The sequence below is a fragment of the Paenibacillus sp. cl141a genome, from assembly GCF_900109305.1.
GTDB lineage: Bacteria > Bacillota > Bacilli > Paenibacillales > Paenibacillaceae > Paenibacillus_AQ > Paenibacillus_AQ lautus_A.
Genome location: NZ_FNZO01000005.1, coordinates 288,358 through 481,380, shown reverse-complemented (window position 1 = coordinate 481,380; position 193,023 = coordinate 288,358). Strand labels below are relative to the sequence as shown.

The following is a 193,023-nucleotide window of genomic DNA, read 5'->3' as shown; positions in this document are numbered from 1 at the left end:
CTCAATGTCTACAGCTTTTCCATAGGGCTCGTTTCGTTTCCGGAATGCCTGTACCACACTTGAACCTTTAGCGACATCCACGCCAATAACAGGTTCCATTTCCTCACTCCTTCTCCTTGATTTCACCGGCCTTTTCACGATGGTTCCAAATCCATAGCTTCGCTTGTGATGCGGGGTCTACCGCCCCTACCAGCTCAAACATGGTCTTTTGGAGGTCGTGAGAGAACAGTTTTTATTACGGGTTCATTGCCCCTAAAGCCGCCACGTTCTCCCGGCTCCCCCCATCGTAAAACGACCACAAAAAAAGGCCAACCAGAAGATTCTGGCTAACCTGATAATACGAAAAGCCGGCTTTCCCGCATAACGCGAAAACGAAGCCGGCTGTATGTTTGTATATGCTAGACCGTTGCCAGTTCAGGGGCGGGCGCCGGAGTAGTTGTTGGCTGATTCGGTTCTGCCGTATTCGGTTGGACAGCCGAAGGTCGGTGTTTGCCCTTCCCGCGCGGAACGCACATCGGAGTCCCGTACAGGGGGTCCGGAATAATTTCGCATGGGAGCTGGAACACGGTCTGCATCAAGTCGGAATTGATGATATCTCCCGGTTTGCCTTCAGCCTTGATACTCCCGTCGCGGATGGCCACGATATGGTCGGCATAACGGCAGGCCAGATTGATATCATGCAGCACCATGACGATGGTCCGCTGTTCTTTGGCGTTTAAGTCGTACAGCAGATCCAGCACTTCGATCTGGTGCGTTAAATCCAGATAGGTGGTCGGTTCGTCCAGCAGAATGAGCGGCGTTTCCTGCGCCAGCGTCATCGCAATCCAGGCCCGCTGCCGCTGGCCGCCTGACAGCGAGTCAACTGTACGATCAGCCAGCTCGGTCAGTCCCGTGGATTCAAGAGCAGCTGTGACCGCTTCTTCATCTTCCCGCGACCATTGGCGCAGCCAGCTCTGGTAAGGATAGCGCCCTTGCTTCACCAGTTGCATGACCGTCAGTCCTTCCGGAGCCGTTGGCCCTTGAGGCAAAATGGCCAGCTTCCGCGCAACGTCTTTGGTGGACAAGCTTGCGATGTCGGCCCCGTTTAGTACGACCGAGCCGCGCTGCGGCTTCAGCAGCCTGGCCATGGAGCGCAGCAAAGTGGATTTGCCGCAGCCGTTGCTGCCGATAAACACGGTGATTTTACCTATAGGCACGGTTAAATTCAGATTTTCGAATATAAAGTCTCCCCCGTAGGACAGACCCAATCCCTTTGCTTCCAGCGTATTCATGACGCTTTAACTCCTTTCGGTTCTAGAATCGATTGCGATTACGATACAGCAGGTAGAGGAAGAACGGCGCGCCGATCGCGGCGGTGAATACGCCTGCCGGCACGTCGCGCGGCAGAAAGGCCGTCCGTGCCACCAGGTCCGCGACAAGCAGCAGAATCGCACCGATCAGCGCGCTGACCGGAAGCACGCTTCCGAAGTTGGGCCCCACGAGCCTGCGGGCCATATGCGGTGCCATTAATCCGATAAAAGCAATGGCGCCGCCGATCGAGATAGCCGCTCCGGCCAGAGCAACGCTGAGTCCGATCAGAATCAGCCGCTGCTTTTGAACCTGCGCGCCCGTGCTGCTGGCCACGTCGTCTCCCAGGGCCTGGATATTCACATTTCTGGCTTGCAGCCAGGTTAGCGGAAGAAGAACGGCAACCCAAGGAAGCAAGGTCATTACGTCCTTATCCCAGGACATGCCGTAAATGCTGCCCGCCATGAAGGTAAGCGAACGGTCCGCCAGCTGCAGCGGTCCGGAGATGATCAGCATATAGGAGATTGATTTGATCGCGGCCGATACCCCGATTCCGATCAAGACGAGTCGCAACGGCGATACGCCATTTTTCCAGGCAAGCACATACAGCAGTCCGGTAATGAAAAAAGCGCCGAGAATGGCGAAGAGCGGCATCCAATGGATGGATACGGCGCCCGTAAATATGAAAATGAAGAGAACCGCCCCCAGCGATGCTCCCTCCGTAATGCCGATGACATCCGGAGAAGCAAGCGGGTTGCGGATGACGCCTTGCAGAATCGCCCCCGCCACCGCGAGAGCCGCGCCGATCAGCACGGCAATGATAATACGGGGCAGCCTTAGCTGCATGACGATGACCTGCTCCATCGGGGGAGCGTCGCCGAATAACGCTTTGACGACATGCAGCGGCGAAACAAACTGGCTGCCGGTTCCCGTGCTGATAATCATGGTTGCAATGCAAAGCGCGAATAGGATCAGGCACATCCATAGGGTTCTTCGCTCCAGCATAAACGAGACTTTGGCGTTCCGGGAACGGAATATGCGGTGTTTACTCATTGTGCTCGCCTTCCTTTCCTGGCTATGTACACGAAGAACGGCACTCCGATGATTGCGGTCATCACGCCGACAGGGACTTCCTTCGGCATGGCAATGTATCTGGAGCCGAGATCGGCCGTCACCAGCAGGAGTGCGCCAAACACCGCACTGTAAGGTAGTATCCACCGATAATCATTTCCTATTAAATACCGAACGATATGAGGGATGATGATCCCTACGAATGCGATGGGTCCCGCCGCCGCTACGGAGCCGCCGGCCAGCAGGATGACGGCTGCAGCAGCTAACAGCTTGATGAGTGCGGTTTTTTGCCCGAGGCTCTGGGCGATGTCGTCTCCCATGGAGAGGGCGTTCAGATGCCGTCCCAGCAGCAGCGCAGCCAGCATGCCAACGGCCATGTACGGCCATACGGCGGTTAGCTGGTTCAAATCACGTCCGGCTACCGAACCGACCAGCCAGACCAGCACCTGATCGAACATTTTGCCGTCGGAGAGCATTAATCCTTGGGTCAGGGAGTGGAAGAAAGCGGCCATGGAAGCCCCCGCCAAGGTGATTTTGACCGGCGTCATGCCGTCCCTGCCGATGCTGCCGAGGAAGAATACGATACCGCCGCTGACGGCGGCTCCGATCAACGCGACCCAGGTAAGGGACTGGAGTCCGCCAATGCCGAGCCAGCCCGATGCCAGAATAATGAAGAAAGCCGCGCCGGAATTCACGCCCAGCGTACTCGGCGATGCAATCGGATTGCGCGTGATGACCTGCATGAGCGCACCCGCAACCGCAAGGCATGCCCCCACGGCGACGGCAATGAGTGCTCGAGGAAGCCTTGCCGTGAGAATAATCAGATGTTCGTTGCTTCCGTTAAAGTGAGTGAATGATTCCCAAGCCTGATGAAGAGGGATGTTCGTTACTCCGAATGCGATGCTGCCCATGACGGCAGCGGCCAGCGCCAATAGCGATATCAATAGTCCGAATACGCGCATATATACTCACTTTCTTAAGTCCATGAATAATTAAGTTCATATGAATTTTAGGTGAAGGGACGTTATCTGTCAATGAGCTTGATAATCATTCTCACAAATATATTGATATTTTTCACGAAACCCTTTATAGTTTTGAATCAGTGATTGATAATGATTTTCAAATAGAGGGATATGACACAAGGGGGATTAAGATAGGAATGGGAACAGGAATGGCAAAGAAACGGGCACGAGGCCTCAAGTTTAGCTTGCTGGCTCTGATCATGATCGCAATTCTTGCGGGGTGCGGAGCAAGCCCGGCGCAAGAAGGGACAAGCAACGCGGGCGGCGACACGACGAATACCGCAGAGGGCAACAGCGGCGCTGCTGCCGGCGGCGAATCGTATGAAGTTACGCATGCCATGGGGACGGAAACGATCAAAGGAACGCCTCAAAAGGTCGTTGTCCTCACGAACGAAGGAACCGAGGCGCTTCTGGCCTTGGGCGTGAAGCCGGTAGGTGCCGTCAGATCCTGGACGGGCGATCCATGGTATCCGCATATTAAAGACCAGATGGAAGGCGTTACCGTTGTCGGGGAAGAGAGCCAGCCGAACATCGAACTGATCGCTGGTCTGCAGCCTGACCTGATCATCGGCAACAAGATGCGTCAGGAGAAAGTATACGAGCAACTGAAGGCAATCGCGCCGACCGTTTTTGCCGAGGATCTTCGCGGCGAGTGGCAGAACAATTTTGAATTGTATGCCAAGGCGCTGAACAAAGTGTCGGAAGGCGAAGAACTTTTGGCTGCCTACGACAAGCGGATCCAGGAGTTTAAAGAGAAGGCTGGCAGCAAGCTTGACGAAACCGTCTCCGTTGTTCGTTTCATGGCAGGCAAGACCCGGGTGTACCACACCAATACGTTCTCGGGCGTTATTTTCGATAAAATCGGCATCGCCCGCAACGACATGACCAAGAACGCCAAGGACGATTTCGTGGACGAGATTACGAAGGAACGTCTGCCTGAGGTGGAAGCCGACAGACTGTTCTACTTCACTTATGAGACAGGGGATGGCGGCGCCAACCAAACCGAGCAGGAATGGATCAACGATCCGCTGTGGAAGAACCTGAACGTCGTGAAGAACGGTCAAGCCCACAAAGTGGATGACGCGATCTGGAATACGGCGGGCGGCATCCTGGCGGCCAACCTGATGATCGACCAGCTCCAGGAGTTTTACGGCATTCAGTAAAGAATGAAGATGGATGCGGGAACGCTAGTATTATCGTATAGCGGATAATGTTAGGAATAAGCGGATAAAGGAGGCATCCCTCAAGATCTGAGATCTTAAGGGGGTCTCCTTTTTTTGTGCAATGATACTCGGGTGGCTGGCTGTTGCTCGCTTTGTTGGTTCCATATTCTGTGGAAGCTTATGTCCATGAAGGTCCTAGAGCAACAAGGCGACCGACACTCTCACGTCTAGATTGCAGCGCCAGCATCGCTGGCCGGTTCTGCAGCTCTGCGTACCAGCAGCATCGCCACACAGGCAGCCTAATCGCTCGACTAGTTCTGCGGCAATATTCCCGTTGTCCCCAACATGTTAGCGGACACCAGTTCCCTTATTTCCTGATTAACCCTCGATTCTTAGAGCTATCGGACACAGGATCCTTTATTACCGCAATAATCGGCCTATTTGCCGTCATATTCAATGAATAACGTCTCTGGTGTCCGTTAAATATCGATAATGGCCCCCATTCGGCTAAATAACGTATCCTCTGTCCGTTAGTCCTGGAGCAGTAGCACCAAGACCAGAAGTAGCACCAAGACCAGTAGTAGCATCAAGATCAGTAGTAGCATCAAGATCAGTAGTAGCATTTTAATACCAGCAGTCACCAAGATACTCGTTAACGGACACCAGTTCCCTTATTATCCTGATTAACCCCCGATTCTCAGATCTAACGGACACAGGATCCCCTATTACCTCAAAAAGGTGCCTATTTGCGATCAGATTCTATGAATAACGTATCTAGTGTCCGTTAGCTCTCAAAAATTACGCCTATTCAGCTAAATAACGTATCCTCAGTCCGCTTGTCCTCGATCTGTAGCACCAAGACCAGTAGTAGCACAGATCAGTAGTAACAAGATAAAGCAGTAGTACCAAGACGAGCGGTCCCACCAAACCAGGAGTAGCACCAAGACCACCAGTACTCTCAGCTATCTACTCTAAGTTATGCGGTTTTACATTCGTTTTGGTCGGCAGCCATCCATGCATCCCCTTGGGACACCGAATCCACCCATGTCCTCCCTGTAATAACGCTCGCTTCACGGCAACTTTTTACGGCATCTTCACCACGATCTCCGCCCCTGCAACATAGGTCATCGCTTTGATGTATTCCGGGTGTTGGGCACGCTGTTCCATTTCGACCGGAGTGAGGTCCTCCATTCGTGTCTGTACCCACCATAAGTTGCCGAACGGGTCCCGTACCCGTCCCACCCGATCGCCGAAGAACAAGCTCGTTGGCTCCGTCACGGAGACCGCTCCTGCAGCCAGCGCTTGCCGATACACATCATCGCAATCCTCAACATACAAACGGAGGTATGCCGGGCTATCCGGCCATTCCGGCTTCGCGTCAAACATCATGACGACGGCATCTCCGATTCGCACCTCGGCATGGCCGATGACACCATCGCCAACATAGACGCGGGCTATCTCTTCGGCCCGAAAAGCCTTTTTGAGGAATTCGATCAGCGCTGCGGAGTTTCTTGAGATGATCCACGGCGTCACGGAGGTGTAGCCATCCGGAATGGGTTTAACCGCTTTCGGTTGGTTTGTCATAAATACGCTCGCTCCTTTAAATTTCATTTATTTGAATTGTGTTTATGCACTCATTATGCGGGGGCATATATGACAGCCGAGCGTCAGTGTTTCCGGAATGAGTTTGGGTAGCCTGCGTTTTTATCTTGCGAAAAGACAGCCGCCACCGTACATCGTCACAATCACGCGGTCGGAGGAAGGTTTCGAGCTTGAGGTTCCGTCCACAAACTGTTAACGTTTGACACCACCCGCAATCCTATGTACAGTATTAAACAAAAGAATAGGAAGTCCACTAGGGGAGCCGTTGGCGGCTGAGACAAGAGCGTATCTTGGACCCTTTGAACCTGATCTAGTTCGTACTAGCGTAGGAAAGTGGAGCCTTCGAACATGAGGTCTCGGTGCGCTTTTTGGCGTACCCGGGCTTGTTGACGAAGCCGCTCCAGTTTTCGGGGCGGCTTTTTAGCGTTGTCTGAAAAGTCGTGTCTTACGGACTTCCTGCTCTTCAATATGTTGGAGGTGGGGACAAACATGAGTTTCACGCAAACGCTCCGTCAGCAGGCGGGAGGCATTTTTCAAGCAATCTTCGATCATCCCTTCGTAAAAGGCATTGCCGAGGGGAATCTGGAGCGGGAACAGCTGATTCACTATGTGAAGCAGGATTTTGAGTATTTGAATGCCTACATGCGGATTTACGGAATAGCCATATCCAAATCGACCAGCCGGGAAGAGATCGCAGCCTTTAACGAACAGATTTCATTCATTCTGCACAGCGAGGTGCACCCGCATCAGAATTTTTGCGCAGCCGCCGGGGTGACCTATGAAGAGCTGCAAGGATATCCGCTGGCTCCGTCCGCGCATCATTACATCCGTCATATGCTGACTGTAGCACATGAGGGTAGTTTGGGCGAGATTATGGGCGTGCTGCTGCCGTGCCCATGGACGTACCTGGAGATTGGCCGCAAGCTGTTGAATGAAGTGAAGCCGGATGCCTCCCATCCGTTTTACGACTGGATTTCTTTTTACGGAAACCGGGGGGAAGACGCAACAGCCAAATTCCGCGACCGTGTCGATGCATGGGCGGAGCGTGCGACGGCAGCCGAGCGGGAACGGATGAGGGAGCATTTTATGCTGAGCTGCCAGCTGGAGTATCTGTTCTGGGACATGGCTTATAAGCAGGAGGAGTGGCCGGTGCAGCTGGAGGCTGCGGTGCTGTAAAGAGCGATGTTCACAAGCACATGGAATTCCATTATAGCGAAGAGAGGCTGATATAAAATGCGTTCATGGGAAAAAGAGGTTTCGGCGCTTTTAACGAAGGTACAGCAGACGAGCCCCCTCGTTCACAATATGACGAACGTGGTGGTTACGAATTTTACGGCTAACGGCTTGTACGCGCTGGGCGCGTCGCCGGTCATGGCTTACGCGCCGGAGGAAGTGGCGGATATGGCCGCCATCGCGGGCGCGCTCGTATTGAACATCGGCACGCTGAACCGCGAGCTGGTGGATGCGATGATGATCGCGGGACAATCGGCGAATGCCCATGGCGTGCCGGTGCTGCTGGACCCGGTCGGCGCGGGAGCAACCCGTTTTCGGACGGAGTCGGCGCTGCGGATCCTAAGCGAGGTGAAGGTTTCGCTCGTGCGCGGAAATGCGGCTGAAGTCGCTCACCTTATCGGGGAGGTCCGCGAGATCAAGGGCGTAGACGCAGGCAATAGTGCAGGCAGCAATCATGCCGAGCTGGCCGTGCGGGCTGCGCGCGAGTTAGGCACGATCGTGGCCATTACCGGTGAAGAGGACGTGATTACCGATGGAACGGAAGTGCGCATCATTGCTGGAGGGGATGCGCTGCTTACGAAGGTAACCGGCGCAGGCTGCCTGCTGACCTCGGTGCTGGGTGCCTTTGCCGCGGTGGAAGCGAACCTGCTGCTTGCAGGTACGGCGGGTCTGGCCTTCTATGGGGCCGCGGCGGCGAAAGCTGCTGAGCAAACGGCAGATCTGGGACCGGGAAGCTTCCAGATCGCTTTCCTGGACGAGCTGGCGAAGCTTCATCCAGGATCGCTGGAAGGGTATGCCGCTGTACTGGAAGCGGGAGCGGCGGCTGCCGGAGGCACACGATGAGCGAGGCTCGCATACCCCGTGCCCTGACGATTGCCGGGTCTGACAGCGGCGGCGGCGCCGGCATTCAGGCCGATCTGAAAACCTTCCAGGAACTCGGCGTGTACGGCATGTCGGCGATTACCGCGATCACGGTGCAGAATACCTTGGGGGTTCACGGCGTATATCCGCTGCCGCCAGAAGCAACTGCGGAGCAGATTGAAGCGGTTGGCTCGGACCTCGGGATAGATGCATTGAAGACGGGCATGCTGTTCAACGCCGAGATTATTAGGCTGGTTGCTGACCGGATTCGGGCATTCGGCTGGGGGAAGGTCGTTGTCGATCCCGTGATGATCGCCAAGGGCGGAGCGGAGCTGCTGCAAAGCGAAGCGGTGCAGGCTTTAAGAGAAGATTTGCTGCCGCTGGCGATGATTGTCACCCCCAATATACCGGAGGCCGAAGTATTGGCGGGGATGCGTATCCGCACGATGAACGATCGCAACGAAGCGGCGAGACGCATTCATGATCTGGGGCCAAAGATGGTTGTGATCAAAGGCGGGCATGACGAGGGCGTGCTTGGCAGCGGTAAAGATCACGAAAGAGATAGGGGGCCAGCTATAGCGGCGGGTATGCAGCAGGAAGAGTTGCCTCAGTTCGAAAAGACGTACGGTCAAACGAGAACTGCCATGCCTGCTGGGGAGTATAGGGGGGGCCGTTCGCTCTTTTCCAACGATGACGCTAATCCCGAAAGTCATCCGGTCATCGACCTCGCATACGATGGTACGGCCTTCACAGAATTATATGGCAAACGAATTCATACTGTTCATACGCACGGTACCGGCTGTACTTTCTCAGCGGCCATTACCGCAGGCCTGGCTCAAGGCTTGAGCGTATACGATGCGATTCAGAGCGGGCGCTTATTTATCCAAGCGGCCATTGAGGACGGATTGAACCTGGGGCAGGGACAGGGCCCGACCAATCATTGGGCATACAATCGCCGCCGTCAGGAGGTGCTGCGATGACGGGCAGAGTGGCACCCGAGATCATGAGACGGCATCTGCAGATGTACCTCGTGCTTGGCAGCGTGAACTGCAGCGTCGAGCCAAGCTTGGTCGTGCAGGAAGCGCTGGCTGGAGGCACAACCATGGTCCAGTTCCGTGAAAAGGGACAAGCAGCACTCGCCGGGGAGCCGATGATTCGGCTGGCTCGCCGGATCCAGGATCAGTGCCGCCAAGCGGGCGTACCCTTCATCGTCAATGACGATGTGGAGCTGGCACTGAAGCTGGACGCCGACGGCGTGCACGTCGGCCAGGACGACGAATCCGCGGCTTCCGTCCGCGAGCGGATCGGCAACCGGATTCTCGGCGTTTCCGCCCACACGGTGGAAGAAGCGCGGCGCGCGATTCTCCACGGCGCCGATTATCTTGGGATCGGGCCGATCTATCCGACCCGCTCGAAGGATGATGCCAGAACTGCGCAAGGCCCGGCAATTCTCCGTGAGCTTCGCGAAGCTGGAATCCATCTGCCAATCGTTGGGATTGGCGGGATTACCGTGGAGCGCGTGGAGGAAGTGATTGGAGCGGGTGCGGATGGCGTCGCGGTGATATCCGCCGTGACGGGAGCGGAGTCGGCGAGGGAGGTAGTGGAGGCTATTGTAGATAAGTGCTTCAGGTAGTTGGATGTTTTCATGAGAAAGGATTTTTACAATTAATAGAACTTACTATAAAAAAAGAGTGTCGAAATTTTTCGACACTCATGATTTCTTTTGACATGGGCGGTCCCGTGAATAAGGTTGCGTTCCTGTTCGGCTCGGCCATGATCGGTGAAGGCAACTATGAAATTATGGGCCAAATTGCCGTTGCCATCTGTGTTCCTCCGATTGCCATGGGACTGGCGGCCATGATGAACAAAAGGAAGTTTACACCTGCGGAACGTGAAGCTGGAAAAGCAACATTTACGATGGGATTGTTCGGTATTACCGAAGGAGCGATTCCATTCGCGGCACAAGATCCTCTGCGCGTCATTCCGAGTATCATGGTCGGTTCCATGACGGGTTCGGTGATTGCCATGTTGGGCAGTGTCGGTGACAGCGTAGCCCATGGCGGTCCGATTGTAGCCGTACTCGGTGCCGTTGATAATGTTTTGATGTTCTTCCTCGCTGTCATAGGCGGCGCAGCCGTATCGGTTATCATGGTGAGCCTGCTCAAGAAAGATGTTGCAGCTGTGACACCGGCAGTTGTTGGAGAAGGACCAGAAGCGATAGAGGATCCTGCCGGAGCAGGTGAATCGTCGACAGCAGACGCGGATGCACCCGTGGCTGTGGACCCAGCGGAAGTGACTTCAACCGTGACCCATAACGGTACAGCAACCGAAGCACCTGCTATCCGCGTCGAGAAATTGACAGATATTGTAACAATGAATCTTATTAACCTGAATCTGACGGGAACAACCCAGGATGCTGTTATCGACGAAATGATCGGTGTATTGGAGCGGAATGGGGCGATCAGAGCTGACGGAGATTTTAAACAGGCCATATTAGCCCGGGAACAAGAAAGCTCCACCGGCATCGGCATGAATATTGCGATTCCTCACGGTAAATCGGATGCTGTCCTGAAACCAAGCGTGGTTTTTGGTATCCAGCAGGATGGCGTCGACTGGAAGAGTCTGGACGGGAGCGAAGCCAAACTGATCTTTATGATTGCCGTGCCGCGTAATAGTAAACAGAATGCGCATTTGAAAGTGCTGCAAATGTTGTCACGAAAGCTGATGGACGATGATTTCAGGGAAGCGCTCTTGGCGGTGACAACCAAGGAAGAGGCCTATCGATTGCTCGATCAGGTGCATTAATTCAAGACGCTGAGTGAATTCACCTAGACCAGCCCCGCACAGAAATGAGCGGGGCTGGTTTTGTACGTTTCTCGGCTTACTTTCTGCAAATCCACGAATTTGCTTGTCAGCCGGCAGCATGCCAATCGCTTTTACAACAATAACTCCATGGCGGCGCGTTCTTTGTCCGCAATCTCGAGCAAGAGAGTGGACGCCTGCTGCAGCTCCTGGTGGTTACCTGATCTTCCCGCACGGTCGATCGATGCGGAGACACTGGCCCACATTGGCGCGATCTCCGTAAACAAAAGGTGGGCTTGTTCGATTCTCGGGTCTTCCAACCGATCGGCGCAGTCCTTCAAGTAATCCCGATACAGATTTCGAAACAAGGCACCGCCGGTTCCCGCACGCTCCATCAGCAATGCGGTCAGGCATAAATCATGTTCGAAATGGTTGCTGCGGGAAGGCCACTTCAGAATCTCTTTGCTCATTTTTACAATGCCTTTATTCCCGATATTGCGAATGGGCGGGTTCAAATAGTCATGCGCATTTTTGGTCAAGGATTCGCGTAATGCGGGAACGAGCGGCGGTAAGGCGTCGATTGGCTCGAGCGTAAAAGAGCGATTTCGGGAACTCATGGCTCCTTTTGCGTTTCTGGCTGATGCCAAGCTTGTCAAACGCGTCTTCACCAGCCCGCCTTGTTGTCTGGTATCTGCCATATAGGCATATTCGTCATCCACGCCGTATAGGACCGCATAGTGACCGGCAAAGTGCACTTTGTTCGTGAAATAATCCAAGTAATAGGAATCCAATTTCAGCCCAACCGGAATTCCGCGTTCGATGCAGCTCCGTACGTTCCGCCACGCTTTATCGACGGACGACGTTTCTTGAACATTAACGGTTAAACCCAGCCTGTCGGCGAGGTTGGCCGTCAACTTATCCACTTTCACCCTTCCTCCGATGAACGGAAAATCCATTCCCTTCGAGTCCCAATAAATGAATCCGAGCCCTTGTCCGAGTCCGAACAGCATCGGCTCCGATAGCCGGACTCCCGCAAATTGCATTAAATTGCCCATGGTGGTCGTTTCGCAATGTTCGCCTTGATAAGGAACGAAACCTTCAATGAATGTGGTCATCTTCCCTGGTCTCCTTCGACAATTCATTAATTAGACTGGCAACGAACGCTTGCTCACTCTCCATTAGGCTGATCGGATGCAAGAACAGCGCCCTTACGTTCAGCGGCAATCGAATACCGCCTTGGGATTCGAATTTTTGCTTTATGCCTTCTGAAACCTCTTGAAGAAAATCCGACCGCTTCCGCAAGGCAGCTATGGCCATGTCTTTCCCGATAAGAGGCAAAGCGGCCAAACCGAGATCGAAGCGGTTGTCGCGCTCCCGTGCTGACGAAAGACTGTCAAGGATTTCATCTTTCAGTTTGACCATACCGGCTTCGGTGAGGGCAAACCGGGTCGGCATGGGTCCCTTGCCGGATTTTTCGTCGGATTCCTCGGATGCAATCCATCCTTTATCGCTCAGTTTCTTCAGCCCTACGTAGATTGAAGTCGTGCCGATGTTAGCCCATTCCCGATAGCCTCGTTGGTCGACTAACTTCTTGATATCGTACCCCGAAGCTTGACGACATTCTGCGATCATTTGCATCAGCATGAATTCGACGTTTGAAATAGGGTGCATGAAGGACCCCCTTGTCTTTAATATTTCACATATGAAATATAACACTAGTGAAATAAAAAGATCAATAACGGCAATCATGACAGGCTCGTATGGCCAGCCAGGAGACGGTTGGCTTTTTATGTCGCATGTCGAGTTCAAGGTCAGTGCTTCCGAAGAACGCCTAAGCGGGCGCTTTCTCATTCCTGACTCGATCTTGGAGGAGAAATCGTCGATTACACTCCAATTAAATCTTATGAAACTTGCTGTCATTGCGTCCTCAAGGCTACACTAATATCATCATGAAACAGACAACGGTGGATGAAAGGAGCGATAGCCTTGAGGCATGGAAGCGGCAAGACCTCATTGGCAACATTTGCCGGCGGTTGTTTCTGGTGCATGGTGAAGCCGTTTGACGAGCTGCCCGGCATCCATTCCCTGGTTTCCGGCTACACGGGCGGCCATACGGAGAATCCGACCTACGAAGAAGTAGGAACGGAAACGACGGGGCATTACGAGGCCGTGCAAATCCGGTTTAATCCGGATGTGTTTCCATACTCACGGCTGCTGGACATCTATTGGCGCTTGATTGATCCAACGGATGCGGAAGGCCAGTTCATGGACCGCGGGGCGTCTTACCGGTCGGCGATTTTCGTGCATGACGAAGCGCAGCGCGAGCATGCGGAAGCCTCCAAGCGCAGCCTTCAGCTTAGCGGCCGGTTCAAGGGGAAGATCGTGACGCCGATCCTGCCGGCGGGTCCCTTTTATCCCGCGGAGGATGTCCATCAGAACTACTATAATACCCACCGGTATGACTATAACCGATATTATGAGGGTTCGGGCCGGGATTCTTTTGCGAAGCGGCATTGGAGGCGGAAAGAGGATGAGGATGAGCTGCGCAGGCGTCTTACCGCAATCCAATACGCGGTGACGCAAGAAGGCTTGGACGAGCCTGCCTACGATAATCCGTATTGGAATCAAGCAAGCCGGGGAATTTACGCGGACGTGGTGAACGGCGACCCTCTATTCAGCTCGACCGATCAATATGATGCGGGTACGGGATTGCCGGCTTTTAGGAAGCCGCTGCACGAAGGATATATCAGCAAAAAGGGGGATCTCCGCGGCGGCAAGGTACGCACCGCGCTCTACGGCAGATTGTCCGGCTCTTACCTGGGACATCTGTATCATGACGGGCCCCAGCCGGGCGGCCTGCATTATCAGGTAAACTCCGCGGCGCTGCGTTTTATACCGGAGGAAGCGCTGGTCCGGGAAGGCTACGGGGAATTCGCCGGGCTGTTTGAGTAGGGAACGGATGGAGGTCATCTTATGATAATCAAACTGCTGTACCTTGCAGTGAATTTGTTTTTTCTGGCAGGGATACTGCTCTCCCCGTATAGCCCAGCTTCCAAAGTGTTGATGTATATCGCCATGAGCCTGATTCTGGCGTTCGCATTCAAAAGATTATCCAAGGAAGAAGGCGGGGGAGAAGGATAGTGCCGTAAACTTCACCTATACCCGTTCTCTCCCACCCGCATGGCTGGCGCCTCCGTTAGAATAGGATTGGGCAAGACCCATTTTTGCGTCCATGTGCGGAAAGGAGTGACGTTGTTGAATACGATTCATATTCACAATGGGATACAGATGAGAGGCCTTGTTCCTTAGGATAAGTCGAGGTTTAAGTCCTCTCATGCTGTAGGGGGAGGAAAAAGAGCAAATGATGAAGTTAACGACGATGGTTCGCGGACTTGCTGGTGACAAGGCCGCCCGCGAGCTGATCCGCAACTGGGAGTTTGACGAGGGAACGCTGAAGTTTTGGCAGGCCAGCTCCAACTTCGTATATGTGTTTAACTGCAATGGAGAGCGCTTTTTCCTCCGGTTTAATTTTGAGGAAGAACATACGGCCCAGCAGCTGGCGGCCGAGCTGGAATTCATGCAGTATTTGCTTAAGCACGAGTACCCTTGCGTCGCGCCGATTTCTTCCGTGAACGGGAAATGGATCGAGACGATTCAGGTACCGGAGGGGCAGTATCACGGCGTCGTCTTTAGCGCCGCCGGAGGGATTGCATTACATGGCACCCCTACCGCGTCCCAATGCAGGGACTGGGGGAAATCGCTCGCAAGGCTGCATACGCTGTCCAGCCGATATGAACCTGGAGCCGTAAGGCGAAGAAGCGTCGAGGACATCCTGCGTTTGATCGATCAGGTGCTGCGGCGGCATCCCGGGGAGCAGGATGCGATGGATGAACTTCATCGGATCAGTCTATGGCTGCAGTTCCTGCCGGCGTCGAGACAGACGTACGGCTTGATCCACTATGACTTCCAGCTGGATAACATCTTTTATGAAGCGAAGGAACGTTCATTCCACGTGATCGATTTCGACGATGCCATGTACCATTGGTATGCGGCAGATATCGTCACGGCTCTTGCCGATACCGAGTCGGAGCATGATAAGCAGGCATTTCTGAAAGGGTATCGCTCGATCCGAAGCCTGGATCACGAGCTGGAGGCAGAGTTTTCAAGATTTCAAAGATTCAGCCGTTTGTACCGTTTTGCCAGCGTGCTGCGTTCCCTGGAGGACAGCGAGTTGGCCGATGTCCCCTCTTGGTATGAGGGGCTTCGCACGAAGCTGCTGCGCGATTGCGAGCAGGATAGACAGGGGTTCAGGGAACCGTGGTAACCGCACGAGCCATGACGCGCAGCTTGGATGCTGGCTGCTAGCAACCGGACGGCTTTAGTGGGCTAATCGAACCAGGAAAACCACATCGGGCACGGTGTGGTTTTTTGTCGTGGCTTCAAGGCGGCATCAGCCGAAATCATCCCCATGGGTCGCATCGGGCAAGCAGAGAGCGGGCGGAAGCGAAAAAAATCCCTTCAATTTTATATAAATTGTCGAGAAATGGTAAATATTGCTTTGTTCGCCGTTCAGGCATTTGCTATGATTTTCGTACTAGGCATAAAGAATTAGAGGAATGGAGCTGAAACAATGAATCGAAAAATGATTTTATCCACGGCCGCGTCTCTTCTGGTCGGGGTAGTGGCTGGCACGGGCATCATGATGAACGACCAGGCTTACCAGTCGGTCAAGCAGGCCGTGGGAGGAAGCGCAACGAACAATGCCATTGGCGGGATTGGCACCGTTGCACAGATCGACCTGTCCAGCATGGATATTGAGAGCGCATTGATGGTCGTGCAGCAGCAGCGGACTCAGATGCTGGATGAGCAGCTTAACAACCAGATTCAGGACGTGCAGAAACGGAACGAGGAAATCGCCAAGAAGAACGATGCCATGGCAGGCATTAACAGCGCCTTGACCGGAGAAGCGGTGGACGGCAAATATTCGATACCGGACGATCTTGCCGGCAAGCTGGCAGCGGAAGGCATCGCAGATGCATCCAAGAAGGAATACACGGCCGAAGAGCTCAATCAAGCCACGGAGAAGCTGAAGGGATCGATCGACAGCCTTTCGAACTCCCAGCAAATGGACATGCTCCGCCTGCAGTCGATGACCAACAAGCGCAATGAAGCCTTTGACGTCATGACGAATTTTATTAAGAAAATGGAAGAATCACGCAGCAGCATCATCGGAAATATGCGATAATAGAGTCGTACATAATGAATAGAGAGGAATCTGCCGTCGGGCGGATTCTTTTCGTCTATGGAGAGAATGCAGATGACGACGAAGGCGATGGAGTTTTTGCGTAATCATACGCTGTTTCGCGGGGTGCCGCAGCATGAATTGGAAGGTGCCGTCCAGTCCATGCATGAGGAGCTGTTTCATGACGGGGACCCGCTGATCGTAGAGGGAAGCTACGGCAATTCCTGTTATTTCATCATGAGCGGGCAGGTTCAGATCGTATCGAGGAATCTGATCGGCCATACGGTGACGCTGGACGTTCTGGGCGAAGGCGCATTGATCGGGGAGGTCTCCCTGTTTCTTGAGGAAAAAAGGACTTCGGGTGCCCAGGCGATCGGCGAAGTAACGGCATTGCGGCTGGAGCAGAACGCGTTCAGCCGGCTTGCCGCGGCAAGCCCGATGTTTCACGAGAGCCTGTCGTTCTCGGCCCGAATCCGCACGATGCATGCGATGCTGAGCAAGGCGACGATCTGGGCCGCGATTCCGAACGCGGAGCTGCGCGGTCTTGCCGAGGTCACGGTCAGGCGAAAAGTATACAAAGGGGACGTCATTGTCGCGGAAGGCGCCATGGCGGACCGTTTCTATATGATTGCCGAAGGACGGTTCGAAGTGCGCAGCGGGCGCCGGAAGAAGGCGGTCTATAAGCCAGGGGATTATTTCGGCGAGATGGACCTGCTCAGCGGCGAAGCCCATACGGGCACGGTGACGGCGCTTGAGAACGGCGAGCTGATGGTGATGGGCCGGGATGAGTTTCATTTTGTCCTGCAGCAGTACGAACCGGTCAGGCGGCAATTTCATGAGGTGCTGCGGATTCGCAGGCCCGAACTTCTCAATGAAGAGGTATCGGCGAAGCTGCAATTCACGGAGGCGGAGCAGGTACCGGAAGCTGCAGTCAAGGCTGCAGCGACCCTGGAAGCCGTCATTCCGGCCCCTCCCAAAAAAGATCGCTGGATGGATGTGCTGCTGGCGCTCGGAGGCATTTTCGTTGCGTTCACGGGGCTAGCCATTTGGCTGAAACAGCCGGTTTGGATATATGCCGCTTTGATATCCGGCGGATTCGTTGGACCGGTTTCGTTTGTTGCTTATATGCGCAGCTCCCAGCTGCTCGGATTCAAGCCCATTCGGCTGGCAGCTGTATTTGCGGCTTCCGGCATCATCGCCGTGCCGGTTGCGTGGGTGCTGGAACGCTTCTGGTCCGTCGGAAGCGGCCTGGAGACAACGACCATCGAGCATGTGCATGCATCGCTTCTGATCGGCGTTATCGAAGAAATTGCCAAGCTGCTCGTATGCTTCTTCTTCCTCCGCGGCCGCAAGCAGCGTTTCCTGATGGATGCCGTAGTATTCGGAGCTGCGGCAGGCATGGGCTTTGCCGCGGTTGAGAGCATTCTGTACGGCTTCATGTATCTGCAGCAGCATGCGACTTCGGGGATGCTGGCTGTGCTGTGGGTCCGGGCGCTGCTGTCCCCGTTCGGGCACGGCACCTGGACGGCCATTGCCGCAGCCGGACTGTGGTATGGCCTGGGGAGATCCGCCAAACGGGGCTCGACCGCGCATCGGCTCCTGAGGATGGCTGCCCTGCTGCTGATCAGCATTCTGCTGCATGCGGCTTGGGACTATCCTTATGCGGCGGGCATGTGGAAAATGGTCGGCATGGTCATGGTCGGGGGCATCGGCATCGCGCTGCTCTTTTCGCTCATTCGACAAGGCACGAAGGAGGAAAGGGCGATGCATCGGGCCGTCAATCCCGCCCAGCAGGTAGAGGAACGGCTCCGGCAAGCGGTCGGATCCGATTCGAAGCGCAGCGGTTCCGAAGGACCGGGCACCGCCCCGCCGTCTTTAACCTGCGAGGGTTGCGGCACCGTGTCGCCTGCAGGGACGCGGTACTGCGGCCGCTGCGGCCAGGCATTGCAGTTATAATACGAAAAGGGTTAGGCAGAGGGCTTGATAGCCCGAACTGCCTAACCCTTTTTTCATAACCGTCAACCGTATAAATACGACTTCACATTCCGACCGATGTAGGCTCTCCATATAATCAGATTGTAAGGATCGTCCCAGTCGATGTTCTGCGGCTCCTCGAACATGCGGTGCAGGCGGTTGTTGTTGAAGATGATCGAGCCGCGCTGATCGAAAGCCACCCCGTCCACCCATAGCATTCGGTCATCGGACAGCAGCTTGTGAAATGAGCGCGTGCAGGGCGAATAATAACCGATGCCTTTGCCTTCCAGCATGGTGTAGAAGACATGGCCTTGATTGTCGGCATGCATGCCGTCGGTCGTCGTTCCTTTGCTGCCCAGAGCTTGAACGGCATTCCGAATGAGCGGATCGGGGGTATCGAAATTACGCAGCAGCCCCGTATCGATCGCATACAGATTGCGTCCGGTTACCTGGCAGTAGAAGAGCGTTTCGCGATCCGCCGCCAGGGCGATGCCGTCCGCCCCGATCCGGACCGGCTTGTTGCGGTAGACCGGCTCCGTATCGATCTCGAACCGGAACCTTGGCATGTCCTGCGTGCTGTAATGGCTGTCCAGGATCCGGCGGAATCTCTTCGTTCTCATATGGTAGACGATGATGCCGCCGTATACCTCGTGATCGGGCCAGCCGGAGCCCGAATCGGTGATATAAGCATAACCGTTTCGGTTATCCACCACGATATCGTTCAGGAACGACGTCCGGGGCGGTGCAATATCATCCGGGATGACGATGGAGTCGATCAGACGGTTTGCGCTCAGGTCCCATATGACCAGCTTTTGCGAGCCTTCGGGCGAGGTGTTATACGCGATTTTTCCTTGATCCAGAATCCACATCCGGTTATGTTCATCGATCTCGTAACCCAGGACGGATTGCAGCACACGCACATCTCCCGGCGTATTCCACTCCCAGCTTGGAAAAGCATTCAGCACCGGCTTGCCGTTCACCATCACGATGGTGTTGAGCGTGGCGGGAACGCCTTCCGCCCAGCGCGGAACCGAAACATAGAAGCGCCCCTGGCGATCCACTTTGACGCCTGCAGGCATGCAGTGCTTCCAATGTTGATGCAGCTCGAATCGCTGCTTCATCGCAGCATTCGGAAAGTTCCAGTCCAAGCGGTTCCAGTGGAACAGCATTTGGTAAGGACTTGTTGGGTGATGAGCTTTCCTTGCATGGGGAAGGGCAGTCTGCTGCATCCCCATAGGATGATAAGGTATATACATTCTGGCAAGACCTCCGGTAACGTGTTCGGTTCACCCGAAACGGGCAGCGCCTTCCTTACGAGCTTATTCCTCTAAGTTCGTTATATGCCCAGAGGGTCGGATTGGCGCTGCTTAAATCATCGGAGAGGTCTTGTTGTGTGTTTCGTTACACTTGCAGAACCTTAATCAGATTCGTGTTGCCGGATTGACCGATCGGCACGCCGGCAGACAATACGATTATGTCGCCTTTTTCGATGTAGCCTGTCTTGATGGCGTTGCGGGTCGCGGACTCGAACATTTCGTCCGTTGTGGTAACCTTGTCGCCTTTTACCGGGATGACGCCGGAGAGCAGGCAGATTTTGGCCAGCACTTCTTCATGCTGCGTGACGGCGATGATCGGTGCTTCCGGACGATATTTCGAAATCATCCGCGCCGTAAATCCGCTCTCCGTTGACGTAATGATGGCTTTGGCATTCAACACCAGGGAAGAGCTGACCGCGCCTTGGCTGATGACCTCGGTAATATCGGCTACTTGTTGTCTGGATTTGAAAGCGAACTGGTCCTTATAATCGATCATGGTCTCGGCACGGCGGGCGACTGCCGCCATCGTACGCACGGATTCCACCGGATATTTGCCAGCGGCGGATTCTCCGGACAGCATGACCACGTCTGCGCCCTGGATCACAGCGTTAGCCACGTCGCTCACCTCGGAACGGGTAGGGCGGGGATTGACCTGCATCGATTCCAGCATATGCGTTGCCACGATAACCGGCTTGCCTGCCAGATTGCATTTATCGATCATTTCTTTCTGCATCATCGGCACTTCTTCGATTGGCACTTCGACGCCAAGGTCGCCGCGGGCAACCATGATTCCATCGGAGGCTTCAATGATGTCGTCCAGGTTCTCCATGCCCTCTCCGTTTTCGATCTTGGAGATGATCTGCACATGCTCCGCGCCGCGTTCCTTCAGGATGCTGCGGATTTCGCGGATGTTGTCGCCATGGCGCACGAAAGAAGCGGCAATGATCTCAATGTCGTTGTCCAGTCCGAAGCCGATATGCATGACATCACGCTCGGTGACGCCGGGCAGCGTCGTTTTGATGCCGGGCAGGTTGACGCCTTTGCGCGATTTGAGCACGCCGCCGCTGACGATTTTGCAAAGAATGTCCGGTCCGTCGACGCGAATGACGTTCAGGTCTACGAGACCGTCATCGATCAAGATGCGGTCTCCCGGTTTCACGACTAGATTCAGCTCGGCATAATTGACCGAGATGCGCTGGGCGTCTCCCAGAATTTCTTCGGTCGTCAGGATCAGCTCCTCACCCGGTTTCAGAAGGCAGGAAGCCTCTTTCAGCTTGCCGATCCGGACTTCGGGACCTTTAATGTCCATCATGATCGGGACATACGTGTTTAATTCGGATGCGGCCTGACGAACATTCCGAATCCGTGCCACGTGATCCTCCGGCTCGCCATGTGCCATATTCAATCGGGCGACCGTCATTCCCTCCTGAATCATATTTTTCAACACCTCGATGGAATCGCATGCCGGCCCCATCGTACAGATGATTTTTGTCTTAAGCATGGTTGGTTGTTCCTCCTTTGTATTTGCACCCTGCGGCATTTTGCAGCACTCGGGCTTCTAGAAATGTAAAGCTCATGAACTACCCTGATGATCACATTGTAGCCTGTCTTGTCGAATCATGATATGAACTATAGTACAATGAATGGATTATAGTAATGCAAATGAGGTGGGATTATGGTCACTCCGGTTGAAGTTCGGCAAATTAGCGGCGTCGATTGGTATGAGGAAGCAGACCATAGGAAGAGTGCATGGCGGCTAACCGTGGCTACCTATGGAAAATGCGTATATTGGGTGAATGGAGATAAGCAGATTATGGAGAAGGGGGAGCTGCTGCTTATTCCGGCCGGCGTTCCGTATTACGGCAAAAGCATCCCTACCGTGACGCACACGCAAATGGTCGTTCAATGGACGGGAGAGCCGTCCGCGGCTTTATCCGCGCTTGAACGGGAAGAAGCGTTGAAGCATAAGCCGGGCTGTTACGAATTGATCCACGAACGTTTGAAGGCGATCCACCAGCAGTGGCGGGAGCGCCCGTCTTATTATGCAATGATGATAGAAGCATTGTTGACAGAAGTGTTGATTTATATCAGCCGAGAGCTGGATCGGGGCGTTATCACGCCCGAGAAGCACTTGCATGCGGAACGGATGAAATCTTACATTGAGCGGCATTACCGGGAGAGAATAACGAAAGAGGAGCTCGGCGATGCCATCGGCAAAACGCCCAATTATGCTGCGGCGCTCTTCAAGAGCGTCACGGGACAGACGATCAGCCAGTACGTGCACGCCCAGCGGATGAAACGCGCAGCGTATTTGCTGACGGAATCGCAGCTGACGGTACAGGAGATTGCGGTATTTCTCGGCTATCAGGATCTCTCCTACTTCTACAGAATCTATAAGCGGTTCACAGGCAGCGCTCCGTCGGAGCTGCTGCATGAGCGTCCGCGGACGGTCTAGCCGAAAAAAAGAGGGCATACGCCCTCTTTCGTTTGCTTGCCGGCTTTATTCAGCGGCATCGCTTTCGAACAATTCCTTTACGTACTGCCGCAATTTGTTTTTATCCACGCCGAGCACCTGGGCCCGTCCGACCTTCTCGTTAGTCAACAGCGAGAACGGCGGGATCTGCTGCTGATCGACTTTGTCCAGGTTCACGTCAAACCCGAGCGCCATCAGCTTCAGCATTTCCTTCGGGCTTAAGTCCGTCTCGATATAAGGCGCGATCGAATCCAGGATGCCGGGCAGCTTGATGAGCGAGCTCGTGGTCTGCATTTTCTTGGCGACTTCCGTCATGAGAATCCGTTGTCTTTCGGTACGGGCAAAGTCGGACCTCGCATCGTGCCGGAACCGGACATACTGCAGCGCCATTTTGCCGTCGAGGTGCTGCAGCCCTTGTTTTAAATCGATGTCGTACATATGCTTGTCGGCTTTGCTTGTGTAATACATGTCTTTCTCTACTTCAATATCGACCCCGCCGATGGCGTCGACCAGGGCGATGAATCCGACAAAATCGGTGTAAACATATTTATGTATGGGCAGGTCCAACAAATCGCTGATGGTCTGTCTGGTCAGCTCGATGCCACCGTAAGCAAAAGCCGAATTCAGCCTTCCTTTGCCATGACCGGGGATGTCCACGTAGGTGTCACGCAAAATTGAGAACAAATGGGCGCTTTTCGTAACGGGATCGATGGAGGCCACCAGCATGGTATCGGATCTTCCGGCATCGTCTCCCCGGGAGTCTCCTCCGATCAGAAGAATATTGACGCGTTCTTTGCCCTCCCACTTCGGAATTTCAATAACCTCTTCCTGTGCGGCCCCCGTGCTGCCCGTTGGCTTCACCGGATTCGAAGCGGTCGAGATTTGGTTTGAGAATTGTATGATAGCGTAGGTATAGTACGAGATAATCCCCAAGATTCCAACGGATAATAAGAGCATGGCGTATTTGAACCATTTCCTTTTCATCGTTTCCTTTAACATCCTTTCTGTTGAACTGAGTGCATAATGGACCATTCTAGCAAAATAATGAGTAAAAATCATATTTTCTTGAGAAAAGCGGTTCCGGAGATTCGACAGATCCGGATCCATGATCATGTTGACTCTCCTCCAAGGGGAGGCCTTAGACTGTAGATCGAAGGAGGGAACAGCATGCTGTACACGGTAAAAGAGGTTTCGGAACTGTCAGGGGTAACCATCAAGACGCTGCATCATTATCACAAAATCGGGCTCCTGCGGCCTGCTAAGATCAGCGATGCGGGGTATCGCTTGTACGGCGCAGCGGAACTGGAGCGCTTGCAGCAAATCCGGTTCTTCAGGGAGATGGATTTTCCGTTGGAACAAATTAAAGAGCTGATGGAGGATACGCAGGATCGGCTTTCCATTCTCACGGAGCAGGAGAAGCTGCTCCTGGCCCGGTGGAATCGGCTGGAGCGCATTCTGCAGACGTTGAGGCAGTCCATAGAATACGTTGGGGAGGGAAAACGCATGGAGCCGGAAGAATTGTTCAAAGGTTTTGATAGCGAAGAAGAGTGGAAGGATGCTTTGACTGAGCAGAATCAACATCTGAAGGAGCAGTACGATGTGGATTTGCTTGACGTTGCACCGATGGATGTTCCCAATATGAACGAGCAGGCGAAGGAAGCGGCAGGCTTTATGGCCGGCATGGCTAATGCGCTGATAACGGGAATCAGGCACGATGATGAGCGTGTTCGGGATTCGATCCGGAAGCATCTTCAATATTTGAACGAGCAGGGCCACGCCTTTACCGCTGCCGATTTTGCGGGGCAAACGAAGTTTTTCCTGAACGATGAATTCCATCTTCGGATGCTGGAAGAGCAGCAGACGGGGCTGGCTTATTATCTGCATGCTGCTGCAGAGGCGTATGCGAATTTGACTCAAAACAATAACGATTAACTGTAATCTACAATCTAAATATAGCAAGCTTTTAATAAAACAGCGGCGGTTCCCGTTAAACGGAATCCGCCGCTGCTTTTATTTTTGAGCTGATTCCCGGGCCCGGCTTGTTAGTCAGAAGGGTATCCGGGTTATCTTGAACTCAAGTCCACCTTGCCGCCCACAGCTTCATTTCCTTGCAGATGACGTGCAGGTCCATGCCCTTCGGCGTCAGGGTGTATTCCACCGTAACCGGAACGGTAGGGAATACTTCGCGCTCCAGCACGCCCTGTTCTTCCAAGTGGCGAAGCGTCGTGGTCAGCGCCCGCGGGCTGACATTCGGGATTTGCCGCTGCAGCTCGCCAAATCGTTTCGTGCCTCCAAAGAGCTCGCGGATGACGAGAAAAGCCCACTTCCCCCCTAGGACCAGCAGCGTTTTTTCGATATTGCATTCGATATGTTCGGGAGTTTTCGGTATGTAACTGCTCGCTTTATTTCCCATAACCATAGGCTCCTTCCGGTATTCTATTAACTATACTCCAGTATATCAGCTATCCTTCCTATAATATAGTGAAGAACATTTCACTTCTTCCGTGGGAATAGGAACTCCTTTAGAATAGTTCATGTAGCATCCAAGTTAATCTATTGAAGGAGGATTTTCCATGAAATACAGAAGATTAGGACGCACAGGTCTCAAGGTCAGTGAGGTCAGCTTGGGAAGCTGGCTTACATACGGAGGTTACGTTGAACGCGAGAATGCGGTTAACGCGATTAAAACGGCTTATGATCTGGGCATTAACTTCTTTGATACAGCGAATGTTTACGAGAAGGGCGCAGCCGAAGTATTGGTAGGCGAAACCTTGAAAGCGTACCCGCGCGAATCGTACGTGCTGGCCACGAAGGCCTTCTGGCCGATGGGCGACGGCCCGAACGACCGGGGCTTGTCCCGCAAGCACATCATGGAGCAGGCGCATGCCAGCTTGAAGCGCCTTGGCCATGATTACGTGGATATTTTCTACTGCCACCGCCATGATCCGGAAACGCCGCTGGACGAGACGCTTCGCGCGATCGACGACCTTGTTCGCCAGGGCAAGGTGCTCTATGTCGGCGTCAGCGAGTGGCAGGCTTCGCAAATTGCGGAGGCATTGACGGTAGCGGATCGTTACCTCCTCGACCGCATCGTGGTCAATCAACCGATCTACAATATGTTTGAACGTTATATTGAAAAGGAAATCATTCCGCTCAGCGAGCGCTCCGGCATTGGGCAAGTCGTATTCTCCCCGCTGGCACAAGGCCTGCTGACGGGGAAATATACCTCTGCCTCCGATATTCCGGCTGACAGCCGAGCCGCGAAGCTGGAATGGATGCGCAAAGGCATTACCGAGGAGAAAATCGCGAAGGTCCGCGAGCTGGAGAAGATTGCGGCTGAGCTTGAGGTGTCCGTGGGCAATCTGGCGCTTGCGTGGATTCTGCGTCAGCAGAACGTAGCCAGCGCACTGGTCGGCGCAAGCCGACCGGAGCAGGTAACCGAGAATGCGAAGGCATCCGGTATCGAGCTTAGCGAAGACGTTCAGACTCGCATCGAGGAAATTCTGAAATAGGGAAGCAAATCGACTAAGAACTGAAACGTTTACCGCATGGACCCTTGGGAATAAGAGAACCCGAGGGCAGGTAGAAATATTTATATAAGATGGCTTCTGACTAGGTTCAGGGGCCATCTTTTTTTGCGTCTCTTTAGCTAATGAGGCCCCACTCTATTAGAAGACATTTTCTGGTTGAATTAAACCTTCCATCATTTATAATACTCCCTAGTAATGTTATACTATTTTCTAGTATTATATTACTGAAATAGGACAAATGCATTAGGGGGAGAAGTTGCAATATGCAAAAACGAAGGCCGATGGCATCCACGAAATGGTTGAAGGTGATGTTGTCCATGCTAATAGGTTTAGAGGTTGTACTGGGTGTGTTCGCATCTCCGAAGACGGTTAAGGCTAATCTTCCAGACGCTCAATATCTGGGGGAGATCCGTCTATTTCCTTACCGGGATGGTCCCGAAGGGTGGATATACTGTGCAGGGCAAGTGTTAACGATAAGTCTGGAAAACTCCGCTTTGTATACTCTACTGGGCAACAACTTTGGAGGGGATGGCACCAAGACGTTTGCACTGCCTGATTTACGGGGGGAAGAACCGGTGCCGGGCATGGGATATTATATCGCTGCTGAGGGATTATATCCGAGAGACAGTGGACTGACCTCCAATACGATGCTGGGGGAGCTTCGGCTCTTTCCCTACTATATGGAGATGAATGATAACTGGGTGACGACGGATGGCCGTGCTTTAAACGATTCTGAACCTCTATACAGTGTGTACGGTACTACATTCGGCCAAGACAGGCAGGGCAGCTTTAAATTGCCGCAGATTGACTCTGTGCAGTCCAACATCCGGTATTTCGCCGCCAAGGCCGGGATCCATCCAGGCAGAGCTGGTGAGGTGTATGTCGGCGAGACACGCATGTTTCCTTTGGAAATCCCGGGGCTAGCATCCTATATGGCAGACGGCAAGCTTCTGAATGTTGCAGCGAATAGAGCACTTTATGAGTTGATCGGCAACAAGTTTGGGGGAACTCCGAACCAAACATTCGGTGTTCCTGATCTTAGGGGCAATCCATTGACGCAGTATTACGTATCCCATTACGGATACGTTCCAACCCTGCAGCAGGTTCAGCCTGTAAGTGTTTCCGACCAATATACAACAGCTGTCTCCACACCATTAACGGTATCGTCCCCTGGGGTGATGAGTAATGATTCCCATGTTCTTACAGCCAAAATATTGAATCTGCCTGCTCATGGAAAGATAACCTTTCATAAGGATGGCTCTTTTACTTATACACCGGATGTCGATTTTGTTGGCACAGATTCTTTTACATATATAGCGAGCAATCATAATAAGAGCAGTGCCCCAGCCATCGTTAGCATCAACGTTACGGAGTCTGAGCCGAAGATAAGCGGAGTAACCGATGGAGGACTTTATAATCACGAAGTGACGCCTGTTTATACCCATGGCACGGGGATGCTGAACGGGCAGCCTTTTGCCAGCGGTACGACCATCCGCAAGGATGGCCAGTATAAGCTGGTTGTCGAGTCGCCTCGCGGCAAAACGGTCAAGGCCGATTTTGAGATTGACCGAACCGCACCTCTGGTTACCGGAGTGGCAGATGGAGGCCAGTATGATCGGGAGCTGCAAATCTTCTTCAATGAAGGGAGCGCAACGCTCAATCAGCAAGCATTCCAGAGCGGGGAGAGGGTAAATACGGAAGGGGTATTCGATCTCGTCGTAACCGACCGCGCAGGGAATCAGACCCAGGTTCATTTCTCAATCTATTTCCCCAAAACCGTGACGTTCGACAGCAACGGGGGTTCTCCCGTGGTGGATGCCGTCGTCCCTTATGCTACGGTTGTAACCCAACCCGTTGATCCAGTAAAACCCGGTTATGTATTCGGAGGGTGGTATATGGATCGATTCTTTCAGCTTCCATTTGATTTTAAGACACTCATTCTGGATAACCTGACGCTGTATGCCAAATGGATTGATTCGGATGCGCCTGTCGTGGTGGATCGGGCTCCTCTGCATCTGGCGGATGACGTGCCGATCGAAACGAAACTTGAATTCACGTTCGATGAACCCGTAATCGCAGGCAGCGGCAAATACATATCGATTATGAGGGCTGCGGACCATCAAAAGATCGAGTCGATCGACGTAACCGATAGCTCCCGCGTCAGCGTGATCGACGAGAAGGTTGCGGTAAGTCTGACGCGACAGCTGTCGTATCTTACGCGTTATTACGTTGAAATAGAGGAGGGCGCATTTCAGGATGCAGCAGGCAACCTTTATGCAGGCATGAAGGGCCCCGGGGATTGGAGCTTTACAACGGAGGCTGGGCCTGTCGCAGCACCGTTAGCGCCTGCAAATTTGACGGCTACAGCAGGAGATGGTGAGGTGACCTTACAGTGGTCCACCGTAACGGATGCGACTTATTACGATATTTATTCCGGGACGAAGTCCGGCGTGTATGGGAGCTCACCGATTGCAACGGTAACGGGTTCGACGTATTCGGCAGGAAATTTACTGAACGGAACGACATATTATTTTGCGGTGAAAGCCGGAAATGACGGAGGCTCCAGCGCATTTTCGGAAGAGGTGAGCGCAAGACCGGCCGGTGCCGAGATCTCCGTTCCGGGCGATGCGGATTTAAGCGGATTAGCATTGTCGCATGGAACGCTTGCTCCGGCATTCAACCCTGCTGTCACCAGCTATATTAGTCATGTTGGAAACCGTATAACGGAGATCCGCATAACGCCGAGCGTCTCCGATCCTCAGGCAACAGTCACGATAAACGGTAAGGCTGAGTCCGGCGGACAGGCGTCAGACCCGATCAGCCTAGCAGTAGGAAGCAACAGTATTCATCTCGTGGTTACGGCTCAGAATGGAACTACGAAGACTTATGCGGTGGATGTGACCAGAGAGGCGGCCGCTTCACCTGAACCGGAACCCGGAAATCCTTCCAATCCGGGTACGCCGGGGGGCGGATCAGGATCTTCGGAAGGTCAAGGACCTGGCGTAGACGGGAGTTCTCAAGCAGGTCAAGGAGCAGGCTCAGGGCAGAGCCCGTCAAGCAGCAGCCACGTCAAGTCGTATATTAACGATGTATTACAGACCGGCTTGATATCATCGGAGATAACGAAAGAGAATGGACAGACCGTGCTGACCGTCAAGATGAACGGAGACAGGCTCCAATCGCTGCTGACCCAGGAGAAGAACAGCCGACCGATCGTCCGGCTGCGCGCCACGGAGGAGCTCGATCAAGCCGTGGTGGTTCTGGAGGGCAGGTCAGCCAAAGCGCTTGAAGCAAGCGGCGCAATGATTGCATTCGAGACCTTGGCAGGCAGCGTCCGTATTCCGGTTCAAGCCATTTCCGAACAGATCGGCAGTCTTGCCGGAACGAAGGAAGGCACGATTCGACTTGGGCTAGCCGATGGCAGCGCCGCGATCAGAGCTAAGCTGAAGCAGGTCGGGAACGGGAAGTATTTTGGTGAACATTACGGCTCCATAGACGTTAGCGTCGCAGCCTATGTTCAAGGAAAACGGCTGAGCGGAAATACGTATTCCTCTTATGTGGAGCTGGAAGTTCCCGTGGAAGAGGGGTCAGCTGCCATCGTGAAAACGGCCGTCCTGCTGGATGATCAAGGGAAGGTCCATCACGCACCAACCCGGCTGGTGACGCGGGAAGGCCGTACTTACGCCATAATAAAAGGTTTGTACAACGGGACGTATGCTTTAATCAGCCACGACGAAGAATTATCGGATATGAAAGGCCATTGGGCCGAGGCGGCGGTGAACGAGATGGCGTCACGCCTTGTCGTTAGCGGCAGAAGCGTCGCCGGATTCCATCCGAATGAACCGGTAACCCGTGCGGAATTCGTCACCATGATGGTACGCTCGCTCGGTTTAACGGAGCAAGGCAATACAAGCTCGTTCCAAGATGTAACCTCCCGGGACTGGTATGTGGGGGCCGTATCGGCGGCAAGCGGGAGCGGACTCATTCACGGTTATGCCGACGGGACCTTTTTGCCGAATGGCTTGATCTCCAGACAGGAGGCGATGGTTATTTTCGCAAGAGCGTTAAAGTTCGCTGAGGGTTCCCCAATAGGTGAGGCCATGGATTCGGAGGCTGTGCTGGATGCTTTCCAAGACCGTGCTGAATTGGCAAGCTGGGCGAAGGGGGCCGCAGCCGAAGTGGTTCACAGCGGACTCATGAGCGGTTACGATGCCAGGCTGAGACCACGGAGTGATATGACCAGGGCGGAAACGGCAACGATTCTTCTACGGATGCTATCAGCGTCGGGGATGATCGGAGACATGCCGTCTAAATAGTGGTTTTCGAGTATAGAAGAAAAAGAGCTGCACCGAAGGGCCGTTGGTCCCGGAGCAGCTCTTTGTATTAGCGGAACATCGCAGCTTACCCGAGCCGATACGTCGCAAACGGCTTGGCATGAACAAAGCCGTTGCTGATTTCATCCAGGCTCGAACGCAGGGACTCGTCCAGCTTAATCTCGAGGCTTTTCAGATTATCGTCCAGCTGTTCGGTCTTCGTAGCCCCGACGATGACGGTCGAGACGGCAGCGCGGTCCATCAGCCAGGCAATGGACAGTGCGCTGGGAGAATGGCCGTGCTCTGCTGCGAGCTGGCTGACTTGTTGACCGAGCTTCAGATTGCGCTCTTCGAGGAAGCGATTGAAGTTCGGGTCCGTTTCCGCGCGGGAGCCGGCAGGCTTGCTTGCGCCCTGACCGTATTTGCCGGTGAGAATGCCGCCGGCCAGCGGGAAATACGGAATGATGCCAACACCTTGATCGAGACAGAGGGGGACAAGCTCCAGCTCCGGCGTACGATCTGCCAGGGAATAACTCGTTTGGGTCGATACATAACGGGCATATCCGCGCAATTCGCTGATTCCGAGCGCCTTCATGATTTCCCAGGCGGCATAGTTGGAGGCGCCGATATATCTGACTTTACCCGATGTTACCATGTCGTCCAGCGTGCGCAGGGTCTCCTCAAGGGGAGTGTCCGGATCAAACGTATGGATCTGATACAGGTCCACGTAGTCGGTTTTCAGCCGCTTCAAGCTGTTCTCCAGCTCTTGCTGCAGATGATAGCGGGAGGAGCCCCGTTCGTTCGGTCCTTGGCCGTTCACGAGTCCGGCTTTCGTGGCTAATACGACGTTATGGCGTTTGCCGGCCAGTGCCTCTCCGATGATGCGCTCGGATTCCGACCCGGCGTAAATATTGGCGGTATCGATGAAATTGATGCCACGGTCCAGCGCGTGATCCAGGATCCGGGTGGATGTTTCTTGATCGGCTCTTTTGCCAAAAGCGTTCGTGCCGAGCCCCAGCTCCGAAACCTTCAGGCCGCTGCTGCCAAGACGGCGGTAATTCATACTTGATCCCACTCCTTTATGTATAGATTTCTTATAGTATAAACATGATCCAAGAGGCGCTTCAAATGGAAAGTTGCGATAGACTGAATAGTACGATAGGATCGTTACGTACGAATCGGAAGGGGGATTATGATATGAATGAAGCGATTTTCAACCAATTGGATTTTGGCAGAGGAGCAGCCTTGAAATCAGTGGAACATGTAACGGAACAGGAAGCGGATATTATCCCGGAAGGATTCGCGAATAGCATTCGCTGGAATCTCGGGCATATCTACACCGTAACCGAGCAGTTCGCTTTTGCGACCGCGGGCGAGCAGCCGCGTCTTCCGGAAGGTTTCGAGGCATGGTTTGCAACCGGAACCAAGCCGGCCGATTGGACGTCGAAGCCGCCTGCGCTGTCCGAGCTGGCAGAGCTTTTGCAGGAGCAAACCGCCCGGATCCGCGAAACCTTCTCGAATCGCCTGGACCAGGCCTCGGCCCACCCGCTGACGATCGGTCCCGTGACGTTCCAAACCGTCGGCGAGTTTCTTACGTTCAGCTTGTACCACGAAGGCATGCACACGCAGACGATCAAGGCTTATAAAAAATTGATAAAGTAAAACATGAACACGAAGCGATAGAAGTATGCCCGGCGTATACCTTCTATCGCTTTTGATTTGTCGCTCGGGCTGCGGGTCCTTATAATGGAATCAGCAGAATGGGAATGACGAATGGAGGACATCACACTCATGGCGATTGAAATCGAACGCAAATACCTTCTGGAGGCTTACCCCGATGCGTTGATTCAGGAAGGAAGCATCGTGGTCGAGAAGGAGCAATTTATCGAGCAGACGTATTTGGCATTGGATGGGGACCAGGAGCTGCGGGTCCGGAAAATAACAGATCTGACATCGGGTCAGCTCGAATTCACCCATACGTTCAAAAAAGGTTGGGGAATTGCCCGGGAAGAAGTTGAATATGCGATTTCCGAAGGTCTTTACGATCAGGTAGTCAAGGCGCATGGAGCGATTCCGTTGACCAAGAGACGGGTAACCGCCCGTTGGGGCAGCACGATCATCGAAATTGACGATTATGCGCAGATAAGCTTGCTTGTGCTGGAAGTCGAATTTCCTTCCCTGGAAGCCGCTGACGGCTTTGTGCCGCCGGCATGGTTCGGACAAGATATCAGCACGGACAAACAATACAGCAACAAGAAGGTATGGCGGGATCTGCAGCTTCAAGCAGGCAAGGAAGCCTGAGCGCTCTTCAAGGTATCCTGATAATTAGTTTTTAAAATGAGATTACAGCCAAACGGCCGGGCATAATGCCCGGCCGTTTGGTTGGAGCGACTGAAGTATCCTCATTTATTTCGTACGCCCATAATGCTTCCCGTAAGACAGCACTTTATGATAGAGACTGCGGTCCTTTAGATTTTTGAGCGGATAAATTTGCGGTCTGGTGTTGACCTCGAGAATCCACGGTCTGCCTTTGGAATCGACAGCCACGTCCAGGCCAAGTTCCTTGAATCCTTTATAATGGCGGTCAAAGTTTTTGCCTACGGCAACGCCGAGTCCCTTGAGTTCAGACTCGAGCTGCTGGATGAAGGCCGAGTGGAAATTGGCGCCGCTCATCGTATTCTTGAACGTGCCGATGGAGCCGCCTTGATTATAATTGGTGGCAACTTTGTTCGGTTTGCCGACCTTCGTGAATAGGGCGGTGCCGACCCAGGCGCCCTCTCGGGTTTTCTGGACCATCACCCGTATATCGAACGGCTTGCCGTTGCTTTTGGCCAAGCGAATTCCTTTTTGCAGCAGATAAGGTCTGCTCCCTGCAAAGCGATTCAGGTCGCGGTACAGCTGAGATGAGCTTGAGTACGACGTTTTTGTCGTGTTCAGCTGGCTTGTGTAACCTCCGTCTGTTTTGCGAATCCGGATAATATTTCTGCCGCCAGAGCCATCCGTAGGTTTGAAGAAAACCGTGGTGTAGTCCGCCAGCATAGCATTCAGGTTTTTTTTGCTGAACGGCAGCGTGTGGGGCACGTACTGCCTGAAGTAAGCATCTTCGTTCAACCATTTCGTTTTCTTCCACTTGCTTTTGATGGTACTGCTTTTATAACTCATAGCTAAGAGGCTCACCTCTCTTTTTTGTTCAGCATATGCCGATAAAGTAGAGCAAGCCTCCACGATGGCCTTGAGCCAAGCTATGTGCTCGAAAACAATTTTTTATCGAAAAACAATAAGGTGATAAATAAAACTGCTGCAACAAGCAAAATCGACGCTGGAATAATAAAAGCCAGCAGGGTTGCCGTATTCTGCATTTGGTAATACATCAGCATGCCCAGCGGCATGATCCCGCCCCCGAGCAAACTCGTCCAGAAATGCATCGCGGCGGTTCTTTTCATGCTAAGCTTGTCCCGAAAGACGTAGTAGAACATGCCATAGGCAAACAAGGTCAGCCAGCCTACCACCAGGATATGGGCGTGGCCTGCAACCATGCTGTAGCTGCTTCTGCCTGCCATGTCCGCTCCGATCAATGCGCCGATGAGCATATAAATGGCTGCGACCCGCATCAGCCATTTGCTGTATTTCAACATGGATAAATTCCCCCTTGCATCTTGAATCAGTCCCAATATACAAGAGTTGTATGAACGGAGCATGAACAACATATCAAACGGAATTGAACAGGGAAACATCATCTACTATAATCAAATAGATCTGATCTTGAAGGAGAGAATGTCCAGGTGCGAAGCCCACTCATTGCTTATTGTCTTTCGAAGAAAGCCGCAGCCGAGGATTATCCGTTCGGACCGCTTCCGATCGTCATGAAGGTCGGCGGCAAAATGTTTGCCCTGATTACCACAACGGCAGGGGAGAGGGTCAGCCATATTTCCCTGAAATGCGATCCGGTCATCGCGGAGAATTTGCGCGAGCAGCATGACGCCGTTCAGCCCGGATACCATCTCAATAAGAAGCACTGGAACACGGTGACCGTCGATGGCTCCTTAACGGAAGCGGACCTGCGCGATATGATCGACCATTCCTACGATTTGGTGCTGAAGAGTTTGCCGAAAGCGCAGCGTGCAGCTATCTCCCAGCGGCTGGTATGAAGGCTGCTCCAAAACATAATCGCCCTATGGCAGCGTGGTGGCCGCATGCCATTCATCCGCCAAGGGCGATTTTGCATGATCCATCAAACGTGATGGATCCGAGCTTCAGGCGGGTTCCGTATCAGAACGGTTTCATCCCTAATGTATCGACCTTCTCTCCGGTAATATCGACGCCCATACGGCCCGTGATATCGCGGTAATGCCCGGCGCGCCGCTGCACGGGACTGCCCTCGGTTTCCCCGAGGTTCGCTTCCAGGCCGTTCAAGACCATCACCGTTGTCCCGAAGCCGGGACTGCCCAGTCCTCTGAACTTCTCGAGCGGGGAAGGCTTCCATCTGCCAACCATCACGTCATGGGCGGAAGGTTTCGGGTCCTGCGGCGTCATCCAGAAGAGGATGGCGGTCATGTAGCCGATCTTGCCGTCGGCGGCAACGATCTCGGGATGGTCCAGCAGCACGCTTTTGTCCCCATAGATAATGGAGCTGAAGAGTCCGTAGTTGAAGTTCCAGCTGAGCATGATCGGTCCCCGCCCATAATAGCGCTTGTCCGGCGATCCGGGATACAGCTCTGCGCTTGCCGGATCAACGAAGGCATCCATGTTGACCCCTGTCCGGCCGGCGATGTTTTCATTCCAGAACAATCCCCAGCGAAGCGGACCGCCGGGAGCGGCAGCCCAGCCCCCGCCGGTTTCGTGGGAGAGATTGGCCAGGAAGGCAGCCAGTTCGCGCTTGCGGTCCTTCTTGAGCCCTTCTTTGAGAAAGGTGCCACCGTCAATGATAACGGTTTCAATCGCTTGGTTAAGGTTCTCGGCCGAATGGAAATCCGCCGAACGCACGACGAGTGTTTCGACCCGGGCATCTTTGTCCAATCGATAAATCTCTTGGGCGGAAGGAGCTCCTTGCCGCGTGCGGATCTTGATCTTCAGATTGGACACCTCCGCCACCGCGTGAATCAGGTTGTCGTAAGAGAAATAGTCCGTCTGATCGGCTTTATAGTATTCTTTGCCCTTGGCGACGTTAAACCATTCGGCCGAACCTAGCCTGTAAGGAAATAAAACCTCGAAGTCTTCCTCCGACAGCAGCGCTTGAACCGCTTCGATCGACTTTTCCGGGGTGTAATCCGGATCAAGGCCGTCCCAGTGCCGGTCCATCTCCTTGCGGCTGATCAAACGGTGCTCCCCAATCGCCAGGGAATCGGTTGGATTCCCCGTGAATTGTGCGAAAGCCGTGATGTCGGTCGGGGTACCGGACGGCGTTTTCATTGGTGATGCCTCGGCTTGGGGCGCTTCATCGGCAGCAAGGGCATGAAGCGGGGTCATAAGGAGTGCAGCGCTGAGGGCTGCAATCATGCTGCGCTGAACCATATTGCGGGATAGCGGATATTTCCACAGGGTCATACACATTCTCCTCTATATCGTTGGGATGGAATTACATTGCCATCATATATACGGTATGTCGTTTTGTACATAGTCAGGAAATCCCACGGCATAACGAGAATTTTTCTTGTTACATGACGCATAGGTTGATCAAGCGGGGAGAGATGAGACAAGGGACAGGGGATTTGCTGCGGAATCCTCCAGGATGCCGTCGAAGTTGAATAACCGGTTTTCGTAATGTAGTGCAACCAGACGACTAGTTTATTACCGTAAAAACATTATAATGTTATTATGTTTTTGATTCTATGAATCTACTATACGGCGGAAGGATGTTTCACTTCATTTGGTTCTGTTCATTTGCATAATTTCGTATATATTAGAGATTTATCATCTTATAGTCGAAGAAGGTTAGCTGACATGAGTTTATTTGTTCGGGAAAAAGGATTCTACAAAAGTTTTTTCTGGCTGACGCTTGTGATCGGGATGCAGAACCTGATATCGGTCGGCGTGAATTTGTCGGACAACGTCATGCTGGGAGGATACAGCGAATCGGCGCTGTCGGGCGTTGCGCTGGCGAACCAGATCCAATTCCTGCTGCACATGCTGGTTCTGGGCGTATGCGAAGGCTTGGTCATCATGTCGTCCAGATTCTGGGGAGCCAAGGATTTAGGCTTGATCAAAAAAGCGGCAAGCATCGGCATGCGCATGGCCATCCTTCTCAGCATCGTGTTATGGGTCATCGTGTTCTTTTTCCCGCACGAGGTATTGTCCTTGTTTACCAAGGAAGAGAATGTCATAGCTGCCGGCGTGGAATATTTGCGCATCATCTGCTTCTCTTATATCTTCTTTGCCGTCACCAGCTCCTTGCTGGCTTCCTTAAGAAGCGTGGAAACGGTAAAAATCGGCTTTGTGGTATCGCTGTCCACCTTGGTTATCAACATCTGCTTGAACTACATCCTGATCTACGGGTATATGGGCTTTCCGGAGCTGGGCGTAGCTGGATCGGCTATCGCTACCCTGACGGCGAGGATTATTGAATGCGTGATCGTCATCGTGTATGTTAAGCGGTTCGATCGCAAGATCCTGTTAAAGTTGCAGGATTTCCTGAAGTTCGATATGGAGCTTTTCAAGCAGTACATTCGCATAGGCTCCCCGATTCTGATGTCCAATACGATATGGGGGCTTGCCATGGCGGCACAAACCGCCATCCTGGGGCATATGGGGGAATCCGCGATCGCCGCCAACAGCATTGCTACAACGATTTTCCAGATGGTGACGGTCATCGTGTACGCTTCTGCCAGCGCTACGTCCGTGCTGATCGGGAAGACCATCGGCGAGGGCATGATGGATAAAATCATATCGTATGCCAAAACGCTGCAGATTCTGTATATCCTGCTCGGTTTATTGACGGGGGCCGTGCTGTTTGTGATCAAGGATTTCGTGCTGGGCTTCTATTCGATATCCGATGAGGCCAAAACGCTTGCCTTGCATTTCATGACGGTGCTGTCGATCACCGTGGTCGGAACGGCCTACCAGATGCCGGCTTTGACAGGCATCGTGCGGAGCGGCGGAGACACCCGCTTTGTGCTGTACAACGATTTGATATTTATGTGGCTGATCGTGCTGCCCTCATCCGCCTTATGCGCATTTGTGTTCCATTTATCGCCGCTTGCCGTGTTCATCTGCCTGAAATCGGATCAAATCCTGAAGTGTTTTGTGGCGATCGTGAAGGTGAACCGGTTCAAATGGATTCGATCCTTCAGCTCGTGATGGTGCCAACGGTTATTATACGGTAAATCCATGGCGTACAAAAAGAACCTCGGGAACGCGTGTCCCGGGGTTCTTTTGTACGTTATCCGATTAATCCTCCAGCAGGTTCAGCGACTGGGCTCTAACCAGAGCCTGCGTGCGTGTCGTCACGCCGAGCTTGCCGTACAATCTGGACAAATACACCCGGACCGTTCCTTCGGACAGGCCGAGTGATGCGGCCATCTGTTTATTCGAGGCACCCTGTCGAATCAGATGCAGCAAATTCATTTCGTTCCGATTCAGCGTTTCGGGAAGAGTTTGCCGTGGTGTCTCGGCCGATGAAATATCCGCTTCGGAACCACCCGGGAACAACTTCACGAGCGTGCGTGCATATTCAAGCGACCGAAGTTCCTCCGGGCTCACGCCGTCTTCCTGTCCGAGTCGGCTCGTATACAGTTGCAGCAGCTGGTACATGTCCTCCCCTTCGTCGAGGAAGGTTCGGACATAACCGTTCTGTGCTCCTACACGCAAAGCTTCGCCAAGAAGATGAAGCGACCGCTGCCGCTGGCCGCGCTGATGTTCCAGCAGCGCTTGCAGGCTTGTGATTTCAATGATGCTGGAACGCTGCTGTTCGCGCTCGGCCTGAGGTTTCAACAGCTCCAGGAGGCGCAGCGCTTCGATTTCCCTGCGCTGTCTGCCTAACATGCGGACTAACGCCAGGTATTCGGTTTCCCGGCTATAGGCGGGCTTGTCCTTGACGGAAACGGGGAGCTCGGCCACTTCCTTCCGTGCTTCGGCTATGCGCCCTTCCCGGATACAGATCAAGCTTCTGACGGCTTTTAACGGGGCGAGCCAAAGGCTCGATTTCCTGGAAAGCGCAGCGGAGCACGCTTCATCCAAAGCATAATGGGCTAGATGGAATTTGCCCTCGGCAGCGAACAGCCTGGCTTCGGTGATATGCAGCGGCACGAACAACCCCATCGTTTCTTTGGCGGGCGGCGCATTACGAATCTGCACCAGCAGCTGACGGGATTCCGCCAGCCGGTTCCATTCATAATATCCCTCGCATAAGGATTGTTTGACATATAAGTTCATGAGCGAATGCTCCCACCCGTGGGATTCCAGCACACCGGTAAACAGATGCGCGATTCTTTCCGTATCGGCGGAGAGAGCCCCCTTCATGCCGAGCGAGGTACGCCTGACATAAGGCTCCCGCCGATTGTAATCGAACTGGTAGTACATCGGATTGTCGGGCATCAGGTTGTCGAGGATGCCTTCGCTGAAGGCGAACCATTTGCCGAAGTCCCCGTTCAGGAAAACAAGATTGGACCGCACGAACAGGATGGAACTCATAAGCTGCTCCCTTCGGTCCGATGATTCTAGCGCAGCGCAGGCTTCCTCAATAAGGGACAGCATGCGCTCGGAGCGTTCGAGATCTCCTGTCAGTACCAAGACAAAAGCATGCGCCAGCGACATTTCGGGTGTCATCGGATAGCTGGAGGAGATGCGGTCAAACCATTTCAGCAAGGTGGCAATCTCTCCAAGTTCGAGCACGGATTGCATATGCTGCCCAATCAAGCTCACGGCATGCCCGAAATCCTGCGCTGCCAACATATGGTCAATCGCTTCATCCATGGAGCCGACGGAGGCATAATACTGCCCGGCGAGCCGGTGGCGCTTGGTATATTCCCCGTCAAACTCGCGTTGAAGCAGGTCGAGCAGAAACTGCGAGAATAAATGATGATAACGAAAGAAGGTTTGATGTTCGTCCAGCGGAACCAGAAACAGATTCAGCTTCTGCAACTCCTCCAGCATCGGACGGCTGTCGTTGAGATCCGTAACGGCATCGCACACCTGCGGATGCAGCTCTGAAAGGACGGCGGTCTGGAGCAAAAAGGAGAACACGTCGGGTGACAGCTTGCTTACGACTTCCTGAAACAGATATTTGGATACGAGAAGCGGATTCCCCTTCATATCATCCACGAATCCTTCCAGACCGCTGCCGGTTCGCATGGTAATCACGGCAAGCTGGAGCCCGGTAACCCAGCCTTCCGTTTGGTTCCGTAACGTATCGAGCTCCATCGAGGTCAGATTGGAATGGCTGCCGTTTGACGCATGGCGGAACAAACGCTCCGTCTCCTCGTAGGTAAATTCCAACTGCTTCATGCCGATAAGATGGACCTCATGGTTTACCACGCCCTTGATCGTGGGGAATGGAAGCTCGGTCCGGGACGAGATGAGAAGATGAATATGTTCGGGGAGGTAGTCGATCAAGTAGGAAATCCCTCCATGGATGGTTGAAGAGTGAATACTGTGCAGGTCTTCAAGAATGAGATTGAGGGGCTCGGAATCCTCGTATAATTCACTGATCAGCGTATCCAGAAAGGTTTCAATCGAGGCGCTTGGCAGCAGCTGCGTATGGTGCATGAGACGAGCTCCTTGCGGCTCGGGAAGAATCGAGGCCAGCGAGGCCGCCACGTATCTCCAAAAGCGGACGGGATCGTTATCCCGTTCATCCAGCGAAACCCAGGCGCATCGTTTGTCTGCTTCATGAGCCCATTGGGCGAGCAGCGTCGACTTGCCGTATCCGGCAGGCGCGATGATGGCTGTCAGCTGACCCTTGTGGCCTGCTGCCATATCCTGCAGCAGCCGGTCCCGGCGAATCAGATGCTCCTTCAGACCGGGAAGGCTTATTTTCATTTTCAGAATGGGTGAGTCTGTTAGTAGTTTCATAGGATACCCTCGCAATATACGAAACGTTATTTTTACGGAAATTGAGTCGCGATAACTAGATTATATGAAAAAAAAGATGAAAAGTTAACGTTTGTCAATCGTTTTCCTCCCATAAATTTGATAGCATCCTTGGTGCCGCGGTCCTAACCGGGCCGCAGCTGTCATAACGCTGATGAAACGAAGGAGGAGATTATGCTAAGGCGTTCAGGAAAAATCCTGCTGTGTGCGGCTTTGCTGCTGCTGCAGCTGGATGGGTTATTGGGATATCGGCAAGCCCTTGCGGCTGCGGCCGTTGCACCAAAGCTTGTAGCCGGGTACTATCATACCGCTTCGCTCGTAAGCAGCGGTGAAGTTTACTCATGGGGATACGGAGACAGGGGGCAGCTGGGCGACGGCACTTGGAAGACCCGGACGACTCCGGTCATGGCGAAGAATTTGAACCATGTCATTGACATTCACTCCGGCGTCCGCAGTTCGATGGCGCTCCGCCAGGATGGAACGGTATGGACCTGGGGAGCAAACGAGAACGGACAGTTAGGGATTGGAACGATAACGAATGTGAACGCGCCCGCGCAAGTTCCGGGTCTGAGCGGGATCAAGGCAATATCGGGCGGATTGGCCTATCACGGCATGGCGCTTTCAGAGAACGGCACCGTTTGGGCTTGGGGGAAGAATGACAACGGCGAGCTGGGAAATGGAACGACCATACAACAAAACTCCCCGGTTCTGGTTACTGGTCTAAGCGATGTGACGGCAATTGCGGCTGGAGGATACTACAGTCTTGCCTTAAAATCGGACGGCACCGTATGGGCCTGGGGCGTGAACGAAAGCGGGGAGCTTGGAGACGGGACGACGACGGACCGATACGTTCCGGTACAGGTTGCCGGGCTGACGGACGTCATGGCGATCGCCGCCGGCGGTTCCCATAGTTTAGCCATTAAACAAGACGGCACCGTGTGGGCATGGGGAAATAACAAGTATGGTACGCTTGGCGACGGTACGAGAACGCACCGGACGAGACCGGTGCAGGTTCGAAACCTGCAGCATATCGTTGCCGTTGCAGGTGGAGGTTATCACAGCCTTGCAGTGGACCGGGCAGGAAACGTATGGAGCTGGGGAGATAACAGTCAACAGCAGCTGGGCCTAAGCTCGAATGCTTCCAGCCTCATTCCGGTCCCTGTACCGGGGATCAAGCATGTTCGTGAAATTTCTGCCGGGGGCTTTCATAGCGTTGCCATGAAGCAGGATGGAACCGTCTGGGGATGGGGCTATAACTCCGGAGGACAGATCGGAGACGGGACGTACAACAATACAAGGGGAATACCTACCCTGACTAAAGCTGTGCTGGATACGACGTCCCCGGATACGGGCAGTGGGAGCCTGAATCCGCACAGCATCACGTCAGACTCCGTTGCATTGGAATGGCCGAAAGCCTCGGACAATATGACGGAGCAGCACGAATTGCAGTATTTGTTATATTCGTCCGCCAGCCCGAATATCGGGGACGTCAGCCAAATGGAGAGGAATGGAAAGCCCGTCGGAAGCTACGCGGCGGATCAAACCGGGATGGTGGTGAACGGGCTTGCCGCAGGGACGGATCATTATTTTAACGTCATGGTCAAAGATGCCGTCGGCAGGAAAAGCGCATACCGCATGCTGAAGGTGACAACCCTATGGCCGCAAGTCTACTCGTTAACCTATGACGGCAACGGACACACTGAAGGGAATGTTCCGGTAAGCAGCGGTTTGTTTGCCAGAGGCGACGAAGCGGTCGTGGCGGGCAATACGGGGCAGCTGGGCAAGGATGGACATATCTTCGACGGCTGGAATACGGAGGCCGACGGAAGCGGAATCGATTATCCTGCCGGTGGCAAGCTTATATTCGGTACGGGGGACGTCAAGCTGTTTGCCCAATGGAAGGCGATCCAGGCACCGACCGAGCTTAAGGCCTTATCTTACACGCCGTCCCACCAGGCTGTCGGCGTGGAAAAAGATGTAATCTTGCAGGTTGTCTTTAATGAAGAAGTGACAGCGGTATCCGGTAAATCGATTACGATTAGGCTTGCCTCAGATCATCGCGTCGTCGAGACCGTCGATGCCTCCGATGCAGGGAGCGTCACGATTCTCGGGAACGCGGCGAGCATAGATCCGCTGAATGATTTTGATGAGGGGGCGTCCTATTACGTCGAGATCGAGCCGGGTGCTTTTACCGGTAACCATTCAAGTGCCGGCTTTGCCGGCATTCAGGGGGCGGATGCTTGGAGCTTTACGGTCAGGGAACATGAGTCTCCGGCGTACGACGCTGATTTGCAAGCATTGTCGCTGCGTTCGTCGAGCGGAGAAGTAGCGCTGAGCCCTGAGTTTGCCAGAGATCACTATGATTACAAAGCGCAGGTAGCCAGCGATACGGATCGCCTCACGGTAACGGCACAGGTATATGATGCGAGGGCGACGGTAACGGCCAGCGTGTACGGCGAGGCCGGAAATTTGGTATGGGGGCCGATGGATCTCCTCTCCGGCCAGGTGAGCCCTTCCTTCCCCGTCGCCGTAGGCAGCCAGGTCATCGAGGTTATGGTGACGGCGCCTGACGGCCAGCATATGAAATACAGAACGACATTGGTTAGAGCTTCATCCGGAGGCAGTGGCGGGACGCCTGAAGAGCCGGAAGGTTCGTCGCCAGGAGGTTCCGGCCAAGGATCGGCTATACCGGGCCCATCGGGCAATGCCGCACCTTCGAATAGAGTGGACGTCAACGTTACGATAAACGATGAATCACAGGAAGGGATGGTTACAGGTTTGTTCCATGAGGCCAATGGACATACCGTCGTATCGATGAAACTGGATACGGCTAAGCTGGAAGCCCGTTTAGAGACAGTGGACTACAATCCGGTAATCGTCATCGCGTTGGCACGGCCTGCGGATCAGGTCTCCCTGGAAACAAACGGAGCTGCTCTTGACCTGCTTAAAGCCAAGCAGGGCGCCATTGAAATCCGATCGGCGCTTGGTCATTTCCACGTTCCTGCGGCCGTGATGGCATCATCGCGCTGGCAGGCGCCGGGAAGCATGGATTTGCCGGCCGCGGATCAAATTACGGTAACCCTGACGACGGCTGCCAGCGACGCTGCCAAGGTAGAGGCTGTTAAGAAGGCCGCATTGCAATCCGGCATTACGCTTATCGGTTTGCCTATCGAGTTTGAAATCACGGCTAAAGTTCAGGATACGGTACTGCAGTTAGATCCATTCCCGCAATATATGAAGCAGCGAATCATTTGGCCGCAGGGAGTGCCGGACCGTATGACAACGGCTGTCTTGCTGGATCGGAACGGCAGCTTCCACCCGATCCCGACGCGTTTCGAGCTGAAGGAGGACGGAAGCAGCGAGGCGATTCTGCATCGTTTAACAGCAGGTACGGTTGCTTTCATCTCTCATCAAGTGCGTGTTGCTGATGTATCGTTCCACTGGTCCAAGGATGCGGTGAGCGATCTTGCTTCGCGAATGATCCTGAACGGAACCGGACTTGTCGAGGGTGGAACAGACCCAAACGCGAATCAGCCCGCGGCGATTCATTTCGCGCCGAATGCCCAAGTGAGCCGTGCCGAGTTTGCTGCCATGATCGTGAGGGCGCTCGGTTTGGATGAGGTGCAGGACGGAGTTCCTGCTTTTCGGGATGTTGACGCAGAGGACTGGCATAACGGCGTCATAACGCAAGCTGTGCAGTATGGGTTTCTTCAGGGGTATGAGGACGGACAATTCAGGCCGGCCCAAGGCATCACGCGTCAAGAGGCCATAGCGGTTATGGCGAGAGTGATGGAGCTGGCGGGAATAGCGAGTGCAGTGAATGAGATGGAGGCGGCAGCCATCCTCTCCCCTTACCAGGACCGTGAAGTCCTGTCCGACTGGGCCAGACCGGCTGCGGCGGCCCTTGTGAAGCAAGGAATTGTCCTGGGATCGGGCGCAGGGCTTAAGCCGCTCCAGAAGTTATCCCGCGGTGAAGCAGCGGTCATGCTGCAGCGGTTATTGAAAGGTTCAGAGCTGATCGATTGAATCGGTGGTGGAAGCAGGCTGGAGCTGAAGAAATTCAATATTTCGTATGTTGCTTCATCTAAATAGAAATCATGCAAGAGCGAGGATGCCTAACGGCATCCTTTTTTATATAAATAGAGAGAATCCAGGTTTGCGTAATGCCAGGAATTTGAAAATAATGCGTTTTCATCCCGGATCCATGCCGGAAGTGTTTGATCAAATGTTGGCAATTTCCGAACATTATCGACATTTTGACAAGGTAATGTTCTGTGATATGCGCAGTTTTCCACCAAAATTTTGCTAAAAAACACATTAAACTACATAAAACGCTAAAATTTTTGTTTTGACATCTGCTTGTCTATACCATAGGATAATAGTATAAAAAGTGCTCACTTAGGAGGATAAGGTCAGGAAATGAAAAAGACATGGTCAATTCTATTAACACTCGTATTATCCGTTGGATTGCTTGCAGGTTGCGGCAATGATGATAAGTCTACTGACAGTGGTGCAGCTAATGGCGGTTCCGAAGGATCTCAAGATAAGAAACGCATTGCACTTGTTCTTCCTGAGAAGATCGGCGTGAATCCATTCTTTGCCCTGATGGACGAAGGATTGCAAAAGGCCGCTGCCGATTTCAACGTTGAAGTCAAAACGATTGAATCGACAGACCCTGCTTCGATCGAGCAGAACCTCCGCACGGCGGTTGCCGAGAAGTACGATCTGATTATCACATCCACCTTCCAGATGGAGGATGCATTGAAGAAGGTTGCACCGGAGAATCCGGACGTGCCGTTTGCGATCATTGACACGGTCGTGGATTTGCCGAACGTCCGCAGCGTCGGATTCCGTGAGCATGAGGCTGCTTATCTTCTGGGGGCGGCGGCAGGATTGGCAACGAAAACGAACAAGGTCGGCAACGTTGTGGCCAACGACATTCCGATTATGCATAAATATATGACCGGCTTTGAGGAAGGCGCGAAATCGGTCAATCCGAACATCGAAATTTTCGTTAACTTCGTAGGCGGATTCGACGATCCGGCAAAAGCGAAGGAGCTAGCGCTCCTGCAGAACTCCAAAGGCGCGGATTTCGTAGCCGGCATGTCCGCCGTTGGCGATCTGGGCGTGTTCGAAGCAGCGAAAGAGAAGGGCTTCTACACTTCCGGACAAGATACGGACAACACCGAGCCTGAGCATGTGGTGCTCGCGCAGTTGAAAGGTACCGACGCTGTCGTATACGAAACGGTGAAAGATTTTGCAGAGGGCAACTATACTTTCGATATTCGTGATTACGGCCTGAAAGAAGGCGCCGTAGGTCTCACTTACGTTACGCATGAGAGCAAAACGCCGCTTAACCCATTCATTGGACAAGACATCGTGGATCAGCTTAAGGTGATTTCCGACGATATCATCGCCGGAAAGATTAAAGTAACGAACGCATTGGAACAAAATTAGTTCTTACCAGGACCGGCTGCACATGGGCAGTCGGTCTTTCATTCAGAAACGAAAGGAAGGCATGACTCGATGCTACTCCAGATGGACAATATTACGAAAAAGTATGGCGAGTTCAGCGCAAACCGCGGCATTGACTTTTCGCTGCGCGCGGGTGAGGTACATGCGATAGTCGGGGAAAACGGTGCAGGCAAAACGACGCTGATGCGGATATTGTACGGGATGGAGCAGCCAACCTCGGGTACGATTCGGCTGAATGGCAAGGAAGTTTCGTTTGCAAGCCCGCTTGACGCGATTCAAGGCGGAATCGGCATGGTACATCAGCACTTCATGCTGTTTCCTACGTTTACGATCGCCGAGAATATCGTGATCGGCAATGAGCCGGGCTCGGGTGCCGGGTTTGACCGCAAACAAGCCGTGAAGATCGTGGAAGGACTCTGCGAAAAATACGGCATGAAGGTCGACCCGCGGGCCACCGTAAGCAGCAGCGCCCCCGGCGTGCAGCAGCGGGTTGAAATATTGAAGGTGCTGTATCAGGGAGCCGAAATCATCATTCTGGATGAGCCGACGGGCGTGCTGACGCCGCTCGAGGTGCAGGAGCTCCTGGATGCCATTAAACAGCTCTCCAAACAGGGAAAAAGCTTTATCCTGATTAGTCATAAGCTGAACGAGGTCCTTGACGTGGCCGATCGCATTACGGTGCTCCGTGACGGTGCCGTCACGGGCGTGGTGGAGAAGGGGAACACCGATGCCCACCAGCTCTCCCGTCTCATGGTCGGCCGCGAGCTGATGGAACTGGACCGCAAGCCGATCACGCCAGGCGAAAAGGTGCTGGAAGTATCGGACGTCTCGATCCGTGGTACGAAAGGCAAGCCGGTTCTGGACGGCGTAAACCTGGAGGTACGGGCCGGCGAGGTTGTCGGGATTGCCGGTATTTCAGGCAACGGGCAATCCGAGCTGCTTCAAGTGATCTCGGGCCTGGCTCAGCCGGACAGCGGGCGGATTGCCGTGTCGGGCAAGGACGTTACCGGCATGTCGACAAGAGAAATACGGGAGCACGGGTTAGCCCATATCCCGGAGGATCGCTACGTATGGGGTGCCAATCGAACGGCAACCGTGATGGATACCGGGCTTATGGGGCACCAACGACGTTTGCAGCAGGGCGGATTCCTTAAACTGAAGGACATTCGTACGCTTGTATCCGGATGGGTTCGGAAATTCTCCATCAAGACGGGCTCTCTGGAGACCAGCACGCAGTATTTGTCCGGCGGCAATCTGCAGAAGCTGATCGTGGCACGGGAACTGGAGCAGGGAACTCCGTTCCTGATCGCGGCGGAACCGACGCGAGGCGTCGATATCGGTGCCATGGAGACGATTCATGGCGAACTGCTCAAGCGGCGCGAAGAGGGCACGGGAATTTTGCTGGTATCGTCGGAATTAACGGAAATCTTGAAGCTGTCCGACCGTGTTCTGGTCATGTATGAAGGCCGGATCGCGGGCGAGCTGTCGGCGAAGGATGCGACAGAAGAGAAATTGGGACTGCTGATGGCGGGGGGAACACTGTAATGAACAAATGGACTAAATTTACGCTTCCGCTGCTCCAGCCGATTGCCGCCATCCTTGTGGGGCTGCTTGCCGGAGCCATCGCAATCATGATTGCCGGCGGCGATATCCTGCAGACCTACGCGGAGATGTGGAAGGGTGCCTTCGGCGGGATGTATTTCTTTACGAATACGCTGTCCCGCGCGACCCCGATCATTCTGATCGGTCTGGGCGCTGCGTTTGCCTTCCGTGCAGGCTTCTTTAACCTAGGCGCGGAAGGACAAATGGTGTTTGGCGCGCTTTCCGCCGCGTTGGTCGGATTGTATATGCCGGGTCCCGGCTGGCTGGTGTGTCTCGCTGCCATCCTTGCGGGTGTGATCGCGGGTGGATTATGGTCGGTGATGGCCGGATATTTTGATGCCCGGTTCCGGGTGAACCTGCTGATCTCCACGCTGCTTCTGAACTATGTGGCCGTATTGTTTGCGGGTTATCTGGTCGCTTATCCGCTGAAGGACCGCTCGGGTTCGGCCGCGATGGCGCAATCCGAAATGCTCGATAACAGCGTCTGGCTGCCGAAGCTGATCTCCGGCATGCCGCTGCATGTCGGCTTTGTGCTCGCGGTGCTGGCCGCGTTGATTATATTCGTGCTGTTGAAGCGCTCCGTGATCGGTTACGAAGTACGGATGCTAGGCGGCAATCCGCTGTTTGCCCTGTTCGGCGGGGTTAAGCGCGGTCCGATGATGCTTGGCGCGATGTTCTTCAGCGGCGGCTTGGCCGGACTTGGCGGGGCCGTTGAAATTCTGGGCTCCCAGTATCGTTATATCGATGGTGCGTTATCTACGGCCGACTATGCCTGGACGGGCATCATGGCAGCATTGCTGGCAGGATCGCATCCGATCGGTACGCTGATTGCATCGATTTTCTTGGCCGCGCTGCAGACGGGCGGCATGGGCGTGGAACGGAATACGGAAGTGCCGCTTGAGGTAGGAGCGATCATCCAAGCCGTGCTGATTCTGTTTATCTCCGCCCGATTCACATACAGCTTCCTGAAGCGCAGAAAGGGGAACAAATCCGATGGAACAGCTGTTTGACCTTGCTTTAATCAACTCGGCCCTCCGCGTGCTCACTCCGATCCTGCTTGCGGCTCTCGGCGGTGCCCTGTGTTCGCGCGTCGGATTGTTCAACGTCGGTTTGGAAGGCTTTATGCTGCTGGGGGCGTTCGCAGCCGTGGTGGGGAACCACTTTTTCGGCAACGTGTTTTACGCGATTTTGTTTGCGATTGCGATCGTGTCGATCTTCTCCTTTATCTTTGCTTACCTCAGCATTAATCTGCAGGCCAACGTCATCGTGGTCGGTATCGCGATGAATGCGCTGGCGGCAGGGTTGACCACATTCAGCTTGCGGGCTATTTTTGATGTGAAAGGTGCATTTTATGATAATACGATGGTCGGACTGCCGAAATGGAACATTCCGATTATCGAGGATATTCCGGTGATCGGTCCCATTTTGGCGGGCCTGACGCCGCTGGTGTATCTGTCGTTTTTGATTGCGGGCCTCATGTGGTATTATTTCTATCGCACGAAGAACGGCTTCCGTTTTCTGGCTGCCGGCGAGAATCCGCTCGCTGCCAAAAGCGTGGGCATCCGTGTAAGACGGTACCAGTATGGAGCCGTGCTCGCGAGCGGCGTGTTATGTGCGCTTGCAGGCGCGCAGCTGTCGCTTGGACAGGTGACGATGTTTACGGAAGGCATGACGGCCGGCCGCGGCTTTATCGCGCTTGTCGCCACGATGTTGGGTCAATCGGGTCCGCTTGGGGTAACGGCGGCAAGCCTGCTGTTCGGCTTTATGGATGCACTCAGCATCCGGTTCCAGGGGCTGGCGTTGCCTACGCATTTTACGCAGATGCTGCCTTACGTCGTAACGATTCTGGCGATGTTCTTCTTTAAGGATAAAAGCTTCCAGCAGGACGCGCTGAAGCAGGGATCCAGCTCCAGATAGGCGCGTATGCCGCGTCGCGACAATCTGTGATGGAAGTCATCCCGTCGATAAGCGGATGCGAAAGCGATCAAGCGTAAAGGAGATGAAGTTGGTGCATAAAAAAGCAGAACGTTTGAAAAAAATGAAGCCGGTAGCGGTGGGCAACCTGACCGATGAGCAGCGGGCCAAGCTGCCGCCGGGGCAGACGCTGACCGAGAAGTTCCCGATTTTGCATGAAGGGGAGGTTCCCCATTACGACATGTCGGAATGGACCCTCAGGGTTTTCGGCGAAGTCGAAGAGGAGCGGACCTTTACCTATGAAGATATTCTGGCGTTGCCAACGGTAACCGTGAACACCGACATTCACTGCGTTACGCGCTGGTCCAAGTTCGATACGGTATGGGAGGGCATCCTGTTCCGGGATTTCCTGGCGGGCTTGAAGATCAAGCCGGATGCCAAATACGTCATGTTTCACGCCGATCCCGATTATGACACGAATGTACCGATCGAGGATTTGCTCCGTGACGATGTGCTGCTGGCCTATCGTTTCAACGGCGAGCCGCTGACGGACAAGCACGGCTGGCCGCTGCGCACGGTCGTGCCGCACCGCTATTTCTGGAAGAGCGCCAAGTGGCTGCGCGGCATCGAGTTTATGAAGGAAGACCGCCCGGGCTTCTGGGAACGCAACGGCTTCCACAACGAAGCGGACCCGTTCAAGGAAGAGCGGTTTAGCGGCGAAGCGCTGGATATACCCGAAGACGAATGGACACGTAAGGAGTTTGACTAATATGTTGATGCCTATTTTGCAAGTAAACTCAGAGGATATACCTGAATTTGTGATCGTCTGCGGCGATCCGAAACGCGCGGAGACGATATCCCGTAAGCTCGAAAATGCGCGCGAGCTGGCATTCAGCCGCGAGTACCGCACTTTCGTGGGGACGTATGAAGGCGTTGAACTGGCGGTAACCAGCCATGGCGTCGGCTGCCCGGGAGCGGCCGTTTGCTTCGAGGAGCTGATCCGCGCGGGCGCGAAGACCTTGATTCGCGTGGGCACCGCCGGGTCTTATCGGGCGGACACTCCTGCGGGGAGCCTTGTGGTCAGCACCGCGGCGATCCGTACGGACGGTCTGACGAAGCAGCTGGTACCGGACGGTTTTCCGGCGGTTGCGGACAGCCAGGTGGCGGAGTCGTTGTACGAATCCGCGCTTGCGATCGGCGAAGGCGTCGTGCGCAAGGGCATTACCGTCACGCTGGACGTGTTCTTTAACGGAGTCGAGGAAGTGCCGCACCAGAAATATAAAGCGGCGGGCGCGCTCGGCGTCGAGATGGAAATTGCGGCGCTGTACGTCGTTGCGGCGATCCGCGGCGTTCGCGCCGGCGCGATTGTCGCCATGGACGGCTTTGCTGACGCCGACCTCGCGGCCGAGTACGATCCGAACACAAACGTGGTTGCCGACGCGGTGGAGCGCGAGATTAACACCGCTTTGCAGGCCGTGGTGAAGCTGGCGAAGCAAGGCTAACCAGGGAAAGAAGAAAACCGGATTTCCTGAGCGTGAGCTGTAGGATATCCGGCTTTTTATTTTGAGAAAGATGTAATTCCTTTTGATAACTTAAGACAGCAACTCCAGCCGTGTCTTGTTATTACTGCTTAGCCGGCTGAATCGTGAAGAAAGGAACCTTCTCGATTCCGACAGCCCGCACGTAAGTAAACAACTGCCCTTTATGGTGGATCTCATGGTCGACCATATTGCTTAGCCACACTTTGCCGGGCGCTGTGAACCCATTGAAGTCGAGCGGCTGCTCAAGCTGGCTATCGGACAATTCGGCAAAAAGGGCCGTAGTCGATTCGGTCGACCCTTGCACGATATTTCGAATGTCGTCGATGGTCTCGAATTTGGTGGAAATCGAGGGTGGAGAAAACGAGCCGTTTTGGATGGAACGCAGGAACATATCCGAGGTTGCCGCAATATGAACAGCTAATCCGCCCAAGGTATAGGCATGATCCCACGGTTTATAATCCAAATGCTCGCTCTGTACGTCCTGCAGCAGCTGAAGCAAGACTGTACGGTGTCTATGCCATCGTTCGAATTGCTGTTGACCTTCATGACTCATGGTTGATCCTCCTTGATCGATTACAGAATTAAGTCTTGGAATAGGCGCCCGCCTTATTCGCGGTTCATATAACATTCGATAAGAGATAGCAGATTCCTTCCCAATGCGCAAGCTATGCCCAGGTGTTGAATTCAATAATTGGAAAAAAGCAGTTGCAAAAGGAAAACGGACCGTATATACTTAGTTCAATTAGTGATTGGTCAATCAATAATGAAATGAAGAATGAGTGAGTGAGAGGAGGTGGGTTGAATGGCAAGAGCTTCAACCTCTGCGAATCGGCGAAATGAAATCGTGGCAGCAGCAATCGAAGTGTTTGCAGAGATCGGATACTTTCGCGCGACCACCGCTCAGGTTGCCGAACGGGCAGCGATATCCCAGCCTTACGTCTATCGGTTCTTTACCAAGGAATCGCTGCTCGTGGAATCGCTGACTGTCTCTTGGAAGCGCATCGTGCAGGCATTTCAGGGGGTGATCGATTCCGCTGCTCCGGAGGAACTGGAGACGGGCCTGATCCGGGCGTACGAAGGGATTGTGCAATCCCATCGCAGCGAAATCTTGCTGCAGATGCAGGCGCAGACGATCCAGGAAGCGCCCATCCGCGAAGCGATGCAGCAGGGAATGAACGAGGTGAAGGACCTGGTTCAGCATGCTTTCGTGAAAGCGGGATTCGAGGATGCCGACAAGAAAACCTCCGATTTTCTGGCCCGGGGGATGCTGTGCAATGTAGCCATGGCGATGGATATGCCGAATATGATGCCCAAAAGATAAGGCGCGCGTCGATGTGCCGCACCGCGTACTGCATAAGGTTGTGCGCGGTGGAGAAAGGGCATTTCTTTTTTAATCAATTGTGATTGATCAATCAATTATTTTGAATATGAGGAGAGATTGATGATGAAAAAAGCGATTGTTTTGGGTGCGACAGGTGGCGTAGGCGCCCCGCTGACGGCGGAACTGGTGAAGCGTGGAATTCAAACCGTAGCCTTCGGCCGTTCCGTTAAGAAGCTGAATGAGCTGGCTGAGCAGTTGGACTATTCTCCTCTGCTTACCCTGGAAACGGGAGATGCTTTTAAACCTGAGGATATCCGCAGAGCCGCGGAAGGGGCCGACGTCATTTTTCACAGTGCGAACATTCCTTACCACGAGATGGAGTCCAGGCTGCTGCCACTGGGTGAATCGGTCATGACGGCTGCAGAGAAGCTGGGGACCAGGGTTGTGGTGGTAGATGGAATCTATCCTTATGGCAGACGCTTAATGGAAAAGGCAACGGAGGAGCATCCCAAAAAACCGCATACCCGTAAGGGCAAAATAAGATTGGCCTACGAGCAGCTGATCTTCTCGTCGCGCTGGCATGAAGCAAACCCTCTTATCGTAAGGCTGCCCGACTACTATGGTCCTTCCGCGCAGGCATCCTATTTATCCGTCACGATGGAAGCCATTGCGGCCGGGAAGCCAACGGCTTTCATCGGCAACATGAACGTTCCCCGAGAATACGTTTATTTGCCGGATGCCGCCCGAATGATCGTAGAGATTGCCGAGAGAGAGGAGTCCTATGGGCAGAACTGGCATATCCCCGGACCGGGCGTGATTTCAGGCCATGAGCTGGTGCGGATTGCGCAGCAGGCTGCCGGAAAGCGCAAGGCGGTAATGCCGCTCGGGCGAATCGGGCTCTCCCTGATCGGGTTATTCAATCCGGTGATGAAAGAGGTGGTTGAGATGCTGTATTTGACCGAGGAGCCTTTGGTGCTGAGCGGCGAGAAATACGAGCGTCTGATCGGTCCGATTCAATGGACGCCTCATGAGCAGGCGATTGCGGCGACCATGAGGAGTTTAATGAAAAAACGGGCATGAGCAGCGGAAGCCATAAAGAGTCGCGCAGCAGCGATATCATGAAATGCGAAGGGACTTTTTCGGTAGATTATTAATTGGTCAATCAATAATAAAATAAATGATTTCTCACTTGAGTTGTCGTCTCAATAGAAGGAGGATGCAAGCATGAAGGAAGAGATGCGTTCGATATGAAGTTCAAGGCACTCGCTCTTGCTGCGCAGCAGCCGTACTGCTGGTGCTGTTCTCCATATGGGATTCATACGCATAAACACGCTGATCGCGAAGACGGTTGGCGTGTTTTTGATTGGCTAAAAAATAATTTTCGAGAATATCCATCAGTTTCTGCTGCCCAAACGTTATATTAACAGAAAAGACAAAACGAAAAGTGAGAGGTTGGCTAATGCAAGTATGTGATCTCTATGAAAACCTGAAGGACGATGTCCAGCGGTATGCCAGATCCATCGCCAAGCATGCTTATGAAGCGGATGATCTGGTCCAGGATGCCTTTATGAAGGCCATCAAGGAGCCGAACCTGGCAGCGCTGCCCCTTCACAAGCAAAAGGCCTGGTTCTTCAGAGTCGTCAAAAATCGCATGATCGATATTAGCCGCCGGGAGAAGCGGCTCATATCGTGGGAGGATGATCTGGACTTCGCCGAGCTCCCCGTTTCAAGCCGCAATATAGAAATGACGGAATGGCTCGCCCGTTTGCCTAAATCGCAGAGCGATATCGTGTTTAAGCGCTTTTGGCTCGGGCTGTCCAGCCAGGAAATCGGTGAGCAGCTGGGTATGCCGGCAGCCACGGTTCGTTACAAATTGCAAACCGCCATCAAAAAATTGAGAAAACTATGGGAGGAAGATATGAAATGAGCAGAATCATCGAGAATGTAGGGATGTTGGATCTTACGCAGGCCACGGAGGAAACCGTAGCAAGCATCGAACGGATCGGAAACGTGGGCCTTGTGATATACCGGGCAGAGACGGCACACCTCCTCACCCTGTTGAAAAACGCAGGCAATATCGGCAAGACGATTGAAATCCCCGAGGGACACCGGTATTATAGCGGCACGCTGCGGCTGAACGAGGAATATTTTCAGCTCTTGGAGCAGCCGGACCGCGTATTCGTTAACGGCACGGTCATCATCGATAAGGGAGTATCCCTTGAAGCATTCCAGAACGGCACGCTGCACCTGGTGGTCAACGGCGAGGTCTATGCTCCCCGGCATCTGGCTGCTGCGGTTACCTCTGCACTCCTCAAAGTGGGAGGCGCCAGCGCGGAGATTCACGCTTACGAATACGAACCCCGGTTCGAGTCCGGGAAAGTGCAGTTGAACAATGCATACCTGGCCTCCAGCAGCGAGCCTATGGAGCTGGTCCTGAACGGCATGGTTCATCTGGATAAGGAGCTGGATATGGAGCAGTTCTCGGCCCGGATTGAAAAGATCCAAGTCAACGGCAAGGCAATTATCCATGAACATCAATCCCCTTATTTCTACGATAAATTGAAAAAGATCAACGGCTTGGTCGAGGTGATCCCGGCAGGATTCGAGTATGTAACCAAACCGCTACGGCTAAACGCAAGAAGCGTACGGCGATTTAAAGGCCATAAGCTCTACACGAATAAGCCGCTCATTCTCGAGGCGGACGTGACCCGGGACGCCTTCAGCCAGGCTGTGTCGGAGATACAGTCCACTTCGTTCATCATTTGCGGCGAAGCCATCGAAGATCTGGTCTGGGAGCGCTGCCCCAACCTGAATACGGAAATCGTAAGTTATGAGCGGCTGTTTGTGTTCATCAGCGGCGAGGAGACCTGGTCGAGGGATCAGCTGGCGGCTTTGGGACAGCCGGCGAGCTTCATTGTTGACGGGATGCTGACCTTTGACGATGACGTCACCGAGGAAGACATTAAGGCTTCGATGTCCTCCCTGGATCTCTTCGGCGAAGTCGTTGTAGGGGAAAAAAGAATTAAAGGCATTTTGTACCCTTACCTTCGGGCAAACAATGGAAGTATTATAGTGAAGGGGACGGAAGAAGAGCTTGCAGGTATTGGTAATGTCGGAATGTTGTCGCTATAAAAAGAAAAGAGGAATGAAACATGAATATCAATAATGAAGATATTGCCAAACAGCATGTTCGCGATCTCCGTCAGGAACTAGAACGATGCCGGATGGCAACGAAATTGCACTCGAAACGCAATGCAGCGGCCCACGCCGCAAAGACCGCACGCACGGTCGAAGGAAAGTGGAAGGCGCTGCTTGAAACCATCATCATGATGGGAAGAAGAATGCTTTAATCGGTTGAGCCGGTTAAGCTACAAATCCTAATTCTTATGAATCGTCGATGCGATAAGCATCGACGATTTTTAGTTTTTTTGCCTACCGGTAGTTAAAAAACATTGACATCCTTCCTCATCCATCTTAAAATTTTACCTATCGGTAGGTAAAAAAAGGGGCGGATGACAGCGTGAAAAAGAAGGATTTAACCTCGCAGCAAATCGTCGAGGCTGCCATCGGATTGTTTGCGACACATGGCATCGAGAAGACCAGCCTGGCGATGATTGCCGGCGAAGTGGGCATTACGAAACCGTCGATTTACTATCACTTTGTGTCCAAAGATGAACTGGTGGAGCGGGTCTTTGAATACATGTTCAGCGATTATCATTTCGATCATTATTTCTCCCTGACCGGGCTAGATGAGTTTAACTTTGCAGAGCAGCTGTACCAGGGCGGGCTGCGCATGTTTCCCGAGGAGGAAGAAGCCTTCGTGCCGGTGATGCGCCTATTGAGCGAGTTCATGCTGACCGCAAACCGGAATGCCAATTACGGCCAGCGGGTAGCTGCCATGCAGCAATCGTTCCTGGACGGCTTTCGGGAATTCATGAAGCTGGGGGTCGACTTCGGGGTCGTCGATCGTCAGCATGCGGATTCCAAGGCCTATGTTTTGGCTCTGGTCATCGATAATATCACGAGTTATATCATGATGGAGATTCCGCTGGACTATCAAGCGGTCTGGAAAGAAGCGGTGAACAGCGTTCTCAGGAAAGGAGCGGATGCCATTGAATAACGAGAGGGAATACAGTGATCTCGGATTATCATGGGCAGACCGTATGTTGATATGGGCGGTGCCGCCTAGGTGGTGGTCGGCTGGTTTCTGCCTGCGATTGCGGATTGGGCAACGGGCCTGTCTTGGGTACCATTTCAAGGACCCTTGGAGTTGATCGCATCCATCCAGGGCCCATGGGTTGTTATCGTAACCGCTGTCGTGGGGCTGCTTGCCGGGACGGTGCTCTCTCACTTAGCCATTAAAGAAAGCCTTGCGGTTCGCCTGTCGGACAAGGAGATTACACTCCGCATTCATGAAGCTGAACAAACCTTTACGAGAGAAGAAGTTTCCGCTGCCTTTATGGACGGCAAGCAGCTGGTCCTCCTGGGCAACGAAGGGGAGGAGCTCTATCGCGAGAAACCCGAAGCCAAGCGGGAAACGGTGGCCGAAGCCTTCAAGCGGCACGGTTACTCCTGGAGAGACCGCGATCCGTTCGCCGATCATTACGTCAGATGGGTTGCCGATTCGCCGGAACTCACGCATAGCATGAACGCGCTCTTCCTGGCACGGGAGAAGGCCATCAAGAACGAGGATCGAGAGGACGCGGATGATCTGCGCCGGGAGCTCTCGAAGCTGGGCATCACCGTGCGCGATGACGGAAAAAGACAATATTGGCGTCAGCACGGGCAGAAGCCATGACGCCATCGTAAGCGCGATGGTTCGTCAGATGCAGCATGCTCGCTCACATGATCTCATCATCCTCTGCTTCATCGATTGAAGTTTAGCCGGGATGTGCTCCATGAAAGTCTCCAAACATATTGACATCAAAAATTGGTACATGTTTAAATAGAAGAAGTGTTAGCACTCTGTTGTAAAGAGTGCTAAAAGAAACCTCGTTCAGATTGGAAAGGAGATTTTTTCATGGCGAAAAAACAGTTTAAAGCTGAATCCAAACGGCTGCTCGAGATGATGATCAACTCCATCTATACGCAGCGCGAGATTTTCCTGCGCGAGCTGATTTCGAATGCCAGCGACGCAATCGACAAGATTTATTATAAAGCGCTGACCGACGACAGCCTGACCTTTAATAAAGAGGATTACTACGTTAAGATTACCGCGGATAAAGCCAACCGCACGCTGACCATTGCCGACACGGGGATCGGGATGACCAAGGAAGACCTTGAGAATAACCTCGGCGTCATCGCGAAGAGCGGTTCCCTTGCATTCAAGAGCGAGAATGAAGCGAAGGACGGACACAATATCATCGGCCAATTCGGCGTGGGCTTCTACTCCGCCTTCATGGTGGCCGACGTCGTTACCGTGACGAGCCGTGCCCTGGGCAGCGACGAGGCATACAAATGGGAGTCCGAAGGCGCCGACGGATACATCATTACGCCGGCCGAGAAGGATTCCGTCGGAACCGAGATCGTGCTGAAGATCAAGGAAAATACGGAAGACGATCAGTATGACGAGTATTTGGAAGAATATCGCCTAAGAGCGATCATTAAGAAGTACTCCGATTTCATCCGTTATCCGATCAAAATGGACGTGAAAACGCAGCGTCCGAAGGCAGATGCCGAGAACGAGTTCGAGGAAGTCCAGGAAGAGCAGACCATCAACAGCATGGTGCCGATCTGGCGCAAGAACAAAGGCGAGCTGACGGACGAAGATTACGTCAACTTCTATAACGAGAAGCGTTACGGCTTCGATAAACCGCTCAAACATATTCACGTCAAAGCGGATGGTGCCGTGGTATATAACGCGATTCTGTTCATTCCCGAGAATACGCCGTTCGATTATTACACCAAGGAATACGAAAAAGGGCTTGAGCTCTATTCCAACGGCGTCCTGATCATGGACAAATGCGGAGACCTCCTGCCGGACTACTTCAGCTTCGTGAAAGGGATGGTCGATTCGGAGGATCTGTCGCTGAACATCTCCCGCGAGATGCTGCAGCATGACCGCCAGCTGACGCTGATCGCGAAGAACATCAAGAACAAAGTGAAAAGCGCGCTGCAGGGCATGATGAAGGACGAGCGGGAGAATTACGAGAAATTCTTCGCATCCTTCGGCCGAGGCCTGAAATTTGGCGTTTACAACGATTACGGCATGAACAAGGAAGATCTTCAGGACCTGCTGTTGTTCACATCCTCCAAGGAGAAGAAGCTGGTTTCGCTGGATGAGTACGTGTCAAGAATGCCGGAGGATCAGAAATATATCTATTATGCTTCCGGCGACTCCATCGACCGGATCGAGAAGCTTCCGCAGACCGAAATGGTGCTGGACAAAGGCTATGAAATCCTGTACTTTACCGACGATGTCGACGAGTTTGCGATCAAGATGCTCATGAAATACAAGGAGAAGGAATTCAAATCGGTATCCAGCGGGGATCTCGGCATCGATTCCGAGGCCGACAAACAGGAGAATGAAGCCGAGGAGAGCGACAACAAGGAGCTCTTTGAAGCCATGGGCAGCCTCTTGGCCGGCAAGGTGAAGTCCGTCAAAGCCTCCAAACGACTGAAATCCCATCCGGTATGCCTGTCCACGGAGGGCGATGTCTCGATCGAGATGGAGAAAATCCTGAAGGCGATGCCGAACGGGCAGGATATCCAAGCCGACAAGGTGCTGGAGATCAACACGAACCATGAGGTGTTCCAGTCCCTGAAGGCGCTGCAAGCGGATCAGGATAAGCTGAAGCTCTACACGAATCTGCTGTACAATCAGGCGCTGCTGATCGAAGGCTTGCCGATTGCCGATCCGGTGGAATTCACGAACGATATTTGCAAAATCATGGTGTAAACCGTAGTAGGTAAAACTCATGCGATGATAACTAACAAACCCGAAACTCTGGCGTAAGGCGCCAGGGAATCGGGTTTGTTTTTTTTGCTGCATATCGCCTGAATGCGCTGCTGCTTCCTACGCCACGTCCGCGGCAAGATCCGATAACAATCCGTTCTCGGGCGCCAAGCCCAAGAGGTCGTATACCGATATGGGGAACATCGGAAAGCCGACATAGTATGGCGTGATGGCATACAGCGGATAGAAGATGACCAGCGACTTATCGGCCAGATAGAAGTCTTGATTCGGCGAAACGGTAACCGGAACGTTCTCCAGCACGGGAATGCCGCGTTCCTTGATCTGACGGTTCACTTCGGCGGCCAAGACGGCTTGATAGCCGGAGCCCGGGCGGAACAGATCGGATAAGGCATAGGATTGTCCGGTGGCCGTGGAGAAGGTCAGTCCTTGGGTCACCGTATAGCCGTGCGCCATATGCTCCGAGTAGGTGTAGTTGGTCAGCACGAGGCTAAGAATGCCGCGCTCGTTCGTTTTAATCTCAAAGGTGCCCGTCGTTTGCGGGTTGGTGCCGGTCTGAACCTGCTGCTGTTCACGCTGCATATCCTGAATTTGAACAATAATGGCCCGGTTGATGGCTTCTTCCGCTCCAGGATTCACGAGGCCGTATACCTGAGGATAATGAATCACGAGACCGGGTGCCGTATGCGTGTGAGTATGGATGCTCACCAGCGGTACATATTGCGCCATGCGTACCATCGCTCCAATCTAACATCAGATACGATAGCCTATTCGGAAGCTGGCACGGAGGTTACGAAGCCGGAGGGCCGGAAGTTCGGACTTCCGAGGCTGGCGGGCTTAGAGGTCGGCAGCCCGGTTAACCCGGCAGAACGGCTTCGGTTAGACAGAGTCCTCCACTGCGACAGAACGCTCCAATGCGACGCGGCGTTCCAAGTGCGCGTGCGTGATTGCTTGAGATCGGACAGCCTTCACTCTTTGTCCGCAACGCCAGACGTAAGCAGTCTTCTTACAAAGACCGCGAATATGACCAAGGATACGACAACAGACACTGCCGTAACCGTAAACAGATAGGCATAGCCGATACGCTCGGAGACCAGGCCCAACACGATGGCGCCAAGTCCGATGCCGAGATCGAATGCCGTCATGAACGAGGCGTTGGCTGCGCCTCTCCGGTTCTCGGGCGCAATGCGCAGGGTGGCTGCTTGAAGGGCGGGCTGGGCCGAACCGAAACCGATGCCGTACAGAATGGCGGCGGTAATCAGTCCGGGCAATCCGCTCGATTGGCTTAAGACGATCAGGGCACCGGCCGTAACGACAAGGGACGGAATGATGACGGCCGCTTCGCCGAAACGGTCCGACAGCTTCCCGGCAAAGGGCCTGATCAAGGTAAGAGCGACGGCGTACACCAGGAAAAAGGTTCCCGGATTGACCCGGATGGACTCGGCAAACAGCGGGAGAAAGGTCGTAATTCCCCCATAGGCAACGGCCAGGAAAAAGATGGCGGCGGTGACAGGCAGAACGGATTTCTCGACCAGCTGAATTCGCCCTGCCGAAGGTTTGGCTTGATAAGGGGCTTTGGTCATGTAGGCAAGTATGAAGGCAATCAGGGAGAGCCCGGTAGCGACCAGAAACAACGTCCGAAACGAATACCCGCTCACGATATAAGTACCCAGCATCGGGCCGATGGCCATTGCCACCGTCATCGCCATACCGTACCAGCCCATGCCTTCCCCGCGGCGGGAGATCGGGATTAAATCCGTGATGACCGTCCCGATGGAGGTTGTTGAGAAAGCCCAGCTCGCGCCGTGCAGGATCCGCAGCGCAAGCAGAAGCAGAATGCTGCCGACCCAATCGTAGAGATACATCGAAAGAACAAAGAAGATTAGACCCCAAACGTAAAAAGCTCTTCTGCCGTACCGATCCACCAATCCCCCGACCATCGGGCGAAAGACCACCGCCGTCAGCGTAAACGCGCCGGCCGCCAAGCCCACCTGGGTCTCGGAGCCGCCCAGATGCTTGATATACAGCGGAAGCGTGGGCAGCAGCAGATAGAAGCCCGTAAACAGAAACAGCATTCCGACCGTCATCTGAATAAACGGCTTCGTCCATAAACGTTCCATCCAGTAATCCCCTCCTTGATATGTAATGCAAAAACGCACGCTAGTCCTCTTCGGACTTAACAGCCGCTATTTCTTTCTTGATCCACTCGATATTCGTTTTTCCCATCTGCTTTCGGTGATCCAGCACCCTCAGCAATTGTAGCCGCTGTTTCTCAGGTTCGGGTTTATAGAACGCGATCTCGGCTTCAAATTCCGTCACATGCTTCAGGTTGGTCTCCAGATAAATCAAATACTGCTGCAGGCAGTCGAGTCGAACCCTTTTCGGAACATACCGGAAATAGACCATTTTGAAATGGAACGTCTGCTCCGTATCCATGTTGTATTCCAGTGGTTTCTCCATGAGCTCGAGAAACTTCCGACGACCGGAATCGGTAATCCCGTAGATTTTTCGGGGCCGTTTGCCTCCGCCGGACCCGTCCAGACGGAGATGAATCCACTCGTGATCCACCATCCGGGAGAGCAGGGGATACAGCGTTCCGGAACTGATCTGGCGGTAAGGCCCGCCTGCATTTTTTAGGATCTCTTGAAGCATGTAACCATGTTTGTCCCCGGTCATTAATTCGCCCAGCACAAAGATTTCATACATACAGCCTACCTCCAATAATATGTCGATACGATATAAATATATATCGTACCGACATAAAAAAGCAATACGTGGAAGTGAATTTCCGCGATTCAATTTCAAGCTGCGGTCCACACGCCTGCCCCTTATTCATTCAGACATGCGGCAGGTGAAGATAAGCAGAGAGCGGTTTGAAATGTTTTTTCGATACACAAAAAAGGTAAGGGAGCATTTGCGGGTTAAAACGGAGTTTTATGATGAAACGCACTATACGAAATACCAGCCTGCCGAGGAGCAGCCGGTGAAGCCCATCCTAAGAGGAACAGCTTGTGGAATGCGAAGAGGGAGGGGAAGCCGGACGTAACAGGGGGTGTTCGGCAGACAACGTCATACACCTACAGGGAATAGCTGCATTCGTTCGATATTTCGAGCAATACCCGGCCCCTTGTTCCGGTTTGCTATTTTCGTTACAGCCCGCCTGCGTTTTTTCCTTGGCTTTCATCAGACTGTCCGTTGACCTTGTTGACATATTCCTGATGCTGAAATCCCCAGGTGCACATATCGGTGAGTACGCTGTCCAGGCTCTTCCCGTGCTTCGAGACGGAATACTCCACCTTGGGCGGGATCTCCTGATATACCTTGCGTACGACCAGCCCATCCTGCTCCAGTTCACGGAGCTGATTCGTCAGCATGCCTTGGGTCACGCCCGGAAGCAGACGCCGAAGCTCCCCGAACCGTTTGGTTCCGTCCTGCAGCAGAATGAACAGAATCAGCGGTTTCCACTTGCCTCCGATTAATTGCAGGGTGGTCAGGATGCCGTCGGTGTTAGGCCGTTGATCGTTTGATTTCATATTCTCATCTCCCGCTTGGAAGTGTTATCGATTTTGTTTCTTGGATGATAGTAATGTAGCACAGGATCCGTTTTAAACCCAGTACTATTCTTATTCGTACTTAGTACGTTTTATCGTACTATGCAGGGGATGATTAGGTACGCTAGAGCGGACTAAGTACAGAAAAAGAGCGTACTTTTCAACGAAACCGATCCGAAACATAATGGGGGTGTCAAACAAACCAAATGAGACAGGAGAGACCTGAGTATGAAAACCATGGTGATTGTGGCTCATCCGAATTTAACAACTCGCGTGCGAATCGAATGCTGATGGAGCACGACGGGCTGTATGCGAATGGAAATGTAGATGTCCGGGATCTTTACAAGGAGTACCCGGATTGGACTATCGATATCGAGCGGGAGCAGCAGCTCCTTCTTGAGTATGATCGGGTGGTGTTCCAATTCCCGTTTTACTGGTACAGCTGCCCGCCTCTGCTGAAGAAATGGATGGATGACGTGCTGACCTTCGGTTGGGCGTTCGGGCCGGAAGGCAACAATCTGAAGGGCAAGGAATTCATGCTGGCCACGACGGCGGCAGGATTGGAGCAAGGGTATCAGGCAGGCGGGGACAATTGGTACACCGCGAGTGAGCTGCTGCGGCCGATTCAAGCCACGTTGAAGCGGTGCAAAGTTCATTATCTGCCTGCCTTCGTGACCTACAACGTAGAACGGGTAAGCGATGAAACACTTCGGGCGGAGGCCGGAAGGTATGCGCGGCAGGTTCTAGCACCTGCCGTCGTGGAAAGTCGATATTAAGGCATGCTTGACCATAAACCATAGCACATTGGCTCTTGCCAATTAAAACCATAAGGGGCATGATGGAGTCATACTTTAGTACGTGAGCATGCCCTGAAGCTGTGCCCTATGCTCTTTTACGGGAGCCCGCTGCTTTTGGCTTGAGGAGCTTCCCAGCACGCACGTACCCATTCGAAGGAGGTTCCTTCATGATCATTGACGAAGCCATTCACTTGGAGCCCTATGACAAGCAGTGGGCGGATCAGTATAACGACGAACATCGGCTCTTGATCGGGGAGATCGGTCCTTATACGGTGCGATCGAACATTTCGGAAGCACGTCCGTACCGGGGATGACTGCCAAACCCATCGTCGATATACTGGTGGGCGTGGAGAACGCCCGGCATACGGATGAAATCCTTCTCAAACTGGCCGCTATGGGTTACGAGAACTTGGGCGAATCCGGGATCACCGGCCGCATTTACCTCCGCAAAAGAGGAAAGCTCGCCTATAACGTTCATATCGTGTCGTACCGTGGCGACATCTGGAACCATAACATCATGATCCGGGATTACCTCCGGGCTCATGCCGTGGAAGCCGAGCGATACAGCGAGATCAAACAAAGGATCGTTTCGCAAGGAGCCCGGACCCTGCTTCGATACTCCGATGAGAAGAATGCGTTCATAGAGCAGCTTCTTGCCAGATCGAAGGAGTGGAAGTACGGGAGAACAAGCTAATTAAACTCCTGCCTGTCTCATCCTCCATTCATGGCCTTGCACTGCTTTCGGTACGCCGAAGGGGTGAGGCCATGAAATTTTTTGAACGTCTTGCTGAAATGGACATAGTCCGAGAAGCCGACGCGGTAGGCTGCTTCCTGAGCGGAAAGCTCAGACTCCGCAAGCAATTCCCTCGCTTTTTCCATGCGAACCTGCACCAGGTATTTGACGAAGTTCATATTGGTTTCGCTTTTGAAGGTACGGCTTAAATACGTCACCGACATCCCCACCGTATCGGCCACCTCCTGCAAGGACAAATCCTCCATCGCATAGTTTTCTTCAATGTATCGTTTGGCTTTTTGGATATTATGGTGGGATCCCAGATTTCTGGAGCCTTTAATCACTGCCAGCATTTCCTTGACCTTATCCTCTGTTTGGCGGCGGCAGGCAAGAGGATCATCCTGCGCCCATTGCTCCTCGCCGGAGTCCATGTTCAGCATCAACCCGCGTTCTTCAAGCGCAGACAGCAGTTCCGATATCAGCATATGGGCGTACCGTGACAGGCTGACCTCTTTCGGTCCCATCGTCTCAAAAAGGGCCATGATCTCACGGGTTTGTTCCAAGGCCTCCCGCTCCTCGGCAGACCACAGCAGCTCGGCGAGCCTGGCTTTATGGCGCTGCTGCGCAAGCGTCCATTTCGTCTGGCGGGAGAATTGCGCTTTCCTCTCATCCAGCTCCCTGCAGGCACGTTCCAGCGTTGCATGGAACTGGGCCGGGTCGATGGGCTTCAGCAGGAAATCCGATACGCCATAACGCATGGCCTGACGCGCGAATTCGAAGTTGTCATGGCCCGACAGGATAATGAAATGCATCTGTGCATGGGATTCCCGGACACGGCGGATAAATTCCAGCCCATCCATTTCAGGCATGCAAATATCGGTCACAATGATGTCCGGCCGGTTGTTCTCCAGCATTTCCAAGGCTTCAACCCCGTCTTCGGCTTCACCGGCAATCTCGATCCGAAGACCCGACCTCTCGACAAGCTTTCGCAAACTCAAATGAATGGCGTATTCGTCATCAATCATCATGATCCGGTACATGAAACCCCTCCTCGCTAGTCCTATATGGCAGTCTGATTTCAAATATCGTGCCTTCCGAGGGCACGGATTCCACAAGGTACAGCCCATACTCGTCCCCGAAGGTAAGCTGTAGCCTTTGATGGACGTTCAAGAGGCCGATGCCGCTGGTGGTTTCGTCCCCGTCGTTTCGCAGGAGGCCGCCTTCCGGCTTCTTGCCGGAATTCAGAATTCGCCTGACCTGCCGCAGCGTTTGCGCCGTCATGCCCACCCCTTTGTCCCGGATCACGATCGCATAATAACCCGCCTCCGCACGTGAGCTTATCCCGAGGTAGGAAGGCTTCTTGCCCCGGTATCCGTGGATGAACACATTCTCCACGATCGGCTGCAGCGTCAGCCTGACGGCGTTCACGCGATCCAGATCCCGTTCGTTCATGTCCATATCGATCCGGAGCTTGCGGAACCGGGCGCTTTGAAGGTCCAGATAATACTGGACATGCGTCATTTCCTCCCGGAGCGGCACAACGGATCCGGCATGGCCGATATTGTAGCGGAACATATGGGCCAGCGCCCGCGTCATGCGACTGATTTCCATATGATCGTCCGCGATGGCATATGAATTAATAATCTCCAGCGAATTGTACAAAAAATGCGGGTTGATATGGGACTGCATGGAGCGGAGCTCGGATTCCTTCTGCTTGATCATGAGCTCCCGTTCTTTGAGCTGGGAATCCTGGACCTCCCGGATCAACCGCTTCAGCTCTCCCGTCATGCTGTAGAAGCTCTGAAACACGGCCGTCATTTCATTGTTGCGGAACCGGTTCATATGGGTGGGAAGAACGAAATCGCCCCGTTCGACGCGGGCCATCAACTTCTGCAGCATGGAGAGCGGCCTTGTCAAGGACAAGGAAAAACCGCCAACAAGCGCTAATGCTATGATCAAGAGCATCGACGCGGCCGCAAGCGAGTAGTTCCGCTGGGTGATTAAATCGCCGATGAGATTGTTCAGCGGCAGATCGGCGACAACCGTCCAGCCGGTGATCTGCGAGCGTTCATGGAGGACCATCTTCTCGGTGCCCGATACCGCGTCTTGATGCCGGAAGAAGGAGGAGTCCCGGTTCTGAATACGTGATAACAGCCCGGGCTCGACTTCGGCCCCGATCTGTTTCGGATTCGGATGGTAGATCATATGCCCGTCGCTGCCCATAATCCAGACGTCAAATCCTCCCAGTGAATCGTTGGAGCAGATGGCGCCAATCTGCTTCAGATTGAGGTCGACAATCAATAAGCCCTTATAGAGAAAGGATGAATTGTCATAGAGCTTCCGGGCAACGGTGAGGGAGGGCGTGTTTCCTACCCGGCTGAGGCCGATGATCTGAAAATCGTTGTATTGGTCCAGCTGCTCTTGAAAGGAGCGGTTGCGTTTGCGGATTTCGCTCATATCGAGCAGTCCCGGCGCGCTTTCGTAATCGGTAATTTGCCGCTTGTTCTCGGCGACGAGCGAGATCCCGATGATATCCGATCTCCCGTAGATCATCTGAGCGAACAAGTCGTCCTCCACTTTTTTGGCAAGCTGAAAATAGGCATAGGGAGTGAGCTCCGTGGTCGAGAGAAATTGCTGGATCTGCGGGTTATGGATAAAGGGATAGGTGGAATTCTCCAGATTGGATATGTAAGAATCCAGCGAGACGTTGGTTTGCTCGATGATACGCTTGTTGGCGCCTGCGGCAAACTGTTCAATCGCTTCGGTAGACGACTGGTACCAGAAGCTGCCGAGCAGAAAGAAGGGGAGGCCAATGAATAGGATGATCAGCACGAACAATCGTTGGTTAATGGTCAGATTACCGGTGGAAACGCCTTGGATGTTCATCGCTCTTCCGCCTTCCTGGCTTTGAAGTAGGGAATGTAAGGAACATTGTAGCAAAAAAACACAAGTTGTAAATAAAAAACCATGATGCCGCGGCAAGAAATCACAAGTGGGATAAGAAAGTACATGGGCGCTGACGGTCGTTATCAACTACAATCTCATTAATCCATTTCAATATTCATAGGGGGCGAGGATTTGTGAAAAAGAGAAAAGGGTTCTACAGCTGGGTAACGGCCTTATTGCTGATATCCATCATTGTAAGCGGATGCGGGAATGCCAGTGATGGTAAGACCGGCACCGCATCTCCCGGCACCGGAGGCGGCGAGGAAGATAAGAAGGTAGAAATTCTGCTCGGATATTATTCGAGCGACAGCTCCGATGCAAAGATGAAGGAGCTGATCGAGCAGTTCGAGGAAAAGCATCCGAACATTACGGTGAAGACGCAGAGCGCGCCTTACGGGCAGTTCTATCAGAAGCTGGATACGCAGATCGCGGCCGGCCAGGCGCCGGACGTATGGCTGTCCGACGGCGTCTACGTCATGAAATATGCCCAGCGCGGTGCCGCCAAGGATCTGACCGATTGGATTGCCAAGGATCTGAAAGCCGACGAGTACTACGGTCTCGATTTCAACAAGGACGCGGACGGACGCTATTGGGGCGTGCCGCAGGGCATTCAGGTCGGCGTGCTGTTTTACAACAAGGATTTGTTCGATAAAGCAGGCGTAGCGTATCCTACGGACGAATGGACCTGGGAAGACCTGAAAGCGTCGGCAGCCAAGCTGACGGTGGACGCCGGCGGAAAAACGGCCGAGGACAGCGGATTTGACGCAGCCAGCGTGAATCAGTTCGGGCTTACCTTCTTCAGCATTACCGAGGGCTGGTTCTCCGTGATGAAATCCTACGGCGGCGGTGCCCTGGACGAGAAGGCGGAGAACTCGATCATCAATTCTCCGGAGAACAAGCAGGCGTTCGAATGGATGGTCGACGGCATGCAGCGCGGCATTATTACCGATCCGGTCGATCTGAAGAGCTTCCAGAGCAATACCGCCGTGTTCCCAAGCGGATCGGCCGCCATGCGGATCGGCATTTATGCCCGGGTGCAGGCAGCGAATGAAGCCGGCCTGAATTACGACGTGACGCTGCTGCCGAAGGGACCTGACGGCAAGCGGGTGTCCCCGGTCATCGCCAACTCGTGGGTGATTAACCAGAAGTCGAGCGACGAGAAGGCGCAAGCTGCCTGGGAGTGGATTAAATACTGGGCTACGGAAGACGATGTGCAGAAGCAGTGGACGGAGCTTGGCGAAGCCGTGCCCGTGAAAAAATCCGTAGCGGAATCCGAAGTGTTCCTCAAGGCGGGAGAGCAGCCGGCTAACCGCCAGGCCTTCCTGGACAGTCTGGAGTTCGCCCAAACGCTCGACAACAACGCGGTATGGGAAGAATGGGTGGGCAAATTCAACGAACATGCGGAGCGAGCCTTCCTGGGCGATGCAACCGTCGATCAGGCGTTAAGCGAAGCGGACGCAGCCGTTCAGGCGGTCCTCGATGATTTTTATAAAAAATAAATCAAGGGTGGAAGAAAGGCGGGAGTGAAATGGACAATACGCTAAATGACAATGCAGCACTCAAAGCCGATCCGATGCCGAATGGAAAGCCCGCCCGAAAACGGAAATGGGATCATGAGGGGAGATGGGGGCTGCTCATGGCCTCCCCTTATCTTCTCCACTTTATCATTTTTGTGGCGGGTCCCCTCGCCGCATCCCTGTACTTCAGCTTTTCCGATTACGATATGCTGAATCCGCCCGAGTGGAGCGGACTGGATAATTTCCGGCGCATGGCCGAGGATTCGATGTTCTGGCGTTCCCTGTGGAACACCCTGTATTTTGCGGTTCTGTTCGTACCGCTCCAGACCTTTCTCGCGCTCGTGCTGGCCGTCGCGTTAAACCAGCGCTTGAAAGGGCTGAAATGGTTTCGGATGGCTCACTTCATCCCGGTGATTTCCTCATGGACCGTCATCTTGTACGTCGCCGACGCCGTGTTTAATCCTCGCTTCGGCCTGGCGAATACGCTGCTTGCCAAGCTGGGGCTGGCGGGGCAAGGCTGGCTGCAGGACCCGAAGCTGGCCATCCCGCTGCTCGTCTTCATTGCGGTCTGGAAAGGGATCGGTTATATCATGGTCATCTATCTGGCGGGACTTCAGAGCGTTCCCGGGGATTTGTATGAAGCCGCGGAGATCGACGGCGCAGGAGCTCTGCGCAAATTCCGCTACATTACGGTTCCGTTAATCTCGCCGACCACATTCCTGGTGGTCATCATGAGCACGATCTCTACCTTCCAGGCATTCGAACAGATCTACGTGCTGACCGGCAGGGGCGACATCAGCTCGGCGGGAGGCCCAAACAACTCCAGCCTGGTCATGATGCTGTATTTATACCGTGAAGGGTTCACGTTTATGAGGATGGGGTATGCTTCCGCCATTGCCTGGGTGCTGTTCATGATCCTGTTCCTGCTGACGCTGATACAGCTAAGGGCTCAGAAGAAGTGGGTGCACTATGACTGATCAAGCGGTCAGGATGGAACTGCAAATGCGGGACTGCATCGGGGAAGGGAGGAGCCTCCAATGAGAAGAAGGCTGCTGGGAAAGAGTATCGGATACGTGCTGATCGGGATCAGCTCGCTCATCATGATCGTGCCGTTTCTGTCGGCGCTCATGAATTCATTGAAAACCTACAAGGAATATACAACGGTTCCGCCTCGCTGGATTCCCGAGGTATTCCAATGGTCCAATTACGCCAAGGTGTTCCAGCTTGGGAATATAGGCGGCTACACGCTAAACAGCATCTTCGTAGCCGTATTGTCCGTCGTCGGTGCCCTGATCTCCTGCTCGATGGTCGGGTATGCGTTCGCAAGACTGCGCTTCCCGCTGAAAAGTGCGCTGTTCGTGATGGTGCTGGGGACGATGATGATCCCGGCGGTGGTGATCATCATTCCGCACTTCATCATTTTTAACAAACTGAACATGCTGGATACGCTGACGCCGCTGTGGATTATCGAATGGCTGGCTCAACCGTTTGGCATTTTCCTCATGAGGCAGGCTTTCATGAATATACCTAAGGAGTACGAGGAGGCGGCCAAGATGGAGGGCTGCAATCCGTTCCAGATTTATCTGCGGATCTTCATTCCGATGGCCAGGCCCACGCTGGCGACGCTGGCGATCTTTACGTTCATGGGCAAGTGGAACGAGATTTTGACGCCTGTCATTTATTTGACATCGAACGAGAAATACACGCTGCCTATCGGCATACTCTCCTTGTCGGGACAGTGGACCGGCAATGAACAGCTCATGATTGCGGCGGCCTTGGTCAGTCTCGTTCCGATCCTGCTGGTATTCCTTTTTGCCGAGAAATATTTTGTGCAGAACCATAATATGGCCGGGATTAAATAACGGCGTATTCAGCGCTTGAGAAGGCGAAAATGCAGACGAAAGGATGAAAGACGAGATGAAAATAGCGGCATTCAGCGGATCACTCATCGATTACAGCATCCATGAAGCGATGTCGATTGCGGCCGAACTCGGTTTTGACGGCATCGAAATCGCCTGCCGCGAACCGCATTTGAGCCCGGAGGCATCGCTTCCCCGGGTTCGCGAAATGAAGGCACTTGCGGATGGGCACGGTATGGAGATTCCGGCATTGGCAGGTTACATGGGGCATTTCTCGACAAGCGGGGATGCCGAATGTGCCGGGGCCTATGATCAGTTCATGGGCCTGCTTGAACGCGCGGTGATGTTGGAGGCGGGCATGATCCGGATCTTTCAGGGAGGGCCGAATGCCTTCCAGGCGGAGGATTATCATTATGCCAAGGCGGCTTTCTGGATTCGGAAATGCGCGGAGGAAGCCCGTGCCGCCGGCAAACGGATCGTCCTGGAGATTCACAACCAGAGCCTGGTGGAGACGACGGACAGCGCACTGCGGCTCTTGGATTTGATCGGCGATGATCAGGTTGGCCTGATTCATGATGCTGGAAATATGTACATCACGGACACGAAATTTGGGGAAGAGTCGGTCCGGCAGCTTGGAAGCCGTTTGTTCCATGTGCACATCAAGGATGAACGGCGGATCGGGCAAGGCGGCGAACCGGGAACGTTCAAGAATTTGACCCGTCACGGGGAGGAGTTCTTCCTGCAATGCCGCCTTGGCGAAGGAGAAGTGGATCACGGCGGGCTGCTCAAGGGATTACGGGAACAGCGGTATGCGGGTTGGCTTACGCTGGAATGCGCAGCTCCCTATCCGCCGAAGGAACGGCTCGCCTATGATCTGCTCGTCATTAAGGAGTGGCTGCAGGCTGTGGAGGTGTCGACCGGATGACGGGGAACGCACGGAAATTTGGAATCATCGGGTGCCAGCATGCCCACATCGGCATGTTTATCGAGGAGATGCTGGCTCTGGGCTACGAATGTGCAGGAGTGTACGAACCGGACAATCAGACGTTAGCCCGCACCCTCGCCGACCGGTACGACCTGGAGCTGACGGGGGATCGGGAGTCGATGCTGGCAGACGAAGGCGTAGGAATCATCGGCTGCGCGGCCATCAACGATGAGAAGATGGATGTCATTGAGCTGTGCGAGCTGCACGGCAAGCCTGTCATGATCGATAAGCCTGCCGTAACGGATCGGGCCGGACTCATCCGGCTGCGCGGCTTGTTGGATCGAGGAAGAATCGAGGTAGGCATGATGCTGACCGAACGTTTCCGTCCTTCTCTCCACACCGTCCATCGGATGATTCGAGCGGGTGAATTGGGGGACATCATCCATATCTCGATGCGTAAGCCGCATCGGCTGAATCCGGAAACACGTCCGGCCTGGCATTTTGACAGAGGGCAGTCCGGCGGCATCATCAACGATCTCTTCGTGCATGATTTCGACCTGTTAAGGTGGCTGACGGGCCGGGAAGTGGAGACGACATCCGGTTATCTGGCGAAGCATATTCTGCCTGAATACCCGACCTTCTACGATGCGGCCGGCGTTCAGGTATTCATGGCTGGAGGGATCACGGCACAGCTATACGCAGACTGGCACACGCCCGCCGGCAGCTGGACTTGGGGAGACGGCCGGATCTTCATTACGGGGACGCGCGGCATTGCCGAAATTCGGCTGGAAGGCGATCCCTTGCTGTCCAGCGATGAGGTAGCGCTTGTGATCACCGATCAAGAGCTGCGTTCTTTGCCTTTAACGGCTCCGGCGATCTCCCTTTCACAGGATTTTCTGAATCGGGTGGCGGGAGAAGCGGGCCTGATCACGCATGACGATATTTACAAAGCCTCGGAGGCTACGGTGATGGCCGATGAGGGAGCACGGATCCTGATTAGGGAATAGGAGAAAGCACGGGCTTCGATGCAAACAGAACGGGAATGAGGGGGCGGAGGGAATATGACGAAGGAAAAGCTGCCGGTTCGATTCGGGATCATCGGCTGCGGAATTATTGCGGATATCCATGCCAAGGGCATCATGAACACGGAGGAAGCCGTGCTGGCCGCCGTGTTCGATACGAAACGGGAATCGGCGGCCAAGCTGACTGAAACGTATGGAGGAGATGTCTGCGACACATTGGAGGAGCTGTTGGCGCGCGAGGATGTGGAAGTGGTCTGCATTTGCACCCCAAGCGGCATGCATGCAGAGCAAACGGCGATGGTTGCCAGGGCGGGCAAGCATGTGCTGGTGGAAAAGCCGATGGCGATCAAGCTTGACGATATCGAGCGCATGATCGAGGTTTGTGCGGAGAGCGGGGTACTACTCGCTACCGTCTTTCCGAGGCGCATGTCCCCGCAAGCCGGGTATGCCCGCCAGGTCATTCAAGAAGGACGCCTCGGGAAGCTCAGTTTATGCTCGGCGTATGTCATGCTCTACCGCGATCAAGCCTATTATGACAGTGCGGGCTGGCGCGGGACCTGGGCGATGGACGGCGGCGGGGCGATGATGAATCAGGGAATACATACGGTGGATATGCTCCAATGGCTCGTTGGGCCCGTAGCATCCTTGTCGGCGAAGGCCAAAGCCGTGCTGCGAAATATCGAAGTCGAAGATACCGTTATCGCAGCCCTTGAATTTGCGAACGGCGCGCTCGGGGTCATGGAGATCACGACGACGGCCTGCGACGGCAAAGGCCAGCGGCTGGTCATTCATGGAGAGAAGGGCGTGCTTGTCATGGAAGAAGATACGATCGTATCCCTTGAAATCGATGGTGAACAAGTTCAGCTGCCTGAATTCGATGCGTTCAAAGTTATACCTGACGGTCACCGCCTGCAAATTCAAGATATGGCGCTTGCCGTTCGCGAAGGCCGCGAGCCTATCATTACCGGGGAGGACGGCCGGCATTCCCTGGAGATCATTCTCGGTACCTACGAGGCTTCCAGGCAGCGCAAGGAAATTCAATTGTTGACCGGAACGCCGGCGTTGTAAGGGATGGAGGTGACTTTATGAGGACTGAGCGAAACATCAAGCCTGTTCTTGAACACGTTCAAGATCAACTGAAGGTCCGCGTTTATGACCAGCGCGAAGCGATGGGGAAAGCGGCGGCCGCCGATATCCTCGAGACCATGCAGCGCCTGTTGGCCGAGAAAGAGCGCATTCGCATCGTCTTTGCGGCCGCCCCGTCCCAGAATGAGTGCCTGGCTGCGCTGGTTCAAGCGGAAGGACTGGACTGGAGCCGGGTAACCGCATTTCATATGGATGAATACATCGGCCTAACCCCGTCGGCCCCGCAGCGGTTTGGGAACTTTTTATCCCGGCGGCTGTTTGATCAGGTATCTCCGGGAGAGGTGCATCTGATCGACGGTTTGAATGATCCTGAAGCAGAGTGCGATAGATACAGCCGACTGGTCGCCGCCGCACCGATCGATATGGTGGTCCTGGGCATTGGCGAGAACGGGCATATCGCCTTCAACGATCCGCCTGTTGCCGATTTTGCCGACCCTTTATGGGTGAAGCGGGTCGAGCTGGACGAGGCTTGCCGCCTTCAGCAGGTGAATGACGGCTGTTTTGCGAGCTTGGAGGAGGTTCCGGCATACGCGCTTACGCTCACCGTTCCGGCGTTAATGTCGGGTGCCCATCTGTTCTGCGTTGTGCCGGGCGCAAGCAAGCGGGCTGCGGTGCAGCGGACGCTGCAAGGCGAGATAAGCGAGGCTTGTCCTGCCAGCATCCTTCGGCGGCATCCGGATTGCACGCTGTACGTCGACCTGGAGTCGTACGGGGAAATTCGGAATGGATAGCCGCGATCGGGTTCGGGCAGGCCGCCATTATGCAACGGGCGAGCCAATGGAGCTGGCATGGAATCCGGACGGCCGGATCGAGCGAGTCCTTCCACGCGGCGCGGACGAGGAGATATGGGTTGCTCCCGGATTGATCGACCTTCAGATTAACGGCGGTTACGGATATGACTTCAATTCGCTGCCGCTTACTACGGATACGGTCATCCAGGCAACCCGGCGGTTATGGGAGAAGGGTCTAACCCTGTTCTACCCCACCGTCATTACCAACGGAGACGAAGAAATCGAACAGCTGCTGCGGGTTATCGACGCGGCTTGCCTGGAGGATGAAGCTGTCGGTTCAAGCATAGGCGGGATTCATTTGGAAGGCCCCTTTCTTTCTCCGGAAGAGGGGCCAAGGGGAGCCCATGATTCCCGGTATATCAAGGCACCGGACTGGGCATTGTTTACGAGATGGCAGGCGGCATCGGGGAACCGGATTCGGATCGTCACCCTATCGCCAGAGTGGCCGGAAGCAGCGGGTTTTATCCGGGCGTGCGTCGAATCGGGAATCATCGTATCGATCGGGCACACCGCCGCTACACCCGAGCAAATTCGGGAAGCCGTGGAAGCAGGAGCGACGATGTCCACCCATCTGGGCAATGGCGCGCATCTGACGCTGCCGCGGCATCCGAATTATTTATGGGAGCAGCTTGCGCAAGATCAGCTGTGGGCAGGCATGATCGCGGACGGGTACCATCTGCCGGATTCGGTCATCAAGGTGATGCTCCGCGCCAAGCAATCCAAAGCGGTGCTGGTCAGCGATGCCGTCTACTTAAGCGGAATGCCGCCAGGCGAATACGAGACCCATATCGGCGGTCATGTCGCCTTGACTCCTGAAGGCCGACTGCATCTCGCCCGCAAGCCGGAACTGCTGGCCGGCTCGGCCATGATGCTTGCCGATGCGGTTTGGCGGCTGGCTCGGTCGGGACTGTGCACGTTTTCTGAAGCATGGGACATGGCTTCGGTGCTGCCCGCCCAGGCCATGGGACAAGGGGAACGCTATAGGCTGAAGAGAGGAGCCCAGGCCGACTTCGTGCTTCTGGAGAAGCGCGAGGAGGGCCTTCGCATCGTGGAGACCGTCAAGGGAGGGCGTTCGGTTTACCGGGCTGATCGATAGATGTTGAAATCATAAACAGGATGTTATGAATGTGAACGATGATCACAAGTTTGAGGCCAAGACAACAAATATCCCTTCTTGAATTCAGAAGGGATATTCGCATTCCTATTTATAGTGAGGCATCTGAAATTTAAATGCAGGGTTTTATTTCTTTTTGATAATAGTCAATTTCGATGACGGTATCGCCTTTTGGCGCGTAAGAAGCTTCAAACTGATCGACAAACGGGTATACGGTTACCCATTCCGGATGATGGTTGTGATTTCCACCCATTAAAATAATGACGCCGCTTGCGATGCATACGTAATTTCCGATAATCAATTTATCGATATAGCTACATTCTTAAACCTGATCAAACGACGAACCATCGTCCGCAAGATTCCGATAAAATAATCCATTCTCTTTGCCAAAAGAACGTTCAATTCCTCTAACCATACTTCGCCATCATCTCCGCGAGCATCCCCTTGATGCGAACCAGCAACTCCTGCGGCGCCTTCACGGTGGCTTCATTCCCTAATCCGATAAAAAATTTAGCAAAATATAATATTTCGCTGGCGGGGATATCTTGGTCAATCCGACCGCTTCCATCCGGCTGCCGATCTATGCGGGGAACCGGGCATAACTCGGATTCGCAGCGCTGAACGCCTTCCCGGCTCAAATCCACGACCATCCGGACATAGACCGATTTCTCCGTCCCGTATTCCCTCCAGTTCCCCAGATGGATGTGCCGGTGGTCCCGCGGCTCGATGCCGGTTGCATCCTCAGCCACGGACTGCATGCGGTCGCAGCGGAACAAGCGGAAATCATCGCGCAGAAAACAATAAGCGGGACAATACCAGAAGCCGTTGCTTGCATAGATGCCCACGGGCTGGATGCTTCGCGCGGCATAGCCGTCCCTGCTCTCGTATAACACCGTAACGACCCGCTGGTCGACGGCGGCATCCAGCAGAGCCCCGAGAGATTCAGCCTTCTGCTGTCTGGTATGCGTCAGAAAATCCACCCGGTTCTTCATCTGGTCAATCCGGTCGCGCACATCCCCGGGCATATAATAATAAAATTTCTGAAGTGCGGTAGAGGACTCGGCTTCAAAGGGAAGAAATAGATAGTGACGCAAGGCGTGGCTGGCAAAAAACATCGCGACGGCTTCTTCCTCGCTGAAGGCGATCGGCGGAAGAACCCGTTCCTTCAGCACCTGGTAGCCGCCGTGCGGTCCTACCTCGGAATAGAGGGGGACTCCCAGTTCGCTAAGCTCCTGCAGGTCCCGCAAAATCGTGCGAGACGATACGCCGAATTGATCGGCCAGTTCTCGTACGGTGAATTTTCGCATTCGGTTAACGGTCATCATCAGCTCGATGAGACGTTTGGATTTGGACATAGGATCAGCTCCGAATCATTGGATGACTATGACAATAGTTGTCACTATTATACGCTATACTTGCCGTAGAACCCAAAAGACCCCTTATACTAATAAATGGAGTGATGGAATGTGAGTCAATTGCATGAAATGAAGCAGCTGTTGTTCGAGGAGCTGGAGCTTATCGTTCGTACCAGTTCGAATCTGATCGGCAAAATTTCAGAAGCGCATTGGGATTACAGGCCTGCCCACAATATGAGATCGCTTCAGGAACTCGTGCATCATCTGGTTTCGGTGCCTGCGACGGACCTGTTGATTCTGCAAGAAAAGAGCGAGGCGGAGATCCGAGAACTGGAGGCAAGCATTGCCGCTGACGGGACGGACAAGGACAAGCTGATCTCTTGGATGACAAAGGGACTTGCCGATGTAAAATCCTACATGAATGGGCTGACAAATGAAGAATTTATGCAGAAGACAACGAGACCCTTCTATTTGGAGCATGGTTCAACCCAAGCCAAGTGGCTGATTGAAATCGTCACGCATGCCCAGCATCATCGGGCGCAAATGTTCAATTACCTGAAAGCCCAAGGCTATGAAGTAAATATGTTCGATCTATATTAAACGGTGGATACCCTCCAACCCGTCCAACTTTATCGTGGTACGACACAAAAAATGGACAACCATAGGGTCCCTACCTAGACCAAGCAGGAGGCACTGCCACATGGCGGTGTCTTTTTTCCTGTTGTTTACCAAAATTGAAAAATCGCTTGAAAGTGACGCTGCGTCATCCTGTACAATGACTTCAAAGTTGAAAAGGGGTGGAGGCAAAACAATGAAACGATATGCACCAGCTGCAATCCTATGGATCCTCGGCATGTTCTTGCTCAGTGCATGCGGTTCGAGGGGCGAAGAAGAGGAGCTCCAACGCGTAACGCTTGATGAGGTTGAAGTGCTGGAGATCGACCATGGCAGCACGACCTTGTTCGTGGAGACAGCGGATGTGGAAGCATTGGAGGTTTCGCTGCTCCGAAGCGGCAGTTCCGCAGGAGCCGTTGTCGATCAAACAGATAATCGGGTGAAGATTTCTTTAGATAACGATATCACTCGGATGTTGAATATCGGCCGGATACCGCAGCTTCGCGTAAAAATTCCTGCGGATTATGCAGGGAAGGTCGAAATTGACGGTTCTTCCGGCAAGGTAACGGGAACCGGCCTGCAAAATCACAGCCTTCAGGTGAAGGGGAAAAGCGGGAATATCTCCCTTGCGTTCACCCGTTTGAACAACGATGTGGATGTATCGGCTACAAGCGGAAACGTGAACATACAGCTCGATGAAGAGACGCCTGATGCGACATGGGTGCTGCAATCCGGGAGCGGACGGAGGTCCATTGCCGTTCCGCTCCAGGACAGGAACGAGAGCAACCGGAAGACGGAAGGGCGAACCGGTGACGGGGAGCACGAGGTGAAGCTCAAAACCTCCTCGGGGAACATCTCGATAAAATAATCATGCGGAACTGAGCGTAAGAAAAAAAGCATCCCCGTTCGGTCCTTTCAAGAGATCATTGCTTTCGGACTCTTGAAGCAGACCATCAGAGGATGCTTGTCATCTCAACCTATGAAAGATTCTTATATGACAACAAGGAATGACAGCATCTTATTCTTCAGCAGGCACAGAAGCCTTGGATGAAGCCGAGGATCTCATATATTGGGGCGGGTTTACGTCATCGATCAACAGGATACCGTCGTACTGGTCCCGGGCGATTAAGCTTTCCGGAATCATGCCCCAGCTATAGGCAAAACGCGGCTCGAACATCCACGAGTTGCCCGCCTCACGTTTTTGGTAACGCAGGTCAACGAAGGTATACGGCGAGCCTGCGGCCGACAGGATCGATTCAATGGAGCCCGGCTCTACCGGCAGAACGTCATGTACATTGCCCATATTATCCGCGGTTTGGCCGCTGGCCGGATACAGGCCAAGCACGTAACTGTATTTCTTCATTTCATCCGAGAGTTTCTCTCCCATTAAAGTCACCGGATATGGCGTACCCATTACCTCGGTTTGGGCTTTGCGGATGTGGTCGTTATGTCCCCACACGATGAATTTTTCCGTCGGGTAGACTTCGGTTGCCAGCCACATGAGATTGTCATGCATCGCCTGGTCCCGCCATTCCATCGATTCCAGGAACGGGACATAATCCCCGCTTTCCATGCCAAGCGTTGATTGAATGGAGAGCTCCACATATTCCCGGGCTACCCGAATCCGGTCGTTCAGGGTCCGTTCGAGCAGCATGGACAGTTTGGGGTTATCCGGGTACAGCCGTTTCAGATGAGCTTCGTTTGCCTCCGTCTTTAAGGATTCCAGAGCATCCTTGTACACTTGAATCAGCTGATGTTTCTCTTTGCGGTAAGCGTCCAGATCCGTACCAAGTGCGTAGTCAGACAGTTTCTTCTCAGCTTCCGATAGACGCTTAGCCATGGCCTGATCCTGCAGCCATTGTCCGTCCAACAGCGGATGCTGCAGCTGCATGTCAAAACCGGTCAGCACGAGCGGCTGCTTGCTCTGTTGTGCTGTTTTAATGTAGTCGAACAACGGCATAATCTCTTTGGACCACCAGACGCCGAAGATGGAATCCTTCATCGTTTGTTCCGCGCTCTGCTGTCCGGCCCTACCGTAAGCCAAAGAGCTGTTGCCAAGACCGCTCTCAAAGGCCAGAACGTTGTACCCCATCTCCTGATGCAGGAACTGGATTAAGCGGGTCTTCGCCAGATTGAACTCGCCAACCCCGTGGGAGCTCTCCCCTAGGAACACGAAACGTTTGTCATGCAGCAAGGGCTTCAGCATAGCCAGATCCTTATACTGGTTAGTGCCGTTGGCTGTGTTGGCCGGGTGAATCGTATCCAGTCGATATACATGGTCTTTGGCCCAATTCTCCCACTCGGCAATTTTTTCATCCGACGTTCGTGCCGTCTTAACCTCCGTAACCTGCCCTTGGATGGGATCGGCGGCAGAAGCATATATTTTTCCATCAGAGATGAAGGTGGTCCCTAATAGGGAGGCGGTGAGCAGGAACACGGTGAATGCTTTTCTGGCTTTATGTAATGGCATGATAGATTAGGTCACTCCTTATTATGATGATTGGTTATTAGTTCTTGCCTTGAAGCGTTGGCAACACCTCCTTAACCTGGTCGCAATTATTGTCTGGCGGCGTTAGTGAATTGAAATGCAGGCCTACCCTAGTCTTCCTCCCAGAAGAGATCGTTCAGCGTACGGGATAATGCCTTGCATATGGCAACGCACAGGCTGAGGGACGGATTATATTTCCCCAGCTCGATCAGGCCGATGGTCTGCCTGGAGACACCGACGATCTGGGCCAGTTCTTCCTGCGATAAATCCTTCTCGACGCGGGCCATCTTCAATTTGATGTTTTTCATGCTGCAGTCCCCCCATATCCCTTTCTACGAGTCGAATGGATCGTTCTCCGACATTTTCTGGCTTACCTTGTTGGCGCCGTAGTGGATCAACCAATTCACCCCGGCAAAAAGCGGGATGTAAATGATCAATGAGACGAAGAAAACGCTAAGGAAATATTTGAGCTCGGTTGCGCTGTTGTCATTGCCAAACAGAACCGCGCTGCGGATACCGAAAAAAAGAGCAAGTGCGACACCGATAACAAGTCCCCCTATCGCCATACGCGTGCTGAACGAAATTTTGCTCCGCTGGTCATGGACCTCCACTTCATCCGAGTAAATCCCCAGCGCCACGCTGCGTATCCCGAAATATAAGCTTCCTCCCAGGATGATCAGCATTTCCAGCCAGACGGGTTCCGTTCGCGACAGCACAAAAGATTTGATGATGACGGAAATGCTGCAAATGATCATGATCAAGGTATACACCTCTTTATATAACTTGTTCTTCAAATTGACGATACGCTCATCCTCAACCGAGTTTTTCTTAAACCAATTCAAGCTCATCATTCCTTCCTTCTTTTTGGTTAGAGATACGTTATTGAGATTTTCTGGATACATGCATTGTAATAGTATTTACGTCTTTTTGCAATGTATATATGTCATTTTGAATTTAATATTTGTCTTTCAAGGTGAGGAGCTGGATAAAAGAGTCTCAAACACTCATCATAGTCTATAGGAGGAATTTATTCTTGATATATTTTGCTGAACCGGACGTTTACCCCGGAGGTTTACATTCTGTGCTCGCGTGTTAGAATTGAATTAGGGCATCTCTCTTGCCCAAATTGATGACAGGAGCGTGTTTTTTCTCATGATCCATTTCATTCGTTTACGCTAATGTGAGGTACAGATCCAAGTAGGCTCGGCCCTTTTTTTGACAATTGCGGCTTGAGTTTATTTATCTGTGCCTTTTTCATTGCGTTCAATCGAATGAAAGGGTGAATTGCTGTGTCCAACAACGAAAAATTGTTAAAAAAAGCACAAAAACTTTCGATACACGAGAAGATGTTTCAATGCCCGATCTGCGGCGGTGCCATGAAGGTAGAACGCATGGCCAGCCTGGAATGCGAGAACAGGCATTGCTATGATATATCCAGGCAGGGATACGTAAACCTGGTGAACCATTCATCCAAAACCAAATATGATAAGGCTTTGTTTGAGGCCCGAAACACGATCAGCGACAGCGGCTTCTTCGGCCCCATGGTAGAAGCGGTAACGAATCGCCTGATCCAGGAACTGAAGTTCCGGGAATCCGTGAAGCCTGTAAAACTGCTTGATGCAGGCTGCGGGGAGGGCTCCCATCTATCCGCCATCGGACATAAGCTTCGGGAGCACCCTTTGGTGCCGGATGTTCTCGGCGTAGGCATGGATATTGCCAAAGAGGGCATCGTTATGGCCGCCAAGACATCCCCTGACTCTATATGGTGCGTGGCCGATTTGTCCCGGAGCCCGTTTGCCGATCAACAGTTTGATTACATCCTGAACATTCTGTCCCCGTCCAATTATTCGGAGTTCAGGCGGTTGCTTGCGAGTGGCGGATCATTGGTGAAGGTAATCCCGGACAGCCTGTATTTGCAGGAGCTTAGAACCTTGTTCTATACAGGCACAGGCAAGGAGAATTACTCCAATGACAGCACAATAGAGCTGTTCAGCCGCCATTTTGAGCAAATCGATGCCGAGCGGGTGCAGTATCGAGTCGTGCTGGATAACGATCAGATGAAACAGCTGATTCGCATGACGCCGTTATCCTGGAGCGCTTCGCCCGAGGCCATCGGACAAATGCTGGATGAAGCGATGGAGGTCACGGCAGACTTCAAAATCCTGTATGGATGGAATGAGGGATAACCATAACGGTCCTTCAGCCGAAAATGCCTCATATTTTGCTAAAGTGATCCAGTTGGGGAATAATAGGAGTAACGTTGTAAATATGAAAATAAGGTGGTTGACGATCATATGGCACTTCGAATGAATCCATATCTCGTGATGGACGGGAATGCTAAGGAAGCTATTCAATTCTATGGGAAGGCGTTGGATGCCCAGGTCGTCATGGTTCAGACCTTCGGCGAGATGCCGGCGAACCCTGATTTTCCGCTGCCGGAAAGCGCGAGAGATCGCATTTCCCACGCTTTGCTGAAGGTAGGAGAGACGGATTTGATGTTCTCCGATACGTTTCCCGGTCAACCGGTTCAATCCAGCAATCAGGTTCAGATCTGTATCATGACCGATCAGGTCGAACAGGCGAAGCGGATATATGAAGCGCTGCAGGAGGGCGGTCAGGTGGTTATGCCCCTTCAGGAGACGTTCTGGAGCCCGGCGTACGGCATCGTAGCTGACAAATTCGGCGTGAACTGGAATATCTCCACGGAAGCGGAAGCGTAGAAGCTGATCCGGCCTGTTATATCCATGAACAAAAAGCCCTGACGATTTGCCGTCAGGGCTTTTTGTTCGGTTGCAGCGCAGTCGAGTTTCCTGAATTATGCCCGAGATCCGTCCCACCACTTATAGTAGATATGGACATGCCCGGCGGGGCTTGCCACGAGCGGATCGATAACGAGTGTTTTGCCGCTGACCTTCAGCTCGATCACCTTCTTGTTCTTCTCCGCGGAGTCTATCTTCGCGAGGAAGGCGGAATCGACCTCGAAGCCATACAGCTGGAGGAGCTCGATCAGCATGCCGCGCTGCGTTTTATCGGCGGCATTGGAAAGCGCGATTCCGCTAAACTGCATAATCTGCGGCTCGAATTGAACGGACACGGCGTAATCCGTCTCACCGGTTTGCTTCGTGCTGGTCATGACGATTTTATTCGATCCGTCGTCATAAATGCGGTAGCCGCTGTACTTCGGAAATACCTTCTGGCGGATCACGAGGTACATCTCGTCCCGATATACGTCCCAAGGCGTCGGCAGCTTCGGCAGCATGGCCTCCGCGCTCGGCGCGGTAGGGCGGTCGTATAGGTTCGACATTCCGCGATCGGTCAGGTTTTTGATCAGCTGAAGCACTTCGGCGCGCGTGATAGTGCCGCTGCCTACATAGCCTTCAATCGTATTTTCCCCTTTGATCCGACCCTGCGCGTACTTTTTCCCAAGAACGTATTGAATGGCCTGATTTCCGCCGTAATTCACGCCGTCGGCGCTGGATATCAGCTCGGCCACATGGGAACGCGTTATGTATTGGCTGCGCTTGGTTTTGTCAGCGAATCCGTGTACAGGATAGTTCTTGAAGTGCAGAAAATGATAATATTTATCCGACCATAGTTCGGTCAAATAGTTCTCCTGCAGGTCCTTGCCCGTAATGCCGACAACCAGCATGCGGATGAATTCGGCCTCGGTCACATTCTGATTAGGCATGAACATTCCGTTCGCATAGCCGTTGACAATCCCCTTGTCGACGCCCCATTCGATGGTCGTTTTTGCCCAGTGGTTATCAATATCCCGAAAAGTAACCCCGGCAAAAGCGCTGCCAGCTCCTACGAACAAAGAGACAGCCAGGAGTATAGGCACACATCGTGTCCTGAACTTCAACATCTGCAATCCTCCATCTTTAATTTGCTAAAATACTACAAAATACATTGTATAGGCCTGTTTTTCGGGCGGTCAAGCATCAGAAAGCGGTTCCGAACAAAGATGGGCTGTTATAACTAGCTAACTAACTTTAGCGATACTAAGGGACTACAGGACCAAGGAAGTGCATAAATCTTCCGTTTTTGATGTGGGATATGGGAAAGGAAGGCGTGTTTTTCATGAAGCATCCAGGGAGTGAGACACGCTGCCGTGCGAAAATATCCGGAGGTTCCAGAAATGGTTATAGTCTAAAAGTTAGGGGTTCGGAGTTCCTATTGGAAGATGCCTTGCCGTTAGGTAAAATATCCCTTGTTTACTATCTACAGAAGAGAGGCGAAAATCGATGAGATTGATGCGAAAATCGTTATTAACCTTATGCAGCCTTTTGCTTGCAGTCTCGGTTTTGGTGCCGCTAACAACGGTTCATGCAGCGGATCAGAAATGGATCAATCAAGTATGGAGCGAGTATAAATCCTATAACAAGAAGACGGTAAATGCGTATAACAATTACCAAAAACAAGTAGACAAGAAATATAAGGCGTTTTATAATGCCAGCCATGCCTCCCTGGACCAGCTCGAGAAAAAAGTGCTGGAGGATCAAAAGCAATGGGACCAGAAGCTTCGAGCCGATTTGGAGCAGCTGAAGCTGAAGTATGAGGGAAACCGCGACGTAAAGGATAAGCTGACACAATATGAACGGTTCATCAATCCAAGCTATTTAAACGGTCCGATGTGGAAGTATGCGAATGCCGCTAACCGCAATTATTTGAACAGTACCCTATGGAAACTAAGCAAAGAAATGAACGAGGATTATTTGAACAGCTGGATGTGGACATACAAGAAGACGATCACCCCGAGCTATTTGAACAGTTCCGCATGGAAATTCAGCAAAACGGTCAGTGAAAGCTATTTGAACAGCCCGATGTGGAAGCTCCGTAACGGATCCAGTACGTCATACCTGAACAGCCCGATGTGGAAGTACAAACAAGGGAAAATCAGCAAAGCAACGGCTAAGAGCCAATACGGCAAGCTGTTTAAGGAACAGACAACCGCGATCTCCAAAGGCAATGCTGCAAGAAAATCCGAAATAACGAAAATGGCAAGCGGTACGCAGAAGAAGATAGACGAGCTATATAAGGAAACGGTGGTTATACTTGAGGCACGTCGCGAGGAGGCGTTGAAGAGCATCTCCGACCTGCGGATCGAAATTGCCGGAGAAGGCTTGCAATGGGAAGCGCTGCTCGTGGAGAAACCGTAATTATCTATATTTTTAAGCCTACAAGAGAAGAGCTGCCCCAGTGGTCCGAACATGACCATAGGGGCAGCTTTTGTTTTTGTAAAAATGAAAACAAGAAAATGCAGGATATTCTTTGACTTTAACGATTATTTCACATAATATTATGTCAGTAACCTAACAAAAACTAACATAAATAACACGGAAGCTGAACGAAAAATTCGCACTTAAGTAGGTTGATAACGATGAAAACGAAAGTGACGATTCAGGAAATCGCCGATTTCACAGGCGTGTCTAAATTCGCGGTATCCCGGGCCTTGTCGGGGAAATCCGGTGTCAGCCCGCAGACCAGGGACATGATCCTGAAGGCCGCAGGACAGCTTGGGTATTTCAAGGATCAGCCAGGCCAAGCGGCAGGAAGAAACCAGCAGCTCCAGGAGCCGGAGAACCGAAAATGGGCGGGGGCGGTACTGGTCCTGTTCCCGAATGTCCGATATCAGAATCGCGAATCGCTCTATTGGGGGCCGGTTTTTGACGGAATATCGACCCGTCTTAATCAGAAAGGGCTTGACATCCTGACGCTGACGGAGCCTTCGAATGACCACATGTTCTCCCTCCTGAATCCCCAGGGCATTCTCGGGATCGTAACGGTGGGAGCCGTGTCCACGCAAAATTTAATGGATATCAAGAAGCTGAACATTCCCGTGGTCATGGTAGACCACATGGACCCGGCGTTCCAATCGGACACGGTGTTCACCGACAATATGCACAGCATGAAACAAATCATGACCAAACTGATCAGCAAAGGATATAAAAAATATCAGTTCATCGGCAACATTGAAGATGCCCAGAGCTTTTACGAGCGCTGGATCGGTTTCTCGTCCGCGCTGGCCGATTACAAAATTGAGCACCGGCAGCTGCCTTCTCTAATCAGCCCGGAGATTGAGAACATACACGAAACGTTAGGGAAGGCTCTTGCCGGAAACGAGCTTCCGGAAGTGTTCGTTTGCGCTAATGATATCACCGCTATGTTTGCCATGGAGGCGCTCGGGAATCAGGGCATCGACGTACCGGGTCACGTACAGGTGACCGGGTTCGATAATACGTACGACAGCCTGCCGATCATGGCAACGGTGAACATCGATAAGGAATTGCTGGGGATGCGTGCCGTCGATCAATTGCTCTGGCGGATCGTGAACCCGGATTCCAATTATGAGCGCCTCCTTATTCAAGCCGATGTCATTATTAGGGAATCGAATAACGCTGCGCGGGATACGGACGAACCATAACGCTGTGTATGTAATGTTAAGTTAGCCTCGATGTCTTAAAGACATCGAGGCTTTTTGTATTCATAACAAACAAATAACAAACAAATAACAAACATACGAACTTTATTAAAGTCGATTGAGATGGAATAACAGTTATTTAAGTTGATATATAGGGATTTATATCGAATGATGCCGATTTTTGCTGAAGTTAAATGTAAACGCTGTTGCTAATTATTTAGGTCATTTACAAAATAATATTTAGGTTTGTTGTTATTATTATCATAAAATATATTGACGTGATCACGATCCTGGTGTTATATTTTTTGGCAAACAGGGATAACGGATTGGGGGCGGGGGAACAACAGGATGGCCGGGAATGAAGCATCGACATCATCTTGGGGGTACTTGCATGACGTTAACAGGGCGTTAAACAAATAGGGGAGGTTTTTAGCGTGAGAAAAATGAAAGGGCTTTCTTTATTGCTTATCTGTTTGTTGTTTTTGATTACCGCCTGCAGCGGCGGAGGGGCCAAGCAGGCGGAGGCGCCGCCGGCAACCCCGGCTCCCAGCACGGAAACCGCGGCAGAGACTCCTAAAGAAGAACCCGCCGAACCTGAAGCAGAACCTGTTGATCTGGGTGGCCGCGTGATTAAGGTAGCCGCTTGGTGGGACCTGAAGCCGGCAGGCACAACGGCCGGAGAGAAGGCACGCCTGGAGAAGATCGCCGAAATCGAGAAGAAATACAATTGCAAAATTGAATTCGTCAACGTTCCCTTTGAGGAGTACATGAATAAATTCACGACAAGCGTGCTGGCAGGCGAGCCCTTCGCCGATATCGTGCAGTTGGAGTACAAGTCGGCGTTGCCGGCGATTATGAAGGGACAGATCCTGCCGATCAGCGAATTTACCACGGACAAGAACAACATCAATAACGAAGCGGATCTGCAGACGAAATATCCATCCATAGGCGGAGGGGAATACGGCTTCGATAATCCGACCTCCATCGGGCTCGGACTTCATTACAACCGTGATCTGTTTAAGAAGAACGGGCTTCCGGATCTTCAGGAGCTGTATGCCAAGGGAGAATGGAACTGGGATACATTCATGGAGCTTGCCAAACAGGCAACCAAAGATACGAATAACGACGGGAAAACGGACGTATGGGGCTTCTCCGGCTGGGCCATTGATGCGGTAAAGCATTTCACCGCAGCTAACGGGGGCAAAATCGTAGACGATTCCAACGGCAAAGAAGGCTTGTCCGATCCGAAGACATTGGAAGCAGCCGAGTTCGTGAACCGCCTTTACAACGTGGAGAAGGTTGTGAAAGTCAAGAGCGGCAACAAAACGAATTGGGAAGAAACCAACACCTTTAAAGACGGCGACGTGGCCATGTTTACGGCGGCGGAATGGATGCTGGGCGACATTACGTTCGAGGTTGGCGTGGTGCCGATTCCTGCGGGCCCGCAAGGATCGGCAGAAACAACGTATGCCAATACCGCCGCGTCCGCGAAGTTCATTGCCAAAGGCGTGAAAGATCCGGCCATCGTCTACCAAATTTACGAAGAGACGTTCGATATACCGCCGACCGAGGAATACCCGGGACAGGATTACCTGGAGAGCATCTATACCAATCAGGAAGACATCGACATGATTCGCGAGCATATTGCCGGAACCGGCGTCATCACGGTCGATGAAGCCTACACGGATTACCCTACGGGCGCTTTCATTGAGGACATTATCGTGAACAATCAATCGGTAACCGCTACGGCCGAGAAATATAAACAACAGGCCCAGGCTGCTGTCGATAAAATGGGCAAATAAGATGGACGGGGGCGTCAAAGCTTAAAGCCTCGCCCCCTTCTCCTGAACAGGGGGATGAACATTGACACTTCAAACGCAGCTAAAAAAATGGATGACCCGGCTATTGGTTCTTGCGGCAATCTTGGCCGCTTTGACGGTGTTCTTTAATAGAGGGGGGAATGAGTCCGGAGCCGGGGGGAGGCCGGGACACGGCGGGACAGAGCTTACATTGGAACGTCCTGCATCGCTGGTCAATCTCAGCACGCATCCGGGGAAAAGCATTTCCTATGCCCAATATTTGTCGGATCATGACGGAAAAAGTCGACCTGATCATGAGATCACGATTCCTGCGGCGGATTACAGCCGTGCCGAGGGTGGGGAATTCCGCAGGCTGGAAGCCTATGAGGGTCATCCCGGAACCTCGTTGTTTACGGGGGAGAAGGGTGAGGTTGAATGGAAGGTCCATGTAGAGGAGGAGGGATTGTATAATCTGTCCCTGCTCTATTATCCGGTGGAAGGAAAGAGTTCCTCCATTGAGCGTTCCATCCGCATCGACGGGGAGGTCCCATTTCAAGAGGCCGCTTATTTGCAATTCGACCGCATATGGGATAACGCCAAGGACGGCATCGATCAGGATAACCAGGGCAATGACCTGAGGCCGAAGCAAATCGAACGCCCCGCTTGGACCACGACGGTGCTGAAGGATGCGGATGGTTACATCACGGAGCCGCTTCTTTTTTACTTTGGGGAGGGGGAGCATACGGTATCTTTAACGGCCGGGCGGGAACCGATGGTTATCGGGGAACTCAAGCTGTTCCAGCAGGAGAGTCCGCCGACGTATGCCGAGCTGTACCAGCAGTATGAGGCTGAAGGGATTCGAAGAACCGAAGGCGCCTTGCTGGCGATTCAGGGAGAAGACGCAGTCGCCAAATCCTCCCCGACCCTGTATCCGCTAAGCGAGCGTTCGAGTCCGAGCGTCAGCCCTTACAGTGCGTCGAAAGTCCGAATCAACACCATCGGCGGCTACAACTGGCGGCTGCCCGGACAGTGGATCGAATGGGAACTGGACGTCCCGGAGAGCGGGCTCTATACGATAGCGTTCAAATCGCAGCAAAATTTTGTGAGGGGCATGTACTCGACGCGAAAGCTGACGATCGACGGGAAGGTTCCGTTTGAAGAAATGAACGACGTCGCTTTCCGCTTCAAGAACGGATATCGCATGGACGTGCTTGGGGGCGATGAACCTTATCTGTTCCGGTTGGAGCAAGGTAAGCATTTGTTACGCCTCGAGGCGAGCCTGGGTGAATTCGCTCTCCTCATTCATGAGGTGGAGGACAGCCTGCTTAACCTGAATGCCATGTACCGCAAAATATTGATGATCACCGGCACGAATCCGGATGAATTCAGGGATTACCGCGTACAGCAGCGGATACCGGAACTGCTGGAAGCCTTCCGGTACGAAAGCGGCAGACTGAAAGCGGTCGCGGCCAGATTGGTTGAGCTGTCGGGTCAATCCGGCGACCAGGAGGCGCTGCTGAAGACCATGGCACTTCAGCTGGATGAGATGATCGAGAAGCCGGATACGATTCCGCGCAGGTTGGAGGCCTACAAAACGAATACCGGCGGACTCGGAACATGGCTGCAGCAGGCAAGGGAGCAGCCGCTGGAGATCGACGCCCTCTATGTTGCATCAGCCGATGCCAAGCTGCCGAAGAGCGGAATGGGGGCGGCCGATAAGGTGAAGCATGAGGCGTCGACGTTCTTCAGCTCCTTCTTCATCGATTACAACAATATCGGTAACGTCACGGATAAGAAGAACCAGCGTTCGATCACCGTATGGATCGGCAGCGGCCGTGATCAGGCCAATACCATCAAGGCGATGATCGACGAGACCTTTACGCCGGAGACCGGCATCAACGTGAATCTGAAGCTGGTGAACATGGGGACGCTGCTCCCCGCCACTTTGTCGGGACAGGGACCGGAGGTGGCGATGCAGATCGGCAATGACCTCCCGGTGAACTTTGCCATGCGAAATGCCGCAGCGGACCTGACGCAATTCCCTGACTTCGAATCGGTGGCGGCCAGATTCCGGGACAGCGCCTTGGTGCCATACCGATACCGCAGCGGCGTATATGCGCTGCCGGAGACGCAAACCTTCAACATGATGTTCTACCGGAAGGACGTGATGGAGGAGTTGAGTCTTGAAGTTCCGAAGACTTGGGACGATGTGGCCAGCCTGCTTGCCGTATTGAACAAAAATCATATGCAATTCGGTCTTCCCGTCGTGGCGCAGGCACCGGATCAGTGGACCACGCTGCCGCCGAATTCGATGTATGCGGCGCTCCTGATGCAATCCGGCGGACAATTCTACCGCAACAACGGCCGGGAGTCGGATCTGGATTCCAAGAGCGGGCTGGAAGCATTTAAACAATGGACGGAGTATTACACCGACTACAAGCTGGAGCGGGAATACGATTTTGCGAACCGGTTCCGTACCGGACAGATGCCGATCGGCATTTCCGATTACACCACCTATAACCAGCTGTCGGTGTTCGCGCCGGAAATCCGCGGCGTATGGGGGTTCGCCCCCGTTCCGGGAACCGTTCAGGCGGACGGCACGATTGACCGCACCGTACCGAGCGGCGGCAGCGCCGTGCTGATGCTGGACGATGCGAAGGACAAGGATGCGGCCTGGGAATTCTTGAAATGGTGGACCAGCGATGCGACGCAGACGAATTTCGGCCGCGAAATGGAAGGGCTGATGGGCGCGGCGGCCCGCTATCCGACCGCCAACATCAAGGCGCTGGACAGTCTGCCGTGGCCGGTAGCCGACTACGAGAATTTGAAATCCCAATTTGAATGGGTTCAGGGAATACCCGAGGTGCCGGGCGGTTATTCGACGGGCAGGCATTTGTTCAATGCCTTCTATCGTGCGGTCATCAGCGGCATCGAGCCGCGGGAGGCCTTGATGGATTCGGTGCAGTATATTCACGACGAAATCCGAACCAAGCAAGCAGAGTTTGGCGAGCTGCAGGAATAGGGGGGGTCCAAATTGTTTAATGCCAGCCTTCAGGATCCTGAGGTTACGATGTCAGCCGCAATCCGCCCCGTCAAGCCGCAATCCTGGTGGAAGCGGAAGCTGGCGGAGATGAAGGCCAGCAAGCATTCCTATATTTTGCTTGCGCCTTATATGATCCTGTTCACGCTGTTTACCGTTTTTCCGGTCGTCATTTCGATGATTCTCAGCTTTACGTACTTCAATATGCTGGAGTTTCCGCGGTTTGTCGGCTGGGATAATTATACGCGCCTGTTCCTGGAGGACGATATCTTCCTGGTCGCGCTGAAGAACACGCTGCTCTTTGCCGCCATAACAGGACCCATCAGTTATTTGGCGTGCTTCCTGTTTGCCTGGGTCATCAATGAGCTGGGTCCGCGGCTGCGGGCGTTCATGACCCTGATCTTCTATGCGCCTTCGATCTCGGGGAACATTTACTTCATCTGGCTGATGATCTTCTCGGGCGACCGCTACGGCATAGCGAACGGCATGCTGATTAAGCTGGGCATCATATTGGAGCCGATCCAATGGCTGAAAACCGAAGCGATGATCATGCCGATTATCATTTTGGTCCAGCTGTGGCTCAGCCTAGGAACCGGCTTCCTGGCTTTCATCGCCGGACTTCAAACCGTGGATAAAACGCTCTACGAAGCGGGTGCCGTGGACGGGGTCCGCAACCGCTGGCAGGAGCTGTGGTTCATAACGCTGCCTTCGATGCGGCCGCAGCTTATGTTCGGCGCGGTCATCCAGCTTACGACATCGTTTGCCGTGGCCGACGTATCGATTGCGCTGGCCGGTTTCCCGAGCGTGAACTACGCGGCGGAAACCATCGTCACGCATCTCATCGATTTCGGCACGACGCGCTTCGAGATGGGTTTTGCGTCGGCGATTGCGACCGTGCTGTTCATTCTGATGGTGGGAACCAACCTGATCGTCCAAAAATTGCTGCGCAAGGTAGGTGAGTAGACGCGTGAGGGTTACATACGAACTTCCGAAAAAACGGGACGGCCGCCTGCTGAACGTCAGGCTTAAAGCTCGCAGCAAACGGGTAAACCGCTCGTTCATGGGGACCTTCTCCCTGTTTGCGCTGCTGGCGGTGTTCGGCGCTTTCATGGCGCTGCCCCTGGTGTACGCCATCAACAACGCGTTCAAACCGCTGGACGAAATTTTTCTGTTCCCGCCGATGCTGTTTGTCCGCAATCCGACATGGAATAACTTTTCCGATTTGATCAATCTGCTCGGCCAGTCCTGGGTACCGTTCTCGCGGTATATCTTCAATACGGTTTTCATAACCGGGGTCGGCATTGTCGGTCATGTGGTCTTTGCATCCGCGGCGGCTTATCCGCTGGCCAAACACAAGTTTCCGGGCAAGGTATTCCTCTTCCAGGTCGTCGTGCTATCGCTGATGTTCACGCCGGTCGTTACGGCAACGCCGAATTATATGATCCTGTCGTGGCTGGGGCTCATCGACACCTATTGGGCTGTCATTATACCGGCTTTCGGCTATTCGCTAGGGTTATATCTGATGAAGCAGTTCATGGAACAGATACCGGATGCCCTGCTGGAAGCGGCCAAAATCGACGGAGCGAGCGAATACCGGATCTTCTGGTCCATCGTGATGCCGAACGTGAAGCCGGCGTGGCTCACGCTGATCATATTGCTGTTCCAGATCCTGTGGGGAACCGACGGCAACGGCTTTATTTACAGCGAACAGCTTAAGACCCTGCATTATGCATCCAATCAGATCATTCTGGGCGGTATTTCCCGGGCCGGCGCAGGCGCCGCAGTGGCAGTCATCCTGATGAGTGTGCCGATTGTGCTCTTTCTGTTCTCGCAGAGCCGAATCATCGAGACGATGGCGACCTCCGGGATGAAGGATTAGGGAGGGGGATCAGATGTCAGCGAAAAAATGGTTGCTAACTCTCGCGGCGGCCTCCCTGACGCTTACCGGCCTGATGCCGGGGAGCGTCTCCGCCAGTGCTCCATACGAGAGCTATATCTACAATTATTGGGAGGAAACGGTTGCCGTGCCTGCCGCTTATTTGCCGGAACGCGCCATTACGGGGAAGGAGCTGGGCATTGGAGATTTTTTGGATCCGAGCGATATGCATGTGTCGGAAGCCGGAAACATCTACGTGCTGGACAGCGGCAACAAACGGATCATCGTCCTGGACGATACGTGGAACGTGATCCGGGTGATTGATTCTTTCATGAACGAAGGGAAAGAGGACGGTTTTGCAAATCCTGCCGGCATCTTCATCGACGGGGATGAGCAAATCTATGTTGCGGATACGGACCATCAACGGGTTGTCGTGTTGACGGCGGAAGGGTCGCTTGTCCGTATCATGGAGCAGCCGGAGTCGGATGTGCTGCCTCAAGGCTTTCAATTCATTCCCCTGAAAGTAGCGGTGGATGAAGCCAAACGGGTATTCGTCGTAGCCCGCGGCGTTTACGAAGGCATTATGCAGTTCGAGGAGGACGGTACCTTTCTCGGCTACGTCGGAACGATTAAAGTAAAGCGCGATTATGGCGATTATTTCTGGAGATTGGTATCGACGAGGGCGCAGAAAGCCCAGATGAGACTGTTCATCCCGACCGAGTTCTCCAATTTGGATATGGACGGGAAGGGGTTCGTCTATGCCACGAATATTGACGTCGGATCCAGGGAACCGATGAAACGCCTCAACCCGTCGGGAGAGGATGTGCTAAAGCGCTTCGGCTACTTTCCGGTTGCAGGAGATATGTATTATCGAAGAACGGTGGGGCCATCCAAGTTCGTTGATATTAAGGTGCTCGGCGACGGGATGTACAGCGCGCTGGACTCTACCCAAGGACGCGTTTTCACATACGACGAGACCGGCAATCTGCTGTTCGTATACGGCGGCATCGGGAATCAGCTGGGCCTATTTAAGACGCCGGCGGCGATTGAACGGCTCGGAGGCCGTCAGCTTGTGCTGGACCGGGGAAAGGCAAGCATCGTCATGTTCGAGCCGACCGAGTTCGGGAAGCAGGTTAACCTTGCCGTCCGCCACCATTACCGGGGAGAAGACGCGGAGGCGGAAAGGTATTGGGAACGGGTTCTTCAGCTCAATGCGAACTATGACATCGCTTATATCGGCATCGGGAAAGCGAAGCTCATGAAGGGGGAGAACAGGGAAGCCCTTAAGTATTTTGAGCTGGGCATGGACCGCAAGAATTATTCCGTGGCGTATAAACGATATCGCAGGGAGGTCATGAAGGAGCATTTTGGCACCTTTTTATCGGCAGGGACCGGAAGCCTGCTGCTCTACGCGGTCTATAGAACGGTAAGATACCGAAAGCAGAGGAGGGAAGGAAAGCATGAAGCAGGACTATCTTAAATTCCCCCTTCATTTGATCGTTCACCCCTTCGACGGATATTGGGACCTGAAGTACGAAAACCGGGGACGGCTCGGGGTCGCTTATCTGGTATTGGCGCTCGTGGTCATTGCCACGATTCTGCAGCGGCAGTATGCGGGATTTCTGGTCAACTACAATGATCCGCGGACGCTGAGCAGCATCGACGAACTGATATTTAACGTCCTCCCGTTCTTCCTGTGGTGCGTCTCCAACTGGTCGGTCACCACGCTCATGGGCGGTGAAGGGAGGTTTAATGAGATCGTGATGGCCAGCGCATATGCCCTCATTCCGATGGTTCTGATCTATCCGCCCATAACGCTGGCGAGCCGTTTTATGGTCCAGGAAGAGACCGTGTTCTATTATCTGCTCACATTGGTAGCGGCGATCTGGTTTATCGGGCTGCTCTTTGTCGGTACGATGACGGTCCACCAATACTCGGCCGGCAAAACGGTCGTCACGATGTTTCTGAGCCTGATCGTCATGGGCATTATCGTATTTCTGGGCACGCTCGTCCTGAGCATGCTGCAGCAGCTTTACACGTTCGTTGTCAACGTTTACCGAGAGATCATTTTCAGGCAATAAGGAGGCCGTAGGCCGTGAAAAGAAGAAAATGGCTGTACACGGTGCTTGCATGTACCGTAATAACGTGCATGGCTGCGGGCTTTCTGATCTATGTGAACCGGGGAGCGCCGGCGGTTGACGTCGCTGCGTACAGTGCTGCGGCGACCGAGACGGCGCAGGGCAGGGAGCTCTCCGCCCTGAACGATTTGACAGGTGGCGTGCCCGGCATGGATCTGGTAGCGGAAACGGAGGCGCTTGCGCTGTACTATCATCCGGACACGACCGAGGTTGCGGTGCGGGATAAGCGGAGCGATACGGTATGGTACAGCAATCCGCCAGACCGGATGGAGGATGGAATTGCTTCGCCTTTTGAAAAAGAAGTGCTGTCTTCGCAATTGACGCTGACGTTCCGGGATGGGATCGGCACGCTTGAGACCTATCCGAATTATACGTGGAGCGTGATGAACGGGAACTATACGGCGGAAGCCTTGGACAACGGCGTTCGCGTCACGTATACGCTGGGAGATGTCTCGCTCGGGATCGACGCCTTGCCGAAATACATTTCGCAGGACCGGCTGCAGGAGAAGGTGGTCAGCAAGCTGGATGCGTCATTGGCCAGATACGTGCAGGCCCGGTATTACCCCATGAAGGATAACCCTGCAATGCTGGAGCGCCTGGACGACCAGATCAAGAAGGAACTAGTGCTGAAAAAAATGCTTGGCGCGTTCGAGCAGGCCGGCTACACCGCGGAGGATCTTGCCTATGATAACGAAGCGGGCGGAGGAACGGCCGAAAGCGCCTCTTCGAAGCCGCAGTTCAAGATTCCGCTCGAATACCGGCTGGAAGAGGATTCGCTTGTCGTTACGATACCGCTTGACCAGGTAAAGGAAAGCGAGAGTCACCGCCTGCGCAGCGTGGAGCTGCTTCGCTATTTCGGCGCGGCGGGATCGAAGGCCGAGGGTTATATGCTGGTGCCGGACGGCAGCGGCAGCCTGATCCATCTGAATAACGGCAAAGTGAAGGAAGAACAGTACGTGCAGCGTATTTACGGCACCGATCCGAATCATAACAGCAGCAGCCGCGGACAGGTGGCCGAGCAGGCGAGGATGCCCGTGTTCGGCATGAAAAACGGGGACGGTGGCTGGTTTGCCGTCATTGAAGAAGGCGACGCCATCGCGAGCGTGTCCGCGGACATCGGCGGGAAGCAGAACTCGTACAATCATGTATTCAGCAGCTTTGCCGTGCGCGGCGAGGATATGCTGGAGCTTTACACCGGAAGTACGGTGCAGGAAATCCAGCTGTTGAATGACAAGCTGTACAACGGGAAGCTGTCCGTCAAATACCGTTTCCTGTCTGGCGAAGAGGCCAGCTACTCCGGCATGGCCCGCTTGTATCAGGAAACGCTTGCGAAGGAAAGCAAGCTGGTTCCCTTGGAAGAAGCGGAGGGCATTCCGTTCTATCTCGATATGCTGGGAAGCGTGGATAAACGGAGATCTTTTCTGGGCGTACCGTATGATGCCGTCGTCTCCATGACCACCTTCGAGCAGGCAGGCGAGATCGCCGCTCTTCTGCATGGCGAGGGCATCGCCAATCTCCGAATGCGTTACCTCGGCTGGTTTGGGCAAGGCGTCCATCACAAAACCCCGGTGAAGGTAAAGACGGACAGCGTTGTCGGAAACGCCGCCGAGTTGAAGGCATTGTCCAAGCAATTGCAGGCCGCCGGCGGCGGGCTGTATCCGGATGTTGCCTTCCAGCATGTCTACCATGACGATGGGGCGTTCACGCCGTCATCCGATGCCTCCCGTTTCGTGACCAGGGAGACGGCAGCGCTGCATCCGTATGACCGGAACACGAACCGGATGAACTCGTCTTACGGCACGTACAACCTGATGTCGCCGGCGAAGCTTCCCTATTACGTGGAACGGTTCACAGGGCAATATGAACGGTTTGGCATAGGGGCCGTGTCATTGCGGGACCTGGGCGATGTCCTGAGCTCCGATCACCGGGTGCAGCGGGTGGTTTTCCGAGAAACCGCGAAGTTTATCGTGACCGATCAGCTGAAAGCGCTGCACGAGGCATACCCGGATACGATGGTTTCCGGTGCTAATGCTTACAGCTGGCCATATGCGGGCCACGTGCTCGATGTCCCGACGTCGAGCAGCGGATTCGGGCTGACGGATGAAGCCGTGCCGTTTTATCAAATGGTCATTCACGGCTACCTGGATTATGCGGGAGCAGCCGTCAATAACCTGAATGAGCAACATTTGCGCAAAGCGCTCCTGCAGTCGCTGGAATTGGGAACGGCTCCGCATTTCCTATGGTCTTATGAACAAAGCTCGAAGCTGAAGTATACGCGTTTCGATGACATGTACTCCACGCATTACAAGGATTGGCTCGAAGAAGCCGTTTCCTTGTACCAAGAGCTGAACGAGGTGCTGGCGCCGATCCGGACGCAGCGAATGGTGGAGCATAAGCGGCATGAAGACGGCGTGGTGGAAGTAAGATACGAGAACGGCGCCTCGATTCTGATCAATTATACCGACCAAGCGGTTGATGTTAACGGGGTCCTGGTGGGACCGCAAAATTACGCTGTAGGTGGTGACCGGGCATGAAAATGAGATTGTCCCTGACTCAGAAAAGATCCATGCTCGGCCTCCTCTTCATCGCGCCATGGCTGATCGGCTTTATCTTTTTGTTTGCCGGGCCTCTGTTTCAGTCCATTTTGTTCAGCATCAGTAAATTGAACATCTCTCCCACGGGCTATGAGCTGGAGCCGGTAGGTTGGAGCAATTTCAACACCGCGCTGTTCGTGGACGCGAACTTCAACCGGATCTTGACGGAATCGATACTGGGCATGGTGGTGGACGTTCCGCTGATCTTGTTTTTCAGTCTGTTCTCGGCGGTTCTGCTGAATCAGAAATTCCGGGGGAGAGCCCTTGCGAGAGCGATCTTGTTCCTGCCGGTCATCCTGGCATCAGGCGCGATTTCGGCAGCGGAAACCTCGGGTCTGATCAATCTGGTCGGAAATGCGACGGTGGCGGAGGAGCTTGGGCAAGCCTCCGGGCAGTTCAACGTGCTATCGATGGTGCGTATCTTATCCGAGGCCGGATTTCCCATTACCGTAACCGAGTATATTATCGGGGCGGTCATGAGGATCTACGATATTATCAGCAGCTCGGGCGTGCAGATTCTGATCTTCCTTGCCGCCCTGCAGGCCGTCCCGGGCTCGATGTACGAGGTCGCCAAGATTGAAGGGGCTACCGCTTATGAATCGTTCTGGAAAATCACGTTTCCGATGGTGAGCCCGCTCATCCTGACAAATATGATTTATACCATCATCGATTCGTTCGCGGACAGCACCGTGACCCGAACGATTTATGAGACGGCCTTCAAAACGCAGAATTTCGGGCTCAGTGCCGCGATGGCGTGGCTGTATACCATCGTTATCAGCTTGCTGCTGGTGTTGATGGGAATCATCGTCTCAAGGAAAACCTTTTATCAAAACTAATGGCAAAGAGATTCCTGACTGACGGGTGCAGGAAAAAAGGAGGTCCTTATGGCATCGATTCGGGATCGCTCGGACGAAACGGCTCAGGAACGACTGAACCGGTTCAAGTACAAGGCGCTGCCGATTCTGTGGTCAGCGTTCCGTTATCTGCTGATCATCGGCATCACATTCATCATCATCTATCCGATCATCACCAAGTTCTCCGTCGCGTTCAAAGACAAACAGGATATTTATAACCCGACGATTTACATGATTCCGGTGCATTTCACATTGGATAATTTCAAAATCGTGCTTGACCTGCTGGATTACTGGCCGCTGCTGCTGAACACGATGATTTACGTATTCATCACAATGCTGCTGACCACGATGTCGACGGCTCTTGCCGGGTATGGCTTTGCCAGGTTCACCTTTCCGGGAAGCAATCTGCTGTTCGGCCTGGTGGTGCTGACGATCCTGATCCCGATGAGCACGCTGATGGTGCCGATGTATTTGCATTTCCGCAGCTTTGACATTCTGGGGCTGGTTCACTTGATCACCGGAAGGGAGGGCATCAACCTGCTGAACAGCTACTGGCCATCGATCATTACATCGGCCACGGCCACCGGGCTTAAGGCCGGACTGTTCATTTATATCTTCCGCCAATTTTTCCGGGGGCTGCCCAAGGAGATTGAGGAGGCGGCGCTAATTGACGGGGCAGGCGGGATTAAGACGTTTTTTGCGATCATGCTTCCCAATGCGATTCCGCCGCTCATTACGGTGACGCTGTTCTCGTTCGTCTGGCAGTATAACGACACCTTCTATACCTCGCTCTTTATGAGCGAACAATCCCTCATGCCGCTGAAGATCGCTTCGCTGCCGGCGGACGCCAACCAGTTTCTCCCGGCTCTGATGGGGCTCGGTTCATCGGCCAAGGCCGATCCGAACTATGTGGCACTTGTAGTGGATACGGGGATTTTGCTGGCCATTCTGCCGCTGATCGGATTGTATCTGTTCGTGCAGCGCCATTTTGTGGAGAGCGTGGAGCGTACGGGGGTTGTCGGGTAGAGGCTGCAGCAGGACAGGTGCAATCCCGAAGGAGGCGTATCGTGTCGCAGGACGGTTTTTGTGCTTGCTGGATAGGTATGCCGCAGGAATCGGGCTGTGCCATTGATGCGACGGATGGAGGAAAATCGTAGGATCTTTCATCCATTCGCAATTACAGGATAGGAGTGAATCGCATGACAAAAGCAAGCAGCAGCCGCTATGAGGTCCGGCCGGACTTGATCAACCCGTCCGCTTCGAATGAAGCGAAACGGTTAATGGGTTATCTGTGCAGCATTTACGGCAAGCGGATGCTGACCGGGCAGCAGATTGGCGTTGTGTCAACGCCGGAGTTCGAGATGATCCGCGAGGTCACGGGAAAATACCCGGCCGTCGGCGGGTTCGATTTCATGAATTACTCCCCGTCCCGGGTGGAGCGCGGAGCCGAGCGTCAAGATACGGATCTGGCGATGAAGTGGTGGGACCGCGGCGGGATCGTGACCTTCTGCTGGCATTGGAATGCCCCGAAGGATCTGATCGATTTGCCGCCGGACCGGACCTGGGGCCGAGGCTTTTATACCAATGCGACAACCTTTGATATCGCACGGGCGATGTCGGAGCCTTCATCGGAGGAGTACTGTCTAATCATCCGGGATATCGATGCGATCGCTGCCGAGCTCAAGCGTCTACAGGATGCCGGCATTCCGGTGCTGTGGAGACCGCTTCACGAGGCATCGGGCGGATGGTTCTGGTGGGGAGCCAAAGGCCTCGAGCCTTGCATCGCGCTTTGGAAGCTGATGTATGAGCGGATGACGCATCACCACGAATTGAACAATCTGATCTGGGTATGGAACGGGCAGCACAAGGATTGGTATCCTGGCGATTCCTACGTCGATATTATCGGGGAGGACATTTATCCGACTGCCCGGGATTACGGCTCGCAATTCGAGCGGTTCAACACCGCTGTATCGTATACGGATGCGGTTAAAATCATTGCGCTGACCGAGAACAGTGTCATACCCGACCCCGATCTCATGCAGGAGGACGGATGCCCGTGGGCATGGAATTGCACGTGGTATGGAAACTTTGTGTTCACAGGGGAAGGGAATAACCGAAGGTATTCAGAAGAGTATACGGATGAGTTGCAGCTGATCCGAACCTATCATCATCCGTTTACGGTCACGCTGGATGAACTTCCGGATCTGAAAGGCTGACGGCTTGATCTGCAAGGCATGCCGATTATAGGCCGCTGTCGCTCGCCAGGAAGCTGATCGTGGAGAACGAGATGATGTGCGGAAGAAATCACATCTGGTATGAAGTATGACCCGAACCGCATCAAAATCAATATATAAAGATGGAGAGAGACGATCATGAATTTTAACGTTATGACTTTAGATCAATGGAAATTCAAGGCTTGCGACGAATCCGAATGGCTTCCGGCCCAGGTGCCGGGCTGCGTTCATACCGACCTGCTGAAGAATGGCATCATCCCCGATCCCTTCTACGGGACGAATGAGCATGACCTGCAGTGGATCGATAAGAAGGATTGGGAATATGAGACGTCGTTTGATTTGGATTCGAATCTGAGCACCCAATCCCGCATCGAACTCGTATTCGACGGATTGGATACCTACGCGGACGTATTCGTGAACGGGGCGAAGGTGCTTTCCGCCGATAATATGTTTCGTTCATGGCGCATCGATGTGAAATCGCAGCTCAAGGATTCGGGAAATGTGATGAAGATCCGCTTCCGTTCCCCTATCCAGGAGGATCTGCCGAAGCTTGAGAAGCTCGGATATCCGCTGCCTGCTTCGAATGACCAGTCCGAGGTTGGCGGGATGGGCGACCGGAAAGTGAGTATTTTTGCCCGGAAAGCGCCTTATCATTATGGATGGGATTGGGGACCGCGTTTCGTGACCAGCGGGATCTGGCGGGAGGCCAGGCTCGAGGCTTGGTCCGGAGTCAGGCTGGATGATTTGTTTATTCGCCAGGATGAGGTTACGGCAGAGATGGCCAGGGTTACGGCCGTTGCCACCATTGCAGCGGAGCAAGCTTGGCAAGGCGTGCTTCGGGTAAGTGCGGGCGGCCAGACATGGGAACAGGATGTTCGGCTGGAAGAAGGCCGTCATTCGGTTGAATTGAGCCTTGCGCTTGCGGAGCCGAAGCTGTGGTGGTGCCGCGGCCTGGGCGAGGCCCATCTCTATTCGTTCCATGCCGAGCTGGCGGAAGCGGAACGGACCGTTGCGGAGAAAAAGGTTCGAACCGGTCTGCGCAGCGTCAAGCTGGTACGGGAGCAGGATAGCCGCGGCACATCCTTTTACTTCGAGCTCAACGGCACGCCTGTGTTTGCCAAGGGAGCGAACCATATCCCGAACGACAGCTTCATAACGGAAGTGACGGCGGAACGCTACCGCCATGAAATCGCGTCCGCAGCGGAGTCGAACATGAATATGCTGCGCGTATGGGGCGGCGGTATTTATGAAGAGGACGTCTTTTACGATCTGTGTGATGAATACGGGCTCATGGTATGGCAGGATTTCATGTTTGCTTGCAGCATGTATCCAGGCGACGAGGCGTTTCTGGAGAACGTGCGGCTGGAAGCGGAGGAGAACCTGGTCCGTCTGCGGAATCACCCGAGCATCGTGCTCTGGTGCGGCAACAACGAGATTGATTCCGCTTGGGCGCACTATGAAGAGAAGGGCGGCTGGGGCTGGAAGCAGGACTATACCGAGGAGCTCCGCGAAAAGCTCTGGAGCGACTACGAAAGGATATTCCACGAAATTCTTCCTGAGGCCGTAACCGGTTATGCTCCGGGAGCGGAGTATTGGCCTTCATCCCCGTTGGTATCACTCAGCCATGACAAGGAGCAGCATGCCAATCCTTCCACAACGAGCGGGGATATTCATTACTGGGGCGTGTGGCATAACACGGAGCCGTTTGATAACTATAACGTTTACGTCGGCCGATTTATGAGCGAATACGGGTTCCAGTCTTTCCCGGAACCGAAAACGGTGCGGACGTATGCGGAAGATCGCGATATGGAGCTGGAATCGAAGGTCATGCTGGCTCATCAGAAGAACGGAGCCGGCAACCGCTTGATCAAGAGTTACATGGATCAATATTATAACGAGCCGAAGGATTTCGAGGCGTTCCTGTACATGAGCCAGATCCAGCAGGCCGAAGCGATGAAGACGGCGATCGAAGCCCATCGCCGCAACAAGCCGTATTGCATGGGCACGCTGTATTGGCAGATGAACGACTGCTGGCCGGTCGCTTCTTGGGCAGGCATGGATTACCTCGGCAGATGGAAGGCGCTACAGTACGTGGCCAAGCGCTGCTTCCGAGATGTCAGTCTCTCGGTCGAATCCAAGGAACAGGAGATTCGGGTTCATCTCGTATCCGATATTTCAGAAGCGGTTCAGGGGACGCTGAAGGTTCAGTTATTCGATTTTAACGGAAAAGAGCTCTTTGGATCCGAGCAGCCGATCCGTGCGGAAGAGCAAGCGTCGCTCGTTGTATTCCGGGCTGCGGCCGATGAGCTGCTCCGCGGGCATGATCCATCCGAGGTCGTGCTGCTGGCGCAATGGCTTCAGGATGATGTCGCGGTTGACAGCAAAACATTCTATTTCGTGAATGACAAGCATCTTCGTCTGCACAGTCCGACCATCAGCGTAAAAGAAGTCGAAGGAAGCGATGGTACGGCGTTTGTGCTGGAGAGCAGCGTGCTTGCCCGCTACGCATGGCTGTCCGCCGAAGCGGAAGGCTTCTACAGCGATAACTTCTTTGACCTGATTCCGGGCATCCCGGTGACCGTATCCTTCAGCAGCCGAAATAACGGAGAGCAGGCATTTGTACCAGGCAAGCCGGGCCTGGCCGAGGTTCGGTCCATGGCCGATTGCATCGATCCGTCAATGGTGCTGACCGTGTAATTCATCCCTGCAATCATTGGCTAAAAGAGCCGCCCCTACAACCGATTCCGGTGCAGGGGCGGCTTTGTTTGTCTTTAACGGAGCCATGAATTTGATACTGAAACGGCAAACCATTTCTTTGTTGGCTTCATCATAAGCGGGGGATTCCGGGGGGGCGACACCTTGATCTCGATATACCTTTATTATGTGATAAAGGATATGCCAAGAGTTTCTGAAACAGGTCGAATGGGGGCGGATGTCAGCAAATAAAAAGAAGTCCGGTGCGCTGCTATCAGTTATTCTAGGTTTGTACACATCCTGTTGGACATGCTCATACCCATAAGCAAAACCCATAAGCAAAGATCGGGAAGGAGACGGATCATGAAAAAACAAGTTTTGTTCATTCATAGTGCCGGCCCCCAAGGCAACCGCCAAGGAAGCAGCGGCTTGATCGGCCATTTACAAGAACAGCTGGGTGAAGCTTATCATGTCTTATCTCCCGGCATGCCGGATCCGGATTACGCTCTGTGGAAAGCGCAGATTGCCAATGAAATCAAGGCATTGGATGGGGAGGTGCTGCTGGTAGGTCATTCCCTCGGCGGTTCCGTGCTACTGAAATATCTTTCGGAAGAAGACTGCCAGCTAACCGTCTCTGGACTGTTTTTGATCGCCGCCCCCTATTGGGGCAAAGACGATGATTGGCGGAGTGAAGATTTTAGATTGCCTGATTCTTTCGTCACCATGCTGCCTCGCATATCCAGTCTGTTCCTGTACCACAGCCGCCACGATCCCGTGGTGCCTTTCGCGCACGCTCAGCACTACGCGAAGCAACTCCCCCAAGCTGTCACCCGAGAATACGAGGGCGACGATCACTATTTCTGCGAGGGCTTGCCCGAGCTTGTAGATGATATCAAGCGCCTGTAATCCAAGGCATCAATCTTGGTAAGCCCCCCTGTATATGTTAATTACAGAGGGGCTTCCTCTCACTCCCCCCTCCCCAAAAAAAGGCGAGAGTAGCTGCGCCGCGGCTATCATTCGTCCCTTTTTATGGCTAATGTGAGATGTATCGAAACATGAGCTAACAACGGACTACTTAAGGTAGCGCTCCAGCGGAGAAGGCGGAATGATTCTGGAGAAGCGAAGCGGTCTCCTTTGCCCCCGGATTTTTACTTTGGCCCATTCATTCATAGAAATCTGGGGGCAACAGAGATCGGAAGAATCATCCGCATGCGGAGCGATGCAAAGAACTACCCGTTCCATTGCGCTGCTATTGGAGCAAGAAGTGGCGCATATAAACCTCGCATCAAAAAAGACGACATCAGCTTTTCGCTAATGTCGTCCTCTTTTTTACTTGCTCGCTTTATATGCGTTCAAGAATTCCTTCACCTTCGCCGGATCGGCTACCAGCTCGTTGCCGGTTTTGACGATTGGGCTGACGGTGGAGTAGGCTTTGATTTTGTTGTTGTTGTAGTAGGCCAGGATTTCATCCTGGTTGATCGAGTAGAGCACCGCTCTTCTCAGATCGTCGCTTGTTGCCACATCACGGTTCTTCGTGTTGAACAGCAGGTAGGATACGGCGTTGCTTTCGATCGTTTGCAGCTTCAGCTTGCTGTCGCCTTTCACTACGTCGTATTTCGTTTCCGGCACGCCGTAGTACAGGTGGATTTCGCCGCTGCGCAGTGCGGAGAGCGTGCTGTCCGCATCTTTGATAAAGCGTACTTTCACTTGCTCGATTTTCGGTTCATGCTCCGTGCCCTTCATGTAGCCAGGGTTTTTGAAGAAGGTGGCTTCATAGTCATTCTTGGAAGACAGGATATACGGACCGCTCGCATACAGCGTGTTGTTGTATTTATCGCCTTCGGTTACCGTGTTTTGGTCGCCGTAAGGAATGTCTTTGTTCACGTCGAATTTCTCAACGTCATACGTGTTGATGGATTCAACTTGCTTCTTCGATACGATACCGGCCGATTGGTGAGCCAGGTAGTTCAATACTTGCGGGAACGGCTCGGTTGTCGTCAATTTAATGACTTGGTACTTACCGTCTTTGGTGCTTGCTTGATTCTTGTCGCCCACGAGGGAAGCGATCTTGGTATCCAAGCCGGCTTCCAGCGCTTCCTTGACGCTTTCGCTGCCGCCAGAAACCTTGGTGTTTTCCAGTGCGCTCAGGTCGGTTACGGCTTCAACGGTGTTGATGTGCTCGTGAAGCGTGTAGGTACGATGATCAGGCACCGAATTTTTGTCTTTCGCTCTGTTCATGGAGAAGATGACATCGTCCGCGCCTACGCGCTCGCCAGAATCTTCTGCTTTTTTATTCGTGATTTTTGCAAAGTTAATGTCGTCTCTAAGAATGAAGTAGTACTCCGAGTTGCCTTCGCCGATGGCATGGTTATAAGACAGCGAGCCTTCGGACGTGATCTTGTCATCGTCGGTCAGGTTGATCAGACGTACGTTCATGTTGGTGTTGATGATGTTGATGGAACCGTCGTTGCCCTTGATCGGGTCAAGCGAAGTCAGTTCAGAGATTGATTGGGACAGAATCAGCGGCTGCGTCGCACGCTTGGATTGGTCTTTGAAATCAACGGCTTCCCAAGGCAGGGAACGGGATTTCGAAAGACGAACGGAATTCTCATCCAGGACATCCTTGTTGAACGCTTGGCTCTTCAGGGAAATGTACAATGGAGCAATGTAAGCTTTGTCCGTTACCAGACGTTGTTCCAGCTGCTTGTAAGTCTGAGCGGCGTCTTCCGGCGTTTGCGTGGCCGCTTGGTCGATCAGCTTGTCCACTTCCTCGTCGGACATAATGCTGTAGTCGCCGCCGGTTTTGAAGAGGGAACGAACGGCATAGTCGGGGTTACCCGTGACGGTTGTCCAGCTCGACAGCGCGATGTCGTAATTGCCGGCATCCTGCTGTGCCTTGAAGCTGCCGTAGTCCGGCTGCAGATTCAGCTTCACGTTGAAGCCGTTCTTGGTGAGCTGGTCGCGAATGATGTTGACATCGGATTCGTTAGAGCTCATGCCAAGCAGCTCAATATTAACAGCGGATGTGTCTGTAGCTGTATCCGCTGGTTCTTGCTGATTTTGCTGTGCATCATCTTTGGTTGTTACGTTGCATCCGGCCAGTACGATGACTAGCGAGAGGAACAATAACAGCAAGGAACTTTTTTTCATTGGTGATACCCTCCTGAGTTGTATATATATAAAATATTTTTTGAAACCAACGTTAGTGTGCCGGCACGAAATGCCTTAATCCAGCTTTGGATCGAGCGCATCCCGCAGTCCGTCGCCCAGAAAGTTGAAGGACAGGACAAGCGCGATGATGGCCAGACCCGGATAAATCGCCAGGTACGAATGCGTCTCAAGGTACGTGCTTCCGATTTTCAGGATATTCCCCCATTCCGGGATATGCGGCTCGACGCCGAGACCCAGATAACTCAAGCTGCTCGTCGAAATGACGGCTGCACCAATGGTTAACGTCGATTTGACGATCATGGGCGCAAGCGAGTTGGGAACGATATGCTTGAAAATGATCGAAAAATTGCTCGAGCCGAAAGCTCTGGCCGCATCGACGTACTCAAAGGTGGAAACCAGGAGCACATTCGCCCTCATGGTTCTTGCATAAGTCGGTATAGCCCCTACGCTGAGCGCCAGAATGAGGTTGACGGTATTGGCTCCGAATGCGGCAATGATCGCAATGGCGAGCAGGATGCCCGGAATGGCGTACAGCACGTCCAGCAATCGCATGATGACGTTGTCGGTATGGCGGCCATAGTAGCCGGAGACGGCACCGAGAATGCCACCGATGACAACCGGAATCGCCGTAGAAGCGAATCCGACGATCAGCGAGATGCGGGCCCCGAATACGATCCGGGAGAACAAATCCCGGCCGAAGTTGTCCGTACCGAACGGGTACGCCAGGCTTGGCGGCTGCAGGATGGCGCTGTAGTTGTTATCGATCGCAATGCTGTAATCGAAGGTAAACAGACTGGTCACCGACAGGCAGAACAGGAAGATGACGAAGAACAGTCCGGACATGGCCGTCGAATTGGCAGTAAGCTTTACCCATACGTCGCCCCAGCGGGTCATCGCGGGATTGCCGTTCTTGCGGATCTTCGCAAGCAGGTTGATGCCGAGCACCAAAGCAAAAATATTGCCCGTTGCCGCAGTCAGAATGATCGGAAAAGCAAGCCAGGTCAATGCCGGATGGGCATAATTCGATTTTACGTACCTGGCAACGAGGATAAGCGCAATCAGCTGAACGACGGCTATAACCAGAAGCACGGCCATGGCCGGCAGGAACGTATTCGAGACGTAAGGCTTGAACAGATTCAGCGCCGATATCGCGATGGCAAACAGCTGGGTTAACAGCATGTAAACGGCAATCGTATATTCGGGAGGCTTCTGTTTTTTGATCAGATTGAAACCGAACGTGACGGTAAACAGATTCCCCGTAACGATGCTCAGCAGCTGAACGTAACCCAGGATCCTGGTCGAGCGCCGGATTTCTCCGTCCCTTTGAAGATCCCTTCGGATCAGCAGCGTAATGATGATCTGTATGATCGTAAACAGTGCATATGCCGCAAAGGCGGCGAACACCCACGGTTTGATGGTTCCCCCAGTGAAATCAAAGCTGTTCAGAAGCAGGATCACCGTTAAGGTCAGAGAGATAACCCATGTGAAGCTGGCTTGACTGTACTCGTGTGAGGATTTCAGCTGGTGTTTGGTTTCTGGTTTGGAAAGAAGCTTCTTAATCATGAGTACACCTGCTTTAGTATTGTTTCATCTTGGACCTGATCCGTGGATCGAAGAATGCATATAAGATATCAATGATGACGTTCACGAGCGATATGGTGATAGCGGTGTAAACCACGCCGCCCATGATGGCCGGGATGTCAGGAATAAATTGTTTATCCACGATGTAGCTGCCGATACCGCTGATGTTGAACACCTTCTCCGTAACGGCGGACCCGCCGAGCATCCCGCCGAACTGAAGTCCGATGACGGTAATGATCGGAATGATGGCATTGCGGACAGCATGCTTCATCAGAATGGTGCGCTTGCCGAGCCCCTTCGCTCTGGCTGTGATCATATAATCTTCATTAATGACTTCCAGCGTGGAGGAGCGCGTCATTCGGGCCACCGAAGCGGTAAGTCCCGTCCCGAGCACGATCACCGGCATGATCATGGACAGCCAGTTCTCCGGATTGAAGGTGGCGGGCAGCCACTGCAGCTTGATCGAGAAATTCAGAATGAAGATCAGTCCCTGCCAGAAGTTCGGAATGGACAGCCCGATCAGCGCGATGAACATAAACGTATAGTCAAAGAACGAATTCGGTCTCGTGGCCGAGATAATCCCGATCGGCAATGCGATCGCAATCGCGATGATCAACGAAATGACCGTAAGCGTCAGCGTGATCGGAAACTTTCTGGCGATGCTGGAGGTAATCTCTTCGTTGCCCGAGAAGGATTTGCCGAGATCGAAATATGCGATGCCTTTAATGTTGTTCCATAGCTGCGTCAGATAGCCCTGATCGAGTCCGTGCATTTTGTTGAAAGCCGCGATCTGTTCCGGCGTTGCCGTCTCGCCCAATATGTTGGCCGCGGGGTTAAACGGCGATAAGTGAAGAATCGTAAAGACGAGCACCGCTACGCCAAAGATAACGAATACCGTCATCACGAGTCTCTCCAAGATATATTTCAGATAGGGATTGCTGTACAAAAAAATAAGGATGTACATCAGCAAGCCCGGAATAAGTGATATAATGAAGAACAACGGGTTCTCGATGAGAGAACCGAAGGTATCGGCCAAAGTCAGCCGTTTGCGATTGTTCAGCTTCAGGTCCTTGGCGGTCCGATCCTTGAGGACTTCACGGAACCTTGCCTCTGCGATCTTGTCGACTTCCTGCTTGAGCTGAGCCTCGCTGATGGTTTGCTTGAAAAACTCATGCTTGCGTTTCTGCTGCTCCATCATCTCGGAGCGAAGGGCCTCCAGATATCCGGCGGCCAGCATCTCGCTGCGTATGCGGTTCTCAGCCGCCGCGTAGTCATCCTTCTTTCGCTGGACCATATAAAATAGGAAGACCACGAGATTCACGGGCGCTCCCAATAATAATAGTAAGTATCTATAAGAAGGATTCAGAAGGATCTTACTGTATGTGTTGCTTATCGAACTTATGAGTCTGTTTGGTCTTGCTGCTTCTGTCCCCCCCATAAGGTGCCTTTCCTCCTTGTTTCAAATTGCATTATTCCGAGTGATATAGTATATTTTATTTTAGCCTATTTTAAAAGTCAATAGATTATAAGAGTTGTAGAGTATATTACTTTAATGACATAAGCATAATGGCAGGTGAGCAGAGTTGGAACCGATATTGCAGGTTAAAAATTTGAGCGTGGCCTTTCAATCCCGTGATTCAGAATTTCACGCGGTGCGTGGGGTCAGCTTTGAAGTGAAGAAAGGGGAGACTCTCGGAATCGTTGGAGAATCCGGGAGCGGCAAGAGCGTCACGGCACGCTCGATCATGCGGCTGCTGCCTTCCCCGCCTTCTTATATGAAGGATGGAGAGATTCTGTTCCTTGGCCAGAACCTGGCCGAGAAAACCGAGAAGGAGATGGAGAGCATCCGGGGACGCGATATCGGAATGATTTTTCAAGACCCGATGACCTCGCTGAATCCGACCATCCGCATCGGGGAACAAATATCGGAAAGTCTGGTCAAACACCAGAAGCTGTCCAAGCAGGAAGCGAAGCAGCAGGCGCTTGAAATGCTCAAGCTGGTCGGCATCCCGAACAGCGAAGCGCGGTATAATCAATACCCGCACGAGTTCTCGGGCGGCATGCGGCAGCGGGTGATGATCGCCATCGCCCTGGCGTGCCGACCTGCGCTGCTGATTGCGGACGAGCCGACGACGGCGCTTGACGTAACGATTCAGGCCCAAATCCTCAATCTGATGAAAAATATGCAGGAGCGCTTCGGTTCCTCCATTATATTGATCACGCACGACCTCGGCGTTGTGGCAGGCATGTGCGACCGCGTGGCCGTAATGAAAGACGGCGTGATCGTGGAGACGGGAACGACGGAGGAAATCTTCGAGAATCCTCAGCATCCCTATACCTTGAAGCTGTTAAACGCGCTACCGCGCCTCGACGAGAAGAAGAAAGCGAAGCCGGCGCCGATCATCGTGCCAAGCACGGATTACAAAGGACCGCTGTTAGAGGTGAAATCCCTGAAGCAGTATTTTGATATGGGCAAAGGGAATGTGCTTAAAGCGGTGAATGATATCAGCTTTCATATTCAGGCGGGGGAGACCCTCGGGGTCGTCGGCGAATCCGGAAGCGGAAAATCAACGACGGGACGAGCCATCCTTCGACTTCATCAGCCGACGGGCGGAGAAGTGCTGTATCAGGGGATGTCCGTGAATCGCCTCTCCCCTTCGGAAATGAAGGCCATGCGGCGCCATATGCAGATGATCTTCCAGGATCCGTATGCTTCGCTGAATCCCAGATTGAAGGTCGTGGACATTATCGGCGAAGCGCTGGATGTCCATAAGTTAACCGGCAGCAAGCAGGAGCGGAAGAAGCGGGTCGAGGAGCTGCTGGATATGGTCGGACTGGATCCGGCTTATGCGACGCGCTACCCGCACGAGTTCTCTGGCGGCCAGCGCCAGCGGATCGGGATTGCGCGGGCGCTGGCGGTAGAGCCGAAATTCATCGTGTGTGATGAGCCGCTCTCCGCGCTCGACGTGTCGATCCAATCGCAGATCGTGAAGCTGCTGGAGGAGCTGCAGCACCGTCTGGGCTTGACCTATCTGTTCATTGCGCACGACCTGTCGATGGTGAAGCATATCAGCGACCGCGTTGCCGTTATGTATATGGGCAAAATCGTCGAACTCGCGGAAAGCGAGGAGCTCTACGCCAATCCGCAGCATGATTATACGAAGTCTTTGCTCGCGGCGATTCCGGTGCCCGATCCGAAGATCGAATCCAAGAAGAAACGGATCCTGCTGGAAGAACGCACCGGAGAGGACAAATATAATCTGGAGCATTCCGAGCTTGTGGAAGTATCAGAAGGCCACTGGGTGGCCATGCCGACCGGAGCCTAATCGTATAATAGAACCTGTTCCGACCGGAGTCGGGGCAGGTTTTTTTATTCAAAAAAAATCGATCCGATTCGGCGATTTGCAGGGTTCATAAAAAGGAATTGAGCCCTGCACGGCAAATATTTAAATGTTAGGAAGCGTTCTCACGATACATGAGCCTGCGAATTTCCAAGTGTACGCACAATAGCAACATACCGATGAGGAGGAAGTGGAATGAATCGTTTGCAGCAAGGGGATGTCGTATTATTTCAAGGGGACAGCATTACGGATTGCGGTCGCGACCGCAACTTTTCCGGCAGCTTGGGGAACGGCTACCCGCTATTGATCGACTCGTTGTTCGGCATGAAATTTCCTGAGTTGAACGTTACCTTTTTGAATAGAGGGATCAGCGGAAACCGGGTCGTCGACTTGAATAACAGATGGCAGGAGGATTGCCTGGACCTGAAGCCGGACTGGGTATCCATCTATATCGGAATCAACGACACTTGGCGCCGATATGACAGCGGGGACCCGACAAGCACCGAGGATTATAAAGCCGGGTACCGCAGATTGATCGAACGGACGAAAGAAGCGCTGGACGCCAAGCTGATTTTGGTAGAGCCGTTCGTGCTGCCTCATCCGGAGGATCGGAGAGCCTGGCGCGAGGATCTGGATCCGAAAATCGCGGCGGTCCGCGAATTGGCGGTGGAATACGGAGCCCTGCTGGTGCCGCTGGACGGATTGTTCGCTGCGGCGTCGGTGCGGCGCGAAGCTGCATTCTGGGCGCCGGACGGCGTGCATCCGTCACCGGCCGGACACGGCCTGATCGCGAAGGCCTGGCTCGAAACGATGGGCGTTTCTTTAGGGTAACGCTTAACGGTTGGTCTTAGAGCTGAAGCTGGATGTCACAAACGCTGGATGCACGGGATCCGTGTGCTCCTAATGGAAAGAGCTCGGGCGCGAATGTCGCGCCCGAGCTCTTTTTTTATATGAGAACGGCAATAGGTATGAAATATGGGTTCGTGGCTGCCGATACAATTAGAAATGTTAGAAATCACTTTCATTTTTTTTGCGTATGTGGTGTAATGCATTAAAGCGAAAAAATAATGGTTGACGCCTCTTTTTAAATCCTATAGGATTACTTGTATTAATTAATATTCGTCTTTTTTACGGAAAACAGGGGGAGAGAGAACATGAAAGCCATGAAACATGTAAGGAAATTATCGGCGCTGGCGCTGGCGTTTGTGATCGTATTGACCGGATGCGCCGAATCGGGCAGCGGCGGCGGCAGCGGGGCGGGCAATCTGGCGGACAAGGTCGAGAACCTGCCGGCAGGCATTGCCGAGAAGGATCCGGTGAAATTGATGGTCGTCCGGAAAATCGGCGGCGATGACCACACGGCTCAATTTTTGGCAGGGGCGAAGCAGGAAGGCGAGGCTCTCGGGTTTAAGGTGGATACCTTCTCGGCGAACGGGGATTCCGCCAAATTCCACGATGCGATCGCGCAAGCTATGGACAGCGACTACGATGGATTTATCATATCGCATGGCGACGATCCTGCGTCGGTTCAGGACGTGAAGAAGATTACCGAAAAGGGAATTCCGGTCGTCACCTTCGACTCCTTGCCGGAGATCGGTGACATTGCTGGGGTGACCCAGACATCGCAAGATGACGAGCAGCTCGCGAAGCTGGCGTTGGACAAGCTGATTGAAGAGCAAGGGCCGGAAGCCAACATCGTTTACCTCTGGGTAGACGGATTCCCGCCGATGGTGCGTCGTAATGCCGTATACCAGGAAACGCTGAAGAACAACCCGGGCATCAAGGAAGTGGAGCGTTTCGGCGTAGCGAGTGACCAGACTTCCTTGGAAACGCAAAATGCGGTATCCGCTATCCTGACGAAATATCCGAAGGGCGAAATCGATGCAATCTTCGCAACCTGGGATGCTTTCGCCATCGGCGCGGCCAGAGCGCTGGAGGAAGCAGGACGCAGCGAGGTTAAGATTTACGGCATCGACGTATCCAACGCGGACCTGGAGCTGATCCAGAAACCGGACAGCCCTTGGGTGGCTACCGCAGCCGTCGATCCGAAAATGATCGGCGCCATCAACGTTCGTTTGCTGGCTAAGAAGATTGCAGGGGAAGAAACACCTGCTACGTATAATCTGGAGCCTGTATTGATCGAGCGCTCCGGCCTTGAAGGGGCTTCTGAAGCGGTCAACATGGTCAACCTGGCGGAGATTATTCCGAGCTGGGGAACAAGCACGGAATTCGAAGAGGACTGGATGAAGGCATTGAAAGAAGCAGTCGGCAAATAAACAGCAATATTCATACAGGCGCTCTTGTCGGTCATCGATAGGGGCGCCCTATCCTATTTGAAGGGAAGAATACACTTGCGAAGCGTGATGGAGCCAACAACTGCCAGCTCGGCCGACAATTCGGGAGCGGCACCCTTACTTCAAATGAAGCACGTATCGATCTCTTTTCCAGGCGTTAAGGCGTTGACCGATGTTGATTTTCAGACGACCGCGGGGACGGCCCATGCGTTGATCGGCGCGAATGGCGCGGGAAAGTCTACCTTAATGAAGATCCTATCGGGAGCGTATACCCATTACGAGGGCGAGATCTGGATCGATGGAAGCAAAGCGGACATCCGTTCACCGAAGGAAGCAAAGGACCTGGGCATTCAGATCGTCTATCAAGAGGTGGATACCGCGCTCATTCCGAACCTGACGGTCGGCGAGAACATCATGCTCGACCGGACGGTTCACGATATGGGCAAACGGCACTTGATCCGTTGGAAGGAGCTCCATCGGGAAGCCGAATCGATTCTTGCGCGGATGAATATCCGAGTCCCGGTCAAAAAGCTGATTTCGGAGCTGACGCTGGCGGAGAAACAGATGGTGCTGATTGCCAGAGCCGTTTCCAAGCAGTGCCGCATTCTGGTGCTGGACGAGCCGACCGCGCCGCTCAGCCATAGCGAGACGGAGCAGCTGTTCAAGCTGGTGCGCAAGCTGAAGCAGGACGGAGTCGGCATTATTTTCATATCGCATCGGCTGCCGGAGCTGTACGAAATCTGCGACGACATTACGATCATGCGGGACGGGTTGCTGGTGAAGAGCGACCGCATCGCGAATATCGATCAGCCGAAAGTGGTGGAATACATGCTGGGCTCCAAGATGGATCAGCAGTTTCCCCATATCGAGCGAGACATCGGTCCTGCGCGGTTAGAGGTAAAGGGCATGTACGACCCGGGCAAAATCAACGGCGTCGATCTGTGCATCCGCCAAGGGGAGATCGTTGGCTTGGCAGGTCTTGTCGGGGCCGGAAAAACCGAGCTGTGCCGGGCGGTATTCGGGGCTTCCGGCACGTCAACCGGCGAGATGATACTGGATGGAGAAAAGCTGCGCATCCGCTCGCCGCATGATGCCGTGCGGAACGGCATAGCGCTCGTACCCGAGGAGCGCCGCCGGGAAGGCGTATTCGTGGACGAGCCGGTGTCCGTCAATTTAACGGCCGCGGTGCTGTCCCAATTTTCCAAATGGGGTTCCTGGCTAAGTTTTGGCAGGGAGAAGCAGGCGGCGAGAGAGATGATCGAGTCGCTCGGAATCAAAACTCCAAGCGAGAGAGCGCGGGTGAGAAACCTGTCCGGGGGCAACCAGCAGAAGGTGGCGATCGGCAAATGGCTGCTGGCCGACGCGGACGTGTATATTTTCGATGAACCGACCAAGGGCGTAGACGTTGGCGCGAAGCGGGATATTTTTAAGCTGGTGGCCGAGCTGGCCAAGCGAGGGAAATGCGTGCTGTACGCTACGAGCGAGCTGTCGGAGATCGTGGGCATCACCGACCGGGTGTATGTGATGTATGACGGCCGCATCACGAAGGAGCTGACAACGCGGTCAACGAATGAAGAGGAATTATTGCTTTACTGCACAGGAGGCGGGTTGACATGAATACAGCAAGACCTGTTAAGGAGAAGCCGGCGGCTAGCTTCGCATTCGATTTTCTATACAAATACGGCACGTTGATTACGGTATTCGTACTTATTCTCGTATTCGGGACCGTTGCCGACAACTTTTTGAATACAAGCAACATTGTTAACATTCTCCGTTCGATCTCGATCGTGACGATCATTGCCGTAGGTTTGACCGTATCGCTCGCCGTTGGCGGCTTTGACCTGTCCGTCGGCTCGACGGCCTCCCTGGCAAACGCGCTGGTCATATCCATGTTCGTCTGGCACGGGCAAAACATCGGCATCGGCATCGGACTCACGCTGCTGTTCTGCCTGGCCGTCGGGTTGATCAACGCGTTTCTGGTCATCAATTTCAAGATCGACGACATGCTGATGACCCTGGCGACGATGTTTATCTTCCAGGGCGTTGCCCTGACGTATACCCGGGGCGCTACCATCTCCCAGAATATGATCATGCCGAGCGGGGACTTTGCCACCGGTAAAATTCCGGCGCTGTTCGAGAAAATCGGGCAGGTGCCATGGATCATTATCATTATGGTTCTCGTGGTTCTCGTGGTCCATCTGTTCCTGACCTATACGAAACACGGACGGTACATGTACATGATCGGGGGCAACCGCGAAGCGGCGGCTTTATCCGGGATCCCGGTGAGTAAATACCGTCTGATCGCTTATCTGGTCTCGGCATTGTTTGCCGCTATCGGCGGCATCATCCTCGGGGCTCGCGTCATGACGGCCGAGGTCAACTCCGGCGGACCCTATCTTATGGACGCCGTTGCCGCGACCTTCATCGGATACTCCGTATTCGGAGCCGGCAAGCCGAACGCGCTTGGGACGTTTGTCGGCGCCGTGTTGATCGGTATATTGCAAAACGGTCTGATCATGCTGTCCGTGCCGTATTATGCGATGGATATCGTCAAGGGCTCGGTGCTGGCGTTGGCGCTGGCCTTAACCTACTATAAGAAGAGACATTGATGACGAATCGGCACATGCATTGACCCAGCTAGTTCCATTCATGCTATCGAGACCATCCCTCCCGTGATCCTGATCGGGGGCGGATGGTTTTTTTCATGGATAGTTTCTAGAGGTGGCAACCTATGGGTGGACTTGAATGCAGAGACTTATTCTAAGGGCGAATCCGGCGATATATCCATCATTTGGTTATTTAGTTGACGGACGCAGCGGGTATTCATTATCCTGTAGAAGACTGGTTTAGCATTGTACATACATTTCCCTCTTATAAAGAGAAAGGGGACTCATCATGAAAAAAACAACCTTCATACAACCGGATCCCAAGTCCTGGCTGGACACGTTTCACTTTGAAATTCCGATAAAGATTAGGTACTGCGAAACGGATATGCTGGGTCATGTCAATAACGTCAGTTATTTCATGTATTTTGAGCAGGGACGCATTGAATATTTCGAGAATCTGGGATTGACCGACGAACTGTTCGGCGAGCAAAAGGTGTCGGTTGTTGCGGATCTGGAGTGCCAGTATTTGGCGCAAATGTATCTGAAGGACCCGCTTAGGCTCCATGTGCGGGTGGCTGAGATCGGACGCTCCTCCATGGACATTCAATATGCGATCGTAGTGGACGGGGCCTTGAAGGCAGCCGGCCGCGGGACCATCGTGCTCATCGAGACCGCTTCAGGCAAGAGCACGCCGATTCCGGATTCGGCACGCGCACGAATTTCGGCTTTTGAAGGATGGATGTAAGCCAACGACAACGATCTATCAGGAACAAAATGAAGAAGGGAAGGGATAAGGGATGAACATCCGTTTTGCCATTATCGGCACAAACTGGATCACCGAGAGGTTTCTCCAGTCGGCACTGGAGACGGAAGAATTTATTCTGGCAGCCGTATACTCCCGTACGGAAGAGAAGGGCAGGGCTTTTGCGGCTAAGTACGCGGATCCCAAGGTCTACACGGATCTTGAGGCGATGGTGCAGGATGACGAAATTGATGCGGTATACATTGCGAGCCCGAATTCCTATCATGTAGATCAGGCGATATTATGCATGAACCACGGGAAACACGTCCTCTGCGAGAAGCCGATGGCTTCCAACGCGGTTGAAGTGGCCGCAATGATCGAAGCTGCGAAGAACAATGACGTTCTGTTGATGGAAGCGTTGAAGTCGACGCTGATGCCGAACTTCAAGACCGTCCAGGACAACCTGTACAAGCTGGGCCCGATACGGCGTTATTTTGCAAGCTATTGCCAATATTCCTCCCGCTATGACGCGTTCAAGCAGGGGACGGTGCTGAATGCGTTCAACCCTGAATATTCCAACGGTTCTTTGATGGATTTGGGGATCTATTGCCTGTACCCGATGGTGACCCTGTTCGGAAAACCGGACACGGTGAAGGCCTCCGGCTACATGCTGTCTTCCGGGGTTGACGGCGAAGGCAGTCTTCTGTTGTCCTATCCCGAGATGGATGCCGTCATCATGCATTCCAAAATCAGCGATTCCTACGCCCCAACCGAAATTCAGGGCGAGAACGGCACGATGATCATCGACAAAATCAATCAGCCGTACGATGTGAAGATCCGCTACAGAGACGGCACCATCGAGAACGTGACCCAGCTGCAAACGCATGAATCGATGTATTACGAGGCCCGGGAATTTATCGATTTGATCCGGTGCGGCGAACGGGAAAGTTCAATCAACACCCATGCCAACTCGCTCGTTACGGCCGAAATTATGCAGGAAGCCAGAAGCCAGATCGGACTGCGTTTCCCGGCGGATTCCCGCACCGATATATGATATTTGTCATACTCCCGAAATGACGTTTATGACTACGACGCGCATGACATTCTATCTATACTTTAGTTAGACAAGTGCGTGATAGCTAGATGACGTCCTTGCGCTTCATTTCGAGGAGGAAGACAACTATGGCTAAACCCGATAACAAATTGTCCAGCTTGAAAAAGAACGTTGCCCCCTATGAAGAAATTGACACAAAGGCGAGTATAGGTCAGCTTTTCAATACACTGGTTCCCTTGATACTGCTATGGTATGCAGCCTATTTAAGTTTATCCGTATCGTACTGGCTAACCATTCCCATAGCTGTGATTGCTTCGGGGTTTGTTGTCCGGACGTTTATCATATTCCATGACTGCTGTCACGGATCTTTCTTCAAGAGCCGCAAGGCTAACAAAATTCTCGGTACGATTACGGGCGTGCTTACGCTGTGCCCTTACGAGCAATGGAAGAACACCCACGCGATCCATCACGCGACGAGCAGCAATCTCGATAAGCGGGGAATCGGCGATATGTGGGTATTAACCGTTGAAGAATATGGGGCAGCTTCCTTTTGGCAGCGTCTATACTACCGGGTGTACCGCAACCCGATCGTGATGTTCGGTCTGGGTCCCATCGCCATATTTCTGATCTCCTATCGTTTCAACCGCAAAGGCGCGAGACGCAAGGAAAAAATCAGTAACTATACAACAAATATTTTGATTGTCGCTTTGTATGCATTGCTGTGCTGGGCGATCGGATGGCAGGCTTTCCTGCTCGTTCAAGCTCCGATCTTCATGGTTTCCGGGATGCTTGGCATTTGGTTGTTCTACGTGCAGCATCAATTCGAGGAAACGTATTATGAGCATGATGAAGAGTGGAGTTATATCAATGCAGCCGTAGAAGGCAGCTCTTATTACAAACTTCCGAAGGTTCTGCAATGGATCACGGGCAACATCGGCTTCCATCATGTTCACCATTTGAGCCCGAAGGTGCCTAACTATAACCTGGAGAAGGCGCATGAAGCCGCTCCTCCGCTGCAGAAGGCAACAACGATTACGCTGAAGACCAGTCTGAAGTCCATTCGTTTCCGTCTGTGGGATGAAGAGAAAAAGGTGTTTGTCACCTTTAAGGAAGCGCGTCAGTCGCTTCGCAAGCCGCAGGAATCGGCATTGACGAGGGCGGAGAAGAACCTGGCGAGCCCAAGACCCAGGGTCCAGCGCGAATAGATTCCTGAGTCATGATGCTATAATGGATCACGGATTTGCTAAGGCTAGTAAATGAATGAAGCTTGAACCGACAGAAGGTGGGACTCCATGCAGAAATGGTATCAGATCTTTCATAAAAGCACGGGACTGAGCCCTTACGTATGGGTTGTCTTCTACATCCTTCCGTTCTATTTCATCTTCCGGTCGACCTCGACCTATCAGATCGTGATCGGCGTTCTGATGATCGTGATGTTCTTCGCTTTTTATGTGCTGTCATTTCTGTCCAAAGGCTGGCTCGTCTATTTCTGGACGAGTCTGCAAATTTTAATATCGATTGCGATGTCCGTGGTTTTCGGATATATCTATTTTTCGCTGTTCCTGGCATTCTTCATCGGGAACATCAAGAATAAGGCCGGGTTTATCACGCTGTACTCCATCCACTTGGTTACAACCATTATTACGGTGAATTATGGATTGTTAACGCGGAATCCGTTCTTCATCACGCAGCTGCCATTCGTGCTTGTGAGCGTGGTAGGGGTGATTCTGCTGCCTGTGACCAACTATAACCGGAATAAGAACGATCAGCTGCAGGGCCAGCTGGAGGATGCAAACAAACGGATTTCGGAATTGGTGAAGCTGGAGGAACGCCAGCGCATTGCCCGGGATCTGCATGATACGCTGGGGCAAAAGCTGTCTCTTATCGGCCTCAAAAGCGATTTGGCCGGCAAGTTGATGAAGCAGGATATGGAAAGGGCCCAAGCCGAGATCAACGATGTCCGTCAGACGGCCCGGACCGCACTGAAGGAAGTGCGCGAGATGGTGACGCGGATGCGGGGGACCCGGCTTGCGGATGAAATATTCCGTATTCGGCAAATCCTGAAGGCGGCGCAGATCGAGTTGACCTTTGAGGGTACGCTGGAGCCGGAGAATCTGTCGTTAATGAACGAAAACGTGATCAGCATGTGCCTGAAAGAGGCCGTGAATAACATCGTGAAGCATAGCAATGCCACGACCTGCTCCATTGTGATCGAATCCACGGAAACGGATCTGATTGCCAGGGTGAAGGACAATGGAACCGGGTTCGTGACGGACGCGAAAAACCGCGGCAACGGGCTGCGGGGAATGAGAGAGCGGCTTGAATTCGTGAACGGAAGCATGGAGTTTGCTTCAGGCGAGGGGACTACGCTTGTCCTGCGAGTCCCTAATGTGCTCAGAATGCCGGATAAGGAGGCGGGAATATGATCCGAATCGTCATTGCCGAAGATCAGCGGCTGCTGCTTGGAGCTCTGGCCTCGCTGCTGGATCTGGAAGAGGATATGCAGGTGGTCGGGACGGCGGGCAACGGCAAGGATGCCGTACAGCTTGTCAAACTTCATATGCCGGATATCTGCATCATGGATATTGAGATGCCGATCATGAACGGGCTTGAAGCCGCCGAGGAGATCAAGGGTTATGGCTGCAAGGTGATGATCTTGACGACCTTTGCCCGGCCCGGGTATTTCGAGCGTGCCGTGAAAGCGGGCGCCAACGCTTACCTGCTGAAGGACAGCCCGAGCGAGGAGCTGGCCGCGTCCATTCGCAGCATTATGGCAGGCAGGCGTATCTACGCCTCCGAGCTGGTGGATGAAGCGTATTCCGGTGAAGAGAATCCGCTGACGGAGCGGGAAAAGGAAGTGCTGGGCCTCATCGCGGACGGCAAGAATACGAAGGAAATTGCCAATCAGCTGTTTATAACCACGGGAACCGTGCGTAATTACATTTCCGTTATTCTTGATAAGCTTGGCGTCAGCAACCGGATCGAAGCGATCACGCGTTTCAAGGAAAAAGGCTGGTTTAAATAGTGCAAAGAAGAAGCAAAACCCCGCGGTTGCAGCCGCGGGGCTTTTTTTGTGCGCTTAAGAAAAACGAAAACAGGGAGAAGTTGAATATGCTGTTTAAAATAATGGATTTTTTTACCTGGTATTGTATGCATTAAACTGAATATTTATTCACTTTATTGAATTGGGATTCGATTGTGGATAGATTTTATATTTTTTGGAAACAATGAAAACGCTAATAAAATTAAGCCTGTATTTAAGTGATACAACTCAGCAATTAATGGATAATCAAGTAAGAATATTGCTGAGACTTTGTAAATGTATGCATTTTTATGTATAATAGAAATGATTGCCAGAAGTCAAATTTGAGGAGGAGGAGGTCTTCTATGGACCATATGATGTTTGAGGTTGGAACTGCCCTGATTCTGGTTGCTATAGCCTCCGTAATTGCTGGAAAGCTCAAGTTCTCGATCATACCGTTCTTGATTGTGCTCGGGATGCTTGTCGGTCCGCATGCACCAACGATAGGGATTCTTGACTTTAAGTTTATTGAGAGCCAGGGGATCATCGATTTTCTGGGACAGATCGGTATTCTATTCCTGCTCTTTTACCTTGGTCTTGAATTTTCGGTTCAAAAATTGATCAAGTCCGGACGAAACATTGTAGTAGGCGGAACCGTATATGTAGTATTGAACTTCGTGCTGGGTGTGGCTTACGGTTTCGTGATCAATATGCCTCTGTACGAGACGCTGATCATTGCAGGGATGCTGTCGGTTTCTTCCAGCGCCATCGTCGCTAAGGTGCTTGTGGATCTGCGGCGCACGGGGAATGCGGAGACGGAACTCATACTCGGCATGATTTTGTTCGATGATATTTTCCTTGCCGTGTTCTTATCGATTATGTCGGGACTGCTATTAGGCGGGGCTACATCGATAGGGGCAACGATCCTCTCGGTTTGCATTTCCATAGGTTACATGCTGTTGTTCTTTGTTATTGCGAGAAAAGGTCCGCCCATACTTAACAAATTGCTGAATATTACGTCCAGCGAGATTTTCATTATCGTTGTGTTCTCGTCGATGTTCTTTATTGCCGGGTTTTCGGAGACGCTGCACGTAGCTGAAGCGATCGGCGCGCTGCTGTTCGGACTGGCTTTATCGGAGACGGATCATAGTGAACGGATCGAGCAGCTGGTCATACCTTTCCGTGATTTCTTTGGAGCGATCTTCTTCTTCAGCTTCGGTCTCGGCATCGATCCGACCACGCTGGGGAATGCGTTATGGCTGGCTCTTGGCGCCGTGGTACTGACCATAATCGGCAATCTGGTCGCAGGCATGATAGCGGGGCGCAAGGCCGGTCTATCGCATAAATCGTCGCTTAACATCGGATTGACTATTATGGCGCGCGGGGAGTTTACGATTATCGTTGCAAATCTGGGACTCGCCGGCGGACTGTCCGCTATGCTGAAACCATTCTCGGCCCTCTATGTTCTGATTCTCGCGATTCTTGGGCCACTCCTGGCGAAAGAGTCGAAGCGCGTGTACCGTGGAATGAATAAAATATTCAAATGGAGCGATCCAGTGGAGAAAGTGAAAAAAAGGAATGCATAGGGAAGCCCGGGATGATTTACTTTCTTCCAACTAATCTATATAATCTAGAGATTGAATTAACCCCAGAACGGAGGATTTACACATGAGTATTATTCGCGAATCTGATCTGCCGGGTATCGGGAAGAAGTTCCTTATTCAGGCGAGATCAGGGGATAAGCTGGTTGTTGTTATTCATGACGATGGCCGCAGAGAACTGTACCACTTTGAAGATGACGATCCTGAGGAGACCATCTCCCAGATTACATTAGAGGATGACGAGGCAAGACAAATCGCAGGCATTATCGGCGGCATGACGTATAAACCGAAAGCGCTGGAGACCATCGAAGTGACGCTCGAAGATTTGATCATCGAATGGGCGCGAATCGAGCCGCATTACAAATGCGTGGGACAATCCATTGCAGGGCTTCAGGTTCGTCAACGTACTGGCGCTAATGTATTAGCGATTGTGAACAAGAAAGAGCAGAAAATCAATCCCGGTCCGGACGACATCCTGACGGCGGGATCGACGCTGGTGCTTGCTGGCGAGCGCAAGCAGATCAAGCAGCTGAAAGAACTGCTGGTCAACGGCTAATAACGAACGAATAGCTTCACAGGTCTTTAGTTGATCCTGTCGTAACACGTAAGCAGCAAGCTCCTCCATGGGTGAGGGGCTTGTTTTTTTGCGTGGATCCTTTAATTTTGAAATTTTCCGCGAAATGATCTATTTTTGATAGTTAGGCTATCATTTTCGAGGAAGAGGGGGCTGTCACGCGTGGCTGCCAACGAGTGGGGAGCGGACGGCATCAATGTCAATCTGATCAGTCCGATCGCGCTGACGCCGGGCGTAGAGCAATGGAAGCAGGCCTTTCCGGAAGCGTATCAAGAAATGGTCGATAAGATTCCGCTCAAAAAAATGGGCGATCCCAAGCAGGATATCGGTCGCGTGGCCGTGTTCCTGGCTAGCTCCGATTCCGATTACATGACCGGCCAAACGCTGATGGTGGACGGCGGTTCCATCATGCTGAGATAATATACGATGCCGATTTTCTAAAAAAAGCGCCAAGGGCTGTGCCCCTTGTGCGCTTTTTCTGTTTAATGACCGTAGGCTACGGGTTATGGATAACCATGGAGGACCGGCTATTTCCGTGCCACGATCATAAACCGTGCGGAATTCGTCCGGATTCCGCGATCTGTGCGATGCTCTTCGATGAATTGCTGCAGGATGCGGAAATCCGATTCCTCCTGTCCGAATCCGGGAATGATGGGCGTGTGCTTGAGCAGGAAGATAAGATCCTCCTCACGCTCATAGTACTCGACGGCATCATATTCGGCGCATTGGATATCGCGAAACCCTGCGAGTTGAAGTTCCCTCTTGTATTCCTCCATTAAAGCGCCGTCTTCGCGGGAATTTTGTCCTCTGCCGAAGGCTTGGGCCAGATTAGCTTTATCGCATTCGCGAACCTGCTGCGTTAGAAACACGCCATCATCGGTTAATACCCTGGCAACCTCCGAAGCACGGAAAGGGGAGTGCCGGCATGAAATCAAATCGAAAAACGCCTCCGGGAATTGAAGCACCCTTGCATCCATCTGGATAAAGCGTACGTTGGAAGCCGCAGCCTTCCGTTTATTACTCCGGGCAGTCTCTATCATCGCATGGGAAAGATCGATTCCAACCAGCAATGCCGCCTTCGAGGCGATGGACAACAAGTTCTCTCCGCCTCCCGTGCCGATATCCAGCAGAGCGTCGGATGATGTGCACCGCTTGCTAACCTCATCGTAAAAATTCCACTCCACGCCTTCCGAGATCCATCTGACCTTGCTGAAATCCCAGCCGTTTAGGGCTCCTACGATATCATAAAATGACTTGTATTCCTGTGATTTCATATATATGGTTCACCTTTTCAATTGAGATAAAATGGGATGCTGACAACAGATCGTCTCTTATTCGTTCGCCCAGTTACTGTGATTCTGGCTAGGCCCGGTCCAGTATGATAGACCGGGCCTAGCTACTTCGAACGGCAAGGATCCTAATCAGCATCCCATTCACCCCAATTCTGAAAGATTATTTTTAAGAGATAAGAAAAGCATAAGCTTCAGAGGCTTACCATCCTTATTTCGCAAGAAAAACTTCCGCTATACGCGGTCTGTCTTCTGAGAAAGTACGTCGATAGATATTTTTCTTATTGTAAGACCAAGGATTCTTCGGGATCAAGGAGAATTTTATTAGGAGCATGCACCAGAATCTTAAGCAATTGATAAGAATTTGGAAGTAAGGCGTTAAGAAATGTCTACTATACTGATTGAATTCGTTTCGGTTAGGAACGAGAAAAATTCGGACTTCGAAATGAGAGGGTACTGCCATGAACAAAATGAATTCTCTGCCAAGGGAGCGTCTTCCCGAGCTGCAATTGGTCCGCGCATTCGCCATTATCGGCGTGCTGTCCGTTCACTCGACATCGTATGCCGTATCGGCCATGACGGACTCCAAATACTTTTTCATCTACAATTTTATGAACATCTTCATGAAATACGGAACGCCGACGTTTATATTTTTGAGCAGCCTGGTACTCTTCTATAATTATTATGACCGCCCTACGACCAAGAAGCTGATCGGCGGATTCTACAAAAAAAGACTGCTGTACATCATCATCCCGTATACGCTCTTTTCCGTGTTTTACTTCGGGCTGCTGCACTATCTGCATTATCAAGGCAGGCCGTTTGGCGAGACGATGGAGAGTTTTATTCAAAAGCTGTTGACGGGCAAAGCGTATACGCATCTGTACTTCGTGTTTATCAGCATTCAGTTTTATGTGCTGTTTCCGTTGGTGCTGTGGTTGTTCAAGAAGATGCCGCAGCTTGCGAAATGGGCAATACCGATTGGACTGGTGATCCAGTGGACGTTTATACTGATGAATAAGTATTATTGGCAGGTGCCGAATAAGGGAAGCTGGGCCTTGTCCTATATAGCTTACTTCATGCTGGGCGCTTTTATCGGCATCTATTATCCGAAACTGAAGGCCTGGCTTGTGATCAGCCGTGCCAACGCACAGCCTTACCGCATCGCGGCTTGGACGATGCTGTGGATCGCATGGGCAGCTGCCGGTCTCGGCCATGTGTACATTTATTTCAACAACCGTCTTCACGGAACCGGATATAATTCAACGCTGTACGAGCTGCTGTGGAATATGCATACTTACTTTGGGGCGCTTGTCCTGCTCCAGTTCGCCATTCTGTTCTACCGGGCCGGGGTACGCGGATGGACGCCCGCGCTGGAGAGACTGGGGGCCGTATCCTTCGGGATTTATCTCATCCATCCGTTCTTTCTGCTCGTCTACCGTCAATTCCCGCTAACCACGGGGAACTCGATCCTGACCCATCTGTGGTATGCAGGCGGTTTTGCGGCAGCCTTAGGCTGTTCATGGATCGTCGTGGAATTGACGGTTCGATATATACCGGGCTCATGGGTGATTTTCGGTAATATTCCGAAGGCGAAGAGATCGGGTAAGCCAACCGATACGCCGGCTGTGCCGCTTTCCGGTTCCTAGCCTGATTCGCAGCAAGAATAGGACGTATACCCGACGAGGCATGGCCATGGCGAAAGGAAACCCAAACAGCAGCATCGCCCGGCCTGACAACATCCGTGGAGCAAGAGAACGTAAAAGGCGTTATGCTGACTGCCGCTTTATGATCAAGGAGGAGCCATGTCTGGAGTTACGATACTGATGGTTGACGATGAAACCGAAATTTTGAAATTGATGGAGATTTACATCAGGAATGAGGGCTATACGCTGCTCACCGCATCTCATGGCCTGGAAGCGCTGGAGATTCTAAAAAACCATAAAGTGGATTTAATCATTCTCGATGTCATGATGCCGCAGATGGATGGCATCCAGGCATGCATGAAGATCCGGGAGGAGAACAACACGCCCATTATCATGCTGTCCGCCAAGAGCCAGGAGATTGACAAGATCGCCGGACTCAGCATCGGCGCGGATGATTACGTGACCAAACCGTTCAGTCCGCTGGAACTGGTCGCAAGGATCAAATCGCAGCTCCGCCGGTACAAACAGCTGAACAATCAATCGGTACGGGACGAGAACGAAATCCAGATCGATGAGCTGATCCTCAATGTCGCGTCCCACCGGGTAACGGTGGCCGGCAGGGAGATTAAGCTGACGCCGCGCGAATTCTCCCTGCTGCATACGCTGGCCATCAACCGCGGACTCGTGCTGAGCATGGACAAGATTTATACCGAGGTATGGAACGAGCCGTTCATGGAATCGAAGAATACGGTCATGGTCCATATTCGCAAGCTGCGCGAGAAGATCGAGAAGGATCCGCAGCAGCCGGAATACATTAAGACGGTATGGGGGATCGGTTACAAAATAGAGTAAACTTAACCAGAGGTGACTGACTTGAAAGGAATGAAGCTTCATAGCATCCGTCTGAAGATGCTGCTTATGCTGCTCGCCAGCATCGGCATCGCGGCCGCCCTGCTTATCATACTCTATGCGTTAAGCACGCTGGTCCTCTCCATTCCGGCCATCAACCCGCCGCTTGCCTGGATCGTCAATAACCTCGGTTCGAAGCCGGTTATGTTGGTCACGGGCGTCGTTCTTTTTTTGGCAAGCTATTATATGAGCACGAGGTGGTTTGCCCTGGATCTGCGGAAGGTAGAGACCGGTCTTCAGGACATCACGGCCGGACGATTCGATTCCAGAATCGAGCTCGACACCCGGGACGAAGTAGGCGCCGTCGCTGCCGGCATTAACCGCATGACCGAGCAGTTGAACGCGTACCTGGAGGAAATCACGCGTGGCCTCCGCGAGATTGCCAAGGGGAATTTCGATACCGAGATTCCTGTTCGCTCAGGCAGCCAGCTCGGCGAGGTGGCCGAGAGCATCAACCAGATGAGCAGGCAGCTTCACCAATCCATTCTGGAAGAGCGCCATGCGGAGAAAACCAAGAATGATCTGATCACGGGGGTATCCCATGATCTGCGGACGCCGCTGACATCGATACTGGGGTTTCTGGAGGTTATCGAGGAAGACCGGTACCAGGATGAAGTAGAGCTGCGGTATTACGTGAATATCGCTTATGAGAAAGCGCAGAATCTGAAGAAGCTGATCGATGACCTGTTCGAATACACGAGGATCAATAACGGGCTTCCGCTGGATATTAGGGAGATCGATATGGCTCAATTCATGAGACAGCTGATCGAGGAATTCGTTCCGTCCTTGGAGAAAGCCGGGATGGAATGCAAGCTTGCGGCGGAGGAAGGCCTCGTTATTCGGGCAGACGGCGCCCAGCTTGTCCGGGCTTACGAGAATCTGATATCCAATGCGATCCGGTACGGGGAGTCGGGGCACAGAATCGACATCGCCGTCCGCAGCGTTGGCGGTCAGGTGAACATCAGCTTCACCAACTACGGCGATCCGATTCCGGAGCGGGATTTGCCTTTCATCTTCGATCGCTTCTACCGCGTGGAGGCTTCCCGTTCGAAGCAGACCGGGGGCACGGGCCTGGGACTGGCGATCACAAAGAGCATCGTGGAGGTCCAGGGCGGCGAAATCCGGGTTCGGAGCGACCGGCAGCGGACGACCTTTGAAACCCGCTTTCCCAAAGTCGTGTAGCAGCAGTTCGCTTGCCGCACGGTGGGCGTTCGCATTGCGAAGCCATAGAGGCAGCCCGAGCGAACGCTCCCTTCGAGGGAGCGTTTTTATATGATCCTGCGAAGGGCTCCCCGCTCGCTGCTGCAAGGTCACTATGGAATTGTTCAGTTTTATTTAAGCATTCGTTAAGAACTTGCCCCGCTGTTTGATAAGATATGTTCTTTATACTTTCCTTCAGAACGTACATAAGGAGGAAGTCGGATGGAATCCTTGGGTTTCTCGAAACGGAACGCCAGGCTCGTGGTGGCATGGCAGATTATGATTGTGATGGTTGGTGTCCTTTTATTATCGGGATGCGCAGAGTTCAGTGCATTCCGTGCTAATATGCAGATTGAGGAGCGATCCATCGGCGGGGCGGCATCAGAAAGCAATCGAGACTCGTCTATTGCCCCCGCATCCTTTATCGGTCAAATATGGGGGGATTTATCGGAGGGCGTGTCTAATCGCGCCAGAATCATGACAGGCAGGCAAACGCAGAGCCGAAGCGTAACTGATTCAGCCTGGCGAATGAATATCCGCTGATGCTGAAGAGAGCGAGCCTGCTTCGGATCATCCGCGGAACTATCATAACGGGAATAGCCCGTTCATACACGCGTTGAAATGGCTCCTTTTCCGGAAGGGAGCTTTTTTTGTTTTGATTTTGGAACATATTGTCTTATAATAGCGTTTACAATATATATGCTTGTATGGGAGAGGATGGTTTCTTGTGAGTACACGCGTTTCGATCCGTAAGCGACTATTCATCGGAATAACGGCAGCCGCCTGCATTTCACTCGTCGGACTTCCGGCTCAGCAGACGCAGGAGGGCGCTCGTCCCGTATTCGCCGATGCTGCCGGAGCCGGGAGCTTTACATCCGGTCAACGCGTCACGCTTCAGCAGAGGGCTGCTTTTTTCCCTAATGCGCTTAGCAAGAACAGCCATCTGAGGAATCTCAAGGCCAGCTATTACGGGGCCAAGGGAGAATCGCTCCGGCTTCACTCCGTGAAGGGGGAAATGGCATTAATCAAGTCCGATTCTCGTGGGGACCTGTGGCTCCCGACATGGTATGTTTCCAAGGAAGCTGCCAAAGTGAACGATATTTCCCCGCTCTCGCTTCAGCTGCGCAGCAGCGGCAGCATATACCTGGCTCCCGGAAGCGCGGTGAAATGGCCGGTATCCCAGACGGGAACGTCCCTCATCGCCGTAGCCCAGTGGAAGGACTGGTACGGCGTTATGGTCGCTCCCTCCAAGTGGAAGGAAGATTACCGGATCTACCGCCCGGCGATGATGTGGGTACAAGGGAAGGACACGACAGCCAAGAAGGTGATGCCTGAAGCGCTTCTTGGTGGCAATTCGGAAGTAGCGACGGATGTGGTGCGCAACTTGACGGAGTTTCTTTTTAAGAAAGGGACCCCTTCTTCGTACGTGAAAAAGCTGCTAGGCGAACCGCAGGCGAGGGAGACATCGCGGAATCAGGAATCGAGCTCCAATCAACCGATGATTCTCGGCGAGACCTGGAGATATGAGCAGCGGGACGCCCATTATACCGTGACGTTCTCCCCATCCGGAAAGCTGAGTTCCAGCGAATGGGTAATCCCTTCGGCGGGATCCTTCGAGCGGAGTTACAATCCTGGCGATGATTACGAGTTTACCTATCGTCTGGACGTCCTGCCGCTGCGGAAGACCATAACAGCCGAGCCCGATTGGCGAAATCAGGGCAATCTGAACTTCACCTTCCTGATGGAGGCCAACGAGGATGTCCTGCTCGTTAAGGGAGATGACGGCGGGTTCAGCGGAATGCACGATAATTCTTCCTTGTATGCAATTGACCGGGGCACCGGCAAGAAACTGTGGCAGGAGGATGCCGGGTTCGGCTGGTATACGGCCATTACAGATCGGGAGCGGAAGCATGTCACGATGTACTCGGCATATAACCCGGAGGTTAAGGATTACGTGGCCCGCGTGCGGCATATCCGGTTGTCGGATGGCAACGTGTTATGGGAGGTTAAGCCCAAGAACGATTTCGGCTTGACGATGACGGCGGCGGCCGATGCGATCATACTGGATGAAGCTTTGAACATGAACGAAACCAAAAGCGTGCTGAGCGTCCTGGATCAGGATACCGGTAAGCTGCGTTGGAAAAAGACCTTGTCCGGCGAACACCGCTTGCTGAATGCAGGAACAGACGATCCGTACGTGCTCATCGAGCAAAACGGACAGCTTACCGCTTACGATCCGGTCACCGGCAAAGCGGCTTGGCATGTGAAGGTCGGCAAGAGGGTGATGGACGATCCGTTCCGAGATCCGTATTTTACCGGAGGTTATCGTTACGCTCCAACTGCGCCAGCGGATATGACAACACGATGGATGCTGCTTGGCAAGGAATGGGTTCTGCTCAATACGGAAACCGGCGTGCGCGAAGACACGTATCCGGCACTTGAGATGGAAAGGTTCGAGGTGCTGAATGAGCGGTATCTGCTGGTGCAGCGTGCGCTTGGCGGGGAGTATTTCAGCGGGGCCGCCGCTTACGAAAGCGTACTGTATGACCGCCTTGAAGATAAGGAACTGTGGACAATAAAAGGGAAGGCCACCCGTGGCGTCATCGAGGGAGCGCGAATCTATCTTGCCTTGAACGGCATTCCGGCTGCGGTAGATATAGAGAGCGGCAGCATCCTATGGAAGATGGAGACCACGTCCAAAGCGGGGGACGATCTGTCCCATCTGGTTGGCAGCAGCTACGGAATCCTGGATTCGTACCTGCTGATAAGTTTGGGAAGCGATCTTGTGGTGTTGCATAAGGAAGACGGTAGAAGCTTGGGCAGATTGCATAACGTGATCACCGGCAACGTCGATTTGCGAGAGGCCTATGCCAAAAACGGCGCGCTGAACGTAACGGATCAGGAAGTGCTCGTCGGCACGGTCAACGGAGCTTTTATTCGTTATGATGCCCGAGCGTTAAAGGAACGCTTGGATGAGCTGTTATAGCTTTTATTGATAGATGACAAAGACCGTAGGGCAGGGAGACGTCCGTAAAGGAGGAAGACTTATGGGCAAGAGAATTAAGTTAGCAGGGCTTCCGGTCATCAGCCTATTGTTGATCCTATGCTTGGGCTGCGGCAGCAAGCAGTCGGCCAGTTATGCGTCTCTGGTAAAATACGATGATCAAGAGTATATCGGAAAAGGCACTGAGGGTGCCGAGGCTTTTGCGGAGTCGGAATTGACCTTGGCGGGTACGATCCAGAAGCGGCTCGAGCCTGATCAATATCCGGATACGCATTTATCGTCGAACGAGCTGCCCGAAGGCACGGAAATCTATGTCGTCGATGAATATACGTTGGTGGCTTTGCAGGAAGGCCGAAGATTCAAGGTGTTTGAGCGCATGGAATAAATGAATGCAGATGAACGATGAGCGTCCCTGGTGTCTGGAAACAGATGCTGGGGGCGTTTTTTTGGGGAGGGTGCTTATGATGAAATTAGAAAACGAAAAAATGTTAAGAATTCCCTTGACTCCAATTTAAAATAATGTATTATAAATATATCGAACGGATATATCAAATAGATACATTGTTGAAATGTGGTGATGATTTTGTTGGAGTACATTCTCCTCGGCATGCTGATGGAAGGAACGATGAGCGGCTATGATCTTAAGAAAACAATCGACAGCACGGTAGGCACATTCTACAAGGCGAGTTACGGCAGTCTTTATCCTGCGCTCAAGAGACTTGCGGACAAAGGTATGGTTACGTTGACCGAAACCGATAACAGTAAGAATAAGAAGCTGTATACATTGCTGCCAAGTGGTCGAATCGCGTTCCTCGAGTGGTTGTCGGGACCGATGCAGTCAGGACGCAATGAGCAACTGATCCGCATTTTCTTTTTTGATTATTTGGATGAAGACCTTCGCCAAAAACGTTTGGCTGAATATCTATTTAAGCTGGATCAGGAAATTCACATGCTGGAAGCAGTACAGAGCGTCGTGGCGGGAGAGTTGGCTGATATTGAAAACCCGGAAAATTACTATTATCGGGTATCGGTTCTGTCTTATGGGCTGAATCATTTTCAAATGGAACGGCAATGGTTGAGGGATATTATGGAGAGGAAGGATTTGAACCATGTCAAACCCGAGAACTAAGGCTTCTTTTTCACAAAAAAGACCGATTTTAACTGTAGTCATTATCGAGGTTCTGCTGTTGTTAGCCGTATTTGCAGCCGGAGCCTATGCGACCATCAAGGAATTAAGTTATACTTCGCCCGTTCTGATCTCGTTTATCCCCATCACTCTGGTGATGATTGCATATTTTACATGGAAGAAGAAGTGGAATGCGCTCGGTTTCCGTAAACTCAGCAGTATTCCAGCCAACGGTTGGGTCTACTATTCTCCCTTGCTCCTTATTCTGATTGTCATCTCGTTCAAAGGAATGCACGATATCAGCGCTTCGGAAGTCCTGTTCTTTCTATTCTTTACCCTGCTCGTTGGTTTTGTGGAGGAGAGCATTTATCGGGGATTGATTCTGAAGACGCTGCTGCCAAAAGGCATAAAAACGGCCGTGATCACCTCCAGCATCCTGTTCGCTGTCACGCATGTACTGAACGTCTTATCGGGGCAGGATGCATTCCAAACGATTTTACAGATCGTATATGCTCTGCTAATAGGCACTGTACTCGCCTTGCTGATGGTGAAGAACAAAAATATTCTCCCTCTGATTCTTTTCCACTTCCTTCACAACTTTATCCAGTTTGTAGGTAATGACAATAGTGACGCATTTATCGGCTACGATCTGTTCCTTTTGCTGGTGCTGGCCGTTCACTGTGTCTGGCTGTCACTGTCGCTGAGAAGGCCTGTCGTATCAGCCAGCGCAAATCAAGCGAGCTAGATAATATTCTAACGGTTCAGCATGATCTGTCTATTTAATTGAACTAACTTTATTGGAACTAAATTTATAAGACTAGCCGTATAATGCATCTTCTCGAATGGGATGTATGTCCGGTTGTCTTTTTTATCTAGGCTTCGTTTCTATCGAATGGTATAATATTCCTGGTTCAAATTAACTAGATTTGAAAGACTTACATTCTGATAAGAGATGAGGTTCATTCATGTTCAAGAAAATGTTGGTTCTGCTGTTGGCGGTTTGCGTGATGGTTCCCAGCGTGGCCGGTGCAGCATATGGCGAGCCGGGCAAGGCAAGCGCCAAGATTGCAATGCTGCTGCCCGATGGCACGCCCTTGATGGAGGACGGCACGGTCTGGATTACGTACAGCCGTCTTCCCATCAACCGAATCCCGATTCCGATGGGGGGAGATCTGAAGTTCATCGCGGGCTCCAGCGGATACGGATTCGGTGTCAATAACGCGGGAGGACTGGTCATGTGGGGGGAAGCGGGATATCAGGCCGTAGCGGGTGCGAATCATGTGAAACAGGTTGGACAAGGTTACTGGTTGACCTCTGACGGTTTCGTCCATCGCATGGTTGATTCCAAGCCGCAGACGGTAAAGGGGTTTGAGGGGATTTCCATTTTTGACGAGAACAACGGGATTATCGGCGGCGTTACCCAGTCGGGGACGGTCTTATACCATAATCGTGCTTATACGCCGGAGCCTGTGGTTCTGGGTCAAGCAGCGGACGTGGGCGCGATCCGCAAAATCAAGGTTGCCGGAGACTATGCCGCTATTCTGTACAATGACGGAAGACTTGTGCTGTTCAGTACCCTTCGAATCAATGGCAGCACGACTTACCTGTCCCAAAACTTGATTAGCGATGGGGCTGATATTTCTTTCGGTAAAGAACAGAAACTGATTTTCGTCAAAAAGGACGGAACGATGTGGAATGCCCGATTGGATGTATTCACGCAAACATTTGAAATGACCCCGATGAAGGGAATCAGCGGAGTGAAAGAGATTGTGGGAATCGAAGGCTCCAAAAGCTTTTTTGCCCGGTTATCGGATGGGACTTGGACCGAGTATGATAATGGACAGTTATATGATGTGACGGTTCCGAGCATTACGGGAGTTACGCTAAATGTAGCGAACAGCAAGCCGAAGGTGGGAAGCTCCATCACGCCAACGGTCGAGTTTCAGTACAGCAGCGGAGAGAAGCACAAGATTCCGGCGAATATGATCGCTTTGTCCGTAGACAAGCCGCATTTAATTAAAGCTGGAGATAAAGGAACATACAAAATCACGGGTGTGGGCGAAGTCACACTGACAGTCGAGGCCGCGGGCAAGAAGCAGTCCGTGAAAATCGTTTCAGGGCTTGGCAAGCCGCTGGAGAACGCCAAACAGGAGAAGGGAATTACCTACCTGCCTCTGAAGCCGGTGTTCCAAGCCGTGGGAGGCTCGGTCCAATATCAGGCTGCTTCCAAGACCTTCGATATTACCGTAGGAGAAACCAAGCTTTCCGTTAAGGCAGGAAGCAAGCAGGCGAAGATCAACGGCAAAACCGTGAACATGAAAGGCACTCCGATCCAGAACAAAGGGGAGACGCTCGTATCCGCGGATCTGTTGACCGCAGCACTGGGTGCGAAACTGAAATGGGACGCATCCAAACAGCAAATGACCGTGACGCTGGGCGCGGCACAATTCGTCGTAAAGGGCGAGCCGAAGAAAGCAACGAGCAGCGGCAACACCGGAAGCGCCGGGAAAAGTAAAATGTCATCGGTCCCTGCGACCGGAAGCATGGCTGGTTGGAGGCTGCTAAAAGGCCATGAATATGAAAAATCCTTGCGCATTTATTACCAATACAAGAATGGCATCCTGTCAACCAAAACGGAAGATATCCGCAAAGTGGATTTGAATAAAAAAGTGACTTGGACGGATGATTACGGCCGCAAGCATATCAACACCGTCCGTGAAATCTACTCCCTGTTCACCCTTTCGAATGAATACACCTCAGAATGGCTTCACAAAAAGTTCGGAAAGCTTTATGAGGACTGGCTGCTTAGCTCTTTGGTAGATGCCGCTCGGATTGTTGAGCAGTATTTGCAAGAGACCGGTCAGATGCCGAGTTATGCACCCAATGTCACCCTGACGCCGGATGCGGTATTCGAATACGAGTAAGTGCACACGAGCAAGCAAAAAAAGATATTCTCGTTTCGGATAAGGGCCAGGATTTTCCTGGTCCTTTTTGCTATGGAAGCGATCCTTTCTCGTGGACGAATACGATCCCGCTTCAAGCTCGATCCATCTCCCTTATGCGGCGAATATTATAACTTACATCAAAATATAGTAAACGTAAATGCAAGCCCTGTTACTTGCAATTTTAAATACAAAGGGGGGACATTCATGAAGCGAAGGACACCGCCTGACCGATTGGCTGAGCCGGGGGCCGCCGATACTCCGCCTCCCAGAAGGCACACCCTGTTTTGGAGAATGTTCGCGAACTATTTTCTCCTTATTCTCATCCCCGTCATTGTTGCTTCGGTTCTTGCTCAGGTGCTTGTCGTTCGCATCATCGAAAAAGATGCCGAGCGTTTTAACCAAGTGGTGATGAACCGGTTCTCCGAGCAGACGGATGCCGAGCTTCAATCGCTAAAGACAAGCATGATTAATATCCTGAGCACATCCAGATTACGGAGCGTGCTGCTCGCTCCCATGTCTTCGTCGCCGGAAAGCCAGCCCCCTCCGGAACTGCTTCATTCCCTGCGGGAGCAGCTGCAGCAGCTGGAATCGGATGAGTTGGTCGAGAAAGCTTATTATTATTTTGTCCATCAGGATTTAATGATCGATGCCGAAACCTATACGAACAAAGCGTATTATTTTCGTTCCCGCTATCCCTTGGATCTGAACCGCCGCCACCAGCTGGAAGCCGAATTATCCGGCAAGAAAATGATGGATTTCATGGATTCTCCCGATGCCGTGACGGCTTCCATGAGTTACCCGTTCAATACCGCCTCCCCTGAAGTTTACCTCCTGGTCGAAGTGAAACGAGACAAGCTTGAAGAGCGGATTCATATTCCGGAGAGCTGGATCACGGGCACGGCCATAGTGGATGATACTGCCCAAGTGATCGCCCGGACCGGTTTGACTGAGCAGGACCGGCTCGCCCTGCAGCAGCGAATACGCACGGATGGTTTCGCTTCGCAATTTACGATATCGGACAAGATGGGGCTGTCCTTCATGGCGTCCGGCTTCAACGAGTCCTGGCATTATATCAGCATGGTTGATCTAGGCACATTGATGAAGCCGGTCCATATTACCCGCTTAATCTGCTGGTTGTTCCTCCTGTTCTTCCTCATTGTCGGCGCCCTCGCCTCGTATTATTTAAGCCGGCGCTTGTACCGGCCGATTCGGGAGATCAAGGATGGCTTGAAGCTGCATCATGCTCCGAATGAAGAGGGGCGTTACGAAGGCAACGAGTTTGACGTCATCAAACGCTACTCCCAGTTCATCATGACCGAGAATAAAGAGCTGTACCAGATGGTGAACGGGATGCTGCCGATTGTGCAGGAGCAGTTTTTCACGAAAATCCTGCTGGGGCAATACCGTGATGCCTTATCGATTGAGTATTATGCCAAGGAGATTGAGTTTGCCTACAGCCATAAGGCGGTGAGAACCGTCCTATGCATCTCTTTCCACTATGAGCGATCGTTTTATGATGCGACATCGGAATCCGCCAAGATCTTTTTGCTGACGGAGCTGAAGGACAAAATCCACCGGCTGGCGCCCGGCATGGTCTGGATCTGCCAGACAAGGCCGGATTTGATGGCTTGCGTCATCCAGCATGATCACATCACGGAGGGTTATCCAGAACGAATGGCGGAGCAGATCAGGCACGTGTTTCTGGAATACGGTGTCTATTATAAAGCGACGATCGGGATCGGCAGAACCGTTCATGCCATCGAAGAGCTGCATCAGTCCTATGAGCATGCGCTGGCCATGCTGAATTACCGGGGACTGCATTCCACGGTGGAGATTTGCGGCAGTCCGCCTTCAAGGGAGCTGCAGCAATGGGACTCTTTCCTGTCCGTGCAGGAGGTACAGCGGATCCACAACCAGTGCAAAACCCGGGAGTATGACAAGCTGCTCCATTCCGTGCTGAATCTGCTGGAGGAAGGGAAGCGCAAGGATGCAGCAGCCGTGCAGATGAAATATCTGCTCGCCGATGTGCTCAACACCTGGATTCGGGCGGTAGAGTCGGAACGCAATGAATTGAACGTCCCCTATTATTCCGGTCTGTTCGAGCGAATGAATCGCTGCATGACATGGGACGAGCTGACGCAATGCTTCCAGGACATTCATGGCTTTCTGTTCCGGAAACCGGCCTCCAGCAGCCGCAGCCAACAATTTATGGAGATTCTGGAGTACATTCACGAGCACTACGATCAAGAGCTGTCGATCGAGCATTTTGCCGGCATGATGAATATGTCCATCGGGCATTTCAGTCGAACCTTCAAGGAAGAGGTCGGCGAGAAGTACGTGGAATATATCGCGAAGTACCGGCTGATGAAGGCAAAGCAATTTTTGCTTGAAACCGATTTGAAAATAGACGAAATCGCTGAAAAGGTGGGGTATTGGGGGAGGAATTCCTTGATTCGGGCTTTCCGCCGATATGAAGGCATTACGCCTGCCAAATACCGGAGTTCCCATCAATAGGAAAGAAGAGACTGCATTATTTTCTGAAGTCTCTTTTTTTGCATGGAACAGGCCGAAAGCCTTGCGGCGCAGGCATAACAAAACATGCGTCTTACGGAAAAGATGTTTGCTTTACGCGAAGGAGGCACGGCTCGTATAGTGGGGACAACAACAAACGAATGTAAATGCTTTCAATCGGAGGTGGGGATTATTGGCGCAGCTATCACGGATCGGCTACGTTCTGAAAAAGCATAAAGCGTTGTACTTGCTGATGCTGCCGGGCATCTTGTACTACTTGATATTCAAGTACGCGCCGATGTACGGCATCATCATTGCCTTCCAGGACTATTCGATCGGCCGGGGCATTTTGGGAAGCAAATTTGTGGGACTGAAGCATTTCATTGAATTTTTCTATGTCACCCCCGATGCATGGAAGCTGATTCGCAACACGATCATGCTGAATGTGTACGATCTGCTGTTTCATTTTCCGGCGCCGATCATTCTGGCGATCCTGTTCCATGAGCTGAAGAGCAAATGGTTCAAACGGTTTGTGCAAAACATCAGCTACATGCCGCATTTCCTGTCGACCGTCGTGATCGCGGGCATTCTCGTCACCTTCCTGTCTCCGACCACGGGCGTGGTGAACCATCTGCTCGTCAAGCTGTTCGGCATCGAGCCGATCATGTTTCTCGGCATGCCGGAGTGGTTCCGGACGGTGTACGTGGGCTCCGAAATATGGCAGAAGGTCGGGTGGGGGACCATTCTCTACCTGGCTGCGATTGCCGGCATCGATCCGACACTGTACGAGGCGGCCAAGATGGATGGGGCCAACCGGTGGCAGCAGATCCGGCATATTACGTTCATCGGCATGGTGCCTGTCATGATTATTCTGTTCGTGCTGTCGCTCGGCAATTTCATGGAGGCCAGCTTCGAAAAAATCCTCTTGATTTACAACACGATGAATTACGAAACCGCGGATGTCATTAATACCTTTGTGTACCGGCGGGGCATCCTGGATGCCGATTTCAGCTTCGCGACCGCAGTAGGCCTGTTCCAGTCGGCGATAGGCTTCATACTGGTCGTTGCGGCCAATCGGGTCGTACGCAAATATTCGGAGACCAGCCTGTGGTAAGGGAGGTGCGCGATGAAAAAGCAGGAAAGCTTCGCTTCGAAGCTGTTTGACGTATTCAATATATTGTTCATGATTGTGCTGATCATGGTAATGGCCTACCCGATGGTGTACGTATTCTCGGCTTCCATCAGCAACAATGCCATGGTCGCGAGCGGCGCGGTGCTGCTGTGGCCGAAAAAGATTACGCTGATCGCTTACGAACAGCTCATCTATAACCCCGATCTCTGGGTGAGTTACTGGAATACGATCCGGTACACGTTCCTGCATACGTTGCTGACGCTGATCGCAACCTCGGCGATGGCGTATCCGCTGGCGAAGCGGTGGCTGCCCGGCCGAAGAGCGATTCTGCTCATGGCAGCGTTCACGCTTCTCTTCAGCGGGGGCATGATTCCAACCTTCCTGATCGTTCAGAAGCTGGGGATGCTGGACACGATCTGGGCGATCGTCCTTCCGTCGCTGATCAGCACTTGGTACCTGTTCATTATGCGGACATTCTTCGAGGCGCTGCCGGAGGAGCTTGAGGACGCGGCTGCCATCGACGGATGCGGATCCATGCAGATTCTGATGCGGATCGTCCTGCCGCTATCCGTGCCGGTAATGGTCACGATCGGCCTGTTCACGGCGGTGAATCAATGGAATTCCTTCTTCAGCGCTTTGATCTATTTGAATGACCGGGAGATGTACCCGCTGCAAATCATGATGCGCAACATCCTGATCGCCGGCACGAACGTGCAGGGCGAAGGCGACCTGACGCATCTGGAAACGCTGAAATACGCCATGATCATGATCGGGACGCTGCCGATCCTGTGCATCTATCCGTTTATCCAAAAATATTTCGTACAGGGCACGATGATTGGCGGCATTAAGGGATAGTCATGGATTCTCGGGAATCCATCTCTATACGATGTGATGATAAAAAAAGGAGGTTATGGAATGCGGCAAAAGGGGTTCAGAACTGCGCTTGCCATGATCCTGCTCTGCGCGATGCTGGTTACGGGCTGCACCGGCGGCGGCAAGGACGATTCAGGGACGTTAAGCCCTGACAAACCGGTTACTTTTTCATGGCTCGTATACGACCGGGTGGAGGGCAAGGTTCGGGATGACTGGGATATTTTCAAAGAGATCGAGGCCAAGACGGGCGTCAAAGTAAAGTTCCAGATCGTCAGCCAGGAAGGGCTTGAGGAGAAAAGGCAGATCATGATTGCCACGAATACCGCCACGGATTTTATCCAGGTGCCGACGCAGGACGGCCGGGAGCATGGGCCGGAGAAGGTGTTCCTGAATCTCCATGATTATTTGGATCGGGCTCCGAATCTGAAAGCCTTTTACGAGAAATATCCTGAAGCCAAGGCGCTGGCAACGGGCACGGACGGAGGCTTGTATACCGTACCTGTCCTGGAAGGGGATGCGGAAGGCAAGGGCTTCAACTTTATCTGGTATGCCCGCAAGGACATTATGGATCAGCACGGGATACAGGCGCCGACCACCGTGGATGAATTTTATCAATATCTGAAAACGTTGAAGGAGAAGGTTCCGGACTCCTACCCGCTCATATCGAATGCGATCGTAGGAGACACGGGGCTGTATACGACCTTCGGGCGTATCTTTACCGGCATCAGCGGTTTCTACAACCTGGATCCAACCACGGATCAATACGCATTCGCGCCGTATCATGAGAATTATCAGGATATGCTGGTATACCTGAATAAGCTGTATGCGGAAAAATTGCTGGATCCGGAATTCTCGCTGCTGACGCAAGCGCAGTGGGAGGAGCGAATACTGACGGGCAAATCCTTGGTGACGTTTTTCTGGAAGGCCGATCTTGAATCCTTGGTTGCCAAGGCGAGGGGTGCCGGTACGGCGGAATATGAGCTGGACGCGATTCCTTCTTTTGCCGCCGAAGGGATCAAGAACTATCAGTTCTCCCGCCCGGTCGTTGGCACCGTCGGCCGAGCGATATCGGCCAAAGTGAAGGATAAGGAGCGCGCCGTCCAATTCCTCGATTATTTGGTCAGCGAAGAGGGAACGAATTATCTGTCCTTAGGAATCGAAGGCAAAACGTATACGATGGAGGATGGCAAAGCGGTATATAACAAGGAGTTCGGCGAATCTCCGTTTAATGCCCTGCGCAAGGACTGGGGCGTATGGTATGACCTGATCACGCTGAATAACGCCAAGTCGCGGGAAGTGTGGGAGCGCGGGTTAAGCGAGAAGAGCAAGGATATCAATGCAAGGTATGAGCAGTATATCGTCCCGGCACCGAAGCAGATCGTCAAGACGGAAGAGGAGCTGGAGCTCGAGAAATCGAAGCTCAACAATCTGAATAAATTCCTTGAACAGAAGGTAACGGAGTTCGTAACCGGCAAAACGCCGATTAACGATTCCACGTATCAGCAATTCATCGATCAAGCGAAGAAACTCGGCTCCGACGAACTCCTTGCCATGTATAACACCGCATATACGCGCACATACGGCGGCAAGTAATTCTTAATGGAGATGGGGGGAATCAGGCAATGGACGATACCAAAATCATCGATGTCGACGTTCATAACGAGCAGGACGACAGGGCGCTGCTGCCATATCTGCAGGAGCCCTGGCGCTCCCGGGTAGCGGCATCCGGCATCGGGTATGCAGGCTCAGGGTATTACTCGCCGATCGGCGTGATGAAAAAAGACTCGATCCCTCCGGGGGGAGGCAAGGCCGGCTCCGATCCCGATTATATGATCAAGCAGCTGATCGAAGGCTACAATCTGGACTATGCCGTATTGACGGGAGTCGTCTATAACATCGCCTCCACGCATGATCCGGATTATGCAGCGGCGATATGCTCGGCTTATAACGATTATCTGATCGCCGAGTGGCTTGGCAAGCATAAAGCTTTTAAGGGAGCCATGGCGGTAGCTACCCAGGACCCGCTGCTGGCGGCACGCGAGATCGATAGGATCGGCAGCCATCCGGATATCGTAGAGGTGATGATCTCCAGTGCGGCGAGGTCGCCGCTGGGACAGCGTCACTATCACCCGATCTACGAAGCGGCGGCGCGTAACGGCCTACCGGTCGCGGTCCATCCAGGAGCGGAAGGCGGCGGGAGCTCGACGGCTCCCACCGCAGCCGGCTACCCGACCCGGTATATCGAGTGGCACACCTGTCTCTCCCAGATGTTCATGGCGCATCTGGTGAGCATGGTCTGCGAAGGCGTGTTCGTGAAGTATCCGAACCTCAAGGTCGTTCTGGTTGAAGGCGGTGTAGCCTGGCTGCCGGGCCTGATGTGGCGGCTGGACAAAAACTACAAGGCACTGCGCGCAACCGTGCCCTGGCTGACGAGAATGCCGAGCGAGTACATTCGGGATCACTGCTACTTATCGACGCAGCCGATCGAGGAGCCGGATAATCCGCAGCATCTCATCGATCTCTTCAATATGATCGATGCCGAGAACATGCTGCTCTATTCCAGCGATTATCCGCATTGGGATTTCGACTCGCCTGGCCATATCCTGCGGGGGTTGAAGCCGGAAGCGCGGCGGAAAATCTTTTATGAGAATGCGAAGCAGTTGTACAGGTTGGATTGAGGGAATGGATGATGTCGCGGAGTTGGATGGAACAGCTCTGGGACTAATGAATACTAGATGTGGACTGGGCAGATGCCGTAACTCGATTTACCGGAAGTCATGGGAATTTGACAGGGATTAACTAAGATCCTCTGGATGAATCGCACCAGTGAAGATAAACTCATTCAATAAACTGGGCAAGGGGGAATAACCGTTTCCAACGAACAGGGGTTGAAGTTAAGGAGGTGCATGCATGGCGGTACATTACGTGCTGTCGGAGGAAGACGTTCCAGAGGGTGAGCACAAAGTCGTCAACATCGAGGGACGCGAAATCGGCATCTATCGGGTCAACGGCGAGTATCATGCGATACTCAACTACTGCCCGCACCAAGGAGCACCGATCTGCGCAGGACTAGTCTCGGGTACGACGCTGCCCTCGGAGGTGTACGATTACGAATACGGCCGGGCAGGCGAGATCGTCCGATGTCCCTGGCATGGCTGGGAGTTCGACCTGCAGACCGGCAAGTCGCTGTTCAGCGACCGGATCCGGGTGAAGAAATACAAGGTGGAGATTCATGAGGGCAAGATCGGAGTGGTGATGGGAAGGTAGCAGGCGGGTGGTTGAAAGCATGCCATATGGAGCAGCGAGATTCACCTAAAGCAAATGAACACGGCGGCGGCTTACAACAGATGTGATGGGAAGATGCGGGAGCTCGTTGGGGACTGAGTCGATTAAGGTGCTTTCGTTTTGCGTTGGGATATAACCGGATGTTTGGCATTTCACTGATGGGACACGGAGATATAACGGAATGTCGCAGTTCGTTGATGGGGCGCAGGGATGAAACGAGTCATCGCCAGTTCATTGATGGACGCTGGGCTATAACGCGGAATGTCGTCATTTCGTGGTCTACTCCTTGGCTACATCGGGCCCTGCCGCCATGATTTGGGATTACTTAACGGGAAAATGCAGGTTTCATTGCGGATCAGTAGCGCTCAAGAGACTAATGTCAGCTTTTAACGGACCGTAGATCCGTTATTAGAGGTAATAACGCGATTATTTACCATCTTCCGGACTCCAGATCCGCTATTGTGTGGATTAAAGGTACAAATACCGGCAAGATGGCAAAATAAGGCCCTTTGAGTCCGCTCCCCCGCTACTAAAGTGCTGTTTTTCGAGAAATAAGGTATTCTGAGTCCGTTAGGAAGGCCAAGGCCCTCACGACCAAGGAGCAAGCGGAGTTCGGACATATGGAATGATATTGCGATCCATTGGCAGACGTCCGGTTATCAGATGAATTTCTGCTCATTCCCCAGTTCTCTGCTCGTGGCGATAATGAAAAAGAGCGAGGATTGAGGGGCACGCGCTCCTCAAACTCGCTCTTTTAGTCATGCCGATATTGCCGACAGGTAGAGTTGTTTTCTACTATAATTCCCTCACACCACCTGCGACAAAACCAAGCCCCCGTAAGCGAACGCGGCCAGGATCACCAAGGCCGGGTGGATCTTGCGGATGTTCATGGCCCAGAAGGCGACAGCGGCAATGCCGAGGGATTGCAGGAGGCCGATGGAGATGACGGAGCTTTTGCCGATCTGCCAGGTCAGGGTCAGCATCATGATGGCGATGACCGGCTGAACCAGCAGGGTCATGCCTTTGACCACGGGCGACGTGCGGTATTTCTGCAGCAGATTCAGCAGCCAGATGAGCGCCACCGCGGAAGGGATGACCGTCGCCGCGAGGGCGAGGGTCAAGCCCATCCAGCCGGATACGCCGTATCCGACAAAAGCGGCGATTTTGGTGGCGATCGGCCCGGGAAGCGCGTTGCCAAGCGCAAGCATGTTGGAGAATTCCGGGTCGGTCAGCCAGCCGTGATTCGTGACGATTTCCTTATACATAAGCGGGATCGAAGCAGGACCGCCGCCATAACCGAGCACGTTGGAGACAAAAAAGCTGATCAGCAGCTGAAGCCATTCTTCCATCAGGCCGACCCCTCCTTATCCCGTCTTTGTTTTTTGAGTTTGGCTACGGTTCTAAAATGCACGGTGCCATAAGCAAGGAACAGCATAATGACGAGGGCCGGATGGATCTGGATGCTCTCCAACAGGAGAAACGACAACACAAAAAACCCGATCCCGGCATAAATGCCAAGTCCCTTCACGGCCTTCTCGCCGAATTCGTAAGCCATCGTGCCCAGCATGACCGCAATGACCGGCGTAACGCCGGCAATCATGCCCGCCACGACTTTGGAGCTGCTGAGGAACGTCACCGCCGACAGCAGCGCGATCATCGCGATGCAGGTCGGGAGGATATGCGCAAGAACCGCAACCACCGCGCCTAGCACCCCTTTTTCCCGGTAACCGAGATAGGCGGCCATCTTCGTGGCGATCGGACCCGGGAGCGCATTGGCCAGAGCCAGCACCTCTCCGAATTCATCGTCGCTGAGCCAGCCGTAACGAACGACGGCCTCATGCCGGATCAGCGGAATGACGGAGGGACCCCCGCCATAACCGAGTATGCCGGTTCGGAACATGCCGAGCGTTAATTCAATGTATGGATTGCTATGTTTATCATCCAAGGGTAGGAGTCCTTTCTGTCGAAAATCAGAGTCTGATGCCCATTCGGCTTTTATAGCGCTTGATTAAAATCTGCGTGTCCACGCTGGTTATGCCCGGAAGCGGGTAAAGCTTCTCGTTTAAAAACATCTCCATTTCCTTATGATCGGCAAACAAGCCGTGCATATGCAGTTTGCTGGGACCGGTCATATGATACAGGCTGGTGACATATGGCTCGTTCTCCAGTGTGTCCGCCACTTGCTGCAAATATTTGGGCTCAACCTCCACATTGAAAAAAGCGGACACCGAAATCCCCACTTTCTCCGGATTAATGACAGCCGCGAAGCGCTCAATGACGCCGTCATCGACCAGGGCATTGACCCTGGCCTGCGCGGCCACGCGGGACAAACCGATCTCCTTGGCCAAATCCGTGTACGAGATTCGCCCGTTTTTTCCGAGAATCGCAATAATTTTGCGGTCCGTATCATCAATCATGGGAGACGAGTTCTCGCCGGCAGCGTGAATATTCATGGATTGCAGCTCCTTTAGTTTTACTTATATGTAAGACTAACCTCATGTGAATATTACAAAACGTAATTTAAATCAAAGTTATACTTACGATACGTTTAAATATATAAGTTCTTTATAATATTTACAATATGATTTGCCAAATTTGAAACTTTTGCTCCGCATTTCAAGTCTAAGACTATGGATAGAAAAAGATAGATTTGAATGATTTGGATGTTGACATGCCTCAATGGAGAAGGCGGAATGATTCTGGAGAAGCGAAGCGGTCCCCCTTGATGCGTAGTGCTGAAAGGGCTACTGGTTAGAATCCATTTTGCAATTCTATTAAATGGTTCATTTTATATAATTACCCTTTTATATCAATTTATGATAGGATAAACGAGATGAATAACTAGCTTCTCAGGATTTTTATTTGGAAAGGCGGCATGGATATGAAGAAATTATTTTGCCTCATTCTGGTTATCGTTATGCTGATCCCGGCGAGCATCGTCTCGGCGGCGGGCACAACCACTCAAGCCAAGTCGAAGGACAAACCGATAAATCTCGTGTTTGCAGGTGACATTCTGTTAGACGGATACGTGGGAAACCAGATTGATAGATTCGGTAACCTATATCCATTTAAGAAGGTAGCCCCCATCTTGAAAAAGGCGGATATGGCGTTTGCCAACCTGGAGACGCCGGTCTCCATTCGCGGCAAGGCTGCGGATAAAACCTTTGCTTTCCGTTCGAAGCCGGACACGCTCAAGGGCCTGGTATACGCGGGAATAGACGGCGTCACGCTGGCGAACAACCACATCCTGGACTATGGCCAGCAGGCCATGCTGGACACGATCACGCATCTGAAACGCCAGAAGATCGGGTATACGGGTGCTGGGCGAAATATAGACGAGGCCTTCAAGCCTTACGTGCAGAACATTAACGGGAAGAACGTCGCGGTGCTGGGCGTCAGCCGGGTGCTGTCGGACAATTCCTGGATTGCGGGCAAGAACCACCCGGGTGCTGCCTCCGCCTACACGATGGAGCCGATGCTGACCCATATTAAGAAGTCAGCCAAAACCAACGATTATACGATCGTATACATCCATTGGAACGAGGAATTCGCCGACTATCCGGAAGAATATGCGCGCAAGATGGCCAAGAAGATGATTGACGCCGGGGCCGACATCATTATCGGATCGCACAGCCATACGTTGATGGGCATCGAATATTACAAGAACAAGCCGATTTATTATTCGCTCGGCAACTTCGTGTTCAACCGCTCCACCCGGGGCGGAGACAAAACCCTGCTGTCGATGATGGTGCATGTTGAGATTCAGGACTCCAAGATCACGAGCCGGATTACGCCCGTGAAGATTATTCAAGGCCAACCGAATTTGATGGATAAGAAGTATAATAAAGAAATCATCACGAAACTGAACAAACTCTCCTACAATGCAAAAATTGATGCCAACGGCAACGTCAGCAAAAAATAATAGGGAATCTTGAAAACAACTGCGGCTATAAGCTGCGGTTGTTTTTTTGTGCGCTTTTTGGAAGCTTACCTTAAAAACAAGTCGGAAACTGGCGGCGAGGCGTTTGTTTTCATTCCCCGCATTTCGACAAAAGCTGCGCTTACGCCACCCATCCGGAAATTCCTGCCGAAAAAATAAAATAAAATTTTACAAAATGTATTGTAATTTAAAATAAAATTTCAATATGATGAAGGGAAGAAGACGGGTTAATTTCGTTCGTCGGAAGCGGTAATACGAATCGGCAGCATACTTATTTGCAGCCCTTCCAGCTAATGACTGAATGTAAAACCGATACCGGCAGAGTTAACTTGGTCTTAACACAGATTGGAGGTGGAATTAACAAGCGAGCGCTATACTCCCGAGTAGGTCTTTCGTTCATGAGCGGACTTACAACCGAGAGGAACCAGAGTCCAAGCATAGAGAAGGAGGAATTCATGTACATGTTAAGGAGCAAAAAGAGAATATCATCGCTGCTCAGCGGTGTGATGTTTCTATCGCTGCTGTTTCCCGCAGGACAAGCTGCTGCCGCCGACCCAGCGGCAGCAGCTGCATCGGTCATTGATATGCGGCAGATGGAGATCGGGCCGGGGGCTACATACACGTGGGCGAATATGCAAAAAGGCAGCGGCGAGCAGAAGGTCCATATGGTGGAGTTTGATCCATCGCAAGGAAATTTGGAACTTCAGCCGGGTCTCACCGATGGCAAGGTATACGGCATGCAGGGAGTCAGCAAAATGGCGTCGGATGCTGACAAGGCAGGCAACCGCGTCATCGCGGCGGTGAACGGGGATTTCTACGATATGTCCACCGGAATTCCGCTCGGATTGTTCATGGGGGACGGAGAGCTGTTGACGGATCCGCCCAGCGGCCGGAACGCCTTTGGCATTAAACAGGACGGAACGAGCCTCTACGGCAGTCCGAAATTAACGAAAAATGTGACGATAGGCGGAACGGTCAGCAGCCTGTCCTCTATCAACCGTCTAAGAGGGACGGACGCACTTGTGCTTTATACCGAAAAATTCAATGCCACCACGATGACCAATAATCTGGGTGACGAAGTGATTCTGGATATCGTGAGCGGCAGGGTCGCCAGCGGAGAGACCTTGACGATGAAGGTGGTCTCGGTTGTTAAGGACCAGGGAAATTCGCCGATCGGCCAAGGTCAAGTGGTTTTGTCCGCTTCGGGCTCGCAGCGGAGCAAGCTTGCCGGGCTGAAGGCAGGGGATGAAGTGACGGCGGCTTTTCAGCTGGATAACGAGTGGCAGGACGTCACGATGGCGATTGGCGGCACCGTGATGCTGGTCAAGGATGGGGTCGTGCAGCAGCATACCGATCCGGCTGTACACCCGAGAACGGTAGTGGGCACCAAAGCGGACGGATCAGTTGTGCTATTCGAGGTTGATGGCCGCCAGCCGGGGTTCAGTGAAGGGCTTAACTACATCGAGCTTGGCGAAATGCTGCAGGAGCTTGGCGTGATTAACGCACTGAACCTGGACGGAGGCGGTTCGGCCACCTTCGTTGCCCGCCTGCCGGGAGAAACGGAGCGCAAGGTGCTCAACTCGCCGTCGGACGGCGGGGAACGCAAAACGGCCAACGGCATTTTGCTGGTGAACAAGGCGCCTGAAGGAGCGGCGGATAAACTTGTCGTTGCACCGACGCTGGAAAGAGTGCTGACCGGTTCATCCGCTACCTTCAAAACGGCGGCCGTGGACCAGAATCTGCATCCGGCGAAAATGACGGAGGCCGCGGTTTGGAGCGTTGACCCAGCCTATGGTACGATCGACGCCAGCGGTACGTTGACGGCAGGCAACCAACCTGGAGTGACAGAGGTATCCGTACAATCCGGTAATCTGACGGGTAAAGCCGCACTGGAAGTCGTCGATGAGCTGACTGAGCTCAAGTTCTCCGACGCTGTGAAGACTTTCTCCTCCGGCTCGACCGAGACGCTCAAGGTCACGGCGCTTCGCAACGGTCAAGTGGTACAGGCCGATAATAGCCGTTTGGAGTGGCGTATCGAAGGCGATATCGGGACGATTGACGGAAGCGGAACGTTTACCGCTACGGATAAGCAGGACGTCAGCGGCAAAATCTTCGTGAAGTACGGTCCAATCGAGACCTCAATCGAAGTGAACGTCGGTCTTCCACCGGTCATGCTCGAGGATTTCGAGAACGGCCTTAGCCGTTATAAACCAAGCGCGGGTGCGCAGTTCAAGTCGACCCAGGTATCCATTGAAACCGATGAGACCTATATTCGTTCCGGGCATGGCGCCTTGAAGCTGGAGTACGATTTTACCGGAATGACCGGTACCTCCGGTGCTTATCTGCAGACGAACGGCACCGCGGACAATATCGAAATTCCGGGCTATCCGGAGAAAATCAGCATGTGGGTCTACGGAGACGGCAACGCGCACTGGCTCCGTGCCCAAATTCGTGACAGCAAGGGTGCGATCCCGCTTGATTTTACCGATCAGACGGTCGGCGTCGATTTCAAGGGATGGAAGTATCTCGAAGCGTCCGTGCCCAAAGGAAGAACCCTTCCGCTGGTGATGGACATGCCGGTTCGATATATGGAAACACAGGCCGCGAAAAAAGACGCCGGTGCCATCTACGTGGACGAAATTCGCGCATTGTACGGTCCGGCCAACGACGATATCGATCCGCCGGTTCTGAAGAAATTCTCGCCGGCCGACGGTGCGGAGATTACAGAGAACACGCCGACCATTACCGTGTATGCCGAGGATGCAGGCTATGATCCTGTCGCACACCCGGGAACGACGCTGATCGATCCGGACAAAATCCGGTTCTATCTGGACGGCAGTCTGGTGCAGCATACCCTGTATCCGCCGGAAGGAAGAATCCATTACACGCCGAGCGTTCCGCTCGCCGATGGTGTTCATCAGGCAAAAGTCACCGTCCGCGATCTGTCGGGCAACCAAACGACCAAGGAATGGAACTTCACCGTAAATACCGGTGCAGCCAAGGTGGTGTACGATACGCCGGAAACGATCTATGTTGGCGGCAGTTACACGCTGGATATCGGCGGTGTGAAGACATCCCAAATTCGCAGCGGTCATGTCGATTTCCAATTTGATCCCACCAAAGTGGAGAATCTGGAGCTCATACCGGGGGACAAGCTGAGTGCAACCCAGGTTAGCGCAAGCATCGATGGTACAACAGGAAAGGTAAGCGTGGCTTGGAAGGACATCCATACCGCATCCCTGCAGGATACGGATTGGATCGGCCAAATCCGGTACGACGTGAAAAAGAACGCAACCGGCAGCAGCATCATAGCTCTCACGTCCGGGGCGGTATCCTTTACCGATACGGGCAATACCGAGTTTTCGTTTTACGGTCTTCCGATCGAATCGCAGATCGCAACGCATTATGCGCTGAGCTGGAATGAGGAAGGAATCGTAGAGGGATACGAAACGGTGTTCGAAGTTGCCGATGCCCAAGGGCAGCCCGTGGAAGGCGTACAGATCTTGGCAGACTCGGCGGCGGTCGGAACAACGGATGCGACGGGTATCCTGAAGACCGGGGCGCTGACGTCCCAGGTCAAAACGTATACCGTGCAGGCCGTCAAAGGCAATCAATACAGTCCGGCATTGGAGTTCAAGGTTTCGCCGCTGGCCGGAAGTCCTACTCCTTTCAACATCAGCGTGGGCATGGGAGAAGATCCGGCCACGTCGCGGATGCTGAACTGGCACACGGACCCGGCGACGGAGGGGACCGTCGTGGAACTAGCGAAGCAATCCGAATTCACGGATTTCGATGCGCCGAACGTCCAGAAGTTCAATGGTGCCAGCGAGCTGTACCATACCTTGGACCTCGGCACTGTACGCGTCCATAAAGCGACGGCGTCCGGACTTGAGCCGGGCACAGAATATGTGTACCGTGTGGGCGACGGGCAAGGTCAATACAGTACACAAGGCTCGTTTAAAACAACGGAACTCGCGGGAGACACAACGAAGTTCCTGTATTTTGCGGATTCCCAGGCATCCACCGCCAAAGAGTTCGAGCTGTGGGGGAATACGATCGACAAGGCCGCAGCCGAGCATCCGGACGCCGAATTCATGGTCCATGCGGGGGATATGGTGGACAAGGGCTTCCTGGAGGAGCAGTGGAACCATTGGTTCGCTGAAGCCCAGAAGCATTTCCTGAATACGACGTTAGTGTCGGCCATCGGCAACCATGAAGTGATGGGGACCAAGGAAAACGGGGACTTCCTGGCTCACTTTAACCAGCCGGGCAATGGCCTGGACAGCCTGAAGGGAACCAACTTCTCTTTTGATTACAAGGACGTTCATTTCATTATGCTGAACAGCGAGTATCAGCTGGAGGAGCAGAAGAAGTGGCTCCAGCAGGATTTGGCTAGCAATGACAAGGATTGGACCATCGCGATGTTCCACCGCGGTCCATACGGCAGCATCTATGATTCCGCCGAGGTACGCAGCCTGTGGGCGCCGGTGCTGGAGGAGTCCGGCGTGGATCTTGTGTTAAACGGACATGATCATATTTATATTCGTTCTTACCCGATGATGAACAACCAGATTGCTGCGGACGGGAAGGGCACGACTTACGTCGTGGCAGGATCGTCAGGGCCTAAATTCTACTCCCACACGGAGCGGGGCTGGCATGAGGTTGTCGACGATGAACCAGCACAGATGTATGCTTCTGTGGAAGTGGAGGGAGACGAGCTTTATTACGTAACCAAAACGGTTGACGGACGCGTCGTGGATGAGTTTACGTTGTCGAAATCGGCTACGAAGCCGGAGCCGCAGCGGATTGAAGTAACTCCAAACCAGCTGACACTAGCTGTAGGCGAGAGCCAAAAGTTGTTGGCTCAAGTGAAACCACGCAGGGCGGAACAAACCGTTGTATGGTCCGTCTACCATTCCGAACCGTCGGATGACGTCATCAGCGTATCCGTAGACGGCATCGTGACGGCTCAAGGGCTGGGCAATGCCGTCGTCAGAGCGACCAGCACGGCGGCACCGGATGTCTATACAGACGTGAGTATTACGGTAGACCGAATCCCGAACGGCAGCATCGAATCGATCCTCTTAAGCGGCAAATCCGAGCTGAAGGTCGGGGATACCGATAAGACGGTAACCGAGGCGGTTTATACCGACGGCAGCCGTATCCGTTTAATCGAAGGCATCACCTATGCGAGCAGTAAGCCGGACGTAGCTTCCATTGATGAACAGGGCTCGGTACGGGCTTTGGCAGAAGGGGCAACCGTTATTTCGGCAACCTATGAAGGGTTTAAGTCGGAATATGATTTGAAGGTGATCACCCGTGGTGGAGGGAATCCCGATCCGGGACCGGAGCCGCCGGTAGACCCGCCCGTGCAACCGCCGGTAACACCACCGGTTACGCCTCCAGTAACGCCGCCCGTGACACCGCCGTCATCAGGCAGCATCACCTTATCGGGAAGCGAGCTTGCAGCTAAACTGTCGAACGGGCAAGTGACCTTGTCGGTGGACGGAAACTTTACGGATATCACGCTGCCAGGGAATGCAGCAGACATCCTCAAGGATGGTTCGATCCACCTTGAAGCGAAGAATTTGTCCATAACGATCCCGGCCGAAGTGCTTCGCCAGCTGGGCGCCCTTGCAGATGCAGGCCAGCTTGAGAAGGGCACGATAAAACTGAGTGCCGCCACCTTAACGGAGGCCGAGATGAAGCAGCGGATCGCGCAAGCTGCCCGCGTCTCCGGCGCTAAGCTGACAGCAGCCGGAGCCATGCTGGAGTTCGAGCTTAAACTGACGGCAGCGGATGGCAAAGTCCACCGCTTAACCGAATTCGGTCATCCGATCATGCTAGAACTGCCGTTATCTTCAGATGCTGATGGCAAAAGAATCTCCATGTACTATGTATCCGGCAGCGGAGAGCTGGAGTATATCGGCGGTGTGAACAAAGACGGCCGCATGGCCGCAGGAATCCGCCATTTCAGTGCTTACGGTTTGCTGGATTACGAGAAAACCTTTGCGGATGTTCCAGCCTCGTTCTGGGCTGCCGAGGTGATCGGCGATTTGGCCGCGAAGCAGCTCATCGAAGGCGTAAGCGCGGACCGCTTCGCACCGGCGCAGCAAGTGACCCGGGCCGAGTTTGCCGCGATGCTGGTTCGTCTGCTGGATCTTAAGGCAGAAGGACCTGCGCCGTTCGCCGATGTAGCTTCAGGCAAATGGTACGCCGAGGCCGTGTCGGCGGCCGCCCAGTCCGGCATCGTGAACGGAACTGCCAAAGACCGTTTTGCACCGGACGCCCCGATCAAGCGCCAGGAAATGGCGGCGATGCTGGTGCGCGCTTATGCCCACGCGATGAAACAGCAGCAGGAGAACATCAGCGCGGGAAGCGGATTTTCCGATCTCGCCGAGTCCCCGGACTGGGTTCGGGAAGTGGTAGAAACCGCGCATGCCCTCGGATTTGTTCAGGGCCATACGCCGAGCCGTTTTGCACCGGAAGGTTTGACCACGCGTGCGGAAAGCGCGCAGGTCATCCATAATCTGTTGAATAAGCTGAAGTAAAGCTTAGGCGAATACCGCCTCTCTCCACTGTAGAACTTCGCAGAGGAGAGAGGCTTTTTTTTAGGTTAAAGTATGGCGGAAGTTCCGATATAATGATATACAGGATCAATGAACGAACGATAAGCCGAAGTTACACCTACTGTTAACCGGAAAGGGGGAAGAGGATGACGGAATACGCGAATACGCCGAAGCCGCCTTATTATGCCTGCATTTTTGTGTCCAAACGAACGGAGGGCGACCGGGGTTACGGAGCGATGTCCGATAAAATGGCGGAGCTCGCTGCGCAGCAGCCCGGCTATCTGGGGGTGGAATCCGCTCGGGACGAGGGTCTCGGGATCACGGTTTCGTATTGGGACTCCCTGGAGTCCATACGTTTATGGAAGGAGAACGCGGCTCATCAGGTAGCCCAGGAACGGGGCAAGAACGAGTGGTATGAAAGCTATGGCTTGCGAATTTGCAAGGTGGAGCGGGACAGCTTCTATAAGCTTTAGGCAAGGCCAGATCATGAAGAGGAAGAGGAGGAGTTTTATGGTGCAGAATCCGGGCAAGGTCAAATGGGGAATTATGGGGACGGGCTGGATTGCGGAGCAGTTTGCAGCCGATTTGGCATATGTGGACAACGCTCAGTTTCTGGCGGTCGGTTCCCGTACGGCCAGCAGTGCAGGCGAGTTTGCGTCGAAATACGATATACCGCGGGCGTATGGCAGTTACGAGGAGCTCGTGTCGGATCCGGATGTCGACGTTGTGTACATAGCGACCCCGCATCCGATGCACAGGGATCATGCGCTGATGTGTCTCCAAGCAGGCAAATCCATTCTGTGCGAAAAGCCCTTTACGATCAACGGGGATGAGCTGGAGGAGTTAGTCGCAGCAGCACGGGAGCATAAGCTGTTCCTCATGGAGGCCATGTGGACGCGTTTCCTTCCGCCGATCCGGCAGGTGCGCGAATGGCTGAAGGACGGTCTGATCGGCGACGTCCGGCTGGTGAAGGCCGATTTCGGTTTCCGGAGCGGCTGGAATCCGCAGGGCCGTTTGCTGAATTTGGAGCTCGGCGGGGGCGCGCTGCTGGATGCGGGCATTTATCCGGTGTCGTTTGCGGCCATGATCTTTGGAGCCGAGCCCGAGAAGATTTGGAGCACGGCGCATATCGGCGAGACGGGCGTAGATGAGCAGTTCTCCGTTATTCTATCCTATGAATCAGGCAAGACGGCATCGTTAAACGGGGCGATCCGGCTGGGATTGACGAATGAAGCTTATATTTATGGCACCAACGGGCATATTCACATACCGTCCTTCCTAAATGCGACATCCGCTGCGCTTCATGTCGATGGCGGGGAACCGGTGGTTGTGACGGATGACCGACAAGAGAAGGGTTATAGCTTCGAGGCTTACGAAGTGGGACGTTGCCTGCTGGAAGGGCGGCTCGAGAGCGATGTGATGCCGCTGGACGAGTCGGTTGCGATTATGAGGCTGCTGGATCAGATCCGCGGGCAGTGGGGACTAAAATATCCTTCGGAAGGTTAATTTACCTCGTGTTCAATAAAGCAAGGCGAGAGAACTTCTCGCCCTGCTTTTTTTTTGTTATTCGTATCGGTAGATTCAGGAGAAGCGCAAATATTAAAGAGTGAGTGTCATTATTTACATAAGTTTTACGCAGGGATGACAAGCCATTAATCCCCCTTTGTTATGCTGGAGCTGTTTGTAGCGGTGACACAGACCCATCTTTACATAACAAAGGAGAGAGTAAATGATTCATTACATGTACAAAAAGCTATTATCCATTCTGTTATCGACGGCACTGGTGTTTGGATTCTTTGCAGGCACCGGTTTCCAGACGACGGCGGATGCTGCAGTTCAGGATCAACCCGATATCCTTCTGCAGCGCAATGCCGAGTGGAAGTATTTGGATCAGGGACAAGATTTAACAACCGTTTGGCGTGCCACCTACGATGATTCATCATGGACTTCGGGATTAGCTCCATTCGGATATAAAGATAACGGAAGCGGTATTGCAACCGCGGAGTTTGGTCCGCTCAACACGGTAGTCGATTACGGTTCAGATAAAAAGCTCAAACACCGCACGACTTACTTCCGTACGAATCTGCAGGTCAACAAGGATCAGATCGACGCTTACGGCCAGATTCTCGGAACGTTTGGCATTGATGACGGTGCCGTGCTCTACGTCAATGGCCATGAAATCAGACGTATGGGCATGCCTGAGGGCGAGATCACCTATTCCACGAAGGCAACTTCCAATAAGGATCTTCCGGTTGTGTATGGGGATGTGGATCTGACGGCGCCGCTCAAAACGTACTTGCAGGACGGAAACAACGAAATTGCGGTTGAGGTTCACCAGCAGAGCGACAGCAGTTCGGATCTGTACTTTGATATGGAGCTTATCGCGTTAGCACAGGCGCCAGTGCTGGATATCTCCAAAGTTACGGTCACCTTCCATGGAGATGCAACAAGCGCAAAGGGCTTTACGTGGTATACGCCGCTGGGTTCCTCCCGCAGTGATGTACAGGTTGTAGAGAATCGCGGCGGTGCGCCTGATTTCAATCAAGCGCAGGTGTTTAGCGGACGGACTTCCGTCTCTTCGAACTCTCCAGGTGAACATGTTCATAAAGCGGAAGCAACAGGCTTGGCTGCGGATACACCCTACTACTTTAGAGTTGGAGACGAAAGTCTGAATCTATGGAGCGAGGTAGGTACCTTCGAAACGGCACCTGTCAGCGGTGCCTTCTCGTTCATCGACCTGACGGATACGCAAGCAAAGGAAGAAGACGAGGCGATGCTGTCCGCAGCCACCTTGTCGAAGGCGCTGGCCACCATCCCCAATGCCAAATTCGTTGTCCATAACGGAGATGTCGTGGAGAACGGTACATCGGAGCAGGAATGGAACTGGCTGCTGGGCCATTCCCAGTCCAGTCTTTTGCATACCACGATCGCTCCTTCCGCGGGCAATCACGAGAATAAGAATAATGCTTTCTATGAGCACTTCAATGTGAAGCAGCCGGATAACGCTGCAACGGTGACAGGCGCATATTACTCTTACGACTATAGCAATGCTCACTTCATCGTGCTCAACTCCAACGAGAATTCGACCGAATATGCGAACTTCTCCACGGAGCAGGTAGCTTGGATGAAGCAGGATGTGGAGCAAGCGAAAGCAGCAGGAGCAGAATGGATTATCGTTAATATCCACAAAGGCCCTTACACCACTTCGAACCATGCTACCGACAGCGATATCATTGGCGTAAGTGGCGTGCGTAAACAAATCGCGCCCCTGATGAATGAGCTCGGAATCGATATGGTGCTTCAGGGACATGACCACATCTATGCGCGCACGAAGCCGATCAAGCGTGACGGAACCGCGGAAGATGTCGCCAAAATCACCGAGACGCTGAATGGTCAGAGCATCGAATATGCGGTCAAGCCGGACGGAACAATCTACATGATTCCTGCCACCGCAGGCGCCAAGGTTTATTTCAAGAACCAGAAGCCGGAGCTGGGTGACGAGTATTTCAATTTGTTCGAACTTGCGGAAGAGAACCACGCCCGTAAGTATGGGGACACAACCAGTTTAGCCAGAGGACATGTACAAAATTTCGTGGGCATTACAATCGACGGCGGCAAGCTGACGGCTGTCACGTATGAGATCGACCAAAATCAATACAACGCGCAGCCGTTCATAGTGGATCAATTCGGAATTATGAAGGAAACGAAACCGGATCCCGTTCAGGAAAAAGTGAGCAAAGTGACGGTTACGTTCCACGGCGATGCTACATCTTCCAAGGGTTTCACCTGGTATACGTCCCAGCAGGTGACAGGCAGCGACCTTCAGGTGGTGGAGAAGTCTGCGGAAGCGCCTGACTTTACGAATGGGTTATCATTCCAAGGGCGTTCGGCTTCTTCTGCCAATTCGGCGGCGGAGCTTGTGCATAAAGCAGAAGCAACAAAGCTGAAGTCCAATACAACCTACTATTTCCGGGTAGGGGATGCGTCTCTTAACGTATGGAGCGACATCGGAACGTTCCAGACGGCGCCTGAGAGCGGGGCGTTCACGTTTATTGATCTGGCCGATACGCAGGCGAAGGAAGAAGATGAGGCCGTGCTTTCCTCCGAAACGCTTGCCAAAGCGCTCGCTACCGTTCCGGAAGCGCAGTTTGTCGTCCACAATGGAGATCTCGTGGACAAGGGCGTCAAGGAAGAACAATGGGATTGGCTGTTAGGACACTCGCAGGAAAGCTTGCTCCATACGACGCTGGCGCCTTCCGCGGGAAATCATGAGGACGAGAACTATGCTTTCATAGAGCATTTCAACGTACAGCAGCCGGAGCATTCAGCAACCGAGACCGGAGCTTATTATTCTTATGATTACAGCAACGCGCATTTTGTTGTCCTGAATTCCAATGAGGATTCGGCTGAGTATGATAATTTCTCGCCCGAGCAAGTAGAGTGGCTTAAAAAGGACGTTCAGAAGGCGAAAAAAGCCGGAGCGGAGTGGGTGATCGTCAACATTCATAAAGGTCCTTACACCACTTCGAACCATGCAACGGACTCCGATATTATGGGAGCTAACGGTGTCCGTACTAAAATTGCTCCGTTAATGGCGGAGCTCGGCATTGATTTTGTATTGCAGGGTCATGATCACATCTATGCCCGTACCAAACCGATCAAGTCGGATGGCAGCGCGTCGGAGCCCGCGAAAATCACGGAGATGTTAAACGGCCAGAAGCTGGAATACTCCGTAAATCCGGACGGTACGATCTACTTGATTCCGGCAACCGCAGGTCCGAAGGTTTATTATAAGAACCCTAGCCCAAGTCTCGGAGAAGCTTACTACAATCTGTTCGAACTTGCAGAAGAAAATCATGCGGCCAAATACGGCCCGGATCCGAGCGATAGCCGGCGTCCGAAACGCAGCCAGGTGCAAAATTTCGTCGGCATTACGATAGATGGCAGCAAGCTGACAGCTATTACGTATGAAATCGATCAAAACCTGAATGGAGCGCAGCCTTATATTATTGATCAATTCGGGATCGTGAAGAAGGATGCGCAAACGCCGAATCCTGATCCGGGTGGCATATCCAATCCAGGATCGGGGAGCAGCCCCGGTTCAGGCAGCAATCCAGGTTCCGGATCAGGGACGGGAAGCGGAACAGGTTCCGGGAATGAAACCGATACGGGAACCGGGTCGGGCACAGGCTCACAGCCTGGCGGCAACCCGGGCAACGGTCCAGGTAACGGTTCAGGTAACGGGAATCCGCCAGCGTTGAAAGATATTGCAGGGCACTGGGCCAAATCAGCCATCGACAAAGCTGTTGCAGCGGGCTTCGTGAACGGCTATGGCGATGGAACATTCCGGCCGAATCAACAAGTGACGCGTGCAGAATTCATCACGATGCTGGGCCGTGCATTAGGACTGAACGCGAGCGGTGCTCAGCTTACATTCACGGATGCGATGAAGATCCCTTCCTGGGCTAAGGATGCTGTAGCACAGGCGGCCCTGACCGGGATTATCAGCGGTTACAAGGATGGATCCTTCGGTCCGCATAAACCGTTATCCCGGGCAGAGCTTGTTGCTATGATTGTTCGCGCCAGCGGAATCAGCACCGATTCTGCAGCGAAGCTGAACTTTAAGGATACGAAGGATATTCCAGTTTGGGCGCTCCCATATGTAGCGGCGGCAGTCGATGCAGGACTTGTGGGCGGTGTGGGCAATAACCGTTTCGCTCCACAGCAGGTCGCCACTCGGGCGGAAGCCGTGACGCTTATGATCGGGCTTCTTGAGTATACGAAATAAAAGAATGGTTCGAAGAAGCCAATACGGGGATGCCTCGTATTGGCTTCTTTTTTGTCACCATACGTCATGACGACTAAAATTCCTGCCGGCGTTTTAAAATTATATTTTATAAAAACTATTGAAATTTGAAATAAAATTTCAATATGATAGTGATAGAGATGAACGCTGGTGCAACAGCACGACGTCATCTACTTCAGTCGCATGATCGGAGGTGAGCGGCAGCCGATTTCGCTGGAAATCGGGCTTCGGTTCGGATAGCAAGCACTCATACTATAGGGAGTGAATTGATGAATGATGACCAAAAGGCGTGTCTATCGAAGCAGTAAGTCCATTCTGTCCATGACGTTGGCATTTGCCGTGATGCTCAGCTTGGCCGTGTCTGTGTGGGGCAGTTCCGTTGAAACGAACGCAAGCGCAGGACAGCCGGAAGCAGTGGTGCTGGAGGATTTCGAATCGGTAACGAATTTATTTGCATCTTCCGCAAGGGGGAAGGCCCAGCTGGATTTGGCGGGGAGGCCGGAGCCCATTTATTACGGACATCACGCTGCAGCCTTAAGCTATGATTTTGTGGGCAGCGAATCCGGTACCTCGGCGGCTTATCTCAATTTCAGAGACCCGGATGGATCAACCGGCAGGAGCGTTCCCGGATCACCGAAGGCACTCGGCTTGTGGGTTTACGGAGACGGCGGCAATCACTGGCTCCGTGCACAGCTCCAGGATTCTTCCGGCGGCAAGCATACCGTTGATTTTACAGCCACCTCCGGTCTTAACTGGAAGGGCTGGAAATACGTCAAATTAAACATTCCTTCTACCATTCAGGCTCCTCTCAAAGTGAATCAAATCTACGTAGCCGAATTAAAAGACACAAATAAAAACAAAGGTGCCTTATACTTCGATAGGCTGTCCGCCTTCTATACGGCTTCCCCGGTATACGGGCTCGACATCGGCGGACTGACGCCTATGGGCGTCGGTGAAACGGTCAAGCCGCAAGTTTATGCAACCTATGAAGGTCAGTCGGAACCAACGTTACTGACATCCGGTGTGAAGCTGACCAGCAGCGACGAATCCGTTGCCACCGTGATGGGCGCTACATACGACACCATTGAAGCATTGGCACCGGGAACGGTGACCATCACGGCCGAGTACGGCGATGCGCCAAAAGCCCAGCTGGAGCTGCATGTGGCGGCGGATGCTCCGGCTCCCCATGAATTGCTGTTGTCCGGGCCGCTTCATATGGAGACGAGCGTTACGGACAACATGAGAACCAGCGTGGTTTACTCCGTCTACGGAAACCAGACGGATCCGGTGTGGATGACCGAAGGCATTAGCTATACAAGCGATCAGCCTGGCGTTGTATCGGTCGATCAAGCGGGTCAACTGACTGCGGTTTCCAAAGGGACGGCTGCCATTACGGCCTCGTACCGGGGAGCATCCGCCCATCATACCATTACCGTGACGGACCCGGTTCCTGTTTTGCAAAGCATTCAACTTCAGGGGCTTACGTCTGTGACGGTTGGAGATTCTTTTGAAACGGTGGTATCCGCCACGTACTCTTGGATGGCTGAACCGCTAACCATAGAGGAAGGCGTTACGTTTACCAGCAGCAACCCGGAGGTCGCTTCGGTTTCGGATAAAGGGGTGGTGAGCGGTTTGAAGGTAGGCTCCGCTAGAATAACAGCCGCGTTCCAAGGAAAGACCGATTCGCTCTATATCACCGTGAATGAAGCTTCCCGGCATCCGAAAAGCGAGATGCGGGCTGCATGGATCGCCACCGTCGATAATATAGACTGGCCGGCTAAAGGGGTTACCGATCCGGAGCAGCAGAAGCAGCAATTCATTCAGCTGCTCGATCAACTGGAGGATGCCGGAATGAACGCGGTCATCATGCAGATCAAACCGACGGCGGATGCTTTTTACCCGTCCCAATACGGGCCTTGGTCCGAGTGGCTGACAGGTGAACAAGGCAAGGATCCGGGTTACGATCCGCTGGCATTCCTGCTCGAGGAAGTGCATAAGAGAAACATGGAGTTCCACGCCTGGTTCAATCCGTATCGCATCAGCCTGCAGGGAGACATCAATAAGCTGGTAGCGAATCACCCGGCCAGACAGCATCCCGACTGGGTCGAGGAATACGGCGGCAAGCTGTATTTCAATCCAGGGGTGCCGGAGGCGCAGCAGTTCATCATTGACGGCATCATGGAGGTCGTTCGGAATTACGATATCGACGCCGTGCATTTTGACGATTATTTCTACCCGTATCCCGTAACGGGCGTGGATTTCCCGGATACGGATACGTTTAATCAGCACAAGGGCTCCTTTACGAACAAGAGCGATTGGAGAAGAAATAACGTCAATACCTTCATTCGAAACGTGAAGGAAGCCATCAAGGCGGAGAAGAGCTACGTGAAATTCGGCATCAGCCCGTTTGGTATTTGGAAAAATAAATCCAGCGATCCGGCCGGCTCCGAAACGACGGGACTCGAGAGTTATCATGCGATTTACGCGGATTCGAAGAAATGGGTCGAAGAAGAGTGGATCGACTATATCACGCCGCAGATTTATTGGAACATCGGGTACTCCGCAGCGGCTTACGATAAGCTGATCGATTGGTGGAGCGGGATCGTGTTCGGCAAGAACGTTCATCTATACAGCGGACAAGCCGTATATAAAATCGGGTCAAATGCCGATTGGTCCAATCCCGACGAAATGCCGAACCAGATCCGGTACAATCGAAACTTCGAGGAAGTCCGGGGCAGCATGTATTTCAGCTCCAAATGGTTTAAGGACAACGCGCTTGGATTTACGGACAGACTGAAAAACGATCTGTACCGATACCCGGCGCTCATCCCGGCCATGCCTTGGATCGAATCGGAGGCACCGGCTGCGACCAAGAAGCCAAAGGCCGACCAAGTACAGGAAGGCGTGAAGATCAGCTGGTCTTCGTCGGACGACGAGACGTATTACGCGGTGTATCGCTTTGACGGTCGGGAAACTGGCAGCGTTCAGGAACCGGAGAATTTAATAGGGACTGTCAGGAAAAACGCCGGTACGACGCAGTTCTTTGTTGATCGTACCGTCGTAAAGGGACAAACCTACTCGTACGTTGTGACGGCTGTCGATCGTTTGCATAACGAGAGTGCCCCGAGCCCTTCCGTAACGATTAAAGCGGGGGACCACGGCCAGCCGCCGGTTGACCCGCCGGGGAATCCGAACCCGCCGGTGACACCGCCAGTCACTCCGCCAGTCAATCCGCCTGGGAAACCGAACCCACCGGTAACACCGCCGGTAATTCCACCCGTAACGCCTCCGGTGACACCGCCTGTCAACCCGCCGACGCCGCCGAAACCTCCGGTGTTCCGCGATGTGGACAGCGTAGGCTGGGCGAAAGCGGCGATTGAGGAACTGGCGGCGCTTGGCATCGTAGAGGGAGTGGGTCAGGATTCATTCCGGCCGATGAAATCGGTGACAAGAGCCGAATTCCTGACCATGCTTGTCCGGGCTTTCCAGCTGACGGGGGCCGCCGACCTGGAATTTACCGACGTGAAGCCGACTGATTGGCACTACTCCGTCATCGCATCTGCGATAGATGCCGGGCTCGCTCAAGGAATCGGAGGCGGCAAATTCGATCCGAACCGGCCGATCACCCGCCAGGAAATGGCGATCATGAGCGCCAATGCGTTGACATTATTCACCGATATGAAGGCAGAGGATGAGGAGGGCACCTTGGCGAAGTTTAAAGATGGCAGCAGCATTGCAGGCTATGCTAGAAACGCGGTTGCCCTCTTGGCCGAGAAAGGCGTGATACAAGGCACCGGCAATGACCGGTTTATGCCGAAGGGAATTGCCAATCGCGCTCAGGCAGCGGTCATCATCTACAACCTGTTGAATATGTAGAACCTGTAAAAAGGGACATCCTTAGGCAGTATGTCTAAGGATGTCCCTTTTGCTGCTTGTTCCAATCGACATGCTCCATGGTACAATAGAGGCATTATGTCTTGGAGTGTGGTGCATGGTCAAAAAATTAGGAATGGCACTTGTCTACGTTGCCGTGGGTGGTCTTATTTACTATAAAGGCGAGTTCATATTGGCATGGATTCGATCGACAGACAGCATCATGCTGATCATGCTCGTCGCTGTCGCCATGGCTTTGTTCCCGGTGATCCCTTATCCCGTTGTCGGCGGCGTAATCGGGGCTGCCCTGGGTCCGGTTATCGGCGGGATGGTTACTTGGGTCGGCTCCACAGCTGCTTCCATCCTGATGTTCATGTTCATCCGCTACGGTTATCAGGAATGGGGCAACCGGGCGCTTCACCGTTACAACAGCCTGGGAAAAGTGACCACGATGTTTGAACGGAACGCCTTTTTGACCATTCTGTTTACCCGGTTGATCCCGTTTATTCCTTCCATTGTCATCAATGTGTACGCAGCGCTCAGCAAGGTAACGTTCGTATCGTACAGCTTGGCGTCCGCATTGGGCAAAATTCCCGCCATGCTGCTGTTCTCGATGGTAGGAGACAATTTGATGTCCAATCCTTCCCATATCCTAATAACCATAGGCGTATACGGCGTATTTCTTGCCGTAACCCTTCTGGTTTACCGCTTGTCGGGTTTAGACCGTTCGGGAAGAACGGAGGCCGAACGCTTATAGGCGTTCGATCGACGAGGTGGGACCTCCCTGCCCTGCAGGGGTTATGGTCTCGCCTTTTTTCTGTTGGAACCACGCCCGTACGGCTTCGATCTCTTGTTGTTCCATTCCGCTTAAACTCTCGTTGATTTCGCTGAGTATCATCTTCACTTGAAGGGAGAGAAGCCCCTTTCTACGCTGCCTGCGGGTACCGCTGACCTCCATGGCAATGATCTGAGGCCGGCGTATGTACCTGGTCGACATTGCAATGAAGCGGCTGCGGATCGTAAGCTGTTTACCCGTGACGTTCAGTCCGGAATCCCGGTGCGACAGAAGCCCCCAGGCGAACGAGAGCGGAAGCAGCAGGAGCGATAATAAACCGAGCCTGTCAAAATACCAGATGCAAGCGGCGCTGACGGCTGCCGCAAAAGCCAGCTTCCAGCGGACGTACATCCATCTGGCGCGGGGCGGCGGCGAAGCCGAAATGGCCTGAGCGCTGAATTGAGGCGTAACCCGCTTCAGCAGTGCCGGGATATCCCCGGTCTTCAGCAGAGGATGCAGCATGAAATGCTTCTCGGACTCTGACGTAAGGACATGAACCTTCACTTCGGCGTAACCGAACCACCGCCGGAATACGCCTTCCTTTACGGTTATGGCCAATACGCGTTCCGGGGAGAAGAGCAGTCTGTTTCTCTCCAGCAGACCGCAGCTGACCGAGATTTGTTTCCCGAAACGCTCGACGGTAAATCCGGCATATTTGATCGTGTAGAGCACAGCCGAGAGCAGCCAGGACACGATGAGCGCCAATGCCGCGATGCTGATCCAGCTGCCGGGCAGCAGCTTCCCTGCCGATTGAAACAGCGATTGGTATATCCGATCCGGCAGCAGGTCATCGGCAAAAGACGCGATACCACCCACAAAGGCTAAAGCCAATGACAGGTTGGGCGAGGAGAGCGCGGCAATGAGCAGCCGGCCCGAGGATAGCTGGAGCAGCGTGCTGCGTTCTTCCTCGGCCGGGATGGGATGGTTTGCCTTCTCTCTGCCGGCGGCGCCGGATTCGGAATCCATCAACGGAACGCGCTCGAAGTCCCGGTTTTCATCCGACGGGTGGTGAACGGATCCATGAGCCTCCGGGGTCTCCGGGGAAGGAACGGACGGTCTCTCCGGCTCTACGGAAAGGCTTTCCGACTCTACGGAAAGGCTCTGACCGGATGGGCCGGAGCTTTCCGCAGCTGGGTGAACCTCGATATCGTCCTGCCTGGTTCGGGTCTGCTCGCGCAGCCAGCGCTGCAGCCGTTCGCCTTCGCTGTTGGTGACGGCCGGCAGGATGCCGCCGCCGCCTTCCTTTTTGCCCGGCGTTTCGATCCGGACCTGGGTAAGCCCCAATAAACGCTGCAGCAAGGGCTGCTCCATATTCATGGAGTGGATGCGGCCCGTATAGATGGACAATTCCTCCCGGAACAGCACGCCGCGGCGGATGAGGATTTTGTCTTCTTCCAGCGTATAGACGAAGCGTTTCCACTTCAGATACCCGTACAGGAGCAGAAGCGAGACCAGGATGACAATGGCGGCGGACAGCCAATACCAAGGGATGTCGCGCAGCGATTTCCCGTTAAGGAATTTGATGGATACCAGGGCTGCAATCGGAATGAGCGATTTTACGCTGTCCGCGAGCGGGAACAGGATGAACAGCCGGTGCAGCCTTGTCGGTTCATTCATCGTGATCCACCACTTTGGCCAGCTCGCCGATCTGTTTCTTTAGTTCCTCTGCTTCTTCCAGCTTAAGCGCTTGAATGACATGGGTCGTTGCAGCCGTGACCACCTTGACCTTGGCTAACCCGAATTTGCGAAGGAGCGGCCCCCGTTCCAGCTCGACATGCTGCACCCGCGTCATGGGAACGAGGGTGTCGCTGAGCCAGATCCAGCCGGAGCGAAGCTCCAACTCTTCCTCGCTGATTTTAAAGCCGAATTGTTTGTAAGTGAAAGAGGGCACGGCCCAAGTAAACCAGGCTCCGAGAACCAAGAGTCCGATGGTGATCCACCCGGGAATGAGGGTCCATTCGAGTATAGCCGCGATGATCAGATAAGCTGCTGCAGCCAGCATAATAATTCCGTCCGTGATGAAGCCCGTTATGCGGGAGATCGTGACGGAGTCCGGGTGGCACTTGCGCATGGCGTCAAGCCGATGGTCCATATGTAGGTTCCTCCTTGATGTTAAAGATTCGATCATTCCTTACCTATATGTATGTCTACGTTGCTTGGGAAAACTGCGTTTCATTCCGCCCCTATCTGCTTGCCGTGCTTATCATTGTAGCATAACAGATTAACGATCATCTGAACCCGACCTAACGGTTGCATGAACACATCCCGATTCTGTTAAGCTTGAGTTAAGAAAGCTGATGAAATGATCGAGAACGAAAGGATGGCTGATCATGAAAATAGACCGGCTGTTAGCCATAACCGTCCTGCTTCTTAACCGTGGGAGACTGAGCGCCAAAGAACTGGCGGAACGGTTCGAGGTATCCAGCAAGACGATATACCGAGATATGGATACGCTGTGCCAAGCTGGCATTCCGATTGTTGCCCACCAGGGGATCACCGGCGGATTTGAGATCATGGAGCATTATATGATCGATAAGTACTGGCTGTCCGCCGAGGAGATGAGCACCTTGGTTACAGCCGTTAAGGGGCTGAGCTGCGCACTGGAGGATCCGCAGATGGGCCTGCTGCTGGAGAAGATCAAAGCGCTGCTGCGCAGGGTAGAGCAGGGACTTGGCTATGAATATCGGAAGGAGCCCATAGTCATGGACTTTCAGCCTTGGGGACAGCGTCAGGGGCTGAAACCCGCCGTGGGCTTGCTCAAAAAAGCCATTCATGACAAGTGCAGGGTGCAGATGGAATATATCGATGCGGAAGGCAGCGCGGAGCGAAGAACCATTGAACCGGCATCCTTGTTTCTGAAGGGCAATGTTTGGTATGTGCAGGCCTTTTGCCTGGAGCGGGAAGATTTTCGCCTCTTCCGGTTGTCGCGCATGCAGGCTATCAAGATGCTGAGCGAAGCGTATGAGCCAAGGCCATGGCCTGGCAAGGAACGTTTGGAATGGGACTCCTCCTGGTCCAATGCTCGGGAGCAGGAGACCATGCTGCTATTCGAGGCTGCCGCGCGTCAGCGGGTGGCGGATATGTTTCCGCCGGAACAAGTGACCCTCAACCCGGACGGCTCCTTACGCGTTCAAGCGTTATACAAATTGGACGAATGGTTCTACGGCATGATTCTAAGCTTTGGTAATCAGGTGCTGATTGAGCAGCCGTGCGAAGCGGTGGAGGAAGTGAAACGAAGAGCGCGATTGATTATGCAGCGCTACGATAACCCGGACAGATAGATGTCCACGTTACCTCTGTAGAATGAAGCTATATTGATGACAAGGAGGATACAGCATGAACAACAGCAATCAGAATCAGAGTGAACGATGGATAGAGGTTAGACCCGCCATGTCCATTCAGGGCGTCGGCGTCCGAACGACAAACGAAGCGGAGGCAGGACCGCAAGGCAAAATACCGCAGTTATGGGATCGGTATTTCCAAAGCGGCCTGCAGGCACGATTATCTGATAAGGATCAAGCCATCTATGCGTTGTACACGGATTACGAAAGCGACGCATCCGGGTCGTACACCTTAATAATCGGCAACAGGATAGATGAAGACGTGGCTGTTTCAGCTTCTTCGGAGGAGCTGCAGCAAGCCTCCGTCCCTGCATCCAGGTACTTGGTATTCCGGACAAGACGTGGCCCCTTAATGGAGATCGTGCCTGAGGTATGGCATGAAATTTGGAGCTACTTCCAGCAATCAGCCGAAAAAAGGACGTATACGGGCGATTACGAACGCTTTGACACGCGGCAGTTTGATCCTGCCCATACTGTGGTGGACGTCTATATCGCAATTGAATAGCGGTTAAAGCTATGCGGAACTTATAACCATTGTGCCTATGCCTCTGTGATCACAGCCGCAGCTTGTTTGATATAACGATATATGTCTTCATCCATTCCATAAGCCAGGGCTTCATCGGTATGGTGACATCTTCAAAGACGCCCTGCCGGGTGGCATTTTTGACCTCGAGGATACAGGGAAGCTTGCCGCGAATGAAAACGGTCCGTTAACTCCCGGCCGACCATTTTACGGACAACCTCTTCGAATCCGGTTTCGGGAATCGGTTTCGTATCCACGGTCATGCCGTCTCGCATGACGGTGATTCGATCACAGATCTCGAATATTTCTTCCATACGGTGCGAGATATAAACGATGGAGACGCCTTCCTGCTTGAGCTTTTCGGATCACCTCGAACAAGGTCCCGATTTCCTTTTCGGTAAGAGCCGCTGTCGGTTCATCCATGATGATCACTTCAGCCTTAGTCATGAGAGCTTTGGCGATTTCGATCATCTGCTGCTGTCCCACCGAACAATCGCCGGCTCTCCGATTCAGCGGAAGCGAGAGGAAGAGTTTGTTCATTTGTTTCTATGCAAGCGCCTTCATTTTCCTGGTGTTCAGATATCCCCAGCCGTGCGTATGTTCTTTCCCGATAAAGAGGTTTTCCAGCACGGTCATCTCCGGCCACACATTGAGTTCCTGATGGATAAAAGCAAAGCGATCCCGTTATCCTCAGCCTGTTTGGGGCTTGCGAACGACACTTCTTGTCCATCGACGACGATCTCTCCCTTATCCCGCGCATGCATGCCGGTCAAGATGTTCATCAGGGTAGATTTCCCTGCCCCGTTCTCGCCCATCAGGGAGTGAACTTCGCCTTCAAGCAGTTCAAAATCCACGCCGGTCAGCACGCGGTTCGAGCCAAACGCTTATAAATGCCTTCCATTCGAATATGCATCCGATCTTCACCTCGCATTCCATATGTATAACCCCTGGGAATATTGAATAAGGGGAATCCGGCCGGACAGGGGGGCCGGATTCATGATGATTGATAATGAACTTTATGAGGGCAATGGTTTGCGCGCCTGACTGCGTACGGCATGGATAGCATTGCGCCAACCTTCGTAGTGATCGTCCCGTGCCGCCGCATCCATCATTGGAACATAGGTTTCGTACCGCTTCCGTTCGGACGGGATTTCAGCCAGGCTGTTCCAAAATCCCGAGCCAATCCCGCCTAGATACACGGACCCGAGCGCGGACAGTTCGGCAAAGGTGGAACGGATGACAACACTGCCCAGAATGTCCGCCTGAAACTGCATCAGCCATGGATTGGATGACGCGCCGCCGTCCGTCCGCAAATCTTGGAGCAGGATGCCGGACTGTGCCTGCATAAATTCAACGGCGTCGCGGACTTGATAGGCGATGCTTTCAAGGGCGGCACGCAGAATATGCCTCTTATCCGTTCCGCGGGTCATGCCCGTAATGGCAGCGCGCGCATAGGGATCCCAGTAGGGAGCGCCGAGTCCGACAAACGCCGGCACAAGGTAGACCCCTTCATTGCCGGAGGTATTTTCCACCAACAGCTGAAGTTCTTCATAGGTGCCAAACAACCCCAGATTGTCCCGGGTCCATTTGATGCTGTCTCCGCTGGTGCGGATGACGGCTTCAAGCGCATAGGTGACCGTGCCCCCCGCCCCCCAGGCGATGGCGGTAACGAGACCGTCCCCACCGTCAATCGGCCGATCCCCGACATTCATCAGCAGGGAAGTTCCGGTACCGTAGGTGGCTTTCGCCATGCCTTGCTCAAAGCACTGCTGCCCATACAGGGCACCTTGCGAATCGCCGATGACCCCTGTAATTGGAACGGGTTCGGCGAATAAATCATGGTCTTCCGTATAACCAAACACTTCGTCGGATGCTTTCACCTGCGGGAGAATGGAGAAGGGGATCCCGAACACCCCTGCCAGCTCCTCATCCCAGGTCAGCGAATGAATATTGAAGAGGGAGGTGCGGCTGGCATTGGTATAATCGGTTGCGTGCACTTTGCCGCCGGTCAGCTTCCAGATCAGCCAGCTATCGATCGTGCCGGCCAGTAATCTGCCCTCGGCCAAGAGCTCTTTCGCACCTTCGGCATGATCGATGATCCATTTGAGTTTGGTCGCCGAAAAGTAGGGATCCAGCATCAGGCCCGTTTTTGCGCGGACGATGCCTTCCAGTCCGTCCTGCTTCAGCCGCTCGCACATATCCGCTGTTCGCTGGCATTGCCATACGACGGCATTGTATATCGGAAGACCGCTCACGCGGTCCCATGCCAAGATGGTTTCGCGTTGGTTGGTGATGGTCAGTGCCGCAAGCGTCTCCGGCGCTGCGCGAGCTTTAGTTAGAACTTCCTGTGCGGAGGTTATGACGTTGTCGTAGATTTCCATCGGATCATGCTCGACCCATCCCGGCTTGGGATACAATGGCTTGTGTTCAAGCGAGCTGCGGGCGATGATCTCGCCGGCATGGTTCACAAGCAGCGCCTTCGTGCCTGACGTGCTCTGGTCAATCGCTAAAATATATCGGTTGCTGTGGTCCATATGCTTCGCCCTTTACTTGTTAATCAGTTCAAGCGCAAGTTGTTTAATATGGTCTGCCGTGATTCCATAATGGCGAAATACCTCGGCCGTCTTACCGGCGATGGCAGGTTCATCCGGGATGCCCACAACCTTCATTGGAACCGGGGCATTCTGTACGACTACTTCGGCGACGGCTGCTCCGAGTCCGCCGTAGATGCTGTGTTCCTCGACCGTAATGATATGCCCGGTCTCCGCTGCCGCAGCAATGATTGCCGCCTCATCAAGCGGCTTGATGGTATGCATATTCAGCACCCGGCAAGTTACGCCGTCATTCGCCAAAGCTTCGGCTGCGCCCAGCGCGATGCGTACCGTTTCGCCGGCAGCGATGATCGTCAAGTCGGAGCCGTCCTTCATCGTCACCGCTTTACCGATCTCAAAGTCGTACTCGTCGGATTCGTACACGTCAGCCACGGGGTTGCGTCCGATCCGGGCATAGACCCCGCCTTCATAGTTCACCAAAGCTTCCGTCATCTTCTTCGTCTCATGGCGATCGGCAGGAAGGATGACCGCAAGGCCGGGAATCGCCCTGGCCACGGCAATGTCCTGAACGGAATGATGCGACATGCCTAGCGCGCCGTAGCTAATGCCGCCGCTAATGCCGATCAGCTTCACGTTGGTGGCGGAATAGGCCACATCCACCTTGATCTGTTCAATGCTGCGCATGCTCAGGAAGCAGGCGGGGGAGGTGACGAAGGGCTTTTTGCCGCTATGGGCGAGTCCCGCGGACATCCCCACGATGTTCTGTTCCGCGATGCCGACCTCGACAAACTGCTGAGGATATTTATTGGCGAAGGGCGCCATCGCCGCAGATCCGCGGGAGTCGCTTGCCAGCACCATGATATCTTTGTCGTTCTCAGCCAGCTCCAAGAGCGTATCGCAAATCACTTGGCGATTCGGAATGGTATTCATGGTCATTTCACCTGTCCTTTCAGGCTCAATTGATCGATATAGGAACTTAGTTCGGCCAAGGCGAGCTTCAGTTGCTCATCGTTCGGCACATGGTGGTGCCATCCCGGGACATTCTCGGCGAACGATACGCCTTTTCCTTTAACGGTATTGGCCATAATTAGCGTAGGACGACCCGATACCTCAGGGACGGACCGGAAAGCCGCGAGCAGTTGCTCGATATCGTTCCCGTCGACGGAGACGACGTGCCAGCCGAAGGCGGCCCACTTCTCCTCCAGCGGTTCCAGCCCCATCACCTCTTCCGTGGAGCCGCTGATCTGGAGGCCGTTGCGGTCAACGATGCCGATCAAATTATCCAGTTTGTAATGGGAGCCCGCCATGGCGGCTTCCCAATTCGACCCTTCGGCCAACTCACCGTCCCCCATCAAACAGAATACGCGGTAGGGGCGTCCATCCCGTTTGGCTGCGAGCGCCATCCCAACCGAGATTGGCATCCCATGGCCAAGCGCACCGGTGTTCATCTCGATCCCGGGCACTTTATTGTTGGGATGTCCGATGAGCCTTGTGCCGAACTGGCTGTAGGTTTCAAGCTCTTCCTTCGGGAAAAATCCCCGGTCTGCCAAGATGCACCATAGGGATTCCACGGAGTGGCCTTTGCTTGCGACGAAGCGGTCCCGATCTTCTAAGTTCGGGTTCGAGGGATCGATGTTCATGACTTCGTAATAGAGCGCGGTAAGAATATCCGTGTTGCTTAATGAACCGCCTGTATGTCCTGTCTGGGCGCGGTGAATCATCGTTAGCAAATCCATCCGAATCTGGGCTGCTTTGATTTTTAATGCTCGAATGTCCATAATGTCCTCCTTGTGAAAAGATGCGACCTGAATGTCGGCTTAGCCACGTACCAGCAAGTCGGATGCGGATTTTCCATGAAGTCCGGATCCCCGAAGCCAGCGCTGAATCTCTTGCTCCGTAGGATCCACCGGATCGGCTGTCAGGCCGGGAATGTAGTTGCAGGCCTCGTAAATAGCCGGGATGACATTGGCGTGGATGCCAACGGAATGATGAACGTACGGTCCTTTGACAAGCTTTTCTTCCCATAGCGGCCAGTCGTTGACTTCTACCCAGACATAGGAACCACGGGTGTATGGTCCTTCAATGCCGCGTGCTCGGCCCAAGAAGATCGAATATTCTCCATGGTCGCCGTCAAAGCGGGCTATGGTCATATCGCCGCCCTTGATCTCTCCTTCATGGGTTCCTGGAGCGTGGTCGTCGAAGAGGAAGTGTCTGCGCATCTTCGGTTTGTTCTCAACAGACAGGGATACCGGGAAGTTGCCGCAATGAAACAGCAGCTCGCCGTTGTCGTTCTCCGGATGCCGGACCGTGATGTCTGCAAAGAAGGTCGGCGCTTCATTCATGGCGGCCGACTGTACCATGATGGATGTAATCGCTCCGTGGATATCCGTTTCACAGGTCACCGGAATTTGCTCATCGGTAAGGATGGCGTTAGCCAAACAAGGCATAATGCCGATGGCATCTTGAAGGGAAGACCAGCACTGGATCGCAATCGCCGTGCTTCCCGTCTCCCGGGCGTAGGATTTCATGGCAACCTTCAATGCGGCAACGCGCTTTACATCATCTTCCGTAATCTCGCTGATATCGAGTTTCTCCTTGATGTAATCCATCGTTTCGAGCAGTTCGGGACTGTTTCCGGAAGCGATCTTGGCGGATCTTCGCTGAATATCCACCAGCGTGATGGGATGGATCTCAATCCCGAATCGCTCGAGGAGCTCGCCTTCATTGCAGATCATGGTCCAGAACGAAGCAGGGCGCGGCCCGATTTGAAGGATGCGCAGGCTCTTGAAATGCCGCACCACGTTAGCTGCAGCAATAAAGTTCGTGAACCCTCTCTCAAATACAGGATCATGGACTCGGCTGTTTGTTACATAAGTGAAGGGGACATTAAATCGGCGAAGAACTTTTCCCGTGGCAAAAAGACCGCATTGGGTATCTCGCAGCCGCATTCCATCAGCCAGAGGCGCCTCATCTCGAGGTCCCCATAGAAGAACCGGCTTGCCGAGAGCTTTTCCGACACGGGCGACGGTGTCTTCGGTGCCAAAGTTGCAGTGAGGGAAGAAGACCGCATCCACCTCTTCATCTCTGAACCTTTTGGCGATCAGGTCTGCATTGATATGGTCGTCATAGAGCAAACCTTCTTCGTTCAGGCCCTCAAGATCCACAATATCAATGTCCATGCCGAAGCTTTCGATCTGTTTCCGGATAGCCACTTTGTACTTGAACGCATCTTCTTTGCTGAAGGTGAAACGTCGAGTAGGCGCATACCCCAGTTTTAGTTTTTTCATTGACCTAAATCTCCTTGTCATTAGAATCTTAAATGGTTATGAACAGGGACTAAACCAAAACCCTAAACTAAACAACTAAACAAAATAATTCATCTAATTAATCTTCTTGTTCGGTCATATCCTATCATCGTAAATAAAGCGTTGTCAATACGTATTTTAGCTAAAATACAATCTATTAAGTGGTAAACAAACTAAACAAATTGAATTAACATTTACTAAACATTGCAACTAAAATGAATTCAGTGTACACTTTTTATGCATATCCGAAAGATAGGAGCAAGGGATCGCTATGAAAATGGAAGACATCGCGAAATTAGCTAATGTATCTAAAGCAGCCGTATCTTTAGCGTTTAGCGGCAAACCGGGAATTGGCGCCGAAACGCGCGCCCGGATCCTGCAAGTGGCACAGGAAGCAGGGTATGTTCCCAAATCAAGAGCATCCGCCTCGCAGGCTAGAACGGATAAGTCCCTCCTGTTTCTTGTTTGCATCAATTCAGGGATTGTATTAGAGGAATATTACCAGCAGCCTTTCTTTAAAGAGCTGATTCATTTCATTGAAGTGCGATGCCGGGAAAAGGGATATTCCCTGATCTTTTCGACGGTGGATATTGAGTTTTTCGACAGAGATATTCAGTCGATTGCCGAAGAGAAGCGCAGCGACGGGGTTATCGTGCTTGGAACGAACCTGACCCGGGATCAGATCGAAGCGATCCATGCAAAGCTGCCGAATCTTATCGTGCTGGACACTTGTTACGAGACGCTGCCGGTTCAATTTATTGAAATCAACAATGTGATGGGCGGTTATCAAGCCGGAAAGTTTCTATGCCAGATGGGGCATTCATCGATCGGTTACATCGCTTCGAATATCCGGATTCATAATTTTGAAGAGCGCTCCCGCGGATTTAGGCAGGCGCTTGATGAATCGGGAATCCATATTCGGGAATCCCATCAGCTGTCGGTTGCGACGACGATTCTCACTTCCCAGGAGGAGCTGAAACAGCAGCTGGAGCAAATGTTGACGAGCGGCCAACGTTTGCCGACCGCCTGGTTCTGCGAATGCGACTATATCGCCATCAGCGCGATGAAGACGATGGCCGAGCTGGGCATACGCGTCCCTGAGGATACATCGGTGATCGGCTTTGACAATATAACGGAGTCGCTGATCGTAACGCCTGAGCTGACAACGATTCATGTCGAAAAAGAACGCATGGCGATGTTGGCGGTGGATCTGTTGACGAACGCTATAGAGTACGGCCAACAAGGGAAGGTAAAGATGATGGTGGATACGCAGTTTATCAAACGCAAATCATGTGCGTCTCCAAATACGGGAGCAGAGGATATGGGGTGACACCATGGCAAGATGGGCAAACATGAGGTTCCAGACCAAGCTCTTTTTTGTTTTCCTGCTTCTAAGCAGCATACCGACGGGATTGATCGGCGCCGTAGCTTACCACAAATCATCAGACATGCTCTTTCAGCGTGCCGAGCAGGATCTGAGCGTCATTCTTGATCAATTGAACACCTCCATCGAACGTCAGATCTCCGACTTCGACCGGTTTACGATGATACCGTACTATCTGCCGGGCATATTCAGTTATCTGAACCAACCGTATTTATCCAAAGAGGATTGGGGAACCGAAGAAATATATGCCCAAAAAACGATGGCCAGATTAATGAGCGCTTACCCTTCCATCAATTCGTCCATAAACGGTCTGATGATTTACGGCATGAACGGAACGGTGAACGGTTATCGGGTAAGCGGCAATACCAACATTAACCCCAATGTGACGGCGGCCGGCGAACCTTGGTACACAGAAGTGATTGATCAGAAGGGAGGTTTTGTCATTACGGGCGTTCAAGAGATCAACCAATTCAATGGCGATGCGTTTAGCGCCCTGATTGGCTCCAGACTGTTAATGGATGAGGATTACCAGCCTTTGGCCGTGATTGCCATTTTCATCTCTCCCGACTTCATTCCAAGAATCGTCCGTTCACTGGAGCTGCCGACAGTCCAGGTCTCGGTCTTCGACCGGAATAATCAATTGATTTATGCGTCTGACGAGCAACTGGCCCGGAATCTTCCCTCGTTGGAATCGGACAACAATAAAGGAAGCTGGACCGCCTCCGTTTCCCGCGATAACAATACAGATCAGTACAGCGGCGTTTATATTGAAAGCGGTTACCTTGGCTGGAAAACGTATATGGGAGTGAATAGGGAAGAACTCCTTCGAGGCAGCCGAGTGATCGGAGGCTTCACCTTTCTCCTAGTAGGGGTGCTTGTTATTGTGTCCGCCGGCGTTTCCTGGCTGCTGGCCAGAGGGCTGGCGAAGCCGATATACAATCTGATTCGCTCTATGCGGGAAGTGGAACGAGGAAATTTCAAGGTTCCGATCGCCTATGCCGGCGACAATGAAATCGGCCGTCTGACAACCAGTTTTCGAAAAATGGTCGTCAGACTGGATGAGCTGGTCCAGTCGATTGAAGAAAAGGAGCGGCAGAAGCTGCATGCCGAGCTGTATGCGCTTCGGGCACGCATTCAGCCTCATTTTTTATATAACACGCTTAACTCGATTCGGATGCTGGCGATCTTGCAGCAATCCCCTCAAATTGCCAAGCTGATCCAGTGCTTGAACAAGCTGCTGCATGCGAACTTGAAGCTGGACAGCGAGCTTGTCCCGCTGGAAGACGAAATTCAGCTGCTTAAGGATTACGTCAATCTGATGGATTTGCGATATACGAACGTTTTCAACGTGGAAATGGATATCTCTGACCAGGTACTGAACGTCCCGATGCCGCCCATGCTGCTGCAGCCGTTGATGGAGAATGCGATTTACCATGGAGCCAAAGGACTGGATCGGAAGCTCAACATTCGGGTAACCGCAAAGCATGATCCTTATGATCGTACGCTGACGGTTGTCATTGAGGATGATGGAGTCGGTTTTGAGGGCAAGAAGCCCGACCTCTCCACAACCTTCGAGGATTCGGATTCCTCCCATATCGGTCTTCGGAATGTTCAGGATCGGATTCGCCTCAGATTCGGCAAAGAATACGGACTCGAGCTGAAGCGTGAGGATGGGCTGACCCGAATCATGATCAAACTGCCATATTCATCTTAAGTTTCGAAACGAGGAGGATACCCCCATGTGGAACATGCTTGTTGTTGAAGATGAGTCTATTGTAAGGATGGGGCTTCGGCATATCATCAATTGGGAAGAACATGGCGTGATCTGGAAAGAGGAAGCCGCGAGCGGCGAGGAAGCACTGACCATATTGGATCAGGTCGATATCCACATTGTCATCACCGATATTCACATGCCGGGCATGGACGGAATCGAACTGGCAAAACAAGTGAAAGCGAGAAACCCCAACATCTATATCATCTTTCTTAGCAGCTATGACAACTTTGAATACGTTCGAGGGGCCATCAGACTAGGAGCGGGTGACTATCTGCATAAACCGACCATGGACGAGGAGGAGCTGGTTCGTTCACTTCAGAAAGCGACCCAAGGGTTGAACATGATGAGTTATACAACCAGTTCCTCCATGACAGAGGAAGAGAAAAACCAATTATTGCTTTCGTGTTTGGACAGATTTACGTTTCCGGGAAACAGCGCGCTGTTTGAAACGGTTAAGGAATGCTTTAACCCTGAGTGTCAACTCGTTGTGTTTCGCAAGCGAGACAACGCCGTCTCCGAGGAAGAGGAATCCGCCAAGCTGCGTTTTCTCTCCATTCAATATCTCATCACTGAATTTGTGTCCAGGGACTGGGGCGGACTTGTCTTTCACCGGAATTACCGTGAAATCATCTGGCTATCGCCTCTGAAATCCAAATCCGGCGAGAGCAGTAGAGAGGCTTGCATTGACAATCTGCGGCAGAAGGCGCTGGAGCTTTTGAACGTTCGATTGATCTTTGCGGTTAGCTCTGCTTGCTTCCACGCTTCGGATCTGCCGAATGCCTATCTTGATGCGCTGCTGCGCCTCCCTGTTCATGATCTTGGCGATAATTTGATCGTCCGCAAGGCGAAAGCGTATTTGGACGAGCATCTCTTGGAAGATATTACTCTAACCAAGGTTAGTGAGGCTATCCATGTCAGTCCGGGTTATTTGAGTCGAATCTTTCTCAAGCAGATTGGAGAAAATTTCACTGACTACATTATCCGCAACAAAATACGATATGCCCAAAAATTATTGCGGGAAACGAACCGCAAGGTGTATGAGATCGCTGCTGACATCGGGTATGCCAATCCGCATTATTTCAGCAAGCTTTTTAAGGAGCGGGTAGGAATTACCCCCCTTGAATATCGCAATCAGTGAGCCGCCCAGCAGAACATCAACCCAATTCCATATTCATCCAAGAGCCCTCGCGTCCGTGGAGGGTTCTTTTCAATGCCTGCTTGACTCGCGGTTAGCCGGCCTTAACTCCACTGGAATGAACGTCATTGGTTGTATTAGTGTACAGAACATCAAAATTGTGTTATTGACGTCTGTGCTGAGCCCAACAAGTTCAACCAGGGACGTAAAAAGAGCAAAGGAAATAGCAAAACAGACTTCTACAAGGCTTCAAAGGGTTGGGTTATGATACAGACGATCAAGTATGGGGGAGTGATGAAGATGGATCAGGAAATCTATTTTACTGATAAAACGGAACGCTGGGGAAAATTCGAGCTGTGCCTGCCCGGGCCGTCGGATGGCAATCCGTATACAGATGTCATTTTTGCAGCCAAGTTCGCCTGCGAGCATCGGGTCATCCAGGTTGATGGTTATTATGACGGCGAAGGACGTTACTTTGTTCGATTTATGCCGGATCAGATCGGGACGTGGCATTTTGAAACCGTTAGCAATGTGAAGGAATTAACCGGGGTTTCTGGCGTGTTCCAGTGTACGGAGCCGGGGCCTGTTAACCGAGGGCCTGTGAAGGTTGATCAACGGTTTCATTTTGCTTATGCCGATGGCACGCCGTTCTATCCGTTCGGGACGACAAGTTATGTCTGGAACCATCAAGATGAGCCGCTGCAGGAGCTTACCCTGCAAAGTCTGGCCGAATCCGGTGCGTTTAATAAAATACGCATGTGCGTGTTTCCGAAGCATTACGACTACAACTTAAAGGAGCCTGCGCTGTTTCCGTTTGACGGAAATATTGAAACCGGATTTCATTACACGGTCTTTAATCCTGCTTACTGGAGACATCTGGAGCAGCGAATCGAGAACCTTCAGGCATTGGGGATCGAGGCGGACTTGATCTTGTTCCATCCATATGACCGCTGGGGGTTTTCAACCATGAGCCCCGAGACTGACGATTTCTATCTGAAATATGCGATTGCCCGTTTATCGGCCTATCGCAATATCTGGTGGTCGCTTGCCAATGAATATGACTTGATGAAGGATAAATCGACCAGCGACTGGGATCGGTTCTTCCGCATCATTCAGGAGAAAGATCCGTACCAGCATCTGCGCTCTATCCATAATTGGCACCACCCCGGCATTCATTATCGCAGCAATGCCCACTGGTACGATCATGGCAAGCCATGGGTGACGCATGCAAGCATCCAACATCATGATCTTTATTTTGTTCAGGAATGGCGGGAACAGTACGGGAAGCCGATTGTCGTTGATGAATGCCGTTACGAAGGGAATCTGAATCATGGATGGGGCAATATTACGGCTGAGCGGATGGTTGAATGTTACTGGGAAGGGTTGGTTCGCGGGGGCTATGTGACCCATGGGGAAACGTATCTCCATGATGAGGAGATCATATGGTGGTCGCACGGCGGCAAGCTGCACGGTGAGAGCCCGACAAGAATTTTGTTTTTGCGCCAAATTGCCGAAGAGGGACCGCCGTTAAACCCTGTACAAGCCGATTTCTCGTGGGATGCCCCGACAGGTGGCGTAGATGGTGAATACTATCTGGTCTATTTTGGATCAAGCCGGCCGGCCTATCGCATTCTTCCGCTTCCAGAAGGGACCGACTTTACGATTGAGTTGATCGATACCTGGGAAATGACCATTACGCCTCTCCCAGGCCAATTTACAGGGGCTTGCAGAGTGGAGCTGCCGGGTAAACCGTACCAGGCGCTGCGGATCAAAGCAATACACCAATAAAAACAAGGGGGATGAAGCATGAAATCAAAATGGAGTTCGATGCTGCTGTGTATACTGTCGGCGATGGTGATTTTATCGGGCTGCGCTTCAGGTACCAAAAATGCAGGTGGTGAGGAACGTGCAGGCCAAACAGGCTCTCAGACCACGATTTCGGTGTGGACGCTGAACAACGGTTGGGAGTGGTTCGCTTCAGCGGTTGAAGATTTCGAGAATGCCAATCCGGATATCAACGTGGAACTCACCCAATATGAAGTTGACCCGTACAAGGAATCTCTTAAGATCGCAGCTTCCTCCAAAACACTGCCCGATATGTGGTTTACCTGGGGCGGAACGCTGGGTTCATTCTATCCGGAGAACGGGCTTACACTTGATCTGACCCAAGTATCGGCGGATCATAAATGGTCCGACATTTATAACAAAACGGCCATTGATATGAGCACGTATGACGGCAAAGTATCAGGCATCCCGATTCATCTCAATGTGCTTGGCATGTGGTACTCCAACCAAATTTATGAAGAGCTGAATTTAAAGGCGCCAAGCACCTTTGCCGAGTTTGAGGAGCAGCTTGCCATTCTTAAAGAGAACGATATCACGCCGCTTTCCTTCGGCAGCAAGGGAGGATGGCATACGATGCGCCTTACCGAGCAGCTGCTGGAGTACTTTGCTGGTCCAGAGCTTCATGACAAGCTTAAGAGCTTGGAAGCTTCATGGAATGATCCTGCTGTCGTTAAAACATTTGAGAAAATTAAAGAATATACCGACAACAATTACTTCCCTGTCGGATATTCGTCACTGGACCCGATGGAAGCCGAAAGCCTGTTTTATCAAGGGAATACGGGCATGATTAATGAGGGCACATGGTTTGACAGAAACATAACAAGCAACGGCGTTGACCCTAATGATTACGGAGTCTTTAAATTTCCGACAGAACATACGCCGGCCAGATCCTCGGTATTTGTGGAAATGCTGCAAATTAACGGGGAGATCGATTCGGACAAGCAGGAGGCAGCGATTAAACTCGGAGAGTATTTGACTGGAAAGGAAGTCGTCAATAAATACATTGGAGAATATGGTTCGCCTGCCCTGACCGAATTTGAAGTATCCGAGAATACGCCGCACCAGAAGATTCTGCTCGACCACGCGAGCGAAGGCGGATTCTTGATCACAGACCAAGCGCTTCCGCAAGAGGTGGTGCAGAAGATCTTTGAAGCCCAGGATAAAGTCGCGCTGAAAGAATGGACGCCCGAGCAAGCGGCGGAGAATATTGACAAAGCCGTAAACGTCTATAAAAGCAAACAGAAGTAACTGAGTTTTCCGAATGCGCAGCAGCAGTCGCTGCTGCGCATTTATGAAAGGAGAATGAACCCGTGACGACAAAGACGATCAAGCCGTGGCTGTTCCTGATGCCGGCGCTGATCATATACTTAACGGTTATCTTCATCCCTGCCCTCTACACGATGTATTTAAGTTTGTTCAGTTGGAACGGGGTTTCCTCCTCGAAGGTATTTGTCGGACTAAACAATTATTCGGATCTCTTCATGCACGATACCGTGTTTGCCAAAGCGCTGAAGAACAATCTGGTATGGATGATCGGCTCATTGACGCTTATGGTCGGTTCGGGATTGGCCTTGGCGCTGCTGTTAAACAAAAAGCTGAAGGGCCGGATTATATTTAGAGGCGTATTTTATTTTCCCTACGTTCTCTCCGGCATCGTTGTGGCGACAGGGTGGGCATGGCTGTACAACCCTACTCAAGGGTTCGTGAACAAGTTGTTGACGATGTTAGGATTGGAGCATTGGACGCAGGCATGGCTCGCAGACCCCAAAACAGCTTTGTATGCCGTGTTCATAGCAGCGATGTGGCAAGGAATCGGACAGCCGATGGTATTGTTTCTGGCCGGACTGCAAACCATCCCGCAGGACCCGTATGAAGCGGCATTAATCGACGGCGCCAAATCGCATCAATCCTTTTGGTATATTACGCTTCCGCTATTGCGAGAGACTTTTTTGATCGTCATTGCAACGACGTTGATCGGTTCCATGAAAGTATATGACATCATCTACGGCATGACAGGCGGCGGGCCTGCGGAGAGTACGCAGGTTCTATCCACATGGATGGTCAGCCAAACGTTTAAATTTGCAAACATTGGCACCGGTTCAGCGATCGCTGCCGTCCTCGTGCTGATTTGCATGATCGTTATCATTCCTTATGTATATTACACAACGAAAAAATCGCATGTATAAAACTTGGGAAAGGAGGGCGGCTTGGAGATGGGAGAAATAAGGATTCATCCTGCAATAAACGTGCTAAGATACGCAATCTTGATTATACTGGCGGCCATTTTTCTGATCCCTGTTTTGTTTATCGCTTTTACGGCATTGAAATCCAAGGGAGATTTAATGACAAGTCCTTTTTATGCGCTCCCCAATCCGTTTCATTGGGAAAACTTCTCTAAAGCGTGGAATCAAGGCAATATGGGACTATATATGAAAAATACATTGATTATTTGTCTGGTGAAAGTCCCGCTCGGCATCTTGATCGAGGCCTTGGCGGCCTACTCCTTGACGAGGATGGTTTTCAAATGGAATAATCTCCTGTTTGCGTTTTTTCTAGTAGGAATGATGATCCCGATGCAGGCGACGCTAGTTCCGCTCAATATGTTTTTGAATAAGACGCATCTGGTCAGCACATATCCGGGTATCTTCTTGATATATATCGGTTTCGGCATCCCTTTTGGAATTCTGATTCTGCGCGGCTTTTTCAGGACAATCCCGAAAGAGATCGATGAATCCGCCGTCATTGACGGCTGCGGAGAGATGGGGAAATTCCTTCGGATCATCCTCCCGTTATCGATGCCGGCCGTTGCAACGCTTGTCATCTTTGATTTCATGGCCACCTGGAATGAGTTCCTCTTGGCTCAAATATTCATAACAAAGGATACCATGAGGACGATTACCACAGGACTGATGGCATTCAAAGGCGAGCATTCCGCAGATTATACCCTGATGAATGCAGGCGTGCTGATATCCATACTTCCAAGCCTTATCGTGTATCTTCTGTTCCAGAAGTACTTCGTTTCAGGCTTGGCCGGATCTGTCAAAGGGTAGCATGGCAGGTATTGCTTCCTCTCACAGAGCCGGTACGGCGGCATTGATTGAAGAAGCAGGCTATGAGCTTAGCGGGGATGCGTCTTAAACGATCCAGGAAGAAAGCAATAAAGAGGACCCTACGATGGCTGTAGGGTCCTTTCCTGTTATGCACCGCTTCTTTCAAGCGGTTTGGGTACTTCCGAATCATGGACGCTCACGTCTCGAATAAGACTTTTCCCGTAAGGGATAAGTCGTAGCCTGAGATCGTTTCAAGCTCCTTTTTGAAGGCACTGACGACGACATAGGACGAACCTACGAGCAATTTTCGAATGCAGGGGATGTTGTATTCCCCGGTATCGCCGTCGAACAGATGGGTGCTCACAATGTCGGACTCGCCCTTGTACATCGATATCAAGCTGTCCAAACTGCCGACAAACGAACGTAATGGGCGAATCCCGGGAATTTCCTTTTCCATGTGCTTCGCCAATATATCCAGACCGATGTCATGGCCTGTTATAACGACCGGCCGGTTCGAACCGGCGGCGGTTGAGGGCGTAGGCGGGGCAAGGGAAGAAGCGCCTGCAAGGCGTTCTGCCGCCCCGGCATAGCGTTCGGTCGCACCAGCATAGCGTTCGGTCGCACCAGCATAGCGTTCGGTCGCCCCGGCCATGCGCGTTTGTTGTTTGTAAGCTTCCAGGTCAGAGGCATCCACTCGCATTTGCTTGCCGACCCGATAAGAGGGGAGCTCCCCTCTTTTTATGAGATCATAGACGGTGAGTTTTGATATTTTCAGCAGTTTGGCGATTTCCCCGGTTGTATATGATATGTCGGGATTATGGCTCAGCTTCTGCCTGGCGTACCGCACCAGCTGCTGGAGGATGTTAAACGCATCGTCCGTCAATACGAGGAATATATCATGAATCCGGTAAACGGCCATAATCTCCTGAATTGTGCGGAGACGATGTTCCCGGATATGAAAGTGATGGGCAGCACCAAGATCCAATATCATTGCGATTGCTCTAAAGAGGTGCTCTATCCTATGCTGTATTCGCTGGATCAGGATGACTTGCTCGCTGCGGTGGCAAAACGAGAATCAATAGAGCTCGTGTGCCATATATGCGGAAGGAAATACAAGTTTGACGTTGATGATATTTCGAATCTTCTAAAGACTTTCTAACGGAGAGCCCATACCATGCTTTCAAGAGCAATTGAATTACTGTTGGGATCACCCTTTATTTTTCTCATTAAGAGAAGAGGCCTGCCGCTTTTTGACCATCGTCATGAAGGAGGTGCTGCCCTTATCGAACGATGCAGCCTCCGAGAAGCCAAGTTTGGCATACAGGCGAATGGCTCGTTCGTTGAATCGGGCCACGGTCAGCCGAAACGATTCGCGTTGGTGAAGTTCTCCCATGGATGCCAGCACGCAGGAGAGGAACTTGTGTCCCAAGCCTTTTCCCGTCAGCTCCGGTTTCATGCCGAGTCCGATATCGAGCAGATCCTCATCGTATGCCCCTAACGGGATCGCAATCGGTATTTGGGCAGATGGGCCGGTGCAGCAAAAACCGATCAATTGCTCCTCATCATCCAGTATGGCGTAATACGAGCATTCCAGAAGCTCTCTTCGAAACTCCTCATCCTGTCCGCTGTCGTAGAAGTCATAGGGAGGCTCATAGTTCCATGACATGATTTGATCGGCGAACATCTCCGTCATGGCAGTGATATGATAAGTCATTAATCTCATCCTTTATGTCTATTGATATCGTTTCTTCATAGTTTTTATTTCTGCACGATCAGCCCAAAAACCTCCTCTTCCATATTCGCAGCGGGCCAGATCGGCCTAACTGCCATGGAGGAGAAGGTTTTCATTCAACCTATTATTTAAACCCGGTCAACGCCGATCCCGATTTCATGAAATACTTCTGTCCGAAGAAATAGATCAGGATCATGGGAATCGCCATGATGGTGGATGCCGCCATCAGTTTCTCCCACTGCGCCCCGTGGTCCTGCTGAAAGCTTTGCAGGCCGACGGTGATGGTCCATTTGGCCGAATCGTTCAGATAGATGAGCGGTCCCATGAAATCCACGTACGACCATACAAAAGAGAATAAAGCAACGGTGGCCAGTGCCGGCTTCAGGATCGGCATAATGATCTTAATATAGATCCGCAGCTCCGAAGCCCCATCGATCTTTGCTGCCTCGGACAATTCGGTCGGCACGCCAAGCAGAAACTGCCGAAGCAAAAAGATGAAGAACGGCGCCCCGAAGAATGCGCCGATAGTAAGCGGCATGATCGTATTGACCCAGCCGAGCTTGGTGAAGATGATGTACTGTGGAATCATCTGCACTTGAGCCGGCAGAATCATGGTTGCCACGACGATGGTAAAGATGATGTTCCGGCCCCTCCAGGGGATGCGGGAAATCGAGTAGGCTACCAGTGGTGCAGAGAATAGCTGGCCGATGATATTCACCATACAAATCAGAAACGTGTTCATCATGTAGCGGGTAAACGGAATGGCAGAAAGCGCCTCTTTATAATTGGACCACTGGAACGTCTCCGGGAAAATGCTCGGCGGGAACTCGAGTATCTCCTCCGGCGTTTTCAGCGAGGTCATCACCAGCCATACAAATGGAAACAGGAAGATCACAGCGAATAGAAGAAGGACTACATGCGGCAAGATAACCCGCAACCTGACAGCCATGTTACTCACCTCCGTAATAGACCCAGCGGCCCGACGTTTTTAACAGGATGAACGTAATCAGCAGCACGATGATGAACAGAATCCAGGCGAGCGCCGAGGCATAACCCATCTTCAGAAAGACAAACGCTTCCTGGTACAAATTGACCGCATAGAACAGCAGCGATTGCTCCGGCCCGCCCAATGAGCCGCTTCCATCCACCTTGCCGCCAGCCAAAATATACGATTCCGTAAAGATTTGGAAGGCGCCGATCAACCCCATGATGAGTTGAAAAAGAATGATGGGGGACAGGGCAGGGACCGTGATCTTCCAGAAGCGGTACCACCAGTTCGCTCCGTCCACCTGAGCCGCTTCATAATATTGCCTTGGCACGCCCTGGAGGGCGGCCAGGAAGATTAAAGCGCCGGCACCCGAGCCCCACAGGCTCATCAGGATAAGGGACGGCTTCGTATAACGGGGATCCAGCAGCCACGCCGGGTCTGTTAAACCCAGGGTGCGAAGTGCCATGTTAACCAACCCGAAGTCGGGGTTCAGCATCCATGTCCACAATAGAGCGCTTGCAACGATCGGTATGACGGACGGAAGGTAGAAGATGGTGCGGTAATAATTGATCCCCTTCACTTTGAAGTTGAGCATCACGGCAATCAATAGTGAGACGGCCAGCGTGATCGGCACGGATATAAACGCCATGAAAAAAGTGTTACCGAGCGACTTATAGAAGCGGTCATCCGCGAGGATTTGCTCGTAATTCTGTAGCCCCACCCACTGGGGAGGGCTGAATAAATCGTATTCGGTCAGACTCAGATAGAGCGAGCCGAAGAACGGATAGACGGTAAAAGCCAGAAACCCGATGATCCAAGGAGAGGCGAACGCCAGGCCAAGATACACATAATGACGCTCCTTCTTGGACCAGCCTGATACGGGCTTTCGTTGATTTGCTGCTGTGGAGACTCTCATCTTCGCGATTCTCCTTCCGCTTCAAGATATTTAGGTAGCGGCCCCGCCCAACCCATCGCTGCATTGGACAGAGCCTGCTTGGTTCACCATTTCACCAGCGGCTGAATCTTGGCCTTCACCTTGTCCAAGCCTTCCTCCATGCTGACGGTGCCTCGGAGAATAGCGTCATATTGCGCGCTGAACTCCGTCATGTACTCGTTCGCGTAGGAAGAAGCCGGGAAGGACTTCAGGTTTTCGCTCCCCGAATAGTCGAGGAATTCCCTAAACCCTGGCACATCCTCGTAGAGCGGGTTGGAGAAGGCCGAATTTCGCGTCGGGAGATTCCCGAGGGCAGCCGTAAACTCGGCCATTTGCTCCGGCTCGGTCATCCATTTGATGAATTTCCAGGAAGCGTCCGGGTTTTTGACGCCTTTCGGAATATAGAATACGCTGGTGGTTACATTTCCGGAGTTTTTAAGTTCCGGGTTGCTCTCATCATAAGGAATGGGAGCTATGCCGTAGTTCAGATCAGGCGAGTATTGCTTGATGAAGGTGGGCAGCCATTCTCCGTCAATCGTCATCGCATATTTGCCCGAGAAGAACGGATTCTGTGCCGACATGTATTGGCCGAGCCCGGAGGAGAATCGGTCCAGATTATCGGAACCGTATTGATCCCAGATCTCCTTCGAGAGCTTGATGGCCGATTGGATCCCCGGATGATCAGGCGTCACCTGCTGCGTTGCTTCATCATAAAACGATCCGTTAAAGGCATAACTGAACGTATACGCATCCATGCCCGGCCACAATCCAAGCCGCTGGAGGCGGCCGTCATCCTGAGCGACGCTCAGCTTCTTGATATACTCTTTCAAATCGCTTATCGTTTCCGGCGGACCGTCATAACCGGCTTCCTGCAAAATATCCTTGTTGTAAAACAGCATGGACACGTGCATGGCCGTCGGGATTGCATACGTCTTGCCTTCATGCTGGGAAGTGCTTAGGGAAGCCGGCACGAAGTCCTTAAGATCGACGCCGTCCTTCGCTATATAATCATCGAGCGGCATCATGGCGCCACGGAGTCCCCACGGCACGACATTTTGTCCGAATTGGGATGCGATGTCCGGAGGATTGCCCCCGGTGATCGCGGTAAGCTGTTTCTGGTAATCGCTTTGGGATAAGCCCTTCACTTGAATGTCGGGATTGGCGCTGTTCCACTTGGCAATCAACGCTTCCAACGCCTCCGCTTCCGGTCCGGTCCATCCGTACCAGAAGTCGAGCGTTACGGCATCCTGGGCAGGCGGATTATCGGATGGCTCTTCACCAGCATCACTGCCTGCTTGGGGCGCATTACCGCCCGAGCATCCTGTTACGATAGAGAACAATAGAATAAGGCTCCAGATCCAAGATTTCTTCTTCATTCCTCTTCCTCCCCTTGAGCAATCGTGTACAATCGTGCAACGTCATTCATCGAAGTTCTATCAATTCCCTCCCCAACGCAGTTGACTAAACAACCGGCCCTGATCCAGTTATTTGCAAGAATTATGGATATCGTAGCATGTAAAAAAATCATTTCATTTCACTATCGTGTTCAAAAATAGGATTATCGTATGGCATTGAACACTCTATTTCATCGCTTGCTTACGAAAGTCGGTGGGAGAGATGCCCGTATACTTTTTGAAGATTCTGCAAAAATAGGAGAGTTCATTAAATCCGGTGGAGTAGCAAACATCCGTTACGGATAACTCCGGCTGCTTCAGCATCATCATGGCCTGCAGAATCCGCAGGTCGGTGAGATAACGGTTGAATGTTTTGCCTGTCCATTCTTTGAAGAGGATGCAGAACGTGGACCTTGATAAATTCGATAGGCTGCATAGGTCATTCAAATTCATATCTTCCTGGTAGTGGTTATGGATGTGATCAACGACTCTTGTCATGATTTCCCGGTATTTCTCCGATTTCTCGAATCCTTCACGCAGCAGCTCGCCGTTGACCTGCCGTGCCAGAATCGAAAGAAGCACAAGCAGCTTGGCTTTGAGCGAGATTTGAAAAAATGGGGTGCGTCTCTCGTATTCGATCAGCATATCCTTCAGGACATTTCGGACCGTTACATCGGTCACGCTGTCCAGCGTGATTTGGGATTGGGCATTCGTTTCCTTGCGCAGAAAGTATTCCAGAAAGGCCACATCGAAAAAGGCATGGTCTGTCGGCTGTTCCTGAAACCTCTCGTTCACGAAGGAGGGCATGAATTCGCATCCGTAAATTTCGATGTCCTCATCGGGTGAAATGCTGACGCTGTGCAGGGTAAATGGAGGAATAACAAAAATATCGCCTTTGCGTATCTCGTATACCTGTTGTTGGACGGTGTGCAGGAAAGCGCCTTTTGCCACATACCATATCTGAAAATAATCATGGCAATGCGTCCATAGGCTCTGCTGATAGGTCAATTTATACATTTTGCATGGAAGACCTTCCAACATCTCCATCTTTGAGTTAAAATAAACGACACCTGATCCCGTTAGTTCTTCAATATCGACCTGACTCCAATAAATACTCAAATAAATTCCCTCCCCTATTGATTTCCTTTAATTAAAGAAAACGCTTTCATTTTAGGTGACAGCCATTTTCTTAAACATGATTATCCCTAAAACATCCGGATCGTGTACAGAATTCCTCCTCCTCCCTAAGAAATATAGGTCACATTATCAGCCTATTTCATAGGGGAACGCGGGGTTGTTTATGAAAATCGTATATTTGGACGGCTTGAGAGGGCTCGCTGCCTTGATCGTGGTGGTATCTCATTTTTTTCAAGTGTTTGCACCTTCGGTTTTTGAGGGGAGGGAGGAGATCGAGCATTTCGCTTTTGAGGGGATTGCCGCGCGAACGCCGTTCAATCTGCTGTTTAACGGCAACTTCTCCGTCTGTCTGTTTTTTGTGCTCAGCGGATATGTGCTCAGCTATCGTTTTTTTGGAACAGGGGACAGGTTCATCGTTTATTCTTCCGCCATCCGCCGCTATTTTCGTCTGGCCGTGCCGGCCGTGGCATCCGTTCTCCTTGCTTATCTGATCCTCGTATTGGATCTCGGGGCTTACGACAATATACGCGGGATGACGTTATCTTCGATGCCCGATCCGTTTGCCGCGGACGCCAATCTGCTGGTCATGCTGAAGGAAAGCTTGTTCCATACCTTTTTCACTTATGGCTCGCTGTACAATCCCGTGCTATGGACGATGACGTACGAGCTGTTCGGTTCGTTCATGATCTTCGTTTTTCTGATTGTTTGCGGCCGTCATCGGATTCGTTATGCCGTGTATGCAATCCTCATCTGTTTATTCATCGATTCCTACTATTTGGGATTCGTCCTGGGCGTGCTGTTAAGCGATGTAACGAACAGCGAAAGGGAGCGGCCGGCACTTATCCATCGGTCCTGGATCCAGCTCCTGCTGCTCTGCGCCGGTATTTACTTAGGCTCCTATCCGTATGTCGCACCGCAAGGAACGGTATATTCGATCCTCCAATGGGGGGCTTCCAATTTCGATTTCTTTGTGTTTTATCATGTAATCGGATCATTCCTGATCCTAACGGTGCTGCTGCATTCAAACCGTATGCAGTCGATATTCAGCCATCGGTTTTTTGCTTATTTGGGTAAAATCTCGTTCTCGCTGTACCTCGTACACTTTACGGTGATTTGCTCGTTCGGGAGTTATGTCTTTCTGCATCTCAGCCCGTTTCTGAGTTATGGTCCCCGCGTGTTGCTTACCACGATTCTCACGTTTGCGGTTATCGCCTTGGTGACCCATTGGTTTTACCGGCTGGTGGATGCCCGGGTTCTGCTCTGGTTGTCCAGATGGAACAAAGCGTTATTCGCGTCTGGGAAGCTGAGAAGACGGGAGGACCAAATGCAGACGGATCAGACCATAAAAGCCGACTAGATACAGATTCGGTTACCTTCATCTTGTGAGCGAACAATGAAACGCAAAAAAACCTTCTCTTCCGGGATACCGGCTGGGCATACGCCCGGTCCATGCCGAGAAAGAGAAGGTTTTCTTTTTGTTTTTTTCTTTTTGTCACCGTAATCCTTCAGGATCCGCTCGCATGGGTCTGCACCACATGCTGCCTGCGGTATGCGCCCGGCGTCATGCCGACGGCCTTCTTGAATGTCCGGTTGAAGGAGGTGATGTTGAGATAGCCTACGCGCTGGCTGATCTCATTGACGGTCAGGTCGGTGCACGCCAGCAGTTCCTTCGCTTTGTTCATGCGGATGCCGAGGAGGTGATCGCTGAAGTTGAGACCGGTCTTCTCCTTGATATAAACGGAGAGGTAGGCGCTCGACAGGTTCAGTTTGGCTGACAGATAGTCCAGGGACAGATCATCGGCATACTGGTTGTGGACAATGTTCATGAACATGGCGATGAGCGGCTCTTCCCCGGTATCCTTTTTCTTGCGAATGAGGGCACAGGAGGCTTCGACGAGCTGACGAAATACCCCTTGGTAATCAGATAAACAATGGCATTCCGCCAATCTTGCGCTCCACTGCTTCAAGGATTGGACGGAGGTTTTGTCAATCTGGGCCATCTCCATATAACTTAGAATTTTGGAAGCCGCGGAATCGGCGAAGAAACGAAATTGAGAGATGCCGGCCTCCTTGCGCTGCATGGCTTCAAGCGCCTGGTCGATGATCTGCAGGGAGCGGCCGTCGCTGCCGGATTGCAGCGCGTCCAGCAGTCCTTTTTCCTGGGACGGGCTCAGGTTGACGGTGGTAGGGAGTGCCCGCTGCATGGTCACAATCTGCGATTCCTCGAGCAGCAGAGCCTGGGCAGTCAATCCTTTGACCTGATGGTAGGCTTGATTGAATTCGGACGAATCGCTTACCTGGGAGCTGACCGCAATCGTGACCAGGAACAATTCCTTCTCCTCGTTCAGCATATCCTTGATCTCCAGCAGCAACTCCTCCAGGCGGGCCGCTTCCTCCCGTTTGAAGATGGAGACGATCTCATTCTTCTCGATCTGGAACGTATGGGAGCCCGGATAGCGCTCCGCCGTGATCAGATGAATATGCTCCAGCATATGGCGGACGGCCTGATCGGTTTGGAGGGGAAGCTCATAGACCGGATTCATCCGGAACCGGATATGGTACAGAACCACGATGAAGCTTCCGTCATCCGACAGGAAATCCTCCCATTCGCTGATATCGGTATTAATGCTTTTCAACTGACTGATAAAAGAGTAACTGGTCAGGACGGACTTGTGTTTGTTCATGCGGTCCCGAATCTCTTCCTTCTCCCGGAACAGCTCCTGAATGCGGTTCTGGATCAGGTCGTATTCCGTGACGCTGCCGGTTTCCGGCATCGCCGAGCTGCTGGCTCTGTTCAGCACGGTCGTCAGGATCTGCTTCACCGGCTTATGCAGCCGCCGGCTGAGGAAATAGGATGCAGCCAGCGCTACCCCGAGCGATAGGCAGAAAATAAGCAGCAAACCGCCGGTTAACCGGCTCAGCTGGGAAGAGACATGGCTGTAAGGTACGGCCGAGACATAGGTCAATCCGTCGGATCCGGCTTCCGCAAAATAGTAGGTTCCATCCTTCAGCACGGCTTTTTGACCGGCCTCGAACGGCGGCAGCTGATCCTGGTCCATGGAGCCCAGCGTGTACAGCACTTGGCCTTCGGCATTCAGAATGGCAAGCGCGCGATCGTTCGACTCGCCGAAGAAGGACTGGGCGGCCTTATCGATATCGATGAGGGCAATGACCTCATATGGACTGTCCGGCTGCTTGTAAACAAAAGGCATCAGCGTTTTCTCGGACAAATCGTTGTTGATTCGATAGGTTGAAGCAGGGAGGAGCTTGAAGGATTCCGGATCGCCCGTATAACCGTTCCAGAACGAATAAGGATACATCGGACTCGTATAGGAACGATTGAACATATAGGCAGCATCGCCGCTCCCGGATTTGCTGAGCACAAAATCAAATTCGCGAAGATAAATCAGGGTGTCCTCCAGAAAGAACAGCGGGTTATAGATATCGCTCCGCATCTGCATCATCACGTCTCGGGCCTTCAAGTAATTGACTTCGTTTCCGGTCTGGTGGCGAAGCTGATTATTGAAGCCGATTAATTCGGACTGGTTATATATATCGAACATTAATACCTGCAGCCTGCTGAATTGGTTGTTGAACCGTTCTGCCGTATCGTGAACCGACCGTTGGCTGTTATCGATGATTTCTTTTTGCAGGCTGGTCTTGAAGAGCTGGAAGATCACCGCATAAAACAATCCGAATAACACGATGATGGCCAGAAAGCTCAGAAAAATTTTAAAGAATACACTGTGGCTTTTATGCCGGATCCAATTCACAGTCTTCCCCCCTTTGTATTTTTCTGACGTTCCAGGTTTCATA

General features: G+C 52.7%; 153 protein-coding genes, 6 pseudogenes and 1 riboswitch. Of the genes and pseudogenes, 109 read left to right on the top strand and 50 right to left on the bottom strand.

The window, feature by feature from the left end; translation table 11 throughout:
* Window positions 1–398: 398 nt before the first annotated feature.
* Genes BMX45_RS17440 through BMX45_RS17430 form a run of 3 tightly spaced genes read right to left on the bottom strand, consistent with a single transcriptional unit; the run spans window position 399 to window position 3,320 of the window.
* Window positions 399–1,271, bottom strand: a complete 873-nt coding sequence (locus tag BMX45_RS17440) for an ABC transporter ATP-binding protein (protein ID WP_090910776.1) — start codon at window positions 1,269–1,271, stop codon at window positions 399–401.
* 22 nt (window positions 1,272–1,293) lie between these two features.
* Window positions 1,294–2,340 (bottom strand): FecCD family ABC transporter permease, encoded by a 1,047-nt coding sequence (locus BMX45_RS17435; RefSeq protein ID WP_090910775.1) that lies wholly within the window; start codon window positions 2,338–2,340, stop codon window positions 1,294–1,296.
* A complete protein-coding gene (locus BMX45_RS17430; protein WP_090910774.1) occupies window positions 2,337–3,320 on the bottom strand; it encodes a FecCD family ABC transporter permease in 984 nt (327 codons plus the stop codon). Before BMX45_RS17430 ends, BMX45_RS17435 begins: the two co-directional genes overlap by 4 nt.
* A gap of 197 nt (window positions 3,321–3,517) precedes the next feature.
* Here BMX45_RS17430 and BMX45_RS17425 point away from each other — a divergent pair, with 197 nt between their 5' ends.
* Window positions 3,518–4,543 carry an ABC transporter substrate-binding protein gene (locus tag BMX45_RS17425; protein WP_090910773.1) on the top strand — a complete coding sequence of 342 codons (1,026 nt, stop codon included), beginning with the start codon at window positions 3,518–3,520 and terminating at the stop codon, window positions 4,541–4,543.
* Between the two features lie 1,083 nt (window positions 4,544–5,626).
* On the opposite strand, the gene BMX45_RS17420 is transcribed toward BMX45_RS17425, so the two are convergent.
* Window positions 5,627–6,127, bottom strand: coding sequence for a VOC family protein (locus tag BMX45_RS17420; RefSeq protein WP_090910772.1), 501 nt, complete (start codon window positions 6,125–6,127; stop codon window positions 5,627–5,629).
* A gap of 263 nt (window positions 6,128–6,390) precedes the next feature.
* Window positions 6,391–6,494: riboswitch (TPP riboswitch) on the top strand.
* Window positions 6,495–6,634: 140 nt separating this feature from the next.
* On the opposite strand from BMX45_RS17420, the gene tenA reads away from it, so the two are divergent.
* The 5 genes and pseudogenes from tenA to BMX45_RS17395 all read left to right on the top strand — a co-directional run.
* Window positions 6,635–7,321, top strand: coding sequence for a thiaminase II (gene tenA / locus BMX45_RS17415; RefSeq protein ID WP_090910771.1), 687 nt, complete (start codon window positions 6,635–6,637; stop codon window positions 7,319–7,321).
* Between the two features lie 57 nt (window positions 7,322–7,378).
* A complete protein-coding gene (thiM, locus tag BMX45_RS17410; RefSeq protein WP_090910770.1) occupies window positions 7,379–8,221 on the top strand; it encodes a hydroxyethylthiazole kinase in 843 nt (280 codons plus the stop codon).
* Window positions 8,218–9,219, top strand: coding sequence for a bifunctional hydroxymethylpyrimidine kinase/phosphomethylpyrimidine kinase (gene thiD, locus BMX45_RS17405; protein ID WP_090910769.1), 1,002 nt, complete (start codon window positions 8,218–8,220; stop codon window positions 9,217–9,219). The genes thiM and thiD overlap by 4 nt, the downstream gene beginning before the upstream one ends.
* Entirely contained in the window at window positions 9,216–9,872 is a 657-nt protein-coding gene (thiE, locus tag BMX45_RS17400) for a thiamine phosphate synthase (RefSeq protein ID WP_090910768.1), read from the top strand. The genes thiD and thiE overlap by 4 nt, the downstream gene beginning before the upstream one ends.
* A gap of 80 nt (window positions 9,873–9,952) precedes the next feature.
* Window positions 9,953–11,044, top strand: a pseudogene (locus BMX45_RS17395) (fructose PTS transporter subunit IIA); the annotation flags it as partial.
* 131 nt (window positions 11,045–11,175) lie between these two features.
* Here the strand turns inward: BMX45_RS17395 and BMX45_RS17390 are convergent.
* Together BMX45_RS17390 and BMX45_RS17385 are read right to left on the bottom strand one after the other, a co-directional pair.
* Window positions 11,176–12,156, bottom strand: coding sequence for a BtrH N-terminal domain-containing protein (locus tag BMX45_RS17390; RefSeq protein ID WP_090910767.1), 981 nt, complete (start codon window positions 12,154–12,156; stop codon window positions 11,176–11,178).
* Entirely contained in the window at window positions 12,140–12,712 is a 573-nt protein-coding gene (locus tag BMX45_RS17385) for a PadR family transcriptional regulator (protein WP_090910766.1), read from the bottom strand. The genes BMX45_RS17390 and BMX45_RS17385 overlap by 17 nt, the downstream gene beginning before the upstream one ends.
* Window positions 12,713–13,027: 315 nt before the next feature.
* On the opposite strand from BMX45_RS17385, the gene msrA reads away from it, so the two are divergent.
* The 5 genes from msrA (at window position 13,028) to BMX45_RS17360 (ending at window position 18,239) form a co-directional block, all read left to right on the top strand.
* Entirely contained in the window at window positions 13,028–13,993 is a 966-nt protein-coding gene (msrA, locus tag BMX45_RS17375) for a peptide-methionine (S)-S-oxide reductase MsrA (RefSeq protein WP_090910764.1), read from the top strand.
* A gap of 21 nt (window positions 13,994–14,014) precedes the next feature.
* Window positions 14,015–14,182 carry a hypothetical protein gene (locus BMX45_RS31355; protein WP_175495129.1) on the top strand — a complete coding sequence of 56 codons (168 nt, stop codon included), beginning with the start codon at window positions 14,015–14,017 and terminating at the stop codon, window positions 14,180–14,182.
* 220 nt (window positions 14,183–14,402) lie between these two features.
* The gene (locus BMX45_RS17370) at window positions 14,403–15,365 is read left to right on the top strand and encodes a phosphotransferase enzyme family protein (protein WP_090910763.1); all 963 of its coding nucleotides are present in this window, start codon (window positions 14,403–14,405) and stop codon (window positions 15,363–15,365) included.
* A 306-nt stretch (window positions 15,366–15,671) separates the two neighbouring features.
* A complete protein-coding gene (locus tag BMX45_RS17365) occupies window positions 15,672–16,286 on the top strand; it encodes a hypothetical protein (RefSeq protein WP_090910762.1) in 615 nt (204 codons plus the stop codon).
* Window positions 16,287–16,343: 57 nt separating this feature from the next.
* Complete coding sequence (locus BMX45_RS17360) at window positions 16,344–18,239, top strand: cyclic nucleotide-binding domain-containing protein (RefSeq protein ID WP_254778113.1); 1,896 nt, start codon at window positions 16,344–16,346, stop codon at window positions 18,237–18,239.
* A 62-nt stretch (window positions 18,240–18,301) separates the two neighbouring features.
* Here BMX45_RS17360 and BMX45_RS17355 read toward each other — a convergent pair whose 3' ends face one another.
* On the bottom strand, window positions 18,302–19,513 hold the full coding sequence (locus tag BMX45_RS17355; RefSeq protein WP_090910760.1) for an L-dopachrome tautomerase-related protein: 1,212 nt from the start codon (window positions 19,511–19,513) through the stop codon (window positions 18,302–18,304).
* 145 nt (window positions 19,514–19,658) lie between these two features.
* A complete protein-coding gene (gene pyk, locus BMX45_RS17350) occupies window positions 19,659–21,074 on the bottom strand; it encodes a pyruvate kinase (protein WP_090910759.1) in 1,416 nt (471 codons plus the stop codon).
* Between the two features lie 174 nt (window positions 21,075–21,248).
* Between pyk and BMX45_RS17345 the strand changes: the two genes are divergently transcribed.
* Window positions 21,249–22,028 carry a helix-turn-helix transcriptional regulator gene (locus BMX45_RS17345; protein WP_090910758.1) on the top strand — a complete coding sequence of 260 codons (780 nt, stop codon included), beginning with the start codon at window positions 21,249–21,251 and terminating at the stop codon, window positions 22,026–22,028.
* A gap of 45 nt (window positions 22,029–22,073) precedes the next feature.
* On the opposite strand, the gene BMX45_RS17340 is transcribed toward BMX45_RS17345, so the two are convergent.
* Window positions 22,074–23,030 carry an LCP family protein gene (locus BMX45_RS17340; protein ID WP_090910793.1) on the bottom strand — a complete coding sequence of 319 codons (957 nt, stop codon included), beginning with the start codon at window positions 23,028–23,030 and terminating at the stop codon, window positions 22,074–22,076.
* Window positions 23,031–23,213: 183 nt separating this feature from the next.
* Between BMX45_RS17340 and BMX45_RS17335 the strand changes: the two genes are divergently transcribed.
* Complete coding sequence (locus BMX45_RS17335; RefSeq protein WP_090910757.1) at window positions 23,214–23,978, top strand: MerR family transcriptional regulator; 765 nt, start codon at window positions 23,214–23,216, stop codon at window positions 23,976–23,978.
* Window positions 23,979–24,120: 142 nt separating this feature from the next.
* Here BMX45_RS17335 and BMX45_RS17330 read toward each other — a convergent pair whose 3' ends face one another.
* The gene (locus tag BMX45_RS17330; RefSeq protein ID WP_009594357.1) at window positions 24,121–24,459 is read right to left on the bottom strand and encodes a winged helix-turn-helix transcriptional regulator; all 339 of its coding nucleotides are present in this window, start codon (window positions 24,457–24,459) and stop codon (window positions 24,121–24,123) included.
* A gap of 160 nt (window positions 24,460–24,619) precedes the next feature.
* Here BMX45_RS17330 and BMX45_RS17325 point away from each other — a divergent pair, with 160 nt between their 5' ends.
* Both BMX45_RS17325 and BMX45_RS17320 read left to right on the top strand, forming a co-directional pair.
* Window positions 24,620–25,558 carry an aldo/keto reductase family protein gene (locus BMX45_RS17325; RefSeq protein ID WP_090910756.1) on the top strand — a complete coding sequence of 313 codons (939 nt, stop codon included), beginning with the start codon at window positions 24,620–24,622 and terminating at the stop codon, window positions 25,556–25,558.
* Between the two features lie 281 nt (window positions 25,559–25,839).
* Window positions 25,840–29,892, top strand: a complete 4,053-nt coding sequence (locus BMX45_RS17320) for a tail fiber protein (protein WP_090910755.1) — start codon at window positions 25,840–25,842, stop codon at window positions 29,890–29,892.
* Window positions 29,893–29,977: 85 nt separating this feature from the next.
* Here the strand turns inward: BMX45_RS17320 and BMX45_RS17315 are convergent, their stop codons facing one another.
* Window positions 29,978–30,952: an aldo/keto reductase gene (locus tag BMX45_RS17315; protein ID WP_090910754.1), complete on the bottom strand. Its 975-nt coding sequence runs from the start codon at window positions 30,950–30,952 to the stop codon at window positions 29,978–29,980.
* 134 nt (window positions 30,953–31,086) lie between these two features.
* Between BMX45_RS17315 and BMX45_RS17310 the strand changes: the two genes are divergently transcribed.
* Complete coding sequence (locus BMX45_RS17310; RefSeq protein ID WP_090910753.1) at window positions 31,087–31,551, top strand: DinB family protein; 465 nt, start codon at window positions 31,087–31,089, stop codon at window positions 31,549–31,551.
* A gap of 129 nt (window positions 31,552–31,680) precedes the next feature.
* Window positions 31,681–32,190, top strand: a complete 510-nt coding sequence (locus tag BMX45_RS17305; RefSeq protein WP_090910752.1) for a CYTH domain-containing protein — start codon at window positions 31,681–31,683, stop codon at window positions 32,188–32,190.
* 105 nt (window positions 32,191–32,295) lie between these two features.
* On the opposite strand, the gene BMX45_RS17300 is transcribed toward BMX45_RS17305, so the two are convergent.
* Together BMX45_RS17300 and BMX45_RS17295 are read right to left on the bottom strand one after the other, a co-directional pair.
* Window positions 32,296–33,051, bottom strand: coding sequence for a YheC/YheD family protein (locus BMX45_RS17300; RefSeq protein ID WP_090910751.1), 756 nt, complete (start codon window positions 33,049–33,051; stop codon window positions 32,296–32,298).
* An 80-nt stretch (window positions 33,052–33,131) separates the two neighbouring features.
* On the bottom strand, window positions 33,132–33,524 hold the full coding sequence (locus BMX45_RS17295) for a hypothetical protein (protein ID WP_090910750.1): 393 nt from the start codon (window positions 33,522–33,524) through the stop codon (window positions 33,132–33,134).
* Window positions 33,525–33,671: 147 nt separating this feature from the next.
* Between BMX45_RS17295 and BMX45_RS17290 the strand changes: the two genes are divergently transcribed.
* Window positions 33,672–34,037, top strand: coding sequence for an MmcQ/YjbR family DNA-binding protein (locus BMX45_RS17290; protein ID WP_090910749.1), 366 nt, complete (start codon window positions 33,672–33,674; stop codon window positions 34,035–34,037).
* Between the two features lie 121 nt (window positions 34,038–34,158).
* On the opposite strand, the gene BMX45_RS17285 is transcribed toward BMX45_RS17290, so the two are convergent.
* On the bottom strand, window positions 34,159–35,433 hold the full coding sequence (locus BMX45_RS17285; RefSeq protein WP_090910748.1) for a chitinase: 1,275 nt from the start codon (window positions 35,431–35,433) through the stop codon (window positions 34,159–34,161).
* Window positions 35,434–35,829: 396 nt separating this feature from the next.
* On the opposite strand from BMX45_RS17285, the gene BMX45_RS17280 reads away from it, so the two are divergent.
* Window positions 35,830–37,182: an MATE family efflux transporter gene (locus tag BMX45_RS17280; protein WP_090910747.1), complete on the top strand. Its 1,353-nt coding sequence runs from the start codon at window positions 35,830–35,832 to the stop codon at window positions 37,180–37,182.
* 90 nt (window positions 37,183–37,272) lie between these two features.
* On the opposite strand, the gene BMX45_RS17275 is transcribed toward BMX45_RS17280, so the two are convergent.
* Window positions 37,273–39,894 carry a winged helix-turn-helix domain-containing protein gene (locus BMX45_RS17275; RefSeq protein WP_090910746.1) on the bottom strand — a complete coding sequence of 874 codons (2,622 nt, stop codon included), beginning with the start codon at window positions 39,892–39,894 and terminating at the stop codon, window positions 37,273–37,275.
* Window positions 39,895–40,086: 192 nt separating this feature from the next.
* Between BMX45_RS17275 and BMX45_RS17270 the strand changes: the two genes are divergently transcribed.
* The 7 genes from BMX45_RS17270 (at window position 40,087) to BMX45_RS17240 (ending at window position 50,405) form a co-directional block, all read left to right on the top strand.
* Entirely contained in the window at window positions 40,087–43,938 is a 3,852-nt protein-coding gene (locus BMX45_RS17270; protein ID WP_090910745.1) for an RCC1 domain-containing protein, read from the top strand.
* Between the two features lie 393 nt (window positions 43,939–44,331).
* Entirely contained in the window at window positions 44,332–45,369 is a 1,038-nt protein-coding gene (locus tag BMX45_RS17265) for a BMP family protein (RefSeq protein WP_009594391.1), read from the top strand.
* Window positions 45,370–45,438: 69 nt separating this feature from the next.
* On the top strand, window positions 45,439–46,932 hold the full coding sequence (locus BMX45_RS17260; protein WP_090910744.1) for an ABC transporter ATP-binding protein: 1,494 nt from the start codon (window positions 45,439–45,441) through the stop codon (window positions 46,930–46,932).
* Window positions 46,932–47,999: an ABC transporter permease gene (locus BMX45_RS17255; RefSeq protein ID WP_090910743.1), complete on the top strand. Its 1,068-nt coding sequence runs from the start codon at window positions 46,932–46,934 to the stop codon at window positions 47,997–47,999. The genes BMX45_RS17260 and BMX45_RS17255 overlap by 1 nt, the downstream gene beginning before the upstream one ends.
* A complete protein-coding gene (locus tag BMX45_RS17250; RefSeq protein ID WP_009594395.1) occupies window positions 47,983–48,906 on the top strand; it encodes an ABC transporter permease in 924 nt (307 codons plus the stop codon). The genes BMX45_RS17255 and BMX45_RS17250 overlap by 17 nt, the downstream gene beginning before the upstream one ends.
* A gap of 91 nt (window positions 48,907–48,997) precedes the next feature.
* A complete protein-coding gene (locus tag BMX45_RS17245) occupies window positions 48,998–49,672 on the top strand; it encodes a sulfite oxidase-like oxidoreductase (protein ID WP_090910742.1) in 675 nt (224 codons plus the stop codon).
* Between the two features lies 1 nt (window position 49,673).
* Complete coding sequence (locus tag BMX45_RS17240; protein ID WP_090910741.1) at window positions 49,674–50,405, top strand: nucleoside phosphorylase; 732 nt, start codon at window positions 49,674–49,676, stop codon at window positions 50,403–50,405.
* 121 nt (window positions 50,406–50,526) lie between these two features.
* On the opposite strand, the gene BMX45_RS17235 is transcribed toward BMX45_RS17240, so the two are convergent.
* The gene (locus BMX45_RS17235; RefSeq protein WP_090910740.1) at window positions 50,527–50,997 is read right to left on the bottom strand and encodes a DinB family protein; all 471 of its coding nucleotides are present in this window, start codon (window positions 50,995–50,997) and stop codon (window positions 50,527–50,529) included.
* A 249-nt stretch (window positions 50,998–51,246) separates the two neighbouring features.
* Here BMX45_RS17235 and BMX45_RS17230 point away from each other — a divergent pair, with 249 nt between their 5' ends.
* The 8 genes from BMX45_RS17230 (at window position 51,247) to htpG (ending at window position 58,663) form a co-directional block, all read left to right on the top strand.
* The gene (locus BMX45_RS17230; RefSeq protein ID WP_090910739.1) at window positions 51,247–51,765 is read left to right on the top strand and encodes a TetR/AcrR family transcriptional regulator; all 519 of its coding nucleotides are present in this window, start codon (window positions 51,247–51,249) and stop codon (window positions 51,763–51,765) included.
* Window positions 51,766–51,888: 123 nt separating this feature from the next.
* Window positions 51,889–52,845, top strand: a complete 957-nt coding sequence (locus BMX45_RS17225) for an NAD-dependent epimerase/dehydratase family protein (protein WP_090910738.1) — start codon at window positions 51,889–51,891, stop codon at window positions 52,843–52,845.
* Window positions 52,846–53,224: 379 nt separating this feature from the next.
* Window positions 53,225–53,692 carry an RNA polymerase sigma factor gene (locus BMX45_RS17220; protein WP_090910737.1) on the top strand — a complete coding sequence of 156 codons (468 nt, stop codon included), beginning with the start codon at window positions 53,225–53,227 and terminating at the stop codon, window positions 53,690–53,692.
* Window positions 53,689–54,897, top strand: a complete 1,209-nt coding sequence (locus BMX45_RS17215) for a hypothetical protein (protein ID WP_090910736.1) — start codon at window positions 53,689–53,691, stop codon at window positions 54,895–54,897. Before BMX45_RS17220 ends, BMX45_RS17215 begins: the two co-directional genes overlap by 4 nt.
* Before the next feature lie 20 nt (window positions 54,898–54,917).
* Complete coding sequence (locus BMX45_RS17210) at window positions 54,918–55,115, top strand: hypothetical protein (protein ID WP_090910735.1); 198 nt, start codon at window positions 54,918–54,920, stop codon at window positions 55,113–55,115.
* Window positions 55,116–55,285: 170 nt separating this feature from the next.
* Window positions 55,286–55,885 carry a TetR/AcrR family transcriptional regulator gene (locus tag BMX45_RS17205; RefSeq protein ID WP_090910734.1) on the top strand — a complete coding sequence of 200 codons (600 nt, stop codon included), beginning with the start codon at window positions 55,286–55,288 and terminating at the stop codon, window positions 55,883–55,885.
* Window positions 55,886–55,954: 69 nt separating this feature from the next.
* Complete coding sequence (locus BMX45_RS17200; RefSeq protein WP_254778112.1) at window positions 55,955–56,563, top strand: YqeB family protein; 609 nt, start codon at window positions 55,955–55,957, stop codon at window positions 56,561–56,563.
* A 222-nt stretch (window positions 56,564–56,785) separates the two neighbouring features.
* Complete coding sequence (gene htpG / locus BMX45_RS17195) at window positions 56,786–58,663, top strand: molecular chaperone HtpG (RefSeq protein WP_090910733.1); 1,878 nt, start codon at window positions 56,786–56,788, stop codon at window positions 58,661–58,663.
* Window positions 58,664–58,780: 117 nt separating this feature from the next.
* Here the strand turns inward: htpG and BMX45_RS17190 are convergent, their stop codons facing one another.
* The 4 genes from BMX45_RS17190 to BMX45_RS17175 form a co-directional block, all read right to left on the bottom strand.
* On the bottom strand, window positions 58,781–59,407 hold the full coding sequence (locus tag BMX45_RS17190) for a DUF3298 and DUF4163 domain-containing protein (protein ID WP_090910732.1): 627 nt from the start codon (window positions 59,405–59,407) through the stop codon (window positions 58,781–58,783).
* A 239-nt stretch (window positions 59,408–59,646) separates the two neighbouring features.
* Window positions 59,647–60,798, bottom strand: a complete 1,152-nt coding sequence (locus tag BMX45_RS17185; RefSeq protein WP_090910731.1) for an MFS transporter — start codon at window positions 60,796–60,798, stop codon at window positions 59,647–59,649.
* Between the two features lie 40 nt (window positions 60,799–60,838).
* A complete protein-coding gene (locus BMX45_RS17180) occupies window positions 60,839–61,384 on the bottom strand; it encodes a PadR family transcriptional regulator (RefSeq protein WP_090910730.1) in 546 nt (181 codons plus the stop codon).
* A gap of 443 nt (window positions 61,385–61,827) precedes the next feature.
* On the bottom strand, window positions 61,828–62,211 hold the full coding sequence (locus tag BMX45_RS17175) for a winged helix-turn-helix transcriptional regulator (protein ID WP_090910729.1): 384 nt from the start codon (window positions 62,209–62,211) through the stop codon (window positions 61,828–61,830).
* Window positions 62,212–62,457: 246 nt separating this feature from the next.
* Here BMX45_RS17175 and BMX45_RS17170 point away from each other — a divergent pair.
* From BMX45_RS17170 to BMX45_RS17165, 3 genes and pseudogenes are all read left to right on the top strand, one after another.
* Window positions 62,458–63,005 (top strand): annotated as a pseudogene (locus BMX45_RS17170) (NAD(P)H-dependent oxidoreductase).
* A 188-nt stretch (window positions 63,006–63,193) separates the two neighbouring features.
* Complete coding sequence (locus tag BMX45_RS31830) at window positions 63,194–63,340, top strand: hypothetical protein (RefSeq protein WP_254778111.1); 147 nt, start codon at window positions 63,194–63,196, stop codon at window positions 63,338–63,340.
* Window positions 63,337–63,720 (top strand): GrpB family protein, encoded by a 384-nt coding sequence (locus BMX45_RS17165; protein WP_254778110.1) that lies wholly within the window; start codon window positions 63,337–63,339, stop codon window positions 63,718–63,720. Before BMX45_RS31830 ends, BMX45_RS17165 begins: the two co-directional genes overlap by 4 nt.
* 17 nt (window positions 63,721–63,737) lie before the next feature.
* Here BMX45_RS17165 and BMX45_RS17160 read toward each other — a convergent pair whose 3' ends face one another.
* Together BMX45_RS17160 and BMX45_RS17155 are read right to left on the bottom strand one after the other, a co-directional pair.
* Complete coding sequence (locus BMX45_RS17160) at window positions 63,738–64,799, bottom strand: response regulator transcription factor (RefSeq protein ID WP_090910728.1); 1,062 nt, start codon at window positions 64,797–64,799, stop codon at window positions 63,738–63,740.
* Complete coding sequence (locus BMX45_RS17155) at window positions 64,777–66,645, bottom strand: sensor histidine kinase (RefSeq protein WP_090910727.1); 1,869 nt, start codon at window positions 66,643–66,645, stop codon at window positions 64,777–64,779. The genes BMX45_RS17160 and BMX45_RS17155 overlap by 23 nt, the downstream gene beginning before the upstream one ends.
* Window positions 66,646–66,839: 194 nt before the next feature.
* Between BMX45_RS17155 and BMX45_RS17150 the strand changes: the two genes are divergently transcribed.
* The 8 genes from BMX45_RS17150 to BMX45_RS17115 are packed head-to-tail and all read left to right on the top strand — an operon-like array spanning window position 66,840 to window position 75,061.
* Entirely contained in the window at window positions 66,840–68,204 is a 1,365-nt protein-coding gene (locus BMX45_RS17150; RefSeq protein WP_090910726.1) for an ABC transporter substrate-binding protein, read from the top strand.
* Between the two features lie 29 nt (window positions 68,205–68,233).
* Window positions 68,234–69,199, top strand: coding sequence for a carbohydrate ABC transporter permease (locus BMX45_RS17145; RefSeq protein WP_090910725.1), 966 nt, complete (start codon window positions 68,234–68,236; stop codon window positions 69,197–69,199).
* Between the two features lie 60 nt (window positions 69,200–69,259).
* Complete coding sequence (locus BMX45_RS17140) at window positions 69,260–70,084, top strand: carbohydrate ABC transporter permease (protein WP_090910724.1); 825 nt, start codon at window positions 69,260–69,262, stop codon at window positions 70,082–70,084.
* 55 nt (window positions 70,085–70,139) lie between these two features.
* Window positions 70,140–71,006: a sugar phosphate isomerase/epimerase family protein gene (locus BMX45_RS17135; protein ID WP_090910723.1), complete on the top strand. Its 867-nt coding sequence runs from the start codon at window positions 70,140–70,142 to the stop codon at window positions 71,004–71,006.
* The gene (locus BMX45_RS17130; protein WP_090910722.1) at window positions 71,003–72,013 is read left to right on the top strand and encodes a Gfo/Idh/MocA family protein; all 1,011 of its coding nucleotides are present in this window, start codon (window positions 71,003–71,005) and stop codon (window positions 72,011–72,013) included. The genes BMX45_RS17135 and BMX45_RS17130 overlap by 4 nt, the downstream gene beginning before the upstream one ends.
* A gap of 54 nt (window positions 72,014–72,067) precedes the next feature.
* Window positions 72,068–73,096, top strand: a complete 1,029-nt coding sequence (locus BMX45_RS17125) for a Gfo/Idh/MocA family protein (protein WP_090910721.1) — start codon at window positions 72,068–72,070, stop codon at window positions 73,094–73,096.
* Between the two features lie 17 nt (window positions 73,097–73,113).
* Window positions 73,114–73,905 carry a glucosamine-6-phosphate deaminase gene (locus BMX45_RS17120; protein WP_090910720.1) on the top strand — a complete coding sequence of 264 codons (792 nt, stop codon included), beginning with the start codon at window positions 73,114–73,116 and terminating at the stop codon, window positions 73,903–73,905.
* A complete protein-coding gene (locus BMX45_RS17115; RefSeq protein WP_090910719.1) occupies window positions 73,898–75,061 on the top strand; it encodes an N-acetylglucosamine-6-phosphate deacetylase in 1,164 nt (387 codons plus the stop codon). Before BMX45_RS17120 ends, BMX45_RS17115 begins: the two co-directional genes overlap by 8 nt.
* A 169-nt stretch (window positions 75,062–75,230) precedes the next feature.
* Here the strand turns inward: BMX45_RS17115 and BMX45_RS17110 are convergent.
* Window positions 75,231–75,392: pseudogene (locus tag BMX45_RS17110) on the bottom strand (type B chloramphenicol O-acetyltransferase); the annotation flags it as partial.
* A 94-nt stretch (window positions 75,393–75,486) separates the two neighbouring features.
* Window positions 75,487–76,434 carry a helix-turn-helix transcriptional regulator gene (locus BMX45_RS17105; RefSeq protein WP_090910718.1) on the bottom strand — a complete coding sequence of 316 codons (948 nt, stop codon included), beginning with the start codon at window positions 76,432–76,434 and terminating at the stop codon, window positions 75,487–75,489.
* Window positions 76,435–76,545: 111 nt separating this feature from the next.
* Here BMX45_RS17105 and BMX45_RS17100 point away from each other — a divergent pair, with 111 nt between their 5' ends.
* On the top strand, window positions 76,546–77,034 hold the full coding sequence (locus BMX45_RS17100; protein ID WP_090910717.1) for a DinB family protein: 489 nt from the start codon (window positions 76,546–76,548) through the stop codon (window positions 77,032–77,034).
* A 211-nt stretch (window positions 77,035–77,245) separates the two neighbouring features.
* Complete coding sequence (locus tag BMX45_RS17095; protein WP_090910792.1) at window positions 77,246–77,917, top strand: DUF4097 family beta strand repeat-containing protein; 672 nt, start codon at window positions 77,246–77,248, stop codon at window positions 77,915–77,917.
* Between the two features lie 150 nt (window positions 77,918–78,067).
* Here the strand turns inward: BMX45_RS17095 and BMX45_RS17090 are convergent, their stop codons facing one another.
* The 3 genes from BMX45_RS17090 to BMX45_RS17080 all read right to left on the bottom strand — a co-directional run bounded on the left by BMX45_RS17090 (window position 78,068) and on the right by BMX45_RS17080 (window position 80,385).
* The gene (locus BMX45_RS17090) at window positions 78,068–79,519 is read right to left on the bottom strand and encodes an erythromycin esterase family protein (protein ID WP_090910716.1); all 1,452 of its coding nucleotides are present in this window, start codon (window positions 79,517–79,519) and stop codon (window positions 78,068–78,070) included.
* A 128-nt stretch (window positions 79,520–79,647) separates the two neighbouring features.
* Entirely contained in the window at window positions 79,648–79,845 is a 198-nt protein-coding gene (locus BMX45_RS17085; RefSeq protein WP_009594955.1) for a helix-turn-helix transcriptional regulator, read from the bottom strand.
* A 24-nt stretch (window positions 79,846–79,869) separates the two neighbouring features.
* Window positions 79,870–80,385: a DUF6773 family protein gene (locus tag BMX45_RS17080; protein WP_090910715.1), complete on the bottom strand. Its 516-nt coding sequence runs from the start codon at window positions 80,383–80,385 to the stop codon at window positions 79,870–79,872.
* Between the two features lie 498 nt (window positions 80,386–80,883).
* Between BMX45_RS17080 and BMX45_RS17075 the strand changes: the two genes are divergently transcribed.
* On the top strand, window positions 80,884–81,723 hold the full coding sequence (locus BMX45_RS17075; RefSeq protein WP_368087169.1) for a putative RNA methyltransferase: 840 nt from the start codon (window positions 80,884–80,886) through the stop codon (window positions 81,721–81,723).
* Window positions 81,724–81,831: 108 nt separating this feature from the next.
* A complete protein-coding gene (locus BMX45_RS17070; protein ID WP_090910713.1) occupies window positions 81,832–82,257 on the top strand; it encodes a VOC family protein in 426 nt (141 codons plus the stop codon).
* Window positions 82,258–82,352: 95 nt separating this feature from the next.
* On the opposite strand, the gene BMX45_RS17065 is transcribed toward BMX45_RS17070, so the two are convergent.
* Window positions 82,353–83,402, bottom strand: coding sequence for an S-layer homology domain-containing protein (locus BMX45_RS17065; protein ID WP_090910712.1), 1,050 nt, complete (start codon window positions 83,400–83,402; stop codon window positions 82,353–82,355).
* A 379-nt stretch (window positions 83,403–83,781) separates the two neighbouring features.
* Here BMX45_RS17065 and BMX45_RS17060 point away from each other — a divergent pair, with 379 nt between their 5' ends.
* From BMX45_RS17060 to BMX45_RS17000, 13 genes are all read left to right on the top strand, one after another.
* Window positions 83,782–84,696, top strand: coding sequence for a hypothetical protein (locus BMX45_RS17060; RefSeq protein ID WP_090910711.1), 915 nt, complete (start codon window positions 83,782–83,784; stop codon window positions 84,694–84,696).
* Window positions 84,697–84,917: 221 nt separating this feature from the next.
* Complete coding sequence (locus tag BMX45_RS17055; RefSeq protein ID WP_090910710.1) at window positions 84,918–85,961, top strand: LacI family DNA-binding transcriptional regulator; 1,044 nt, start codon at window positions 84,918–84,920, stop codon at window positions 85,959–85,961.
* Between the two features lie 431 nt (window positions 85,962–86,392).
* On the top strand, window positions 86,393–87,760 hold the full coding sequence (locus tag BMX45_RS17050; RefSeq protein ID WP_090910709.1) for an ABC transporter substrate-binding protein: 1,368 nt from the start codon (window positions 86,393–86,395) through the stop codon (window positions 87,758–87,760).
* A 61-nt stretch (window positions 87,761–87,821) separates the two neighbouring features.
* A complete protein-coding gene (locus BMX45_RS17045; protein ID WP_090910708.1) occupies window positions 87,822–90,779 on the top strand; it encodes an extracellular solute-binding protein in 2,958 nt (985 codons plus the stop codon).
* 12 nt (window positions 90,780–90,791) lie between these two features.
* The gene (locus BMX45_RS17040; protein ID WP_090910707.1) at window positions 90,792–91,760 is read left to right on the top strand and encodes a carbohydrate ABC transporter permease; all 969 of its coding nucleotides are present in this window, start codon (window positions 90,792–90,794) and stop codon (window positions 91,758–91,760) included.
* 4 nt (window positions 91,761–91,764) lie between these two features.
* Complete coding sequence (locus BMX45_RS17035; RefSeq protein ID WP_090910706.1) at window positions 91,765–92,676, top strand: carbohydrate ABC transporter permease; 912 nt, start codon at window positions 91,765–91,767, stop codon at window positions 92,674–92,676.
* A 13-nt stretch (window positions 92,677–92,689) separates the two neighbouring features.
* Complete coding sequence (locus BMX45_RS17030) at window positions 92,690–94,153, top strand: gluconolactonase (RefSeq protein WP_090910705.1); 1,464 nt, start codon at window positions 92,690–92,692, stop codon at window positions 94,151–94,153.
* A complete protein-coding gene (locus BMX45_RS17025; RefSeq protein ID WP_090910704.1) occupies window positions 94,134–94,754 on the top strand; it encodes a Yip1 family protein in 621 nt (206 codons plus the stop codon). Before BMX45_RS17030 ends, BMX45_RS17025 begins: the two co-directional genes overlap by 20 nt.
* Before the next feature lie 14 nt (window positions 94,755–94,768).
* The gene (locus BMX45_RS17020) at window positions 94,769–97,345 is read left to right on the top strand and encodes a DUF5696 domain-containing protein (RefSeq protein WP_090910703.1); all 2,577 of its coding nucleotides are present in this window, start codon (window positions 94,769–94,771) and stop codon (window positions 97,343–97,345) included.
* Window positions 97,342–98,241, top strand: coding sequence for a carbohydrate ABC transporter permease (locus tag BMX45_RS17015; RefSeq protein ID WP_090910702.1), 900 nt, complete (start codon window positions 97,342–97,344; stop codon window positions 98,239–98,241). The genes BMX45_RS17020 and BMX45_RS17015 overlap by 4 nt, the downstream gene beginning before the upstream one ends.
* A gap of 48 nt (window positions 98,242–98,289) precedes the next feature.
* Window positions 98,290–99,285 carry a carbohydrate ABC transporter permease gene (locus BMX45_RS17010; RefSeq protein WP_090910701.1) on the top strand — a complete coding sequence of 332 codons (996 nt, stop codon included), beginning with the start codon at window positions 98,290–98,292 and terminating at the stop codon, window positions 99,283–99,285.
* Window positions 99,286–99,458: 173 nt separating this feature from the next.
* Complete coding sequence (locus BMX45_RS17005) at window positions 99,459–100,475, top strand: glycosyl hydrolase (RefSeq protein ID WP_090910700.1); 1,017 nt, start codon at window positions 99,459–99,461, stop codon at window positions 100,473–100,475.
* Between the two features lie 156 nt (window positions 100,476–100,631).
* Window positions 100,632–103,190 carry a beta-mannosidase gene (locus tag BMX45_RS17000; RefSeq protein WP_090910699.1) on the top strand — a complete coding sequence of 853 codons (2,559 nt, stop codon included), beginning with the start codon at window positions 100,632–100,634 and terminating at the stop codon, window positions 103,188–103,190.
* Here BMX45_RS17000 and BMX45_RS16995 read toward each other — a convergent pair.
* Window positions 103,170–103,577: a hypothetical protein gene (locus tag BMX45_RS16995; protein WP_090910698.1), complete on the bottom strand. Its 408-nt coding sequence runs from the start codon at window positions 103,575–103,577 to the stop codon at window positions 103,170–103,172. The two genes, BMX45_RS17000 and BMX45_RS16995, sit on opposite strands and share 21 nt — an antisense overlap.
* Here BMX45_RS16995 and BMX45_RS16990 point away from each other — a divergent pair.
* Window positions 103,551–104,093 carry an alpha/beta fold hydrolase gene (locus BMX45_RS16990; RefSeq protein WP_090910697.1) on the top strand — a complete coding sequence of 181 codons (543 nt, stop codon included), beginning with the start codon at window positions 103,551–103,553 and terminating at the stop codon, window positions 104,091–104,093. The two genes, BMX45_RS16995 and BMX45_RS16990, sit on opposite strands and share 27 nt — an antisense overlap.
* A 423-nt stretch (window positions 104,094–104,516) precedes the next feature.
* On the opposite strand, the gene BMX45_RS16985 is transcribed toward BMX45_RS16990, so the two are convergent.
* The 3 genes from BMX45_RS16985 to BMX45_RS16975 all read right to left on the bottom strand — a co-directional run bounded on the left by BMX45_RS16985 (window position 104,517) and on the right by BMX45_RS16975 (window position 109,377).
* On the bottom strand, window positions 104,517–106,337 hold the full coding sequence (locus BMX45_RS16985; RefSeq protein WP_090910696.1) for an ABC transporter substrate-binding protein: 1,821 nt from the start codon (window positions 106,335–106,337) through the stop codon (window positions 104,517–104,519).
* A gap of 75 nt (window positions 106,338–106,412) precedes the next feature.
* Entirely contained in the window at window positions 106,413–107,921 is a 1,509-nt protein-coding gene (locus tag BMX45_RS16980; RefSeq protein ID WP_090910695.1) for an ABC transporter permease, read from the bottom strand.
* A gap of 13 nt (window positions 107,922–107,934) precedes the next feature.
* Complete coding sequence (locus BMX45_RS16975; protein ID WP_090910694.1) at window positions 107,935–109,377, bottom strand: ABC transporter permease; 1,443 nt, start codon at window positions 109,375–109,377, stop codon at window positions 107,935–107,937.
* Between the two features lie 145 nt (window positions 109,378–109,522).
* On the opposite strand from BMX45_RS16975, the gene BMX45_RS16970 reads away from it, so the two are divergent.
* From BMX45_RS16970 to BMX45_RS16910, 13 genes and pseudogenes are all read left to right on the top strand, one after another.
* Window positions 109,523–111,265, top strand: coding sequence for an ABC transporter ATP-binding protein (locus tag BMX45_RS16970; protein ID WP_090910693.1), 1,743 nt, complete (start codon window positions 109,523–109,525; stop codon window positions 111,263–111,265).
* A gap of 210 nt (window positions 111,266–111,475) precedes the next feature.
* A complete protein-coding gene (locus BMX45_RS16965) occupies window positions 111,476–112,111 on the top strand; it encodes an SGNH/GDSL hydrolase family protein (protein ID WP_090910692.1) in 636 nt (211 codons plus the stop codon).
* A gap of 323 nt (window positions 112,112–112,434) precedes the next feature.
* Window positions 112,435–113,556, top strand: coding sequence for a sugar ABC transporter substrate-binding protein (locus BMX45_RS16960; protein ID WP_090910691.1), 1,122 nt, complete (start codon window positions 112,435–112,437; stop codon window positions 113,554–113,556).
* A gap of 87 nt (window positions 113,557–113,643) precedes the next feature.
* Window positions 113,644–115,191: a sugar ABC transporter ATP-binding protein gene (locus BMX45_RS16955; RefSeq protein ID WP_254778109.1), complete on the top strand. Its 1,548-nt coding sequence runs from the start codon at window positions 113,644–113,646 to the stop codon at window positions 115,189–115,191.
* Window positions 115,188–116,183 (top strand): ABC transporter permease, encoded by a 996-nt coding sequence (locus BMX45_RS16950; RefSeq protein WP_090910690.1) that lies wholly within the window; start codon window positions 115,188–115,190, stop codon window positions 116,181–116,183. The genes BMX45_RS16955 and BMX45_RS16950 overlap by 4 nt, the downstream gene beginning before the upstream one ends.
* Before the next feature lie 286 nt (window positions 116,184–116,469).
* A complete protein-coding gene (locus tag BMX45_RS16945; RefSeq protein WP_090910689.1) occupies window positions 116,470–116,925 on the top strand; it encodes an acyl-CoA thioesterase in 456 nt (151 codons plus the stop codon).
* A gap of 52 nt (window positions 116,926–116,977) precedes the next feature.
* The gene (locus tag BMX45_RS16940; RefSeq protein WP_090910688.1) at window positions 116,978–117,976 is read left to right on the top strand and encodes a Gfo/Idh/MocA family protein; all 999 of its coding nucleotides are present in this window, start codon (window positions 116,978–116,980) and stop codon (window positions 117,974–117,976) included.
* 128 nt (window positions 117,977–118,104) lie between these two features.
* The gene (locus BMX45_RS16935; RefSeq protein WP_090910687.1) at window positions 118,105–119,181 is read left to right on the top strand and encodes a Delta(5) desaturase DesA; all 1,077 of its coding nucleotides are present in this window, start codon (window positions 118,105–118,107) and stop codon (window positions 119,179–119,181) included.
* An 87-nt stretch (window positions 119,182–119,268) separates the two neighbouring features.
* Window positions 119,269–120,402, top strand: coding sequence for a sensor histidine kinase (locus BMX45_RS16930; protein WP_090910686.1), 1,134 nt, complete (start codon window positions 119,269–119,271; stop codon window positions 120,400–120,402).
* Window positions 120,399–121,001, top strand: a complete 603-nt coding sequence (locus BMX45_RS16925; protein ID WP_012819369.1) for a response regulator transcription factor — start codon at window positions 120,399–120,401, stop codon at window positions 120,999–121,001. The genes BMX45_RS16930 and BMX45_RS16925 overlap by 4 nt, the downstream gene beginning before the upstream one ends.
* A gap of 362 nt (window positions 121,002–121,363) precedes the next feature.
* The gene (locus BMX45_RS16920) at window positions 121,364–122,584 is read left to right on the top strand and encodes a cation:proton antiporter (RefSeq protein WP_009589754.1); all 1,221 of its coding nucleotides are present in this window, start codon (window positions 121,364–121,366) and stop codon (window positions 122,582–122,584) included.
* A gap of 82 nt (window positions 122,585–122,666) precedes the next feature.
* Complete coding sequence (locus BMX45_RS16915; RefSeq protein WP_009589718.1) at window positions 122,667–123,155, top strand: cation:proton antiporter regulatory subunit; 489 nt, start codon at window positions 122,667–122,669, stop codon at window positions 123,153–123,155.
* Window positions 123,156–123,320: 165 nt separating this feature from the next.
* Window positions 123,321–123,593 (top strand): annotated as a pseudogene (locus tag BMX45_RS16910) (SDR family NAD(P)-dependent oxidoreductase); the annotation flags it as partial.
* A 107-nt stretch (window positions 123,594–123,700) separates the two neighbouring features.
* Here the strand turns inward: BMX45_RS16910 and BMX45_RS16905 are convergent.
* Window positions 123,701–124,447: a class I SAM-dependent methyltransferase gene (locus BMX45_RS16905; RefSeq protein WP_090910685.1), complete on the bottom strand. Its 747-nt coding sequence runs from the start codon at window positions 124,445–124,447 to the stop codon at window positions 123,701–123,703.
* A 476-nt stretch (window positions 124,448–124,923) separates the two neighbouring features.
* On the opposite strand from BMX45_RS16905, the gene BMX45_RS16900 reads away from it, so the two are divergent.
* The 15 genes from BMX45_RS16900 (at window position 124,924) to BMX45_RS16830 (ending at window position 143,072) form a co-directional block, all read left to right on the top strand.
* Window positions 124,924–126,108 (top strand): acyltransferase, encoded by a 1,185-nt coding sequence (locus BMX45_RS16900; protein WP_090910684.1) that lies wholly within the window; start codon window positions 124,924–124,926, stop codon window positions 126,106–126,108.
* 156 nt (window positions 126,109–126,264) lie between these two features.
* Window positions 126,265–126,957, top strand: a complete 693-nt coding sequence (locus BMX45_RS16895; RefSeq protein ID WP_090910683.1) for a response regulator transcription factor — start codon at window positions 126,265–126,267, stop codon at window positions 126,955–126,957.
* Between the two features lie 21 nt (window positions 126,958–126,978).
* Window positions 126,979–128,196: a sensor histidine kinase gene (locus BMX45_RS16890; RefSeq protein WP_090910682.1), complete on the top strand. Its 1,218-nt coding sequence runs from the start codon at window positions 126,979–126,981 to the stop codon at window positions 128,194–128,196.
* Between the two features lie 240 nt (window positions 128,197–128,436).
* Window positions 128,437–128,757 carry a hypothetical protein gene (locus tag BMX45_RS16885; RefSeq protein WP_090910681.1) on the top strand — a complete coding sequence of 107 codons (321 nt, stop codon included), beginning with the start codon at window positions 128,437–128,439 and terminating at the stop codon, window positions 128,755–128,757.
* A 184-nt stretch (window positions 128,758–128,941) separates the two neighbouring features.
* Complete coding sequence (locus BMX45_RS16880; RefSeq protein ID WP_090910680.1) at window positions 128,942–131,200, top strand: outer membrane protein assembly factor BamB family protein; 2,259 nt, start codon at window positions 128,942–128,944, stop codon at window positions 131,198–131,200.
* Between the two features lie 61 nt (window positions 131,201–131,261).
* On the top strand, window positions 131,262–131,603 hold the full coding sequence (locus tag BMX45_RS16875) for a hypothetical protein (protein WP_090910679.1): 342 nt from the start codon (window positions 131,262–131,264) through the stop codon (window positions 131,601–131,603).
* Between the two features lie 192 nt (window positions 131,604–131,795).
* Window positions 131,796–132,347 carry a PadR family transcriptional regulator gene (locus BMX45_RS16870; protein WP_090910678.1) on the top strand — a complete coding sequence of 184 codons (552 nt, stop codon included), beginning with the start codon at window positions 131,796–131,798 and terminating at the stop codon, window positions 132,345–132,347.
* A complete protein-coding gene (locus tag BMX45_RS16865) occupies window positions 132,328–133,089 on the top strand; it encodes a CPBP family intramembrane glutamic endopeptidase (protein ID WP_090910677.1) in 762 nt (253 codons plus the stop codon). Before BMX45_RS16870 ends, BMX45_RS16865 begins: the two co-directional genes overlap by 20 nt.
* A 220-nt stretch (window positions 133,090–133,309) precedes the next feature.
* Window positions 133,310–135,268, top strand: a complete 1,959-nt coding sequence (locus BMX45_RS16860; protein ID WP_090910676.1) for a copper amine oxidase N-terminal domain-containing protein — start codon at window positions 133,310–133,312, stop codon at window positions 135,266–135,268.
* A gap of 225 nt (window positions 135,269–135,493) precedes the next feature.
* Window positions 135,494–137,803 carry a helix-turn-helix domain-containing protein gene (locus tag BMX45_RS16855; RefSeq protein ID WP_090910675.1) on the top strand — a complete coding sequence of 770 codons (2,310 nt, stop codon included), beginning with the start codon at window positions 135,494–135,496 and terminating at the stop codon, window positions 137,801–137,803.
* Between the two features lie 190 nt (window positions 137,804–137,993).
* Window positions 137,994–138,914, top strand: coding sequence for an ABC transporter permease (locus BMX45_RS16850; RefSeq protein ID WP_090910674.1), 921 nt, complete (start codon window positions 137,994–137,996; stop codon window positions 138,912–138,914).
* Between the two features lie 12 nt (window positions 138,915–138,926).
* Window positions 138,927–139,787 carry a carbohydrate ABC transporter permease gene (locus BMX45_RS16845; RefSeq protein WP_090910673.1) on the top strand — a complete coding sequence of 287 codons (861 nt, stop codon included), beginning with the start codon at window positions 138,927–138,929 and terminating at the stop codon, window positions 139,785–139,787.
* 60 nt (window positions 139,788–139,847) lie between these two features.
* Window positions 139,848–141,398 (top strand): ABC transporter substrate-binding protein, encoded by a 1,551-nt coding sequence (locus BMX45_RS16840; RefSeq protein WP_090910672.1) that lies wholly within the window; start codon window positions 139,848–139,850, stop codon window positions 141,396–141,398.
* A 29-nt stretch (window positions 141,399–141,427) separates the two neighbouring features.
* A complete protein-coding gene (locus tag BMX45_RS16835; protein WP_090910671.1) occupies window positions 141,428–142,483 on the top strand; it encodes an amidohydrolase family protein in 1,056 nt (351 codons plus the stop codon).
* 232 nt (window positions 142,484–142,715) lie between these two features.
* A complete protein-coding gene (locus tag BMX45_RS16830) occupies window positions 142,716–143,072 on the top strand; it encodes a Rieske (2Fe-2S) protein (RefSeq protein WP_090910670.1) in 357 nt (118 codons plus the stop codon).
* Window positions 143,073–143,896: 824 nt separating this feature from the next.
* Here the strand turns inward: BMX45_RS16830 and BMX45_RS16825 are convergent.
* Genes BMX45_RS16825 through BMX45_RS16815 form a run of 3 tightly spaced genes read right to left on the bottom strand, consistent with a single transcriptional unit; the run spans window position 143,897 to window position 145,543 of the window.
* Window positions 143,897–144,439 carry a chromate efflux transporter ChrA gene (locus BMX45_RS16825; protein ID WP_090910669.1) on the bottom strand — a complete coding sequence of 181 codons (543 nt, stop codon included), beginning with the start codon at window positions 144,437–144,439 and terminating at the stop codon, window positions 143,897–143,899.
* Window positions 144,439–145,035 carry a chromate efflux transporter ChrB gene (locus BMX45_RS16820; protein WP_302847918.1) on the bottom strand — a complete coding sequence of 199 codons (597 nt, stop codon included), beginning with the start codon at window positions 145,033–145,035 and terminating at the stop codon, window positions 144,439–144,441. The genes BMX45_RS16825 and BMX45_RS16820 overlap by 1 nt, the downstream gene beginning before the upstream one ends.
* A gap of 25 nt (window positions 145,036–145,060) precedes the next feature.
* Window positions 145,061–145,543: a chromate efflux transcriptional regulator ChrS gene (locus BMX45_RS16815; RefSeq protein WP_090910668.1), complete on the bottom strand. Its 483-nt coding sequence runs from the start codon at window positions 145,541–145,543 to the stop codon at window positions 145,061–145,063.
* Window positions 145,544–145,971: 428 nt separating this feature from the next.
* On the opposite strand from BMX45_RS16815, the gene BMX45_RS16810 reads away from it, so the two are divergent.
* From BMX45_RS16810 to BMX45_RS16780, 7 genes are all read left to right on the top strand, one after another.
* Window positions 145,972–147,012 carry a CapA family protein gene (locus tag BMX45_RS16810; protein ID WP_090910667.1) on the top strand — a complete coding sequence of 347 codons (1,041 nt, stop codon included), beginning with the start codon at window positions 145,972–145,974 and terminating at the stop codon, window positions 147,010–147,012.
* A 473-nt stretch (window positions 147,013–147,485) separates the two neighbouring features.
* On the top strand, window positions 147,486–153,581 hold the full coding sequence (locus BMX45_RS16805) for a phosphodiester glycosidase family protein (protein ID WP_175495128.1): 6,096 nt from the start codon (window positions 147,486–147,488) through the stop codon (window positions 153,579–153,581).
* 164 nt (window positions 153,582–153,745) lie between these two features.
* Window positions 153,746–154,072 carry an antibiotic biosynthesis monooxygenase family protein gene (locus BMX45_RS16800; protein WP_090910666.1) on the top strand — a complete coding sequence of 109 codons (327 nt, stop codon included), beginning with the start codon at window positions 153,746–153,748 and terminating at the stop codon, window positions 154,070–154,072.
* Between the two features lie 37 nt (window positions 154,073–154,109).
* Entirely contained in the window at window positions 154,110–155,105 is a 996-nt protein-coding gene (locus BMX45_RS16795) for a Gfo/Idh/MocA family protein (RefSeq protein ID WP_090910665.1), read from the top strand.
* A 223-nt stretch (window positions 155,106–155,328) separates the two neighbouring features.
* Complete coding sequence (locus BMX45_RS16790) at window positions 155,329–159,387, top strand: S-layer homology domain-containing protein (RefSeq protein ID WP_090910664.1); 4,059 nt, start codon at window positions 155,329–155,331, stop codon at window positions 159,385–159,387.
* A gap of 291 nt (window positions 159,388–159,678) precedes the next feature.
* A complete protein-coding gene (locus BMX45_RS16785) occupies window positions 159,679–163,281 on the top strand; it encodes a family 10 glycosylhydrolase (protein ID WP_090910663.1) in 3,603 nt (1,200 codons plus the stop codon).
* 115 nt (window positions 163,282–163,396) lie between these two features.
* Entirely contained in the window at window positions 163,397–164,035 is a 639-nt protein-coding gene (locus BMX45_RS16780) for a TVP38/TMEM64 family protein (RefSeq protein ID WP_090910662.1), read from the top strand.
* On the opposite strand, the gene BMX45_RS16775 is transcribed toward BMX45_RS16780, so the two are convergent.
* Together BMX45_RS16775 and BMX45_RS16770 are read right to left on the bottom strand one after the other, a co-directional pair.
* Window positions 164,030–165,730, bottom strand: a complete 1,701-nt coding sequence (locus tag BMX45_RS16775; protein ID WP_090910661.1) for a PH domain-containing protein — start codon at window positions 165,728–165,730, stop codon at window positions 164,030–164,032. The two genes, BMX45_RS16780 and BMX45_RS16775, sit on opposite strands and share 6 nt — an antisense overlap.
* Window positions 165,723–166,205 carry a PH domain-containing protein gene (locus tag BMX45_RS16770; protein WP_090910660.1) on the bottom strand — a complete coding sequence of 161 codons (483 nt, stop codon included), beginning with the start codon at window positions 166,203–166,205 and terminating at the stop codon, window positions 165,723–165,725. Before BMX45_RS16770 ends, BMX45_RS16775 begins: the two co-directional genes overlap by 8 nt.
* A 238-nt stretch (window positions 166,206–166,443) precedes the next feature.
* Here BMX45_RS16770 and BMX45_RS16765 point away from each other — a divergent pair, with 238 nt between their 5' ends.
* Entirely contained in the window at window positions 166,444–167,394 is a 951-nt protein-coding gene (locus tag BMX45_RS16765; RefSeq protein WP_090910659.1) for a helix-turn-helix transcriptional regulator, read from the top strand.
* A 55-nt stretch (window positions 167,395–167,449) separates the two neighbouring features.
* Window positions 167,450–167,959 (top strand): GyrI-like domain-containing protein, encoded by a 510-nt coding sequence (locus BMX45_RS16760; RefSeq protein ID WP_090910658.1) that lies wholly within the window; start codon window positions 167,450–167,452, stop codon window positions 167,957–167,959.
* Between the two features lie 109 nt (window positions 167,960–168,068).
* Here BMX45_RS16760 and BMX45_RS16755 read toward each other — a convergent pair.
* The 5 genes and pseudogenes from BMX45_RS16755 to BMX45_RS16735 all read right to left on the bottom strand — a co-directional run.
* Window positions 168,069–168,890, bottom strand: a pseudogene (locus BMX45_RS16755) (ATP-binding cassette domain-containing protein); the annotation flags it as partial.
* A 103-nt stretch (window positions 168,891–168,993) separates the two neighbouring features.
* Entirely contained in the window at window positions 168,994–170,511 is a 1,518-nt protein-coding gene (gene glpK, locus BMX45_RS16750) for a glycerol kinase GlpK (protein WP_090910657.1), read from the bottom strand.
* Between the two features lie 12 nt (window positions 170,512–170,523).
* Window positions 170,524–171,459, bottom strand: a complete 936-nt coding sequence (locus BMX45_RS16745) for a transketolase family protein (protein ID WP_090910656.1) — start codon at window positions 171,457–171,459, stop codon at window positions 170,524–170,526.
* 2 nt (window positions 171,460–171,461) lie between these two features.
* The gene (locus BMX45_RS16740; RefSeq protein ID WP_090910655.1) at window positions 171,462–172,307 is read right to left on the bottom strand and encodes a transketolase; all 846 of its coding nucleotides are present in this window, start codon (window positions 172,305–172,307) and stop codon (window positions 171,462–171,464) included.
* Between the two features lie 39 nt (window positions 172,308–172,346).
* On the bottom strand, window positions 172,347–173,816 hold the full coding sequence (locus tag BMX45_RS16735; protein WP_090910654.1) for an L-fucose/L-arabinose isomerase family protein: 1,470 nt from the start codon (window positions 173,814–173,816) through the stop codon (window positions 172,347–172,349).
* 289 nt (window positions 173,817–174,105) lie between these two features.
* Here BMX45_RS16735 and BMX45_RS16730 point away from each other — a divergent pair, with 289 nt between their 5' ends.
* From BMX45_RS16730 to BMX45_RS16700, 7 genes are all read left to right on the top strand, one after another.
* The gene (locus tag BMX45_RS16730; RefSeq protein ID WP_090910653.1) at window positions 174,106–175,164 is read left to right on the top strand and encodes a LacI family DNA-binding transcriptional regulator; all 1,059 of its coding nucleotides are present in this window, start codon (window positions 174,106–174,108) and stop codon (window positions 175,162–175,164) included.
* Window positions 175,165–175,168: 4 nt separating this feature from the next.
* Window positions 175,169–176,932, top strand: coding sequence for a sensor histidine kinase (locus BMX45_RS16725; RefSeq protein ID WP_090910652.1), 1,764 nt, complete (start codon window positions 175,169–175,171; stop codon window positions 176,930–176,932).
* A 25-nt stretch (window positions 176,933–176,957) separates the two neighbouring features.
* Window positions 176,958–178,130 carry a response regulator gene (locus BMX45_RS16720; RefSeq protein ID WP_090910651.1) on the top strand — a complete coding sequence of 391 codons (1,173 nt, stop codon included), beginning with the start codon at window positions 176,958–176,960 and terminating at the stop codon, window positions 178,128–178,130.
* Window positions 178,131–178,421: 291 nt separating this feature from the next.
* Entirely contained in the window at window positions 178,422–179,915 is a 1,494-nt protein-coding gene (locus tag BMX45_RS16715) for a DUF5605 domain-containing protein (RefSeq protein WP_090910650.1), read from the top strand.
* 18 nt (window positions 179,916–179,933) lie between these two features.
* The gene (locus tag BMX45_RS16710; RefSeq protein WP_090910649.1) at window positions 179,934–181,220 is read left to right on the top strand and encodes an ABC transporter substrate-binding protein; all 1,287 of its coding nucleotides are present in this window, start codon (window positions 179,934–179,936) and stop codon (window positions 181,218–181,220) included.
* Between the two features lie 62 nt (window positions 181,221–181,282).
* Complete coding sequence (locus BMX45_RS16705) at window positions 181,283–182,158, top strand: carbohydrate ABC transporter permease (protein ID WP_090910648.1); 876 nt, start codon at window positions 181,283–181,285, stop codon at window positions 182,156–182,158.
* 27 nt (window positions 182,159–182,185) lie between these two features.
* Window positions 182,186–183,022, top strand: a complete 837-nt coding sequence (locus BMX45_RS16700) for a carbohydrate ABC transporter permease (protein WP_090910647.1) — start codon at window positions 182,186–182,188, stop codon at window positions 183,020–183,022.
* 259 nt (window positions 183,023–183,281) lie between these two features.
* Here the strand turns inward: BMX45_RS16700 and BMX45_RS16695 are convergent.
* Window positions 183,282–183,848: pseudogene (locus tag BMX45_RS16695) on the bottom strand (excisionase family DNA-binding protein); the annotation flags it as partial.
* Between BMX45_RS16695 and BMX45_RS32255 the strand changes: the two are divergent.
* Window positions 183,840–184,181, top strand: coding sequence for an Hsp33 family molecular chaperone HslO (locus BMX45_RS32255; protein ID WP_090910646.1), 342 nt, complete (start codon window positions 183,840–183,842; stop codon window positions 184,179–184,181). The pseudogene BMX45_RS16695 and the gene BMX45_RS32255 overlap by 9 nt on opposite strands.
* Before the next feature lie 48 nt (window positions 184,182–184,229).
* Here BMX45_RS32255 and BMX45_RS16685 read toward each other — a convergent pair whose 3' ends face one another.
* From BMX45_RS16685 to BMX45_RS16665, 5 genes are all read right to left on the bottom strand, one after another.
* Complete coding sequence (locus BMX45_RS16685; protein ID WP_090910645.1) at window positions 184,230–184,736, bottom strand: GNAT family N-acetyltransferase; 507 nt, start codon at window positions 184,734–184,736, stop codon at window positions 184,230–184,232.
* Window positions 184,737–184,878: 142 nt separating this feature from the next.
* Window positions 184,879–185,703 carry a carbohydrate ABC transporter permease gene (locus BMX45_RS16680; protein ID WP_090910644.1) on the bottom strand — a complete coding sequence of 275 codons (825 nt, stop codon included), beginning with the start codon at window positions 185,701–185,703 and terminating at the stop codon, window positions 184,879–184,881.
* A gap of 1 nt (window position 185,704) precedes the next feature.
* On the bottom strand, window positions 185,705–186,658 hold the full coding sequence (locus tag BMX45_RS16675) for a carbohydrate ABC transporter permease (protein ID WP_090910643.1): 954 nt from the start codon (window positions 186,656–186,658) through the stop codon (window positions 185,705–185,707).
* 83 nt (window positions 186,659–186,741) lie between these two features.
* The gene (locus BMX45_RS16670) at window positions 186,742–188,052 is read right to left on the bottom strand and encodes an ABC transporter substrate-binding protein (protein ID WP_090910642.1); all 1,311 of its coding nucleotides are present in this window, start codon (window positions 188,050–188,052) and stop codon (window positions 186,742–186,744) included.
* A gap of 204 nt (window positions 188,053–188,256) precedes the next feature.
* Window positions 188,257–189,189, bottom strand: coding sequence for a helix-turn-helix domain-containing protein (locus tag BMX45_RS16665; protein ID WP_090910641.1), 933 nt, complete (start codon window positions 189,187–189,189; stop codon window positions 188,257–188,259).
* Between the two features lie 181 nt (window positions 189,190–189,370).
* Here BMX45_RS16665 and BMX45_RS16660 point away from each other — a divergent pair, with 181 nt between their 5' ends.
* Window positions 189,371–190,564 carry an acyltransferase family protein gene (locus BMX45_RS16660; protein ID WP_254778117.1) on the top strand — a complete coding sequence of 398 codons (1,194 nt, stop codon included), beginning with the start codon at window positions 189,371–189,373 and terminating at the stop codon, window positions 190,562–190,564.
* A gap of 148 nt (window positions 190,565–190,712) precedes the next feature.
* Here BMX45_RS16660 and BMX45_RS16655 read toward each other — a convergent pair whose 3' ends face one another.
* Window positions 190,713–192,980 (bottom strand): helix-turn-helix domain-containing protein, encoded by a 2,268-nt coding sequence (locus BMX45_RS16655; RefSeq protein ID WP_090910639.1) that lies wholly within the window; start codon window positions 192,978–192,980, stop codon window positions 190,713–190,715.
* Between the last annotated feature and the right edge of the window lie 43 nt (window positions 192,981–193,023).

Coding starts and splice junctions, on each gene's coding strand:
- BMX45_RS17440 (WP_090910776.1), bottom strand. CDS start 1,271: ATGAATACGCTGGAAGCAAAGGGATTGGGTCTGTCCTACGGGGGAGAC.
- BMX45_RS17435 (WP_090910775.1), bottom strand. CDS start 2,340: ATGAGTAAACACCGCATATTCCGTTCCCGGAACGCCAAAGTCTCGTTT.
- BMX45_RS17430 (WP_090910774.1), bottom strand. CDS start 3,320: ATGCGCGTATTCGGACTATTGATATCGCTATTGGCGCTGGCCGCTGCC.
- BMX45_RS17425 (WP_090910773.1), top strand. CDS start 3,518: ATGGGAACAGGAATGGCAAAGAAACGGGCACGAGGCCTCAAGTTTAGC.
- BMX45_RS17420 (WP_090910772.1), bottom strand. CDS start 6,127: ATGACAAACCAACCGAAAGCGGTTAAACCCATTCCGGATGGCTACACC.
- tenA (WP_090910771.1), top strand. CDS start 6,635: ATGAGTTTCACGCAAACGCTCCGTCAGCAGGCGGGAGGCATTTTTCAA.
- thiM (WP_090910770.1), top strand. CDS start 7,379: ATGCGTTCATGGGAAAAAGAGGTTTCGGCGCTTTTAACGAAGGTACAG.
- thiD (WP_090910769.1), top strand. CDS start 8,218: ATGAGCGAGGCTCGCATACCCCGTGCCCTGACGATTGCCGGGTCTGAC.
- thiE (WP_090910768.1), top strand. CDS start 9,216: ATGACGGGCAGAGTGGCACCCGAGATCATGAGACGGCATCTGCAGATG.
- BMX45_RS17390 (WP_090910767.1), bottom strand. CDS start 12,156: ATGACCACATTCATTGAAGGTTTCGTTCCTTATCAAGGCGAACATTGC.
- BMX45_RS17385 (WP_090910766.1), bottom strand. CDS start 12,712: ATGCACCCTATTTCAAACGTCGAATTCATGCTGATGCAAATGATCGCA.
- BMX45_RS31355 (WP_175495129.1), top strand. CDS start 14,015: ATGATAATCAAACTGCTGTACCTTGCAGTGAATTTGTTTTTTCTGGCA.
- BMX45_RS17370 (WP_090910763.1), top strand. CDS start 14,403: ATGATGAAGTTAACGACGATGGTTCGCGGACTTGCTGGTGACAAGGCC.
- BMX45_RS17365 (WP_090910762.1), top strand. CDS start 15,672: ATGAATCGAAAAATGATTTTATCCACGGCCGCGTCTCTTCTGGTCGGG.
- BMX45_RS17360 (WP_254778113.1), top strand. CDS start 16,344: ATGGAGAGAATGCAGATGACGACGAAGGCGATGGAGTTTTTGCGTAAT.
- BMX45_RS17355 (WP_090910760.1), bottom strand. CDS start 19,513: ATGTATATACCTTATCATCCTATGGGGATGCAGCAGACTGCCCTTCCC.
- pyk (WP_090910759.1), bottom strand. CDS start 21,074: ATGCTTAAGACAAAAATCATCTGTACGATGGGGCCGGCATGCGATTCC.
- BMX45_RS17345 (WP_090910758.1), top strand. CDS start 21,249: ATGGTCACTCCGGTTGAAGTTCGGCAAATTAGCGGCGTCGATTGGTAT.
- BMX45_RS17340 (WP_090910793.1), bottom strand. CDS start 23,030: ATGAAAAGGAAATGGTTCAAATACGCCATGCTCTTATTATCCGTTGGA.
- BMX45_RS17335 (WP_090910757.1), top strand. CDS start 23,214: ATGCTGTACACGGTAAAAGAGGTTTCGGAACTGTCAGGGGTAACCATC.
- BMX45_RS17330 (WP_009594357.1), bottom strand. CDS start 24,459: ATGGGAAATAAAGCGAGCAGTTACATACCGAAAACTCCCGAACATATC.
- BMX45_RS17325 (WP_090910756.1), top strand. CDS start 24,620: ATGAAATACAGAAGATTAGGACGCACAGGTCTCAAGGTCAGTGAGGTC.
- BMX45_RS17320 (WP_090910755.1), top strand. CDS start 25,840: ATGCAAAAACGAAGGCCGATGGCATCCACGAAATGGTTGAAGGTGATG.
- BMX45_RS17315 (WP_090910754.1), bottom strand. CDS start 30,952: ATGAATTACCGCCGTCTTGGCAGCAGCGGCCTGAAGGTTTCGGAGCTG.
- BMX45_RS17310 (WP_090910753.1), top strand. CDS start 31,087: ATGAATGAAGCGATTTTCAACCAATTGGATTTTGGCAGAGGAGCAGCC.
- BMX45_RS17305 (WP_090910752.1), top strand. CDS start 31,681: ATGGCGATTGAAATCGAACGCAAATACCTTCTGGAGGCTTACCCCGAT.
- BMX45_RS17300 (WP_090910751.1), bottom strand. CDS start 33,051: ATGAGTTATAAAAGCAGTACCATCAAAAGCAAGTGGAAGAAAACGAAA.
- BMX45_RS17295 (WP_090910750.1), bottom strand. CDS start 33,524: ATGTTGAAATACAGCAAATGGCTGATGCGGGTCGCAGCCATTTATATG.
- BMX45_RS17285 (WP_090910748.1), bottom strand. CDS start 35,433: ATGACCCTGTGGAAATATCCGCTATCCCGCAATATGGTTCAGCGCAGC.
- BMX45_RS17280 (WP_090910747.1), top strand. CDS start 35,830: ATGAGTTTATTTGTTCGGGAAAAAGGATTCTACAAAAGTTTTTTCTGG.
- BMX45_RS17275 (WP_090910746.1), bottom strand. CDS start 39,894: ATGAAACTACTAACAGACTCACCCATTCTGAAAATGAAAATAAGCCTT.
- BMX45_RS17270 (WP_090910745.1), top strand. CDS start 40,087: ATGCTAAGGCGTTCAGGAAAAATCCTGCTGTGTGCGGCTTTGCTGCTG.
- BMX45_RS17265 (WP_009594391.1), top strand. CDS start 44,332: ATGAAAAAGACATGGTCAATTCTATTAACACTCGTATTATCCGTTGGA.
- BMX45_RS17260 (WP_090910744.1), top strand. CDS start 45,439: ATGCTACTCCAGATGGACAATATTACGAAAAAGTATGGCGAGTTCAGC.
- BMX45_RS17255 (WP_090910743.1), top strand. CDS start 46,932: ATGAACAAATGGACTAAATTTACGCTTCCGCTGCTCCAGCCGATTGCC.
- BMX45_RS17250 (WP_009594395.1), top strand. CDS start 47,983: ATGGAACAGCTGTTTGACCTTGCTTTAATCAACTCGGCCCTCCGCGTG.
- BMX45_RS17240 (WP_090910741.1), top strand. CDS start 49,674: ATGTTGATGCCTATTTTGCAAGTAAACTCAGAGGATATACCTGAATTT.
- BMX45_RS17235 (WP_090910740.1), bottom strand. CDS start 50,997: ATGAGTCATGAAGGTCAACAGCAATTCGAACGATGGCATAGACACCGT.
- BMX45_RS17230 (WP_090910739.1), top strand. CDS start 51,247: ATGGCAAGAGCTTCAACCTCTGCGAATCGGCGAAATGAAATCGTGGCA.
- BMX45_RS17225 (WP_090910738.1), top strand. CDS start 51,889: ATGAAAAAAGCGATTGTTTTGGGTGCGACAGGTGGCGTAGGCGCCCCG.
- BMX45_RS17220 (WP_090910737.1), top strand. CDS start 53,225: ATGCAAGTATGTGATCTCTATGAAAACCTGAAGGACGATGTCCAGCGG.
- BMX45_RS17215 (WP_090910736.1), top strand. CDS start 53,689: ATGAGCAGAATCATCGAGAATGTAGGGATGTTGGATCTTACGCAGGCC.
- BMX45_RS17210 (WP_090910735.1), top strand. CDS start 54,918: ATGAATATCAATAATGAAGATATTGCCAAACAGCATGTTCGCGATCTC.
- htpG (WP_090910733.1), top strand. CDS start 56,786: ATGGCGAAAAAACAGTTTAAAGCTGAATCCAAACGGCTGCTCGAGATG.
- BMX45_RS17190 (WP_090910732.1), bottom strand. CDS start 59,407: ATGGCGCAATATGTACCGCTGGTGAGCATCCATACTCACACGCATACG.
- BMX45_RS17185 (WP_090910731.1), bottom strand. CDS start 60,798: ATGGAACGTTTATGGACGAAGCCGTTTATTCAGATGACGGTCGGAATG.
- BMX45_RS17180 (WP_090910730.1), bottom strand. CDS start 61,384: ATGTATGAAATCTTTGTGCTGGGCGAATTAATGACCGGGGACAAACAT.
- BMX45_RS17175 (WP_090910729.1), bottom strand. CDS start 62,211: ATGAAATCAAACGATCAACGGCCTAACACCGACGGCATCCTGACCACC.
- BMX45_RS31830 (WP_254778111.1), top strand. CDS start 63,194: ATGATCATTGACGAAGCCATTCACTTGGAGCCCTATGACAAGCAGTGG.
- BMX45_RS17165 (WP_254778110.1), top strand. CDS start 63,337: ATGACTGCCAAACCCATCGTCGATATACTGGTGGGCGTGGAGAACGCC.
- BMX45_RS17160 (WP_090910728.1), bottom strand. CDS start 64,799: ATGTACCGGATCATGATGATTGATGACGAATACGCCATTCATTTGAGT.
- BMX45_RS17155 (WP_090910727.1), bottom strand. CDS start 66,645: ATGAACATCCAAGGCGTTTCCACCGGTAATCTGACCATTAACCAACGA.
- BMX45_RS17145 (WP_090910725.1), top strand. CDS start 68,234: ATGGACAATACGCTAAATGACAATGCAGCACTCAAAGCCGATCCGATG.
- BMX45_RS17140 (WP_090910724.1), top strand. CDS start 69,260: ATGAGAAGAAGGCTGCTGGGAAAGAGTATCGGATACGTGCTGATCGGG.
- BMX45_RS17135 (WP_090910723.1), top strand. CDS start 70,140: ATGAAAATAGCGGCATTCAGCGGATCACTCATCGATTACAGCATCCAT.
- BMX45_RS17130 (WP_090910722.1), top strand. CDS start 71,003: ATGACGGGGAACGCACGGAAATTTGGAATCATCGGGTGCCAGCATGCC.
- BMX45_RS17125 (WP_090910721.1), top strand. CDS start 72,068: ATGACGAAGGAAAAGCTGCCGGTTCGATTCGGGATCATCGGCTGCGGA.
- BMX45_RS17120 (WP_090910720.1), top strand. CDS start 73,114: ATGAGGACTGAGCGAAACATCAAGCCTGTTCTTGAACACGTTCAAGAT.
- BMX45_RS17115 (WP_090910719.1), top strand. CDS start 73,898: ATGGATAGCCGCGATCGGGTTCGGGCAGGCCGCCATTATGCAACGGGC.
- BMX45_RS17105 (WP_090910718.1), bottom strand. CDS start 76,434: ATGTCCAAATCCAAACGTCTCATCGAGCTGATGATGACCGTTAACCGA.
- BMX45_RS17095 (WP_090910792.1), top strand. CDS start 77,246: ATGAAACGATATGCACCAGCTGCAATCCTATGGATCCTCGGCATGTTC.
- BMX45_RS17090 (WP_090910716.1), bottom strand. CDS start 79,519: ATGCCATTACATAAAGCCAGAAAAGCATTCACCGTGTTCCTGCTCACC.
- BMX45_RS17085 (WP_009594955.1), bottom strand. CDS start 79,845: ATGAAAAACATCAAATTGAAGATGGCCCGCGTCGAGAAGGATTTATCG.
- BMX45_RS17080 (WP_090910715.1), bottom strand. CDS start 80,385: ATGAGCTTGAATTGGTTTAAGAAAAACTCGGTTGAGGATGAGCGTATC.
- BMX45_RS17075 (WP_368087169.1), top strand. CDS start 80,884: ATGTTTCAATGCCCGATCTGCGGCGGTGCCATGAAGGTAGAACGCATG.
- BMX45_RS17070 (WP_090910713.1), top strand. CDS start 81,832: ATGGCACTTCGAATGAATCCATATCTCGTGATGGACGGGAATGCTAAG.
- BMX45_RS17065 (WP_090910712.1), bottom strand. CDS start 83,402: ATGTTGAAGTTCAGGACACGATGTGTGCCTATACTCCTGGCTGTCTCT.
- BMX45_RS17060 (WP_090910711.1), top strand. CDS start 83,782: ATGAGATTGATGCGAAAATCGTTATTAACCTTATGCAGCCTTTTGCTT.
- BMX45_RS17055 (WP_090910710.1), top strand. CDS start 84,918: ATGAAAACGAAAGTGACGATTCAGGAAATCGCCGATTTCACAGGCGTG.
- BMX45_RS17030 (WP_090910705.1), top strand. CDS start 92,690: ATGTCAGCGAAAAAATGGTTGCTAACTCTCGCGGCGGCCTCCCTGACG.
- BMX45_RS17025 (WP_090910704.1), top strand. CDS start 94,134: ATGAAGCAGGACTATCTTAAATTCCCCCTTCATTTGATCGTTCACCCC.
- BMX45_RS17015 (WP_090910702.1), top strand. CDS start 97,342: ATGAAAATGAGATTGTCCCTGACTCAGAAAAGATCCATGCTCGGCCTC.
- BMX45_RS17010 (WP_090910701.1), top strand. CDS start 98,290: ATGGCATCGATTCGGGATCGCTCGGACGAAACGGCTCAGGAACGACTG.
- BMX45_RS17005 (WP_090910700.1), top strand. CDS start 99,459: ATGACAAAAGCAAGCAGCAGCCGCTATGAGGTCCGGCCGGACTTGATC.
- BMX45_RS17000 (WP_090910699.1), top strand. CDS start 100,632: ATGAATTTTAACGTTATGACTTTAGATCAATGGAAATTCAAGGCTTGC.
- BMX45_RS16990 (WP_090910697.1), top strand. CDS start 103,551: ATGAAAAAACAAGTTTTGTTCATTCATAGTGCCGGCCCCCAAGGCAAC.
- BMX45_RS16995 (WP_090910698.1), bottom strand. CDS start 103,577: ATGAATGAACAAAACTTGTTTTTTCATGATCCGTCTCCTTCCCGATCT.
- BMX45_RS16985 (WP_090910696.1), bottom strand. CDS start 106,337: ATGAAAAAAAGTTCCTTGCTGTTATTGTTCCTCTCGCTAGTCATCGTA.
- BMX45_RS16980 (WP_090910695.1), bottom strand. CDS start 107,921: ATGATTAAGAAGCTTCTTTCCAAACCAGAAACCAAACACCAGCTGAAA.
- BMX45_RS16975 (WP_090910694.1), bottom strand. CDS start 109,377: ATGGGGGGGACAGAAGCAGCAAGACCAAACAGACTCATAAGTTCGATA.
- BMX45_RS16965 (WP_090910692.1), top strand. CDS start 111,476: ATGAATCGTTTGCAGCAAGGGGATGTCGTATTATTTCAAGGGGACAGC.
- BMX45_RS16960 (WP_090910691.1), top strand. CDS start 112,435: ATGAAAGCCATGAAACATGTAAGGAAATTATCGGCGCTGGCGCTGGCG.
- BMX45_RS16955 (WP_254778109.1), top strand. CDS start 113,644: ATGGAGCCAACAACTGCCAGCTCGGCCGACAATTCGGGAGCGGCACCC.
- BMX45_RS16950 (WP_090910690.1), top strand. CDS start 115,188: ATGAATACAGCAAGACCTGTTAAGGAGAAGCCGGCGGCTAGCTTCGCA.
- BMX45_RS16945 (WP_090910689.1), top strand. CDS start 116,470: ATGAAAAAAACAACCTTCATACAACCGGATCCCAAGTCCTGGCTGGAC.
- BMX45_RS16940 (WP_090910688.1), top strand. CDS start 116,978: ATGAACATCCGTTTTGCCATTATCGGCACAAACTGGATCACCGAGAGG.
- BMX45_RS16935 (WP_090910687.1), top strand. CDS start 118,105: ATGGCTAAACCCGATAACAAATTGTCCAGCTTGAAAAAGAACGTTGCC.
- BMX45_RS16930 (WP_090910686.1), top strand. CDS start 119,269: ATGCAGAAATGGTATCAGATCTTTCATAAAAGCACGGGACTGAGCCCT.
- BMX45_RS16925 (WP_012819369.1), top strand. CDS start 120,399: ATGATCCGAATCGTCATTGCCGAAGATCAGCGGCTGCTGCTTGGAGCT.
- BMX45_RS16920 (WP_009589754.1), top strand. CDS start 121,364: ATGGACCATATGATGTTTGAGGTTGGAACTGCCCTGATTCTGGTTGCT.
- BMX45_RS16915 (WP_009589718.1), top strand. CDS start 122,667: ATGAGTATTATTCGCGAATCTGATCTGCCGGGTATCGGGAAGAAGTTC.
- BMX45_RS16905 (WP_090910685.1), bottom strand. CDS start 124,447: ATGAAATCACAGGAATACAAGTCATTTTATGATATCGTAGGAGCCCTA.
- BMX45_RS16900 (WP_090910684.1), top strand. CDS start 124,924: ATGAACAAAATGAATTCTCTGCCAAGGGAGCGTCTTCCCGAGCTGCAA.
- BMX45_RS16895 (WP_090910683.1), top strand. CDS start 126,265: ATGTCTGGAGTTACGATACTGATGGTTGACGATGAAACCGAAATTTTG.
- BMX45_RS16885 (WP_090910681.1), top strand. CDS start 128,437: ATGGAATCCTTGGGTTTCTCGAAACGGAACGCCAGGCTCGTGGTGGCA.
- BMX45_RS16875 (WP_090910679.1), top strand. CDS start 131,262: ATGGGCAAGAGAATTAAGTTAGCAGGGCTTCCGGTCATCAGCCTATTG.
- BMX45_RS16870 (WP_090910678.1), top strand. CDS start 131,796: ATGATTTTGTTGGAGTACATTCTCCTCGGCATGCTGATGGAAGGAACG.
- BMX45_RS16865 (WP_090910677.1), top strand. CDS start 132,328: ATGTCAAACCCGAGAACTAAGGCTTCTTTTTCACAAAAAAGACCGATT.
- BMX45_RS16860 (WP_090910676.1), top strand. CDS start 133,310: ATGTTCAAGAAAATGTTGGTTCTGCTGTTGGCGGTTTGCGTGATGGTT.
- BMX45_RS16855 (WP_090910675.1), top strand. CDS start 135,494: ATGAAGCGAAGGACACCGCCTGACCGATTGGCTGAGCCGGGGGCCGCC.
- BMX45_RS16845 (WP_090910673.1), top strand. CDS start 138,927: ATGAAAAAGCAGGAAAGCTTCGCTTCGAAGCTGTTTGACGTATTCAAT.
- BMX45_RS16840 (WP_090910672.1), top strand. CDS start 139,848: ATGCGGCAAAAGGGGTTCAGAACTGCGCTTGCCATGATCCTGCTCTGC.
- BMX45_RS16835 (WP_090910671.1), top strand. CDS start 141,428: ATGGACGATACCAAAATCATCGATGTCGACGTTCATAACGAGCAGGAC.
- BMX45_RS16830 (WP_090910670.1), top strand. CDS start 142,716: ATGGCGGTACATTACGTGCTGTCGGAGGAAGACGTTCCAGAGGGTGAG.
- BMX45_RS16825 (WP_090910669.1), bottom strand. CDS start 144,439: ATGGAAGAATGGCTTCAGCTGCTGATCAGCTTTTTTGTCTCCAACGTG.
- BMX45_RS16815 (WP_090910668.1), bottom strand. CDS start 145,543: ATGAATATTCACGCTGCCGGCGAGAACTCGTCTCCCATGATTGATGAT.
- BMX45_RS16810 (WP_090910667.1), top strand. CDS start 145,972: ATGAAGAAATTATTTTGCCTCATTCTGGTTATCGTTATGCTGATCCCG.
- BMX45_RS16805 (WP_175495128.1), top strand. CDS start 147,486: ATGTACATGTTAAGGAGCAAAAAGAGAATATCATCGCTGCTCAGCGGT.
- BMX45_RS16800 (WP_090910666.1), top strand. CDS start 153,746: ATGACGGAATACGCGAATACGCCGAAGCCGCCTTATTATGCCTGCATT.
- BMX45_RS16795 (WP_090910665.1), top strand. CDS start 154,110: ATGGTGCAGAATCCGGGCAAGGTCAAATGGGGAATTATGGGGACGGGC.
- BMX45_RS16790 (WP_090910664.1), top strand. CDS start 155,329: ATGATTCATTACATGTACAAAAAGCTATTATCCATTCTGTTATCGACG.
- BMX45_RS16785 (WP_090910663.1), top strand. CDS start 159,679: ATGATGACCAAAAGGCGTGTCTATCGAAGCAGTAAGTCCATTCTGTCC.
- BMX45_RS16780 (WP_090910662.1), top strand. CDS start 163,397: ATGGTCAAAAAATTAGGAATGGCACTTGTCTACGTTGCCGTGGGTGGT.
- BMX45_RS16775 (WP_090910661.1), bottom strand. CDS start 165,730: ATGAATGAACCGACAAGGCTGCACCGGCTGTTCATCCTGTTCCCGCTC.
- BMX45_RS16770 (WP_090910660.1), bottom strand. CDS start 166,205: ATGGACCATCGGCTTGACGCCATGCGCAAGTGCCACCCGGACTCCGTC.
- BMX45_RS16765 (WP_090910659.1), top strand. CDS start 166,444: ATGAAAATAGACCGGCTGTTAGCCATAACCGTCCTGCTTCTTAACCGT.
- BMX45_RS16760 (WP_090910658.1), top strand. CDS start 167,450: ATGAACAACAGCAATCAGAATCAGAGTGAACGATGGATAGAGGTTAGA.
- glpK (WP_090910657.1), bottom strand. CDS start 170,511: ATGGACCACAGCAACCGATATATTTTAGCGATTGACCAGAGCACGTCA.
- BMX45_RS16745 (WP_090910656.1), bottom strand. CDS start 171,459: ATGAATACCATTCCGAATCGCCAAGTGATTTGCGATACGCTCTTGGAG.
- BMX45_RS16740 (WP_090910655.1), bottom strand. CDS start 172,307: ATGGACATTCGAGCATTAAAAATCAAAGCAGCCCAGATTCGGATGGAT.
- BMX45_RS16735 (WP_090910654.1), bottom strand. CDS start 173,816: ATGAAAAAACTAAAACTGGGGTATGCGCCTACTCGACGTTTCACCTTC.
- BMX45_RS16730 (WP_090910653.1), top strand. CDS start 174,106: ATGAAAATGGAAGACATCGCGAAATTAGCTAATGTATCTAAAGCAGCC.
- BMX45_RS16725 (WP_090910652.1), top strand. CDS start 175,169: ATGGCAAGATGGGCAAACATGAGGTTCCAGACCAAGCTCTTTTTTGTT.
- BMX45_RS16720 (WP_090910651.1), top strand. CDS start 176,958: ATGTGGAACATGCTTGTTGTTGAAGATGAGTCTATTGTAAGGATGGGG.
- BMX45_RS16715 (WP_090910650.1), top strand. CDS start 178,422: ATGAAGATGGATCAGGAAATCTATTTTACTGATAAAACGGAACGCTGG.
- BMX45_RS16710 (WP_090910649.1), top strand. CDS start 179,934: ATGAAATCAAAATGGAGTTCGATGCTGCTGTGTATACTGTCGGCGATG.
- BMX45_RS16700 (WP_090910647.1), top strand. CDS start 182,186: ATGGGAGAAATAAGGATTCATCCTGCAATAAACGTGCTAAGATACGCA.
- BMX45_RS32255 (WP_090910646.1), top strand. CDS start 183,840: ATGGCTCAGCTTCTGCCTGGCGTACCGCACCAGCTGCTGGAGGATGTT.
- BMX45_RS16685 (WP_090910645.1), bottom strand. CDS start 184,736: ATGACTTATCATATCACTGCCATGACGGAGATGTTCGCCGATCAAATC.
- BMX45_RS16680 (WP_090910644.1), bottom strand. CDS start 185,703: ATGGCTGTCAGGTTGCGGGTTATCTTGCCGCATGTAGTCCTTCTTCTA.
- BMX45_RS16675 (WP_090910643.1), bottom strand. CDS start 186,658: ATGAGAGTCTCCACAGCAGCAAATCAACGAAAGCCCGTATCAGGCTGG.
- BMX45_RS16670 (WP_090910642.1), bottom strand. CDS start 188,052: ATGAAGAAGAAATCTTGGATCTGGAGCCTTATTCTATTGTTCTCTATC.
- BMX45_RS16660 (WP_254778117.1), top strand. CDS start 189,371: ATGAAAATCGTATATTTGGACGGCTTGAGAGGGCTCGCTGCCTTGATC.